At 71.4% G+C, this 229,974-nt stretch carries 181 protein-coding genes and 14 pseudogenes (2 of these 195 only partly in view); 94 read left to right on the top strand and 101 right to left on the bottom strand.

Annotated features, from left to right (window positions below; genetic code table 11):
- Window positions 1-899 carry the 5' portion of an asparaginase gene (locus JL475_RS02295; RefSeq protein WP_202274513.1) on the bottom strand. 118 nt of this gene lie to the left of the window's left edge, so 899 of the gene's 1,017 nt are visible here — the first part of the coding sequence; its start codon is at window positions 897-899; its stop codon lies beyond the left edge, outside the window.
- Window positions 899-1,636 carry a FadR/GntR family transcriptional regulator gene (locus JL475_RS02290; RefSeq protein WP_202274511.1) on the bottom strand — a complete coding sequence of 246 codons (738 nt, stop codon included), beginning with the start codon at window positions 1,634-1,636 and terminating at the stop codon, window positions 899-901. Before JL475_RS02290 ends, JL475_RS02295 begins: the two co-directional genes overlap by 1 nt.
- Before the next feature lie 135 nt (window positions 1,637-1,771).
- On the opposite strand from JL475_RS02290, the gene JL475_RS02285 reads away from it, so the two are divergent.
- Window positions 1,772-2,818 carry an acyl-CoA desaturase gene (locus tag JL475_RS02285; RefSeq protein WP_202274509.1) on the top strand — a complete coding sequence of 349 codons (1,047 nt, stop codon included), beginning with the start codon at window positions 1,772-1,774 and terminating at the stop codon, window positions 2,816-2,818.
- 47 nt (window positions 2,819-2,865) lie between these two features.
- On the opposite strand, the gene crcB is transcribed toward JL475_RS02285, so the two are convergent.
- From crcB to JL475_RS02260, 5 genes and pseudogenes are all read right to left on the bottom strand, one after another.
- Window positions 2,866-3,240, bottom strand: a complete 375-nt coding sequence (gene crcB, locus JL475_RS02280) for a fluoride efflux transporter CrcB (protein ID WP_202274507.1) — start codon at window positions 3,238-3,240, stop codon at window positions 2,866-2,868.
- Window positions 3,237-3,623, bottom strand: a complete 387-nt coding sequence (locus tag JL475_RS02275; protein ID WP_202274505.1) for a DUF190 domain-containing protein — start codon at window positions 3,621-3,623, stop codon at window positions 3,237-3,239. The genes crcB and JL475_RS02275 overlap by 4 nt, the downstream gene beginning before the upstream one ends.
- On the bottom strand, window positions 3,620-4,072 hold the full coding sequence (locus JL475_RS02270; protein WP_202274503.1) for a CrcB family protein: 453 nt from the start codon (window positions 4,070-4,072) through the stop codon (window positions 3,620-3,622). Before JL475_RS02270 ends, JL475_RS02275 begins: the two co-directional genes overlap by 4 nt.
- Window positions 4,073-4,232: 160 nt before the next feature.
- Window positions 4,233-4,622 (bottom strand): MarR family transcriptional regulator, encoded by a 390-nt coding sequence (locus JL475_RS02265; RefSeq protein WP_202274501.1) that lies wholly within the window; start codon window positions 4,620-4,622, stop codon window positions 4,233-4,235.
- A 69-nt stretch (window positions 4,623-4,691) separates the two neighbouring features.
- Window positions 4,692-5,548, bottom strand: a pseudogene (locus tag JL475_RS02260) (LacI family DNA-binding transcriptional regulator); the annotation flags it as partial.
- A gap of 178 nt (window positions 5,549-5,726) precedes the next feature.
- Between JL475_RS02260 and JL475_RS02255 the strand changes: the two are divergent.
- Together JL475_RS02255 and JL475_RS02250 are read left to right on the top strand one after the other, a co-directional pair.
- Window positions 5,727-5,948, top strand: a pseudogene (locus JL475_RS02255) (glycosyl hydrolase 53 family protein); the annotation flags it as partial.
- Between the two features lie 209 nt (window positions 5,949-6,157).
- The gene (locus JL475_RS02250) at window positions 6,158-6,454 is read left to right on the top strand and encodes a helix-turn-helix transcriptional regulator (RefSeq protein ID WP_202274499.1); all 297 of its coding nucleotides are present in this window, start codon (window positions 6,158-6,160) and stop codon (window positions 6,452-6,454) included.
- A gap of 48 nt (window positions 6,455-6,502) precedes the next feature.
- Here the strand turns inward: JL475_RS02250 and JL475_RS02245 are convergent, their stop codons facing one another.
- Window positions 6,503-6,907 (bottom strand): SseB family protein, encoded by a 405-nt coding sequence (locus JL475_RS02245; RefSeq protein ID WP_202274497.1) that lies wholly within the window; start codon window positions 6,905-6,907, stop codon window positions 6,503-6,505.
- Window positions 6,908-7,133: 226 nt separating this feature from the next.
- Here JL475_RS02245 and JL475_RS02240 point away from each other — a divergent pair, with 226 nt between their 5' ends.
- Both JL475_RS02240 and JL475_RS02235 read left to right on the top strand, forming a co-directional pair.
- Window positions 7,134-8,579, top strand: a complete 1,446-nt coding sequence (locus JL475_RS02240; protein WP_202274494.1) for a glyceraldehyde-3-phosphate dehydrogenase — start codon at window positions 7,134-7,136, stop codon at window positions 8,577-8,579.
- Between the two features lie 204 nt (window positions 8,580-8,783).
- Window positions 8,784-9,758: a hypothetical protein gene (locus JL475_RS02235; protein ID WP_202274486.1), complete on the top strand. Its 975-nt coding sequence runs from the start codon at window positions 8,784-8,786 to the stop codon at window positions 9,756-9,758.
- A gap of 21 nt (window positions 9,759-9,779) precedes the next feature.
- Here JL475_RS02235 and JL475_RS02230 read toward each other — a convergent pair whose 3' ends face one another.
- A complete protein-coding gene (locus tag JL475_RS02230) occupies window positions 9,780-11,435 on the bottom strand; it encodes an FAD-dependent monooxygenase (RefSeq protein WP_202274465.1) in 1,656 nt (551 codons plus the stop codon).
- Window positions 11,436-11,682: 247 nt separating this feature from the next.
- Here JL475_RS02230 and JL475_RS02225 point away from each other — a divergent pair, with 247 nt between their 5' ends.
- The 7 genes from JL475_RS02225 (at window position 11,683) to JL475_RS02195 (ending at window position 17,052) form a co-directional block, all read left to right on the top strand.
- The gene (locus JL475_RS02225) at window positions 11,683-12,840 is read left to right on the top strand and encodes a SchA/CurD-like domain-containing protein (protein ID WP_237405887.1); all 1,158 of its coding nucleotides are present in this window, start codon (window positions 11,683-11,685) and stop codon (window positions 12,838-12,840) included.
- Window positions 12,841-12,908: 68 nt separating this feature from the next.
- Window positions 12,909-13,391: a cupin domain-containing protein gene (locus JL475_RS02220; protein WP_202274462.1), complete on the top strand. Its 483-nt coding sequence runs from the start codon at window positions 12,909-12,911 to the stop codon at window positions 13,389-13,391.
- Window positions 13,388-14,656: a beta-ketoacyl synthase gene (locus JL475_RS02215; protein ID WP_202274459.1), complete on the top strand. Its 1,269-nt coding sequence runs from the start codon at window positions 13,388-13,390 to the stop codon at window positions 14,654-14,656. The genes JL475_RS02220 and JL475_RS02215 overlap by 4 nt, the downstream gene beginning before the upstream one ends.
- On the top strand, window positions 14,653-15,918 hold the full coding sequence (locus tag JL475_RS02210) for a ketosynthase chain-length factor (protein ID WP_202274456.1): 1,266 nt from the start codon (window positions 14,653-14,655) through the stop codon (window positions 15,916-15,918). Before JL475_RS02215 ends, JL475_RS02210 begins: the two co-directional genes overlap by 4 nt.
- Before the next feature lie 28 nt (window positions 15,919-15,946).
- Window positions 15,947-16,207, top strand: a complete 261-nt coding sequence (locus tag JL475_RS02205; protein ID WP_109382202.1) for an acyl carrier protein — start codon at window positions 15,947-15,949, stop codon at window positions 16,205-16,207.
- 1 nt (window position 16,208) lies between these two features.
- Window positions 16,209-16,688: an SRPBCC family protein gene (locus JL475_RS02200; protein ID WP_202274453.1), complete on the top strand. Its 480-nt coding sequence runs from the start codon at window positions 16,209-16,211 to the stop codon at window positions 16,686-16,688.
- 28 nt (window positions 16,689-16,716) lie between these two features.
- Window positions 16,717-17,052 carry a TcmI family type II polyketide cyclase gene (locus JL475_RS02195; RefSeq protein ID WP_202274450.1) on the top strand — a complete coding sequence of 112 codons (336 nt, stop codon included), beginning with the start codon at window positions 16,717-16,719 and terminating at the stop codon, window positions 17,050-17,052.
- A 153-nt stretch (window positions 17,053-17,205) separates the two neighbouring features.
- Here JL475_RS02195 and JL475_RS02190 read toward each other — a convergent pair whose 3' ends face one another.
- From JL475_RS02190 to JL475_RS02160, 7 genes are all read right to left on the bottom strand, one after another.
- A complete protein-coding gene (locus JL475_RS02190; RefSeq protein WP_202274447.1) occupies window positions 17,206-18,744 on the bottom strand; it encodes a VWA domain-containing protein in 1,539 nt (512 codons plus the stop codon).
- A complete protein-coding gene (locus JL475_RS02185; protein WP_202274444.1) occupies window positions 18,741-21,665 on the bottom strand; it encodes a hypothetical protein in 2,925 nt (974 codons plus the stop codon). Before JL475_RS02185 ends, JL475_RS02190 begins: the two co-directional genes overlap by 4 nt.
- Complete coding sequence (locus JL475_RS02180) at window positions 21,662-22,828, bottom strand: hypothetical protein (RefSeq protein WP_202274440.1); 1,167 nt, start codon at window positions 22,826-22,828, stop codon at window positions 21,662-21,664. The genes JL475_RS02185 and JL475_RS02180 overlap by 4 nt, the downstream gene beginning before the upstream one ends.
- Window positions 22,821-25,103, bottom strand: a complete 2,283-nt coding sequence (locus JL475_RS02175; protein ID WP_202274437.1) for a hypothetical protein — start codon at window positions 25,101-25,103, stop codon at window positions 22,821-22,823. The genes JL475_RS02180 and JL475_RS02175 overlap by 8 nt, the downstream gene beginning before the upstream one ends.
- 266 nt (window positions 25,104-25,369) lie before the next feature.
- Window positions 25,370-27,442: a PQQ-binding-like beta-propeller repeat protein gene (locus JL475_RS02170; protein WP_202274434.1), complete on the bottom strand. Its 2,073-nt coding sequence runs from the start codon at window positions 27,440-27,442 to the stop codon at window positions 25,370-25,372.
- 12 nt (window positions 27,443-27,454) lie between these two features.
- Window positions 27,455-27,655, bottom strand: a complete 201-nt coding sequence (locus tag JL475_RS02165) for a hypothetical protein (RefSeq protein ID WP_202274431.1) — start codon at window positions 27,653-27,655, stop codon at window positions 27,455-27,457.
- A gap of 90 nt (window positions 27,656-27,745) precedes the next feature.
- Window positions 27,746-28,969: an RNA-guided endonuclease TnpB family protein gene (locus JL475_RS02160; protein ID WP_202274428.1), complete on the bottom strand. Its 1,224-nt coding sequence runs from the start codon at window positions 28,967-28,969 to the stop codon at window positions 27,746-27,748.
- Between the two features lie 34 nt (window positions 28,970-29,003).
- Between JL475_RS02160 and JL475_RS39715 the strand changes: the two are divergent.
- A pseudogene (locus tag JL475_RS39715) lies at window positions 29,004-29,090 on the top strand (IS200/IS605 family transposase); the annotation flags it as partial.
- Between the two features lie 215 nt (window positions 29,091-29,305).
- Here the strand turns inward: JL475_RS39715 and JL475_RS02155 are convergent.
- From JL475_RS02155 to JL475_RS02125, 7 genes are all read right to left on the bottom strand, one after another.
- Window positions 29,306-29,773, bottom strand: coding sequence for a hypothetical protein (locus JL475_RS02155; RefSeq protein WP_202274425.1), 468 nt, complete (start codon window positions 29,771-29,773; stop codon window positions 29,306-29,308).
- A 301-nt stretch (window positions 29,774-30,074) separates the two neighbouring features.
- On the bottom strand, window positions 30,075-31,490 hold the full coding sequence (locus JL475_RS02150) for an amidase (RefSeq protein WP_202274423.1): 1,416 nt from the start codon (window positions 31,488-31,490) through the stop codon (window positions 30,075-30,077).
- A gap of 80 nt (window positions 31,491-31,570) precedes the next feature.
- Window positions 31,571-33,565: a GAF domain-containing protein gene (locus tag JL475_RS02145; RefSeq protein WP_202274420.1), complete on the bottom strand. Its 1,995-nt coding sequence runs from the start codon at window positions 33,563-33,565 to the stop codon at window positions 31,571-31,573.
- A 267-nt stretch (window positions 33,566-33,832) separates the two neighbouring features.
- On the bottom strand, window positions 33,833-34,312 hold the full coding sequence (locus tag JL475_RS02140; protein ID WP_202274401.1) for an NUDIX domain-containing protein: 480 nt from the start codon (window positions 34,310-34,312) through the stop codon (window positions 33,833-33,835).
- Between the two features lie 67 nt (window positions 34,313-34,379).
- A complete protein-coding gene (gene lnt, locus JL475_RS02135; protein WP_202274398.1) occupies window positions 34,380-35,990 on the bottom strand; it encodes an apolipoprotein N-acyltransferase in 1,611 nt (536 codons plus the stop codon).
- Between the two features lie 85 nt (window positions 35,991-36,075).
- Window positions 36,076-36,621, bottom strand: coding sequence for a hypothetical protein (locus JL475_RS02130; RefSeq protein ID WP_202274395.1), 546 nt, complete (start codon window positions 36,619-36,621; stop codon window positions 36,076-36,078).
- Between the two features lie 90 nt (window positions 36,622-36,711).
- Window positions 36,712-37,497, bottom strand: coding sequence for a glutamate racemase (locus JL475_RS02125; protein WP_202274392.1), 786 nt, complete (start codon window positions 37,495-37,497; stop codon window positions 36,712-36,714).
- Between the two features lie 39 nt (window positions 37,498-37,536).
- Here JL475_RS02125 and JL475_RS02120 point away from each other — a divergent pair, with 39 nt between their 5' ends.
- Window positions 37,537-38,730 (top strand): glycosyltransferase, encoded by a 1,194-nt coding sequence (locus JL475_RS02120; RefSeq protein WP_202274373.1) that lies wholly within the window; start codon window positions 37,537-37,539, stop codon window positions 38,728-38,730.
- Between the two features lie 19 nt (window positions 38,731-38,749).
- Here JL475_RS02120 and JL475_RS02115 read toward each other — a convergent pair whose 3' ends face one another.
- Entirely contained in the window at window positions 38,750-40,009 is a 1,260-nt protein-coding gene (locus JL475_RS02115; RefSeq protein WP_202274352.1) for a TerD family protein, read from the bottom strand.
- Between the two features lie 290 nt (window positions 40,010-40,299).
- Between JL475_RS02115 and JL475_RS02110 the strand changes: the two genes are divergently transcribed.
- From JL475_RS02110 to JL475_RS02095, 4 genes and pseudogenes are all read left to right on the top strand, one after another.
- Window positions 40,300-40,749 (top strand): DUF6643 family protein, encoded by a 450-nt coding sequence (locus JL475_RS02110; protein WP_202274349.1) that lies wholly within the window; start codon window positions 40,300-40,302, stop codon window positions 40,747-40,749.
- Window positions 40,750-40,841: 92 nt separating this feature from the next.
- Window positions 40,842-41,092 (top strand): annotated as a pseudogene (locus JL475_RS39710) (MOSC N-terminal beta barrel domain-containing protein); the annotation flags it as partial.
- A 511-nt stretch (window positions 41,093-41,603) separates the two neighbouring features.
- Window positions 41,604-42,239 (top strand): lasso peptide biosynthesis B2 protein, encoded by a 636-nt coding sequence (locus tag JL475_RS02100; protein WP_202274332.1) that lies wholly within the window; start codon window positions 41,604-41,606, stop codon window positions 42,237-42,239.
- Between the two features lies 1 nt (window position 42,240).
- Window positions 42,241-44,064: an asparagine synthase-related protein gene (locus JL475_RS02095; RefSeq protein ID WP_202274318.1), complete on the top strand. Its 1,824-nt coding sequence runs from the start codon at window positions 42,241-42,243 to the stop codon at window positions 44,062-44,064.
- Here the strand turns inward: JL475_RS02095 and JL475_RS02090 are convergent.
- Window positions 44,048-45,349: a hypothetical protein gene (locus JL475_RS02090; RefSeq protein ID WP_202274316.1), complete on the bottom strand. Its 1,302-nt coding sequence runs from the start codon at window positions 45,347-45,349 to the stop codon at window positions 44,048-44,050. The genes JL475_RS02095 and JL475_RS02090 overlap by 17 nt on opposite strands.
- Before the next feature lie 515 nt (window positions 45,350-45,864).
- Between JL475_RS02090 and JL475_RS02085 the strand changes: the two genes are divergently transcribed.
- Together JL475_RS02085 and JL475_RS02080 are read left to right on the top strand one after the other, a co-directional pair.
- Window positions 45,865-46,470 (top strand): hypothetical protein, encoded by a 606-nt coding sequence (locus JL475_RS02085; protein ID WP_202274625.1) that lies wholly within the window; start codon window positions 45,865-45,867, stop codon window positions 46,468-46,470.
- Window positions 46,471-46,578: 108 nt separating this feature from the next.
- Entirely contained in the window at window positions 46,579-49,011 is a 2,433-nt protein-coding gene (locus tag JL475_RS02080) for a right-handed parallel beta-helix repeat-containing protein (protein WP_202274314.1), read from the top strand.
- 31 nt (window positions 49,012-49,042) lie between these two features.
- Here the strand turns inward: JL475_RS02080 and JL475_RS02075 are convergent, their stop codons facing one another.
- On the bottom strand, window positions 49,043-51,301 hold the full coding sequence (locus JL475_RS02075; protein ID WP_237405978.1) for a hypothetical protein: 2,259 nt from the start codon (window positions 51,299-51,301) through the stop codon (window positions 49,043-49,045).
- A 423-nt stretch (window positions 51,302-51,724) separates the two neighbouring features.
- On the opposite strand from JL475_RS02075, the gene JL475_RS02070 reads away from it, so the two are divergent.
- Window positions 51,725-52,564, top strand: a complete 840-nt coding sequence (locus JL475_RS02070; RefSeq protein ID WP_202274310.1) for a DeoR/GlpR family DNA-binding transcription regulator — start codon at window positions 51,725-51,727, stop codon at window positions 52,562-52,564.
- A 27-nt stretch (window positions 52,565-52,591) separates the two neighbouring features.
- Here the strand turns inward: JL475_RS02070 and JL475_RS02065 are convergent, their stop codons facing one another.
- Window positions 52,592-53,716, bottom strand: a complete 1,125-nt coding sequence (locus JL475_RS02065) for a PLP-dependent cysteine synthase family protein (RefSeq protein WP_202274308.1) — start codon at window positions 53,714-53,716, stop codon at window positions 52,592-52,594.
- 356 nt (window positions 53,717-54,072) lie between these two features.
- Here JL475_RS02065 and JL475_RS02060 point away from each other — a divergent pair, with 356 nt between their 5' ends.
- Together JL475_RS02060 and JL475_RS02055 are read left to right on the top strand one after the other, a co-directional pair.
- Window positions 54,073-54,396: a hypothetical protein gene (locus tag JL475_RS02060; RefSeq protein ID WP_202274306.1), complete on the top strand. Its 324-nt coding sequence runs from the start codon at window positions 54,073-54,075 to the stop codon at window positions 54,394-54,396.
- Window positions 54,397-54,591: 195 nt separating this feature from the next.
- The gene (locus JL475_RS02055) at window positions 54,592-55,137 is read left to right on the top strand and encodes an ATP-binding protein (protein ID WP_202274304.1); all 546 of its coding nucleotides are present in this window, start codon (window positions 54,592-54,594) and stop codon (window positions 55,135-55,137) included.
- 139 nt (window positions 55,138-55,276) lie between these two features.
- Here the strand turns inward: JL475_RS02055 and JL475_RS02050 are convergent, their stop codons facing one another.
- From JL475_RS02050 to JL475_RS02040, 3 genes are all read right to left on the bottom strand, one after another.
- Window positions 55,277-55,699, bottom strand: coding sequence for a PPOX class F420-dependent oxidoreductase (locus tag JL475_RS02050; protein ID WP_202274302.1), 423 nt, complete (start codon window positions 55,697-55,699; stop codon window positions 55,277-55,279).
- Window positions 55,700-55,755: 56 nt separating this feature from the next.
- Window positions 55,756-56,652 (bottom strand): NAD(P)-dependent oxidoreductase, encoded by an 897-nt coding sequence (locus JL475_RS02045; RefSeq protein WP_202274300.1) that lies wholly within the window; start codon window positions 56,650-56,652, stop codon window positions 55,756-55,758.
- A gap of 215 nt (window positions 56,653-56,867) precedes the next feature.
- On the bottom strand, window positions 56,868-58,106 hold the full coding sequence (locus tag JL475_RS02040; protein WP_202274298.1) for an ROK family protein: 1,239 nt from the start codon (window positions 58,104-58,106) through the stop codon (window positions 56,868-56,870).
- Between the two features lie 134 nt (window positions 58,107-58,240).
- On the opposite strand from JL475_RS02040, the gene JL475_RS02035 reads away from it, so the two are divergent.
- On the top strand, window positions 58,241-59,374 hold the full coding sequence (locus tag JL475_RS02035; RefSeq protein WP_202274296.1) for a methyltransferase: 1,134 nt from the start codon (window positions 58,241-58,243) through the stop codon (window positions 59,372-59,374).
- A 34-nt stretch (window positions 59,375-59,408) separates the two neighbouring features.
- On the opposite strand, the gene JL475_RS02030 is transcribed toward JL475_RS02035, so the two are convergent.
- Both JL475_RS02030 and JL475_RS02025 read right to left on the bottom strand, forming a co-directional pair.
- A complete protein-coding gene (locus tag JL475_RS02030) occupies window positions 59,409-60,263 on the bottom strand; it encodes a class II fructose-bisphosphate aldolase (protein ID WP_202274294.1) in 855 nt (284 codons plus the stop codon).
- A 75-nt stretch (window positions 60,264-60,338) separates the two neighbouring features.
- A complete protein-coding gene (locus JL475_RS02025; protein ID WP_202274292.1) occupies window positions 60,339-61,220 on the bottom strand; it encodes an SIS domain-containing protein in 882 nt (293 codons plus the stop codon).
- A gap of 168 nt (window positions 61,221-61,388) precedes the next feature.
- On the opposite strand from JL475_RS02025, the gene JL475_RS02020 reads away from it, so the two are divergent.
- Both JL475_RS02020 and JL475_RS02015 read left to right on the top strand, forming a co-directional pair.
- Window positions 61,389-62,168: a DeoR/GlpR family DNA-binding transcription regulator gene (locus tag JL475_RS02020; protein WP_202274280.1), complete on the top strand. Its 780-nt coding sequence runs from the start codon at window positions 61,389-61,391 to the stop codon at window positions 62,166-62,168.
- 81 nt (window positions 62,169-62,249) lie between these two features.
- Entirely contained in the window at window positions 62,250-64,091 is a 1,842-nt protein-coding gene (locus JL475_RS02015; protein WP_202274278.1) for a glycoside hydrolase family 15 protein, read from the top strand.
- Between the two features lie 3 nt (window positions 64,092-64,094).
- On the opposite strand, the gene JL475_RS02010 is transcribed toward JL475_RS02015, so the two are convergent.
- Entirely contained in the window at window positions 64,095-64,277 is a 183-nt protein-coding gene (locus JL475_RS02010) for a hypothetical protein (RefSeq protein ID WP_202274633.1), read from the bottom strand.
- A gap of 239 nt (window positions 64,278-64,516) precedes the next feature.
- Here JL475_RS02010 and JL475_RS02005 point away from each other — a divergent pair, with 239 nt between their 5' ends.
- Together JL475_RS02005 and JL475_RS02000 are read left to right on the top strand one after the other, a co-directional pair.
- Window positions 64,517-66,802: a cation-translocating P-type ATPase gene (locus JL475_RS02005; RefSeq protein ID WP_202274276.1), complete on the top strand. Its 2,286-nt coding sequence runs from the start codon at window positions 64,517-64,519 to the stop codon at window positions 66,800-66,802.
- Window positions 66,803-66,978: 176 nt separating this feature from the next.
- Window positions 66,979-67,650 carry a phosphatase PAP2 family protein gene (locus JL475_RS02000; RefSeq protein ID WP_202274274.1) on the top strand — a complete coding sequence of 224 codons (672 nt, stop codon included), beginning with the start codon at window positions 66,979-66,981 and terminating at the stop codon, window positions 67,648-67,650.
- Between the two features lie 66 nt (window positions 67,651-67,716).
- Here JL475_RS02000 and JL475_RS01995 read toward each other — a convergent pair whose 3' ends face one another.
- Together JL475_RS01995 and JL475_RS01990 are read right to left on the bottom strand one after the other, a co-directional pair.
- Window positions 67,717-68,508 (bottom strand): response regulator, encoded by a 792-nt coding sequence (locus JL475_RS01995; RefSeq protein WP_202274271.1) that lies wholly within the window; start codon window positions 68,506-68,508, stop codon window positions 67,717-67,719.
- Window positions 68,505-69,833, bottom strand: a complete 1,329-nt coding sequence (locus tag JL475_RS01990; protein ID WP_237405886.1) for a sensor histidine kinase — start codon at window positions 69,831-69,833, stop codon at window positions 68,505-68,507. The genes JL475_RS01995 and JL475_RS01990 overlap by 4 nt, the downstream gene beginning before the upstream one ends.
- 1 nt (window position 69,834) lies before the next feature.
- On the opposite strand from JL475_RS01990, the pseudogene JL475_RS01985 reads away from it, so the two are divergent.
- The 4 genes and pseudogenes from JL475_RS01985 to JL475_RS01970 form a co-directional block, all read left to right on the top strand.
- Window positions 69,835-70,356, top strand: a pseudogene (locus JL475_RS01985) (Bug family tripartite tricarboxylate transporter substrate binding protein); the annotation flags it as partial.
- Window positions 70,353-70,892 carry a tripartite tricarboxylate transporter TctB family protein gene (locus tag JL475_RS01980; RefSeq protein ID WP_202274270.1) on the top strand — a complete coding sequence of 180 codons (540 nt, stop codon included), beginning with the start codon at window positions 70,353-70,355 and terminating at the stop codon, window positions 70,890-70,892. The pseudogene JL475_RS01985 and the gene JL475_RS01980, both read left to right, overlap by 4 nt.
- Before the next feature lies 1 nt (window position 70,893).
- Window positions 70,894-72,388: pseudogene (locus tag JL475_RS01975) on the top strand (tripartite tricarboxylate transporter permease).
- Between the two features lie 315 nt (window positions 72,389-72,703).
- Window positions 72,704-73,594, top strand: coding sequence for a cellulose binding domain-containing protein (locus JL475_RS01970; protein ID WP_202274268.1), 891 nt, complete (start codon window positions 72,704-72,706; stop codon window positions 73,592-73,594).
- An 88-nt stretch (window positions 73,595-73,682) separates the two neighbouring features.
- Here JL475_RS01970 and JL475_RS01965 read toward each other — a convergent pair whose 3' ends face one another.
- Both JL475_RS01965 and JL475_RS01960 read right to left on the bottom strand, forming a co-directional pair.
- Entirely contained in the window at window positions 73,683-74,330 is a 648-nt protein-coding gene (locus tag JL475_RS01965; RefSeq protein ID WP_202274266.1) for a class F sortase, read from the bottom strand.
- Between the two features lie 187 nt (window positions 74,331-74,517).
- Complete coding sequence (locus tag JL475_RS01960; protein ID WP_202274264.1) at window positions 74,518-75,456, bottom strand: hypothetical protein; 939 nt, start codon at window positions 75,454-75,456, stop codon at window positions 74,518-74,520.
- A gap of 215 nt (window positions 75,457-75,671) precedes the next feature.
- Between JL475_RS01960 and JL475_RS39705 the strand changes: the two genes are divergently transcribed.
- On the top strand, window positions 75,672-75,845 hold the full coding sequence (locus JL475_RS39705; protein ID WP_237405885.1) for a DUF6332 family protein: 174 nt from the start codon (window positions 75,672-75,674) through the stop codon (window positions 75,843-75,845).
- Here the strand turns inward: JL475_RS39705 and JL475_RS01955 are convergent.
- Window positions 75,806-76,159 (bottom strand): annotated as a pseudogene (locus JL475_RS01955) (response regulator transcription factor); the annotation flags it as partial. The gene JL475_RS39705 and the pseudogene JL475_RS01955 overlap by 40 nt on opposite strands.
- A gap of 200 nt (window positions 76,160-76,359) precedes the next feature.
- The gene (locus JL475_RS01950) at window positions 76,360-77,058 is read right to left on the bottom strand and encodes a TetR/AcrR family transcriptional regulator (RefSeq protein ID WP_202274262.1); all 699 of its coding nucleotides are present in this window, start codon (window positions 77,056-77,058) and stop codon (window positions 76,360-76,362) included.
- Window positions 77,059-77,215: 157 nt separating this feature from the next.
- Here JL475_RS01950 and JL475_RS01945 point away from each other — a divergent pair, with 157 nt between their 5' ends.
- Complete coding sequence (locus JL475_RS01945; RefSeq protein WP_202274260.1) at window positions 77,216-77,671, top strand: nitroreductase family deazaflavin-dependent oxidoreductase; 456 nt, start codon at window positions 77,216-77,218, stop codon at window positions 77,669-77,671.
- Here JL475_RS01945 and JL475_RS01940 read toward each other — a convergent pair.
- A complete protein-coding gene (locus tag JL475_RS01940) occupies window positions 77,661-78,914 on the bottom strand; it encodes a geranylgeranyl reductase family protein (RefSeq protein ID WP_202274250.1) in 1,254 nt (417 codons plus the stop codon). The two genes, JL475_RS01945 and JL475_RS01940, sit on opposite strands and share 11 nt — an antisense overlap.
- Window positions 78,915-79,145: 231 nt before the next feature.
- Here JL475_RS01940 and JL475_RS01935 point away from each other — a divergent pair, with 231 nt between their 5' ends.
- Entirely contained in the window at window positions 79,146-80,507 is a 1,362-nt protein-coding gene (locus tag JL475_RS01935) for a dipeptidase (RefSeq protein WP_202274248.1), read from the top strand.
- 157 nt (window positions 80,508-80,664) lie between these two features.
- On the opposite strand, the gene JL475_RS01930 is transcribed toward JL475_RS01935, so the two are convergent.
- From JL475_RS01930 to JL475_RS01920, 3 genes are all read right to left on the bottom strand, one after another.
- Window positions 80,665-81,705, bottom strand: a complete 1,041-nt coding sequence (locus JL475_RS01930) for an NUDIX hydrolase (protein WP_202274246.1) — start codon at window positions 81,703-81,705, stop codon at window positions 80,665-80,667.
- A gap of 140 nt (window positions 81,706-81,845) precedes the next feature.
- The gene (locus tag JL475_RS01925) at window positions 81,846-82,037 is read right to left on the bottom strand and encodes a hypothetical protein (RefSeq protein ID WP_202274244.1); all 192 of its coding nucleotides are present in this window, start codon (window positions 82,035-82,037) and stop codon (window positions 81,846-81,848) included.
- A 77-nt stretch (window positions 82,038-82,114) separates the two neighbouring features.
- Entirely contained in the window at window positions 82,115-83,068 is a 954-nt protein-coding gene (locus tag JL475_RS01920; protein WP_202274242.1) for an ROK family protein, read from the bottom strand.
- 239 nt (window positions 83,069-83,307) lie between these two features.
- Here JL475_RS01920 and JL475_RS01915 point away from each other — a divergent pair, with 239 nt between their 5' ends.
- Together JL475_RS01915 and JL475_RS01910 are read left to right on the top strand one after the other, a co-directional pair.
- On the top strand, window positions 83,308-84,357 hold the full coding sequence (locus JL475_RS01915) for a LacI family DNA-binding transcriptional regulator (RefSeq protein ID WP_202274240.1): 1,050 nt from the start codon (window positions 83,308-83,310) through the stop codon (window positions 84,355-84,357).
- A gap of 7 nt (window positions 84,358-84,364) precedes the next feature.
- Window positions 84,365-85,192 (top strand): hypothetical protein, encoded by an 828-nt coding sequence (locus tag JL475_RS01910; RefSeq protein WP_202274238.1) that lies wholly within the window; start codon window positions 84,365-84,367, stop codon window positions 85,190-85,192.
- On the opposite strand, the gene JL475_RS01905 is transcribed toward JL475_RS01910, so the two are convergent.
- The 5 genes and pseudogenes from JL475_RS01905 to JL475_RS01885 form a co-directional block, all read right to left on the bottom strand.
- On the bottom strand, window positions 85,138-86,850 hold the full coding sequence (locus tag JL475_RS01905; protein ID WP_202274236.1) for a protein kinase: 1,713 nt from the start codon (window positions 86,848-86,850) through the stop codon (window positions 85,138-85,140). The genes JL475_RS01910 and JL475_RS01905 overlap by 55 nt on opposite strands.
- Before the next feature lie 48 nt (window positions 86,851-86,898).
- Window positions 86,899-87,120, bottom strand: coding sequence for a helix-turn-helix transcriptional regulator (locus tag JL475_RS01900; protein ID WP_202274226.1), 222 nt, complete (start codon window positions 87,118-87,120; stop codon window positions 86,899-86,901).
- A 26-nt stretch (window positions 87,121-87,146) separates the two neighbouring features.
- Window positions 87,147-87,374: pseudogene (locus JL475_RS01895) on the bottom strand (DUF2975 domain-containing protein); the annotation flags it as partial.
- Window positions 87,375-87,418: 44 nt separating this feature from the next.
- Window positions 87,419-88,723, bottom strand: coding sequence for an aldolase/citrate lyase family protein (locus tag JL475_RS01890; protein ID WP_202274225.1), 1,305 nt, complete (start codon window positions 88,721-88,723; stop codon window positions 87,419-87,421).
- A gap of 360 nt (window positions 88,724-89,083) precedes the next feature.
- Window positions 89,084-90,256 carry an RNA-guided endonuclease TnpB family protein gene (locus JL475_RS01885; RefSeq protein ID WP_202274224.1) on the bottom strand — a complete coding sequence of 391 codons (1,173 nt, stop codon included), beginning with the start codon at window positions 90,254-90,256 and terminating at the stop codon, window positions 89,084-89,086.
- A gap of 146 nt (window positions 90,257-90,402) precedes the next feature.
- On the opposite strand from JL475_RS01885, the pseudogene JL475_RS01880 reads away from it, so the two are divergent.
- A pseudogene (locus tag JL475_RS01880) lies at window positions 90,403-91,026 on the top strand (endonuclease/exonuclease/phosphatase family protein); the annotation flags it as partial.
- A gap of 102 nt (window positions 91,027-91,128) precedes the next feature.
- On the opposite strand, the gene JL475_RS01875 reads toward JL475_RS01880, so the two are convergent.
- The 4 genes from JL475_RS01875 to JL475_RS01860 form a co-directional block, all read right to left on the bottom strand.
- The gene (locus tag JL475_RS01875) at window positions 91,129-92,091 is read right to left on the bottom strand and encodes an electron transfer flavoprotein subunit alpha/FixB family protein (RefSeq protein ID WP_202274223.1); all 963 of its coding nucleotides are present in this window, start codon (window positions 92,089-92,091) and stop codon (window positions 91,129-91,131) included.
- A 61-nt stretch (window positions 92,092-92,152) separates the two neighbouring features.
- Window positions 92,153-92,941 carry an electron transfer flavoprotein subunit beta/FixA family protein gene (locus tag JL475_RS01870; RefSeq protein ID WP_202274222.1) on the bottom strand — a complete coding sequence of 263 codons (789 nt, stop codon included), beginning with the start codon at window positions 92,939-92,941 and terminating at the stop codon, window positions 92,153-92,155.
- A 220-nt stretch (window positions 92,942-93,161) separates the two neighbouring features.
- Window positions 93,162-93,680, bottom strand: coding sequence for a flavin reductase family protein (locus JL475_RS01865; protein ID WP_202274221.1), 519 nt, complete (start codon window positions 93,678-93,680; stop codon window positions 93,162-93,164).
- An 83-nt stretch (window positions 93,681-93,763) separates the two neighbouring features.
- Entirely contained in the window at window positions 93,764-94,150 is a 387-nt protein-coding gene (locus JL475_RS01860) for a thioredoxin family protein (protein ID WP_202274621.1), read from the bottom strand.
- Window positions 94,151-94,528: 378 nt separating this feature from the next.
- Here JL475_RS01860 and JL475_RS01855 point away from each other — a divergent pair, with 378 nt between their 5' ends.
- The gene (locus JL475_RS01855; RefSeq protein WP_202274220.1) at window positions 94,529-95,257 is read left to right on the top strand and encodes a 1-acyl-sn-glycerol-3-phosphate acyltransferase; all 729 of its coding nucleotides are present in this window, start codon (window positions 94,529-94,531) and stop codon (window positions 95,255-95,257) included.
- Between the two features lie 108 nt (window positions 95,258-95,365).
- Here the strand turns inward: JL475_RS01855 and JL475_RS01850 are convergent, their stop codons facing one another.
- From JL475_RS01850 to JL475_RS01840, 3 genes are read right to left on the bottom strand one after another with little or no spacing between them, the layout of a single operon-like run.
- Entirely contained in the window at window positions 95,366-96,439 is a 1,074-nt protein-coding gene (locus JL475_RS01850) for a low specificity L-threonine aldolase (protein ID WP_202274208.1), read from the bottom strand.
- Window positions 96,436-97,182, bottom strand: coding sequence for an SDR family NAD(P)-dependent oxidoreductase (locus tag JL475_RS01845; protein ID WP_202274619.1), 747 nt, complete (start codon window positions 97,180-97,182; stop codon window positions 96,436-96,438). Before JL475_RS01845 ends, JL475_RS01850 begins: the two co-directional genes overlap by 4 nt.
- Window positions 97,183-97,220: 38 nt before the next feature.
- The gene (locus tag JL475_RS01840) at window positions 97,221-98,618 is read right to left on the bottom strand and encodes a DUF6421 family protein (protein WP_202274204.1); all 1,398 of its coding nucleotides are present in this window, start codon (window positions 98,616-98,618) and stop codon (window positions 97,221-97,223) included.
- Between the two features lie 252 nt (window positions 98,619-98,870).
- Here JL475_RS01840 and JL475_RS01835 point away from each other — a divergent pair, with 252 nt between their 5' ends.
- Window positions 98,871-99,554 carry a glycerophosphodiester phosphodiesterase family protein gene (locus JL475_RS01835; RefSeq protein ID WP_202274202.1) on the top strand — a complete coding sequence of 228 codons (684 nt, stop codon included), beginning with the start codon at window positions 98,871-98,873 and terminating at the stop codon, window positions 99,552-99,554.
- Between the two features lie 6 nt (window positions 99,555-99,560).
- Here the strand turns inward: JL475_RS01835 and JL475_RS01830 are convergent, their stop codons facing one another.
- Window positions 99,561-100,103 (bottom strand): GNAT family N-acetyltransferase, encoded by a 543-nt coding sequence (locus tag JL475_RS01830; RefSeq protein ID WP_202274200.1) that lies wholly within the window; start codon window positions 100,101-100,103, stop codon window positions 99,561-99,563.
- A 93-nt stretch (window positions 100,104-100,196) separates the two neighbouring features.
- Between JL475_RS01830 and JL475_RS01825 the strand changes: the two genes are divergently transcribed.
- A complete protein-coding gene (locus JL475_RS01825; protein ID WP_202274198.1) occupies window positions 100,197-100,598 on the top strand; it encodes a VOC family protein in 402 nt (133 codons plus the stop codon).
- Window positions 100,599-100,637: 39 nt separating this feature from the next.
- Here JL475_RS01825 and JL475_RS01820 read toward each other — a convergent pair whose 3' ends face one another.
- Window positions 100,638-101,261 carry a MarR family winged helix-turn-helix transcriptional regulator gene (locus tag JL475_RS01820; RefSeq protein ID WP_202274185.1) on the bottom strand — a complete coding sequence of 208 codons (624 nt, stop codon included), beginning with the start codon at window positions 101,259-101,261 and terminating at the stop codon, window positions 100,638-100,640.
- Entirely contained in the window at window positions 101,258-103,015 is a 1,758-nt protein-coding gene (locus tag JL475_RS01815; protein WP_202274184.1) for an FUSC family protein, read from the bottom strand. Before JL475_RS01815 ends, JL475_RS01820 begins: the two co-directional genes overlap by 4 nt.
- A 168-nt stretch (window positions 103,016-103,183) precedes the next feature.
- On the opposite strand from JL475_RS01815, the gene JL475_RS01810 reads away from it, so the two are divergent.
- From JL475_RS01810 to JL475_RS01795, 4 genes are all read left to right on the top strand, one after another.
- A complete protein-coding gene (locus JL475_RS01810; RefSeq protein ID WP_202274183.1) occupies window positions 103,184-103,756 on the top strand; it encodes a DUF5134 domain-containing protein in 573 nt (190 codons plus the stop codon).
- Between the two features lie 101 nt (window positions 103,757-103,857).
- A complete protein-coding gene (locus tag JL475_RS01805) occupies window positions 103,858-104,793 on the top strand; it encodes a M56 family metallopeptidase (RefSeq protein ID WP_202274182.1) in 936 nt (311 codons plus the stop codon).
- Between the two features lie 104 nt (window positions 104,794-104,897).
- The gene (locus tag JL475_RS01800; protein WP_237405881.1) at window positions 104,898-105,590 is read left to right on the top strand and encodes a phosphatase PAP2 family protein; all 693 of its coding nucleotides are present in this window, start codon (window positions 104,898-104,900) and stop codon (window positions 105,588-105,590) included.
- Between the two features lie 271 nt (window positions 105,591-105,861).
- Window positions 105,862-106,602: a TetR/AcrR family transcriptional regulator gene (locus JL475_RS01795; protein ID WP_237405879.1), complete on the top strand. Its 741-nt coding sequence runs from the start codon at window positions 105,862-105,864 to the stop codon at window positions 106,600-106,602.
- 6 nt (window positions 106,603-106,608) lie between these two features.
- Here the strand turns inward: JL475_RS01795 and JL475_RS01790 are convergent, their stop codons facing one another.
- The gene (locus JL475_RS01790) at window positions 106,609-108,111 is read right to left on the bottom strand and encodes an LVIVD repeat-containing protein (RefSeq protein ID WP_202274606.1); all 1,503 of its coding nucleotides are present in this window, start codon (window positions 108,109-108,111) and stop codon (window positions 106,609-106,611) included.
- Window positions 108,112-108,319: 208 nt separating this feature from the next.
- On the opposite strand from JL475_RS01790, the gene JL475_RS01785 reads away from it, so the two are divergent.
- A complete protein-coding gene (locus JL475_RS01785; protein WP_202274181.1) occupies window positions 108,320-108,982 on the top strand; it encodes a DUF305 domain-containing protein in 663 nt (220 codons plus the stop codon).
- A 21-nt stretch (window positions 108,983-109,003) separates the two neighbouring features.
- Here the strand turns inward: JL475_RS01785 and JL475_RS01780 are convergent, their stop codons facing one another.
- Window positions 109,004-109,468 carry a DUF6214 family protein gene (locus JL475_RS01780; protein WP_202274180.1) on the bottom strand — a complete coding sequence of 155 codons (465 nt, stop codon included), beginning with the start codon at window positions 109,466-109,468 and terminating at the stop codon, window positions 109,004-109,006.
- 366 nt (window positions 109,469-109,834) lie between these two features.
- Here JL475_RS01780 and JL475_RS01775 point away from each other — a divergent pair, with 366 nt between their 5' ends.
- Window positions 109,835-110,638, top strand: coding sequence for a pectate lyase (locus JL475_RS01775; RefSeq protein WP_202274178.1), 804 nt, complete (start codon window positions 109,835-109,837; stop codon window positions 110,636-110,638).
- 123 nt (window positions 110,639-110,761) lie between these two features.
- Here the strand turns inward: JL475_RS01775 and JL475_RS01770 are convergent, their stop codons facing one another.
- Window positions 110,762-111,529 carry a PaaX family transcriptional regulator C-terminal domain-containing protein gene (locus tag JL475_RS01770; protein WP_202274177.1) on the bottom strand — a complete coding sequence of 256 codons (768 nt, stop codon included), beginning with the start codon at window positions 111,527-111,529 and terminating at the stop codon, window positions 110,762-110,764.
- 101 nt (window positions 111,530-111,630) lie between these two features.
- Between JL475_RS01770 and JL475_RS01765 the strand changes: the two genes are divergently transcribed.
- Window positions 111,631-113,349, top strand: a complete 1,719-nt coding sequence (locus JL475_RS01765) for a DNA alkylation response protein (protein ID WP_237405876.1) — start codon at window positions 111,631-111,633, stop codon at window positions 113,347-113,349.
- Window positions 113,350-113,401: 52 nt separating this feature from the next.
- Entirely contained in the window at window positions 113,402-114,562 is a 1,161-nt protein-coding gene (locus JL475_RS01760; RefSeq protein ID WP_202274176.1) for an exo-alpha-sialidase, read from the top strand.
- A 145-nt stretch (window positions 114,563-114,707) separates the two neighbouring features.
- On the opposite strand, the gene JL475_RS01755 is transcribed toward JL475_RS01760, so the two are convergent.
- Window positions 114,708-115,424 carry a uracil-DNA glycosylase gene (locus JL475_RS01755; protein ID WP_202274175.1) on the bottom strand — a complete coding sequence of 239 codons (717 nt, stop codon included), beginning with the start codon at window positions 115,422-115,424 and terminating at the stop codon, window positions 114,708-114,710.
- A 94-nt stretch (window positions 115,425-115,518) separates the two neighbouring features.
- On the opposite strand from JL475_RS01755, the gene JL475_RS01750 reads away from it, so the two are divergent.
- The gene (locus JL475_RS01750; RefSeq protein ID WP_202274174.1) at window positions 115,519-116,583 is read left to right on the top strand and encodes an N-acetylglucosamine kinase; all 1,065 of its coding nucleotides are present in this window, start codon (window positions 115,519-115,521) and stop codon (window positions 116,581-116,583) included.
- Between the two features lie 84 nt (window positions 116,584-116,667).
- Complete coding sequence (locus tag JL475_RS01745) at window positions 116,668-117,591, top strand: sirohydrochlorin chelatase (protein WP_202274170.1); 924 nt, start codon at window positions 116,668-116,670, stop codon at window positions 117,589-117,591.
- 93 nt (window positions 117,592-117,684) lie between these two features.
- Here JL475_RS01745 and JL475_RS01740 read toward each other — a convergent pair whose 3' ends face one another.
- Window positions 117,685-118,743: a lactonase family protein gene (locus JL475_RS01740; RefSeq protein WP_202274166.1), complete on the bottom strand. Its 1,059-nt coding sequence runs from the start codon at window positions 118,741-118,743 to the stop codon at window positions 117,685-117,687.
- Window positions 118,744-119,226: 483 nt separating this feature from the next.
- On the opposite strand from JL475_RS01740, the gene JL475_RS01735 reads away from it, so the two are divergent.
- Complete coding sequence (locus JL475_RS01735; protein ID WP_202274163.1) at window positions 119,227-119,976, top strand: DUF4142 domain-containing protein; 750 nt, start codon at window positions 119,227-119,229, stop codon at window positions 119,974-119,976.
- Between the two features lie 25 nt (window positions 119,977-120,001).
- Here the strand turns inward: JL475_RS01735 and JL475_RS01730 are convergent, their stop codons facing one another.
- A complete protein-coding gene (locus tag JL475_RS01730) occupies window positions 120,002-120,793 on the bottom strand; it encodes a LysR family transcriptional regulator substrate-binding protein (RefSeq protein WP_202274160.1) in 792 nt (263 codons plus the stop codon).
- 71 nt (window positions 120,794-120,864) lie between these two features.
- On the opposite strand from JL475_RS01730, the gene JL475_RS01725 reads away from it, so the two are divergent.
- Both JL475_RS01725 and JL475_RS01720 read left to right on the top strand, forming a co-directional pair.
- Window positions 120,865-121,257, top strand: coding sequence for a DUF5997 family protein (locus JL475_RS01725; RefSeq protein WP_202274157.1), 393 nt, complete (start codon window positions 120,865-120,867; stop codon window positions 121,255-121,257).
- 278 nt (window positions 121,258-121,535) lie between these two features.
- Window positions 121,536-122,024 carry a hypothetical protein gene (locus tag JL475_RS01720; RefSeq protein ID WP_202274155.1) on the top strand — a complete coding sequence of 163 codons (489 nt, stop codon included), beginning with the start codon at window positions 121,536-121,538 and terminating at the stop codon, window positions 122,022-122,024.
- Window positions 122,025-122,047: 23 nt separating this feature from the next.
- On the opposite strand, the gene drmC is transcribed toward JL475_RS01720, so the two are convergent.
- Genes drmC through drmA form a run of 3 tightly spaced genes read right to left on the bottom strand, consistent with a single transcriptional unit; the run spans window position 122,048 to window position 128,519 of the window.
- Window positions 122,048-122,809, bottom strand: coding sequence for a DISARM system phospholipase D-like protein DrmC (drmC, locus tag JL475_RS01715; protein ID WP_202274153.1), 762 nt, complete (start codon window positions 122,807-122,809; stop codon window positions 122,048-122,050).
- The gene (gene drmB, locus JL475_RS01710) at window positions 122,806-124,698 is read right to left on the bottom strand and encodes a DUF1998 domain-containing protein (protein ID WP_202274150.1); all 1,893 of its coding nucleotides are present in this window, start codon (window positions 124,696-124,698) and stop codon (window positions 122,806-122,808) included. The genes drmC and drmB overlap by 4 nt, the downstream gene beginning before the upstream one ends.
- On the bottom strand, window positions 124,695-128,519 hold the full coding sequence (drmA, locus tag JL475_RS01705; RefSeq protein ID WP_237405873.1) for a DISARM system helicase DrmA: 3,825 nt from the start codon (window positions 128,517-128,519) through the stop codon (window positions 124,695-124,697). The genes drmB and drmA overlap by 4 nt, the downstream gene beginning before the upstream one ends.
- Before the next feature lie 178 nt (window positions 128,520-128,697).
- On the opposite strand from drmA, the gene JL475_RS01700 reads away from it, so the two are divergent.
- Complete coding sequence (locus JL475_RS01700; protein WP_202274148.1) at window positions 128,698-130,869, top strand: DEAD/DEAH box helicase; 2,172 nt, start codon at window positions 128,698-128,700, stop codon at window positions 130,867-130,869.
- A 98-nt stretch (window positions 130,870-130,967) separates the two neighbouring features.
- Here JL475_RS01700 and JL475_RS01695 read toward each other — a convergent pair whose 3' ends face one another.
- A complete protein-coding gene (locus tag JL475_RS01695; protein WP_307824943.1) occupies window positions 130,968-136,868 on the bottom strand; it encodes an AAA domain-containing protein in 5,901 nt (1,966 codons plus the stop codon).
- Between the two features lie 353 nt (window positions 136,869-137,221).
- Here JL475_RS01695 and JL475_RS01690 point away from each other — a divergent pair, with 353 nt between their 5' ends.
- Together JL475_RS01690 and JL475_RS01685 are read left to right on the top strand one after the other, a co-directional pair.
- Entirely contained in the window at window positions 137,222-138,070 is an 849-nt protein-coding gene (locus JL475_RS01690) for a hypothetical protein (RefSeq protein WP_202274140.1), read from the top strand.
- Window positions 138,071-138,188: 118 nt separating this feature from the next.
- Entirely contained in the window at window positions 138,189-140,738 is a 2,550-nt protein-coding gene (locus JL475_RS01685; RefSeq protein WP_202274139.1) for a DUF262 domain-containing protein, read from the top strand.
- Window positions 140,739-141,018: 280 nt separating this feature from the next.
- Here JL475_RS01685 and JL475_RS01680 read toward each other — a convergent pair whose 3' ends face one another.
- Complete coding sequence (locus JL475_RS01680; protein WP_237405872.1) at window positions 141,019-141,675, bottom strand: PASTA domain-containing protein; 657 nt, start codon at window positions 141,673-141,675, stop codon at window positions 141,019-141,021.
- A 265-nt stretch (window positions 141,676-141,940) separates the two neighbouring features.
- On the opposite strand from JL475_RS01680, the gene JL475_RS01675 reads away from it, so the two are divergent.
- Window positions 141,941-142,309: a hypothetical protein gene (locus JL475_RS01675; protein ID WP_202274137.1), complete on the top strand. Its 369-nt coding sequence runs from the start codon at window positions 141,941-141,943 to the stop codon at window positions 142,307-142,309.
- Window positions 142,310-142,366: 57 nt separating this feature from the next.
- Window positions 142,367-144,379 (top strand): serine/threonine-protein kinase, encoded by a 2,013-nt coding sequence (locus tag JL475_RS01670; protein ID WP_202274136.1) that lies wholly within the window; start codon window positions 142,367-142,369, stop codon window positions 144,377-144,379.
- A 191-nt stretch (window positions 144,380-144,570) separates the two neighbouring features.
- Here JL475_RS01670 and JL475_RS01665 read toward each other — a convergent pair whose 3' ends face one another.
- The 5 genes from JL475_RS01665 to JL475_RS39695 form a co-directional block, all read right to left on the bottom strand.
- Window positions 144,571-145,617: a ParA family protein gene (locus tag JL475_RS01665; RefSeq protein ID WP_202274135.1), complete on the bottom strand. Its 1,047-nt coding sequence runs from the start codon at window positions 145,615-145,617 to the stop codon at window positions 144,571-144,573.
- A complete protein-coding gene (locus JL475_RS01660) occupies window positions 145,614-146,810 on the bottom strand; it encodes an ATP-binding protein (protein ID WP_202274134.1) in 1,197 nt (398 codons plus the stop codon). The genes JL475_RS01665 and JL475_RS01660 overlap by 4 nt, the downstream gene beginning before the upstream one ends.
- A 134-nt stretch (window positions 146,811-146,944) precedes the next feature.
- Window positions 146,945-149,059, bottom strand: coding sequence for a hypothetical protein (locus tag JL475_RS01655; RefSeq protein WP_237405870.1), 2,115 nt, complete (start codon window positions 149,057-149,059; stop codon window positions 146,945-146,947).
- Between the two features lie 619 nt (window positions 149,060-149,678).
- Entirely contained in the window at window positions 149,679-149,933 is a 255-nt protein-coding gene (locus tag JL475_RS39700; protein WP_237405869.1) for a hypothetical protein, read from the bottom strand.
- The gene (locus JL475_RS39695; RefSeq protein WP_237405867.1) at window positions 149,930-150,328 is read right to left on the bottom strand and encodes a hypothetical protein; all 399 of its coding nucleotides are present in this window, start codon (window positions 150,326-150,328) and stop codon (window positions 149,930-149,932) included. Before JL475_RS39695 ends, JL475_RS39700 begins: the two co-directional genes overlap by 4 nt.
- Window positions 150,329-150,937: 609 nt before the next feature.
- Between JL475_RS39695 and JL475_RS01645 the strand changes: the two genes are divergently transcribed.
- On the top strand, window positions 150,938-151,327 hold the full coding sequence (locus JL475_RS01645; protein ID WP_202274132.1) for a RidA family protein: 390 nt from the start codon (window positions 150,938-150,940) through the stop codon (window positions 151,325-151,327).
- A 209-nt stretch (window positions 151,328-151,536) separates the two neighbouring features.
- Here the strand turns inward: JL475_RS01645 and JL475_RS01640 are convergent, their stop codons facing one another.
- Together JL475_RS01640 and JL475_RS01635 are read right to left on the bottom strand one after the other, a co-directional pair.
- Window positions 151,537-152,577, bottom strand: a complete 1,041-nt coding sequence (locus tag JL475_RS01640; RefSeq protein ID WP_202274131.1) for a hypothetical protein — start codon at window positions 152,575-152,577, stop codon at window positions 151,537-151,539.
- Window positions 152,578-152,751: 174 nt separating this feature from the next.
- Window positions 152,752-153,204, bottom strand: coding sequence for an ATP-binding protein (locus tag JL475_RS01635; RefSeq protein ID WP_202274130.1), 453 nt, complete (start codon window positions 153,202-153,204; stop codon window positions 152,752-152,754).
- A gap of 173 nt (window positions 153,205-153,377) precedes the next feature.
- Between JL475_RS01635 and JL475_RS01630 the strand changes: the two genes are divergently transcribed.
- Complete coding sequence (locus JL475_RS01630; protein WP_202274129.1) at window positions 153,378-154,235, top strand: helix-turn-helix transcriptional regulator; 858 nt, start codon at window positions 153,378-153,380, stop codon at window positions 154,233-154,235.
- The gene (locus JL475_RS01625; RefSeq protein ID WP_202274128.1) at window positions 154,232-154,438 is read left to right on the top strand and encodes a DUF397 domain-containing protein; all 207 of its coding nucleotides are present in this window, start codon (window positions 154,232-154,234) and stop codon (window positions 154,436-154,438) included. The genes JL475_RS01630 and JL475_RS01625 overlap by 4 nt, the downstream gene beginning before the upstream one ends.
- 27 nt (window positions 154,439-154,465) lie before the next feature.
- Here the strand turns inward: JL475_RS01625 and JL475_RS01620 are convergent, their stop codons facing one another.
- Entirely contained in the window at window positions 154,466-155,563 is a 1,098-nt protein-coding gene (locus tag JL475_RS01620; RefSeq protein WP_202274127.1) for a tetratricopeptide repeat protein, read from the bottom strand.
- Window positions 155,564-155,608: 45 nt separating this feature from the next.
- Window positions 155,609-158,488 (bottom strand): CHAT domain-containing protein, encoded by a 2,880-nt coding sequence (locus tag JL475_RS41415; protein WP_202274126.1) that lies wholly within the window; start codon window positions 158,486-158,488, stop codon window positions 155,609-155,611.
- 21 nt (window positions 158,489-158,509) lie between these two features.
- Between JL475_RS41415 and JL475_RS01610 the strand changes: the two genes are divergently transcribed.
- From JL475_RS01610 to JL475_RS01590, 5 genes are all read left to right on the top strand, one after another.
- Window positions 158,510-158,878: a hypothetical protein gene (locus tag JL475_RS01610; protein WP_202274125.1), complete on the top strand. Its 369-nt coding sequence runs from the start codon at window positions 158,510-158,512 to the stop codon at window positions 158,876-158,878.
- Window positions 158,875-159,765 carry a hypothetical protein gene (locus JL475_RS01605; RefSeq protein ID WP_202274124.1) on the top strand — a complete coding sequence of 297 codons (891 nt, stop codon included), beginning with the start codon at window positions 158,875-158,877 and terminating at the stop codon, window positions 159,763-159,765. The genes JL475_RS01610 and JL475_RS01605 overlap by 4 nt, the downstream gene beginning before the upstream one ends.
- Window positions 159,762-160,289 carry a hypothetical protein gene (locus JL475_RS01600; RefSeq protein WP_202274123.1) on the top strand — a complete coding sequence of 176 codons (528 nt, stop codon included), beginning with the start codon at window positions 159,762-159,764 and terminating at the stop codon, window positions 160,287-160,289. Before JL475_RS01605 ends, JL475_RS01600 begins: the two co-directional genes overlap by 4 nt.
- 508 nt (window positions 160,290-160,797) lie before the next feature.
- Complete coding sequence (locus tag JL475_RS01595; RefSeq protein WP_202274122.1) at window positions 160,798-162,141, top strand: endonuclease domain-containing protein; 1,344 nt, start codon at window positions 160,798-160,800, stop codon at window positions 162,139-162,141.
- Between the two features lie 109 nt (window positions 162,142-162,250).
- On the top strand, window positions 162,251-162,781 hold the full coding sequence (locus tag JL475_RS01590; protein ID WP_202274121.1) for an SRPBCC family protein: 531 nt from the start codon (window positions 162,251-162,253) through the stop codon (window positions 162,779-162,781).
- 216 nt (window positions 162,782-162,997) lie between these two features.
- Here the strand turns inward: JL475_RS01590 and JL475_RS01585 are convergent, their stop codons facing one another.
- Window positions 162,998-163,372, bottom strand: coding sequence for a VOC family protein (locus JL475_RS01585; protein WP_202274120.1), 375 nt, complete (start codon window positions 163,370-163,372; stop codon window positions 162,998-163,000).
- A gap of 292 nt (window positions 163,373-163,664) precedes the next feature.
- On the opposite strand from JL475_RS01585, the gene JL475_RS01580 reads away from it, so the two are divergent.
- Both JL475_RS01580 and JL475_RS01575 read left to right on the top strand, forming a co-directional pair.
- A complete protein-coding gene (locus tag JL475_RS01580; protein WP_307824942.1) occupies window positions 163,665-164,489 on the top strand; it encodes a helix-turn-helix transcriptional regulator in 825 nt (274 codons plus the stop codon).
- Between the two features lie 2 nt (window positions 164,490-164,491).
- Window positions 164,492-164,692: a DUF397 domain-containing protein gene (locus tag JL475_RS01575; protein ID WP_202274118.1), complete on the top strand. Its 201-nt coding sequence runs from the start codon at window positions 164,492-164,494 to the stop codon at window positions 164,690-164,692.
- 85 nt (window positions 164,693-164,777) lie between these two features.
- Here the strand turns inward: JL475_RS01575 and JL475_RS01570 are convergent, their stop codons facing one another.
- From JL475_RS01570 to JL475_RS01555, 4 genes are all read right to left on the bottom strand, one after another.
- Window positions 164,778-169,097, bottom strand: coding sequence for a DNA methyltransferase (locus tag JL475_RS01570; RefSeq protein ID WP_202274117.1), 4,320 nt, complete (start codon window positions 169,095-169,097; stop codon window positions 164,778-164,780).
- Entirely contained in the window at window positions 169,094-172,339 is a 3,246-nt protein-coding gene (gene drmD, locus JL475_RS01565) for a DISARM system SNF2-like helicase DrmD (protein WP_202274116.1), read from the bottom strand. The genes JL475_RS01570 and drmD overlap by 4 nt, the downstream gene beginning before the upstream one ends.
- Before the next feature lie 148 nt (window positions 172,340-172,487).
- Entirely contained in the window at window positions 172,488-173,762 is a 1,275-nt protein-coding gene (locus tag JL475_RS01560; protein WP_202274115.1) for a serine/threonine-protein kinase, read from the bottom strand.
- Window positions 173,763-173,860: 98 nt separating this feature from the next.
- Window positions 173,861-174,802 carry a serine/threonine-protein kinase gene (locus tag JL475_RS01555; RefSeq protein ID WP_202274114.1) on the bottom strand — a complete coding sequence of 314 codons (942 nt, stop codon included), beginning with the start codon at window positions 174,800-174,802 and terminating at the stop codon, window positions 173,861-173,863.
- A 152-nt stretch (window positions 174,803-174,954) separates the two neighbouring features.
- Between JL475_RS01555 and JL475_RS01550 the strand changes: the two genes are divergently transcribed.
- From JL475_RS01550 to JL475_RS01540, 3 genes are all read left to right on the top strand, one after another.
- Entirely contained in the window at window positions 174,955-176,949 is a 1,995-nt protein-coding gene (locus JL475_RS01550) for an N-6 DNA methylase (protein WP_202274113.1), read from the top strand.
- 97 nt (window positions 176,950-177,046) lie between these two features.
- Window positions 177,047-178,138, top strand: a complete 1,092-nt coding sequence (locus JL475_RS01545) for a MerR family transcriptional regulator (protein WP_202274112.1) — start codon at window positions 177,047-177,049, stop codon at window positions 178,136-178,138.
- A gap of 138 nt (window positions 178,139-178,276) precedes the next feature.
- Window positions 178,277-179,569 (top strand): MFS transporter, encoded by a 1,293-nt coding sequence (locus JL475_RS01540; protein WP_202274111.1) that lies wholly within the window; start codon window positions 178,277-178,279, stop codon window positions 179,567-179,569.
- A 133-nt stretch (window positions 179,570-179,702) separates the two neighbouring features.
- Here JL475_RS01540 and JL475_RS01535 read toward each other — a convergent pair whose 3' ends face one another.
- Window positions 179,703-180,173, bottom strand: coding sequence for a cation:proton antiporter regulatory subunit (locus tag JL475_RS01535; protein ID WP_202274110.1), 471 nt, complete (start codon window positions 180,171-180,173; stop codon window positions 179,703-179,705).
- 297 nt (window positions 180,174-180,470) lie between these two features.
- On the opposite strand from JL475_RS01535, the gene JL475_RS01530 reads away from it, so the two are divergent.
- The 6 genes and pseudogenes from JL475_RS01530 to JL475_RS01505 all read left to right on the top strand — a co-directional run.
- A complete protein-coding gene (locus JL475_RS01530; protein WP_202274109.1) occupies window positions 180,471-181,382 on the top strand; it encodes a universal stress protein in 912 nt (303 codons plus the stop codon).
- 134 nt (window positions 181,383-181,516) lie between these two features.
- Window positions 181,517-182,353: a universal stress protein gene (locus JL475_RS01525; protein WP_202274108.1), complete on the top strand. Its 837-nt coding sequence runs from the start codon at window positions 181,517-181,519 to the stop codon at window positions 182,351-182,353.
- The gene (locus JL475_RS01520) at window positions 182,350-182,562 is read left to right on the top strand and encodes a hypothetical protein (protein ID WP_202274107.1); all 213 of its coding nucleotides are present in this window, start codon (window positions 182,350-182,352) and stop codon (window positions 182,560-182,562) included. The genes JL475_RS01525 and JL475_RS01520 overlap by 4 nt, the downstream gene beginning before the upstream one ends.
- Before the next feature lie 800 nt (window positions 182,563-183,362).
- Window positions 183,363-183,782 carry an FKBP-type peptidyl-prolyl cis-trans isomerase gene (locus tag JL475_RS01515; RefSeq protein WP_202274106.1) on the top strand — a complete coding sequence of 140 codons (420 nt, stop codon included), beginning with the start codon at window positions 183,363-183,365 and terminating at the stop codon, window positions 183,780-183,782.
- 177 nt (window positions 183,783-183,959) lie between these two features.
- Window positions 183,960-184,751: pseudogene (locus JL475_RS01510) on the top strand (IS5 family transposase).
- Window positions 184,752-184,889: 138 nt separating this feature from the next.
- Window positions 184,890-185,957: pseudogene (locus tag JL475_RS01505) on the top strand (transposase); the annotation flags it as partial.
- Window positions 185,958-185,977: 20 nt separating this feature from the next.
- Here JL475_RS01505 and JL475_RS41410 read toward each other — a convergent pair.
- Window positions 185,978-188,176, bottom strand: coding sequence for a recombinase family protein (locus JL475_RS41410; protein WP_202274105.1), 2,199 nt, complete (start codon window positions 188,174-188,176; stop codon window positions 185,978-185,980).
- A 295-nt stretch (window positions 188,177-188,471) separates the two neighbouring features.
- Here JL475_RS41410 and JL475_RS01495 point away from each other — a divergent pair.
- Window positions 188,472-188,855: pseudogene (locus tag JL475_RS01495) on the top strand (transposase); the annotation flags it as partial.
- 233 nt (window positions 188,856-189,088) lie between these two features.
- On the opposite strand, the gene JL475_RS01490 reads toward JL475_RS01495, so the two are convergent.
- From JL475_RS01490 to JL475_RS01465, 6 genes are all read right to left on the bottom strand, one after another.
- Window positions 189,089-190,384 carry an N-acetylmuramoyl-L-alanine amidase gene (locus tag JL475_RS01490; protein WP_237405863.1) on the bottom strand — a complete coding sequence of 432 codons (1,296 nt, stop codon included), beginning with the start codon at window positions 190,382-190,384 and terminating at the stop codon, window positions 189,089-189,091.
- An 818-nt stretch (window positions 190,385-191,202) separates the two neighbouring features.
- Window positions 191,203-193,161 (bottom strand): hypothetical protein, encoded by a 1,959-nt coding sequence (locus JL475_RS01485; RefSeq protein WP_202274103.1) that lies wholly within the window; start codon window positions 193,159-193,161, stop codon window positions 191,203-191,205.
- Window positions 193,158-194,318, bottom strand: a complete 1,161-nt coding sequence (locus JL475_RS01480; protein WP_202274102.1) for a VWA domain-containing protein — start codon at window positions 194,316-194,318, stop codon at window positions 193,158-193,160. Before JL475_RS01480 ends, JL475_RS01485 begins: the two co-directional genes overlap by 4 nt.
- Complete coding sequence (locus tag JL475_RS01475; protein ID WP_202274101.1) at window positions 194,315-196,648, bottom strand: DUF5682 family protein; 2,334 nt, start codon at window positions 196,646-196,648, stop codon at window positions 194,315-194,317. The genes JL475_RS01480 and JL475_RS01475 overlap by 4 nt, the downstream gene beginning before the upstream one ends.
- Window positions 196,645-197,742 carry an AAA family ATPase gene (locus JL475_RS01470; RefSeq protein WP_202274100.1) on the bottom strand — a complete coding sequence of 366 codons (1,098 nt, stop codon included), beginning with the start codon at window positions 197,740-197,742 and terminating at the stop codon, window positions 196,645-196,647. The genes JL475_RS01475 and JL475_RS01470 overlap by 4 nt, the downstream gene beginning before the upstream one ends.
- 8 nt (window positions 197,743-197,750) lie before the next feature.
- Window positions 197,751-201,050 (bottom strand): DUF4132 domain-containing protein, encoded by a 3,300-nt coding sequence (locus tag JL475_RS01465; RefSeq protein ID WP_202274099.1) that lies wholly within the window; start codon window positions 201,048-201,050, stop codon window positions 197,751-197,753.
- A 647-nt stretch (window positions 201,051-201,697) separates the two neighbouring features.
- Between JL475_RS01465 and JL475_RS01460 the strand changes: the two are divergent.
- Window positions 201,698-202,627: pseudogene (locus tag JL475_RS01460) on the top strand (IS3 family transposase); the annotation flags it as partial.
- Window positions 202,628-202,720: 93 nt separating this feature from the next.
- Here JL475_RS01460 and JL475_RS41660 read toward each other — a convergent pair.
- Window positions 202,721-203,026, bottom strand: a pseudogene (locus tag JL475_RS41660) (recombinase family protein); the annotation flags it as partial.
- Between the two features lie 67 nt (window positions 203,027-203,093).
- On the bottom strand, window positions 203,094-203,516 hold the full coding sequence (locus JL475_RS01450) for a secondary thiamine-phosphate synthase enzyme YjbQ (protein WP_202274098.1): 423 nt from the start codon (window positions 203,514-203,516) through the stop codon (window positions 203,094-203,096).
- A gap of 115 nt (window positions 203,517-203,631) precedes the next feature.
- On the opposite strand from JL475_RS01450, the gene JL475_RS01445 reads away from it, so the two are divergent.
- Entirely contained in the window at window positions 203,632-204,792 is a 1,161-nt protein-coding gene (locus tag JL475_RS01445) for an NAD(P)-binding domain-containing protein (RefSeq protein WP_202274097.1), read from the top strand.
- 43 nt (window positions 204,793-204,835) lie between these two features.
- Here JL475_RS01445 and mltG read toward each other — a convergent pair whose 3' ends face one another.
- Window positions 204,836-205,711, bottom strand: coding sequence for an endolytic transglycosylase MltG (gene mltG, locus JL475_RS01440; RefSeq protein WP_202274096.1), 876 nt, complete (start codon window positions 205,709-205,711; stop codon window positions 204,836-204,838).
- Between the two features lie 43 nt (window positions 205,712-205,754).
- Entirely contained in the window at window positions 205,755-207,557 is a 1,803-nt protein-coding gene (locus JL475_RS01435; RefSeq protein WP_202274095.1) for an ABC transporter ATP-binding protein, read from the bottom strand.
- Window positions 207,558-207,731: 174 nt separating this feature from the next.
- Between JL475_RS01435 and JL475_RS01430 the strand changes: the two genes are divergently transcribed.
- The 5 genes from JL475_RS01430 to JL475_RS01410 all read left to right on the top strand — a co-directional run bounded on the left by JL475_RS01430 (window position 207,732) and on the right by JL475_RS01410 (window position 213,051).
- Complete coding sequence (locus tag JL475_RS01430) at window positions 207,732-208,199, top strand: MarR family winged helix-turn-helix transcriptional regulator (RefSeq protein ID WP_202274094.1); 468 nt, start codon at window positions 207,732-207,734, stop codon at window positions 208,197-208,199.
- 250 nt (window positions 208,200-208,449) lie between these two features.
- The gene (locus tag JL475_RS01425) at window positions 208,450-210,279 is read left to right on the top strand and encodes an ABC transporter ATP-binding protein (RefSeq protein ID WP_202274093.1); all 1,830 of its coding nucleotides are present in this window, start codon (window positions 208,450-208,452) and stop codon (window positions 210,277-210,279) included.
- Window positions 210,276-212,057, top strand: coding sequence for an ABC transporter ATP-binding protein (locus tag JL475_RS01420; protein ID WP_202274092.1), 1,782 nt, complete (start codon window positions 210,276-210,278; stop codon window positions 212,055-212,057). Before JL475_RS01425 ends, JL475_RS01420 begins: the two co-directional genes overlap by 4 nt.
- A gap of 200 nt (window positions 212,058-212,257) precedes the next feature.
- A complete protein-coding gene (locus tag JL475_RS01415) occupies window positions 212,258-212,728 on the top strand; it encodes a DUF5709 domain-containing protein (RefSeq protein ID WP_202274091.1) in 471 nt (156 codons plus the stop codon).
- Between the two features lie 68 nt (window positions 212,729-212,796).
- A complete protein-coding gene (locus JL475_RS01410; RefSeq protein WP_109380703.1) occupies window positions 212,797-213,051 on the top strand; it encodes a type B 50S ribosomal protein L31 in 255 nt (84 codons plus the stop codon).
- Between the two features lie 28 nt (window positions 213,052-213,079).
- On the opposite strand, the gene JL475_RS01405 is transcribed toward JL475_RS01410, so the two are convergent.
- Entirely contained in the window at window positions 213,080-213,874 is a 795-nt protein-coding gene (locus JL475_RS01405) for a metal-dependent hydrolase (RefSeq protein WP_202274090.1), read from the bottom strand.
- Window positions 213,875-214,018: 144 nt separating this feature from the next.
- On the opposite strand from JL475_RS01405, the gene JL475_RS01400 reads away from it, so the two are divergent.
- Entirely contained in the window at window positions 214,019-216,532 is a 2,514-nt protein-coding gene (locus JL475_RS01400) for an RNA helicase (protein WP_202274089.1), read from the top strand.
- 19 nt (window positions 216,533-216,551) lie between these two features.
- Window positions 216,552-217,418, top strand: a complete 867-nt coding sequence (locus JL475_RS01395) for an acyl-CoA thioesterase II (RefSeq protein WP_202274088.1) — start codon at window positions 216,552-216,554, stop codon at window positions 217,416-217,418.
- Window positions 217,419-217,673: 255 nt separating this feature from the next.
- Here the strand turns inward: JL475_RS01395 and JL475_RS01390 are convergent, their stop codons facing one another.
- Window positions 217,674-218,087 (bottom strand): roadblock/LC7 domain-containing protein, encoded by a 414-nt coding sequence (locus JL475_RS01390; RefSeq protein WP_202274087.1) that lies wholly within the window; start codon window positions 218,085-218,087, stop codon window positions 217,674-217,676.
- 278 nt (window positions 218,088-218,365) lie between these two features.
- On the opposite strand from JL475_RS01390, the gene JL475_RS01385 reads away from it, so the two are divergent.
- Window positions 218,366-218,977 (top strand): class I SAM-dependent methyltransferase, encoded by a 612-nt coding sequence (locus JL475_RS01385; protein ID WP_202274086.1) that lies wholly within the window; start codon window positions 218,366-218,368, stop codon window positions 218,975-218,977.
- Window positions 218,978-218,996: 19 nt separating this feature from the next.
- On the opposite strand, the gene JL475_RS01380 is transcribed toward JL475_RS01385, so the two are convergent.
- The gene (locus tag JL475_RS01380; protein ID WP_202274085.1) at window positions 218,997-219,893 is read right to left on the bottom strand and encodes an oxygenase MpaB family protein; all 897 of its coding nucleotides are present in this window, start codon (window positions 219,891-219,893) and stop codon (window positions 218,997-218,999) included.
- A gap of 240 nt (window positions 219,894-220,133) precedes the next feature.
- On the opposite strand from JL475_RS01380, the gene JL475_RS01375 reads away from it, so the two are divergent.
- Window positions 220,134-221,024 carry a hypothetical protein gene (locus tag JL475_RS01375; RefSeq protein ID WP_202274084.1) on the top strand — a complete coding sequence of 297 codons (891 nt, stop codon included), beginning with the start codon at window positions 220,134-220,136 and terminating at the stop codon, window positions 221,022-221,024.
- Between the two features lie 94 nt (window positions 221,025-221,118).
- On the opposite strand, the gene JL475_RS01370 is transcribed toward JL475_RS01375, so the two are convergent.
- On the bottom strand, window positions 221,119-221,301 hold the full coding sequence (locus JL475_RS01370) for a hypothetical protein (RefSeq protein ID WP_109380710.1): 183 nt from the start codon (window positions 221,299-221,301) through the stop codon (window positions 221,119-221,121).
- Between the two features lie 321 nt (window positions 221,302-221,622).
- Here JL475_RS01370 and JL475_RS01365 point away from each other — a divergent pair, with 321 nt between their 5' ends.
- Together JL475_RS01365 and JL475_RS01360 are read left to right on the top strand one after the other, a co-directional pair.
- Window positions 221,623-224,604, top strand: coding sequence for a DEAD/DEAH box helicase (locus tag JL475_RS01365; protein ID WP_202274083.1), 2,982 nt, complete (start codon window positions 221,623-221,625; stop codon window positions 224,602-224,604).
- Window positions 224,601-225,950, top strand: coding sequence for an SWF or SNF family helicase (locus JL475_RS01360; protein WP_237405858.1), 1,350 nt, complete (start codon window positions 224,601-224,603; stop codon window positions 225,948-225,950). The genes JL475_RS01365 and JL475_RS01360 overlap by 4 nt, the downstream gene beginning before the upstream one ends.
- 30 nt (window positions 225,951-225,980) lie before the next feature.
- Here the strand turns inward: JL475_RS01360 and JL475_RS01355 are convergent, their stop codons facing one another.
- Window positions 225,981-226,307: a hypothetical protein gene (locus tag JL475_RS01355; RefSeq protein ID WP_307824936.1), complete on the bottom strand. Its 327-nt coding sequence runs from the start codon at window positions 226,305-226,307 to the stop codon at window positions 225,981-225,983.
- Between the two features lie 453 nt (window positions 226,308-226,760).
- A complete protein-coding gene (xylA, locus tag JL475_RS01350; RefSeq protein WP_202274082.1) occupies window positions 226,761-227,927 on the bottom strand; it encodes a xylose isomerase in 1,167 nt (388 codons plus the stop codon).
- A 114-nt stretch (window positions 227,928-228,041) separates the two neighbouring features.
- Between xylA and xylB the strand changes: the two genes are divergently transcribed.
- Both xylB and JL475_RS01340 read left to right on the top strand, forming a co-directional pair.
- On the top strand, window positions 228,042-229,487 hold the full coding sequence (xylB, locus tag JL475_RS01345) for a xylulokinase (RefSeq protein WP_202274081.1): 1,446 nt from the start codon (window positions 228,042-228,044) through the stop codon (window positions 229,485-229,487).
- Between the two features lie 66 nt (window positions 229,488-229,553).
- Window positions 229,554-229,974, top strand: the 5' end (the start) of a protein-coding gene (locus JL475_RS01340; protein WP_202274080.1) for an ROK family transcriptional regulator. The gene runs 815 nt beyond the window's last position; only the first 421 of its 1,236 coding nucleotides appear in the window; its start codon is at window positions 229,554-229,556; the stop codon falls past the right edge of the window.

Raw genomic sequence — 229,974 nt, 5'->3', positions numbered from 1 at the left:
ACACCGGCCCGGGCGAGGGCGGCGGCGGTCACCGGGACACGCGCCCGGCCGGCGCCGTCGGAGATCTTCACGGCCACGGCACGGCCGTCGGGCAGGGCGGCGATCTGGACGCCCTCGTAGCCGTCCTTGGCGAGCAGCCCGGGAACGGCCCGCATCAGGGCGGCGACGTCCCGGCCGGAGCCGGAGGCCATCTCGGGGTGTTCCCGCATCGCGTCGGCGACCCGGGCCTCGGGGGTGCCGGGCGCGGCGGTGACGACGCGGGCGGCGGCACGCGCGAGTCCGTGCAGGGAGACGGCGAACAGGGGCGCGCCACAGCCGTCGACGGTCACCCGGGCGACGCGCTGCCCGGTGAGGTCCTCGACGCTCGCGGCGATCGCCCGCTGGAGGGGATGGGCGGGGTCGAGGTAGTCGTCGAGTGACCAGCCGTTGAGTTTCGCGGTGAGCAGCATGGCGGCGTGCTTGCCGGAGCAGTTCTGGGCGAGCCGGGAGGGCGGGCGGCCGTCGCGCACCCAGGTGTCCCGCACGGTCGGGCCGAGCGGCAGGTCCGGGACGTTGCGCAGGTGGTCCTCGGTGAGTCCGGCGCCCGCGAGAACGCGCCGGACACCGGCGAGGTGGCGTTCCTCGCCGGAGTGGCTGGCCGCGGCGAGGGAGAGCAGTTCGCCGTCGAGCGGCAGCCCGGCGCGCACCATGGCGACGGTCTGTACGGGCTTGAGCGCGGAACGCGGGTAGCAGGCGGCCTCGATGTCGCCGAGCCGGAGCCGGACCTCGCCGTCGGCGCCGAGGACGACGACGGAACCGTAGTGGACGCCCTCGACGACCCCGCCGCGGACGAGGTGGGCGACGGGGGCGTGGAGGGGTTCGCGGACCGGGGGCGCGGCCGCGGGGGGAGGGATGTTCATCAGGATCGGTCTTCCCTGGTGGTGTCCGTGGGAGCGTGCGCGCCCGGCGGGCGGACGATGGCGGCGAGAGTCGTCTCGACGCGGTCGAGATGGTGGGACATCGCCGCGAGGGCGTCGTCCTCGGAGCCGTCGGTCAGTGCCTCCACGATCGCCCGGTGCTCGTGGTTGGACTGCTCACGCCGGTCCCCCAGCTGGTTCAGGAAGGCGGACTGGCGGGCCAGCGCGTCCCGGATCTCCTCGATGACCCGGCGGAACACGGGATTCTGGGTGGCCTCGGCCACGGCGAGGTGGAAGAGGGTGTCCATGGCGACCCACGCGGTGGTGTCGGTCTCCCGGTCCATCCGGTCCAGCAGGTGGTTCAGCAGGTCGAGGTTCTCGGGGGTGCGCCGCCGGGCCGCGTACCGGGCGACCGGGAGCTCGACGTGGCGGCGCACTTCCAGCAGGTCACCGGCCGCGTAGTCGCCGAACGTGGGCTCTCCCACCGCGTCGGCCACGACGAAGGTGCCCTTGCCGGTCCTGGACACGGTCAGACCCATGGTCTGCAGGGCCCGCAGGGCCTCGCGCAGCACCGGCCGGGAGACCCCGAGGGTGCGACACAGCTCCGCCTCGGAGGGGAGTTTGTCGCCGATCGCGTACGCGCCCCGCTCGATGGCGTCGCGGAGGTGGGAGAGAACCGCTTCCATCGCGCTCACGCGCCGCGGCCCTGCACCACCTGTCTGGCTGTCTGACAGGTTCACGGAAGTGATCGTGCGGGCGAACGCGGGAGCTGTCAAGCGGGGGCCGGCCCGGTGTTCGCGGTGGGGCTACCCACCCTCTCGTTCTGGGGGTCAACATCATTCTGCGGCCGGAAAGCCGTTCACATACTCAAGTGCATGGCCAATCCAACGGTGCTCACCGACACCCCGCCCGAACATGACCGCGAGAGGGGGAGCGACTTCGCCGAACTGTCGCGGCGCATCACCGCCGAGGGGCTGCTCAGGCGCCGCCCGCTGTACTACACCCTGCGCTTCGGGGCCCTGGCCCTCGCCCTCGCGGGAGGGGTGACCGCCTGCCTCGTCCTGGGCGACAGCTGGAGCCAACTGCTCGTCGCGGCGGCCCTGTCCGTGGTCTTCGGGCAGCTCGCACTCGCCGCGCACGACCTGGCGCACCGCCAGGTGTTCTCCCGTCGGCGCCCCAGCGAAGCCGGTGGTCTGCTGGTGGCCGACGTACTGCTGGGCATGAGCTACGGCTGGTGGATGAACAAGCACACCCGTCACCACGCGAATCCCAACCACGAGCAGAAGGACCCGGATGTCGCCCCCGACCTCCTGGTCTGGTCACGACGCCAGGCGAGCCGGGCCCAGGGCATCGCGCGGTTCGTCGGAAAGCACCAGGCCGCGCTGTTCCTTCCGATGCTGACACTGGAGGGCCTCAACCTGAGTTTCAGCAGCTTCAAGGCGCTGCGCAGCCCGTCGGTGAAGCGGCCGGTGCTGGAGGGGACACTGCTCGTCGCCCACTTCGCCGTGTACTTCGGCGGCCTGTTCGCGGTGCTCTCCCCCGGCAAGGCGCTCGCTTTCCTCGCCGTCCACCAGGGTCTGTTCGGGATCTACCTCGGCTCGGTGTTCGCCCCCAACCACAAGGGCATGCCGATGATCGAGGAGGGGACGCGCCTGGACTTCCTGCGCCGTCAGGTCCTCACCTCCCGCAATGTCAGGGGCGGCGTGTTCGTCGACGTCCTCATGGGCGGGCTGAACCACCAGATCGAGCACCACCTCTTCCCCAGCATGCCCACGCCCGCCCTCGGCCGGGCCCGGGTCATCACCGAGCAGTACTGCGCGGAGCTGGGCATCCCGTACTGCCGGACAGGGCTGTTCGCCTCGTACGGCACGGCGCTGCGCCACCTCAGGAACGTGGGCGAACCACTGCGCGAGGCCCGCTGACGGGCGGCGAATCGCACGCGGCGGCCGGGAAGCGGCCGGGACGTCCGTCACGCCCACAGCGCGTCGGCCAGGGCCGCGCCGGCGAACGCCGCGCCCAGGCCGGCCGCGACGCTCGCCACGACGTTCGCGGCGGCATGGCGGGCGGCCCCTGCCTCGGCGAGGCGGAGGGTCTCGTAGGAAAGGGTGGAGTACGTGGTCAGGGCGCCGCACAGACCTGTTCCGAGCAGCAGCTGGAGGTGCGAACTCGCGGCGCCCGCCGCCGCCGCGCCGGTGAGCAGGCCGAGCGTCAGGCAGCCGGCCACGTTCACCGTGAAGGTCCCCCAGGGGAACACCGAGTCGTACCGGGACTGCACCGCGCGGTCGGTGAGGTAGCGCAGGGGCGCCCCGATGACGGCGCCGAGGACGACCAGCAGCCAGTTCACGGCCTTTCGTCCTTCGTCCCGGGATGGCCTGAAGGGTCGGAAGGTCTTTCGTCGCCCGGGTACCGGACCGCCTCGCAGGCGTCGAGGGTCACCAGGCCCTCGGTGACGAGCGCGTCGAGCTCGGGCAGGAAGGCCCGTACCCGCTCCTCGGTGTCGACGACGACGACCGCCACCGGCAGGTCCTCGCTCAGGGACAGCAGCCGGGAGGTGTGGACGAGCGAGGAGGCGCCGAACCCCTCGATGCCGCGGAAGACGCTGGCGCCCGCCAGTCCCGCCGCGTGGGCCCGGTGGACGATCTCCGAGTAGAGCGGCCGGTGGTGCCAGGTGTCGTTCTCGCCGATGAACACGGTCAGGCGCAGCGCGCTGCCGGTCAGCCCTGTCATGGCTGCCTCCTGTTCAGAACACGACGGGTCGCGGACGCGGCCGCCCACACGGCGCCGAGCGCCGCGAGCGGGGTGACGGCGAGGTAGGTGAGGGCGAGGCCGTGGCTGCCGCCGTCGAACAGGTTCCGGCCGTCGACGGCGTAGGTCGAGAAGGTGGTGAAACCGCCGAGGACACCGGTGCCGAAGAACGGGCGGACCAGGGGGTGGGCGGTACGGACCTCGGTGATGATCACCATGAACACGCCGATCACGGCGCAGCCGGTGATGTTGACCCCCAGGGTCGTCCAGGGGAACCCGTCCGCCGGTGTCGGCCACCACAGGGAGGCCGCGTACCGGGCGGTGGCGCCCGCTCCCCCGCCGAGGGCGACCACGGCGACGGCGGGAGCGGTGGCACGACGGGCGGGGCGGTGTCCGCGGAGAACCTCGGTGGGCGGGGCTGTCACAGGCATACGTCTCCTACTCGTCGAGCGGCCCGGACGTGCGGGCGCGCGCCTCCACAAGCAGGGACCGTTGGCGGCGTGCCGCGGTTCGGGTACCGCGGGCCCCACCGCCGCGCCACGAGACGTGCTCGCGGCCGAAGGCCACCGTAACGCCCGGGGTGCGAGAGGGCTATCCGCCCAGCGCGCGGGTGAGGGCCGCGCGCTGCAGCGGCAGCACCTCGGCGTGCAGGTCGCGGCCCTTTCGAGTGAGCGTCACATACACGCCCCGCCGGTCCTCCGCGCAGACGCTCCGGGCGACCAGGCCGTCCTTCTCCAGCCGGGCGATGAGACGGGACAGCGCGCTCTGGCTGAGGTGGATCCGCCCGGCCAGGTTCTGCACCCTGCACTGCTCGCCCTCGGCGGGCGGGGAGGTCGCCAGGATGTCGAGCACCTCGAAGTCGGAGGCCCCCAGACCGTACGGATGCAGCGCGCGGTCGATCTCGCCGAGGGTGCGTGCGTGTACCGACAGGATCTCCCGCCACCGCTCCTCGAGCCGCGAGTCCACCGCCTCAGCTGCCATAGGTGAACGGTAGCACTCGTTGGTTTTTCAACGACCGGGTGCGCTCCCGCCGGCAGCCGGGGCCGGCTGCTACGTCGACTCGCGCTTCACCAGTTCCGTCGGGAGGATCACCGTGGCCGGGTCCTCGCCGCCGATCTGGGCGAGCAGGACCCGCACCATCTCGGCGCTGATGCGGTCCCAGGGCTGACGGATCGTGGTGAGGCCGGGGCTGGCGGCGACGGCGGCCGGGGAGTCGTCGAAGCCGCCGACCGCCACGCCCTCCGGTACCCGGCGTCCCGCGCGGTGCAGCGCCGTCAGCACCCCCTGTGCCATCAGGTCGGAGGCGACGAACACGGCGTCCATGTCCGGCGCGCGGGCCAGCAGCCGCTCCGCGCCCGCCTCACCGCTGGCCCTGCTGTAGTCACCGGAGACGACGAGCCGCTCGTCGGCCTCGAGGCCGGCCTCGGCGAGCACCTCCTGGTACCCGGCGAGGCGCTCCGCCCCGCCCGGGGTGTCGAGCGGTCCCGTCACCACGCCCACCCTGCGCCGCCCAGGGCCAGCAGATGACGCACCATGTCACGGGCACCGTCCCGTCCGTCCGCGGCCACGTGACTCACCTTGGAGCCCAACCCGATCGGCTTGCCGCACGCGACCAGCGGCACGCCCGCCGCCCGCAGCTCCTCGGCCACCGGATCGCCCGAGTGACCGGAGACCAGCAGCACCCCGTCGACGTGACCCGCGGTGATGTACCGCACGATGCGCCGCCGTTCGTCCCGCGTCCCGGCGATCATCAACAGCAGCGGAATGTCGTGCGCGGCCAGTGCCTGCGTACACCCCCGCAGCAGGACGTTGAAGTTGGGGTCTTCGAAGAACCGCTCCTGCGGCTCCGTCAGCAGGAAGCCCACCGAGTCCGACCGGCCGGTGATCAGTGAGCGGGCGTGCCGGTTCCCCTGCTGCCGCTCGCCGCGGGACTCTCCCTCACCGCACTCCCCGCCCGGACCGCGACCGCGGCGAGCACGCTCACCAACGGCGGCTTCGAGGCCGACGGTTCAGGCGCGGCCGTCCCCGACGGCTGGTCCGAGTACGGCGACACCGGCGCCTCGTACACCGAGCCCGGTGGCCGCGGCGGGACAGACCCGGTGGATGAACGACGTGGCGAGCATCGTCGAGGTCGTCCCGAACGGACGCGGTCTCGGCGTCTTCTACTGGGAGGCGACCTGGACCGCCCGCACCGGCAACGGCTGGGACCCGGCCGACCCGGCCTCCGGCAACGGCTGGGAGAACCAGGCGCTGTTCGGCTACGACGACCGGGCGCTGCCCGCGACGGCGTGGTTCCGCCACCGGTGAGTTCATGAGTTCCTGAGCCGCGGCGAGCCCCGGCCGCACGCACGGTACCTGTGCGGACGGGCCCGTTCCCTCGGTGCGATCGCTGTTCGACCACCTTGTGGCCAGGGTGGGCCGACTCTCGGACAAGGTGCCGGAGCGCATGACACGGGGGCTCCGGTCACGGGACAGTGGACGTGCCCGGAGAGGACGCCGGGGCGGAGGTGGACGGCATGCTGAGGACTCCCGCCGACGGGACCCGACTGCACATCCTGACGTGGCTGGGAGAACCCGGCCACGCCGCACACGGCGTCACCGCGGAAGCCGTCGCCGCCCGGTTCGGCATGCCCCACCCCGTGGCCCTCACCCACCTCCGGCTGCTCACGGCCGTCGGCCTGCTGCGTACCGGTCACATCGCCGGACGCCCTTACTACCGGCGCGACGAGGTACGGATCGCCGAGGTCACGGCGGTGTTCGAGAAGGGCTGGCGGCGCCCGCCACCGCGCGACGACCACGGCAGCGTGAAGTGACCGCTCACTGACCGCCTGCGACCGCTGAACGTGTTCGGAAAGACCCGTCTAGGGGCGGGCCAGCAGGGTGCGGACCCCCTCGGACGTCAGCGTGAGGCGGTGGTCGGAGCTGCCGTCGATGGTGAGGGACAGCTCGTCGGCCGGCCACTGCGCGGCCAGGGCGCCGAGCGGCACCAGACGGTAGCGGGAGACGAACGGGAGCAGTCCCGACATCTCCAGTTCCGAGGTGAACACGGGCACCACCTGGATGCCGTCCGGCTGTTCCATCACCGGCAGCGCGACGGCGCCGGGGTCGGCGGCCGTCTCGTCGCCCGTGTCGTCGGGCACGGGGATCAGTACGTCACTGTTGGCGAGGGCGTCCAGAGCCGCCGTGTCCTCGGTGTTCTCCGAGAGAGTGTCCAGAGCTCGCTGGGCGGGCGTGGGTCCGTTGTTCTCGTGCGCGGGTGTCTCCATGGCTGTTTCCCTCGTAGCGGTGGTCGTACGGACCGTCCCGGACCGGGTCGGTGATCGGTGATCGGAACAAGATCCGCTCCGGGCACGGTCCTGCACGCGTACCCGATCGCGCGGGACGCAACCCTGCCGGAAGGGCACCCCTTGAAAGACCGGAAGGACACCCCCTGAGAGCCCCTTGACCCGCATGGTTATCATATGAGCGCCGCCTAGCTCGAAAGATAATCCTGTGACTGTCAACGAAGACTCGTTCACCAACTGGAAGCACCGCGAGGAGATCGCGGAGTCGATGATCCCGATCATCGGGAAGCTGCACCGCGAGCGGGACGTCACCGTCCTGCTGCACAGCCGCTCCTTGGTGAACAAGTCGGTGGTCTCCATCCTCAAGACCCACCGCTTCGCCCGCCAGATCGCCGGCCAGGAACTCTCGGTCACCGAGACGCTGCCGTTCCTCCAGGCCCTCACCACGCTCGACCTCGGTCCGTCCCAGATCGACCTCGGCCTGCTCGCCGCGACCTACCGGACCGACGACCGGGGACTGTCGGTGGCGGAGTTCACCGCCGAGGCCGTGGCAGGCGCCACCGGCGCCAACAAGATCGACCGTCGTGAGCCGCGCGACGTCGTCCTCTACGGTTTCGGCCGCATCGGCCGTCTCCTCGCCCGCCTGCTCATCGAGAAGTCGGGCTCGGGCAACGGCCTCAGGCTCCGTGCCGTCGTGGTCCGCCGGGGCGGTGAGCAGGACATCGTCAAGCGGGCCTCGCTGCTGCGCCGCGACTCCGTGCACGGCCAGTTCCAGGGCACGATCACCGTCGACGAGGCGGCCGGCACGATCGTCGCCAACGGCAACACGATCAAGATGATCTACGCCGACGACCCGGCGCAGGTGGACTACACGGCGTACGGCATCAAGAACGCCATCCTCATCGACAACACCGGCAAGTGGCGCGACCGCGAGGGGCTCTCGCAGCACCTGCGCCCCGGTATCGACAAGGTCGTGCTGACCGCCCCCGGCAAGGGCGACGTGCCCAACATCGTGCACGGCGTCAACCACGACACCCTCAAGCCGGACGAGCAGATCCTGTCCTGCGCGTCCTGCACCACCAACGCGATCGTCCCGCCGCTGAAGGCGATGGCGGACGAGTACGGCGTGCTGCGCGGTCACGTGGAGACCGTCCACTCGTTCACCAACGACCAGAACCTGCTGGACAACTACCACAAGTCCGAGCGCCGGGGCCGCTCCGCGCCGATGAACATGGTGATCACCGAGACCGGTGCCGCCTCCGCCGTGGCCAAGGCGCTGCCCGACCTCGAGGCGACGATCACCGGCAGCTCGATCCGGGTCCCCGTACCGGACGTGTCCATCGCGATCCTCAACCTCCAGCTGGGCCGCGAGACCAAACGAGCCGAGGTCCTCGACCACCTCCGCGACGTGTCGCTCACCTCGCCGCTGAAGCGTCAGATCGACTTCATCAGCGCCCCCGACGCGGTCTCCAGCGACTTCATCGGCTCGCGGCACGCGTCGATCGTCGACGCCGGCGCCCTCAAGGTCGAGGGCGACAACGCGATCCTCTACCTCTGGTACGACAACGAGTTCGGCTACTCCTGCCAGGTCGTCCGGGTCGTCCAGTACGTCTCCGGCGTGGAGTACCCGACCTTCCCGGCACCGGCTCCCTGACCGACCGACGGACCGACGAACGGACGGACAGACAGACGGGGCGGGGCGGGGCCGGCAAGCGGTCCGGCCCCGCCCCGCCGGTGTTCGCCCTGCTCGGGCCCCATGTGCCGAGCTGGTGGACGCACAACGTGACCCAGAGGGCCGGATCGGTAACGATCGTCTCGTACCGGTTGTCCGGCCCGGTAAAGTTCCTAGTCTTCGGGCATGTCCCTCTTCAGCAGTCGTACCGGTAAACGTCCCCGAATCGTCCCCGCCCTCGACGACGCCGACCTCGCGCGCGTCCTCAAGCAGTTGAACAAGCGCGGTGGGAGCGTCAAGCAGGCGGAGGTGACACTCGTCGCCACGCTTCTCGAGAAGACCGGGGGCGACTGGGACCGACGCGGCCACCGTGTCTCCGTGCTGGCCGACTCGACGGGCGAATCGGGATCGGATCTGGCGTCCGCCTGGCTGGCCAAGGAGCCGGAGAACCCCGACGCACTGGTGTTCCACTCCAGGGTCGGCCTGGTCCGCGGCCTGCGGGACAGGCACCTGGAGGACGCGGGGCGGTTGGTGACCCAGTGCCATCGGGCCGCGGAGCTGAATCCGGCGGATCCCTTGCCCTGGGTGACCCTGCTCGGCATGGCCCGGATCGAGCGGTACGCGCAGAGCGAGGTCAACGCCATCTGGCGGGAGGCCACCGGACGCGACCGCTGGCACCGCGAGGCGTATCTGCAGATGCTCGCCCACCTGTCGCCGGAGGAAGGCGGTTCGAGTGCGGCCGTCCTCGACTTCATCGACGTGGTGCGCGCCCGTATACCGGCCAACGCGCCGTGCGCCGCGATCGAGGTGACCGCGGCCGTGCGGCAGTACCAGGGACTGGTGGCGCAGGGCGGCGTCCGGGCCATGACGGCAGGTCAACTGTGGGAGGGCGGACAGATCGCGGCCTCACTGGAGCAGGCCGCCTCCCTCTGGGCGAAGCCGGGGTTCTTCCAGCACGCGGCGGCCCAGGCCGATCTGAACGTGCTGGCGTACGCGCTGTGCGCGGCCGGCCGGGCCGCCGACGCGTACCCGGTGTTCCAGGCGCTTCAGGGCACGGTGACCCTGTGGCCGTGGAACGACGACGGGCCGACGGTCCAGCGGTTCGAACAGCACCAGGCCAAGGCGGAGCGGGGGCGGCAGGGCGGCGTCGGAGGAGCCTGACGCCTCCGCTCCGCGCCCTCGTCAGTCCCGTTTCCTGGCCAGGACGGCCGCGACGGCGTCGTGCAGCGCCGTCGCGGCGTCCGGAACTGCCCCTTCGGAGCGCCACGCCACGAACCCGTCGGGGCGGACCAGGACCGCGCCGTCCTCGGTGACGCCGTGGGCCTGCGCCCAGTTCGCGTCGGCGTCCGGCCTCAGGTCCGCGGTCGGGCCGCTGCCGATCCGGTACGAGTCGAGCGGCACCGGCAGGCGCTTCGCCACCTGCTCCGCGGCGGTGTGCCAGGCGCCGTCCTCGGAGCTGAGCAGCACCAGTGACCGCTCGTAGAGGTCGAGGGTGGAGACGCGGGCGCCGGCGCGGTCCAGCCACAGGTGGGGGGCCCGGCTGCCGGGCTCCCCCGCCAGCTGCAGACCGTCGGGGACGACCGGGGCCGCCGGGTCACTGCCGAGGACCGCGCCCCGCGGATAGCGGTAGCCCAGCGCCACGTTGAGGATGCCGCCCTTCGGGCCCTTGCTGCCGGCGCCCGCCGCGGGCGTGTAGCCCGGGTGACTGTGCTCGACCGAGCGGTTCGAGGCGCGGGCGCTGGTCGCCTCCGCGACCGGACGGCGCTCGGCGTCGTAGGAGTCCAGCAGTCCGGGTCCCGCCCAGCCGCCGAGGACCGCGGCCAGTTTCCAGGCCAGGTTGTGCGCGTCCTGGATGCCGGTGTTGGAACCGAACGCCCCGGTGGGTGACATCTCGTGGGCCGAGTCACCGGCGAGGAACACCCGGCCGTCGGCGTAGCGTTCGGCGACCCGCTCGGCGGCGTGCCACGCGGCCCGGCCGGTGATCTTGACGTCGAGGTCGGGGGCTCCGACCGCCCGCCGGATGTGGGCGACGCACCGCTCGTCGGTGAACTCCTCGAAGGTTTCGCCGTCTTCGGGGTGCCAAGGGGCGTGGAACACCCAGTTCTCGGCGTTGTCGACCGGGAGCAGCGCCCCGTCGGCCTCCGGGTCGGTGAGGTAGCAGAGGATGAACCGCCGGTCGCCGACGATGCCCGCGAGGTCGCGGGAGGAGAAGGTGACGCTCACGTTGTGGAACAGGTCGCCCGGTCCGTCCTGCCCGATGCCGAGCCGCTCCCGGACAGGGCTGCGCGGGCCGTCCGCGGCGACCAGGTAGTCCGCCCGGATGGTGGTGTGCTCGCCGGTCTCCCGGCTCTTGACCCGCGCCGTCACACCGTCGCCGTCCTGGTCGAACGACATCATCTCGGTCGCGAAGCGCAGGTCGCCGCCGAGTTCGCGGGCGTGTGCGAGGAGCACCGGTTCGAGGTCGTTCTGGCTGCACTGGCACCACCCGCCGGGGCTGAACCGGGCCAGTCCGCCGCCCGGGTCGATCTCCTTGAAGAGCCACTCGCCGTCGCCGTCCACCAGGCTCGACGTCTGCATGATCCCGTGGTTGTCCGCGAGGACCGACGCGGCCTCCCTGATCTGCTGCTCGACTCCGGCCACCCGGTACAGCTCCATGGTGCGCACGTTGTTCCCGCGCCCGCGCGGGTGGCTCGACGTGCCCGGGTGACGTTCGACGAGCGTGTGCGGCACGCCCAGACGCCCCAGGAACACGGACATGGACAGGCCCACCAGGGAGCCGCCGACGATCAGGACGGGCGTGCGGTGGCCGATCTCGTCGGCCGTTTCCGAACGGTTCATTGGACTGCCTCCAGCCTCGCCCGCGACGGGCGGTGGAAAAGGACGCCGAATCCATGCCCGGTACGTGCCGTTCCGTGTCCTGGCGGCACCCGGTTGACGCGGGGTTCACCCACCTGCCCCGTGGCGCTCGCGCACATCACGGGGCACGTCGACGATCGGTGCAGGGCGACCCCGGACCTTCGGATGCGGCGGCCGTTCCCGACCTCCAGTGGAGAACCTTCCGTGAAGAAGAGGAGAGGTGCACCGGATGACCACCACGGGACGCACGACGGACCGCACGACGGGTCGTATGACGGGACGCATACCGCAGTCGGCATTCGACGGCTCCAGGCTGCGGGTGATCCTGATGCTCGATCTGTACGACGGGGCCCAGGAGCAGTTCCTCGACGCGTACGAGCACATGAGCAGCATGATCGCTTCCGTCCCCGGTCACATCAGTGACCAGCTCTGCCAGTCGATCGAGAACCCCTCGCAGTGGCTCATCACCAGCGAATGGGAGAGCGCCCCGCCCTTCCTCGCCTGGGTGAACAGCGAGGAGCACATCGAGACCGTCCGCCCGCTGCACAGTTGCGTCCGCAACACCCGGTCGATGCGCTACAGCGTCCTGCGCGAGATGCGGGACGGCCGGCCGCTCACCGGGCAGGCCGCCGCGGACTTCCAGGTGCAGGCCCGCGTCGGTGAGGGCGTGGCCCGGCACGCCCTCACCTTCACCGTCAAGCCGGGCACCGAGTCCAAGGTCGCGGAGCACCTGGCCGGGTACGCGTCCCCCAAGGTCGCGCTGGACGGCGCCACGCGGTTGCGCCGCACCTCCGTTTTCATGCACGGCAACCGCGTGGTGCGGGCCATGGAGGTGGAGGGCGACCTGGCCACGGCGCTGCGCCACGTGGCCGACCAGCCCGAGACTCAGGCGGCCGAAGAGGCCATCAACCCCTGTCTGGAGCATGCCCGGGATCTCGGCGATCCCGGCTCCATGCGGGTGTTCTTCACCAGGGCCGCGCTCCCCGCCGTGCACCACGTCGACAGGGACGGGCCCCGGCTCGCGGGTCTGCAGCGGCATGCGCTGTACTACCCGGCCGTCAAGGGCCGCGGGGAGGAAATGGCCCGGTTCCTCTCCCACCAGGACGAGGTCGCGGTCGACGAACCGGACGGCCCGGTGCACTCGAGCACCGTCTTCCAGCGCGACGACGTCGTGGTCCGTCTGATCGACGCCACCGGCGACCTCGACCTCGACCCCCTCGCGGCGCTCGGCATCAAGGGCGCGGGGAAGGCGGCGGAGCTGGAGCGGCTCCTGAACGGCGCCGCAATCGGCGTCGAGGGCCCGCTGGACTCGGAGCGCAACATCAACCGGCTGCTGTCGCACGCCGACATGCTGCCCGTCACCGACCGCAGCGCGGCGGATTCCTGACGGCAAACCGCGGGGGCGTCCGCGGCCCGCGCGCCCGGACGTCCCCGCCACACCCGGAGGTACCAACCATGTCCAAACAGCATCCACGCATCGTGGACCTGAGTGAGACGGAACCCAACCGGCGGCGCGGGGGCGACCTCAGAACCCTGCTCACCCCGGCCACGGTGGGTTCCACCAGCGGCTTCATGGGGCTGGCCGTCATCCAGCCCGGCGAGCGCATCGGCGAGCACTACCACCCGTACTCCGAGGAGTTCGTCTACGTCGTCAGCGGCGCCCTCGAAGTCGACCTGGACGGGGAGCCGTTCGCGCTCCGGGCCGATCAGGGGCTGATGATCCCGATCGACATGCGGCACCGCTTCCGCAACGTCTCCGACGCCGAGGCCCGCATGGTGTTCCACCTGGGTCCGCTCGCCCCGCACCCCAGTCTCGGTCACGTCGACACCGAGGAGAACGCCGGCTCCCTGGCCGGTCCCCAGCTGACCGTGGGCGGGCCGGGTGCGTCCGGTCCGGGACAGGGGCGGCCGGCCGATCGCAGTGAGGCCATCAAATGACCCGGCGAGTGGCCGTCACCGGTATCGGTGTGGTCGCTCCCGGCGGCACCGGAGCGACGGCGTTCTGGGATCTGCTCGCCGCCGGCCGCACCGCGACCCGCGGCATCACCCTGTTCGATCCGAGCGGTCTTCGCTCCCGAATAGCAGCCGAGTGCGACTTCGACCCGTTCGCCCACGGCCTCGACCCTGATCTGTGCCAGCACGCCGACCGGTACATCCAGTTCGCCGCGGTGGCCACCGCCGAGGCGGTCCGCGACTCCGGGCTCGACACCGCCACCGACGACCCCTGGCGCACCGCGGTGTCGCTGGGCAGCGCGGTCGGCGGCACCACCCGGCTGGAGCATGACTACGTGCGGGTCAGCGAGCACGGCAAGCGCTGGGACGTGGATCACCGGCAGGCCGACCCGAAACTGCACATGGCGTTCCAGCCGAGCACCCTCGCCTCGGTCGTCGCCGAGCGGTTCGGCGCGCGGGGCCCCGTGCAGACCGTCTCCACCGGTTGCACCTCCGGCCTCGACGCGGTCGGTTACGGCTTCCACACCATCGCCGAGGGCCGGGCCGACGTCTGCATCGCCGGGGCGTCGGACTCCCCGATCTCGCCGATCACGATGGCCTGCTTCGACGCCATCAAGGCGACCTCGCCGAACAACGACGACCCGGAGCACGCCTCCCGGCCGTTCGACGCCCGCCGCGACGGCTTCGTGATGGGCGAGGGCGCGGCGGTCCTCGTCCTCGAGGAGTACGAGCACGCCCGGGCCCGCGGCGCGGAGATCCACTGCGAGATCGGTGGGTACGCCACGTACGGCAACGCCTACCACATGACCGGTCTGACCACCGAGGGCCTGGAGATGGCGCGGGCCATCGACAGCACGCTCGACCAGGCCCGTCTCGACCCCACACTGATCGACTACGTCAACGCGCACGGCTCCGGCACCCGCCAGAACGACCGGCACGAGACGGCCGCGGTGAAGCGGTCCCTCGGCGCCCACGCCTACGAGACGCCCATGAGCTCCATCAAGTCGATGGTGGGGCACTCGCTCGGCGCGATCGGCGCGATCGAGGTGGTCGCCTGTGTGCTCGCCCTGAAGCACCAGGTCGTACCGCCGACGGCGAACTACGAGACCCCCGACCCCGAGTGCGACCTGGACTACGTGCCGCGCACCGCCCGTCCGCGGAGGCTGAGGAACGTGCTCTCCGTCGGCAGCGGATTCGGCGGTTTCCAGTCCGCGGTGCTGCTGACCGGGCCGGGTGGGAGGACCCGATGAGCACTCAGCGTACTCAGCGCACTCGACGTCCCCGCCGCGCGGCCATCACCGGCATCGGTGTGATCGCGCCGGGCGGCCTGAGGACCGACGCCTACTGGAAGTCCGTCAGCGAAGGCATCAGCGTGCTGGACCGGATCACCCGCGAGGGCTGCGGACATCTGCCGCTGCGGGTGGCGGGCGAAGTCCGGTCCTTCGACGCGGCGGACCTCGTCGAGGACCGTTTCCTGGTCCAGACCGACCGGTTCAGCCACTTCGCGATGGCGGCGGCCGCCCTCGCCCTCGACGACGCCGGGCTCGGCAGCGGGGATCCCGCAGAGCCGTTCTCCATCGGCGTGGTCACCGCCGCCGGTTCCGGCGGCGGCGAGTTCGGGCAGCGGGAGCTGCAGAAACTCTGGGGACAGGGCCCGCGGTTCGTCGGTCCGTACCAGTCCATCGCCTGGTTCTACGCCGCGAGCACCGGCCAGATCTCCATCCGCGGCGGTTTCAAGGGACCGTGCGGGGTGGTGGCGAGCGACGAGGCCGGCGGGCTCGACTCCCTCGCGCACGCCGCCGGGGCGGTCCGGCGCGGCACCGACACGATGATCGTCGGCGCCGCGGAGGCACCCCTCGCCCCCTACTCGATGGTCTGCCAGCTCGGCTACCCCGAGCTCAGCACCGCCGAGGACCCGGACCTGGCCTACCGTCCGTTCACCTCGAACGCCTGCGGGTTCGTGCCCGCCGAGGGTGGCGCCCTGCTCGTCGTCGAGGACGAGGAGCGTGCCCGCGGACGCGGGGCGCCGGTGCGGGCCACCGTGGCCGGCCATGCCGCCACCTTCACCGGTGCGTCCCGCTGGGAGGAGTCCCGGGAGGGACTGGCCCGCGCGATCCGCGGCGCCCTCGACGAGGCGGGCGCGGCCCCGGAGGAGATCGACGTGGTGTTCGCCGACGCCATGGGCGTCTTGGAGGCGGACCGCGCCGAGGCGCTGGCGATCGCCGACGCACTCGGCACGCACGGCACACGGGTGCCCGTCACGGCGCCCAAGACCGGTTTCGGCCGGGCCCACTGCGCGGCACCCGTGCTGGACACGGTGGCCGCGGTGCTCGCCATGGAACACGGTCAGGTGCCCCCCACGCCCAACGTGTCCGACATCTGCCACGACCTCGACCTGGTGATGTCGCGTGCTCGGCCCGCCGAGCTGCGCACGGCCCTCGTCCTCAGCAGGGGACTGATGGGCTCCAACGCGGCGCTGGTCGTGCGCCGCGGTGGCGAATCCGCCCGGTAGCGCCGGGCGGGGAAGGAGCAGACAACCCATGATCACCACCGAAGTGACCTTCGACGAACTGGCCGCCCTGATGAAGAAGGCGGCCGGCATCACCGTCGACCCCGCGGAACTCAGGCAGGCGGCGGAGTCCCCCTTCGACTCCTTCGGCCTCGACTCGCTCGGCCTGCTCGGCATCGTCGGCGAGCTGGAGAACCGGTACAGCGGGTCGCTTCCCCCCGACTCGGAGCGCTGCAGGACGCCCCGGGAGTTCCTCGACCTCGTCAACAGCACCCTCAAGGCTGGAGCCTGAAGTGGCAGGACACACCGAGAACAGCATCACCGTCGACGCTCCCTTCGACCTCGTCTGGGAGATGACCAACGACCTCGAGAACTGGCCGCGGCTGTTCAGCGAGTACGCGTCCGTCGAGGTGCTCTCCCGTGAGGGGGACACCACGACGTTCCGGCTGACCATGCACCCGGACGACAACGGGAAGGTGTGGAGCTGGGTCTCCGAGCGCACTCCCGACCGCGCCACCCGGACCGTGCGCGCCCGTCGCGTCGAAACGGGACCCTTCGCCCACATGGACATCCTGTGGGAGTACGAGGAACTCCCGGGCGGCGTCCGGATGCGCTGGACTCAGGACTTCGCGATGAAGCCCGACGCCCCGGTCGACGACGACTGGATGACGGACAACATCAACCGCAACTCGCGTACGCAGATGGCTCTCATCCGGGACCGGATCGAGCAGGCCGCCCGTGACCGCAAGGGTGCGTCCGTCACGTCCGGCTGACCGCCGACCCACCCGGAAAGGACCGCCGATGCACCACGCACTCATCGTCGCCCGTATGGCGCCCGGTTCGGCGCCGCAGATCGCCGACGTGTTCGCCGCCTCCGACCGGGGCGAGCTCCCCCACCTGATCGGGGTGAACCGCCGCAGGCTCTTCCAGTTCGGTGACGACCTGTATCTGCACCTCATCGAGTCCGAGCAGGACCCGGCACCCGCCATCGCGAAGGTGGCCGGACACCCCGAGTTCCGCGGCATCAGTGAGCAACTGGAGGCGTACGTCAGCCCGTACGACCCCGCGACGTGGCGCAGTCCCAAGGACGCCATGGCGCAGTGCTTCTACCACTGGGAGCGCGGCGCCCGCTCCTGAGCGGGCGAACCGAACAGCCCCGAGGCCGCCGATGCCGCGCATGTCGCGGAGCCGGCGGCCTCGGGGCTGAGCCGTGCGCGGATCACCCGGATGAGCCGTGGTGCCACGCCGCCCGGCGAAGCGGCGTGGGCCGCCGCCGGGAACGCGCTCCGCTCAACCGCGCTGCGTGGGCAGGGGCGCGTAGTGGAACTCGATGCCGCACAGCAGCACCGTCTCGCCGGGAGAACAGACGATCTCGCGTTCCGGCCGGTCGGCGGTGCGGCAGCGCAGGAGAATGGGCGGCTGCTCGCGCAGCGGTCCCGGGACGCTCCTGATCCTCACCGATCCGTTGCTCTCCAGCAGCGGGGAGAGGTCCGCGGTGACCTCACGGCGCCCCTGCAGGGGGATCTGCACCTGCTGCCGGGCGTCGACCCCTTCGGCGGACACCAGGCCCCGCACCGGGCGGTACCGGCGCAACAGCAGGACGGTCACCAGGGCGAGGGCCGACAGGAGGGCGCCCAGCAGGGCGGCCCAGCGCACCGGGTCGACGGAGACCTGTGCCGTCCCCCGCACCGCCAGGGACTCCCCGGCGGGGGACGCGGCCAGCCGGGCCGGCCGGTCGACGAACCGCTCGGCGGCCCGCGCCACCGGCGTGCTCACCCGGCCGTCGACGGACAGGTGCCAGGTCTCGGCCCTGGGGCCGCTCCCCCACCCCTTGCGATGAGCGGTGGCGGAGCTCAGCGCGAGGTCGATGTCGCGGGACTCCCCGGGCTTGAGGTCGACCGAGCGGGGCAGCTCACCGACCGGCTCGACGCCCTCGGGGAGCCCTTCGATCCGCAGGTCGCCGATGTGCACGGGCAGCGCGTCGGTGGTGGCGGTCAGCCGTACCCGGAGGTCGGATCCGGCCGGCACCGGCCCGTTCTGAGGCCTGTCCGGCCACGAGACGGACACCCCCTTGCCCTGGTCCCCGGCCACCGCGAGGTCGGCCTGCCGCAGGCGGGTGTCGTCCTGAGCCGCCGTCATCGCGGCCCGGGTCCGGGACCCCGACTCGTCCAGCATCCGGTAGCCGGGGAACACCTTGGCCAGGACGTCCTCGACCTCGGCGCCGGGGGCCAGGGCGATTCCGTAGCCGGTCAGGGTGCGGTCGGCGGGCAGTCCCGAGGCCTGCTTGCGCAGGGCGGACCAGCCGCTCGCGGAGAAGTCCCGGTACTTGGGGTCGTCGGGTGCGTGCAGTTGCGCGTCGGACAGCAGGAGTACCCCGCCGACGTCGGTGCCGGCTCTCTGCAGACCGTCCAGCGCCTGTTCGAAGGCGCGCCCGAAGTTCGACGCGGAGCCGTCGGGGGTGACGGGCAGCGCCTCGTCGAGTTCCGCGAGCGCCTCGTCGCGGGAGACCATCTCGCAGGTGCGCGCACCGTCGCTGAAGAGGATCAGGCAGACCAGGTCCTCGGGGTGCAGGGACTTCAGGAAGGTGGGAAGCACCGCTCGGACCTTCGTGTACGAGTCACCGTTCGCCATGGACTGCGAGGTGTCGACGGCGATCGCGTAGCTGGCCCCGCGGGTGCCCACCACCGTGTCCAGGAACTGCTCCAGATCACCGGAGTCCGCGGCCCGCGCGGGGACGGACGGGCTCAGCGCGGGCCCCAGGGCGAGGAAGGCGGTGGCCAGCGCCGCGGCGAGTGCGCGACGGGCCGGCCGGGTGGGGGTGTCGTTCATCGGTCGCTGCTCCCTCTGTTCCACTTCTTGTGCTTGCGCGGCGTTCCGGGTGCCAGGTTGAAGACGGACATCAGCCGTATCCGCCGCAGCTCACGCACCCGGGAGCGGCGGTCCCTGAGCTCCCGCTTCGCCTCTCGGAACACCGGCCCGGCCAGCCATCCGCCGCCGCTGTGGCCGGAGGCGTGGCCGGCCATGATCAGGCTCCTGATCTCGTGCAGGATGTCCGCGGTGACGTCGACGCTGCACTGGTGCTCGGTGAGCAGCGTGCGTTCCAGGTGGCCGAAGAGCGCGCCGCGTTCCTCCTCCGGGGCCCTCTCCCACCAGCGGCCGGTCAGTTCGAGCGCCCGGCGGCCCGCGCCGGAGTCCAGGTCGAAGGTGAAGGGCGCCCACACCACCGCGATGTCCCGGGGGGAGCGGAGCTGTTGGACGGCCCCGGCGAGGACGTCCAGGGGGTCGGGTCCGTCGCCGGTCCGGTTGCCGGTGCCGATGACGGGCGGGCGTCCGCGGCCTTCGCGGGGCACGGCCGCCGCCCCACCGGCGCCGGTCCCGGTACCGGCCTCGGAGCCGATCCCGGTTCCGGTGTGCCGTTCCAGGGCGGCCCGGTGCACGGCCTGGTCCCGCTGTGCCTGCCGGGCGGCCCGCAGTCGGGTGTTCTGGGCGGCCTCCTGATCGGCGAGGCGCCGGGCCTGGACGGCTCGGTCCGCCTCCAGGGCGTCCTGCCGTCGCCGCCATGCCTCGTTCCGGGCGTCGACGCGGCGGCGCAGTTTCTCCGCGGCCGCCTCGTCCGGCACCCGCAGCAGGGCCGTCAGCACGGTGGACTCGCCCTCCTTGCCCCAGGGTTCGCCGAGTACCGGCGTGGCGAGCTCCTCCACGAGCAGTGCCAGGAAGGGCGCCAGTCCCTCGTCCCGGAGGATGCGGTGCAGGCTCTGTGCGTAGGCGTGGCACGCCGACTCCCGCCACGGGGGCCCGGCGGCCGGGGCGCCCAGCAGGCAGCTCAGGACGTCGGCCCGCGCCCTGCAGTGCTGCCACACGTCCGTGTCGGTGGCGAGCAGGGTCCGCAGGGCGCCGCGCGCGGCCGGCCGGCCCGCCGGGCCCCCCGGGTCCGCGGGCTCGGCCGGGTGCTCCGGGTCCCGGGCCGAGGGTCTCCGCGATCCGCCCCGGCCCCGGAAGGAAAGCCTGGAGGTGGCTCCGTCGTCGCCCGTTCGTCCGCTCTCCCCTCGTCCGGCGGCGACGGAACACAGTTGCGGCCACAGCCACCGGACGGCCTCGGCCGTCCAGTCGGGCTGCCTCGAACGGACGGTGGCGGTGAGCACGTGAAGGGCGTCCTCCGCGGTGGGACGCGGTTCGACGAGGGCCGTCTTCTTCCGTTCGCCCACCGCCAGCACCGCCCAGGCCCGCAACCAGGCGGGGGCCTCGTGCGCGGTGGGCTCGAGCAGGGTCAGCCAGCCCGCGAGCCGTGTGGGGTCGGCCGATTCCCGCACGAGCACCGCACGGGTGAGCCGGCGCGCGTCCCGGAGCACGTGCACGGCGTCGGCCCGGCCGTCGGCCGCCCTGCCCGGGCCCAGCAGGCACAGGCAGTCGGCCGCGTACCGCAGGCGCTGGGCATCGGCCGGTTCCCCGCTGCCGGGCAGCAGCCGCAGCACCTCGGCCTCCTTGCGGCACAGTTCGACCAGCTGCCAGAGTCCGTCCAGCCTGGCGCGGCACGAGGTGCTGTCCGCGGCGGCGGAGACCTCGCTCAGCACCACGTTCAGCAGGGCTTCCGCCATCAGCGCGGACACCCGCGGTCCCGTCTTCTCGTGCACCCAGTGGCGGCTCAGCGCGTCGTGCACCTCCCGGCCCCCGGGTTCGACCGCGTAGTCGATCCCGCACCTGACGAGCCGCAGGAAGCCCTCGGAGTCCGTGTCCTCACCGTCCGTCAGGCTGTTCAACCCTCTGGTCACCAGCTGCACGGACTGTTCCCCGGCCTCCACGGCGTGCACCGCGGCACGGAAGGGGTCGAGCCGGTCGAGGACGCCCAGGGCGGCCCACGGGTCGGCCGGTGCGACGGAGGCGTCGAACTCGCGCAGGCCGGCGGTGACCGCGTCGAACCCCAGGCCCTCGATCAGGCGGGAGAGCTGTCGCCGGTACTCCTCCGGGGCGCCGGCCGGGGCCTGCGGGAGGGTGCCCAGTTCGACGCAGCGGGCGGACGGCGTGTGCGCCGGTCCGAAGGCCAGGTGGGTGGGCGGCTCGTCACCGCCGTCGACGCAGCTGCCCACGGCCAGCCCGCTGCGTACCCCGTACGGCAGGAAGCCGACGATCGCGTCGAACACGGCAAGCCGGGCCCGCGCGCCGAGAGAGCCGCCCCCGGTGATGACGACGGGACCGCCCTGCAGCAGGAGCGCGGCCACGGCCGCGGCCCAGTGCACGGCCGCGGCCCGCCGCCGATCGCTGTCACCGGTGGTGCCGGGCACATGGTCGGCGATGGTCTCCAGACCCTCCAGCAGGCCGTCGCCGACCGGAGCGGGCACCTCCAGCGGGATGGTCTCGTCGTGCTCCGGTGGCAGACGCAGGGAGGCCACGGCGTCCCACAGGGTGACGTACTCCACCCGTCGGCGCGCCGGTTCGGTGGAGTCGAGCAGCACGTAGCGCGTCGGCGTGATGTCCCGGTTCGCGCCGTCGCGCAGGGTGGAGGACTCCATCACGGAGATGCCCGTCCACTGCTGGTCGGTGAAGGACAGGCCCACCACGGAGACCCAAGGCAGCCGGTCGCGCGTGGCCGCCGCGGAGGGCGGGTTGCCGAGACTGGCGTCGGTGATGTAGTCGGAGAACGTGGCGCGGCGCCGTGCTCCTCCGGTGCAGCGCAGCACGTCGTACTCGTCCAGCGAGCCGGTCTGTTTGCTGTACCAGGCCCACCACGCCTTCACGGTGAACGTGTCGTTCACGGACGGCCCCCGTTCCGCATGCCGAGCAGCAGGGCCACCAGCGGGTCCATGACGTTGTACGGGCGGAGCGGGCCCACGATGCGGTACCCCCCGTCGACGACGTTGACGTTCCCGAAACGGCGCAGGTCGATGGAGCCGCCGGGCATGGTGCCGAACCCGATCGCCGAGGTGGTGAAGAAGTGGAGGCGCGCGGGATGGAAGTTGGCACGCAGGGTCTGCCCCACCAGCCGCATGGTGCTGCCGTGCAGGTCGTCGGCGAGCCAGTCGAAGAAACCGGCGGGGTCGGACACCACGGGCACGCCGTTCGGTCCGAGGTCGGTCCAGCCTCCGCGCCGGGCCCGGTCGAAGACCTCCGGGTCGTCGAACTTGGTGAGGCACACGGCGAGATGGTGCGGAAGGTAGGGTCCGTCCAGCCGGTTCTCCTGCATGCAGAGCCGGGTGATCCGGGTCAGGGTGCCGTTGAGGTAGGCGAACGAGTCGCTGTCCTGCGCCTCGCGCAGCGGGTCGAAGAGATAGACGAGTCCCTGTGCCCTGGCCAGGTGATCTATGCTCCGGGCGGCGATGCCGTCGCTCCTGAGATCCTCGTAGGCGCCGCCGGGCACGTCGAGCACGCTCAGCTCGAACTCCAGCCGGTTCGCGGGCCGCCTGCGCCACAGGCGCCGCCTGCCGAAGGCGGTACCGCTCAGGTCCCCGCGAAAGCGCCAGGCGTACGGGCGCACGGCCTGGGTGGCCGGGGGGAAGACCTTGTCGATCGCCAGCTTCCGCGCCGTCTCCACCAGAAACCTCTCCGACACGTCGTCGGACGGCACCACCTGCCAGCGTCCGAACGGCCCGGCCGGGTCGAGCGCGGCGAGCCGGAGGGCGCCCAGGAACGTGGTCTTGCCCGAGGCCGGGGAGCCCCAGACGCCGATCCGGGGCGACACCTCCCTGGTCTGCGGGGCGGGGGCGAACTCGACGGGTGCGGCGTGGGCCGGCTCGTTCTCGGCCTCCTCGGCCTCCCCGTGCTGATCGGGTTTCTCAGTCCGCTCGTCCTGCTCGACCGGCACGGCACGGATCTCGGATCGCCAGAGGTGTTCCATCGGCACCGGCCCGGCTTCCCGGAAGCGGTCCGCCGACGACAGGGACGGTGGGAACCGGGTCTCGTCCGGGTCTTTTTCAGTCATCGTGCTCACTGTCCTTCTGGCTGAGTGGTACCGACGGCGAACCGAGTCGCACGCCATGGCGGTGGGCGGGTCCGCGGACCGCCGGTCCGATGGCCGGGTCGGTCAGCAGCCCGAGGGCTTCGGCGGGGTGGCCCAGGGTGCCGTTGACGCACGAGGCGACGTCGTCGGGTGTGTGTGTCCCGAGGGTGAACAGGTGGTCGCGGCCGAGGTCTCGCCAGATCTGCCGGAGCCGCTCGCGGGTCCTGGGCCGCCAGCTTCCGGAGGTGTCCACGCCCGCCGTGTCGCGCACGCCGATGACGGTCAGGTCGGGGCAGGTCACCGTACGCAGCCGGTGCAGGGCTTCCTCGTAGTCGTGCCGGTCGGGGCAGGGCAGGCTGAGGTCGGCCTGCTGACGGGCGGGGTGGGGCGGCCTGCGGGCCAGCACGAGCAGCAGGTGCCGGGCCCCGTCGCGCCAGTGCCGCCAGTGGGCGGCCGCGTGCAGGGCGTCCTCGAGCGGCGCACCGTAGTCGTGGCGTACGGGCCGTACGGGGAAGCGGCGGACCGCCTCGGCCGCCGCCTCGGCGGAGCCGGGGCCCCAGACGCTGAGGACGGACTCCCCGCCGCGTCCCGCGCGCACGGGAAGCACCTTGTGGTCCTCGTATCCGACGAGTCCGACCCGCAGGCCCTTCGGATCGCCCCGGCCTTCCGGACCGTCCGCCCCCGCTGCGCCTTTCGCGTCGTGGCGGCCGGGATCGGAGTCCGGGGGGAAGGCATTCCCGAGTTGCCGGAGCACCGACCGCAGGAAGCGGACACGGCGCTCGGACTCGTCCTCGGTGCCGCCGAGTTCGAGCAGCAGCACATCGGCCGCGGCGGCTGCGGACCCCGCTGCCCGGGCGGAGGGCGACGGCGTCCGTCCGTTGCGGTCCTCGGTGAACGACTCCGGCTCCGTGAAACGGAGTTGCCCGTTGCTGTCGAGGGCCACCGTGACGGTGGTCCGGCCTCCCGGCCGCACCCTCGCGCGTGCGGCGCGCAGCACCGGCCAGTCCTCGGTCCGGACTCCTTCCCTGGCCGCCACCAACGGCAGGGCGAAGACGCCCTCCCTCCTCCGGCCGGTGCGGACACCGGTACCGGTGTCCGCACCGGCGCGCGGATCCACATCCGTGTCCGTAGCCGCATCCGTCTCTGTGTCCGTGTCCGTGTCCGTGTCCGCCAACAGCTCGACGGAGGCGAGCAGTTCGCCTTCCCGGGGCAGGGTCGTACCGCCCGGGAAGAGGATGCGGGCCTCGGCGTCCGTCCGCCGGCCCGGCGGACCGCCGCGGGCGGGACGGGTGAGCAGGGCGTAGCCGTGCCGCAGCGGAACCCGACGGCAGACGCTCGCCACGATGTCGTCCAGGGTGCGCGTGTCGGAGGCGTCCAGCAGCATCCGGGCCGCCGCCGGCGCCCTGGCCGCCAGCGCCTGTGCCGCGTAGCCCGGCCAGCGCCAGCCGTGGGCCTGGCCGACGAGGATCAGCGGCACCGCGCGGCCCTGGGCACGCGCGGCGTGCAGGGGTGCCAGCGTCGTCGCCAGCGCACGGTGGACGGCGGGCTCCCACGCCTCGTCGGCGGCCCGCGGCACCCCGTGGATCCCGTAGGGGGGTGTGGCGCCGATGCCGCCGGCCAGCAGGAAGGCGCGCTCCGTCGTCGACGCGGGCAGCCAGGACACGGCGTCCGGCCACCGTACGTCACCGCCCGGGGAGTCGTGCGTCCATCCGGTCCCTTGCGGGCAGCGGCCCAGCTCCCGCAGGGCCAGCCCGCAGGCGGAGATCCCGAGGACACAGACCGCGTCGTACTCGCCGGCCGCGAGCGCGGTGAGCACGGACAGGGCGCCGGTGGGGCTGCCCGGGTCGGCGCTCTTCCACTCACCCGGGCCGAAGGGGTCGAGGGAGCCGAGCGGGCGGGGGGAGCGCGGGCTGCCTCCGGGCGCCGTTGCGGGGGCCCGGCGGATCAGGGGGCGCAGGCGGGTGTCGACGGTGCCGCCGGGCGGCACACCGCGGGCCCGGCCGCTCGCCGTCATGTGCCGGGTCGCCAGGACGGCCGCGGCCATGTCCCAGGACCAGCAGGCGGCGATCTCCGCGTCCCGCGCCCCCGGTCCGACGGCCGCCGTCGTCGTCCGCTCCCAGCCGCAGGCCGCACATCGCCGCCCGGCATCGCCCGACCAGCAGACGGGGCAGTGGCCGGGTTGCGTGGCGTCGTCGTGCCCGACGTCCCGGGACCGTGGCCGGATGTGCTCGGGTCCGTCGCGGCGGACGCTCGTCACGCGCGGCGTCCACGGGCCGGGGCGGTGTCACCGCTCATGGCTGCCGGCCCGGTCTCCGGCCACCTGTCGCTGTTCACGGTTCCCCCCTCGGACCGCAGTTCCCGCCACCGCCCCGGACCACAGAACCCCCGGTCACGGGCTGTGAGCTGAGAACGCGTCAGCGAGCGTAGTGGGACTCTCACCCCTCTGTCAGAGGAAAGGGCAAAATCTCTCATTCTCGTTCCTGATATGCGGGTACATCACGGGGTGTACAGATATGGCGGAGTTCAGTTCACGGTCCGGGACCTGCCGCCGGTCAGGGACAGCCTGCGCACCGCGCCGTCGAGGCCGACCGCGATCAGACCGTCCTCGACCGGACGCAGTCCCGAGACGTAGGGCAGTTCCCAGCGCCCCAGCGGACGGCCGTCGTGGGCTCCGAGCAGCCGGATCCCGCCCCGGTCGGCGACGCACACGGCCGAACCGTCCACGAGGACGTCCAGGGCACACGGGGCCACCCCGCCGAGCACCGACGTCGTCCACAGCGGGCGGCCGCCCCCGGCGTCCAGAGCGGTCACCGCCCCTTCCGTGGTCGCGACCACGACAGCCCCGTCGCATCCGACGGCGGCCAGGTGCACGGTGCCGCCGGCCGGCGCGGCCCACACGTGCTCTCCCGTCACCCGGTGGAGCGCGTACACCCTCCCGTCCGCCCCCGGTACGACGACGACCTCGTCGAGCGCCGTCACGCCGGCCGGGCCGGCGGCGCGCAGGTGCACACTCCACAGCCGGCTCCCGTCGTCCATCCGGCGGCACACCACCTGGCCGCGGTCGGTGCAGTAGACCGCCCTGCCGACGGCCACCACCGGCCGTCCCGTCACCGCTCCGGCGTTCTCGACGGCCCAACCACGCTCCCCGGAACGGAGGTCGAGGGCGTGCACACGGGTCCCCTCGGCCACGAAGAGCCGGTCCGGATCGTCACCGAGGGCCCCGGACCAGCCGACCGCGTGAACTGCCGCGGTGTACCGGTGCCGTGCGTGCGCGGGGCCGGCCGCGGCCAGCCGGACATGGTGCACCGCTCCGTCGGCGGCGCCCAGGACCACGGCGTCCCGTGCCGGAACCAGCCCTCCTCGCACCGGTGCGCCGAGGTCCAGGCGCCACAGGGGCCGCCCGCTCCGGTGCTCGACGCCGTAGAGAACCCCGCCGGCCGTGGCGACCAGCACCATGTCCCCCATCAGCCAGGGAGGAACGCGCAACCAGTCGTGGCAGTGCCACACCCATCGCTCACCGGCGGCGGGTGCCGGTACCGGGGCGGTGGCGGGGGCGGGTACCGTCGCGGGCGCTGTCGGGGCGAGGCCGTGGTCCGCCCCGCTCCCGGGGCGGGACCGTACCCGCTCCCTCGTCCCGTCCGGCGCCCGCCCGCTCTCCCGTTCCCCCGCCTCCTCCCGCGCCAGGCGGTCGGCGCACGGCCCGATGAGGGAGCGCAGCACGTCCAGGTGACGCCTGAACACACTCAGTGCCGCGGGCGGGTAGGGGATGCGGTCCGCGTCCGTCGCGCGGGCCAGCTCGGTGCGCACCTCGTCCATCGTCGGGCGCTCGGTGTCGGTGAACCGGAGGCACGCGGTGACGATCTCACGCAGCGGGCCGTCCTCCAGGCCGGTGATGTCCGGTGGCTCCGTCAGGGCCCGCAGCCGGATGTCGAACTGGTTGTGCCCGTTGTAGGGGGGATGCCCCGTGGCGGCGAACAGCAGGGTCGCGGCGAAGGCGAAGACGTCGGCGGGCCCCTGCGCGCGGCCGAGACCGCTCGCCTGTTCGGGGGCGGCGTACTGGAAGCTGCCCATGGCGTCCGCGGTGACGGTCACGCCGGGTTCGGCGGCGAGCCGTACGAGGCTGAAGTCGATGATCCAGGGGCGGGTCGCGGTGACGAGCACATTGCTCGGTTTCAGGTCCCGGTGGTAGAGCCGGGAGCCGTGCAGGTCGGCCAGGGTGCCCGCCAGACGGCGGCCGAGTACGAGCACCGTGTCCTCGGGCAGCGGGCCGGAGCCGTCGACCAGCTGTTGCAGTGAGGGGCCCGGGATGTACCGCGTGGCCAGCCAGGGGCGGCGGGCGTCCGGGTCGGCGCCCAGGAGTTCGGGGATGCCCTCTCCCCCGGCCCGGTCGACGGCTTCGATCTCGCTGTGGAAGCGGGGTCTGAGCCGCTCGGACTCGGCGATGTCGGTGCGGATGAGTTTGACCGCGGCGAACCGGTCCCGTCCTCCCGGTTCCTCCCGGCCCAGGAACACCTCGCCGAATCCGCCCGCGCCGATCCGGGACAGCAACCGGAACCGGCCCAGCCGCCTGGGGTCCTCACGTTTCAGTGTCTCCATCGAGGGCACCGGTCAGGCCTCTCCGTGGATGTCGGCCCGGTGGCCCGGCCGGTGTCGTGTCCCGTCGCCGCCGGGGAACGGGGCGGGGGTGGTGCGCAGGGCGAGTGCGCGCAGCATGCCGTCGGTGCCCAGTTCCCGCCGCAGCAGCCGCAGCCGGGCCAGGTGGGTGCGGGCGGTCGGGGAGAGGGGCTCGGGCGGGATTCCCTCGTCCACGACACGCCGCCGTGGTGACGACGCCTTCGTTTGACTTGCTCCTCGGGCTGAAGCCCGGGGATTCCGGCCTTCTCGATCGTTGCCGTGCCGCTACGCGGCACGGGGTTCGGTCGGGAATCCGTGGCTTCCTGTTTCTTCGCGCCGTGCCGGGATTACTCCTGGTCCTACCGGCGCTCCGCAGGCCGATGCCGCCAGTCCGGCGGCCGTCTTCACGTTGATCGCGGCGTTGGTGTCCCGGTCGTGGACGGTGCCGCAGGCGGTACAGGTCCACTCCCGGACATTCAGGGGTTTGGGTCCGTCCTTGACCCCGCAGGCGGAGCAGGTCTGGGAGGTCGGCTCGAACCGGCCGATCTTCACCAGGGTCCGGCCGTACCGTTCCGCTTTGTACTCCAGCATGCCGATGAACGATGACCATCCGGCGTCGTGCACCGACTTGGCCAGCCTCGTGCGGGCCAGTCCCACCACCGACAGGTCCTCCACCGCGATCCCTTGGTTCTCGGAGATCAGCTTCGTGGAGAGCCGGTGATGGAACTCGCGGCGCGCGTCGGCGACCTCGGCGTGGGCGCGGGCGACCTTCAGGCGAGCCTTGGCCCGGTTCTTGCTCCCCTTCTGCTTGCGGGACAGCTCCCGCTGAGCCTTCTTCAGCTTCTTCTCCACGCGCCGCAAAAACCGCGGGGAGTCGATCTTCGTGCCGTCGGACAGGACGGCGAAGTGCGTCAGGCCGAGATCGATGCCGATGGTGCGGTCGGTTCCGGGCATCCGCGCCCGGTCGGCGGCGGGGTCGGTGTCGATGACGAAGGAGGCGAAGTACCTTCCGGCCGCGTCCTTGATGACGGTGACGGAGGTGGGGGTGGTGGGCAGCGCGCGGGACCACTTCACCTTCACCGCGCCGATCTTCGGCAGGTGCAGACGGCCGCTGTCGGTGATGTTCCAGCGGGCGTTGGCGGTGAACCGGATCGACTGACGGGCATCCCTGCGGGACTTGAAGCGGGACGGGCCCAGCTTCGGACCCTTGCGGGTGCCCTTGAGGGAGGCGAAGAAGTTGCGATATGCGGTCTCGGCGTCCCGCAGGGACTGCTGCAACACCACCGCGGAGACCTCGCCCAGCCAGGACCGGTCCGCTGTCCGCTTGGCCTGGGTGATCAGGCGCGTGGACAGCTCACCGATCTTCGGGAACGTCCCGCCCGCCGTCCGGGCGTCCTCGCGGGCGCGGACCGCGTCGTTGAACACGACGCGGGCGCACCCGAACGCCTTCGCCAACGCGGTCTGCTGGCCGGTGTCCGGGTACAGGCGGAAGCCGTACCGAAGCTGCATGACCGTCACCCTACGTACCTGAGTTGTGGGTGAGATGCAGAAGATCAGAACTGGTCGGCACTGTGTTCTCGTCATGCATGTGCATCTGGTCTTCGTGACCGGGTTCCGGCACAAGGTGTTCACTGGTGCCCGCTTGAGGCGGATGGAGGAGATCAGCGGCACCTCCTCACTGTGGTCGGGCAGTACATCGAACAGCAGGACCGGCCGGTGTGAGCACAGCCCGGCTCCGCCAGGAGAAGCGATCACGACGCTCCGCGCCGCAGACGGTGAACCGCCGTGTCCGGCTCCGCCGGACCAGATGCGGCGACGCTCCGCGTCGCGACCATCAGATTCGCTTCACCACCGGGCTGAAGCCCGATGCACTGCGAATGAATCCCGGTAGGCGGAGGTGACGGACCGCGCGACCAGGTCGTGCGACGCCCTCGCGGCGAGAAAGGGGAGGGCCGCGGCGAACTCCTGGGCGCCCAGCAATTCCGCGACGGCTTCACGGAATTGCTCCCTCGGCTCGCCGTCCGGAACCAATTCGCCGACATCGGGATCGGCCGCCAGATCCCGTACGCGGCTTCTCAGCAGATTCAGCGCCCTCGGCGAGGTGGCGGACGCGTCACCGGGTGCCGCCAGGACCGCCGTCCGGATCTCGTAAAGCGGGTCGTCGTACAGCCGGGCCCACACCGCCCGCTCCGCGTCCGACCAGGTGACTCCGGACCCGTCGGGGGACCAGGCCGGTCCCGCTCCGTCCGGCGCGTCGGTACCGTTCGCCGGCGCGACGCCGAGGGCGTCTCCCCAGGAACACGTCTCCACCACGGTGTCCGGCAACACCTTCCGGAAACCGTCCCCGATCGTGTCGAGCGCCTCCCGCTCACGCTTCGACCGAACGCCCGTTCCGTGAACGAACAGAATCGTTTTCACACTCGTTCTCGCATTCCCCCGACCCCGGCGTCGCGGCCACGAACACCGCGACGGCCGCCAACGTCAGCGCGACACGAGTGAGCATCACCCCGCATTTCGTGAATTAGGCACAGTCAGGGCGTAAATCGCCCACCCGGAAAAGCAGTCATCTTCAACTGATCAGAAACGGACAAGGCGTCAGGCGCGACGACCGCGCTCACACGTCCTGGACACGCCGGAAAGGGCGGTCCGCCTCCAGCGCGAACGCGGCCTCCAGCAGCGCCCGTTCACTGCCGGGGCGGCCGGAGAGCATGATGCCGACGGGCAACCCGTCCTCCGTCGCGCCCGGGGCGGGCACCGAGATCGACGGCGTACCGACGACATTGTTGACCGGCGTGAAAGCGACGTACGCCAGAATCCGCTCGATCAGTTCCGGGTAGGAGACGGCCGGGCTGAGATGACCGATCGGCGGCGTGGTGTGGGCGAGCACGGGGGAAAGGACGAGATCGAACCCGCGGAACGCCGCCGCGTACGCCTCCCGGGTACGTTTCAGCCGCCGCAGCATGCCCGGAGTACGCCGCCAGGACTTGACGTATTCCTCGCGCAGGCCCCTGCTGAGGCCGTCCATCCGGCGCCGGTCGAAGTCCGCGCCGAGGGTCCGGCCCGTGACGCCGAGGAGAAACGACAGCAGCCCCCAGTAGGTGAGGAAGTCCTCGGTGAAACGGGGGTCGATGGCCAACTCCACGGGCTCCACGGTGTGGCCCAGCCGTTCCAGTGTCGCCGCGGTCCCGGTGACGGCTTCCCGGGTGGTGGTGTCGGAGGGGACACCGTTCGGCGAGTCCAGCAGGAATCCGATGCGCATCCGCCGTCCCGAGGGGCCTTCGACCAGGCCCAGGGGCGGCAACTCGGGGTTGCGCCAGTACGTCTCGGCGGCGGCGAGGAACGCGGCGGTGTCGCGCACGGAACGGCTCACGATGCCGTCGGAGACTATGTCCAGAGGCAGTTGACGGCCTTGCGCATTGGCCACGACCCGGCCACGGGTCGGCTTGAGACCGACGAGCCCGCAGCAGGCGGCGGGGATCCGGATCGATCCGCCGCCGTCGTTGGCGTGGGCGATCGGTACCGCCCCGGCGGCGACGAGCGCCGCGCTGCCGCCCGAGGAACCACCCGCCGAGTAGCCCGTGTTCCACGGGTTGCGAACGGGCTCGGCGCCCTCGTACTCGGTGGTCGGGCTGAACCCGAACTCGGGCAGCCGGGTCTTGCCCAGCACCGTGACGCCGGTGCTCAGGAACTGCCGGACGAACGGCGCGTGCCGCCGCGCGGCCGCCGGAGTGAAAGCGGCGCTGCCGTGGCCGGTGGGCAGCCCCCGGTAGTCGGTGTTGTCCTTGACGAATGTCGGCACCCCGGCGAAGGCGCCACCCGTCCCGCCGACGCGCGCCGGGACCTCGGCGTGCGTCTGGACCGCGTTGAGTCTCGCCTCGACCGACCGCACCCGCTCCGCCGCGTCCCGGGCGGCCTCGGCGGCACTCACCTCACCCCGCCGGATCGCCGCGGCAAGACCGACGGCGTCGTGTTCCCCCAGGGCGTCGTCCCGGAAGGCGTGCACCGCGCCGCGTTCCTCGAAAGTCGTCACCGCTACCTCAGCTCCCGGCCGTACGGATGGTTGCCCGGCATCATTCCGTACCGACGAGTAACACGCGAGAGGGCCACCCGTCAGCTCCGTCCGGGCGCCGACGGGTCCGCCGGTGCCGAGAACCGGTACAGGCGCAGGGCCAGCTGGATCTCCAGGGCGCGGGCCGGGCTCTGCCAGTCGTCGCCCAGGAGGTGACCGACGCGCTCCAGGCGCTGGGCCACCGTGTTCACATGCACGTGCAGGTCGTCCTTGGTACGGGCAGGGCTCATGCTGCAGGCGAAGTACGTGTCGAGGGTGCGCAGCAGTTCGGTGCCGCGCCGTTCGTCGTACGCGACGACCGGGCCGAGGGTGCGGTCGACGAAGCCCGTGATGTCCCGCTCCCCGGCCAGGAGCAGCCCCAGGAAGCCGAAGTCCTCGGCGGCGGCACCGTCGCCGGGGCGGCCCAGCACGCGCAGGGCGTCGAGACAGCGCCGGGCCTCCGCGTAGGCCGCCGCCACGGTGTCGGGGCGGGCGGTGAGGTGCTCGACCGGGGCGGACGCGCCGACGGTGACCGGCTCGTGCACGGCCGTTCCCAGGTGTCGGGCGGTACGACGGGCCAGGTCGGTGGCGGTGTCACCGGGGGCGAGGGGCAGCAGCAGGACGGTGCCGCCGTCACGCGCGGAGGCGAGACCGTGGCGGGTCGCCGCGAGGTGCGACGCCGCGGCCCACAGGCGCCGCCGGGCGTCCTCCTCCTCGTCGGCGTCGGCGGCGGCGCCCTCCAGGCTGGCGCTGAGCACGACATGGGTGGCGTCGAGGTCGGCGTGCAGCCGGGCCGCGCGCTCGCGCAGCAGGCGCGGATCGCGGTCGCGGGCGTCGAGCAGGTGGTCGAGCAGTTCGCCGCGGACGCGTTGCTCCGCCTCGGCGGCGGAGCGGCGGGCGAGCAGCAGGAGCGAGGTGACCATGGCGGCGCGTTCCAGAGTGCGCTGGTCGACGGGGTCCAGGACGGGGTGGCCGCGCAGCACGAGGGCGCCGAGGAGCTCGTCGCCCGCGGCCACGGCGGCGACCCAGTCGCGGCCGTGCCGTACCGCGTGTCCCTCCGCGCGGGACGCCTCGAGGGCCTGGGCCGGTGCGGCGGCGGCCTCGGTGAACTCGACGGTGCCGTCCAGGACCTGGGAGACGGCGGCGGCCACGTCATGGACCCCGCCGCCGCGCAGGACGAGTTCGGCGAGCCGGTCGTGGACGTCGGAGGCGCGTTCGATGACCCCGCTGCGGTCCTGGATGATCTCGTTGGCGCGCTCCAGGTCGGCGAGGGCCGAGCGGGTCTCGGCGAGCAGGTTCGCGGTGTCGATGGCCGCCGCGGCGAGCGCGGCGAAGGAGCCGACCAGGGCGACCTGTTCCCGCTCGAAGACCCGGACCCGCCGGTCCGCGGCGAACAGCACGCCGATGACGGTGTGCCCCAGCATGAGGGGCACCCCGAGGATGGCCACCAGTCCCTCGTCCCGCACGCCGGTGTCGATGGAGAGGGTGTGCTCGAAGCGGTCGTCGTGGAAGTAGTCGTCGGTCACATAGGGGCGGGCGGTCTGGGCGACCAGGCCGCCCAGACCCTCGCCCATGCCGAGGCGCAACTGCTGGAAGCGGGCCGCGACCGAGCCCTCGGTGACCCGCATGTAGGTGTCGCCCCGGGCCGGGTCGTTCAGGCTGAGGTAGGCGACGTCGGTGCCGAGCAGCGAGCGGGCGCGCTGCACGATCGCCTGGAGCACGGCGTCCAGGTCGCGCAGTCCGGCCAGGTCGTGCGCGGTCTCGAAGAGCGCGGACAGCTCGGCCTCCCTGCGCCGCCGCCCCTCCAGGTCGGAGCGGACGCGCAGGGCGAGCCGCCTGGCCTGTTCGAAGGCGGCGATCCGCTCGGCGGGCAGTCCCTCCGCGCGGGCCAGGAGCACCGGCTGGTCGTAGGCCTCGGCGGACGCGCCCCGGGCCAGGAGCTCCAGGAACGGCGTCTCGGCACTGCCGTACGCAAAACGGTCGTCAGGAAGGGCCCGGCCCGGCACTGTCGGACCGGGGACCGGGGGCTCGGTGGACTGCACGTGATCGCGGGACATTGCCTCAGGATTCCTCATCCCGCGGCGACCCCGTCAGAGCTGTGGACAACTCGGCCGGTGGGGCCGGACGGCGGCTCGGTGCGCGGTCCGGCCACCGTCCGGTAGCAGCGAGGTGCCGGTCACGAAGGACGCCTGCGGAGCGCACGGATGCGCCACCGCCTCGGCGCTCTCCTCCGGTTCGACCAGCCGTGTGACCTCGCTGTCCCGTGGCATGACCGCGTCCTGGGCAGCGCCCCTCCCCCGCCCCGTGGGGTGACGCCCCACAGTTCAGCCGGAGCCAGTGGAGTCGAACCATGTGGGTGCATCGGACATGGCTTGCTTGATCCGGAAGCGCCCGAACTCGTCGAGATCCGGCAGCGCGTCCACGGCGAACCAGCCGACGTCCAGCGACTCGTCGTCGTTGACCCGGGCCTCACCGCCGACGGCCCGGCAGCGGAACGTGATGTCCATGTACTGGCAGATGTCGCCGTTGTCGTAGGTCACCGGGCTCAGCGCCTGAACCAGGACGACCCGCTCGACGGCGCAGTGCACCGCGGTCTCCTCCTCGACCTCGCGCACGGCACAGGCCGCGGGCTGCTCCCCCGGGTCGGGGATGCCGCCGATCACCGACCACTTACGGGTGTCGGACCGGCGGTTCAGCAGCACTCTGCCCTCGTCGTCGAAGACGAGGGCGGTGACCCCGGGAAGCCAGAGCAACTGGTGGCCGGCGGAGGCACGCAGGGTGCTGATGAAGTCAGGGGTAGCCATGCTGTGACCTTAACGGGCAGGCCGGGCCGCTCCGCGGCGTTTCAGGGCGTGGGTGCCTGCCGTACGACTACGCGTCACCGGCGCGCCGCCCGCGCACACCGGCGGCGACGGCCCACCCCAGGCCGCCCGCGGCGACCAGGACGAGAGCGGTCTCCGGGAGGACGCCGAGGCGGGTGGCGGGGGTCTGCGAGGAGCGCAGCGGCACCTCCTGCACCAGGGAGTCGGCGACGAACATGCCGGTCTTCCGGCTGACCGTCCCGTCCGGCATGATGATCGCGCTCACCCCGCTGGTCACCGGGACGGTGACGGTGCGGCTGTGCTCGACGGCGCGGACCCGGGACATGGCGAGCTGCTGGTAGGTCATCTCGCTGCGGCCGAAGGTCGCGTTGTTGCTGGGTACGGAGATCAGCTGGGCGCCGTCCTTGACGGTGTCGCGCACCGCCCAGTCGAAGGCCGCCTCGTAGCAGGTGACGAGGCCGACCCCGGTTCCGGCCATGGTGAACACGCCGGGTTCGGTGCCCCGGCTGAAGTCCTGACGGACCATCGACGTCCAGTCGTCGTTGATCGCCCCGACCAGGGGGCGCAGCGGGAGGTACTCGCCGAACGGCTGGATCTGCCGCTTGTCGTAGGTGTCGACGGGGCCCTCCACCGGGTCCCAGAGGACCTGCTCGTTGAGCAGCCTGCCGTCCTTGCCGACCACGGCGCCGACCGAGACGGGCGCGCCGATCGCCTTGGCGGCCCGGTCGATCACGGCGTACGCGTCGGCGTTGGCGAAGGGGTCGATGTCGGAGGAGTTCTCCGGCCACAGCACGATGTCGGGCCGCTCCACCCGGCCCGCGTCGACCTCCGCGGCCAGGCGTTCCGTCTCACGCGCGTGGTGGTCGAGAACGGCCCGCCGCTGCGAGTTGAAGTCGAGCCCCAGCCGCGGCACATTGCCCTGGACGACCGCGACGGTCGCCGTACCGGTCTCGGCCGTGTCGCTCACCAGCGGCCGGGCGGCCACCGCGGCCACGGCCGGCACCGCCACGCTCAGCGCGCCGACGGCCGCCGCGACGCGCCGCACGGTCCCGGTACGGCGGGCGTCCACCGTCACCCGCACGATCTCGTACAGGCCGAATCCGCACAGCACGACCGCGAAGCCGAGCACCGGGGTCCCGCCCAGCGCGGCGAGCGGCAGGAAGGCACCGTCCGCCTGCCCGAACGCGATCTTGCCCCAGGGGAACCCGTGGAACGGCACACGCGCACGTGCCGCCTCACCGGCGATCCACAGCGCGGCGGCCCACACCGGCCACCCGGGCAGCTTCGACACCGCGGCGACGCCCGCGCCGACCAGCGCGACGAAGAGCGCCTCGATCACGGCGAGGGCGATCCACGGGCCGGGCCCGACCTCCACACCGGTCCAGACCAGGAGCGGCAGGAGGAAGCCCAGCCCGAAGAGCTGGCCGAGGCCGAGGCCGGCCTTCCAGCCGCGCCCGCGCAGCACCCAGCCGAAAACGGCGAAGGCGGGCAGCGCCAGCCACCACAAGGTGCGCGGCGGGAAGCTGACGTAGAGGAGCAGCCCGGAGAGTGCTGCCGCTGCGGCCGGAACGAGGCGCGCGAGCCGCCCGGACCACGCCCTGGGCGCGGTCTGCGGCGGCATCGGGGCCGACTCGCCGACGGAGGTTGCGGTGACGGTCACTCGGAGAGTCTACGGCGCGTGACCTGGCCGCCGACCGCACGAGCGCCCGGCCGCGGGGATCGCGGTGGCCGCTCTCCCCGGCAGGTCAGTGGACCGGGCCCGGCCGGTGCGGGTGCAGGCGGTCGCGGATGACGCGTACCGCTGCCTCCGCGTCGTCCACGGTGATCGTGAAGGTGTGTCCGTCCCACAGGCTCAGGACGAGGCCCTCACCACAGCGTACGACGACCGCCGTGCCCTTCTCGGGCCGCCAGCGGTAGCCCCAGCCGCCCCAGTGCCGCGGGGTGACGTGCGGTACGAACTCGGCTCCGGCGACGTACGACAGCGGGATGCGGCGGCGCGGCACGCCCATGTGACCGCAGCGCACCTCGAGGTGGTCCTCGTCGACACGCAGCGCGACGTGCACGAAGGCGAGCGTGCCGAACAGGACCAGCAGCCCGGCGGCGATGCACCCGACGACGGCCATGGCCAACGGCGCGACGCCGGTCGTCCATGTCGAGTCGACGGCCAGCACGATGCCGAGCGTCATGCAGGCGGCACCGATGAGTGCCAGGAGCCACTGCACGCGGTTGGTCGCGCGGCCGGTCCAGACATGGGGGTACGGGGGGTGGTCACTGCGGGGGTGGTCCCTCATGCGCTCGAGGCTACTTCGGTTTCGCCGCGCGGGTACGGGGTCGCACGGCGTCACTGCGCCGACCGGGCGTGGACCGTTCCCTCGACGGTCTCACCCGGCGGGGGTGACCTCCTGCAGCAGCCGGCCTTCCGCGTAGGTGAGGGCGGCCGGCGGAAGCGTGCCCTCGCGGCCGCTCAGCAGCACCGTGAGGGTGCCGGTCGCCGGGGCCTCGGGGGCGGGCCGTTCACCGATACGGCGCAGGGCCTGGGCGGCGACCGCTCCGGCGGAGCCGTGCAGGACCAGTGGCGGCCGGCCGGGGCGCCGCACGGCGGCCCGGATGCGTTCGGCGACCAGTTCGTAATGGGTGCAGCCCAGGACGACGGTCGTCACATCCTCCGGGGTGAGTTCGGCGGCGGCGGCGACGGCCGCGTCGATCGCGTCCTCGTCCGCGCGCTCCACGGCCTCCGCGAGACCCCAGCAGGGCACCTCGGTGACGGTCGCGCCGTCGGCGAAGTCCCGGATCAGATTCCGCTGGTACGGGCTGCCGGTCGTCGCCGGGGTGGCCCAGATGGCGAGCGGCCCGCCGCCGGCGGCCGCCGGTTTGATCGCCGGAACGGTGCCGATGACGGGCAGGACCGGTTCGAGGCGGGCGCGCAGGGCGGTGAGGGCGTGCACGGTGGCGGTGTTGCAGCCGACGATCAGGGCGTCGGGCCGCCGTGCGGCGGCAGCCTCGGCGACGGCCAGGGCGCGGGCGGTGAGGTCCTGGGGGGTCCTGGGGCCCCAGGGCATGCCGTCGGGGTCGAGGGAGAGGACGAGATCGGCGTCGGGGCGCAGGCGCCGTACCGCTGCGGTGGCCGCCAGCAGGCCGATTCCGGAGTCCATGAGCGCGATCTTCACCCGGCCACGATAGACGATGAGCCGCTTCCGTCCGCTTCCGTGGGGCAGACTGCGCACGTGAGCGCCGTAGTGTGGACCGCCGCCGTGTCCCTCGCCGCCTGGCTGTGGCTGCTGCTCTTCCAGGGGTTCTTCTGGCGTACGGATGTCCGGCTGCCGTCCCGGCGGGAGCCCGAGGCGTGGCCGTCGGTGTGCGTGGTCGTCCCCGCGCGCGACGAGGCGGCGGTGCTGCCCGCGAGCCTGCCGTCGCTGCTCGCCCAGGACTACCCCGGGCGGGCGGAGGTCTTCCTGGTCGACGACGGAAGTACGGACGGCACCGGGGAACTCGCGCGTGAGCTGGCGGGCCGGGCCGGGGGCCTGCCGCTGACCGTGGGCTCGCCCGGCGAGCCGCCGGCCGGCTGGACCGGCAAGCTCTGGGCGGTGCGGCACGGCATCGAGTTGGCACGCGCGCGTGCGCCCGAGTATCTGCTGCTGACGGACGCCGACATCGCGCACGCGCCCGACAGCCTGCGCCGACTGGTCGCGGCGGCTCGTACCGGGGGGTTCGACCTCGTCTCGCAGATGGCGCGGCTGCGCGTGGAGAGCGTCTGGGAGCGGTTGGTCGTACCGGCGTTCGTGTACTTCTTCGCGCAGTTGTATCCGTTCCGCCGGATCGGGCGGAAGGGGACACGGACGGCCGCGGCGGCCGGAGGCTGTGTACTGCTGCGCGCCGGGGCGGCCGAGCGGGCGCGGATCCCCGACGCCATCCGGCAGGCCGTCATCGACGACGTGGCCCTCGCGCGGGCGGTCAAGGCCGGCGGCGGACGGGTCTGGCTCGGGCTGGCGGACCGGGTGGACAGCGTGCGCCCGTATCCGCGGCTGGACGACCTGTGGCGCATGGTGTCGCGCAGCGCGTACGCGCAACTGCGGCACAGCCCGGTGCTGCTGGCCGTGACGGTCGTGGGGCTGGCGCTGGTGTACCTGGTGCCGCCGGTGGCCGTCGTCGCGGGACTGGTGGCCGGGGACCGGGGTGCCGTGGCCGTCGGTGCGGCGGCCTGGCTGGTGATGGCGGGAACGTACCTCCCGATGCTCCGCTACTACCGGCAACCGCTGTGGCTCGCTCCCCTGTTGCCGTTCACCGCGTTCCTGTACCTCCTGATGACGGTCGATTCGGCGGTGCGGCACCACCGCGGGCGGGGTGCGGCCTGGAAGGGCCGCACCTACCCGCGTCCGGGCGCGCTGCCCGACGAGGGCTGAGCCGGCCGGCCGGCGAGGGTCACTTGCGGCCCGGGGTCCAGTTCATGCCCCACCCGTAGGCGTGGTCGACGGTGCGCTGGGGGCTCACTCCCTGCTCGGGCACCAGATAGCGGGCCTCGCGCTGGACGACGAGGTCGCCACCGGTGTGGGTGATGAGGGCGAGGGCGCAGACCGTGGAGGGGACGGTGCACTCGTCGAGCGAGAAGTCGACCGGGGCGCCGTGCTGCGGCTGGAGGGTGACCGTGGCGTGCAGGTCGGCGAAGGAGCGGGCGCCCTCGTAGATGGTGACGAAGACGAGGATGCGCCGGAAGTACCGCTGGTGGTCGAGGTTGACGGTGAGGTTCTCGCCGGACGCGACGGCACCGGTGCGGTCGTCGCCATCCAGGTGGATGAACGGGGGCCGCTGCAGGGACCCGAAGGCGTTGCCCAGGGCCTGGACGACTCCCTTGCTGCCGTCGGTGAGTTCGTACAGGGCGCACAGGTCGAGGTCGAGGTCGGAGTGCGTGGCGACCGGGCGGCCCAGCTTGCCCATCCAGCCGGAGAACTGTTTGCGCACCTGCCAGTTGAGGTTCACCCGGAGGGCGCCCGAGGTTCCGCCCTGCTTGGTCAGTGAGACGGCCGGGGCCTCCTTGGTGAGCGTCACCTTGGTGAGCCGGACCGGCGACGGCGACGCGGCGGGCGTGGGCGGGGCGAGGGGCCGGGCGGCGGGAGCCGGAGGGGGCGTGGCGGCCGGGGCCGGGCCGGCGGGGGCGGCGTGCTGCGGCTCGTCCACGGTGATGCCGTAGTCGGTGGCCAGGCCCTCGAGCCCGCTGCTGTAGCCCTGCCCCACCGCGCGGAACTTCCAGGCTCCCTGACGGCGGTAGAACTCGCCGAGCACGAAGGCGCTCTCGCTGGTCGCGCCCATGCTGTCGAACCGGGCCGCGACGGTGCCCTGCGCTGCGTCCCTGACCTCGATGTACAGGTCGGGGATCCGGCCGAAGGTGCCACCGTCCGAGGAGGCCGCGAGGATCACGGTCTCGACCCCGGGCTCCACCCGCGTGAGGTCGACGAGAAGCGTGTCGGTCACCTGCCCGCCGGCGTTCCGCTTGCCCTCGTGCCGGACGGCTCCGGAGGAATGGGTGGGTTGGTTGTAGAAGACGAAGTCGCTGTCGGAGCGGACCTTGCCGCCGACCAGCAGCAGCGCGGAGGCGTCCGCGTCGGGGACGCCGGGGCCCGAGCGCCACCCCAGTTCCACCCTGAGTGCCGCGGTCGGCACCGGTGTGTTCGATCCCTTCGACATCGACATGTCCGCCCCCATCACGTGTCACCTCGCCAGGTCACACCCGGCGTCCGTCGGATCTCGTCCGCCCAACCTAGTGCCCGCGCGCGGGAAGTCCCACGGGCATGCGCGGAGAAGCGACGACCAGCCGGTAACCCGCCCGGAACTCGGCTTTTACCGGAAAGCCATCCGAAGTAACAGCCACTTCCTCCAAGTTCGCCCGTTTTAGTGATCCCTGGTCGCTGAGGACACGGAAAACAACCCTCTTATCGGTCTCCCCAACCAGCACATCGTGGGCTTAACTTATGGCCATGACCTCCCCCCGCTCCACTTATGGCGGCGGCTACTACTCCGCCTCCTTCCCGGACACCCCGATCTACGACTCGCTCGTGGCCGAGCGGGGCACCCCGCAGATCGCCCCGATCCGGGTTCCCTCCGCCTACGACGCGCCGGGCAGCCATCTCCCGGCGCTTCCCTCGGCGTTGCCCGCCCTCCCGGCGGCCCCCTCCCAGCCCGCCTACGGTTACCCGCAGGCGCAGCAGCCGGCCCCGCTCCAGCAGGCGCACGCGCCGTACGTCCCGCAGCAGGCCGCCGCGTACATCCCGCAGCAGGCGACCGCGCCGCGCGGCTACCCCCAGCCCCAGCCGCCGCGTCCGGCGGCTCCCGGCTCGGGCTACGAGGCGATGCGCCCCGCGACCCCGCGGCCGGCGCCCGCCCCGTACCAGGACCCGTACAACAACCAGCAGTACCGCGGCTACTGAGCCGTCCCGGGGCGCCGATCCCCGGGTACGGAGCCGTTCCGCGGACCGCCCGGCCCCATGGAGTCGCCGTCGCAGGACGGCACGACGACTCCATGGGGAACGCGCTGCTGCGCTCGATTCACGCACATCCGGTCAAGGCTTCCGGAGCCTGCCCCTCCAGGAGGTCTCCGTGGAGCCCTGGGGACCGACCGGAGACCGGCCCTGGATGCTGGTCGACGACAGGGGGAGAGTCGTCACCCGACGCAGGCGCTCACGCCTCGCCCCGGCCGCCGCCGACCTCCTGCTCGGCGGCGGTCCCCGGCTGTCCGCCTCCGGAGCGGATCCCGTCACACCGCCTGCCCCCCCCTTTGAGTTTGGGCCGCTGCTCGCGCAGGCCGGGATGACCGCCTTTCACGACAGCGACGCAGTGGGCGCCTTGCTCACACGGCCAAAGGCCGTTCGCGTGCCGGGTGCGGGCCGCTTCCGCGGCGCCGAGGGCCGTTCCGGTGCGGTCCCTCTCGGCCGACAGTCACACCGCCCTCGCCGGCTGCGGCTCAGCCGCCTCGATGGACCCGGCGCCGGTCACGTGACTCGTGCTTCGCTGCGCGAGTGCCGGCAGCCCGGTTGCGGGGCGCCCAGGGCAGAGTAGCCTGAAATTTACCGATATTACCTGATTCTGGAGGTAGGCGATGTTTCTCCGAATGCTGCGGCGCCGCATGCCGTACGGACTCGTTCTCCTCGGCAACGGCCGGCTGATCCGGGGCTTCAGCGGCGCCTTCTACGACGGCCACGGATACCACTCCTGACACCACCGTGCCCACGTCGGGCCGGGTCCGCCGCAGGGACGGTGTCAGACCGACCTTGGAGGATGTGCGGTGGCAGAGGACGTGGCAGAGGACACCGATGCCCTGGCGGCCATGGTGCGGATCCTGTCACCGCACTGCCGTGTCACCAAGATGTCCGACGGAGCGCTGATCGCGGACTGGCGGCGGACGCGTTTTCTCGGAGTGGCGACGGCGGACATCCGGAAGTTCGCTGAGGGAATCTCCGAGGAACGCGCCGAAATCGTCACCGGTCTCATCCGCGCCGGGTGTGCGACGGCCCGTCAAAGGCGGCAGTCGGACATCGCGATCGGGCTCTGGCTGCGCGGAGTGCACCTGCTGATCCGGGCCGTGGGCTTCGGGCGCACCCTTCGGCTCCTGTCCTTGGCGGCCCCGGATTACACCCGTGCGGACCCCGCCGCCGCGGAGGACGTGGAACGGCTGAAACGGGCGGTGCAATCACACGGTCACAGAAGCTGGTTCGTCAACGGCGACTGCAAGGCCGAGGCCATGACGGCTTTCGTCCTGCTGCGGCGGCGCGGCTTGAAGGCCGTACTCCACGTCGGTGTGCGTGAGCACCCGTTCGCCCTGCACGCCTGGACGTCTTCGGCAGGCCTGTGCATCCCTGACGCCGATCCGCGCGGGCACGCGTTCGCGCCGGTCCTCTCGGTCGGCGGCGGAGGGCAGTGACGTGGAAGCACTCCGCCTCGAGTGGGACGGGGGCGCCCCGAAGCTCTGGGCGTCCGAAGCCATGGCGCGGCAGGGGCTCGTGACGACGGTTTCCTCACGGACCGGGACCGCGGTGGTCGTCGGCTGGATCGGCTCCGTCCGTGGGCGCGTGGCGGGAGCGCGCGGCCTCCTCGACGACTGGAGCCGGCCGCAAGCGGCACCGCCGCCTCTGCCTACCGGCGACTATGCGGCCGTCCTGGTGTACCGCGACCGCGTCCTGCTGATGCGGGACGAGCAGGCACGCATCCCCCTGTTCTTCAGGGAGTCCGGTGGCCGTGTCACCGCGGTGAGCACCTCGGCGTGCCACCTGGGCGGCGGAGCAGAGCTGGAACGGCGCTACTTCTGCCGATACCTGACCGGGAACATGGCGCAACCCCACTCGGAACTCACCCCCTTCGCCGGGGTGCACCGCATCCTCGGCGGCGAGGTGGTGGAACTTTCACTCACGGGGCAGATGCGCGGCCGGGTGCCGCGACACGTCCGTCAGACCCATGACCCGTCGGTGCGGGCAACGGACGGACCCGGTCTCGGCGGGGCCGCGAAGGACCTGCGTCTCGCCTTGGAGAACGCTGTCGGGCGCCGTGTGGGCAGGACGACGGCATGCCATGTTTCCGGCGGCACCGACTCCACCAGCGTCGCGCTGCTCGCGGCACGTCTGCTGGCCGCGGAACAAGGCGACCCCGGGGACCTCGTCCTGCTCGCCGGGCGCTTCGAAAGGGGAGAACTCGCCGCCGAACGGCCTTATGTGGACCAGGCGATGGCGGAGATCCGTCGGCACGCGCCCGCAGCCCGCCCGGTGGTCCTCGATGCCGACGACGTGGCCGACTTCGACGACTTCCAGCACCACGCGGGAGACCCGGACGAGCCTCATGCGCACGCCTTCCGCGCCCCGTTCTGGAGCAGGCTCCATGCCGCTGCGGCGGATCTGGGCTGCGACACCCTCCTGACCGGCTGCGGGGCCGATCCGATCGTGGACGCCAACCCGTTTCACCTGCACAGGCTGGCCCGCACGGGACAGCTCCGGCGGATGACGAGGCAGGCCCGTGACTGGGCCGCGGGCAGCGAGCGGGGCCTGTGGGACATCGTCTCCGCCTACGTGGTGCAGCCGGCTCTTCCGCTGGCCGCCGAACGGGTCACGGCGCTCGTCCGCCGCCGCGGAACGGTGCTCGGCGGCCTCGGCGGCTTCGCCCGCCCCCGATGGCTGCGCTCCGGATTCGCGCGGGCTCACGGCTACCGTGCGGCCGGCATCGCGGAGAGCCGCTTCGTGTTCGGGCGCAAGCCCGAACAGTCCCTCTACGAGGCCGCCAACTACCTGGCCGCTCCCGACCCGCTGTCCTGGCGCCGCGCACGGCAGGACGGGTTCTTCCTCTCGCACCCCTTCCTCGACCCGGAGGTCATCGCCACGATGCGCCGCCTCCCCGCCGAGGCCGCGTTCCAGCCGGGCCGTCCGAAGGCGGTACTGCGCGAGGCGATGGCGGATCTGCTTCCGCCCCGGGTCGGCGGCCGGGTCGACAAGGTCCCCTTCAACCAGCTCTACGCCCGCGGCCTGCGGACACACGGCGACGAACTCATCGACCTCTGCCGCTCCGCGAGGCATCCGCTGGTCACGGAGATGTTCGACGTCGAGACGCTGTGCCGGGCGGTGCGGGAGGCGCAGTTCGGCATGGGGGACTCCTATTCCTGGGACCGAGTGAACAGTTCCCTCGCCCTCGTGGCGTGGCTGGAGCGACTGGACCGGCGCTCCCGCGTGCGCCGTGCGGCCATGCCGGTCATCCCTTCTTCTTGATGTCCCAGAGCGTCCGTTTGATCGGACCCGTTTCGGCGGTGACCAAGCCGTACCGGTTCACCATCTCGTGCCTTTCCGCTATGGACGGGATGCGGTTTTCCTCACCGCTTCGCGTGATGGATGCCAAAAGGATTGCGCCATGCGCGCCGAACTGCCAATAGACAGCGGCATAGCGGGGGTCCATCGTGTGCCGGTCGATCGCATTGTTTTCGTACACCCGGCCGCGGTAGGCGACGGAGTCGACATTCTTGTCCTCCTTGACCCACTTGGGCACCTTGCCGCCACCCCAGGAATACCCCTTCAGTAGGACCTGGTCCATACCTAGCCGGTCCTTGCGTGCCAATTGCGCGGAGGCGTAGAGCGCCAACTGGTCGTACGGCGTGTCGATGGGAAGTTGCACAACCGTTTGGGTGACGAACGCGTCGTTTGCCTCGATCCAGTTCCCGAAAGGCATCCATGGCTGCGCCGACACCAACTGGCCGGGCTGGTAGACCTCCTTTCGGGAGAGCGGGTGTTGCACCTGGAAGTCACGGAACGTCTTGGCGTCTGCACGCCACTGCTCGCGGGGCCGGTCCGTCCGGCTGAGCGACACCCGTTCGCCCATGGCGTGGAATTCGGTGCCGAGCACGTAGAAGCCCATATCACTGCGGTTCTCGATCTTGATGTCGACCGGTACGACGAACTTCTTACGGTCCTTGCTCAGCACAGGCTCTCCCACGGTGACGCTGACGAGGGGCCTGGCACCGTGCTGGGACGGCTGGTAGAGGTGCTGGTAGCCGAAATTGGCCACCGCGAGAGCCGAAGAGATGATCACTGCCGCGGCCACCCGTTTCGGAGAGGGGATCACGACCGATGTCCGCCACACCGTGATAACGGCCCATGCGGAACCCGCCGTGAGCAGGCTGAACAGCACCCGGTAAAACGTGGAATCGCCGTCCCTGAAGGTCTCGAGCAGGAGCATGGCGTTGGTCAACGACGCCGCGACCGTGCCGATCAGCGCGACCACCCCGGAATAGGGGAAGATGTTCCGGCCCCAGTGGTCCACGACCGCGGCAGCGCCCAGCAACGAGAGTCCCGCGACCAGAATGAGGATGGCACCGGTGATGCGCCCCGGGTAGGTCAGGGCCCCGCTGAGGTCTTCGAGGCCCCACCACCCCAGCAGCAGCGCCGTCGGGAGGAGGACCAGCAGGATCAACACCATGGCGGCCGGTGACTTCCTGGTGCTCGTCGTGATCAGCAGCGCCCGCAGGCGCGAGCCGACACCGGCCCCGGGAGGAGTCCTCACGGGATCACCTCCTGACGCCGCAGGCCGTCCACCGGGCACTGACGGTGCCCGCGACCGGAACACACACTCGAACCGACCGCGAAGAGTCCCGCCGGCAGGCACCGGCCTACGCCAACTGGAGCCACAGAGTTCTCCTTCGACTTCGACCGTCACTGGGGCACTGCACGGGTGAAGCGCCGTCCGGCGAGCCCCTGCCGGCTTCCCGCGGCACGCACCTCGCGGTGGCGTCGCGGAGCATCCGGTGCCCGCAGCGGACCAGGAGACCTGGTGCTGTGCCGGTACTCGAGCACCATCGTCCGTGTCGATCATTCGGATCACCATCCGGACGCCTCCAGAAGGCCTAGCAAAAGGCCGCGGAAGCGGCCGGCCTGTCGCCGACCCGGGTGTACCAGCCGACCAAGGACACCGCGGCGAAGGGTGATGTCCCTCTCTCTTCCACGGAACCTCGCACGAACCGCTCCGCCGGGAGCTATCACGGAAGTGGGCATCTCGGAGGTGGGAAGGCGGTGCGGCCGGTGCGGGCGATCAGCGGACTGTGGCGCTGGCGGCACAACCCGCTGTGCCGCTCGACCGATCTGGCCGAGGGCTGGGTGGGGCTCGTGGCGCTGTTACTCGTCGTCCTCGCCGCTCCGGTCGCCGGGGTTCTGGTCGGGGGCGCCACCGAGGACGTCCTGCAGCGTGCCGTGCGCGAGCAGCACGAGAACCGGTATCAGGTGCGGGCCACGGTGATACGCGAGTTGGACCCCTCCCCGCTGAACGTCGACCCGGAGGGCTCCGTCGGCGGGGATCCGCGCGCCCGGGTCCTCGCCCACTGGACCGCCTCCGACGGCACCGAGCGCAGCGGCCCGGTGTCGACGCACCTGAAGGACCCGCGGCCGGACGACCACTTTCCCCTGTGGACCGACGCCGAGGGCCGCCCCACAGCACGGCCGATGGACACGGCGACGGCCGCGACGCACGCCGTGCTCGCCGGCTTCGGCGTGACCCTGCTGACGGCTGTTCTGATCGAGTGCGTCAGACGACTGATCGTCCGGCGCATGGTCCACCACCGGTACGTCCGCCTGGACCGGGCCTGGGAGAGGGCGGGCCCCGACTGGGGCAGGACCGGCACCGGAAGCTGACGGCCTGGTGCCTCTGGTCAATGCGACAGCCGTGCGCACGCTACGGTGGTCCGGCCGGAGCATTCGACGGCGAACCCGCGTACGACAAGGTGGGGGCACAGCTACGCCATGGCACAGGGCACGGTCCAGGTGACGCACACCGGCACATCGCGATGGCGGCGTCGCACAGGTGAGTACGCGTCGCTCGCCGCCGCCCTGGAGGCCGCGGCCGAGGGCGACATCCTCACCGTCGCTCCCGGGACCTACCGGGAGAACCTCGTCGTGGAGCGGGCGGTGACCCTGCGCGGGCCCGACGGCTCGCCCGGCTCGGTGCGCATCGCCCCCGTGGACGGGGTCCCGCTGACCGTACGCGCGTCCGCGACGGTCCAGGACCTGCATGTGGAGGGGCAGGACTCCGCGGCGCCGGCCCTGCTGATAGAGGAGGGCGCCCCGGAACTGCGGGACGTACGGGTGGTCACCCGGTCGGCTGTCGGCATAGAGGTGCGCGGCGGCGCCCGGCCGACGGTCCGCCACTGCACGGTCGACAACCCGGCGGGGGTCGGCATCGCCGTACTCGACGGCGGGGGCGGGGTGTTCGAGGAGTGCGAGGTCGTCGCCGCCGGGCAGGCGGGCGTCGCGGTGCGCGGGGGCGCGCACCCCCGGCTCGAGCGCTGCCGCGTGCACCACACGGCCGGTTCGGGACTCACCGCCACCGGGGAGGACTCGGCGCTGGAGGCGGTGGGTTGCGAGGTCTACGAGGTGCGGGGCAGCGGTGTCCAGGTGACCGGCCGGGCGACCGCGCACCTCACCGACTGCGCGGTGCACCGCACCACCGGCGACGGTGTCACCCTCGACACCGACGCGGTACTGACACTGGCCGACTGCCGTATCCACGACATCCCGGAGAACGCGGTCGATCTGCGTTCCCGCTCCGTCCTCACCATGACCCGCACCACCGTGCGGCAGTTCGGCCGCAACGGCCTGTCGGTGTGGGACCCGGGCACCCGCGCGGACGTCAACCAGTGCGAGATCTCCGACAGCACCGGCGACTATCCGGCGGTGTGGGTGAGTGACGGCGCGACCGTCGTGCTGGACTCCTGCCGGGTGCACGACGTGCCGGACGCCCTGTTCGTCCTCGACCGCGGTTCCCGCGCGGACGTGGTCGACAGCGACCTGTCGCAGGTGCGCAACACCGCGGTGTCGGTGAGCGACGGCGCCACCGCGCAGCTCGACGACTGCCGGATCCGGGAGGCGGCCACGGGAGCCTGGTTCCGGGACCACGGCAGTGGCGGCACCCTCAGCAACTGCACCCTGGACGGCATGCAGACCGGCGTGATCGTCACCAAGGGCGCCGATCCGACCGTCGAGCGCTGCACCGTCGACTCCCCGGCCGAGGCCGGTGTCTATGTCTCGGCCGGTGGCCGCGGCAGCTTCCTGGGCTGCCGGGTCACGGGCAGCGGCGGGTACGGCTTCCATGTGATAGACGGCAGCCGGACCACGCTGCGGAAGTGCCGCACGGAGCGCTGCGCGCGCGGTGGTTACGAGTTCGCCGAGAGCGGCGGAGCGGCCGGCGCGGGCGGTCCCGTGGTGGAGGACTGCACCAGTGACGAGAGCGGCCATCTCGCGTCACCGGCGGCAGCGGAACCGGCCGTGCAGACCGTGGCCCACCCCCCCGGTCTGCTGGGCGCCGTTCCCGGGCCCCGTGCCGGGCAGGCGCCGCCCGCCCCCGCCGTCGAACCGGAGAAGGAACTGCGGCCGTCGAAGGCCGTGCTCGGTGAACTCGACGCACTGGTGGGCCTGGAGAGCGTCAAGCGGGAGGTGCGGGCCCTCACCGACATGATCGAGGTGGGGCGGCGCCGGCAGCGGGCCGGGCTGAAGGCGGCCTCCGTCAAGCGCCATCTGGTGTTCACGGGCTCCCCCGGCACCGGCAAGACCACGGTCGCCCGCCTGTACGGCGAGATCCTCGCCTCCCTCGGCGTGTTGGAGAAGGGGCATCTGGTCGAGGTCTCCCGGGTCGATCTGGTCGGCGAGCACATCGGTTCCACGGCGATCCGCACCCAGGAGGCGTTCGAGAAGGCGCGCGGCGGTGTGCTGTTCATCGACGAGGCGTACGCGCTCTCCCCCGAGGACTCCGGGCGGGACTTCGGCAAGGAGGCCATCGACACGCTGGTGAAGCTGATGGAGGACCACCGGGACGCGGTCGTGGTGATCGTCGCGGGGTACACGGCGGAGATGGAACGGTTCCTGTCCGTCAACCCAGGGGTGGCGTCCCGTTTCTCACGGACCATCACCTTCGGTGACTACGGGTCCGAGGAGCTGCTGCGCATCGTGGAACAGCAGGCCGAGGAGCACGAGTACCGGCTGGCGGAGGGTGCCTCGGAGGGGCTGTTGAAGTACTTCACGGAGCTCCCCAAGGGTCCCGCGTTCGGCAACGGCCGCACCGCGCGGCAGACCTTCGAGGCGATGGTGGAGCGGCACGCGAGCCGGGTCGCCCAGCTGCCGGAGCCGAGTACGGACGACTTGACCCTGCTCTACGCCGACGACCTGCCCGAGCTGCCCTGATCCCGCCGCCACGCGCCGTGCGGCACGGACCTCACGGGATGGGCGCGCCGGAGCCGCTGCGGACGCCGCCGTCGGGTTCTCCCGGGTGCCGCGGTGCCGGAACCTCCGGCCGCAGCCGGGCCAGCAGCCGTCGGCGTTCCTCGGCGAAGGCCGGGTCCGCCTGGTAGTCGGAGTGTCCGAGGATCGGCGCGGGCAGCGGGTGGGCCTCGGTACGGCCGTACGCCAGGGGGTCCCCCAGCGGAGGACGGTCCACCCCGGGGCCGCGGTCGCCGGGCAGCCGCACCGGGCCGCCGATGGGGTCGGTGAGCCGGTGGAGGTTGCGCCAGCAGTCGACCTCCTGGTGCAGGGCGCCGAGCGCGGCGGGCCCGAAGTGGGCCGGGAACCAGCGGCCGTAGAGCCGTTCCAGCGGGGACCCGTAGGTGAGCAGCGCGACGCGGTTGCGGGTGGCTGGTGTGAGCTGCCAGGCCGCGGCGGCGGCGAGGACGCTTCCCTGGGAGTGTCCGGAGAGCACCAGCCGTCCGCCGGTGGACCGCGTCCAGGTCTCGATCCGCCAGGTCAGGTCCGGCACCGCCCGTTCGGCGTAGCAGGGTGGTGCGAAGGGGTGGGCGGCGCGCGGCCAGAAGGTGCCGACATCCCACAGGATGCCGATCGTGCGCCGCGCGGAGGCGTCCTTGTAGGCGCGGCGGCCCCAGGTGACGAACAGGAGGAAGCCGAGCCCGATCAGCCAGGAGCCCAGTGCCTGCGCCGTCTCGGCGGCGCCGTGCACCACGGCGTAGGTGCCTTGTGCGGCCTGGCCGGGCGTCCGGTCGGTGGTCAGGGCACCGACGAGGGCGCCCGCGCCCAGCAGCAGGGTCGCGGCGGAGGTGACGGCGACGATGCGGGGCGCCCGGTCGGTGAGGGCGGCCACGGCGCGGGCGTAGGCGATCCGCCGGGTACGGGCGGGGTCGCCGGCCTCGTCCGGGAACTCGTGCGCCACGGTGGCGCGCTCGTCGCGGGCGATGCGCCAGGCCCGCCGGGCCAGCCAGCCGCAGAGCCCCAGCAGCAGGACGAGCAGGGGCGGGATCACGGACGCCTGCCAGGTGAGCACCACCGGTGGCCCGGGAATCGACGCCCCGGTGCCGTCCAGCCAGTCGGAGACCCGCTGGGCCACGCCGCCGGACATCACGCCGCCCAGTGCGCAGGCCAGCATCGCGACCGCGGGTCCGGCCAGTCCCCGCATGGCGGCACGCCGGTCGGGGGCGCTCCGGTACAGGGCGTGGGCGACTGCGGCGAGCACGATCACGAGGAGGCCCTGGGCGAGAGTGATGGCGCCGAAGGTCGCATCGCCGGACAACCGGCCCGCCGACTCCCAGCCGGGGCGCTGCCATCCGGCGTACACCAGGGTCAGGACGAGCAGGGCGAGTGCGGCGAGGGGCAGCAGACGCACCACGCGGGTGTCGAGTTCGCCGTCCAGCCGGCGGTCGGTGCGGCCGCGGCGGCAGACCACCCACACCACGACGGCCGCGCAGGCGAACAGCGCCGCTTCGAGGAGCGGACCGAGGACACCCAGCGCCGCGGGGCCGCCGGGAGCACGGTCGTGGCGGGCGGCCGCGCTGCCGACCGTGGCGGCGACGGTGAGCAGTCCGGCGGCGGTGTGCGCGGCGCGCAGCCGGGCGACCAGGCGACGGCCGTACCAGAAGCCGGGCCGGCCCAGGGCGGTGGGGCCGGCTTCCTCCTCGGGCTCCTCGGGCTCGATCTCGTGGGCCATCGGCTGCTGGGACTCGTACGCGCTCCAGGTGCGCAGGGACAGGTACCACAGCAGTCCGGTCAGGGCTGTGGGGACCAGGGCGGCGAGGGCGAGCCGGCGGCCCGGCAGGCTCCACCAGCCGCCGTCCGAGGCCTCGGGCGACAGGAAGCCGAGCCAGGAGTGCCGCGCGGCGCACGCGTGCGTGCCCGCGCACTGCCAGGCCGCAAGGTCCAGGGCGACCTCGCAGGCGGCCGCGACGAACAGCACCGTCAGGCTCAGTCCGGCCAGCCGCACCAGCAGTCCGTACAGCCGCACGAGGCGTCCGCGGCCCCGGGCCGTCGGGCGCATCCAGTGGGCGAGGTTGACCACCATGAAGGGCAGCAGCAACAGCCACAGGGCGCGGGTGCCGTTGCCGGAGGTGAGGTTGCACCAGACGTACGCCTCGGGGACCGGGCCGTCCCGGCGGTCGGTGGGCCGGCGCTCCGCGTCGGCGTCGTCGGCGCGCCGGAACACGGCGGCGATGTCGTCACCCGTGATCCGTACCGTGCGCGGATCGTTCAGCATCTCCTGCGGGGTGGTGCCGCCCACCCCGTGGACCAGGAGTTCCAGGGTTGCTCCGGCCTCCCCGGGCTGCTCGGCCGGGCCGCCCGCGCCCTCGGCCGGTCTGTGTTCCCGCGCACGCTCCACTGCTTCGCACTTCCTCCGTGACACGCCGTCGGATCCGTCCGTGCGGGCAGGATCTCCCCTGTCGGAGCGGCTCACACCTGTTCTCACGGAATCTCCCCGGTCCGGGTGAGGTCCGGGCGACCCGCGGGACGAACTCACGGGACAATAATGTCATGCACACAACGATCAGCCCGGTGCGCCGCCCTTGTACCGGCATGCGAGGATGGGACGCCGACGCACCGGTGACGGAAAGAACGTGCCAGTCGGACCGGGCGTGTGCGGCGTGTCGGACGGCTTGGCGGCGAAAGGACCGGAGCGTACGTGAGCGAGAATCAGAACCTCCTCGCGGAGCAGCGGCGCACCCTGATCCTCGACGAGGTCCGGCGCCGCGGCGGGGTCCGGGTCAACGAACTGACCCGCAAGCTCGGCGTGTCGGACATGACGGTCCGCCGTGACCTCGACGCGCTGGCCCGGCAGGGCGTCCTGGAGAAGGTGCACGGCGGCGCGGTCCCGCTGGTCGAGGCCAGCACGCACGAACCCGGTTTCGAGGCCAAGTCGGGTCTGGAGCTGAGCGCGAAGGACGACATCGCGCGGGCGGCGGCGGAACTGGTCGCCCCGGGTGCGGCGATCGCCCTCTCCGGCGGCACGACGACGTACGCGCTGGCCGGCCGGCTGCTCGAGGTGCCCGACCTCACGGTGGTCACCAACTCGGTGCGGGTGGCGGACGTCTTCCACGCGGCGCAGCGCACCTCGGGCCCCCGGCAGGGCGCGGCCACCGTCGTGCTGACCGGCGGTGTGCGCACGCCGTCGGACTCGCTGGTGGGGCCGGTGGCCGACCAGGCGATCGCGATGCTCCACTTCGATCTGCTGTTCCTGGGGGTGCACGGGATATCGGTCGAGGCCGGGCTGTCGACGCCGAACCTCGCGGAGGCCGAGACCAACCGGCGTCTGGTGCAGTCGGCGCGGCAGGTGGTCGTGGTCGCCGACCACACCAAGTGGGGCACGGTGGGCCTGAGTTCGTTCGCGTCCCTGGACCAGGTGGACACGCTGGTGACGGACTCCGGGCTGCCGGCCGAGGCCCGCATCGAGGTCTCCGAGCATCTGCGGCACCTGGTCGTGGCGGGGGAACCCGACGACCCTGCGGATCCCGCGGACGGCTGACCCCGCGTTCGGGCCGCCCGAAAGCCGTCAGTCCGGCCAGACCCCGGTGCGCAGCAGCGTCTCGATCGTCGCCGTGTACGGGGCGATCTCCAGGCCCTGGTCGGCCAGCCACGCGTCCGAGTAGTACTTGTCGAGGTAGCGGTCCCCCGGGTCGCAGAGCAGCGTCACCACGCTCCCCTGCCGCCCTTCGGCCACCATCTCCGCGACGATCTTCAGCGCGCTCCACAGCCCGGTGCCGGTGGAGCCGCCCGCCTTGCGGCCGATGACCCGTTCCAGGGCCCGTACGGCGGCGACGGCGGCCGCGTCGGGCACCTTCATCATCCGGTCGACGGCACCGGGCAGGAAGCTCGGTTCCATCCGGGGCCGGCCGATGCCCTCGATACGGGAACCGCTGTCACAGGTGACGTCCGGATCGTCGGTGGTCCAACCCTCGAAGAAGCAGGAGTTCTCCGGATCGGCGACACAGACGCGGGTGTCGTACTGCATGTAGTGGACGTAGCGCGCGAGGGTCGCCGAGGTGCCGCCGGTGCCGGCCGTGGCGACGATCCACTCGGGTACCGGGAACGGCTCCGACTCCAGCTGGCGGAAGATGGATTCGGCGATGTTGTTGTTTCCCCGCCAGTCCGTGGCCCGTTCTGCGTAGGTGAACTGGTCCATGTAGTGGCCGCCGGTCTCCGCCGCGAGGACGGACGACGCCTCGTACATCGTGCGGGGGTCGTCCACGAAGTGGCACCGACCGCCGTGGAACTCGATGAGGCGGCACTTCTCGGCGCTCGTCGTGCGTGGCATGACGGCGATGAAGGGCACGCCGATCAGCTTCGCGAAGTAGGCCTCCGACACGGCGGTCGAACCGCTGGACGCCTCGATCACCGGGCGGTCCGGACGGATCCAGCCATTGCACAGCCCGTAGAGGAAGAGGGAGCGGGCGAGTCGGTGCTTCAGGCTGCCGGTCGGATGCGTCGACTCGTCCTTGAGGTAAAGGTGGACGTTCCACCGCTCGGGCAGCGGGAAGCGCAGCAGATGGGTGTCGGCCGACCGGTTGGCGTCGGCCTGCACCCTGCGCACGGCCTCTTTCAGCCAGTCGCGGTAGCCGGGGTCGCTGCGGTCGACATCGAGGGTGACACCGCTCGGGGGCTGTTGGGGGGTATTCACGGCAGGGCTCCTTACGCTGAGCGCCGACGGCGTCCCGCGCGGCCGACGCTCCGATCATATGCATCCCGAGACCGCCCCCCACCTGCATAAACACCTCTTTGAGCGGCTCAAAGGCAACCCTGGGAGCACGTCTTGGCCCCCTGCCGGGGGCGCCAGGGGCGCGGCGGCGGGGCGCATTCGCGCGAGTGCTTCGGGCGCCGCGGGGAACGGGGGCACGTGCACTGGTGCTCGGCGGCGGGGGCGGGCAGACTGCACCGGCGGAGCAGGGTCCCGGACGGGGGCACACTGGATCTGGACATGAGCCGGCCCGCGGAACACGGTCCGGTACACCGACGCGCACAAGGGGGGCGGGTGGCATGGCCGAGCCGGAGTTCACGGCCAGGGGCGTGCGGATCGGCAGGCGGCTGCGGTCGCTCACCCGGGCCGGGCAGGTCCGGATCAGCGACGGCAGGCTCGAGTTGCTCACCAGCCGTGGAACCGAGATCGACAGCGCGCCGGTGCAGGCCGTACGCGCTTCCCGGCCCTGGTTCGCACCCGAGGACCGGGCCCTGGCCGACCTCAACGGCCATCGGTACCTGCTGACGCTGGGTGACCACGACCCGGCGCCGGGCGAGCCGGGACCGCCCGCGGCCCGCCGCTTCATCGAAGCCGTACGCCGGGCGTCGGGCCGCGGCGCCTGAGATGCCCGTGAGTTGCGTCACTTCAGGCCCTGCGTCACGCTGTTGTCACGTCACTCTGGGTTTACCGGCGATAACGCTGCGAACCAGCCCGCCGGCCACGACAGCAGGCGGCCATGCCACGCGGGCACCCTGCTGGATCCGTACTCCGTGTTCTTCCGGACGTCCGTCCGGACCTGACACCGGGGAGTCGCAGCTGTGATCACTCACCCAAGCAGACACTGCACGGTGGAGCTCCAGGCTCTGCCTTCGCGGATCGGCCAGGTCCGCAGAATCGTATCTGCGCAATTGCGCTACTGGCATATGGACATTTTGATAGACCGGGCCTCGCTCGGTGTGACGGAGTTGTTGTCCAACGTCCACCGGCACGCCCGGCCCGACAAGACCTGCACGGTCGAGCTGGAAGTGCTGCTCGACCGGCTCAAGGTCTCGGTGCGCGACCACGACCCGCGGCTGCCGGTCGTGGCGGACGCCGGTCCGCTCGCCACCTGCGGGCGGGGGCTGGCCATGGTGGCCGCGATGAGCGAGAGCTGGGGCGCGCTGCCGGACGGCGAGTCGGGCAAGGTCGTGTGGTTCACGCTGCCGACGCCGTCCGCGACTCCCGTCGCGGACTGGGACCGGTGTCCGAGGATCAACACCGTCGAGCCCGCCGCACACCTGTTCGCGGAGGCCGCACTCGTCGAGCACGCCGTCGAGGGCCACCGGCCGGAACCGGAACCCGCCCGGTCCGCCGTTGCCGGCTGACCGGGCGGTTACTCCGGGTGACGCGGCACTTCCGAGAGTCGTCCCCAGGGGTACCGGGTCGTCGTACGGCCGGCGGCACCGCGCGTGCCCCGCGGGAAGCACCCGGGGTGACGGCGCCTGCTCCCCTCCCCCGTCGGGTTCAGGTGGACGACTGGTCGCTGTCCTTCAGCGCGCCCCAGCCGTGCCAGCGGTCGACCTCGATCCAGGCGCTGACCCGGGCCCGTACCCGGTCCGGGTACGGGTTGCCGGTGTAGTGCCGGGAGAGGCGGTCGATGTCGGCCAGGCCCTCGTCGTCCTTCAGCTCGACGACGCGGCCGATGAGGGTGACATGGGTGTACCAGTTGTCCTCGTCCAGCACGGTGAGGGTGACGCGCGGGTCGCGGCGCAGGTGCTTCAGGCGCACTCTGCCCTCGTCCAGGCTGATCAGCGCGCGGCCGTCCTCCCACACGTACCAGGTGGGCGTGGAGACGGGTGTGCCGTCGGAGCGGAGGGTGGCCATGACGCAGGGGTTGGGGCGGCGCAGCAGGTCGTCGGCCTCGGAAGGCAGCGGGGGCTTGGACACTACGGACTCCTCGGTGGCTCGTCGAACGGTTCCCCGGGACGCTTCGTACCGGGTGCTCAGGTGGTGGACTCGTCGTGACCGGCGAAACTGGCGTAATAGGCGGCGGCCATGTCCTCATCACCGTGGCCCTGGGCGGCGGCGCGTTCCAGGCGCTCGGCGCCGGCCGCGGCCACGTCCAGGCGTACACCGTGCTGTTCGCCGGCCCGGACGATCAGACGGGCGTCCTTGGCGGCGGTGGTCACGGCGAACTGGGCCGGGGTCAGCGGCCCGTCCAGGATCAGCCCCGCCTTGGCGCGCAGGTAGCCCATGTCGAGCGGGCCGCCCTCGATGAGGTCGAAGAAGCCGCCGGGGTCGACGTCCAGCGCCTCGGCCAGGGCGAGGGTCTCCCCCACGGCGGAGGTGACCGCGAGGACCCAGCTGTTGGCCACGAGTTTGAGTCGGGTCGCGCTGCCGGCCGCCCCGTCCTCGCCGGTCCACACGGTGCGGGCGCCGACGGCGTCGAACACCGGGGTCACCGTGGTCCTGCCCTCGGCCGGTCCGGCGGCGATCACGGTCAGCTGTCCGGCCTCGGCCGGCTGTCGGGTGCCCAGCACCGGGGCGTCGTAGAAGAGCAGTCCGTGCTCGCGTGCGAAGCCGGCCAGTTCGGCGACACCCTCGAGACCGGCGGTGGTGGACTGCGCCCAGACCGTGTCGCGCCGCAGGGCGGGGGCGGCCAGTCGCATCGTCTCCAGCGTGGCGGGACCGTCGTAGAGCATGGTCAGGACGACGTCGGCGGACTCGACCGCCTCGGCGGGGGTGCCGGCGACGTGCGCGCCGTCGGCGGCGAGCGGGTCGGCCTTGGCGCGGGTGCGGTTCCAGACACGGACGGCGTGGCCGGCCCGGGCGAGGTTGCGGGCCATCGCGGCACCCATGATGCCGGTGCCCAGGACGGTCACGGTGAGCTGGTCGGTCATGGCCTCGGCTTTCTGCGGGTCGGGGCGGTCGCTCCGTGTGCGGTGGGCAGTGCCTCGTGCGCCGGTCCCGGATCCGGGGCGGGTGTCCCGGACCCTGTCGGCGCGTGCACTGTCCGTCAGTGTTTCGCCGATCACGTTTCGTGGATCATTGTGCGGTCCCCGGCCGTGGTTCCGCCTGTCGACCCGGGCATCCGCCTGCCCACCGGTCGGGGCTCTTATGCCAGGGCCCCCAGCGGATCGTCGAGGACCGGCTGCCAGGCCAGTTCGGCGGCGCCGACCAGGCTGTTGTGGGCCAGGGCGCAGGCCAGGATCGGAACGCCGCCGCTGCGGCCCCACAGGCTGCGGTCGGCGACGACGGCGCGCAGCCGGTCCGGGGCGGCCTCCAGGAGGGTGCCGTGCAGGCCGCCGAGGATGATCCGGTCCGGGTTGAGGATGTTCACCAGGCCGGCGAGACCCAGCCCCAGACGGTCGACGAGGGCGGCGACGGCGGCGCGGACGGCCGGGTCGTCGTAGTGCTCGTGGATCAGCGTGTCGGCCTGTTTGAGGAGGGACATCTCGGGACCGGGTTCGCGTCCGGCCGCGGTGAGGAAGGCCAGCGGGTCTGCCTCCACGTCCAGGCAGCCCCGGCTGCCGCAGTAGCAGGGGCGGCCTCCGGGGTTGACGGCGAGGTGGCCGACCTCCAGGGCGAGACCGGAACTGCCGGTGTGCAGACGGCCGTCGAGCACCAGCGCGCCGCCGACGCCCCGGTGGCCGGTGGCCACGCACAGCAGGTCGCGCGAGCCGCGCCCGGCACCGTGCCGGTGCTCGGCGAGGGCGACGAGGTTGACGTCGTTCGCCGCGAAGGCGGGCCCGTCGATACCGGCGGCGCGCACCTGCTCGGCGAAGATCTCCCGCACCGGGGCGCCCGTGGGCCAGGCCAGGCGCAGCGGGCTGAACACCAGCCCCTCGGGTTCGGCCACAGCGGACGGCACGGAGAGCCCCGCTCCGACACACCGGCGTCCGGTCTCGCGGAGCAGTTCGGCGCCGGCCGCGACGACGGAGCCGAGCACCTTCGCCGGGTCGGCGTCGATGACCTCGCTGCCGGGCGCGGTGGCGACGATCCGGCCGCCGAGGCCGACGAGGGCGGCCCGGAACCCGTCGGAGTGCACCTGCGCGGCCAGTGCCACCGGTCCGTCCTCGGCGATCGAGAGCCGGTGCGAGGGCCGGCCCTGCGAACCGGCAGCCGCGCCGGGCCGGGCGTCCACCCTGATCAGGCCGAGCGCCTCCAGTTCGGCGGCGACGGCGCCGGCGGTCGCCCGCGTCACGCCCAGTTCCGTGGTGAGCACCGCGCGGGTCGGGGCACGTCCGGTGTGCACGAGCTCCAACGCGGGCCCGAGCGCTCCGCGTCCCCGGTCCAGCCGCGTCCTCGAGGTGGTCCCTTCCCCCGCCGGCCGGGGGTCCGCCTTCCCGCTCATGAGGGCGAGTCTCCCATGATCCGAAACGGCGGCGGGCTACCGGCCGCCGCCCCGGAGCGGGATGCTCAGCCGCCCGACACGGCCTGAGCCGGGACTCAGGGCTCCGCTAGCCTGGTCGCACGATGAACGACCGTATGACGACTCCGTGGGGCGCGCCGGTACTGGCCCGCTTCCCCGAGGACCCCCGCGACAGGCTGCGCGCCTGGGACGCCTCCGACGAGTACCTCCTCGGGCATCTCGACCGGGAGCCGATCCCACTGGACGGCACGGTCGTGGTCGTCGGAGACCGCTGGGGGGCGCTGGTCACGGCGCTCGCCGCGCACCGGCCGACGCAGATCACCGACTCCTGGCTGGGGCAGCAGGCGACCCGCGCGAACCTGGCACGCGCCGGTGTCGAGCCGGGCGCGGCCCGGCTGCTCACCACGCAGGACCCGCCGCCGGGCCGGATCGACGTGCTGCTGGTGCGGGTGCCGAAGAGTCTGGCGCTGCTGGAGGACCAGTTGCTGCGGCTGGCCCCCGCGGTGCATGAGGACACGGTCGTCGTCGGAACCGGCATGGTGAAGGAGATCCACACCTCGACGCTGAACCTCTTCGAGCGGATCATCGGCCCCACCCGGACCTCCCTCGCCGAGAAGAAGGCGCGGCTCATCTTCTGCACCCCGGACCCGGCCCTGGTCCGGCCCCCCAGTCCCTGGCCGTACAGCTACGCGCTGCCTGACGGCGTCGGCGCGGTCTCGGGCCGGACCGTCGTCAACCACGCGGGGGTCTTCTGCGCCGACCGGCTCGACATCGGCACCCGGTTCCTCCTGAAGCATCTGCCGACCGGGCGGACGGGGCTCCGGGTGGTGGACCTCGGGTGCGGCAACGGTGTCGTCGGTACGGCGGTGGCGCTGGCCGACCCGCGGGCCGAGGTGCTGTTCGTCGACGAGTCGTTCCAGGCGGTGGCGTCCGCGGAGGCCACGTACCGGGCCAACGGCGTACCGGGGCATGCCGAGTTCCGGGTCGGCGACGGTCTGGCGGGCGTGCCGGACGGCAGCGTCGACCTGGTGCTCAACAACCCGCCGTTCCACTCCCACCAGGCGACCAGCGAGGCGACGGCCTGGCGCATGTTCACCGGCGCGAGGCGCACCCTGCGCCCCGGTGGTGAGCTGTGGGTGGTCGGCAACCGCCACCTGGGCCACCACGTGAAGCTGCGGCGGCTTTTCGGGAACAGCGAAGTGGTGGCGAGTGACCCGAAGTTCGTCGTTCTGAAGTCCGTGAAACGGTAGTGCCGCAGCGCCGGAGCACCCTTGACGGCCCGCTTCAGCGGGCGGTGAGCGTCGCGATGATGTCCGCCACCGCGCGGGTCATCGCTTCCCGGCCCACGGTCAGGTAGCCGCGGGAGTCGACCGCTTCGGGGTGGGCGGCGAGGAAGTCCCTGATGGCACCGGTCATGGCGACGTTCAGGGCGGTGCCGATGTTCACCTTGGCGATGCCCGATCCGACGGCCGCGGTGAGTTCGGTGTCCGGCAGGCCCGAGGACCCGTGCAGGACGAGGGGGACGTCCAGGGTGGCGGAGAGGCGTTCGAGGAGGCCGTGGTCGAGGGTGGCGGTGCGGGTGGTCATGGCGTGGGTGGTGCCGACGGCGACGGCCAGGGCGTCCACGCCGGAGTCGGCGACGAAGGCGCGGGCCTGGTCGGGGTCGGTGCGGGCGCCGGGCGCGTGGGCGTCCAGCGGCGGCGTTCCGCCCTTGCCTCCGATCTCCCCCAGTTCCGCCTCGATCCACAGGCCCCGGGCGTGCGCCCAGTCGACGGCCGCCCGGGTCGCGGCGAGGTTCTCGGCGTAGGGCAGCCGGGCCGCGTCGTACATCACGGAGCCGAAGCCGGCGTCCGGGGCCTGGCGCAGCAGGGCGTCACTCTGGACGTGGTCGAGGTGCAACGCGACGGGGACGGCGGCGCGTTCGGCGGCGGCGACGGCGGCGCGGGCGAGCGGCAGCAGACGGCCGTAGCGGAACTTGACCGCGTTCTCGCTGACCTGGAGGACCACGGGGGCGTTCACCGACTCGGCCCCGGCGATGACGGCTTCGACGTGTTCCAGCGTGATGACGTTGAACGAGGCGACGGCGGAGCCTGCCGCGGCGGCGTGGTCGACGAGTTCGCCGGTGGTGGCGAGGGGCACGTTCGCTCCTTTCCGGTTTTCCGGTTCTTCTGGTTTTTCTGGTTTTTCTGGTTTTTCCTGCCCTTTCCGGCGGGGTCAGGGCTCGAGAACGACTGAGCGGGTGAGGTGGCGGGGGCGGTCGGGGTCGAGTCCGCGGGCCTCGGCGACGGCGACGGCGAGGCGCTGTGCGCGGACGAGTTCGGCCAGCGGGTCGAGGGTGCCCTGGATCCACGATCCGCCGGTGTCCCGCACCTGCGCGGCCAGACCGTCCGGTGCGTCGCCCAGCATCCAGGTCGCCGTACCGCGCGTGGTGACGCTGATGGGGCCGTGCCGGTATTCCATGGCCGGATAGGCCTCCGTCCACGCCAGGGCGGCCTCCCGCATCTTCAGACCCGCCTCGTGGGCGAGGCCCACGGTCCAGCCGCGGCCGAGGAAGGTGAACTGGGTGCAGTGCACAAGCCCTTCGGGCAGCGGGCGCGCGAGAGCGGTTCGCGCGTCCTCGACGACCGTTTCGGTGTGCAGGCCGAGGTGGGCGCGGAGCAGGGTGAGGGCCGTGGTCGCGAACCGCGTCTGCACGACGGAGCGTTCGTCCGCGTAGTCGAGTACGACGGTCTCGTCCGCCGACGTCGCCACGGCGGTGTCCGGGTCGGCGGTGAGCGCGGTGGTGCGAGTGCTGCCCTTCAACCGGTCGAGCAGGTCCAGGACTTCGGTGGTGGTGCCGGAGCGGGTGAGGGCGACGACATGGTCGTAGGCACGTCCGTAAGGGAACTCCGAGGCGGCGAAGGCGTCCGTCTCGCCCTGGCCCGCTCCCTCGCGCAGGGCCGCCACCGCCTGCGCCATGAAGTACGAGGTGCCGCAGCCGACGACCGCGACCCGCTCCCCCGGTGCCGGGAGGACCCGGGTGTGCTCGGCCGCCTGCGTCGCGGCCCGCGTCCAGCACTCGGGCTGACTCGTCAGTTCGTCCTCGACATGCGTCATGTCCGCCCCCACCCTTCCCGGTGATTGTTGTTGCAAGATAGAGCGGATTTTCAAGCACAATCAAGCATTCGAGCAGAGATCGTCGGTGCGCCGGCGCCCGTCCGCCGGACAGGCGCTAGGGTCGCCGGAGGCCGGGAGAAGGCAGGTAGCCGCACGACGGGAGGGCGGATGTCGCGGGACGCCCGCTGGCAGGCGCTGCTGGAACTGCTCGTCGAGCGGGGTCGGCTGGACGTGGACGAGGCCGCCGCCGAGCTGGAGGTGTCGGCCGCGACGATCCGCCGGGACTTCGACACCCTCGCCGGGCAGCAGATGCTGGTGCGCACCCGGGGCGGTGCGGTGGCGCACGGGGTGTCGTACGAGCTGCCGCTGCGCTACAAGACCGCTCGCCGCGCCTCCGAGAAGCAGCGGATCGCCGAGGCGGTGGCGGGTCTCCTCGCACCGGGCGAGGCGGTCGGGCTGACCGGCGGCACCACCACCACGGAGGTGGCGCGTGCGCTGGCGGTCCGCGGTGATCTCGCGTCCGGGTCGCCCGCGCTGACGGTGGTGACCAACGCGCTCAACATCGCCAACGAGCTCGCCGTGCGCCCGCAGTTCAAGATCGTGGTGACCGGCGGTGTGGCGCGGGCCCAGTCGTACGAGCTGGTCGGGCCGCTCGCGGACGGGGTGCTGGGGCAGATCACGCTCGACGTGGCGGTGCTCGGTGTCGTCGCCTTCGACGTCGCACACGGCGCGGCGGCGCACGACGAGGCGGAGGCGGCGATCAACCGGCTGCTGTGCGAGCGGGCCGAGCGGGTGATCGTGGCGGCCGATTCCAGCAAGCTGGGCCGGCGGGCGTTCGCCCGGATCTGTTCGGCCGAGTCGGTGGACACCCTGGTCACGGACGCGGCGGCGGCCCCGGAGACGGTGCGTCGGTTCGAGGATGCGGGACTGCACGTCGTCGTGGCGTGAACCGCGCACCGCGGGCCGGCCTGTCGGGTCTGCCTAAGCTGGCAGACAGAGCGGCACGTACCGCGGGCCAGGGAGGCTGCGATGGACGGGACGGCGAGGGAGCGGGGAACGTCCGGCGGACAGCGGTACGCGCCGATCGCCGATCACGGCCTGATCGGCGACCTGCGCAGCGTGGCGCTGGTGGCGACCGACGGCACCATCGACTGGTACTGCTGCCCGGACTTCGACGCGCCCAGTGTCTTCGCCGCGATCCTGGACGCCGAGCGCGGGGGCTCCTTCGAGCTGACGGCGGCCGTGCCGGCGCGCACCAAGCAGTTCTACTTCCCCGACACCAATGTCCTGATCACCAGGTTCTTCACCGAGGACGGCGTGGGTGAGGTGCAGGACTTCATGCCGGTCACCGGGGAGCCGGAGCCGACCGAGGAGGGCCGGCACCGGCTGATCCGGCGGGTGCTGTGCGTGCGCGGCGCCCTCCCGTTCCGGATGCGGGCGGCTCCGCGGTTCGAGTACGGCACCCGGCCGCACACCCTGCGACTGGCCGGCGAGCTCGCGGTGTTCGAGTCCGAGGCGCTGTCCCTCGCGCTCACCTCGACCGTCCCGCTGGAGGCCGACGGCCCGGACGTGCGGGCCGACTTCAAACTGGTGGAGGGCGAGACCGCGGTGTTCGCCCTGGACCAGGTCGGCGGTGAGGTGGCCCCCCGCCACTGCGCGCACCGGGAGGCGGAGGAGCAGTTCGGCGCGACGGTGCGGTACTGGCGGCGCTGGCTGTCCTCCTCGCGCTACCGCGGCCGGTGGCGGGAGATGGTGCACCGCTCCGCCCTCACCCTGAAGCTGCTCACCTACGCGCCGACCGGGGCGATCGTGGCGGCGCCCACGACGAGCCTGCCGGAGAGGCTCGGCGGGGAACGCAACTGGGACTACCGGTACGTGTGGATGCGGGACGCGGCCTTCTGCGTGTACGCGCTGCTGCGGCTGGGCTTCTCCGAGGAGGCCAAGGCGTTCATGGGGTTCGTGGCCCGGCACGTCAGTCCCGGCGCCGGGTGCCCCTCCGGCCCGCTGCAGATCATGTACGGCATCGACGGCCGTACCGACCTGTCCGAGCGCGAACTCGACCATCTGGAGGGGTACCGGGGTTCGGCACCGGTGCGGGTCGGCAACGCGGCGGCCGACCAGTTGCAGCTCGACATCTACGGGGCGCTGATCGACTCCGTCTACCTGTACGACAAGTGGGCCGAGCCGATCTCCAGCGAGCAGTGGGACCGCGTGTGCGCGCTGGTGGACTGGGTGTGCGCGCACTGGGACCAGCCCGACGAGGGCATCTGGGAGACGCGCGGCGGACGCAAGAAGTTCCTCTATTCGCAGCTGATGTGCTGGGTGGCGATCGAGCGGGCCGTCCGCATGGCCACCCGGCGCGGTCTGCCCGCCGACCTTCCCGGCTGGCGGTCGAGCCGCGACACCATCTACCGGCGGATCATGAGCCACGGCTGGTCCGAGGCGCGCCGGACCTTCGTCCAGCACGAGGACGGGGACGTGCTGGACGCGGCGGTGCTGATGATGCCGCTGACGAAGTTCATCGCGCCGACCGACCCGAAGTGGCTGTCCACGCTCGACTCCCTCACCGAGGACCTGGTGTCGGACTCGCTGGTCTACCGGTACGACCCGCAGGCGAGCCCGGACGGCCTGCGCGGCGACGAGGGCACGTTCTCCATCTGCTCGTTCTGGTACGTCGAGGCGCTGACCCGGGCCGGGCGGCTCGACGAGGCGTCCCTCGCCTTCGAGAAGATGCTGACGTACGCCAACCACCTGGGCCTGTACGCCGAGGAGATCAGCCACACCGGGGAACAGCAGGGCAACTTCCCGCAGGCGTTCACGCATCTCTCGCTGATCAGTGCCGCGTTCAATCTGGACCGCGCCCTGGGCTGAGCCTCAGTGGCCGCGGTCCGCGCTCTCGCGGGGCGCGGGTGACGCGGGGGTGTGTTTCTCGTCGTGCGCCGGTGCGGGCGCGCTGTCCGCGACGACCGGGTCCAGCACCCGGCCGACGCCGTAGGCCGTGCCGAAGGTCGCGGCCAGGGCTGCGGCGAATGCGGTGATCTTCAATCCGGTGTGCATGGTCATCTCTCCTCAACAGCTCCTCGGAATCTCCTCGGAACAGCGCGACCGGCCCGGATCCGAGCCGGTGTCCACACACCTCACAATACCCCTGGGGGGTACCAGATCAAGACCGGACGACCCTTGAAATCAGATACCTCTGGGGGGTATACCTGGGGAGCGGGAGGGATACCCCCGACCCGTATACTGCAATCGGCTGCCGGGCATGATCCGGCCGGCCTTCGTCACCAGGAGCGCCCATGACCGTCCGTACAGCCGGCACCGAGGCCGGGGCCCGGGAAGAGGTGGAGCTGGCCATCGGCGGGATGACCTGCGCCTCCTGCGCCGCACGGGTCGAGAAGAAACTCAACCGGATGGACGGGGTCACCGCCACGGTCAACTACGCCACCGAGAAGGCCAAGGTGTCGCACGACGCCGCGGTCACCGTCCAGGACCTGATCGCCACCGTCGAGGCCACCGGGTACACGGCACGGGAGCCCGCACCGCCCGTGCGCGGGAACGAGCCCGCCGGCACCGGCGCCTCCTACTCCACCGGGCCCTTCGACGAGCTCCGGTCGCTGCGGGAGCGGTTGATCACGGCCGTGGTGCTGTCGGTGCCCGTCATCGCGATGGCGATGATCCCGGCCCTGCAGTTCGAGTACTGGCAGTGGCTGTCCCTGACGCTGGCGGCACCGGTCGTGACGTACGCGGCGTGGCCCTTCCACCGGGCGGCCTTCACCAACGCGCGGCACGGTGCGGCCACCATGGACACGTTGGTCTCGGTCGGCACCTCGGCGGCGTTCCTGTGGTCGCTGTGGGCGCTGTTCTTCGGCACCGCCGGCACCCCGGGCATGACCCACCCCTTCGAACTGACCATCGCCCGTTCGGACGGCGCCGGGAACATCTACCTGGAGGCCGCCGCGGGTGTCACCGCGTTCATCCTGGCCGGGCGATACTTCGAGGCGCGCGCCAAGCGGAAGGCGGGCGCGGCGCTGCGGGCGCTGATGGAACTGGGCGCGAAGGACGTCACCGTGCTTCGGCCCGACGGGCGCGAGGAGACGGTGCCCGTCGAGGAGTTGGCAGTCGGCGACCGTTTCCTGGTACGCCCCGGTGAGAAGATCGCGACCGACGGGACGGTCGTCGAGGGCACTTCGGCGGTGGACGTCTCCATGCTCACCGGAGAGTCCGTGCCGGTGGAAGTGGCCGCCGGGAACGCGGTCACCGGGGCCACGCTCAACGCGGGCGGGCGTCTCGTCGTGGAGGCCACCCGGGTCGGCTCCGACACCCAGCTCGCCCGGATGGCGAAGATGGTGGAGGACGCGCAGAACGGGAAGGCCGCCGCGCAGCGGCTCGCGGACCGGATCTCCGCGGTCTTCGTGCCGATCGTGATCGCGCTGTCCCTGGGCACGCTGGGCTTCTGGCTGGGCAACGGCGCCGGGCTGACCGCCGCGTTCACCGCCGCCGTGGCCGTACTGATCATCGCCTGCCCGTGCGCCCTCGGCCTCGCCACGCCGACCGCGCTGATGGTCGGCACCGGGCGCGGCGCGCAGCTCGGCATCCTCATCAAGGGCCCGGAGGTCCTGGAGACCACCCGCCGCGTCGACACCGTGGTGCTCGACAAGACCGGCACGGTCACCACCGGCCGGATGACCCTGCTCGCCGTGCACCCGGCCGAAGGTACCGACGAGGCCGACGTGCTGAGGCTGGCCGGCGCCCTGGAGCACTCCTCCGAGCACCCGATCGCCCGTGCCGTCGCCGACGGCGCCCTGAAGAAGCTGGGCACGCTGCCCTCTCCCGAGGACTTCGGCAACGTGCCGGGACTCGGCGTCCAGGGTGTCGTGGAGGGCCATGCGGTGCTCGTCGGCCGGCAACAGCTGCTGGCGCAGTGGGAACTGAAGCTGCCGGCCGAGCTGGCGCGGGCCCTGGAGACGGCCCAGGCGGCCGGGCGCACCGCCGTCGCAGTGGCCTGGGACGGCGAGGTGCGCGCGGTGCTGGAGATCGCCGACGCCGTGAAGGAGACCAGCCCCGAGGCGGTGCGCCGGCTGCGCGCGCTCGGCCTCAGGCCCGTCCTGCTGACCGGCGACAACGAGGCGGTGGCCCGGACCGTCGCCCGCGAGGTCGGGATCGCGCCGGAGGACGTCTTCGCCGAGGTGCTGCCGCAGGACAAGGTGGATGTCGTCAAGCGTCTCCAGGCGGAAGGCCGCTCGGTCGCGATGGTCGGCGACGGTGTCAACGACGCGGCCGCGCTGGCCCGGGCCGACCTCGGGCTGGCCATGGGCACCGGCACGGACGCGGCCATCGAGGCCGGCGACCTGACCCTCGTCCGGGGCGACCTGCGGGCCGCGGCGGACGCGATCCGGCTGGCCCGCCGCACGCTCGGCACGATCCGGTCCAACCTGTTCTGGGCCTTCGCCTACAACGTCGCCGCGCTGCCGCTCGCCGCGGCCGGCCTGCTCAACCCGATGATCGCGGGGGCGGCGATGGCCTTCTCCTCGGTCTTCGTCGTCGGCAACTCCCTCCGTCTGCGCACCTTCCGGGCGGCCTGACCGGCGGCGGTCACCCGGACGGGGGGTGACGGCCGGGCTGCGACGGGGGCGCGGGGACGCACCGGGTGGATCACGCGTACCGTGGACACCTGGTGATTCCCGGTCCACGGTGCGGGTGTGCCCAGCGGGCCCCGGACACGCGGACCCCACACACAACGCCACCGCGGGAGAGACCGATGAGCGAGCCGACCACCACCGACCAGGGCGGTGCCCGTCCGCTCACCGCGCCCGCCCGGCCCGCCGACGGACTCCGCCGGGTGGCGTCCGCCGTCCTCGGCGATCTCAGGGCCGTGGACGGCGCCCTGTACTCGGCAGTGGCGGCCACTCCCACCCCCACCCTCGACCGGGCCCTGCGCCACCTCTCGCACGCGGCCGACCATTCGAAGATCTCGTTCGCCATCGCCGGTGCCCTCGCCCTGGGCGGGTCGCAGCAGCGCCGGGCCGCGCTCGTCGGCGTGGGGGCCATAGCCGTGGCGTCGGCGTCGGCCAATCTGCTCGGCAAGCGTCTGGTCCGCAGGGACCGTCCGGACCGGGAGGCGGCCCGGGTGACCGTGGACCGGCATGTCCCGATGCCCACCTCGGCTTCCTTCCCCTCCGGGCACACCGCGTCGGCGGTCGCCTTCGCCACCGCCGTCGGTACGGTCCTGCCCGCGGCCTCCGGTCCGCTCGGCGCACTGGCCGGCGCGGTGGGCTACTCACGCATCCATACGGGCGTGCACTATCCGGGAGACGTCGCCGCCGGTGCGGTTCTCGGCATCGCGAGCGCGGCCACCGCCCTCGCCCTGGCGTCAGCCCGCCTCCCCGCCTCGTACGGGAGCAGAAGGCCATGCCCGCCCCGGGCCCGCTGACCGCTGACCGCTGACCGCTGACCGCTGACCGGGGAGGATGCCCCCGCCGGCCCCGGGACAGCACGCCTAGAGCCGCGCCCTGCCCCGCGGGCGGACCTCACCGGTCCGCCCGCCGTCCTGCCGCAGGGGCCGTCCGACGAACCGGTAGCGGCGTTCCGGCCGTCCCGCGACCCCGTACCGCAGCGAGACCTCGGCCGCTCCGACGGTGTGGAAGTGCTCCAGGTAGCGGCGGGCGCTGACCCTGGAGACGCCGGTGAGGGCGGCGCACTCGGTGGCCGACAGCGTGCCGTCGGCCTCCCGCAGGGTGCGCTCGACCAGTTCGGCGGTCTCCACACTCATGCCCTTGGGCAGCACCGGGGCCGCGTACGTCGCGACCGGCGCCGCCGCTCCGGCCAGCACCCGGTCCACGTCGGCCTGGCCACGCACGACCGTGCCCAGCAGCCGACCACGCTGGACGGCGTACCGCTCCAGCCTGGCCCGCAGGTCCTCGAACTCGAACGGCTTGAGCAGATAGTCGACGACCCCGTGCCGGACCGCCCCGCGCACCGTCTCCGCTTCCCGTGCGGCGCTGATGACCATCACGTCGCAGTCGTGCCCCGCGCTGCGCAGCCGGGAAATCACCTCGAGGCCGAACAGGTCCGGCAGATACAGGTCGAGCAGCACCAGGTCGGGACGGAGTTCGTCCACCGCGGCGACGGCCTGCTCACCGGTGCTGGCGACGCCGACCACCCGGAACGCCTCGACGCGGTCGACGAAGGCACGGTGCACACGGGCCACCATGAAGTCGTCGTCGACCACGAGCACGTCGATCGCGTCGGCGCGCGCGGGCCCGGCGTGCTCACCGTGCGTACTGGTCATCGGCCGGCTCCTTCCGCCACCGCGTCGGCGAGGTGGCTCACGGTCATGCGGGCGGTGAACATCGCTCCGTCCGGGGTGTTGGTCATCGAGATCTCACCGCCGTGACGTTCGCAGACGAGACGGGTGAGCGCCAGGCCGATACCGCGCTCGCCCTCTTGGGCGGCCTTGGTGGTGAAGCCGTGCGAGAAGACCTCGCGGGCCAGTTCGGGGGCGACCCCGGGGCCGGAGTCGCGGACGACGATCTCCACACTGGCGGCGTCGTGGCGCAGTTCGACCTCGACCCAGGCGTCGTGCCCTCCCTCACTGCCGGAACCCCCGGTCCCTGGATCGGCACCCGGATCGCCCACGGTGGCCGCCGCGTCCACGGCGTTGTCCACGAGGTTGCCCACGACCGTCGCCACGTCGGCGGCGTCCTCGGGGGCCAGCCGGTCGAGGGCGCTGTTGTCGGAGATGCGCAGGGTCACCCTGCGTTCGGCGGCGAGGGACGCCTTCGCCGTCAGCAGGGCGGCGACGGCGGTGTCCCGCACCCGTCGGCTGAGCGTGACGTCGAGGGACTGACGGCGCCGGCTCAGAGCACGGATGTAGCGCACGACCTCCTCCTGCTCGCCGATCTGGATGAGCCCGGAGATCGTGTGCAACTGGTTGGCGAACTCGTGCGCTTGGGCGCGCAGCAACTCGGATGAGCTGCGAAAGGACCCGATCTCCCGTTCCAGCCGGGCGAGTTCGGTGCGGTCGCGCAGGGTGGTGACCGAGCCGAGAAGACGCCCGTCCTTGGTGACGGTCATCCGGTTCATCACCAGCACCCGGCCGTGCCGCACGACGACCTCGTCACGCCGGCGACCGGGCTCGTGCCGCGACGGGCCCCCGGCCCGGTCCTGCGTTCCGGCGAGGACGTCCCGCAGCCGCCCGTCGACACCGAGGGAGTCCAGGCTCTGGCCGACGCAGTCCTCGGGCAGGGCGAGCAGACGGCGCCCCACCTCGTTGACCAAGGTGAGCCGGTGCTGCGGATCCAGTGCGACCACGCCCTCGGCGATGCCGTACAGCATGGCCTCCCGGTGTTCGGCGAGCCCCGCGATCTCGCGCGGCTCGAGGCCGAGGCTCTGCCGCTTCACCCGCCGTGCGAGCAGCCAGGAGCCGGCCACTCCCAGCCCGCTGGCGATGCCCAGGTAAGCGAGCAGATAGGAGGAGGCGCCGCTGAGCCGCTGCCACACCGTCGGATCGGCCACGCCGATCACCACCGTGCCGAGGTGGCGCCCGAGGTTGTGCCGGTCCGCCCCGAGGACCGGCACCTGCGCGACCCGTTCACGGCTGCCGTCGAGCGTCATCCCCGGCAAGCTCCCGGTGGGCGGCGGTTCCTCCCCCGGCGGCCCCGACCATCTCGCGCCGATGCTGATGGCGCGGGCCGCCGGGATCGCCCCGAAGCAGGTCAACTACATCCCCTTCGACGGCGGCGGCGAGCTGCTCGCCTCGATCCTCGGCAACAAGGTCGGGTTCGGCGTGTCCGGCGTCGGTGAGTATCTCGACCAGATCAAGGCGGGTGAGCTGCGCCTGCTCGCGGTCACCGGACCGGAGCGGGTCCCAGGACTCGACGCGCCCACACTGCGGGAGGCGGGCTACGACGTGAGCTTCACCAACTGGCGCGGCCTCGTCGCCCCGCCCGGACTGACCGACGCCGAACGCGACAAACTCGTGGCACTGGTTGAGGAGTTGCACGACTCGGACGAATGACGCACGTCCATGAAGCAGAACGGCTGGGACGACGCCTTCCTGACGGGTGAGAAGTTCGGTGTCTTCCTGGAGGCCGAGGACAAGCGCGTGGTGTCCGTCCTGAAGGAGCTCGGACTGTGACCACACCGACCACCGACCTGCCCCCCGAGCCTGCCACCGAACGGCGCTCCTGGCTGCGCGACCGTTCGGAACTCGGCGTCGGTGCCCTGCTGTTGGCGCTCGGAGCCCTCGTACTCGCCGATGCCCTCACCATGGACGTCGACATCACCCAGCGCGGCCCCGTCGGACCGAGGACGGTACCGGTCGTGGTCGGCGTCGGACTGCTGCTCATCGCCGCCCTGCTCGCGGTCGACGTACTGCGCGGCGGCCGGGGTCAGGCCGAGACCGGTGAGGACGTCGACCTGTCCGAACCCGCCGACTGGTGCACGGTGCTGCTGCTCGCCGGGGTGTTCCTCGGCTCGGCCGTCCTCATCGAACCGCTCGGCTTCCCGGTCGCGGGCGCACTGCTCTTCTGGGGCGCGGCCTTCGCCCTCGGCAGCCGCAGGTTCGACCGCGATCCGCTGATCGCGGCGGTCGTCTCCCTCATCGCCTACACCGTGTTCAACAACCTGCTCGGAGTACCACTGCCCGGTGGTCCGCTGATGGGAGTGCTGTGACGTGAACGCCCTCAACTCCCTTCTGGACGGCTTCGGTACGGCCCTGACCCCGATCAACCTGCTGTGGGCCGCGATCGGTGTGCTGCTGGGCACCGCGATCGGCGTACTGCCCGGTATCGGCCCGGCGATGGCGGTGGCACTGCTGCTGCCTGTGACGTACGGGCTCGACCCGATCGCCGCGTTCATCATGTTCGCGGGGATCTACTACGGCGCGATGTTCGGCGGTTCGACGACCTCGATCCTGCTGAACACACCGGGGGAGAGCGCCGCCGTGGTCGCGGCCATGGAGGGCAACCCCATGGCCAAGTCCGGTCGTGGCGCGCAGGCGCTGGCCGCCGCCGCGATCGGCCACTTCACGGGGGGGCATGGTCGGCACGGTCCTGCTGGTCGCGCTGGCGCCGACGGTCGCCGAACTCGCCGTGGACATCGGCGCGCCGGACTACTTCGCCATCATGGTGCCGGCGTTCATCGCCGTGACGTCGGTGCTGGGTTCGTCGCGGATCCGAGGGCTGGCCTCGCTGCTGATCGGCCTGACGATCGGTCTGGTGGGACTGGACCAGATGACCGGCCAGCAGCGGCTGACCTTCGGTTCCCTCCACCTGGCCGACGGCGTCGATGTGGTGATCGTCGCGGTGGGCCTGTTCGCCATCGGCGAGGCGCTGTGGGTCGCCGCGCATCTGCGGCGCAGGCCGCCCGAGCCGATTCCGGTGGGCCGGCCGTGGCTGGGCCGCGGCGACCTGCGGCGCACGTGGAAGTCCTGGGCGCGCGGTCCGTTCATCGGCTTCCCCTTCGGGGCGATCCCGGCGGGCGGCGCGGAGATCCCCACGTTCCTGTCGTACGTCACGGAGAAGCGGCTGTCCAAGCACCAGGACGAGTGGGGCAAGGGCGCCATCGAGGGCGTGGCGGGGCCGGAGTCGGCGGCGTCGGCCTCGGCGGCGGGCACGCTGGTGTCCATGCTGACGCTCGGCCTGCCGACCACGGCCGTCGCGGCGGTGATGCTGGCCGCCTTCCAGCAGTACGGCATCCAGCCGGGCCCACTGCTCTTCGAACGTGAGCCCGAGCTGGTGTGGGGCCTGATCGCCTCCCTGTTCGTCGGCATGGTGCTGCTGCTCGCCCTCAACCTCCCGCTGGCACCGGTGTGGGCGAAGCTGCTGCGCATCCCGCGGCCGTACCTGTACGCCGGGATCCTGTTCTTCGCGGCGATCGGAGCGTACGCGGTCGGCGGCGAGGTGACCGACCTGGTGATTCTGCTGATCATCGGTCTGATCGGCTTCGGGATGCGGCGGTACGGCCTGCCGGTACTGCCCGCCATCATCGCCGTCATCCTCGGTCCGGCCGCCGAGCAGCAGCTCCGCCGCGCGCTGCAGATCAGTGACGGCAGCGTCTCGGGCCTGGTCAACACGCCCTTCTCGGTGATCGTGTACGCGGTCGTCGTGCTGCTGCTGGCCTGGCCGCTGCTGCGGAAGGCGGTGCTCCGCAGGCGCGTCGAGTCCTGATCCGCTCGTGGAGTTCTCCGCCCCCGTGGGTGTGGCGCACAGGTGCGCCACACCCATGGGGCGTTTCGACATCGCGACACCGCCGCGCGCACTTCCCTCCACCCCCCTCTTGACGCGTCACTGACAAGGATGGCTTGACGTCCCCATGGGAGCGCTCCCATATCATCCGGGGAAGGGGACAGCACGCGCGTCACCGACCGCTCACCGCTACGGGTTCTGCCCGTACTGACCGCCCTGCTCCTCCCGTTCGGCCTCACCCTCGGCCCTCTCACGCCACGCGCGGCGGCCGCGCCGAACGCGGACCCCGTCCGCATCATGCCGCTGGGCGACTCGATCACCGGCTCACCCGGCTGCTGGCGGGCCGTGCTGTGGAACCAGTTGCGGAACGCCGGCCACACGGACATCGCCTTCGCCGGCACCCCGCCCGGCCAGGGCTGCGGCCTGGCGTACGACGGCGACAACGAGGGCCACGGCGGCGAACTGGTGACCGGCGTCGCGGACCAGGATCTGCCGCCCGGACGACTGGCGGCGACTCGGCCGGACATCGTTGTCATGCATTTCGGCACGAACGACGTCTGGAGCAGCGTCTCCCCCGACCGCATCCTCGCCCCCTACACCAAGCTGGTGACGCAGATGCGCGCGGCCGATCCCGACACGCGGCTCCTGGTGGCCCGGATCATCCCGTTGAACCCCGCGAGCTGCGCCGGCTGTGCCCAGCGCGTCGTCGACCTCAACGCCCTGATCCCCGGGTGGGCCGAGGCGACGAGCACCGGCCGCTCCCCCGCTACCTCCTACGCCTTCGCCGTGTACGCCCGCGACGCGGCCGGCAACCGCTCACAGCGCTCCGCCACGGTGACGGTCACCACGTCCTCCGGCGGGAGCCAGGGCACCCGCGAGGTCAGGTACCGGGTGACGAACGAATGGCCCGGCGGCTTCCAGGGCGAGGTCACGGTCCGCAACACCGGTGGCTCGGCGATCGACGGCTGGACGCTGAACTGGACCTTCCCGGGCGCCCAGCGCATCACCGACATGTGGGGCGGCACCCCGGCCCAGACCGGTTCCGAGGTCAGTGTCGCCTCGGCCCCCTACACTGCGGCGATCCCCGCGGCCGGCTCCGTCACCCTCGGCTTCACGGCCACCACGACGGACCGTGCTCCGAGTCCCTCGGCGTTCACTCTCAACGGGTCCGCCTGCTCCGTGGCTTGACGAACGCGCTGCCCGGAAGGGTGCTTTCCTCCCCTTCCGGGCAGCGAACCCACGTCGGCGGCCGTCCATGGCCGGCGGTTCGTCCGGGTCAGACCAGACGGGCGAAGACCACCAGATTCTCGGTGTAGTCCTTGGCCGCGCGGTCGTAGGCTCCGGAGCAGGTGATGAGCCGGACCTGGGCGTCGTCCGTGTCGGCGTAGACCCGCTCGTCGGGAAAGTCGTTCTTGGCGAACGACTCCGCGTGGTCGATCACGAACGTCGCGTTCCGCCCGTCGGCCCGCTCCACCGTGAACCGGTCGCCCTTCTCGAGTTCGGAGAGCCGGGCGAACACGGCCGGCGAGGTCTTCGTGTCCACGTGTCCGGCGATGATCGAGGTTCCGTGCTCGCCCGGGGACGCCCCGTCGGCGAACCAGCCGACCAGGTTGGTGTCGTCCGGCGGCGGTGCGTCGAGCTGGCCCGAGGCTCCGATGGCGAGATCGGTGAAGGGCGCGTCGACGTCGATGTCGGGGATGCGGATCCGGGTCGGGGCGGACCGCGGCAGTTGCTTGCTCGTCGGCGCGGTAGTGGCGGGACCGGAGGCCGTGACGGAGGCCGAAGGAGAAGCCGAGGGGGACATCACGGCAGAGGCCGCAGAGGGAGAGTGCGGGCCGCGGGCGTCGGCGGAGGGCTCCTGCCCGCCGCCGAGCAGGCTCACCGCCAGCACCAGGGCCGCCGCACCCCAGAAGATCGCCGTCATGAGGGCGCGCAGTCTCCGCCTCGCCGGAGTCGGATCGGTGTGGTCAGGGGAAAAGGGGCGGGCTGCCATCGGGGTACCACCTCATTCGGACACGGCAGCGAACACGGCATACGAAAAGGGCGAGCCGGGGCCGCCGTACACGCGACGCGCGTACGGCGGCCCCGACTTCTATGACGTCAGGCATGGCTCAGGCCACGCTTCCGGAAGCCCTCTTGCGCTTCAGCGCGTAGGCACCGGCGCCGAGGACCGCCAGGGCGGCCAGGCCGCCGCCGGAGGCACCCGGGTTCGCGAGGCCGCCACCGCCGGTGTGCACCCCGCCGTGCGGCTTCTCCTTGTAACCGCCCTCGTCCTTGTAGCCGCCCTCGTCCTTGTAGCCGCCCTCGTCCTTGTAGCCGCCCTCGTCCTTCTTGTCCTTGTACTCGCTGTCGTCGTGCTTGCCGCTCCAGTCGCCCTCGTTCACGGCCGCGAGAGCCCCACCGCCGGTGTGCACTCCGCCATGCGGCTTCTTCTTGTACTCGTCGCCCTTGTCGCCCTTCTTGTACTCGTCGTCCTTGTCGTTCTTCTTGTAGTCGCCCTCGTCCTTGCAGTCGCCCTCGTCCTTGCAGTCGCCCTCGTCCTCGTAGTCGCCCTCGTCCTCGTAGTCGCCCTCGTCGTCCTTGCCGCTCCAGTCGCCCTCGCTCACGGCCGCGAGAGCCCCACCGCCGGTGTGCACTCCGCCATGCGGCTTCTTCTCGTACTCGTCGCCCTCGTCGTCCTTGTACTCGTCGTCCTTGTCGCCCTTCTTGTAGTCGTCGCCCTTGTCGTTCTTGTACTCGTCGCCCTTGTCGCCCTTCTTGTACTCGTCGTCCTTGTCGTTCTTCTTGTAGTCGCCCTCGTCCTTCTCGTCCTTGTACTCGCCGTCGTCCTCGCCCACAGCGGTGAGAGCACCGCCGCCGGTGTGCACTCCGCCATGCGGCTTCTTCTCGTACTCGTCCTCGTCGTGGCTGTTGTCCTCCTTGTGCTCCTTGCTGTAGGAAGGCTTGTCGTGGTCCGAGTCGCCCATGTGGGCGGCAAAGGCTGCGGGCGCCCCGACCACGAGGGCCGCGGTGGCCGTCGCGGTGGCGAGCAGCGTGCGGGCAGAACGCATCTGACTGTCCTTCCGTCGGCGCACCCGGCTGCTGACACCTAGCCAGCACGATTGACCGGGCCCCGACGTGATTAACCGTCAGTCATAAGAGCCACTCCCACCATTCGAGACGTTCACACGGGTTATGGCTTCACCCCGACGGCGTACCGGCGGGTACTCACGGCGCCGGGCTGGCCGGCTCGATAAAGCCGAACAGAGGAAACGCTCTCGGGGCGATGGCGGGCTCCGCGCTCCCCTTCAGCCTCCCGGGCACCGTCGAAGGGCTCCTGCTCCGTACCAAGCCGGTGCTCGCGCCGGTTCTCTCCCTCGTCCGTGTGGTCAGTGTGCCGCCGCGGTTCCGGGTGGCTGTTCAGCCCAGCCGGCCCTGCCGTACCAGGCCCGACTCGTAGGCCGGGACGACCAGTTGCGCCCGGTCGTGAGCGCCCAGTTCGACCGTGGTGCGGCTGACGTGGGTCTTGGCGGTGAGCGGGCTGACGACCGGGCGGCGGGTGATCTCCTCGTTGGACAGGCGGATGCCGACCAGGGCCATCACCTCCCCTTCCCGTTCGGTGAGTTCGGACAGGGCGCCGGTCGCGGTCGACTCCTTGGAACGGGCCGCGAACTCGGCGATCGGACGCCGGGGAATTCCCGGTGAGGGCAGCGCGTCTCCCGCGACCACGGCCCGCACCGCTCGCAGGGGTTCCTCCGGCTCGGTGTCCTTCACACGGTGGAGCGCCGGGGCCACCGGGGACGAGGGCTCTCGACGCCCTCGTCACTTCCCTCGCCCTCGCCGCCCTCGGCGCCCGTGCTGCTCGCCCATGCCCGTCACGCTGGACGCCGGGTGCGGAGAGCGGCGTCACCCCGATGTCGTGATCACGTGCACTCCCGGCGAAGTACGCCGTCAAGGGCGCCTGGGGGACGCCGCTACGTCAGCGCCGGCAGGCCCACGGAGTGGGCGAGCCGTCCCACCGCGTGCCGGAAGAACGTCTCGCGGTCCTCCACGACCCGGTGGAACTGCCCGAACAGTTCGAACCCGATCAGTCCGTACAGCTCGGCCCAGGCCGCCACCATCGCCGCCACCACCTCCGGGGGGAGGTCCGGCGCGAGGTCGGCGGCCATCCGCTCGGCTTCCGGCCGCAACCCGGCCGGAAGCGGGGGTCTCACCAGTGCGGAGTCGCGCTGCGCGTCCCGCAGAACGTCCCTGAGCAGGAAACCCACACGAGCGGCGGCCGGGACGGTGGTCTCCGGCGCGCTGTATCCGGGCACCGGCGACCCGTAGATCAGCGCGTACTCGTGCGGGTGTCCGAGCGCCCAGGCGCGCGCTCCCTCGCAGACCGCGGTCCAGCGCCGGGTCGGTGCGGTGCCGGCGACCGCGTCGTGGGCTGCTTCCACAGCGTCGCCGAGGGAGTCGTAGGCGTCGATGATGAGCGCGGTCAGCAGGTCGTCGCGGCTCGGGAAGTACCGGTACATCGCGGAGGAGACCATGCCGAGTTCGCGGGCCACGGCCCGCAGTGAGAGCTTGGCGGCGCCTTCCGCCGCGAGCTGTCTGCGGGCTGCTTCCTTGATGGCCGCGGTGACTTCGAGCCTCGCTCGGGCACGGGCGCCGTGTGCAGTGCTGCTCATGCGGATCAGTGTCCCACGAATCCAGAGCAGCGCACACAAAAGAGAGCACTGCTCTTGCTTTGTCACGCCGACATCGTGCAGACTGAGGGCACACAGCGAGATCAGTGCTCACGAAGCAGAGCAGCGCTCTCCATGGCATTCCGACCGGAGGTCACCGATGTCGTCGTCAACGCCGTACTACCGCAAGGCAAGTCCCACGGCCGTCCGGCTCAACGGCGTCATCGGTTGGCTGGCCCGGCATGGGATCAGCCTCGCCGGCACCGCCGAGTTGTCCGTCCGCGGCCGCAAGAGCGGACGGATGCAGCGCATCCCGGTCAACCCGCACACCTGGGACGGCGCGCAGTACCTGGTCTCGGCGCGCGGCCACTCCCAGTGGGTACGCAACATGCGCGCTGCCGGGGGCGGGGAACTGCGTGTCGGGCGCAAGGTCCGTGCCTTCACCGCGATGGAGCTTCCCGACGAGGAGAAGCTCCCGATCCTGCGGACCTACCTGAAGAAGTGGGGCTGGGAGGTGAACCAGTACTTCCAGGGGATCACCGCCGAGTCCTCCGACGAGGAGATCGTCGCGTCCGCCCCCGACCACCCGGTCTTCCGGATCACGGTCACGAACTGACGGATGTGCCCTCGGAGTCGGACCCGCCGCCCGCGGGACGCCGGTCCAGCGCGGTCATGGCGCGGTGGGCCATCGGATGGGTGCGGACCAGCTCGCCCAGTGACGTCGCCCCGCGCGTGATGTCCTGGAACGCCCTCCAGGCGGGGCGGAAGCCGGTGAGGACCGCGTGGAACACCCTGGGACGCCGTTCGAACGCGGCCAGCATCCGCTTGCCGACGCTCATCTCGACCCCGAGGCCCGCTTTGACCGCGAAGGCGTAGTTCAGCGCCTGCCGGCGCGTGTCCACGGCGTCGTGCGCCTCAGCGATACGCACCGCCCACTCCCCCGCCAGCCGGCCCGAGCGCAGCGCGAAGGAGATGCCCTCACGGGTCCAGGGTTCCAGCAGTCCGGCGGCGTCCCCGCACACGAGCACCCGGCCGCGTGAGAGCGGTGAGTCCTCGGCGCGGCAACGGGTCAAGTGACCGGAGGAGATGCTCGGTTCGAAGCCGGCGAGGCCGAGCCGTCCGATGAAGTCCTCCAAGTACCGCTTGGTCGCGGCGCCTTCACCTCGCCGCGAGATCACACCGACGGTCAGCGTGTCCCCCTTGGGAAAGACCCACCCGTAACTGCCGGGCATCGGGCCCCAGTCGATGAGCACCCGCCCCTTCCAGTCCTCGGCGACGGTCTCCGGCACCGGGATCTCCGCCTCCAGCCCCAGGTCGACCTGGTCGACCTTGACCCCGACGTGCGCTCCTATCCGGCCGGCGCTGCCGTCCGCGCCGACCACGGCCCGCGCGAGCACGGTCTCACCGCCCTGCAGGACGAGGGCGACCGTGCGGCGGTCCGGCACGGCCGAGCCGTGCTGCTCGACCCGCTGCACGGCGGCGCCGGTCCGCAGTTCGGCGCCCGCCTTCTGCGCGTGCTCCACCAGCTGGTGGTCGAACTCCGGCCGGTTGATCAGTCCGAACAGCATCTGCCTCGACCGGCGGGTGCGGGTGAAGCGGCCGTTGTGGGAAAACGTCACCGCGTGCACGCAGTCCTTCAGCGGAAGTTCGAAGCCGGGGGGCAGCGAGTCGCGCGAGGGGCCGATGATGCCGCCGCCGCAGGTCTTGTAGCGCGGCAGGTCCGCCTTCTCCAGCAACAGCACGCGCCGCCCCGCGACCGCCGCCGCGTAGGCGGCCGAGGCCCCCGCGGGTCCCGCGCCCACCACGACGACGTCCCATACCTGCCGCGCGTCGTCCGCCGAAGAGTTCTCGCTGCTCACGATGGTCTACTGCTCCCGATCCAGCCGCCTGCCTCCCCCAAGCTCTCGGCTCCGCTCGAGCAGGGGGCACCCCATCTGTCTCCCGCATACTACGGCGACGATCACTCGAGGCCGCTGTGGGAGGATCGGACGGCATGGATGCCCCGTACAAGGGCCCCGTCCGTGCCGAATGATCGTCCCGCACACGAAAGTACGCATCCGTACAACGTCGCACCCACAAGGAGCGTGCCCATGTCGTCGAATCCGGTCGCCGTGACCGTCGCCTCACTGATGCCCCGGGCGAAGGAGGAGCTCGCCGAACTGGTGGCCTTCAGGTCGGTGGCGGACTTCGACCAGTTCCCGCGCAGTGAGAGCGAGGGCGCCGCGCGCTGGATCGCGGACGCGCTCACCGCCGAGGGGTTCCAGGACGTGGCCCTCCTCGACACCCCGGACGGGACCCAGTCGGTGTACGGCTACCTCCCCGGCCCCGAGGGCGCGAAGACAGTACTCCTGTACGCCCACTACGACGTGCAGCCGCCGCTGGACGAGGCGGGCTGGGACACCCCGCCGTTCGAACTGACCGAGCGGGACGGCCGCTGGTACGGGCGCGGGGCCGCCGACTGCAAGGGCGGCGTCCTCATGCATCTGCTGGCCCTGCGCGCGCTCAAGGCCGACGGGGGTGTGCCCGTCAACGTCAAGGTGATCGCCGAGGGGTCGGAGGAGCAGGGCACCGGCGGCCTGGAGCGGTACGCCGAGCAGCACCCCGAGCTCCTGGCGGCCGACGCCGTCGTCATCGGTGACAGCGGCAACTTCCGCGCCGGTCTGCCGACGGTGACCGCCACCCTGCGCGGCATGACGCTCGTGCGGCTGCGGGTCGACACCCTCGAGGGCAACCTGCACTCGGGCCAGTTCGGCGGTGCCGCCCCCGACGCCCTGGCCGCCCTGGTCCGCGTCCTGGACTCGCTGCGCGCCGAGGACGGCAGCACGACCGTCGACGGGCTGGCCGGTGACAGCACGTGGGAGGGACTGCAGTACGACGACGAGCAGTTCCGCGAGGACGCCAAGGTGCTCGACGGCGTGGACCTGATCGGTTCCGGCACGGTCGCCGACCGTATCTGGGCCCGCCCGGCCGTCACCGTCCTCGGCATCGACTGCCCGCCGGTCGTCGGCGCCACCCCGTCCGTGCAGGCGAGCGCCCGCGCGCTGATCAGCCTGCGTGTGCCGCCGGGCGTGGACGCGGTCGAGGCGACCAAGCTGCTCCAGGCGCACCTGGAGGCGCACACGCCGTGGGGTGCGCGGGTGAGCACCGAGCAGATCGGTCAGGGCCAGGCGTTCCGTGCCGACACCACCAGCCCGGCTTACCGGGCCATGGCCGACGCGATGGCGGTCGCGTACCCGGGCCAGGAGATGAGTTACGCCGGTCAGGGCGGTTCCATCCCGCTGTGCAGCACCCTCGCGGCGCTCTACCCGCGGGCGGAGATCCTCCTCATCGGGCTGAGCGAGCCGGAGGCCCAGATCCACGCGGTGAACGAGAGCGTCTCCCCCGACGAACTGGAGCGGCTGTCGGTCACGGAGGCTCTGTTCCTGCGCAACTACGCGGCCGCCGTGAGCTGATCCCGCCGGGCCCGTCCGACGTTCTGCCGCGCTGCCGCCGTGCGCGGATCCGGACACACGCACGGCGGCAGCGCTCCGCGCGGGCGGCGGACGCGGCCGGGGCGTCCCGCTGATCCTGTGAGCACCGAGCGGCCCGCCGCCGTCCCGCGTCCGCTCCTCAGCCGACCGGTACCCCCGCTTCCAGGTACATGGCCTTCCCGCGTTCCCGTGCCCGCAGGGCGCGGCGGAGGCGCTCGTAGCGCACCGGGGGCAGCATGTCGGCGGCCTCCGTCTCGGAGACGAAGCGCCAGTCGCGCAGTTCGGGGCCGGGCAGCAGCAGCCGCGCGGCGTCGGCGGCGTCGAGACGACCGCCGTCGAAGAGCAGACGCAGACCGCCGTAGGCGGGCGGCGCGGGTGGTTCCCAGTCGACGACGAGCAGCGCCGGCACGTCGTCGAGGCGGATCCCGGTCTCCTCGGCGACCTCGCGCATGCCCGCCCGCGCGGGTGCCTCACCGGGTTCGACGACCCCGCCCGGGAACTCCCAGCCCGGCTTGTAGGTCGGGTCGACGAGAAGCACCCTGTCCCGCTCGTCGAAGAGGAGGACACCGGCGGCCACGGTCTCGGCGGTCGGCTCGGGTGTCTGCACGATGTCGCAGGCGGGCACCTCTCCGTTGCCGACCGCCTCGGCGATGCGGGCGGCGGTGGCGTACGGAGTCAGCGGGCCGGTGTCGACCGGGTAGGCGTCGGCGGTGAGCCAGGAGGCCAGGGCCGCCCGGTACGGCTCGATGTGGTCGTAGGACCACTGCCGTACCCGCATCTCGCCGTCCGGGAGGTCCGGTGGGACCTCCCGGCCCGCTATTCGCTCACGCAGGATCGTTTCCGCCGGAGCGAGGAGAACATGCCGGACCGGAATGCGGCGAGCCGCGAGGCCGCCGAAGATCTCGTCCCGGTACTCCTGTCTCAGCAGGGTCATCGGAACGACGAGGGTCCCGCCGAGTTCGGCGAGCATCGCCGCCGCCGTGTCTATCACCAGCCGACGCCAGATGGGAAGGTCCTGGTAGTCGCCGACCTCGGCGAGGTGTTTGGGCGGAAGCAGATGGCCCAGCGCCCCGCCGACGACCTCGGGGTCGAAGAGCGCGCTGTTCGGGATCAGTTCGATCAGTTCCCGTGCGGTCGTCGTCTTCCCCGCACCGAACGCACCGTTGATCCAGACGATCACGGTTCCCCCTCTTCTGTCGGCCCCCTGTGGCTTGCCCGCTCCACCCTGCCACGGAAACCAGCCCCAGTTGAGAACGCACACCAACGGCGCCGACGCTCCCTTCCGAGGCGTCGGCGCCGTGGATTTCGTGGTGGGGTCCGTCAGCCCCTGACCTCCCGGTCGTCGTCGGCGAGGAGCGGGCTCTCGTCGACGACGGTCTGGTCGAGGGTGCTGAGGGCATCGCCGGCGGGGAGGCCGTCGAGGCTCTCACCGAGCGCGTGCGACGGGGTGATGGCCGCGACGACGAAGCCGGTGGCGAGGGAGGCGATGGCGAGCATGCTGCGCTTCTTCATGCCGGGCTCAACTGCCGAAACCGCCTCGGGGTCACGCGGCACGGCGAATACGGCGTGATGCGCACGGCCCGCCGCCCTCAGACGCCCGCGACGGCCGGGTCCTTCCGCTTCGCCAGTGCCGCGGCCGCCGCGCCCACCAGGCCGGCGTCGGTTCCCATCTGCGCCGGTGTCACCACGAGCCGCTGGACGAAGGACAGGGTCGCGTACTCGGTCAGGGCCTGCCGCAGAGGCGCGAAGAGGACCTCGCCCGCCTTGCCCACCCCCCCGCCGACCACGGCGATGTCGATCTCGACGAGGGTCGCGGTGGCCGCGATCCCGGCAGCCAGTGCCCGCGCGGCCCGGGCGAACGACGCCACGGCCACCGGGTCCCCGGCCCGGGCGGCGGCGGCCACCGCGGCGGCGGAGGTGTCGCCGTCCGGTCCGGGGCGCCAGCCGTTCTCCAGGGCCCGTCGGGCGATGTTGGGACCGCTCGCGATGCGTTCCACGCAGCCGCGTGAGCCGCACGGGCAGGGGTCGCCGTCGAGATCCACGCTGATGTGGCCGATGTGCCCCGCGTTGCCGGTCGGTCCGGGGTGCAGCCGGCCTCCCAGCACCAGTCCGCCGCCGACCCCGGTCGAGACGACCATGCACAGCGCGTTGTCATGGCCGCGGGCAGCGCCCTGCCAGTGCTCGGCCGCGGCGATCGCCACACCGTCGCCGATCAGTTCCACGGGCAATCCGCCGGTCGCCGCCCGGACCCCGGCGACCAGCGGGTAGTCGCGCCAGCCGGGCACGTTCACCGGGCTCACGGTGCCCGTCGAGGCGTCCACGGGGCCGGCGCTGCCGATGCCGACCGCGCCCGCGTTCTCCCACAGCGGGGATGCGGTGAGCTCCGCCAGCACCGCCCCGACCTGCCGCATCACGGTGTCACCGTCCTCCTCGGCGGGTGTCGGCCGCTGGGCACGGACCAGGATCCGGCCATGGTCGTCCACCAGTGCGCCGGCGATCTTGGTACCGCCGATGTCGAGCGCCGCCACGAGGTCGGTGTGCATCAGTGTCGGATCTCCCCCGTCAACCATGAGAAACGCGCCGAAATGACCCATGCCCGGCCAGGAACCGACACACAGGGCGAGCCACGCCTCGATCTCGCGGTGATCTGCGGGCCGGAGTGCGCGGTGGACATTGTCCCCCGAGCCTGACAACGTTGTCCAGGCCCTATGCTCGACGCCACATCCTCATACAAACCCATGGATCCACGCATCCCGTGGTCGACAGGACAGGACACCGCACCGTGCCGGAGACGCCTCGCCGCACCAACCGCCTCTCAGGGCCCCGTTACGGCAACCGTCCGACCATGAAGGACGTGGCGGCCCGCGCCGGGGTCGGCCTGAAGACGGTCTCGCGAGTGGTCAACGGCGAGCCCGGGGTCACGCCGGAGACGGAGCGCCGGGTGCAGGAGTCCATCGACGCCCTCGGTTTCCGCCGCAACGACAGCGCCCGGGTGCTCCGCAAGGGCAGCACCGCCAGTGTCGGCCTGGTCCTGGAGGATCTCGCGGACCCGTTCTACGGTCCGCTGAGCCGGGCGGTCGAGGAGGTCGCCCGCGCGCACGGCGCGCTGCTGATCAACGGCTCCAGCGCGGAGGACGCCGACCGCGAACAGGAGCTGGTGCTGGCGCTGTGCGCCCGCCGGGTGGACGGGCTGGTGGTGATTCCGGCCGGTGACGACCACCGGTATCTCGAACCGGAACTCAAGGCGGGCGTCGCCACGGTCTTCGTGGACCGGCCGGCCGGCCGCATCGACGCCGACGTCGTCCTCTCGGACAACTTCGGCGGTGCCCGTGACGGCGTGGCGCATCTGATCGCCCACGGGCACCGGAGAATCGGTTTCATCGGTGACATGCCCGGCATCCACACCGCGTCCGAGCGGCTGCGCGGCTACCGTGCCGCCATGGAGGACGCGGGCATAAAGGTGGAGGACGCCTGGATCTCCCTCGGCGTCACCGACCCCGAGCGGGTGCGCCGGGCCACCGAGGAGATGCTCTCCCACTCGGACCCGGTCACCGCGGTCTTCGCGGGCAACAACCGGGTGACCGTCACCGTGATCCGGGTCCTGACCGAGCAGTCCCGTCAGGTCGCGCTCGTCGGCTTCGACGACATCGAACTCGCCGATCTGCTCCAGCCGGGCGTCACGGTCGTCGCCCAGGACGCGGCGGCCCTCGGCCGGACCGCGGCCGAGCGCCTCTTCCGCCAGCTGGACGGCACCCTGCTCGCCCCCGAGCGCATCGAGCTGCCGACCCGGCTGATCACACGCGGCTCCGGCGAGCTGCCCCCGGCGGACTGAGCCCGCGGTGTCCACCGAACAGCGCACCGGCGACCCGGGCCCCGCAGGACGCACACTGCGGGCACTGGGCCTGGCCGAGGCGCCGCGCGAGCATCCGTTGCTGTACCCGGGGCCGTGGCCACGGAAGTCGGCGCTGCTCGACGGGGACCGGCTGCTGCCGCTGGACCGCCTGGTCCACGAGGACCGGGTGCCCGTCCTCGCCTTCGGTTCCAACGCCAGCCCCGGCCAATTGCGCTACAAGACGGCCCGGTTCGGAATCTCCTCGCCCGTCCCCATGGTGCGGGCCCGGGTGACCGGAGTCGACGTGGGCGTCTCGGCGCATGTGAGCCGGATGGGCTATGTGTCCGCCTCTCCGGTCAGGGCCCCTGGTGTCGAACGGGAGTTGTTCGTGATCTGGCTCGACGTCGAGCAGCTCTCGGTGATCGACGCGAGCGAGGGCGTGCCGCTGCCGGACGGCAACTACGACCGCGCCTGGCTGCCCGCACCCGACGTCCGCGTGGAACTCCCCGACGGCACCCGGCTCCCCGGCGCCCACGCCTACGTCAACCGGCACGGCGTCCTGCACGACGGCACCGGAGCCCCGCGCACCCACTGCGGGCAGCGCCCCCTGCTCACCGAACTCCTCATGGGATCAAGGAGGTTGCGGGAACTGTTCGGCGTCTCCGCCGAACAGTTCAGTGCGCGGGCCCGTGCCGACCGGCTGCTGTGCGCGCGGGGCACGCGGGTGTTCGCCGAGGAGCACCTGGTGACGGCGTCGGGTCTGGAGCGGTACGTGCGGTCTCAGCAGAAGGGGAGCCCGGGCACCGGTCCGTCGTTGTCACCGCCCCGGACGTAGACGACGCTGACCCAGACGTCGGTGTTGCCGCTGTCGTCGTCCGTCTTGGCCCACCAGACGTTGGTCCACTCGCGGTACGTCTCACGGCGGCCCAGGTTCTGCTGGCAGTAGAAGTAGTTGGTGCCCGCGTTGAGAATGCCCGCCCGGGTGCCGGAGGCGTTGTAGGACGTGGCGGTGCGCCCGACATGGCAGTTGTACTTGCCGCCGCCGATGGAGTGGCAGCCCGGGTCCGGATTGGTCGGGGTGCCGCCTCCCGTGCCACCACCTTCGGACGCCGCCTCCGCCGGCACCTCCTCCGGAGCGGTCGAGGCCGGGCGGTCGGGGGCCGGGGTGGTGGCCTTCTCCTTCTCGTCGGGCTGCTCCTGAGGAGCCTCGCTGTGCTCGTCGCCCTGTTCGGTCGGTCCGGGGCTCGCGGAGCCCTCGTCGTCCGCGCGGGCGGACGCCGAGCGGTCGATACGGGTGTCCCCGGTCGCCGTGTCCGCCCGGTTGACGTCCGGGGAGTCGAGCAGGGCGGCGGTGACTCCTGCCGCGGCGAGGACGACGGTGACCGCTGCGACGGCGAGCAGGACGCGCCCCCTGCCACGGATGCCGGCCTGGGGGCCCACGGGGCCGGCGGCAGGGCCGACGGTCCCGTGGCCTGCGTGTGCGCCGACGGCGCCGGAACCCACCGTTGCCGCCTGCGGTCCGGTCGGCCGTGGTGAGCCGAAGCCCGGTGGTACCGCCGGGACGCCGCGCTGCGTCTCGGTACGGCCGGGTGGTGCCGCGAGCCCGCGCAGGGATGTCGTCGGAGTGTCCGTGCCGCTGCCGTTCGCGACTGCCTCCAGCAGCTCGCGAGCCTCCTCCGCCTCCGGGCGCGACTCGGGCCGCTTGTCCATCAGGAGCCGCAGGGCGGGCGCGAGGGGACCCGCCCGGCGGGGCTCGGGCAGGGGCTCGGTGACGATCGCGGTGAGGGTGGAGAACGTCGACGTACGGCGGAAGGGCGAGGCGCCCTCCACGGCGGCGTACAGCGTGGCGCCGAGGGCCCAGACGTCGGAGGCGGGGCCGGGGTCGGCTCCCTGAGCCCGCTCGGGGGCCAAGTAGTCGAGGGAACCGACGAGTTGGCCGCTGCGGGTCAGGTGGGTCGCCGAGCCGTCGCCCGGGTCCTCCATGGTGGCTATGCCGAAGTCGGTGAGCACGATCCGGCCGGAGCGGTCGAGCAGGATGTTGCCGGGCTTCACGTCCCGGTGGAGCACGCCCGCGCGGTGCGCGGCGGCCAGCGCGTCCATGACCTCGACACCGATCCGCGCCGCCGCAAGGGGGTCCAGGGTGCCGCGCTCGCGCAACACGTCGTCCAAGGACGGCCCGTCGACCAGTTCCATGACGATCAGCGGACGGCCGTCCACCTCGGCGATGTCGTGCACCGCGATGACGCCGGGGTGCCGCACCCGGGCCGCCGCCCGCGCCTCGCGTCGCATCCGCAGCGCGAGTTCGGTCAGTTCGGGGCCGGCGGCGTCGGTGTAGGTGCGCAGTTCCTTGACGGCCACCTCGCGGCCGAGGACCTCGTCCAGCGCCTTCCAGACCACGCCCATGCCGCCGCGCCCGAGTTGCCCCGTGACGCGATAGCGCCCGGCCAGCAGCCGCCCGGTCCCGTCCGGCCGCCCGTTCTCCCCCGCTGACACCGCTGCCCCGTTCCTGTGAAACCCACCGACCCGTGCGTGCCGTACAGCCTAAGGGGCACCGGTGGCAGGAACGGGAGCGGGCTCCGGGGCCTGCTCCGGTTCCCGGCGCAGCAGGTCGCCCGGCCGGCACTCGAGCACTTCGCAGAGCGCGGCCGGCGTGGTGAAACGCACCTCCTCGGCCCGGCCGCTCTTGAGCACGGCCAGGTGGGCGGGGGTGATTCCGACGCGGTCCGAGAGGTCACCGAAGGACATCTTGCGCCTGGCCGGCATCACGTCGATGTCGACGGCGATCGACGTCAGATCACCTCGGCGGGCTCGGCCCGCATCCGTGTCGCCTCCACGTCGCGGGCGACGGCCTGGGCGAGCAGCGCGGCGGCCACGAACGCGCCGATCCCGAGGTGCACGTACCGGAAGGCGGCGTGGGAGAACACGGCTCCGCGCCGCGCCATGGTGACCAGCCGCCACACGCAGACCGGCACCAGCTGGGCCGTCACCACTCCCAGGACCACGATCAGGAGGAACGGGGCTCATCCGGAACGAAGGGAGTCGCCGCGAGCCGGCGCGTCGGCTACGGCGCGGAGGCAGCCGGGTCGCCGCGGCGCGGGGACGCGAAGCCCTCCAGGTCGGCGCGGGTGAGGTCGGTCGCCCGCGCCACCTCGGCGATGTCCAGGGCGCCGCAGTCCAGGCCGCGCAGCAGGTGTCCGGCGAGGGCCTTGGCGGTGGCGGGCTCGTCCATGACGTCACCGGTGGTCCGGGCGACGTACCGGGCGAGCCGGGCGGCGGCCTGCTCGAAGCCCTCGCGGTAGAAGGCGAAGACGGCCGCGTAACGGGTGGGGAGGTGACCCGGGTGCATGTCCCAGCCCTGGTAGTAGGCACGGGCGAGGGCGCGGCGGGTGAGGCGGTGGTGCAGCCGCCAGGCCGCGTGGACCTGTGCGGTCGGGCCGACGGGCAGGACGTTGGTGGAGCCGTCCGAGACGCGTACGCCGGTGCCCGCGGCGGCGACCTGCATGACGGCCTTGGCGTGGTCGGCGGCCGGATGGTCACCGGCCTGGTGGGCCGCGGAGACACCGAGGCAGGCGCTGTAGTCGAAGGTGCCGTAGTGCAGTCCGGTGGCGCGGCCCCCTGCGGCCTGGATCATCCGGGCCACGGTGGCGGTGCCGTCGGCCGCGAGGACGGCCTGGCTGGTCTCGATCTGGATCTCGAAGCCGAGCCGGCCGGGATCGAGACCGCGCGCCTCCTCGAACGCCTCGAGGAGCCGCACCATGGCGGTGACCTGCTCGGGGTAGGTGACCTTGGGCAGTGTCAGCACCAGCCCGGCGGGCAGCGGGCCGGCCTCGGCCAGACCGGTGAGGAAGATGTCGAGGGTGCGGATGCCCCGGTCGCGCACGGCGGCCTCGAGGCACTTCATCCGGATACCCATGTAGGGGGCGGCCGTTCCGCCCCGGTACGCCTCGGCGATCAGCCGGGCCGCGCGGGCGGCGGTCTCGTCCTCCTCGGCGTCGGGGCGGTTGCCGTAGCCGTCCTCGAAGTCGACGCGCAGATCCTCGACGGGCTCGCGCTCCAGCTTCGAGCGGACGCGACCGTACACGTCCTCGGCGAGTGCGCGGTCCAGCCCGACGGCGTCGGCGAACGAGGCGGCGTCCGGGGCGTGTTCGTCGAGCGCGGCCAGGGCCTGGTCGCCCCAGGAGCGGAGGGTCCCGGCGGTGAAGGCGTCACCGGGGACGTAGACGGTGTGGACGGGCTGACGGGTGCCGGGGTCTCCGGGGTAGCGCCGTGCCAGTTCGGCGTCGACGGGCGCCAGGGAGGCGCTGATCTCCGCACCGACGGCGTCCGTGAGGCTCGTCGCGACCTGCTCCTGCCGGCCCTGGGTCATCCCACACCCGCCCGATCCTCCGCGATACGGAATCAACAATCCGTTGAATGAAGCTATCGGGCGATCTCCGCAACGGTCAACACCGTCATGCGCCCCGCTTGCGCCCCGATTCGCTCCACCATTTCGGCATGCCCACGTCCATCTGGCACTGTCTGTACTCACTTCCTCCGCCCGACTCGCCCGGAAACCGCCGCACAGCACCGGCGAAGGAGCTTCTGTGCCGAACCACAGCCGAGTCACGCGCCGCCTGGGAGTCAGCTACCCGGGACTGAAGTTCCCGGGCTTGCTGCTCGGTTCCGTCGATGGCTTCGACGGAACCGGCCGCGTCCAGCTCTTATCCCCTTTGCGTGTCGCGGTGCGTCAGGCGATGAGGGTGAGAGCAGGGGCCTGTGACTCGGCCCCGCGGACCCACGCGTACCAGCCGCGGTGGCTGATGTTGTGGGACGCGTTGTGGTCGGCGTGCTCGGCGAAGCCGCACGACCCGCAGGTGAACACGGCCTGGGAGGGCCGATTGGCTCTGGCAATGTGATGGCAGCGGGAGCACTCCCGGCTGGTGTACGCCGGGTCGACGTGGACCACCGGCACCCAGGCGCGCTTCGCCTTGTAGGCGATGAACGAGCCGAGCTGGTGGAACGACCAGGAGTGCAACGTGACGCGCTGGGGCTTCCTCAGCCGTGCCCGCTCACGGATACCGCCCAGATCCTCCAGGGCGATGCCGCGACCGGTGCGTTGAGCCTCCGCCGCGATGCGTTTGCTGATCTTGTGGTTGATGTCGCGGGCCCGCCTGGCCTCCCTGCCCGCGTGCTTCCTCGCCCGCCGCTTCGCCGACTTCGTGCCCTTCTTCTGCAGCTTGGAGCGCAGTGCCCGGTCGGCCTCGCGGCGGCGGTTGAGGTGCCGGCCGCTGTGCCGGATTCCCGTGGAGGTGGTGGCGATGTTGACGATCCCCAGATCCACCCCGACGAACCCGGCCGGGTGCGTGTTCGGTTCGGCCTCGGCGACATCGCAGGTCACCAACAGGAACCACTGCCCGCCCCGGCACAGCAGCTCGGACTCGCCCCGCCGGTGTGCGGCCACCACGGCCAGCTGACCGGCCTCGCCAGTGAACGCCACCTTCTTCATCCGCCCGGAAGTCGTCCAGATCGACACCGTGTGGTCCTCGTGCCGCCAGGACAGCATCCGGTCGTCGTACGGCTGCGCCGCCCGCTCACGGAAGGCGATGGGCTTGCCCGAGGCCCTCTCGTACCGCTTCGAGCCCGGCTTGCCGTGGTTGCCCGCCCGGAGGTTGGCGCGCAGCGTGGTGTACGCATCACAGGACTTCTTGATCGCATGCTGGGCGGCCTGCGCCCCAAGCCCCCACCGCGCCTTGATCTGCTGGTAGGTGTGCTTGCGCAGGGCCAGGGGTTTCATCGCCTTCTCGGCGAAGGCGACCCCGGCCGCCCAGGTGGCGGCCTCGTTGCAGGCGCGCAGGGTCGACTCCAGCGCCACCGCCTGCTCGGGCGTCGGCAGGAGTTTGACCCGCACCACCAGCTTCACGATCACCGAGCGTAGACACCCGCACGACGCCGCACCACGCGTTCCCCGCCGGCCACCCCATCGAGTGAAACCGGCACCACCGGGTCCGACTCGCCCTGCCCCGCGAGCGAGACCCGGACGCTCCGCGGCCGAACGGACACAGCGGCATCGAGGCCGACCTGAGGCCGTCCTACGACTGGATCGGCGTCGGCCGGGCGGGCGGCAGCCGCGACGAGTTCATGGCGATCCTCTACGACACCCGCCGGCTCGCCCCGCTGGAGTACGACCACTTCTGGCTGTCCGACACGCCGTACACGATCGCCTCGAACACCTGGGGCAACGCCCACCTCCGCATGGTCACCTGGGTCCGCTTCCGTGATCTGCGCGCCGACGCACGGGAGTTCTACGTCCTCAACACCCACCTGGACAACGCCGGTCAGTACGCCCGTGAGCGGGCCGCCGCCCTGATCGCCGAGCGTGTCGCCGGGCTCGCGCGCTCCCTGCCGGTGGTCGTGACGGGGGACTTCAACGTCGCCGCCCACGGGAACCCGGTGTACGACACGCTGCTGGGTGCCGGCCTCGTCGACACCTGGGACGCGGCGGCCGACCGGGGCGAGCCCTACGGGACGTTCCACGGGTACGGGCCGCTCGTGCCGGGCGGTGCCCGCATCGACTGGATCCTGACCACACCCGGCGCCACGGTGCACCGGGCCTCGGTCAACACCTTCGCCCTGGACGGCCGGTTCCCGAGCGACCACCTGCCGGTACAGGCGTCGCTCACCTTGGGATAGACGGCGCCGTACCGGAACAGGAGGTGCCGGGACAGGCCGAGGCCCCCACGACCACGGGAACTCGAGGTGCGGTCGCGGGGGCCTCGTACGCTACGGGGACGGTCAGCCCTTGCGGGCGTTGATCTCCTCGGTGAGCTGCGGGACGACGTCGAACAGGTCGCCGACCACGCCGTAGTCGACCAGGTCGAAGATCGGGGCCTCGGCGTCCTTGTTGATGGCCACGATCGTCTTCGAGGTCTGCATGCCCGCCCGGTGCTGGATCGCACCGGAGATGCCGGCGGCCACGTACAGCTGCGGCGACACACTCTTGCCGGTCTGGCCGACCTGGCTGGTGTGCGGGTACCAGCCCGCGTCCACCGCGGCCCGCGAGGCCCCCACCGCCGCGCCCAGGGAGTCGGCGAGCGCCTCGATGACCGCGAAGTTCTCCGCGCCGTTGACACCGCGGCCACCGGAGACCACGATCGCGGCCTCGGTCAGCTCCGGACGGCCCGTCGACTCACGCGGCGTACGCGCCACGACCTTGGTGCCGGTCGCCTGCGCGGAGAACGTCACGTCCAGCGCCTCCACCGCACCGGCGGCCGGGGCCGGCTCCACGGCCGCGCTGTTCGGCTTGATGGTGATGACCGGGGTGCCCTTGGAGACACGGGAGCGGGTGGTGAACGCGGCGGCGAACACCGACTGGACGGCGACCGGACCCTCGTCGCCGGCCTCCAGGTCGACGGCGTCGGTGATGACGCCCGAGCCCAGGCGCAGCGCGAGGCGGGCCGCGATCTCCTTGCCCTCGGCGGACGAGGAGACCAGCACGGCGGCCGGGGAGATCTGCGCGGCCGCGGCCTGCAGGGCATCCACCTTCGGCACCACCAGGTAGTCGGCGTACTCGGCGGCCTCGTGGGTGAGGACCTTGACCGCGCCGTGCTCGGCCAGCACGCCGGCGGTGTCGGCGGCGCCGGCGCCCAGCGCAACGGCGACCGGCTCGCCGATGCGGCGGGCCAGGGTCAGCAGCTCCAGGGTCGGCTTGCGGACCGCGCCGTCCGCGTGGTCGACGTAGACGAGAACTTCAGCCATGGGACTTCTTCTCTCCTGCTTGCGAAGTATGAGGGGCGGGAAGCGAGTTCGAGCCTCGGGCTCAGACGAACTTCTGGCTCGCGAGGAACTCGGCGAGCTGCTTGCCGCCCTCGCCCTCGTCCTTGACGATCGTGCCCGCGCTGCGGGCCGGGCGCTCGGTCGCCGACTCGACCGCGGTCCAGGCGCCCTCCAGGCCGACCTCCTCCGCCTCGAGGTCGAGGTCGGACAGGTCCCAGGCGGTCACCGGCTTCTTCTTCGCCGCCATGATGCCCTTGAACGACGGGTAGCGCGCCTCGCCCGACTGGTCGGTGACCGACACGACCGCCGGCAGGGACGCCTCGAGCTGCTCGGTCGCCGCGTCGCCGTCCCGGCGGCCCTTGACGGTGCCGTCCTCGAGGGAGACCTCCGAGAGCAGGGTGACCTGCGGCACGCCCAGGCGCTCGGCGAGCAGGGCCGGGACCACACCCATGACGCCGTCGGTGGAGGCCATGCCGGAGATGACCAGGTCGTAGCCGGCCTTCTCGATCGCCTTGGCCAGCACCAGCGAGGTGCCGATCGCGTCGGTGCCGTGCAGGTCGTCGTCCTCCACGTGGATCGCCTTGTCGGCGCCCATGGACAGCGCCTTGCGCAGCGCGTCCTTGGCGTCCTCCGGGCCCACCGTCAGCACGGTGATCTCCACGTCGTCGTCGGAGTTCTCGGCGATCTGCAGCGCCTGCTCGATGGCGTACTCGTCCAGCTCGGAGAGCAGACCGTCCACGTCGTCGCGGTCGACGGTCAGGTCATCGGCGAAGTGCCGGTCGCCCGTGGCGTCGGGCACATACTTCACAGTGACAACGATCCTCAAGCTCACGCCGGCTCTCCTACTGCATCGTCATTTCTGGCTGTCTGCCTTCAGGCAGCATAAGCGCCTCAAACGGCCGTTCCCGATCGGGGCGAAGCACTCTTCCCAACGAAATATTACTCGCCAGTACATCCAGTTCTTTCCCGCTGAGCAAGCGCTTTGAACTGTGACCTTCGCAACGCAGCGTAACCGGAACCGGACGGGCCCGCAGCAGGGACCCCCGGGGCGGTCAGTCACGCAGTGCGCGGAACCGGCCCTGATGGTGGACGAGGGGCCGGCCGGGGCCGGTGTGGTCGCCGAGCAGGACCTCGGCCAGCACGATCCGGTGGTCACCGGCGGGCACGCGGGTCACCACCGCGCACACCGCCCGGGCGAGGACGTCGTCCAGCACGGGGACGCCCTCGGGGCCCTCGTGCCAGGCGGTGGCCGCGCCGAAGCGGTCGGCGCCCGGGCGGGCGAAGGTGGCCGCCAGCTCCCGCTGGTGCTCGCCCAGCACATGGACCCCGACGTGATCGCTCGCGGCGATGGCGGGCCAACTGGCGCCCCCGGTGCCGACACCGAAGGAGAGCAAGGGGGGATCTGCCGAGACCGAGGCGAGGGAGGTGGCGGTGAAGCCGACCGGACCGAACTCCCCGCGCGCGGTGATCACCGCCACACCCGCCGCGTGCTGCCGGAAGACGGAGCGCAGCAGCTCCGGCGAGGCGGGCACCCATCGGGGGTGAAGGAGTTCCGAGTACTCCGAGAACATGGTGTCAGGCTGACGACAGGCGCCACGTACCGTCAAGTCGGCCCCGGAATGTGGGAGATGACTCACGGCGGGGCACCCCTCCGTCACACCGCCTCCCCCAGCGCGGCGATCACATCGGCCTTGCGCGGCTGCCCGGTGGCCCGCCGCACGACACGGCCGTCGGCGTCGAGGACCAGCACCGTCGGCGTCCTGAGGATCCCGAGCCGGCGTACGAGGTCCAGGTGGGCCTCGGCGTCGATCTCCACATGGGTCACGCCCGGGACCAGGCCGGCCACCTCGTCGAGCACCCGCCGGGTCGCCCGGCAGGGCGCGCAGAAGGCGCTGGAGAACTGCACCAGAGTGGCGCGTTCACCCAGTTCCGCGCCGAGCTCCGGCGCTCGGAGCCGCTTGCCGTCGTCCCGTCCGCGCACCCGTACTCTCCCGCTCCGCCGCCACTGCGGCACTCCGTGGGCACTCGCCGCCGCGAGCACCAGCACACACCGTCAGTACCGTCAGTACCGTCAGTCCGGTCATCGACCCTTCGTAGCATTCACAAGACCGCAAAGATTCCCCGGGCCCCGGTACGGGTTTCCGTACGGGACACCTGATCCATGAACATCGACGCGGGAGGGCCGCGAGATGTACCTGCTCCCGCGGCGGTTGGCGGTGCGCACGGGTAATGGCGACGCAAAAGCCCGAGGTGGATCAAGAGGGTGGACGTGACAAGAATCTCGCCGCAGGCGGCCGTCAGGGCTGGTTCGCCGGTCGTTCTTGGGGCACCATCAGCGGCAAGCCGTAAACCTACGGCTGCGTAACTTCGGCTGGGAGTCCCCCTTCCCAGGCAGAGCAGGAAGGGTTCCACCCCACCCATGGCAGAACTCGTCTACCGCCCCGTGATCGGTTTCGCCCAGACTCTGTTCAAGGTGTGGGACCTCAAGATCGACTGCCAGGGTTCGGAGAACATCCCGCGATCGGGCGGCGCCGTGCTGGTGAGCAACCACATCAGCTACCTGGACTTCGTCTTCAACGGTCTCGCCGCCCTTCCGCAGAAGCGCCTCGTGCGCTTCATGGCGAAGGAGTCCGTGTTCCGGCACCGGGTCTCCGGTCCGCTGATGCGCGGGATGAAGCACATCCCCGTGGACCGCAAGCAGGGCGAGACGGCGTACGCGCACGCGCTCGACTCGCTGCGGTCCGGCGAGATCGTGGGGGTCTTCCCGGAGGCGACCATCTCGCAGTCGTTCACGCTGAAGAGCTTCAAGTCGGGTGCCGCGCGCCTGGCGCAGGAGGCCGGCGTACCGCTGGTCCCGATGGCGGTGTGGGGCACCCAGCGGCTGTGGACCAAGGGCCACCCCCGCAACTTCAAGCGCAGCCACACCCCGATCACCATCCGTGTCGGTGAGGCGCTCGAGGCGTCCAGGGACAAGTACGCGGGCGCGATCACCCGGCAGCTGCGGGAGCGTGTCCAGGAGCTGCTGGAGGCCGCGCAGCGCGCCTACCCGGTGCGCCCCAGGGGCCAGGACGACACCTGGTGGATGCCGGCGCACCTCGGCGGGACGGCCCCGACGCCGGAACAGGTCCGCGCGGCCGAGGCACGCTGAGCCAGGACGAACCCCCTTCGAGAACGGCGAGAACGGAGGGGGTCACCGCAAGAGCGCGGCCGATCGAGCGTCGACGCGTTCCCGATCGGCCGCACACCCACGCGGTCCCTACGCGTGTGCCATCTCCTCCTTGAGCGCCGCCACGAACGTGTCCACGTCGTCCTCGGTCGTGTCGAAGGCACACATCCAGCGGACGTCGCCGGCGGCCTCGTCCCAGAAGTAGAAGCGGAAGCGCTTCTGCAGCCGCTCGCTCACGTCGTGCGGCAGGCGGGCGAAGACCGCGTTGGCCTGTACCGGGTGGAGTATCTCCACGCCGTGCACGGCGCGTACGCCCTCGGCGAGGCGCTGGGCCATCTCGTTGGCGTGCCGGGCGTTGCGCAGCCACAGGTCCCGGGCCAGCAGGGCCTCCAGCTGCACCGAGACGAAGCGCATCTTCGAGGCGAGCTGCATGGACAGCTTGCGCAGGTGCTTCATGTGCCGGATCCCGTCCGGGTTCAGCACGACGACGGCCTCGCCGAACAGGGCGCCGTTCTTGGTGCCGCCCAACGAGAGCAGGTCGACGCCGGCCGCGTTGGTGAAGGTGCGCATCGGCATGTCCAGGGTGGCGGCGGCGTTGGCCAGCCGGGAGCCGTCGACGTGCACCTTCATGCCACGGGCGTGCGCGTGCTCGCAGAGGGCGCGCATCTCGTCCGGCGTGTACACCGTGCCCAGCTCGGTGGCCTGGGCTATGGACACCACCTGCGGCATGGCACGGTGCTCGTCCTCCCAGCCGTACGCCTGCCGGTCGATCAGCTCGGGGGTGAGCTTGCCGTCCGGGGTGGGCACGGTGAGCAGCTTGATGCCGCCGACCCGCTCCGGTGCCCCGCCCTCGTCCACGTTGATGTGGGCGCTCTCGGCGCAGATCACCGCGCCCCAGCGGTCGGTGACCGCCTGGAGCGCGACGACGTTGGCGCCGGTGCCGTTGAAGACCGGGAAGGCCTCGGCGGTGGGGCCGAAGTGGCTGCGGATCACCTGCTGGAGGTTCTCCGTGTACGCGTCCTCGCCGTACGCGACCTGGTGTCCGCCGTTGGCCAGGGCCAGGGCGGCGAGCACCTCCGGGTGGGCCCCGGCGTAGTTGTCGCTGGCGAAACCGCGGACGTCCGGGTCGTGATGGCGACGTGCGTCGGTCCTGGGCGGGTTCACGGCTTCTCGGTGAGCCACAGACGGGTTCCGTTCACTTCCGCGGCGGGCTTGTCCCAGACGCCGACGATGGCCTCGGCGAGGTCCTTGACGTCCGTGAAGCCCGCGAACTTCGCGTTGGGGCGGTCGGCACGCATCGCGTCGTGCACCAACGCCTTCACCACCAGGATCGCAGCCGCCGATGTGGCCCCGTGCTCGCCCCCGGCCTTGCGGAAGTAGTCGGCCATGGCCAGCGTCCACGCCTCGGCGGCGGCCTTGGCGGCGGCGTAGGCGGCGTTGCCCGCGGTGGGCTTGCTGGCGCCGGCCGCGCTGATCAGGACGTACCGGCCGCGGTCGCTGCGCTGGAGCGCCTCGTGGAAGGCGAGGGAGGTGTGCAGCACGGTGCGTACCAGCAGCAGCTCCAGCAGGTCCCAGTCGTCCAGTTTGGTCTTGGTGAAGGTCTCGCTGCCGCGCCAGCCTCCGACCAGATGGACCAGGCCGTCGACCCGGCCGAACTCCTTCTCGGTGCGGGCGGCCCACTCACGGGTGGAGTCCAGGTCGAGCAGGTCGACCGTGTCACCGGTGACGGTGGCCCCGCCGTGCGCGTAGCGCGCCGCGTCCACGGCCGCCGCCAGCCGCTCCGGGTCGTTGTCGGAGCCGACCACCGTCGCCCCCGCCTCGGCCAGCCTGAGCAGTGCCGCACGCCCCGCGGGTCCCCCCGCGCCGGCCACCGCGATCACCGCACCGTCGAGCGCCCCGTTCCCCATGGTCCTCGCCTCCTGAGCAGTGTTGTGGACGAGATCGCTCACGCGGCGACCCGCTCGGCGCTGTCTCTGGTGATGCCCCGGGTGGAGGCGATCACGTGCTTCAGCTTCTTGGACAGTGCCTCATAGAACATGCTCAGCGGAAACTCGTCCGCAAGCACGTCATCGACGAGTTTCCGCGGCGGCTGCGTCAGGTCCAGTGCCTCGGGGCCCTTGGCCCACTTGGATCCCGGGTGCGGGGAGAGGTAGGTGGAGACCAGCTCGTATCCGGCGAACCAGTGAACGAGTTTCGGGCGGTCGATGCCGTCGCGGTACAGCGTCTCGATCTCGGCGCACAGCTGGTTGGTTACCTGCGGGGCGCGGTCCCAGTCGATGCTGAGCTTGTTGTCGGTCCAGCGGACGACATCGTGCTTGTGCAGGTAGGCGAAGAGCAGTTGACCGCCGAGGCCGTCGTAGTTGCGGACCCGCTCGCCGGTGACCGGGAAGCGGAACATCCGGTCGAACAGCACCGCGACCTGCACGTCACGCGCCTGCGGGACGCCGTCGCCGGCCAGCTTGACGGCCTCCTTGAACGCGGTGAGGTCGCAGCGCAGCTCCTCCAGGCCGTACATCCAGAACGGCTGGCGCTGCTTGATCATGAACGGGTCGAAGGGCAGGTCGCCATGGCTGTGCGTGCGGTCGTGCACCATGTCCCAGAGCACGAACGCCTCTTCGCAGCGCTTCTGGTCGTGCACCATCGCGGCGACGTCCGCGGGCAGCTCGAGGCCCAGGATGTCGACGGCGGCGGCGGTCACCCGGCGGAAGCGGGCGGCCTCGCGGTCGCAGAAGATGCCGCCCCAGGTGAACCGCTCGGGGGCCTCGCGCACGGCGATGGTCTCGGGGAAGAGCACCGCGGAGTTGGTGTCGTAGCCCGCGGTGAAGTCCTCGAACGAGATGCCGCAGAACAGCGGGTTGTCGTAGCGGGTGCGCTCCAGTTCGGCCAGCCAGTCGGGCCAGACCATGCGCAGCACGACCGCCTCGAGGTTGCGGTCCGGGTTGCCGTTCTGCGTGTACATCGGGAAGACGACCAGGTGCTGGAGGCCGTCCTCGCGGTGCGCCGCCGGATGGAAGGCCAGCAGCGAGTCGAGGAAGTCGGGCACCTCGAAGCCGCCCTCGGCCCAGCGGCGTAGATCCTTCACCAGGGCCTCGTGGTAGGCACGGTCGTGCGGGAGCAGCGGGGACAGCTCGTCGAGCGCGTCGGTCACCCGGCGCACCGCGGCCTCGGCCTCGACGCGGGCCGGGGCGTCCTCCGCGTCGAAGTCGATCGAGCCGTCCTTCGCCTGCCAGGGCCGGATTCGCTGCACGGCATCCTTGAGCACGGGCCATGCCGGGTGCTCGACCACCCTCACCACCGGAGAAACGTTTCCCTCCGTGCCCACCTGCGCAAGAACTTCCGTCATGTCCCATCCTCCGCCAAAGAAACTTTGTGCGCCGACCGTATACGTACGGGGTTTCTCCCAGCAAGGGGAGCCTCCGCAAATCATCCTGCGCCACCCCGGTCGTCACCGCATTTTTTCCTGCCCATCACGCGGGTGGGTGACACTCCTCAAAAATGATGTTCAGCGTCTGGACGGAACGGGCACAGGCGATACGGTCCAGGAGGGCCGTAGGGACGCGGCCCTGCGCCGCCGTCGACGGAAGCGAGTCGGATCTTGAACTTCCTCACCATCGGTCACCGCGGAGTCATGGGTGTCGAGCCCGAGAACACCATCCGGTCCTTCGTCGCCGCCCAGGAGGCCGGCCTGGACGTCATCGAACTCGATCTGCATCTGAGCAAGGACGGCGAGCTCGTCGTCATGCACGACGCGGAACTGGACCGCACGACGGACGGCACGGGCCCGATCGCCGACCGGACCGTCGCCGAGCTGCGCGCCCTGGACGCCGGCCGCGGCGAGCACGTCCCCGTCTTCGAGGAGGTGCTGAACGCCGTCCACGCACCGCTGCAGGCCGAGATCAAGGACGTACAGGCGGCCAGGGCGCTGGCCGAGGTGATGAACCGGCGGGGCCTGACGGACCGGATCGAGGTGTCCTCGTTCCACGACGACGCGATCGCCGAGATCGCGCGCCTGGTGCCCGGGGTGCGCACCGCGCTCGTCGCCAGTCGTTACGGCACGGACGTCGTGGAGCGGGCGGTCGGCGTCGGCGCGGCGACCGTCTGCCTGAACATCCGCCGCCTCACCCTGGAGATCGTCGAGCGGGCCCGCAAGGCGGACCTGAGGATCATCGGCTGGGTGGTCAACACGCAGGACCACCTCAGACTGGTCCGGGCCCTCGGACTCGACGGCGCGACCACCGACTACCCGGAGATCAAGCGCACCGGCCGCTTCACCGCGTGAGGACCCTCAGGCCAGTTCCTTGACCAGCAGCTCGAACCGCAGGTCGGCACGTTGCGGAATGCCGAACCGCTCGTCACCGTACGGGAAGGGCGTCGTCCTTCCCGTACGACGGTAGCCACGCCGCTCGTACCAGGCGATCAGGTCCTCGCGCACCGAGATCACGGTCATGTGCATCTCGTTCGCGCCCCAGGTCTCGCGCACCAGGCGCTCCGCGTACGCGATGATCGCCTTGCCGAGCCCTGCGCCCTGGAGCTCGGGACTGACCGCGAACATGCCGAAGTAAGCGTGGTCGCCGCGGTGTTCGAGCTGGCAGCAGGCAACGATCCGGCCCTCGCGCTCCACCGTCAGCAGCCGGCTGTCCGGCGACTCGACGACCTCCCGCACCCCCTCGGCGTCGGTCCGCTGCCCCTCGAGGATGTCCGCCTCGGTGGTCCACCCGGACCGGCTGGAGTCACCCCGGTACGCCGACTCGATCAGCACGACGAGCGCGTCCACATCGGCGTCGACGGCGTCACGGAAGGTCAGCGCGCTCTCAGTGGCGGTATCCATGGGGCACTTCTCCGGTTTCTCGCTCGCCTCTTCATCACTTCCCGGCGTGGCCAGGGCACGGAAGAGACTAACCCGGCCGCTACGCTCGGCCGCATGGTGCACGTACTCGGCAGCCGCGTTCTGCTGCGCCCCACCGATCCCGAGCGCTCCCGCGCCTTCTACGGCGAGCAACTGGGCCTCGCCGTGTACCGCGAGTTCGGCACCGGCCCGGAGCGGGGCACCGTCTACTTCCTCGGCGGCGGCTTCCTGGAACTGTCCGGCCGGTCCGACACCCCGGCGGCTCCCGCGGCCACGGCGGTGCGGTTGTGGCTCCAGGTCGCGGACGTGGCGACGGCCCACGAGGAGCTCCTGGGCAAGGGAGTCGAGATCGTCCGGCCACCGGTGCGGGAGCCGTGGGGCCTCATCGAGATGTGGACCGCCGACCCGGACGGTACGCCCATCGTCCTGGTGGAGACCCCGGCCGACCATCCGCTGCGGTACCGGCCCGGCGTCTGAGGCCGGTGATCCGGCACCGGGGAGGGGCCGAGGGCCGTGTCACGCCCGTACGGCGCTCAGGCGTCCTTCCAGCTGCCCCAGCAGCCCGCCGAGCAGCGCGGCCAGCTCGCCGAGATCCGGTCCGCCCAGACCGGAGAGCACGGCGTTCTCGTAGGCGAGTTGCGCGGGCATGATGCCGTCGACGACGTCGCGTCCGGCGTCGGTGAGGCGGACCCGGGCCATACGGCGGTCGCGCGGGTCGCCGCGGCGTTCCACCAGACCGCGCCCGGTGAGCTGTTTGAGGCGTTTGGTGACGGCGGCGCCCGAGGAGAAGGTCTCGCGTGCCAGTTCGCCCGGGGTCAGTTCGCGTCCGGTGCGACGCAGCGCGCCGAGCAGGTCGAACTCCGGGCGGGTCAGTCCCGCCCGGCTCAGCGGGGCGTCCTCCGCCTGCTGGAGCAGGGCGGCACAGCGGTTGATGCGCCCGATGACCTCCATGGGCCCGGTGTCGAGGCCGGGGTACACGGTCCGCCACTGCCGGACCACCGCGGCCACGGTGTCGCCGCCTGCCGCCGGAAGCCCCTCGCCGGACGGGTTCCCCGCGTCGGCCGGGAGTCCCCCGTCGGCAGGAAGTCCTCCCTCGAGCTGAAGTCCTGCGTCGGCCGGGAGCCGTTCGGTCGCCGTCATGGCCGTGTGTCCTTCGTGTTCGCGCCCGGATCGGTGCCCGGGTTCATGTCCGTGCCCGGGTTCACGTCCGTGCCGGGGTTCGTGTTCTCGCCAGGGTCGGTCAGCAGCCTCTGGCGCCGTGCCGTCGCCGCGAGCGTACGGTGTCCTTCCTGCTCGGCGAGCACGACATGTTCCTGCGGCAGCGTGCGGAGCCACCATTCTCCCGCGGCCGCGTCGGCGGCGGCCCTCAGGTCGACAAGGGCGGCGGCCAGGCCGCGCCGGGCGGTCTCCAGGGCGGTGGGGTCGGCCTGCGGGTCGGTCAGCAGCCGGGTCACGTGTTCGCGCCGGAGGCCGGCCGTGCTGAGCGCCGTCGCGACGCGGTTGCCCGCCCGCCGGTTGGTGACGGCCAGAGCGGCGGCGAAGCCGACCAGCGCGCCGACCAGGGTGTCCACCACACGACCGGTGATCAGGGGGCCGGCCGCCTGGTAGCCGGGGAACTCGGTGATGAGCAGGGCCAGCGGGGTGACGCAGACGCTGCCGAGCCAGTAGTTGCGGCCGATGAGCGCTTCGGCCCCGAAGTTGAAGACGAGGCAGCACAGGACGAGGGCGAGCGGTCCCAGGTTGGCGATCGGGGCGACGGCCGCGAAGATCAGCACGCCGACGAGGTTGCCGACGACCCGCTGCACGGTCCGGCTCCAGGTGAGGGTGATGTTGGCCTGGTAGAGCGCCGCGGCGGTGGTCAGGGCCCAGTACGGCCGTCCGATCCCGATGGCCAGGGAGGCGTACCCGGCGAGGCCGCAGCCGAGGACGGTGCGTACGGCGATGGGCGCGAGCGGTCCCAGCCGGGACCACAGGGAGCGGTGGGGGACGGCGCGCTCGGCAGCCACACCGAGGAGTTCGTCGGCACCCGAGCGGGGGGCGTCGGCGCCCGGGATACGGCCCGTGCCGCGCAGCTCACGGGCCTGGGCGCGCAACCGCGCGGGGTCGGCCTCCGCCGGCGCGGCGAGCGCGATCTCGGCGCGGATGACCAGCCGTTCGAGAGCCCGGCGGGTGGCGACGGAGCGGGTTCCGGTGAGGATCAGGCACTGCCAGGCGGCCTGCACGGCGGCGTAGGCGGCGGCACGGGCCCTCGTGTGGCCGTCGCCGGTGCCGCCGGTCTCGGCGTACGCGGCGGTGGCGTTCAGCGCGTCGGCGGTGGCCCGGCGCTCGGGGCCGTGCGGCCGGACCAGTACGGGTGCCATGCCGACCAGCCAGGCCCAGACCCCGGCCACCGCCGCCAGTGCGAGATGGCCGGGGACCTGCCCGAGCGTCTGGGGGACGAACAGCGAGGCGGAGCTGACGAAGGTGAGGATCACGTTGCTGGGCGGGCCGATGCGCGTGACGTCGCACAGCACCTTCTGCACGGCGGCCAGCAGGGCGCCGACGGCGACCAGGACCACGGCGTTGCCGGTGAGTGAGGCGGAGACCAGGGCCACGGCGAGGCCGCCGACCATGCCGAGCACCACGCCCGCGAGTGCCTTGGCGCGGGCGGCGTACGGACGGTTGTGGGCGTAGAGGGCGCACAGGGAACCGGCCATGGTGTAGGCCGCGAGATCCAGTCGGCCGAGGGCGACCAGGGTCAGGTTGGGCGGTGCGACCGCGGCCACCACGCTGAAGGCGGGCTTGAACCAGATGTTGGAGGGCCGTCCGACGCGCAGTACGTCGACCAGCGGGAAGCGCCTGGGCTTCGGCGTGGGGGCGGGATTCGGGGTGGGGCGGGGGGTCGCACTGCTCATGACGTATAACGCTACCAGGTCTTTTACTCGTGAAACATATGTAAAACATCTCCGTGACCTGCGCTGCTCCCCCGAATGCTCCCCATGTACCCCTGTGCGCTCGCGTGCACGCCTTCGAGCGAGGGCATGCCTTGACCGACCGTGGAGCGGTTCCGGGGGGAGGTGCGCGTGCACGGACCGGCGTCGTCCGGCTGGCTGCTGGTCGCGCTCTGCGCGGCGACCGGCGCCTACTGCCTGCTGCGGATGCGCAGCGGTGTCGAGGAGCAGCGCCGTGCCGCGGGCGGTGAGGCGCTGATGGGTTTCGGCATGGCCGCGATGGCCGTACCGGCGGCGGTGTTCACCCCGCCCTCGTGGGCGTGGCCCGCCTGTGCGGTGCTGTTCGGCGCTGCCGCGGTGCAGGCCCTGTGGTCGGGGCGCGGGAGCCCGCACCATCTGCACCATTCGGTGGGTGCCGGAGCCATGGCCTACATGGCGGTGGCGATGGCCGCCTCCCCCGGCCGGGAGCACGGACACGGCGGCGTGGGCATACCTGCGCTGACCGGGCTCCTGCTGCTGTACTTCGCCGGATACGTGCTGGTGACGGGCGTACGGCTGGTACCGGTGGCCGCCGCGCCGGAGCACTTGGCGGCCACCGGGGCAAAGTCCCCCGGAGCCTCGGGATGGGGGGACCGGCCCGAGCTGGCGCTGGCGTGCCGGCTGTCCATGGGGATCGCGATGGTGGCGATGCTGCTGACGATGTGAGGTGGGGCGGCCGGCCGCGGCCCGACGGGCGGGACCGTCGCCTGCGTCACTTCGCCCGGTGGCCCGTACCCGGGAGTGGTCCGCGCTCATAGGCTGACCGCATGATGCTCCCCGCGGCGTTGCTGCTGCTCGGCGTCCTGACCGCCGTCGTCGGTCCCAGGCTGCTCGCGCGGGCCGACTGGCCGGACCGTGAACCGGTGGTGGCGCTGTGGGTGTGGCAGTGCGTGATCGCGACCGTGCTGCTGTGCTGCGCCCTGTCGATGACGTTCAGCGCGGCGGCCGCCTCGCGGGCGGTCGGTACTCCGGTGTTCGCTACGGCACCGAGCGGGGTCGTGGAGGCGTACACCCTCGGCACGGCCGGCCCGCCGGCCGCCGCCACCGCGGTCGCGCTGGCGTGCGCTGGTCTGTGGAGCGCGGCGATGCTGGTCCGCGAAGTCGTACGGGCCCGTGCCCGGCGGCGGGCCCGGCGGGGCGAACTCCTGGTGCGGGCGCCGCTGCTGCCCGGCGAGGAGCCCGGCTCGGAGCGGCTGGTGGTCCTGGAGGGCGAGCGCCCCGACGCGTGGTGGCTTCCCGGCTCCCCGCCCCGGCTGGTCGTCACCACGGCGGCGCTGCGCCGGCTGAGGGGCCGCCGGCTGGACGCCGTCCTCGCGCACGAGCGGGGGCACGCGCGGGCCCGGCACCACTGGCTGCTGCACTGCTCCGCCGCGCTGGCGGACGGGTTCCCACGGGTACCCGTGTTCGCCGCGTTCCGCGACGAGATGCACCGGCTGGTCGAGCTCGCCGCCGACGACACGGCCTCCCGCCTCTTCGGCCGGCTGACCACCGCCCTCGCCCTGGTCGAGCTCAACGAGCACCGCGGGGTGTTCCGCCCCTGCCCGGCCTCCCAGGGCCAGGTCCGGGCCCGGGTGCACCGGCTGCTGACTCCCCCGGACCGGCTCACGGCGGGGCGTCGGCTACGGCTGACGGCCGTGGCGTCGCTGGTTCCGGTGATCCCGGTCCTGGTGGCGTTCGTCCCCGGACTGCGGGCGCTGGGGTAGAGCCGCCCGGAGGCGTGCGCTGAGGCCCTCTTCCCCGCAGGTCTTCCGAGCGATCAGGGCGTCGGTGTTGGCCCCGGGCCCCGGCGGTCGGCGAGGATCGCTTCATGCACTCCCCCCACATGTCTCCCCCCGAACTCGAACCGCCGCCCCGTCCACCGGAGCACCGGCACCGCCCGGTCGCCCTGTCCATCGCCGTACCGGCCCTGTGCTCGGTACTGCTGCTGATCCTGGTCGGCGCCGAGTGGCGCCCGCTGACCGGTGTGGACGGCGACATCGCCCGTACCACGCACCGCTGGGCGGTGGACGAACCGGGGCTGACGCAGGCGGCCCGCGTCCTGACGAACTGGGTCTGGGACCCGTGGACCATGCGCCTGCTGGCCGGGGCGGTCGCGCTGCTGCTGGTGTTCCGGTACGCGGCCCGCTGGACCGCGGTGTGGCTGGTGGTGACCTGCGCCGTGGGGACGGTGCTGCAGCAGGTCCTGAAGGCGGCGGTGGGCCGCGCCCGCCCGGTGTGGGCGGACCCGGTCGACTCGGCCCACTACGCGGCTTTCCCGTCGGGCCACGCCATGACCGCCACCATCGTCTGCGGTCTCCTGCTGTGGCTCCTGCACCGGCGCGGCGTGAGCCGGGTCGTGCGGGTGTGGGCCGCGACCGTGGCGGCGCTCTCGGTGGCCGGCGTCGGTCTCACCCGTGTCTGGCTCGGCGTCCACTGGGCGACGGACGTGCTCGGGGGGTGGCTCTTCGGCGCCCTGGTCGTGGCCGTGGCGGTGTGCGTCCACCGGTGGCGGCACCCGTGAGGCCGTACGATCCGCGTCTTGCGGATCCTCACGCGGGGCCTCCGTGACCACTTCACGGTGCCGGCCCGGCGGAACGCACGAGGGCCAAACGCGCCGGACGGCCCGGGCGGCGGCCCGCAGGGCCGGGGGCGGCGCCTCGTCAGTGCCGTTCTCCTCGGGCGATCCCCCGCGTCGCCCGAGGAGAACGGCAGCCCGGAGCGGACCCACCAGGGGGTCTGACCGGACGCGTTGAGTATAGTTGGCTGCCAGCCAGTCAACGCAGGAGTCCAGCATGTCCCCGCGCAGCCCCTCGGTCAATGAAGAATTGCGGAGGCGTTCGAAGGAACGGCTTCTGCAAGCCGCCGTCGAGGTGGTGAGCGAGCGCGGATACGAGGCGACGACGCTCGGCGACATCGCCGACCGCGCGGGGTCCGCGCGGGGTCTGGTCTCGTACTACTTCCCGGGGAAGCGCCACCTGGTGCAGTCCGCGGTGCACCGGCTGATGCACCGGACACTGGAGGAAGCGCTGGAGCGCGAACCGCGCACCGACGACGGGCAGGAGCGGATGGCGCGGGCCATCGACGCGATCCTGGGCCTGGCCCGCGACCGCCCCGTACTGATGCGCCAGCACATGGCCGGGCTGCTGCAGGCCGAGGGCTTCCTGCCCTGCCCCGAGCAGCGGCGCCTGGCCGAACTGCTCGGCGACACCGTCGCCCGGCACGGCTCCAGCATGGTCGACAGCGACTACCCGATGCTGCGCGCCCTGCTGATGGGCGCCGTGTTCTCGGCCCTGCTGCCGGGTGCGCCGATGCCCGTCGAGGCACTGCGCGCGGAGTTGTTCAAGCGCTACCGGCTCGACTGGGAGCTGGGTGTCCCGCCCGGTACCGAGGTGCCGGGCGGGACGGGTGCGCCGGACCGGACCGGTCGGACGGACGGAACGGGCCGGACCGACGCAGCCGGCGGAACGGGCGCGCCGAGCCGGACGGATGTGTCACGGTTCTTCGCGACCGAACCGGCCCGGGACAGGCCCTAGACCGGGTCAGTCGAAGTAGTCCGGCTGCGTCTGCGCGTTGAGCTCGCGCAGCTGGATCCTCTTGGCCGGGTCCGTGCGTCGGTCGTCGATCCTCAGGACGTCGAGGCCCTTGGCGATGTCGTTCGAGTAGATGTGGCCGTTGTAGTAGTACGCCGACCAGGAGCCGCCGGTGACGACCCGGTCGGTGGCCAGCGGACCCCGCTCGAAGTAGGCGATCTCCTTCGGCTTCGAGGAGTTGGTGAAGTCCCAGACGGAGACGCCGCCCTGGTACCAGGCCTGGACCATGAGGTCCTTGCCCTTGACCGGGATCAGCGAGCCGTTGTGGGCCACGCAGTTCTCGGTGTCCGCCTGGTGACGGGGGATCTTGAAGTAGCTGCGGAAGACGAGCCGGCGTTCGTCGCCCTTGCCGACGATGTCGTAGACGCCGTCCGCGCCCCGGTCCGGTCCGACGGCCGCGTTGCAGGTGGCGGCGCCACCGCCGCCCAACTCATCGGTGAACACGACCTTGTCGGCCCGCTGATTGAAGGTCGCCGAGTGCCAGAAGGCGAAGTTGACGTTGTCCTGCACCCGGTCGATCACCTTGGGGCGCTCGGGGTTCTTGATGGAGAACAGGATGCCGTCGCCCATGCAGGCACCGGCGGCGAGGTCCTCGGACGGCAGCACGGTGATGTCGTGGCAGCCCGTGGTCTTGGAGACGCCCGGGTTGGTGGGCGCGCCCGGGTTTCCGCCGCCGTCCGGCCCTTCACCGGGGAACAGCACCGGGAATCCGACCACCGCCGCCTTGTGCGGGGCCTTGCGCGGCACCTTGATGACGGAGATGCCGTCGTGCGGCGGCTGGCAGTCGGGGTAGGCGGCGTTCGGCGAGTACGAGGAGACGTAGACGTAGACGTTCTTGCGCTCGGGCACCAGCGTGTGGGTGTGCGAGCCGCAGGCGGTCTCGACGGCCGCGACGTAGCGCGGGTTCCGCTTGTCGCTGATGTCGAAGACCTTCATGCCCTCCCACGAGGACTTCTCGGTCGCCGGTTGCGTGGTGCTGTTGCAACTGCTGTCGCTGCGCGAGGAGTCGGTGGAAAGGAACAGCAGGTCGCCGGAGACGGAGATGTCGTTCTGGGAGCCGGGGCACAGCACCTGGGCCACCGTCCTCGGTGACTTCGGGTTGCTGATGTCGAAGATGCGGAAGCCGTCGTAGTTGCCCGCGAAGGCGTACCGGCCCTGGAACGCCAGGTCCGAGTTGAATCCGGTCAGCGCGTCCTTGGGGATGTTGGCCACGTGCCGGATGTTGTCGGAGTGGACGACCTCGTCCTGGGCGGGTATCTCGCCGCTCTCGATGGCCTCGCGCGCCTCGGCCTGCGCGCTTCGGGACATCTCCTTCGGGGCGGTCGGCTCGTCCCCGGGGCCGGGGATCGCCGCGGCCGGTGCGGCGGTGAGCAGCGCGGCCAGCAGCCCCCCGGCCGCTGCGGCAACTCCCAGCCGTCTGCGCCGGGTTCGGGGATCTTTCAACAGGATCACTGTCTTTCCTCCCTCGTACCGTTCGGCTCGGAACGGGTGGTGCACCGGCAGTATCGTCCTGGCCATGCACATAACAACAGTGGGCGACACACTCGCAACGAAGTTTTCTGATCACTGCCACGCGGAAGCGTGCCAGGACGGTCGTCGGCACTCACGAGGTGTCCCGCAGCCCTCCCCCGGAAGGGAACTCCCAGCCACAGGAGGTCCCGTGCCCTTCCGCCGTGTGTCACGCGCGTCCGTCGTCGCGACCGGGCTGACCGCCCTGGCCGTACTCGGGCTCGCGGGCTGCGACTCCGCCACGGACGACGCCAGGTCGGCTGCGACCGACGGGCCTTCGGTGATCGCACCGGGCGAGCCCGGACAGCCGAACCGGACGTTGTCGGCCGCGGAGGCCGCGGAGCAGCGCGCCGAGGACGACTCCCCCAACTCCGCGGACGTCTCCTACACCCGCATGATGATCGAGCACCACTCCCAGGCCCTGGAGATGACCGAACTCGTCCCGGACCGCGCCGAGTCGCCGAAGATCGTCAAGCTGGCCGAGCGGATCACGGCCGCGCAGCAGCCGGAGATCAAGGCGATGGAGGGCTGGCTGACGACGCACAAGAAGACCAAGAAGGCCGACGAGCACGGCCACGACCATGCGGCGATGCCCGGGATGGCGACCCCGGCCCAGCTCAAGAACCTGCGCGCGGCCGAGGGGGAAGCCTTCGACCAGCTCTTCCTCACACTGATGATCACCCATCACGAGGGGGCGATCACCATGGCCACGGACGTGAAGGCACAGGGCAACAACATCCAGATCGAGGAGATGGCCGACGACGTGGTCGCCCAGCAGACGAGCGAGATCACGCGGATGCGCGACCTCCTGTGACACCCGCGTCGGGGCCGTTCGTCACCGGGTGTGACGCGGGGTCAGCAGGCCCGCGTCACGCGCCCGGCCGATGACCCGCAGCGCCCCGCGCCGGCTGTATCCGGTCGCGCACATCACGGCGAGCACCGGGTCGGCCCCCTCCTCCTGGGCCGCGCGGTACTCCCGCGCCACGAAACGCCTTCCCACGGGCCCCTGCGGCCCGACCACGCGGGCCCGCCGCTCCCCCGCACCGGACGGGACACCGGCGGCCGGTTCGTCCTCGACGCCGCAGGCCCGCGCGAGCGGCCCCTCGATCCAGTCGGCGAACAGCGCCAGGTCCTCCAGCGACAGCGCGGGCCGGGCCCGTACGTCCTCGACGCAGACGCTGTGCCCGGACACCATCGCGAGCGCCTCGATCCCGGCTCCGTCCCCGAAGGTCAGCCGCACGTCGAACCAGCGCGTCGTGTGCTCCCCTTCGCGCACCTCCCAGGCAGGCCGCACGGACACGGCACCGTCCGCCGGAGAACGATCGGAAAGATGAAGAAAAGGCTCCTCAAGCACGCTCGCAACGTAACCGCGTGAGCACTTTCCCTACGGACGAACACGCACCCCGGCCGGTGGACGGCACCCTGTCAGCGGAGCGGGCGCCCCTTCGGCCGTGCGGTCGAGGAGGCGGGGAGACGACGCCCTCGCCCCTCCACTGAAGAACGCGCTCACTGCCGCTGCAGATGGCTGGATAGCTGCCATACGAGGCGTTGACCAGAAAGCGCTTTCCCTCTACGTTCCGTTCAGCGACGTGAACCTCACGCACCCACGGCACCTCCGCACCCCGCGTCGCCGCCACCCCCACATCACGACAGAAGGAACCGGAACATGACTTCGGTGACAACACCGCGCACCCATGGGCGGGCGCTGGCCGGCGCACTGGCCACCCTCGGGCTCTCGGTTGGCATGCTTATGACAGCAGGCGCCTCCCCGGCCGGCGCCGCCACCTGGCCGACCCCCAACGGCAGCGAGGGGGTCTCCTCCACCATCGCGGTGTCCGGCACCAAGGACTACGGGATGAAGCGCCTCTACGGCACCGGCGCCCTGGGTTCCGGCAGCCAGGACGAGGACCAGGGCCCGATCCTGGAGCTGGCGGACGGCGCGGTCCTGAAGAACGTCGTCCTCGGCGCCCCGGCCGCCGACGGCGTCCACTGCAAGGGGTCCTGCACGCTGCAGAACGTGTGGTGGGAGGACGTCGGCGAGGACGCGGCGACCTTCAAGGGCAAGTCGTCGTCAGCGGTCTACACCGTCAGCGGCGGCGGGGCGAAGGAAGCCGGCGACAAGGTGTTCCAGTTCAACGGCGCCGGAACGCTGAACGTGTCGAACTTCGCGGTCAAGAACTTCGGCACCTTCGTGCGTTCCTGCGGCAACTGCTCCACGCAGTACAAGCGCACGATCAACCTCAACACGATCGAGGTGAACTGGAAGGGCGGCAGGATCGCCGGGATCAACACCAACTACGGCGACAGCGTGACCCTGCGCAACATCACGGTCATCGGGGACAGCAGCAAGAAGATCATCCCCTGCCAGAAGTACATCGGCAACAACACCGGCAAGGAGCCCAGCACCAACGGCTCGGACGCCGACGGCACGTACTGCAAGTACGGATCGTCCGACATCACCTACAAGTAGCCCTTCCCCGCACAACGGCCCCCCACGGTGAGGCGGCCGTACGGAGCGCCCCGCGCGGCGCTCCGTACGGCCGCCGTTTCGTGCCCCGCCCACCGGCCGCCCCGTCACCGCCTGCCGTCCGCGCTACCTCCGCCCGCCCACGCTCGCGCGGATCTCGCCGATGAGTTCACGCCGGTAGTCGGTGTACGCGGCCCGCAGCGCGTCACCGGGCCAGTCGGCGGGGAGGAGGGCCGGAGGCAGGACGGGGTCGGTGAGCAGGTGGCGTACGACGGCCGCGAAGGCGGCGAGCCGGTCGGCGGGGCGGTCGGCGCCGTCGATGTGTGCGAGGAGCGCGCGGGCCGTGCCCGCCCAGGCGTCCAGCGGCCACAGACTCCCGGCCAGGTCGGCGGCGGGCCTGTCGGGGCGGGCCGTGTAGTGCTGGGCCACCTGGTCGAGAGGCACGGACAGCGGGCGGTCCAGGTTGGCCGGCCGGAGCCACACGCCCTCGCGGAGTTCGGCGAGCCGGAGGGCGGCCAGCCGGGTGCGCAGCTCCGCCCGCTCGGCGGGACCACGGCCTGTCGCGGTGATCACCACCATCTCCCAGTCGCCGTCCCACGCGCGCGTGCTCGGCCGTACGGCCTCGTCCTGGCGGGTCTGACGGTCGAGCAACCGGTCACTGAGGCGGTAGCCGGCACCGGTTTCGGTGCGCACCAGATCACCGGCGGCCACCATCCGGCTGAGGGCGGCCCGCAGCGTGGAGCCGCCGACGCCGAAGCGCTCCACGAGCCGTCCCAGTTCCCGCGCCGGAAGCTGCGGCGGGTGCGTGCCGAGCAGCAGGCTCAGCACGACCGACCGCGCGGACAGGGGACGCAGTCGCAGGTCACCGGTTCGCTCCGGGTCGTTCATCCGCATGAATGCGTACTGTACGGCGCGCTTCTCGCCCTGCGGCGCCCCGCCGGACGACATGTGTTGCATCATTGCTGCAGCCGTAGGAATGATGCAACACTCGGCGTATGGCCACGACAACCGCGCACGAGCAGCACGGCGGACCCGCCGCCTCCCCCGAGGGACACACGGCACCGGAGGCACTCGCGGCGCCCCGCGGGTACGCCACGCACGACGTCCTGAACCAGCCCGCTCCCCTGGCCCCCTACGACGCCTCCGACGACACCGCCCTCCTGGAGGGGGTGCGGCGCGAGGGCGCCGGTTGGGCGGAGGAGGATCTGCGGCGGCTCGGCCGACTGGCCGGCAGCGCTCAGGTGCAGGAGTGGAGCGAGCAGGCCAACCGCCACGAGCCCGAACTGCGCACGCACGACCGGTACGGGAACCGGATCGACGAGGTCGAGTTCCATCCGAGCTGGCACCACCTGATGCGCACGGCCGTCGTCGAAGGGCTGGCCGGCGCGCCCTGGGCGGACGGCCGGCCCGGCGCCCATGTCGCGCGCACCGCCGGCGGACTCGTCTGGGGGCACACGGACGCGGGGCACGGCTGCCCGACCTCCATGACGTACGCGGCGGTGCCCGCCCTGCGCCGGCAGCCGGAGCTGGCTCGGGTGTACGAGCCGTTGCTGACCAGCCGGGAGTACGAGCCGGGCCTGCGGGTGCCGGGCGAGAAGCCCGGGCTGCTGGCCGGCATGGGGATGACGGAGAAGCAGGGCGGCTCCGACGTCCGGACCAACACCACGAGGGCGACGCCGACCGCTGAGCCCGGTGTGTACACGCTGCACGGACACAAGTGGTTCACGTCGGCGCCGATGTGCGACGTGTTCCTGGTGCTGGCGCAGGCCCCGGGGGGCCTGTCGTGCTTCCTGCTGCCGCGCGTGCTGCCCGACGGTACGCGCAACACGTTCCGCATCCAACGGCTGAAGGACAAGCTGGGCAACCGGTCCAACGCGTCCTCCGAGCCGGAGTTCGACGGGACCGTCGCCTGGCTGGTCGGCCCGGAGGGGCAGGGCGTGAAGACCATCATCGAGATGGTCAACTGCACCCGGCTGGACTGCGTGATGATGTCGGCGGCGCTGATGCGCAAGACGCTCGTCGAGGCAGGGCACCATGTGCGCCACCGCAGTGCCTTCGGGGCCCGGCTGATCGACCAGCCGCTGATGCGCAACGTGCTGGCCGATCTCGCCCTGGAGTCGGAGGCCGCGACAGCGCTGACCCTGCGACTCGCCGGGGCGGCCGACCGCGCGGTGCGTGGGGACGCGCAGGAGGCCGCGTTCCGCCGGATCGCGACCGCCGTCGGCAAGTACTGGGTCACCAAGCGGGGCCCGGCCTTCACCGCCGAGGCCCTGGAGTGCCTGGGCGGCAACGGCTACGTCGAGGAGTCGGGCATGCCCCGGCACTACCGTGAGGCCCCGCTGCTGTCGATCTGGGAGGGCTCGGGCAACGTCAACGCCCTCGATGTGCTGCGGGCGCTGGGCCGGGACACGGCCACGACGCAGGCCCTGTTCGCCGAACTCGCGCTCAGCCGCGGGGCGGACACCCGGCTGGACGCGGCCGTGAGCCGGCTCGAGGGCCGTCTGGCGGAGGGCTCGCAGGCGGGGGCCCGGCGGCTGGTGGAGCAGTTGGCCCTGGTCCTCCAGGGCTCCCTCCTCGTCCGGCACGCGCCGTCCGCGGTCGCCGACGCCTTCTGTGCGACGCGGCTCGGCGGTGACTGGGGGCACTCGTTCGGCACGCTGCCCGACGGGGCCGATCTGGGCTCGATCGTGGACCGCGCGCTTCCGGCCCCGTAGGCCGCCGCACCGGTCCGACCTGCGACGACACCTGATCCAAAAGTGACTGTCAGTGGTGGGGTGCAGACTGGCCGGTGTCTGGAACGGATGCGTCGACGAAGGCGTCGGCGACGTCGCGGAGGTGATCGGCATGACCGAGGTACTGCTCGCCGTGGGCACCCGCAAAGGCCTGTTCATCGGGCGCCGACGGGGTGGCGCCTGGGAGTTCGACGACAGCCCCTACTTCAACGCCCAGGCGGTGTACTCGATCGCCGTCGACACCCGGGGCCCGGTCCCCCGGCTGCTGGTCGGCGGGGACAGCGCGCACTGGGGTCCGTCCGTGTTCCACTCCGACGACCTGGGCCGCACCTGGACCGAACCGGCGCGGCCCGCCGTCAGGTTCCCCAAGGACACGGGGGCGTCGCTGGAGCGGGTCTGGCAGCTTCATCCGGCCGCGGCGGAGCCGGACGTGGTGTACGCGGGCACGGAACCGGCCGCGCTCTACCGCTCGGAGGACCGCGGGGAGACCTTCGATCTGGTCCGGCCGCTGTGGGAGCATCCGACCCGTTCCAAGTGGGTGCCGGGCGGTGGCGGCGAGGGTCTGCACACCGTGCTGACCGACGAGCGGGACCCGCGTGCGGTGACGGTGGCCGTGTCCACGGCGGGCGTGTTCCGCACCCGCGACGGCGGCGTCAGCTGGGACCCCTCCAACTCCGGGGTCTCCGCGGTGTTCCTGCCGGATCCGAACCCGGAGTTCGGGCAGTGCGTGCACAAGGTCGCCCGGGACGCGGTGACACCGGACCGGTTGTATCTGCAGAACCACTGGGGCGTGTACCGCAGCGACGACGCGGGCGCGCGGTGGACGGACATCGGTGAGGGTCTGCCGTCGACGTTCGGCTTCGCGGTGGTGGCGCATCCGCACCGAGGTGACACGGCGTACGTGTTCCCGATCAACGCCGACTCCGACCGGGTCCCGGCCGACCGGCGCTGCCGCGTCTTCCGCACCACGGACGCGGGCGGGAGCTGGGAGCCGCTCACCGCGGGCCTGCCGCAGGGCGACCATTACGGCACGGTGCTGCGCGACGCGATGTGCCACGACGGCGCCGACCCCGCGGGCGTGTACTTCGGCAACCGCAACGGTGAGGTGTACGCGTCGGCCGACGACGGCGACAGCTGGCAGCAGCTCGCGGCGCATCTACCGGACGTGTTGTGCGTGCGGGCCGCGGTTGTCTGAGGGACTGAGGGGACTGAGGGGACTGAGGGGACTGAGGGAGTTGAGGGCCGGAGAGATCCGAGGCCCCGCGGTGCGGACCGGTCGGATGCGCGCCGCGGGGCTCGGGTCGTCGGGGTGGCCCTCCTGGCGGGCCTGGGAATCCTCGTCAACGGCCCTGCTGGACCGCCGTGTTCGTCTCGTGGGCCGACGGCAGCCGCCAGTCGACGGGGGCGGCACCCTGCCGGACCAGGAAGTCGTTGGCCCGGCTGAACGGGCGTGAGCCGAAGAAGCCCCGGTCCGCCGACATCGGCGAGGGATGAGCCGACTCGATGGCGGGATAGTCCCCGAGCAGCGGACGCAGATTGCGCGCGTCCCGGCCCCACAGGATCGACACCAACGGGCCTCCCCGCGCGGCGAGGGCGCGGATCGCCTGCTCCGTGACTTCCTCCCAGCCCTTGCCCCGGTGAGCGGCCGGCTTGCGCGGGGCGGTGGTGAGCGCCCTGTTGAGCAGCAGGACCCCCTGCTCGGTCCACGGGGTCAGATCGCCGTTGGCGGGCCTGGGCAGGCCCAGGTCCGCGTTCAGTTCCCGGTAGATGTTCTCCAGGCTGCCCGGCAGCGACCGCACGTCCGGCGAGACCGCGAAACTCAGGCCGATCGCCATTCCCGGTGTGGGGTAAGGGTCCTGACCGACGATCAGGACGCGTACGTCGTCGAAGGGCTGCTGGAACGCCCGCAGCACGTTCGCTCCCGCCGGGAGGTACGTCCGGCCGGCCGCCACCTCGGCGCGCAGGAAGTCCCCCATGGCCGCGATGCGTCCGGCCACCGGTTCCAGGGCCTTCGCCCAGCCGGGCTCAACAAGTTCATGCAAGGGTCGTGGTGCCACGCCGGATCACTCTAGTGGCTCACACCGACACCCCGTACCAAGCGGTCCGGCCCCTGCGCCGGAAGGCGTCCGGACGCTAGTGTTCCTCCGCGTCATGGTCGTCGAGGAGGTGGGGAACGCGGTGTCTTCGTCCGCCGGGCCCGGATTCGTCGCCGTGGATTCCGGGGGCTCCGGACTGCGTGTCGTCGTCGGTGCCGCCGGGCGCGGTCCGCTCGCCCGGGGCGCTTCCGGTGAACCGGTGCGGACCGGTGCCCGGGGAATCGATCCGGGGCATCTCATGGAGCAACTCGTGCCCATGGCACGGGGGCTGGCCGCCGAGGCCGGGATCGGGCGGTTGGACACGGCGGCCGTCGGTGCGGCCGGGCTGGCCAGCCTCGGGGACGCGCTGCGCGCCGAGCTGCCGGGGGCGCTGGCCCGGGAACTGGGGGTACGGCGTGTGGCACTGGCCGCCGACGCCGTCACCGCCTACGTCGGCGCTCTGGGGTCCCGGCCGGGTGCCGTGGTCGCCGCCGGCACGGGTCTGATCGCCGTCGGCACCGATCTGACCGGGTGGCGCCGGGCGGACGGCTGGGGGCACCTGCTCGGCGACTGCGGCGGCGGCGCGTGGATCGGGCGGGCAGGGCTGGAGGCGGCGCTGCGCGCCCATGACGGACGGGACGGCGGCTCCGGCCGGCTGCTGGAGTGCGCCGAGGAGATGTTCGGCCCGGCGGCCGCGCTGCCCGGTCACCTGTATCCGCGCACCGACCGGGCGGCCGTCCTCGCCTCCTTCGCACCCCGGGTGGCGGAGTGCGCCGAGGACGACGCCGTCGCCGCGGACATCCTGCGGGCGGCCGCCCGGCACATGGCCGACTCGGCGGCGGCCGTCTGCCCAAAGACGGGTCCGGGCGTGGGTTCGGGTTCGGTCGAGCCTCTGGTGGCGCTCACCGGCGGCCTGTTCAACATGGGCGACCCGCTTCTCGTGCCCCTGGACGAGGAGTTGGCGAAACGGCTGCCGAGGGCTCGGCGGGTGGTGGCCAAGGGCAATCCGCTGCACGGGGCGGTGTGCATCGCCACCGACCTCGCGACCGGCTCGTTCACCCTTCCGGGTGACGAGAAGATGCTGTGCGTGACGAGTCCGGCAGGTGGAGGGGGCATCGACGTACCCAAGGCCGACACATAACACAACAGACATATCCGGATGGATGTCTCGCAGACGTACCCTCCCCGAACAGAGGAGCCCAGGAAACCACTAACATTCCGCTCCATGAGCACCCCCACTGGGCCCGCGTCCGGCCTGCCAGTACGAATGCCGCGCCCCCGCCAGCCCGGACGGCACCGCCGTCCCGAGCCTCTGGTGGCTCCCGAGGGCGCGCCCGCGCTCGTCCTCGCCGTGCCGGGTACTCCGAGCAGCGCCACCCGTTCCCTCACGGACGAGGTCGTGAGCATCGCCCGCTCCGAGCTCCCCGGCCTGGACGCTCGGATCGGTTACCTCGACGGAGACGACGAGGAGTTTCCCACGCTGCAGGCGGTACTCGCGCACGCCGCCGAGGAGCGCACCGCCCGCTTCGAGCAGGCTCGCGCCGCCGGCATGGACGTCAAGGAACCGGACGGCCCCGTCGCCGTCGTCGTGCCGCTGCTCGCCGGTCCGGACAGCGCGCTGCTGCGCCAGGTCCGTCAGGCGCTGATGGACAGCCGCGTCGCCGCCGAGCTGACCGATGTGCTCGGTCCGCACCCGCTGCTCGCGGAGGCTCTGCACGTGCGGCTGTCCGAGGCCGGTCTGGCCCGCGCCGACCGGGCCCGGCTGTTCACCGTGGCGACCGCGGCGGACGGCATCATCCTCGCCTCCGTGGGCGGTGACGAGGCCGTGCAGGCGGCCGGGATCACCGGCATGCTGCTCGCCGCGCGTCTCGCCGTGCCGGTGATGGCGGCGGCCCTGGACGAGGAGGGTTCGATCGCGTCGGTGGCCGAGCAGCTGCGCAACTCCGGTTCGCAGCAGCTGGCTCTCGCGCCGTACCTGATCGGTCCCGAGATCGACGCGAGCCTGGTCGAGGAGGCCGCGAAGGAGGTCGGCTGCGCCGCCTCCGAGGCACTGGGCCCCTACCCGGCGATCGGCAAGCTCGCCCTTGCCAAGTACACGTCCGCGCTGGGCATCGCCCCGCAGCAGGCGCAGAGCACTCCGGCGCACTGACCGGGGCGGCTCATCCGCTCGTACGACGCCGAACCGGCCCGCTCCGACCATCGGAGCGGGCCTTTCGGTTTGTGTCCGCCGGGATGGCGGCTCTCAGCCGACGACCACGCAGGAAGCCGCTGCCACCGGGATCGCACCGCCGCGCCGGGGCACGCCCGTGTCCGGGTCGACCGCGAACCAGGTCACGTCCCCGGAGCGCTCGTTCGCGACGTACAGGAAGCCGCGGGACTCGGTGAGCGCGCGGGGCCAGTGACCGCCGCAGGGCACGGTGGCGGCCAGCCGCAGCCCGGCCGCCCCCTCTGCGTTTCCCTCGACCGCGAGAACCGACAGCACGTCCTCGCCGCGGGTCGCGGTCCACACGAAGCGCCCGTCGGGCGAGACGGCGACGCCCGACGGGTAGGCGTCGCCCGTCGGGGCGCCGGGCAGGACCGGGATCTCGGTGAGCGGCCGGAGCGCGCCCTCGACGGCGTCCCAGCGGCAGACGACCAGGGTGGGGCTGAGCTCGTTGAGGACGTACGCGTGCGTGCCGTCCGGGTGGAAGGCCAGGTGCCGGGGGCCGGAGCCGGGGCGCAGCGCGACCTCCCGGTGCTGCGCGGGGGCGCCGTCGACCAGGGTGTACACCCGCACCGAGTCCGTGCCGAGGTCGACGCCGACCGCCCAGCGGCCGCTCGGGTCGGGCAGTACCTGGTGGGTGTGCGGCCCCTGCTGGCGCTGCGGGTGGGGGCCCGAGCCGGTGTGCCGGAACACCCCGGAGGCAGACCGCCCCAGGCCACCGTCGGCGCGGACGGGGACGGCGGTGACGCTGCCGGAGCCGTAGTCGGCGGTGAGGACGTGCCCGGCGAAGACGCAGAGGTGGGTCGGCCCGTTCGCGTGGACCGGCACCGGGGAACCGGCCGACTCCGGCACGTCCCCCGCCCCCGCTCCGGCACCGGACACCCGGTATGCGGCCACGGCCCCTTCGGCCGTCTCGCTGACCGCGTAGAGCGTCCTTGCGTCGGGCGAGAGCGCCAGGCAGGAGGGGTCGGGCAGATCGTTCAGGGTGCCCAGGACGGTCAGTGCGCCGTCGTCGGGGGCGACAGAGGCGGTGACGATGCCCGGGCCTCCCGCCGCCGTGAACGATCCGATGAACGCCCGCCGTCTGCCGTCCGTCACGCCTGATCCCCTCCGGTGCCTGGCCATCCGCAGCTGCTCCTGCCAATCTCCGCCGGTCTCCGACCGGTTTCGTCCCGACCGGAGCGACGCTAGCAGCCGACCCCTTCAGGTCTAGACCAAGATCCTCGGTTCGTCTGCTCAGGCGCCGCACGCCCGCTTCCGGCACTCGGAGCCGCTTGTGATCTTCGGCACTTCCGGCTCCGGCGTCTCCCGCCCCTCCCGGAGCGGCGACGGCGTCACCCTGCCGGACGGGATCTGGACGGCAACGCCCTTCGGCAGCAAGAACGCCCTGGTCACACGGGCGGCCTGTCATGGCCGCCTGGGTGTCGGCCCACCTGCCGAGCGGGGCGGGCGGCGTCGCACGGCCGCACCGGTCGTCGCCACCGGGCGCCGACGGCAGAAGATTCCTTCCGGAACGGTGATTGTTTCGCCACCGCCGTCCGTACTCCCTGGCGTTGGGCTGTTGATACACCAGGAGGCACGATGCGCATCTCGCGCAGCACGGCAGGAACCGCGTTCGTGGGCGGAGCCATGGTTCTCACCCTCTCCGCGCTCGCCTACCCCACCATGCTGGGCGTGCAGAACACCTCGAGCACCCAGGACCGGGTCGTCGCCAATACGCAGTACGGCCAACTGACCGAGGCCGACCGTGACTTCGTGGTCAAGGTGCGCGCCGCCGGACTGTGGGAGCACCCCCTGGGCCTGCTGGCGATGGAGCGGGGCACGACGCCGGAGATGAAGGAGGCGGGCGAGCACCTGGTCGTGGGACACGGACGGCTCGACGAGAGCTGCCGCAGGATCTCCCTCGAGCTGGGCATCACCCTGCCCAACCAGGCTTCGCCCCAGCAGGAGCAGTTCGTGGAGACCATCAAGGCCACCAACGACAAGGAGTTCGACACCACGGCCGTGAACATCATGCGGGTGACGCACGGCCAGATCTTCTCGGTGATCGCCAAGGTCCGGGCCAACACCAGGAACACCCTGGTGCGGCAGTTGGCGGACCAGGCCAACGACACCGTGCTCGACCACATCACGGTCCTGGAGAAGACCGGACTGGTCAATCACGAGCAGGTCAACTTCCAGCAGACCAGCCCGCCCAAGATGCCCCGGGAGCAGGTGACCCCGCCGGCCCCGCAGGCGGGCGCCCCGGTGCTGGTGCTCGAGATCCCCGAGGAGCTGAAGGACCTCAACACGGTCTCCCCGGCGCCGACCCCTGGCGCGACGGTGAAGTAGGCGCCCCGGGGCCCGGGGACGGACGTCAGGACCCGCGGCGGGGTTTGCCCCGGCGCAGGTTCTTCGGTGTGCCGCCGGTGCCCTTCCGCCGCCCGCGGCCGGCCGGCCCGCCCGCCGTCTGCTGCCGGCGGGCACCGCCCTTCTCGGCGGCCCGCCCGGGCTTCCCCTGCTTCTCCTGCTTCTCCTGCGCGGAAGGCTGGGGCCGGGTGCGGCCCCGGGTGCTGTTGACGGTTCGGCCGCGGACGATCCCGATGAAGTCCTCCACCGAGTCGGTGGTCGCGGCCTCGGGCCACGCCAGCGCCACGCTCGACTCGGGTGCGTCCCTGAGCGGCCGGTGGGTGAGGTCCTTGCGGTGGTGCAGCCGCGCCAGGGACAGCGGTACGACGAGCACGCCGATCCCGGCCGCGACGAGCTGGACGGCGTCGGCGGTGGTCGCGGGCCGTTCGAGGGCGGGCTTCCCGGGCAGGGTCTCCCACATGAGGACGTCGTCGAGGGGGTGCAGCACGATCTCGTCGGCCAGGTCCTCGGGGGCCACCTCGTCGACCGCCGTCACGAGGTGGTCCTTGGGAACCACGACGACCGTCTGCTCGGTGTAGAGGGGAATCGCGCTGAACACCGTCCGGTCGACGGGCAGCCGGACGAGGCCCGCGTCGGCGTCCCCGTTCAGCAGCAGGTCACCCGCCTCCGCGGCGGGCACCTGGGTGAGGGTCAGCGGAACACCGGGCAATCGCTCGTTCCAGACGCGCACCCACTTGCCGGGCATCACCCCGGGTGCGTACACGAGCCGGAACGACGGGGACACATCCGAGCCTGTCACCCGGCCAGGCTACCGGCCTCGTCCACCGATCGTGGTCAGCGGTCGCGCACACGGTCGATACCCTGGACACCATGACGTCGCACCAGAGCACCCAGACGATGAAGCCCGCGACCGCGGCGAAGAAGCTGGGTGTGTACCTCGAGGCCACCCCCGCCGAATTCCAGGAGGGTGTCGTCTCACGCGCCGAGCTGAACGCGCTCCAGGCGGACCCGCCCCAGTGGCTGCGGGACCTGCGGCGCAACGGCCCGCACCCCCGCCCGGTGGTCGCGGCCAGGCTGGGCATCTCCATCTCGGGTCTCGCCCGCGGCGGAATCACCGAGCCCCTCACCACGGAGCAGATCAAGGCTCTCCGGGAGGAGCGCCCCGAGTGGCTGGAGCGGGAGCAGGCCACGCAGGCCGAGGTCCGCAAGGAGGCGGAGCGCATCCAGCAGCGGAACGAGGAACGCGCGAAGCGCAACGGCTGACCGGCCGAGCCCCACCGCGCCTTTTCCTCACCACCGAACACCCTCGAACGACCTCGAACACCCCCGCACGGGCTTTCCCAGCGGGGGTGTTCTCGTACGCACGCGACCCCGCGTGACGCGATATCGACAGAACGCGGGCCCGCCCCACCCCTTCCGGCACATAGAAATATCTACGACCATGGCTGCACACCGGGTCGGCGCGCGGACGACCGTGCGGCCACCGGCCCGTGACCAGCACGCGCCCGCAGCGGCGCAGCCGACCGTGCGCGGGGTGGGACATGCAGAGCGCCAGATGGAAACAATCCGTCGAATGGCTGGCCGCGGCGGCCAGGGACCCCCGGCAGTGCAAACGGGAATGGGACCACGGCACGGGGACGGCGCTGCTCGCCGCAGGACGGTACTGGGACGTGCTGAGCGTTCCCGACCGGCTCGGACTGCTCGCCCTGGACCTCCTGTGGAGCGATCCGCTGAAGGTGCCCGGACCCACCCTGGTGGATGTCACGGCACGCAGAGTCGGGTTCTTCCTGCCGCCCGACCCGGCCGGCGAGTGGATCGGGTTCGGCGTGCGGCACGTCAGCCGTGGCTCCTGGGTTGCGGTGCCCCCGCCGTACCGTCCCACCGGCCGCCTGGAATGGCTCGTCCCCCCGGACGGCACCGGCACCCTGCACTGCCCCACCACCCTCGAACAGGCCCTGCGCACAGCCACCGGCACCCTCGCCGTCCTGACCCCCACCGGCCCGGAACCGGCGGAGCCGGGCGGCTGGTGAGTGCCTCGTCGAGGTGATCTCCTCTACGGGCGAAGCGGCCGCAGTACTCCCAGGCGCTGCAGTTCCACGATGTGCTCCGCCGCCCGCCGCGGTGCTGCGCCACCGGTGACCAGAACTCCCGCCTCCATGTTGCGATGTGCCGCGGACTCGGTCAGGTTCGCACTGCCCAGCAAGAGCGTCCGGCGGTCGGCGACCGCGAGTTTGGCGTGCTGTCGTGAGTGGGTCCGGGCGGGATCACGCGCCCAGTGCCAGAGGCGCAGGCCGGGAACCGACTCGAACGCGGCGGCGGGTTCTCGGCCCGAGAGCAGTCCCCTGGCACCGGCCAGCGTCTCGACCACCACGTGCGTCCGCACCCCCCGCTCCGCGGCCGCCACGAGAGCCCGGGTCAGTGCCGGATACGAACGGGCCGCGTATGTCATGGCCAGCAGTTCTTCACGGGCGTCATTGATGACCTCCACGAGCACCTGAGCTGTTGCCCTCACCGGTACAGCGGAAGTCGAAGGACCGCTCCACACGGTACGAACCTTCACCCTGTCCCGGGCCTGCGCCATCGCGGCGACATATCCGCGCACGTAGGCGGCTGCCTCCTCGAAGGTGACCGACTCCGCCTCCATCATGTCGTACAGCTCCGTGACGGCCGCGCCGACTCCGGGGGTCGCCAGTTCGATCAGTGATCGTTCCCTGCTGCGTCGTTGTGCCAGCAGACCGGCGAGATCCTTCGCACGGGACAGGCCGAGGGCGGCGACAGCGGCCCCGGCGGCGGCCTCGAACCCGCTTCGGCTCACGGCAGCAGGCAGACCGGTGTCAGTACCTGCTCCTTGTCACCCGACAGCGGGACGAGGAAGCGGCGGTCCAGGAACCGGTTGCCGCGCTCGCATGTGGTCTCGGAGACGAAGAGACAGACGTGGCAGGCCGCTCCGTGCAGGTAGTCACCCGGGTCGTGGGGCAGACGTTCGGAGCAGAGCGGATCGGCCGAGCAGTGACCGGCGTCGGCCAGGGCCCGGCGGACGATCCGGCCGAACTCCCGCTCCTCGGCGAGGGAGACCAGGCCGCCGAGGGTGCCCTCGGAGTCGGGGACGGCGGTGTAGATCAGAATTCCCGTGTTCGGGTCCTGTTCGTCGCCGGCGTAGATCCGCTCGGCCAGCGAGGCCGAGCTGTAACCGCATTCCAGGGCGATGGTGCGGATCAGCAGGTGGGAAAGAGTGTGCAGGGCGATGTAGCGAGCACCGGGCCAGCCGTGGAGCGGGTCGAATTCGCTGGTCTTGCGGTCCGACCTCCGGTTGGTGCGGAAGCGGCCGTAGGCTTCCCTGTGCGCCTCCATCTGCGGCGACTTCTCCATGCGGGCCGCCCACTCCGTCATGAGGTCGTCCCGCACCCGCAGGAAGATGCCCTCCCCGCGGACCTCGCTGGCCGGCACCCAGTTCTGCGTGCCCCGGGACAGGTCGACCCGGGTCGCGATCTCCGGTGATTCGGGATCAGGGGCGTCGAGCCGGGTGAAACCGATCAGGGCACGTGCCTCACGCAGCCGCTCGACCTGGCGGATGTCCGAGAAGAGTTCGGCCAGCGGGGCGGGAACGGACACGGGCCTGAGGGCGAAGTCGTCGCTGGGCGGGGGGACCGGGCCGGAGAGTGCCTCCCATTCGGGGCGGAAAAGACCGGCCTGGACGTCGGGGGCGGACGGGGCCGCTCCGTCGGTTCCCTGCTTACGGGCCATGACCGCCGCGAGGACGGCGTCCGCGTCGAACTCCTTGAGGAAGCCGAACTGCGGCAGCCGCGCCATGAAGGCGAGCTCGCTCCGGTCCTCGACCTTCTCCAGCTCCGGCCAGTGGTCGTCGAGCAGCTTGTCGATGTCACCGCCCTGCCCCTTGGGCAGCGCGAGCGCGCTGAGGGTGAGGGGGAACCACTGGTTGGAGGCGCCGGCGACCATCAGGACCGGAGCCTGGTCGCAGCCGTTCGTCTCATAGGTACCCAGGTGCGGATGGCGGCCGCGGCAGTGGGGCAGGTGACGCCGCCCGCGCTCCCCCATCGCCTCGCGGATGTTGCGCTTCGCGCCGCAGGCGACGCACTCGATGGTGACGTTGGCTGCCTGGTTGCCGCCGTGGTCCTTCATGCGCAGCTTGGGCCTCGGGATCTTGGCGCAGGGCTGCCCGTGGTGGACGTACGCGGTGTACGGGAACTCGTCGAGATGGCCGGCGGTGCAGACGAGGGTGAAGCGGGCCGCCACGGCGAGGGGCTTGCCCCGCTTGCAGTCGTGGACGAACTTGGCCTCGTGCGGGGTGCGCGGGTTGGCGTTGAGGAAGGTGAACTCGTCCGAGTCGATGGCGGCCAGGATGTTGCAGGCGGTGCAGCGCAGCCACTGCGGAAACGGGGCGACGGGCACTCCGACTCCCTGCGCCGCCCAGCCCCTCGGATCCGTGTCCCCGCCCTCCAGCCAGGGGGCCGCCCGCAGTTGCTCGACCTGTCCGCGTCCATAGCGCTGGAGCGAGCGGTTGACGGCGGCGCGCAGCCGAGGTTCGTCGATGTCGTAGTCGGTGATGCCGGAGTAGCTCCAGGCGTCGAGTCCCCGGACCAGGACGGAGAAGTTCGGCAGGTCGACGAGGGAGCCGACACCGGCGGTGAACATGAGGTGGCTGGGGCGGACGGCTCCGACCCTGCGGTTGCTCCTGGTGGTCATCGCTGTGCCTTCCTGGGCGTGCCCGCGGTGGTCGGTCCGTACTCGTCGCTGTCCACGGTGGCCGCGAGGTCGCGGTCGGTCTCGGTGTCGGCGGCCCCGAAGTTCCAGTCCGGGCCACCGCCCGAGGGATCCTCGAGGAAGGCTCCGCCGCCGGACAGAAGCAGATTGATCTCGTTCTCCGTCTCACGCATCGACATGCCGACGGTCAACTCGGTCCACCGGGACCCGTCCGCCCGTCGGAGCAGGCCGTTCACGACGGTGGTCTTGTGCTTCTCCTTGCGGTAGCCGAGGGCCGAGCTGTTCTCGTCCCGCTTGCGGCGCCACTCGTCCTTCAGCCGGTCCAGGCGTTCGCTGAGGTACTGACGGGGCAGCTCGCCCCCCACCCGTTCGGCACGCTCCAGCAGCCTGCGCTCGACGTCCCTGGCGAGGGGGCCGTCGAGATCCACGTGGTGCGCGTCCAGGTTGCGCGAGGTGTCGTAGGCCGCCTGACGGAGGGCTGCCACATAGGTGGCGGCGACACCCCGGTCCAGGGCGCGGCGGGTGAACGGGGTGACGGAGAGGGCCTCGACCTGACGGTAGAAGGTGGCGTGGTAGTGCTCGAAGTCCTCGTAGTGGGCGAGGTCCCGGGGGCGTGACCAGTTGTAGAGGGTCACGACGAGACCGGGGCGTGCGGCGTCCCGGCCGACACGCGAGGACGCCTGGATGTACTCGGCCGTGTTCTTGGGCTGTCCGACGACCAGCATCAGGCCGAACCGGGAGACGTCGACGCCCACTTGCAGCATGGAGGTGGCGAGGACGACGTCCACCGCCTGCCGGGCGATCGGTGTCATGGCGGCACGGGGTTCCCGTTTCTCCTTCATGGCGACCGCGTACTCCCGCAGGAAGGCGAGCCGCCGCTCCGAGGTGTCCCGCTCGGGGTCGAACTCGACCTCCAGGCGCTTGAGGGCGGCACCGATGTCGGAGGAGGAGATGCGTGAGGTCAGTTCCTGGATGCCGAGCATGCCGGTCCGGCTCACGATGCGGTCGGCCAGCGTGTCCTGCCCCCTGCGGCTGCCGTTGGAGCGCACCCGGGTCGTGATGTCGTCGTCCATGTACCGCCGCATGCCGGCGAGTTCACGGGTCGCGTTGAAGTAGCCGACCAGCGTCATGTACGGGTCCGCCGGCTTGCCGTAGTCGTCGAAGAGTTGCTGCCCGGCCAGGAGCAGGATCTCGGCGACCCTGATTTCGGCGGCCTTGAGGCGGGTGCCGTGCGCGCACACGCCGAGGTAGCGCCGGCCGGGGTTGGTGCGGCTCAGCTCGACCTGCCGGGAGAAGAACGTGTCCCCGACGTCCAGGACCTGCGGCGGGAAGACGGCCACCTTGCGCCCGAAGACGCCCCGTACCTGGTCGGCGGCGCGTTTGGTGGTCGCCGTCGAGGCGACGATCTTGGGCCCGGTCTCGTGGCGTTGCCCCTGGGCGTCGGTGACGCCCCAGGTGCACAGTTGGTCGACGGCGGACTCGAAGAGGCCGACGGTGGTGCCGAGGGCGCCGGAGATCAGGTGCAGCTCGTCCTGGATGATCAGATCCGGGGGCCGCAGACGCGTCACCGGCTGGGCGGTGACGCCGGGCAGTTCTCCCCTGGCGTTGTGGCGGCTCCCGCAGCCGGTCTTCGCGTCGAGGTCGTCGTGACGGTAGCCGTGGCGCGGGCACAGCTCCGTGACCCGACCGAACAGGAGGCCGGCGTACCCGTTCCAGGGGAGCTGGGCGAACTTGTCGACGGTGGCGATGAGCAGGGACGGGGCGAGCCGGTAGATCTCCTCGTCGACCGTGAGCACCGGGATGCCCTCGCCGGGCGATTCGCGCCGGGAGAAGGGGCAACGGTCCTCGCCCTCCCCGCGCGGGCAGTACAGCAGGACCCGGCGCCGGCCCTCGTCGTACTCCATGTGGGAGCGGGCCGTCAGTCCGCTTCCGCACCATGGGCAGGTGAGCACCTGAAGGACCCGGGCGTGCTTGTCACTCGCGTTCTCCCGGGCCTCGGCGATCTGCTCCTTGGCCTCGTCGAACCAGTTGGGCGAGACGGAGGTCCCCACCCACAGCCCGATGCGGAACGGGGTGGCACCCCAGCGGGCGTCCCGCGCGAACTCCTCGCGGCGCAGCACTTCGCAGGCGCTGACCAGGGCGGCGGCTCGCTGGAACTGCTGGGCGGTCAGCAGGCGCAGCGTGTAGCGCATGAGAACGCCGACGCCCGCCTCACCGCTGCGTGCTTCCGTGCCCGAGCCGATCGTGCCCTGCAGGCGCCGCAGCGCGAACGTGTACGCGGCGAGGCCCAGGTACGCCTCGGTCTTGCCGCCACCGGTCGGGAAGAACAGCAGGTCGACGAGGGCTTCACGGCCGGTGCCGCGGTGGGGGTGGCCGGGACGGCTGAGGGAGTCGAGGTTCAGCAGGACGAAGGCGAGCTGGAAGGGGCGCCAGCTCGCGGCCGCCTTGCCCTTCGCGTGGATCTCGTCGTACGCCTCCCGGTAGGAGGAACGGTCGTCCTCGCGGCCGGCGCGGGCCGCGGCGATCGCGGTGTTGCGACGCTGGAGCGCCATGGCCCGGTTGGCGAACCTGAAGGCGTCCAGGGCGGTGTCGTCGGCCACGAGCCGGTCGATGCCGAGGGTTATCCGGTCGCAGATGTCCAGTGCCTGGTCGAGGGCGGCGTCGGCCGATTCACGCAGGTCGTCGGGGAGCGAGCGGGCCTTGCGGCGCTGCTGGTCGAGCCAGGTGCCGTAGCCGTCGGCGAGCGGGGCGAGGGCGGCGCTGAGTTCGGTCCGGCGGGCGGGCACCGCGAGGGCCGCGAGTTCGTCCATGCCGAGTTCGAGCCCACGGAGCAGGTCCTGCTCCTGGAGGGTCGGGGCCGTGGTGGCCCGGACGTCGTACTCCGGCAGCCAGGTGGTGGTGAGGCGGTGCGCGTTGCGTTCGCCGTGCCGTACATGGGCGTGCACGGCGACGTTGCGGCCCTTGGCGTGGCTGAGGCTGTCCCGGTAGAGGAGCCGGAGTCTGCGCTCCTCGGCGTCTTCGGCGCCGTTGCCGCGGTTGGCGGGGTCGAGCGGGTCGTCGACCGGGAGGAAGACCGCGGCCTGGTCGTCCGGGAAGGCGGTGACGTCGATCTCCGTCTGGAAGAGCCAGCACGCGTCACGGGCCTCACGGCTGTCCTGCTGCCGGTTCACCAGGGCCAGTTCGACGACGCGGAGGTCCTCGGCCCCGGCCCGGCCGGCGTGCGGGCGCACCTGTACGTCGAGGACGACCGCTCCTCCTTCGAGCTCGACGGTCCGGTCGGCCGCGCCCGTCACGTCGATGTCCACCGCGTGCTCGACGGGCTCGCGCGACCAGATCCTGCGGGTCGTGCCGCGGTCGGTCGTCTCCTCCGACTGCGTGTAGCGCCCCCAGCGGACGGTGACGCTGAGCGTGCCGACGGAGGCGGGGGCCGTGAAGGACAGGCCCATGGAAGAGGCCCAGATGTGGCCGGCGGCCTGTGGGGTCAACCGGTCCTGGAGCCCGGTGTCGTCGCCCTCCTGCTCGTCGCCCGACTCCGCGTCCGCGCTCTGCGCGGCCACGAGTGCGATCCGGTCGGCGGTGACGGCCTGGGGCCGGGGGCCGAGCATGCCCACGAGATACCGGTCGCGCGGCCCGGAAGAGGCACTCGGCAGGGTCTCGGCCGCTCCGTCCCAGGGTCCCAGCAGATCTCGGCGGATGTAGGTCACGAGTCCGTCCCGCACCTCGTAGGAGTCCCCGGCACGGAACGTCTGGGGCACTTCTTCGAGCGGGTGCGGGACAGCGGCCTGGGCAGGCTGGGCCGGCATGCGGTGGGTCCTTTCGGACGGATCCGGTGGAGCACGAGCGGGATCGAACGTATGGCAGCACCTGAACAATAGACCGTTGACTCAGTTCACACAACGAGTATCCGACGCTCCGTCGCTGTGGCCGGTCGGAGTCTCTAGGCTGGTCGTGAACGCCGCCCGCCCGTCACCGAGGACCCCGATGCCCCGACTCGCTCTCTCCGACGACTTCGTCTCGGACCTCATCTCGCTGCAGCGACCGGTGCAGAAGGAGGTCAGCGACGCGATCCAGATGTTCCGGAGCATGACCGTCCCCCAACTCCACGCGAGCAAGGGCATGCACCTGGAGAAGCTGGAGCGGGCGCGTGACGCACGGATCCGCACCATACGCATCACCAAGTTCTACCGGGGTGTCCTCCTGGCTCCCGACGACGGCAGCGAGCTGTTCATGCTCCTGCGGGTCGCACCGCACGACGAGGCCATCAACTGGGCCTGCAAGCGCGCCTACTCGGTCAACAGCGCCACCCGCGGCGTGGAAGTGCGCAACGTCGAGGCCCTGGAGCAGATGGAGACGTACTTCGAGACGAAGACCGTCACCACACCTGCGCGGCTGTTCGATGCCCACTCCGACACATTGCTCCGTGACCTCGGCATCGACGACCAGGTGCTGCGCCTGGCGCGAGTCTGCGTCACCCCCGACGACCTGGCGGTCATGGCGCCGCCCATGATGCCCGCCGACCAGTACGAGGTACTGGAGTTCCTGGCGGAGGGCTACTCCACCGAGGATGTCTGGGAGCAGCTGATCGCTCCACGGGGCCAGACCGTGCGCGCGGCGGAGGACCGGCCGACGGTCACGCTCGCCGAGGCGATCCTCAACACGCCCGATCGCATCGTCGAGGTGACCGGCCCGGGTGAGTTGGAGCGCATCCTCACCGAGGATCTGACCCGCTGGCGCATCTTCCTCCACCCCGCCCAGCGCCGGTACGCGTACCACCCCGGTTTCAACGGGCCGGCCCAGGTCACCGGCGGTCCCGGCACCGGCAAGACGGTCGTCGCGCTGCACCGCGTCCGGCATCTGCTGCGCACCGGCCGGGACGGCGACCGCATCCTGCTGACCACTTTCACCAATGCCATGGCGGCCGCCCTGAGGGACAGTCTGGCGCTGCTCCTCGGCGACACCGACGCCCATCTGCTGGACCGCGTCGACGTCACGACCGTGGACTCGCTCGCCGCGCGGGTCATCCGGGAGGCGAGGGGCAGTTCCCCGAAACCCCTTTCGACCTCCGCGGAGAAGAGCGCCTGGACCCGTGCCCTCGCGCGCGAGGAACTGCCCTGGACGGAGCAGTTCCTGTCCCAGGAGTTCCGCAACGTCGTCCTGGCGCAAGGACTGCGCACGCCCGAGGAGTACCTGCGCTGTGTACGACGGGGACGCGGCACCCAGGTGGGGCGCGTGCAACGAGCCCGGCTGTGGCGGGTGATGGAGCGTTTCACGGCGGACCTCGCCTCGCGCGACTCGGCGACGTACACCCAGCTGTGCGACCAGGCGGCACACATCCTCGCCGGGGGCGCACCGCGCTACCGTCATGTCGTCGTGGACGAGGCGCAGGACCTGCATCCGGCCCAGTGGCGAGTGCTGCGTGCCTGCGTCGCCGCCCAGGCCGACGACATGTTCCTCGTCGGCGACCCTCACCAGCGCATCTACGACTCCCGCGTCTCGCTGCGCTCGTTGGGCATCAACGTCCGGGGCCGTACCTCCCGGCTCCGCCTCAACTACCGCAGCACGGAGGAGATCCTGCGCTGGTCCGCGTCCCTCCTCGACGGTCAGCCGGTGGGCCGGCTCGGCGAGGACGACGACGATGACGGCGGCCAGGACTCCCTGCGCGGTTACCGGTCCCAGTTGCACGGTCGCATCCCGGCAGCGCGCGGGTACGGCAGTCAGGACGAGGAACTGCGGGCGCTGGTCGAGCAGGTGCGCACCTGGATCGAGCAGGACGGGGTCAAGCCGTCCGAGGTGGCGGTGTGCGCCCGGTTCAACACGCTCGTCGACGCGGTCATCGCGCGGCTGCGGCGGGAGCGCATCCCGGCGGTGGCGGTCAAGGACAACCCCGGACCGGACGTGTCCGGGGTCCGCGTGGCCACCATGCACGCGATGAAGGGGCTGGAGTTCCGGTGCGTGGCCGTGGTGGGCGTGACGTCCAACGTGCTGCCGTTCGCCCCGCAGGTGACACCGGCCGAGGTCGACCCCGTCCAGCACCAGTCGGATCTGCTGGCCGAGCACTGCCTGCTGTTCGTGGCGTGCACCCGGGCCCGCGACGCGCTGGCGATCTCGTGGAGCGGTGATCGCAGCCGCATGCTGGACCCGGTGACCGGCTGAGACAGGTGGGGCCTCCTCGCCCCGGACCCTGCTCCGGTCCGGGGCGCCGGGGCCGTCGCTGCGGGAGGCCCCGCTCCCTGTTCGGCGCCCCGTGGGCGTCAGACCCGGATCTCCCGAACGACGACCTCGTGGCTTCTGCCCTGCGAAGCGTCGTACGCGATCTTCCGCCCCGCGGGCTGCCAGATCAGCGCGTGTCCCAGCGGTGACGACGGGGAAATGGTCTCGACGTCCTCGGTGGGCAGTTCGGCGATGGTGTAGAGGGTCTCTTCGTCGACCTGTCCGTCGAACTCGAGGACGAGCAGCGCACCGGGGTGCACCGCCTTCGGCGTCCCCTCCTCCTGGCCGACGTGCACGCCGTCGAGGAAGGTCCGCAGGAAGCCGAGCCGCTTCGTGCGGCGCTCTCGCTGATCGGCCTGCGTCTTCCTGAGGAAGACGAGGTTCGCCGCGTCCGCGTCGACAGGCGTCTCGTCCGGGGTGTCGATGGCGGCCTGCAGCTCCTGCATCTCGCGCACCAGCCGGTGGAAGGCGGCAGCGGGGATCTCCCGGACGGGGAGGGAACCCTGCGCGAGGGGGGCCGCCGGACGAGGCGCGGGCTCCGTGGCAGCTTCTCCGGCAGGGGCCGGCCGGGGCTCGCGCGGGGCTTCGGGCAGGGCGGCGTAAGCCGTCGCTGCCTCCGGCATCACATCGGGCGCCGGGCTCGGGCCGTGCGGGTCGTCGTCTTCCCGCTGCTCCCCCACCCCGTCGTCCTCGTTCGGGCCGTCAACCGGCGCGGCCTGGGCGTCCACCGCGTCGGCAGGGGAGCCGGGCCCCTCCGACTCTGCCGGCAGCGGCTCGATGCCCAGCCGTTCCAACTCCGCCCAGAGCGGGGCGAGAGCCTGCTCGCGGTCGAGGTGGAAACGGCTGCCACGGATCCGGACGAAGGTCCAGTCGACGCGTTCCAGGTCCCGCTGGCGGGCGGCGGCGGTGGACGCGTCCTCCCCGTCGGCGAAGGCGTCGCCGTCGCAGGCGACCGCCAGTCTGCGGGTGCCGCCTTCGACGACCAGGTCGATGGTGTGACGGCCGACCCGGTAGCCGGGCCGAACACGATAGCCGCGGTCCGTCAGCTCCAGGTACACCTTCTGTTGGAAGAGGCTGTCGAACACCTCGTGGCGCACGTCGGGCCGTACCTCGCCCTCGACCACGACGGTGTCCTCCTCCGCGGGCCGGGTGAGGTGGTCGAGCCACCGCCGGCGCAGGTCGTTCTCGTGGAACTGCTCCGCGCGGGCACTGTGGAACACCCACACCTGGTCCTGGGCACGGGAGGCCGCCACGTTGAGCCGCTGCTCGTACGTCTTGCCGTTGAAGCCGCCCGGTACGGTCCCGGCGGCGGTGGTGGCGGAGTTGACGCAGGAGATGAACATGACGTGCCGCTCGTCGCCCTGGAAGTCCTCGGCGTCGCCGACCCGGATACGCCGCTCCTCACGCTGTTCGTAGTCGAGGCGTTCGGCGAGCAGGTTCTCCAGTTCCGTCAGGTGCCCCTTGGCGCCACGAAGGCTGATGACGCCCATGGTCTTCCCCTCGTACGCGGGGTCGGCGCAGCAGCGCACGACCGCGTCGACGAGGGCCTCGGCCTCGGCGGTGTTGACCAGCCGGTCGTTGCCGCCGACGGCTTCTCCGCCTTCGACGTGGACGGTGCTGACGGGAGGCAGCCGGTCGGCACCGTATTGCCGCAGCGGCTGAAGACGGCCGTTGTAGCAGAGGTCGTTGGAGAAGGAGATGATCTCCGGCATGCACCGGAAGTGCTCCTTGAGCATGAGCGTGCCACGTCCCGCGGACAGCGCCTCGGTGAGGTCGAAGAAGCTCGAGTCGGGACCGAAGAGGCTACGGACGTCCGGCTCGAGCGCGGTGAGCAGCCGGTCCCTCAGGTGGAAGTACTCGTCCTGTTTGAGGCCGACGTTGGAGGGGCTGACCTGCTTGCTGTCGCCGACGACCACCATCCGGTCGGCGAGCCAGCTCAGCAGCATGGCCTCGAGTCCGGACTGGCTGGCCTCGTCGACGATGACGACGTCGAACATGCCGGGCCGGTCCATGGGCACGGTCTCCGCCACCTGGTGCAGCGGCATGATCCAGGCCGGCACCGCCGTCTGCGCCTTGCGCAGTGCCGCCTGGGCGTCGCGCCGGTAGCGGTGCTGGTACTTGCCCTTGATACGGCGGGCGGCCTGCTGGTATGCGCTGAGGGCGCGGGACTGGTCGCCGGTGAGCAGTCCGAGGCAGCGGTGCCAGGCGCGGGCTGCGGCGAGCCGGGCGAGCATGATGCGCGCCTCGTCGTCGGCCTCCGTCAGCCGCCGCCGCAGCGTGCGCTCGGCCTCGGGATCGGTCAGCCGCTCCATCCGCTCGCGCCACGCCGACCAGGCCCAGGCCTCGGTGAGCAGCGGCAGCCGGACGTCCCACGCGGTGTCCTCCGGGGAACCGGTGATGCGCTCGGCGAGCGAGCCGAACGCCTCCCGCACGCGGATGAGTGCGACGTGCTGTTCGGCCCGCAGTCGGGCGGCCTCCCGCACCTCGGCGATCTCGTCGCTGAACTCCCGGTAGCCCTGCGGGTCCTGGGCCCGCACGGCGTCGAGGGCGCGGGTGACGGCGGGGGCCACGCCGGGCCGGTCGCTCCAGGTGCGCAGCAGTTCCTCGGCGCCGACGATCACCTTGCGCGACCGTTCGGCGGCACGCAGCGTGGTCGCCGCGCGCAACAGGGCGCGTACGGCGTTCTCGACCGAGGTGTCGTGCCAGGTGGCGACGGCGAGTTCGGGCGAGGTGGCGGCCGCGGTGAGCACGTCGGTGCGGGTGGCGGCGACGGTGAGCAGCGCCTGCAGTACCTCGGCGTCCTGCCGCAGGCGTGCCAGTCGCGGACCGTGTCCCTGCCAGGCTCCGGCGGGAGTGCCCCACTCGGCCTCCACCTGGGCCAGGCGCAGCTCGAGCTGGACACGCGCCATGACGACCGCCGCCGTGGCGGGGTCCTCGGGAGTCCGCCCGTCGACCCGCACGGCCTGCACGAACGCGCCGACGGCCTTGGCCAGCTTCGAGCGTGTGCCGAGCGGTCCGCGCAGCTTCTGCCCCTGGACGAGCCCGTCGTGCAGGGTGGTGGCCTGGCTGAGCGCGGTGGCCGGATCGTACTGCTCCAGGCCGCTGACCATCACGGTGCCCAGCGTGGCGAGCGAGGCCTCGAGGGCGGTGAGGGCGTCGGTGACGGCGGCGTGCCGGCTGCGTGCCTGCCAGTCCTGCCCTGCGGTCACCTCTCCGAGGAGGATCCCGGCCCATTCACCGGCGGCGGCCGCCAGGGACGCGGCCCGCGCCCTGGCGGCGGAGAACGCGTCGAGGGCCGTCGTCAGGCACTGCTGTTCGGCCTCGCTCAGGCCGCGCACGGCCGTGTCGTACTGCCGGCTCAGCGGGTCCTGGCGTACCGCCTCGTGTGCCTCCTCGGCGGAGTGCACCACCGTCACGGCTTCCTCGAAGTCACCGGGGGTGGGCAGTTCGGAGGGGCCGGGCACCTCGGCCGCCAGGGCGCGGTGGTGCGGGGTGAAGGCGCGGGTGGTGTGCAGCAGCCTCAGTGCGTCGTCGGCGGTGAGGGAGGGCTGTTCCTGGGGAACCTGCCCGAGCCAGTCGTACCGCTGCGTCTCGGCGGTGAGGCGTTCGGCTATCTCCTGCAGGCTGCCGGTGTAGTCGCCGATCTCCGCCTCGAAGCGGTGTGTCTCCTGCTCGCGCAGTACGGCGAGATCGCGCAGCATGTTCTGCTGGGCCGACCGGGCGGTGGCGAGCCGTGCCTGGAGCGTGCGGATGTCCCTCTGCGAGGCGTTGGGGTCGTAACCGGCGTACTCGCTGAGGATCCTCTGTACCGACGCCTCGAGCTCCCGCTGGGCGGCCGCGCCGTCCTCGGTGCGGCTCACACACAGGTCGCGGATGCTCTCGGGCAGCTTGTCCCGCAGGACGCGCAGGGCGCGCGGGGTGTGGCTGGTGATGAGGACGCGCTTGCCCTGGGCGAGCAGGTCCGTGACGAGGTTGGCGATGGTGTGCGTCTTGCCGGTGCCGGGCGGGCCCTGCACCACGACGAGCCGGTTGGCGCGCAGACGCTCGGCGATGGTGCGCTGCTCCTCGTTGGCGGGCAGCGCGAAGTACATCTCGCCTGCATCGGCGTCCGCGCCGTCGTCCTCGGCCGCCGCGAGGTCGGCGGCGGTCAGTGCCCCGTCGCGGCCCGCGATGTAGCCGAGCAGCTCGGTGGGCGGTGTGCCGGCGTCGATCTGACGCGCGATGGCCTTGAGGGCGTCCATCGTCGACCGGCGGTTGCGCTCCCGCAGGACGAGCGCGGGGGTGAGTCCCACCTGGGGCACGTCCAGCGTGCGCGGCCGGACACGTTCCACGGTCGGCGAGTAACTGCCCGCGCTGTGCGTCGCGTTGACCCAGCTGCGCAGTGCGGTGTGCACGGCGTCGAGGTGTGCGGGGTCGGTGACGTCGGAGGCCCCGTCGAGTGTGCCGACGATCTGCTCGCGCACCGCGCCGGGCACGTGCTGGGCGCCTTCCAGCATGCCCTCTTCCAGTTCCAGGCCCGCTCCGCTCGGGTCGGGGGCGGCGGTGAGGGTGCCGGTGGCCGGGTCGAGGCGGAGGGTGGCGCGGTGGGTGACGAGGTGGCGCTCGACACGCTGGCCACTGGTCGTCTGCCAGGTCAGCCGGCCGAGTCCGAGGACGAGTTCGTAGGCCTCACCGAGGTTGGCGGCGTCCTCGTGCATCTTGTGCAGGCGGTCGTACAGCTTGACGACGGGGGCGATGGCGCGCCGCCGCTCGGCCCAGGCCAGCCACTCCTGTTCCCAGGCGGCGTACAGCTTCTCGATCTTCTCCCGCTTCGGGTGGCCGTCGAGTTCGTGGTACGCCTTGTCGAGGGGGATGCCCCGGGACCAGTCCGGGAATTCCGGCTCGATCCGGCGGCGCAGGTGCGGGGCACGGGTCTGCTTGAAGTCGCGGATGCGGGTCTCGTCGATCCAGGGCGCGAGCAGGGGCTTGGGCTGCGGGGCGTCCTCGCGTTCGGGGCGCTCGAGGGTCAGCCAGGCCGGTTCGTCGCCGAGGTCGAGGACCCCGTCGAGCATCACCGTGACCTCGGGGGCGTCCGGCAGTTCCTCGAACCACACGGTGCCGGCGGCGCCGTCGAGCGTGCGGACGGGGCGTGCCTTGGACTCCTCGGCCTCGGCGAGGAACCGGAAGATCTGACGGACTCGGGTGGCGTCGAGTTCGCCGGAGGAGGGGTCCTGGGCCCGGGGTGCGGGCCCGGTCGGCGTCTCCGCGTCCGTCGGTGGCGTCACGAGGGGCGTGGTCAGGCGGGGGTCCGCGCCCTTCGGCTGCGGCGGTACGGTCCCGAGCACGGTACGAGCCGCCTCGCGACTCCCTTTCCGGGCAACCGGGCCACCGTCGCCGTCACTGTCCGCCGGGTCGTGGTCCGGGTCGGCGTCGGCGCCGGTGAACAGGGACGGCTGCTGCTCGCCGAACAGCGGCGCCTGGTCCGGCAGCCGTCCCGCCGGTGCGGGTGTGGGCGCCGTGGCCCTCACCGTGGTGAAGGTGACGCTCTCGCGCTCGTGGTCGTACGGAAACCGCACCTCGATGTCCAGTTCCGCGGCGGTTCCCGCCGGAATGCTGTAGGCCCAGGTCGCGGACATGCGGCGCCCCTTGCGCAGGGTGCCTTCGAGCCCGTCGTCGAGCAGCTCGGTCCGGTAGTCCTCCACCTGGCGCCCCGTCTTGCCGTAGGGCCCGCCGCGCACCAGCAGGGTGATGCCCTCCACGTCGACGGGGCGGGCCGTGCCGTTGGAGAGGTACAGAGTGCACCGGACGAGGTCGTCACCCTGGCGGTACCCGTGGGAGTCCTCGGGATCGACCAGCTCGTACGGCACGACGTCGTCCACCCGCACATGCAACCCGTCGTCGTACTGATAGACGGATCCGACCGGCCACACACCGTCACCCAGGCCGAACTCACCCTGGCTCACACGCCACCCCACTGCTGTTCACGACCACGCGTGTGGCCCCTTGGTGTCATCCCGCCCCGGTCAACCCGAGTACGCACACGGCACCCCCAGCGCCTCGACCCGAGTGTGAACTGAGCACACGAACAGAGCGTAGCAGCAGCCCTCCGAGGGCCGTCACGCCGGGAAGCATCGTTACGGCAGGCCGCTGAACCGCCCAGAAGATCGACTTCAAGCCCTGCCGCACCCCATGGAACCGCACCGACAACCACGACGCAAGCAATTACGCACATTGACTCTGTTCACAACTATCCGTCAAGATGCTTACGGAATCACTCGGAACACCTCCAGCCGCCCAGCAGAAAGGCCCACGCGCCATGCAGATGGAAGTGCTCGACGTCAGTCCGGAGCTGGCGGCGGAATGGCTCACCCGCAACACCGGCAACCGACCGCTCAGCAAGGCTGCGGTACAGCAGCTGGCCGGCCGAATCCAGCGCGGCGAGTGGCAGTTGACGCACCAGGGCATCGCCTTCGACGAGGACGGCGTACTGATCGACGGACAGCACCGCCTCGCGGCCATCGCCAAGGCGGGAGTGACCGTGCCCCTGACCGTCACCCACGGCGTCCCGCGCACCGCGTTCACGGTGATGGACACCGGACGCAAGCGCACCGGTCGGGACACGCTCGCCCTCGCGGGCGAGGCCAATTCGACACACCTGGCGGCAGCCCTGCGGGGCCTGCACCTCTACCTGAACGCGCCCGACTCGCCATGGAGCGGCGGATCGTCCGTCACCAGCAACGATCAGCTGCTGGCCATGCTCGACAAGCACCCCGGCATCCGTGACGCGCTTCATCCCGGCATCGCGCTCAACCGCGCGTGCCGCATCACCGTCACGGCGGCGACCATCGGCTGGTACGTGACCACCGAGGCCCGGCCCGACATCGACCAGACCTCCTGGCGGGAAGGGATCGTCACGGGCGCGCGGCTCGAGCCGGGCGACCCCCGCCTCACCCTGCGCAACACGATGCTCAGCCTCGCCACGGGCAAGGCCCACCGGCGACGCGACGACTCACGCGAGCACCTGCTCTACTACCTCAAAGCATGGAACGCATGGGTCGAGGGCCGGTCCATCAAGCTGCTGCGCCGCTCCCCCAACGAGACGATGCCCCGGATCTCCCGGCAGACGGCTACGGTCCCGGCACACGGGGTACCCCTCCAACCGTGAATGATCCTCAAACGAACCACCGTTGACTGAGTTCACTGTAAGTTGAGTGACCGCCGTGGGATCCGGGATCGCCGGACGAGCCGTCAGATCACGCCCACCCGGCAGGGAAAGGAAGCGCATGCGCGCGCAGGAGATCACCTTCCTCAACCTCGTGCAGGGTCAGAAGCAGTTCCAGGTGCCCCTCTACCAGCGAACCTACAGTTGGGGCAGGGAGCAGCTGAAGAGGCTCTGGGAGGACGTCACCGAACTCGTCGACCAACACCTCTCGGGAGAGGCCACCGCCCCGCACTTCCTGGGCTCCGTGGTGCTCGCCCCCGGCCAGATCCAGGCCGGCGGTGTGCAGCGATGGCTGGTCGTGGACGGTCAACAGCGGCTGACGACACTGATGCTGGCGTTCACCGCGTTGCGCGACCACCTCAAGAAGACGGATGATCCGCGCGGTGCGGACAGGGTGCACCGACGGATCCTCGTGAACGAGTTCCACGAAGGGCTCGACCACTATCGCCTGCTGCCGACACAGGCCGACCGCGAGGCGTACACGGCCTGCGTCCAGTCCCGGGCGGAAGCCGGAGGCAGCGACAACATCGGTGCCGCCTACCGGTTCTTCCTCGGCGAGCTCGCCGAGGGGCGGGAGACTGCCGACGACGACCGATGGATCGCCACGGTCGAAACCGTCCTCATGGACCTGCTGTCGATCGTGGAGATCACCGCGGAGTCCGGTGACAACGTCTACCGGATCTTCGAGTCGATCAACAACACCGGCGTCGGACTGAGCCAGAGCGACCTGCTGCGCAACTACGTGTTCATGCTCCTGCCCAGGCGGGGCGAGCGGGTCTACCAGGAGCTGTGGCTCCCCATGCAGCAGAGCCTCGGTCCCAAGAACCTCGAACTCCTCGTCTGGCTGGACCTGGTGGTACGCGGTCACTACAAGACCAAGCAGAGCGAGATCTACCGGGAGCAGCAGAAGCGGCTCCAGCCGTTGACCGGCGACGAGGACGCGCTGCAACGCGAGATCGCGCAACTGGCGGAACGCGGACGGCGATTCCTCCGCATCATCGAACCCCGGCGCGAGCAGTCCCCGGCGCTGCGCGCCGTACTGGAGCGCCTCGCCGCCTGGGGCGGCCAGACCCATTACCCGCTGGCCCTCCACCTGCTGGATCTCGTCGCCGGCGGAAGCACTACGCCCGCCGACGCTGCGGAGGCGTTGCGGTACGTCGAGTCCTACCTGGTGCGGCGGCTCATCTGCCAGACACCGACCACCGGCCTCAATCGAATCTTCATGGAGGCCCCGAAGGAACTGGAGACCGACCGCCCCGCCGCCGAGGCGGTCCGGCGGTTCCTGTCCGGCCGACGCCGCCGCTGGCCGAGTGACGAGGAACTGCGCGAGGCGATCCGCAGCAAGCCCTTCTACTGGAGCGGTCGTCCTCCGCAGCGCAGTCACATCCTGCGCCGTCTGGAGGAGAGCTACGGTTCCACCGAGCCCGTCGACTTCGACAAGGCGTCCCTGAGCGTGGAGCACGTCCTCCCGCAGCGACCGGCCGCCTCGTGGTTCGACCTGCTCAGCGATGAGACCGAGCCGAACCAGACTCCCCAGGAACTGCACGACCTGCTGGTGCACACGCTGGGCAACCTCACCCTCACCGGGGACAACGCGAAGCTGTCCAACAGCCCGTTCGAGCGCAAGCAGCAGATCCTCGACTCGAGCGCCCTGCGCATGAACCAGGAGATCGCCGCGGAGAAGCGCTGGGGCAAGGCCGAGATCCTGGCCCGCGCCGACCGCCTGACGGAACGAGCGGTGCAGTTGTGGCCCGGACCGATCGGCGGGGTCAAACCGGCCGGCGAGGAGTGGCCGGGCTGGGTGGAGCTGAGGGCGGCCCTGGTGGCGATGCCGAGCGGCACGTGGACGACGTACGGCGACGTCGCCGAACTGATCGGCAGTCACCCGGTGCCGGTCGGCACCTACCTGGGCTCCAACCCGACGGTGCTGGGTGCCTACCGCGTCCTCACCGCGGACGGCAAGATCTCCCCGGCGTTCCGCTGGGCGGACGGCAGCGACATGCGGCCTCCGCAGGAGCTGCTGACGGGCGAGGGGGTGAGGTTCGATCCGTCGGGCCGTGCTCACGGTTCGCAGCGCCTGACCGCCGCGGAGCTGGCGACCCTGCTCGGCAAGGACGTCGTACAGCCCGCCTCGCACGACCCGCTTCCCGACGGGGAGGACCCGGCGGCGGCCGAGCGGTTCCGTACGCAGTTGCAGGAGCACTGGCCGGAGGCGTCCGCCGGGGTCCTGGGCGCGCTCGACTTCTGGCGTATCCAGGGCGGTTACGTCAACTACGGGCGCCACGAAGAGACGAGCTGCTTCCCGATGCTCGACGCCGGCACGAGTCGCCGCCCCCACCTGATCTGGCCCGTGGCGATCTACCCGATGAGCGGAACGGTCGAGGTCGTCTTCCAGTACCTCAAGGATCGCAGCCCCTTCGACGACACGGAACAGCGCCGCGAGCTGCTGAACCGCCTCAACAAGATCGAAGGCATCGACCTGCCCGAGGCGAAGCTGGAACTCCGCCCGTCCTTCCCGGTGCGGGTGTTCGCGGAACATGGCGAGGAGATCTGCGGGGTACTGGACTGGTTCGTGCACACGGCGGCGCTGGATCTGGCGCGGAGGGATTGAGGTGCGGAGATCCGGGCTTCCAGCCGGCCTCGTCATCCCTTCCAGAGAGGACGTCCTCGGTCAGGCGGTCCCCTTCGACCGGGAACGCTGGCTCCTCCGGGTCCCCGACACCACCTGGTGGCCCACCGGGCTCGACGCATGTCCGCGCCTCGGCCGGTGGCCGCGAGTGGACCGCCGCACCGTACTGGTTGGGCAACGCATCCAGCTCGAGAAACGGCAGGCGCCCCCGAAGCACGAAGAGAGGTCGGTTCCCCGAGGCGGGCGTCGAAGCCCGCTTGCGTCAGCAACTCTCGCCGAACTTGACGGCCCCGATCGTCACCGGCTGTCCGTCGAGCTTCGCCCCGGCCGCCGGGTCGGTCGAGCAGACCTGCCAGTTCGACTCGATGAGCACCATCCGGCCCTGGCCTGACGCGTCGTCGACCGTGATGCTGGTGGAACCGTCGAGCGCCTGGCGGGCGACCTTGACGGACTTCCCCACGAAGTTCGGCATGGTGGAGCCGGCCTTCTCGGGTTCGCCCTGTTCACCGCCCGCGGGGCAGGTCTCCTCGAGCTTGACGGTGCCGAAGTCGATCTTCGTGTCCGTCTCGTGCGTGCCGGGCGCCGGGGTCTGGGAGCACACCTTCCAGCCCCGGTCGAGGATCTGGTTGCGACCCCGGCCGAGCGCGTCGTGCGACGTGAGGTAGTAGAAGCCGGCGGCCTGTGCCTCGTCCTGGGCACTCTGCAAGCCCTTGCCGACCATGTCCGGAAGTTTCGCGGCGGTCTTGGCGGCGGTCGAGGGCTCCTGGACCCCCTCGCCGGCACTGGTGGCCGACGTCTTGGGGGCGGGAGCCGTAGGAGTGGGGTCCGCGGGCTTGGCGTCGGTGTCGGTGGTCGGGCCGCAGGCGGTGAGTGCGGCGAGCAACAGCGCGGTGGCTGCCGAGGTGCGGGTGGTGCGCATGGTGAACCCCAAGGACGTTACCGATGAGAGTGGCCCGCCGTGCGGATGCGGGCGAGGCTCGCTTCCCCGGTCAAGCCTGGCAAGACACCTGACCGACGACGAATCGAACCTCGCCCGGCGGCACTTGACCGGCTCAGCATGCATTTTGTGGACTGAGTTCACAACTCGATGATAGGAATCCTGCGTGCACCCCTGCCCCTTTACGTGCGGGCCATCTAGGCTCTGAGGCAGCTCAGGATCGAGCGACCGGGGTGGGGAGAGGGCGATGAAGAAGAACACGCTGGAGTACGAGCAGGCGCTGGACGCCGTGGTCGACATCCTGCGGGATCGGGCACGTGGGGGTGCGGCACCACTGTCGTACGGCGACCTCAGCACCGAGTTGGCCGGTCGCGGCCATCAAGTCCCCGCCTATGAGGGGCCCATGCCCTACCTCCTCGAAGACGCCTCCGTCCGCGAGAGCCCGGACGGATCGTTGCCGCTGCTCTCCGCGCTCGTGGTCCTGCGGGAGACCGGCCGACCGTCCGGCGGTTTCTTCAAGCTGGCCCGGCGTTCACCGTACAAGCGGCCGGGCGATGACATGGAGCTGTGGGTCGAAGAGATCAAGCAGCTCGCGAAGCGCTACTCCGACCACTGAAGTCTCGTCGGCGACGAGCGGGGCACCCCGCCGTAGAACCGTATGAAGGAACAATCTGTGAGCGAAAACGGATCCGGTGGAAGAGTCCAGCCGGCTCGTCCCGGCGACCCCTCCCGCATAGGCCACTACCGGATCGTCGGCCGTCTCGGTGCGGGGGGCATGGGGACCGTCCATGCCGGCGTCGCCCCCGACGGAACGCGCGTCGCGGTGAAGGTGATTCATCCCGAACAGGCCCAGGACCCGGAGTTCCGGGCCCGCTTCAAGCGTGAGGTGGAGCTCTCCTCCCGCGTCACCGGCCCGTACCTGGTCCCGCTGCTCACCGCCGACACGAACGCGGACACCCCGTGGCTGGCCACCGCCTACGTTCCCGGCCCCACGCTGCACCAGCACCTGCTCGCCCACGGCCCGCTGAGCGGAGGAAGCCTGTACGCGCTCGCGGCCGCCACCGCTCAGGCGTTGGAGGCCGTCCACGCCGCTGGTGTGGTGCACCGTGACGTGAAACCGCAGAACGTCATTCTCACGCCCGGCGGCCCGCGCGTTCTGGACTTCGGGATCGCCCACGCCGCCGACGGAACCAGCGTCACCCGCACCGGTGTCATGACAGGCACCCCCGGCTGGATCAGCCCCGAGCACTACCGCACGGGGACCACCGGCCCCGAGAGCGACGTGTTCGCCTGGGGAGCGCTCCTGGCCTACGCGTCCACCGGAAGGCTGCCCTTCGGCGCCGGCGCACCGGACGTGGTCGCGTTCCGCGTGATGTCCGGGGAACCGGACCTGGACGGAGTTCCCGCGCCGCTGCGCCAGGTCGTGGAGAAGGCGCTGTCCAAGGAGCCGGGGGATCGTCCGTCGGCCGCCGAGGCCGCCCGGGGGTGTGCGGAACTGCTGGCGTCCCAGGTCACCCAGGTGGTGGGTGACGGCATCGTGCCACCGACGGCGGTGAACATGGTCACGGCGGTCTGGGACGTGCCGGCCGGGGACGACCCGGCGTGGCAGCTTCCCCCGTCCCTGAACCGTTCGAGGAAGCAACTGGTAGGTGCCGTGGCCCTCGTGGCGGCTGTCGTCGGCGGCCTGGCCGGAGGAGCGGCGGCCCTCATGCCCGGCGGCACGGGGAACGGCAACCACGCATCGCCCTCCGCGGCCTCGGTCTCCCCCGTCGCCTCGGCCGGATCCGGGCAGCCGTCCGTGAGCACCGCGGACGACAGCCCGACGAAGCAAGAGCAGCAGGCCACGGCCGACGGCTCCGCGAGCGCGGAGAGCTGGCGACAGGCGCGCACGGCTCGGGGCCAGGGCGAACACGACGTGGCGCGCGCGGTCCTGCACGACCAGGGTGTCACCGCTCGGGACCTGAGCCCGATCGAGATGACTCCGAGAGCCGTGAGGTTTCACGAGTCGCGCCGGGAGGTCTACTTCTCGTACCGGCTGGCCTCCGACGAGGAGGGGATGGCGTACGCGGAGACGGAGATCGCGCGGTCGATGTGCCTGACGCTGCGGGATGTCGTTCTCCGTCTCCATCCGGACCTGCCGTACCGCACGTATGTCATGGTGAAGGAGGAGCCGGGCCGGGACTCTCAGGTGACCTGGCAGGAGGACTTCGTCGCTGACACGGAGTGCAGCTCGGCTGCCGGGGACGGTACCGAGGAGGTTTCCGGCGCCGCGCTGAATTGGGAGCCCGACGGGGACGGCCTCGCAGCGGCGGTGATCCCCAGCACCGACAGGGCCGAGATACGGATCGCGGACCGCGTCGCAAAGAAGATCATCGAGCGGACCAATGGGATGCGCCCGACGCTCGGCACCCAGTGGGTACTCGGCCACGACGACATCAGCGTCGGCTTCGACCCCGCGAACTCGGCGATGTACGTATGGTCGAACTACCTGATGTGGAAGCAGAGACAGAAGGAGACATGGGCCGCCATGGCCGCTGGTGAAGCATGCCGGGCTCTTGTGCGCGAGAGGGAGAGTGCGGGCACGGCATGGTCCTACTCCCGATATGTCGTGGCCGAGGTCGGCGCGTCCGGCTACGCGATGATCCGTTGGGGCTCGACCACGACCGAGGCCGACTGTCCTGCCTGAGTGCCGGTGGTCGGCGGCGCGACCAACACCACCGACCGGCCCCAGGCCCTTGTCGGGACATGCCTCCGGATCGGTCTACCGGACGGATCGAGGTCGACCCTCGACATGGTCAAGGACCATCCATATCTCGACAGCAGGCGCCATCGGGGATCGGGCCGTGTTCGGCATTGCCGGCCGCGGATACCGGTCGATCACTCCGTGACCAGCTCCTCCGCGCGGGCCAGCACTCCTTCGGCCAGCCCCCGGAACTCCCGATAGCAGGTCTGCACATACTTCTGCGTACTGCCGAGCGCGCCGTCGGCCGCCTTCAGGTCGAACATGGGCTTCCGCGCGTCGTGAGCGAGGGGCATGAGACTGCGGTAGTTGCGTAGCGTGGCGATCCTGTGGCTGTCGTCGCCACGCGCCTTGGGGCTTTCATCCAGCACGGCAGCCGAGTAGACCCAGGGGATACGCTCCAGCCACCGCTCGTACGCCTTGACCGGCCGGTCCAGTCGCATCTCGGGCTGCATGATCACATACCCCAGCGGTCGCATCTCGGCGCGCGGGGCGGAGAAGCCTGCCGGAACGCGGGGAAGGACGAGCTGCTGCCAGTCCCTCCGCCAGTCACGCAGCGTCGGACCGAGGTTGCTCAGTCCCTTCAACGAGAAGAGGTCCGCGGCGAGCGGCATGAGTACGGTGTCCGCCGCGATGAGCGCGGACCGGTTGATCGCACCGAGGTTCGGCCCCACGTCGATCAGCACGATGTCGGCCTGGACGTCAACAGCGGCCTGCTCCATGACGCGGTGGAACGCGGTGGTGGTGCGGATCGCCGCGATGTCCCCCGCGAAGGTCTTGAACCATTCGCTGGACAGTTTGTCCTCGAAACGGCTCAGGTCGAGGCTGCCCGCCAGCAGCCACAGCCCGTCCTGCAGTCTGGCCGGCTCAACAGGCGCGACGTCTCCTGTGCCCTCCAGGATCGGCCGCACCGCGTCGGCAATGGTCTGCCCACTACGTACCCGTCCGGTTCCCGGCAGTGCCGACCGCGCGGCTCCCTGTGCGATGAGTTCGGACTTGTTCTCCCACAGCTCTTCGATCTCGGTCTCGTCCAGACACATCGAGGTGAGGTTCGCCTGAGGATCGAGATCGACGGCCAGCACCGTGAGCCCGATCCTTCGGAACATGTGCGCCAGGTGATAGGTGAGTGTCGTCTTTCCCACCCCGCCCTTGTTGTTGAACAGCGCGATGGACGTCCGCTTCATGAAGCCCTCCAGAGCGTGACGGCCCACGACGAGTCGTCGACCTGGAACTCCGCAGGCGGATTCCCGTTGCGCTCGAGCGCCGCCTGGACCCGCCCGATGCCGCGCCCGAACCTGTTCACGTATCCGAGTCCCTTCATTGCGGCCGCGAGAGACGGATTGCGATAGTCGGTGACGCGGTCGAAGTTGCCGTCATTCACCTGCCCGTACGGTCCGCCGGGATTGGTCACCTCGATCCGGTCGTCGAACCACGCGATACGGACTGGCGCGTAAGACGTTTCGTAGTTGCGATGCATCAGCGCATTCATGGTCACCTCACGCAGAGCTTCCAGGGGATAGTCCGGCTGCGGCGTCTCCCGGAATCCGTCCTCGACAAGGCGGGTGCGTAGGTTGCTGCGCAGCAGAGGTTCGAGCCGGGCAGCCGCGCCCACAAGGTTCTGGCGAAGTTCCTGATCGTCGGCCACAGGCGCGTCGAGGTCCAGGCCCTGGTACCGGACGAACTGCACATACGCCCCGGGGATGCGGCTGCTCGGGTCGAGCCCGACCGTGAGCAGCCCCAGAGCTGTCGGTCGGCCTTCAGGGCTCGTGAGGTGCAGCGAGGAGAGCTGCACCTCCACCGGGCGCCCATTCTCCTCGATGACCTCAGGCCCCACCATCGACGGCAGATACGCCTGCCTGAACAGATCAAGGTCCAGGTCGTCGAGAGTCGAGCGCGGCACAGGCCGGGAGTCGAAGGGACCGTCACCGGCCCTGCGCCGTTCGGTGAGAACGCGTTCGTCCTCGCGCGTCGCCTTACGGGTGGTGGGGCCTGGGCGGACCCAGACCACGCCCTCGAAGCGCACGGGGAGTGCGGCCGACGCCTCGACATGAATGTGGACCACGGGCTTTCCCCGGTAGACGGCGGCCTGCACGGTGAAGGACGGCCGGTCCAGGATCCGTCCGTCGTCCCGTAGGTCGGTCAGCGCCAGCAGAGCCCGGTCGCTGACGTCCACGTCGTCGGTCGGGCTGCCGTCGTCCGCCACTCCGACGAGGATGTCTCCGCCGCCCTTGCCGGCCAGGTCGTTGGCCATGGCGCAGACGGCGTTGCCGATGGCATCTCCGCGCTTCCCGTCCCGCTTGGCCGTGCGCTTGAACTCGAGGGTCGGGGTCTCGTACGTGCCAAGAGTGTCTGCCAGGTCTGCTTCACGTCCGTTCACATCGCGTATTGTGCCGGTTTCCCCGATCCGGAAGCACCCGAGGGTGACAGCCGCACGGCGGCGGCCGGGCCAGGGGATCCCTTCCCGCTGGGCGGGGACACATCCGGCGAACGCGTCTTCGGCCGTTCAGCGGCTCATGGACGACGACCGTTCCAAGAGAACAGTCCGTCCTCCTCGGCCACCTGCTCCACGAGATCGGACATGGCCTGCAACAAAGCGCCGCCATCGGACGAAGCAGTGACATCGCGGATCGGAGCGCCGTACTCGAGCACCTTGGCGTCAATGATTTTCGCCCGGGTGACGCTGGAACCGGTCCCCTGCTGGCGAAAGGCTTCCAGCCAGGCGTCTTGGACGTCCGTCTTGATCCGTTGTTCCGTCAGAGCGTGCAGCCTGGCGGTCACGGCCTTGGCAATCTCCTGGATGATCGCCTCCCGCTCATCGCCGGTCGGGGATCCCCCCTCCCAGCGCACAGGACGCTCAAGCAGCAGCAAGGTCTGCTTCTGCAGCTCGTTCCGGAGCTCAGCAACCGGCTTCAGCGTGTCGTACTCGTCCTGCCCCCATTCCCCGAGTCGACGGGAAAGGGCCTTGACCCGGGTCCAGTGTTCTTTCGGTGCCGATCGGTTGTGTTCGAGGCCGAGGGAGCCCCGCCACCTGGCGTGAAAGTTCCGTGTCGCTTCGGCCACGGCCACGGCGAGGCACGTCCGGTCGAAAACCGGCTTGGCCGGCCCGAGTGCCACCGGCTCTTCACCGGCAACCAGCTGCTGGGACAGCCTCTCCAGCTGACTGATGGTGCGCCGACCGCTGTTGCTGGTGGCTCGTAGAACCTTGTGCATTCCTCCGACGAAGAAACAGCGCTGCTCAAGCCGCCGACGGATTCCTCGCTCCGCGATCTGCCCCAGCTCCTCCCCGATGGAGCTGAGCATGTTCTCGGCCGAGGCGCGGACGTGTTCCTCTCGGTCCACGAAGGTCGGCAGGTTGTCGGCTCTCATGCGGTCGAAGTGGGTGAACAGGAAGTGCAGCTTGTTCGTGTTGCCCGAGACCGCTATGGCCTTCAAGGCGGCTGCGGGAGCCGCCTGCATCGGAGCGGTGGCATTGTCCACCAGAAGGATGGCATCGACTTCGCCGATTCGCTTGGCCAGATCGGTGGAGAGTGTGGACGCCGACTTCGGCGTATGGCCGAGGCCTTCGAGATCAATGAGCACCAACGGCTGCGGCGCGTCCGCCCACGACGGAATGAAGGGCCCGACTACCCGGATCCCGTTGACGAGCGGTGTGAGCAGTCGCCCAAAGAGTGGAGCGTAGTTGCTGGACAGCCAGGTCACGGCCTTGAGGAACGCACCACGATCCTCTGTCGAGAGTGTCCAGGTGAGCGGCCATCCCTGACGTGTCCGCCGCAGCTCACCCTCGCTCAGAAGCGCGAACCGGAGTTCGATCTCATGAAGCATGTCGTCGACGATGCGGTGGAACTCCTCCAACCGGCGGAGCTGGAAGTCAAGAGCCTCCTCCAGGATCTCCGCAATGACGCCCTCGTCGTCACCCTCACGCGGCTGCAGATCCGAAAGGGAACCCTCCTTCTGCTCCGTGACGATCCTTCGCAGCTCGGATACGGCGTTGAGGAGCATGGCAGTAGTCGCGTCAGGGTCGATGACAGAAAGCTCGTCGGCTTCAAGCGCCGGCGAGCCTTCGCTCACCTCGTCCTCGTCGTCCGGCACATCGTCGTCATCGTCATCAGACGGCAGCACCGGTCGACCAAGGGTGTAACTGAAACGAAAGCGCTGGTTCACGTGATCCAGAAGACGCCTGAGAGCATCCCGGTCCGACGCACCTTGAAAGATCGCCAGCGCCGCCGCGACAGCATTGTCCGTGAGGTGATCGACCACTTCGTCCCTGGCGACGAAAGTGACCGCCGCACGGTAGGGTCCGTCTGCCGCTGGAACGATCTCGGTGTCTGCCACCGTGGTCTTGGCTGTCGACGTGGACGGAAAACGCTCAACGCCGGGGTCGGTCCCGAGCAGCTGCCTCACCGCCGTGGTCTTGCCGGCACCCGTCGTGCCCAACAAGAGTACGTGGCGGTACCCATCAGCTTGGGTCGGCAGGGGCAGGAGCTCCTCACGAAGGGCTCTGAAGTCCGTGTGTGGCGGCTCAAGGTCGTCGTAAAACACGTCGACGACCCGAGTGTCGTACAAAGCCATCGCCTTGGACCGAACCTGTGGCTCCCACAGCGCCTCGTCCTGAAGAATCTGATTCAACTGGCTGACTAGAACATCAGCCTCCGTGTCGACACTCGTCCCCAGTTCTCGTCGGACACGACGCCCTGGGTTGCCGGTTGCCGGATCGAGACGGCCTGGGTGTCGGAAGACCACGGACCACCCGCCTCGCCCCTGTGAGCGACTCTTCGACGCGGTGTAATGCCGCCCCATCTTCTCCCCTGTTGTTCCTGGTTGTTCCAGTACGATTTACCGTGACAGTCGGCATGACGGGCCGTCAACTCGATCAAGCCGTACCGCTCGAGCCCGGTGATCCGAATCCGATGGCAGAACGATGGTGGACAAGGTCCGCTTCGACACGGCGGCGTAGCAGGCCTTCCGGATCGTCAGCAACGGGTCGGCCGAGATGGAATCCGCCGGCCTGCCCGGCGTACGCAGCACACGCCGGTCCAGGTCTGCCGGTCCCCTGATCACGTGTGCCCTTCCGACGACAACGATACACCCCCGTCCAGCATGCACCCCGTGCACTCAGTTCACAATAGGTAGCGTGGCCCCCTGGACCCGTCTTCGCTTCCCGGCTACCTGCCATGGGCTCGCGGCCGACGTGGGCGAGGACCAGGAACGGGAACAGGACCGGCGAAAGTTGCCCGGACACCATGGGTCACGCCCTTGTGCGCAGCCAGGTGTCGCCGGTGCGGAGCCACAGGACGCCGTCGCGGCCCTGGCCGCACCGCAGGACGACGCGCCCGGACACCTCGATTCTGCGGCGACTGGTCACGGCCCAGCCGCCGCCGTCGAGTTCGGCGTGTACGAGTTCGACGGTCCGCTGGTTGTGGTCGCGGCGGCTCAGCACTGCACGGTTGCCGCGGACCGCGAACCCGTCCGGGGAGTGGACGGGGCTGGGACAGCTGGTCACTTCACCGACGCCACGGCGTTGGGCATCCAGACGCCTCCGGGCCCGCTCGGGAACGTACGGCCGCCGACCAACAGGAAACGGTAATCCGGAAGCAGAGCCAGGTGGCTGGGCCGTAGCCGGATGTTCACCAGGGGCGTGCGCTGCTCCTCCTGCCCCGTGATGGTGACCAGTTCGGGGTCGAACGGACCTTTCGGTCTCCACCCGATCCATCCCTTGACGGAAAAGTTGTGCTCCAGGTACCGCCTGTGGACCACCAGGACCGCGAGTTCGCCGGCCGACCCGACCGTCCACGACAGAGCACGATAGCCCCGCGAGGTATCGGCGGCAGGCAGGCTCCACGCCTCATGGATTGCGGGCTCGGAGTAATGACTCGACATGAGCTGACGGTTCGTCAAGTGCGTTCGCCTCTGGGGCTGCGGTGGCTTATGCCACCCGAAGCTCCCTACCGTATCCAGCGGTTGGGGCAACTGAAGCCGGCAGAAGCACGTATCCCCGGCATACGGACTTCCCGCCGACCGTCAGAGAGCTCCCTGCCCTCTGTCGGGCGTCCGAGGACCTTCCGGCGCTCTCGATCGGACGGACGATCCGCGGCGCACGGGACTGAACGACGCGTACGTCAGCCCAAGAAAGTCAGGGCACGTCGCGGCGTACGAGTGCCCTGACGAAGGGCTCGCCTGCTGGCCGGAGCGGAGCGCGACCTGGCCGACTTCCTCGACCTGGCCGCCGCTTGGGCTTCCCGTCAACTGCCCGACTACGCGGCCCAGATGGCCTCCGCCCTCGCTCGCGCCCTGTTCCTCCCCACCCCGGGCCTGCCTCGCGCATAGGCCGTCCCCCGTCGTCACGTGCGCGAGGACGCGGCCTGCCACGCTGGCGGCACCAGGCGCGGCGCATGCTGAGCACGCGGCCCAACGAGCCGCGAGATGATACGAGTTGCTGCCATATACCGTTGCCTCACCAACTGTCGTTCGAGGAGGACACCTGTGTCAGACGAGTCAGAAGAGACCATGCTCACTCACATTCCGCCTGACGGGGTCGCCCCAGGGAATGGCTACAGCCACGTGGTTGTGGGCGAAGGCCGACTGGTCGTCATCTCCGGACAGGTCGCACTGGACGAACAGGGAAATGTGGTCGGGGAGGGCAACGCCGCCGCTCAGGCCCGTCAGGTCTTCGAGAACCTGCGACGCTGCCTGGCGGCAGGCGGCGCTACGTTCGCCGAGGTCGCCAAGTTCACCTTCTACGTCACCGACGTCGCCATACTGCCGGAGGTACGGGCCGTCCGCGACGCCCACATCGACACCGCGCGTCCGCCGGCCAGTACCGCAGTACAGGTGGCCGCCCTGTACCGGCCGGAGCTCATGCTGGAGGTGGAAGCCCTCGCCGTTATCCCCTGGTGACTCGGCCGGACGCCGGGGCGGTGGGACGGTTACTAATGATCTTCGAGTGAAGCCGCCTGTTGCCGGGGCATCGCCGCAGCTCAGGGATCGGGTCGAGCGACATCACGCAACGAATCTCAGCAACCCCACCGTTCGGCGCACTCGGCCCGTCTTGCGGTTCGGCCGTCAGGATCGTCCCGTACTGAGACGGCTGCACGGGGCGTGAACAGCTACTTGAGCACCTCGGAGAAGCTCACCCGCACGGCGACCACGGAACCCGATGCGTCCAGGTCGGCCGACACGGGGAAGTAGCCGTCACCCCAGGTCGTCATCGCGCAGAGCAGTCGGGCGTCACCGATGTCCACGGCCCCGGCCTCGCATTCAGAGGCGCGAACCTGCCGCATGACCTGCCAGTGGTGGGAATGCGGCCGGAAGTCCACCATCATGCGGCGTCCGGTCTCCTCCTTCCAACTCATCACGGCGCGAGCCTTTTCCACCGCCTCCGCCATGGCCAGCCCGGTCCATCCTCGGACACCGTCCTCACCCGGCTCACCCAGCTCCGGAGCTTCGAAGAGCGCCGCGGCTTCGTCCGCGGCGGCACCCCAGAACGCGACATCGGCCAGTCCGTCGACCGGCTCGTCGTGCTGCCAGACACTCAATGCGTCGGCATCGCCGAAGAGGACCCGGGCCCAGTCGACGCCGACGTCACCCAGCGGCATGGACGACTCCAGCCGGGCATCGCTCACCTGAACGCGTATCTCGGACCAGTGCGGGCCGGCACCGTCGCCGCCGTCGGCCCGCGAGGCGAGTACCGGCAGATGACGGTCGCGGGGCATCCCGCCCACCGCGACGACGGGAACCCCGAACATCTGGAAACCGCCGCCGCCTTCGGCGGCGGTCCGCCGCGCGCGTTGGGCATGTGGTTCCCGGCTCGGCATCGCTTCCAGGCGGGCGTCCAACCCTGCGGCTCGGCAGTGGTCCTCGAACATCGTCCCCAGTCCTGCCGCCCGGGAGGCCGGGATGTCGTGGAGCACTGCGCCGGGCTGCCGACCGAAGCTGCGGACCGCTGCCGAGGCGTCCGGGCCGACCACGGCGAAGTCGACCGAGCCGAGGACATCGGCAGCCGTCTCCGTGTCGTACACGCCGAGCAGAGCCGGGTCGATCTCCGCAGGCGACCGCTCTCCGCTCCACAGCCCCAGATGACCGCCGTCCACAACGACCAGGGTTCCCGACGGACACCGGATCTCACTCAGCCTGAAGATCTCTTCCATGGCGCGGAGTCTATGGCCGCGTCGCGGACCATGAGCACGCTCCGGCCCCGTTCCGTCGCACCCACCATTCCAGCAAAGGCACCTTGGCCGTCGCGAAATCCTTGGGCCCTTCCTCCACGCGGAGGGCGCGCATGTATTGACCCTCCCCCGGCCCGGCCGTCCGCGCGACTGGAGTCAAGCAGACCACTGCACCTCCGCCCAGACAGTTTTCGTATATGCGTCGCGGACCATCCACCCCCATCGTTCGGCATACTCGGCCACGAGCAGCAGTCCACGCCCCGACGGGGCGTCGGGCGGTACCGGTTCGGCCGCCGGGTCACACAGGGCGCGCTCCGGGCGGGTGTCGGTCACCTCGACGCGGGCGACACCGTGCTCGGGCAGCAGCAGAAGCGTCAGCCGGAAGTCCCGACCGGGGCAGTGCCCGTGGGTGATGGCGTTGGATGCCAACTCGGCCGTGACGAGGGCGAGGGCCTGTGACGTCTCGGAGTCGTACGGAATCCCCCAGGCCGCGAGCTGCTGGCCGGCGAGGCGTCGTGCGAGACGGGCTCCGCGTCTGGTGCTGCTGAGGCGGATGGTGAACTGCGGGACGCGGGTGGGTGGTTCAGTGGCGAGGTTGTGCGACTTCATGGAGTAACCGTCTCGTCACGCATATAGCCTGACGAGGTCGGACTTCCGTACCCGGGTGCGCGGTACGGCCGCTGTACGGCTTCGTACGGCAGGTGTACGGGCCGAAGCACGTAGCCGGAACGGCTCACCGGTCGTTGCCGTCACGACGGACCACTGCACAGAACGGGGGCGCGATGAGCAGGACGACCCAGCGGGACTGCGGGACCACCGGCCGGCGCAGTCCGGAGAAGGAACACCCCGCGGTCTGGAGCGCCTACGGCAAGCTCGTCCGCCTCTTCCGCGAACGCGCCGGCCTCACCCAGCAGGGCCTCGCGGAGGCGATCGACTACTCCCTGGAGCAGGTCGCCTCCGTCGAGCAGGGACGGAGACCGGCGAAGGCGGCCTTCACGGAGGCCGCGGAGCGTGCGCTGGACGCGGGCGGGGCACTGCGGGTACTCCAGGACGATGTGGACCGGGCGAAACTTCCCGTCTTCTTCCAGGACTTCGCCCTGCTGGAATCCGAGGCGGTGAGCAGGTTCTCCTACGATCCTCTGTTGGTCCCCGGGTTGCTGCAGACCGAGGCATACGCCCAGGCGCTGCTCGAAGCGCATTTTCCTCCCTTGTCCGATGACGTCGTCGAGCAGAGGGTGGCGGCTCGTCTTGCCCGTCAGGCGCTGTTGAGTCGCACATGCCCACCCATGGTCTTCGTGTTCATCGTGGAGGAAGCAGCGATCCGACGTGTGGTGCGCAGCACTGCCGTGATGCAGGGACAAATGGAGCATCTGCTGACGTGCTCGAGGATGCGCAACGTCGAGCTCCAGATCATGCCCACGATCCGAGGCGCCCACAGCGGACTCAACGGGCCGATGGTGCTGGTCGAGTCGACCGATCGCAAACAGTTCGTCTACATCGAGGCACAGGACGTCGTGAGCGTCCGGTCCGACCGGCATGAGGTCAGTGAGTTCTGGCTGCGGTATGGGATGCTGCGCACTCAGGCCCTCGACACCGAGGAGTCCTCCCGTCTCGTCGAGCACATGGCAGGGGAGCTATGAGCACCGATCAGGGAATTGAGCAGTCCCGCGAACTCGCCTGGTTCAAGAGCAGCTACAGCGGAACGAGCGGCGGCGACTGCGTGGAGATGGCCGCCGACTCGGACACCGTGTACGTACGGGACTCGAAGGCCGTGGGCGACGGGCCCGTGCTGCGGGTCGGCCGGGACGAGTGGGTCACGTTCGTGGCGCTCGCGGCCATGTGACGTCGGCCAGCCAGAGAGCGGGCGCCTTCATCCACCCAACTGCCCGAGGATGTCGCTGAGTTCGCGTACACGTGGGTGGTTCGGGCCATGGGTGCTCCGATAGCCGTCGATCGCGTCGCGCAGCAAGGGAACCGCCTCCTGCGTTCGGCCCTGGTTGGCCTTCGTCGCCGCCAGGTCGACCTGCGCGCCGAGGGTCGTGGAGTGCCGCGGGCCGAAGACCCGTCGGCAGCCATCGAGCGCTTCGGTGAGCCGCTGCTCGGCCTCGGTGACGCGGCCGAGCTTGGTGAGCACGGCGGCGTAGTTGCTCCTGGCCCTCCAGGTGTTCTGGTGGTCGTCGCCCTGCCGCCGCGAGCGGGCGTCGATCAAGTGGCCGTACATCTCCAGCGCCTCGGCGTGTTTGCCCTGGTGGGTGAGTACGGCGGCCAGGTTGTTCTGCACGGTCATGCTCAGGTCGGTCGTGCCGTCGATGTCGGCCAGCATCGCCCGGTACATGCCTTCCGCCTCGGTGAGCCGGGCGGGGGAGCCGCGTAATGCTCCCGCCAGGTTGTTCCTGCTGATCAAGGTGTCCGGATGGGCGGCGCCGAGCGTACGGGTACGGCGGAAGACCGTGTCCCGCATCAGCCCTTCCGCCTCCTCCCTGCGGCCGAGGTCGAGCAGAGCTCTCGCCAGGTTCGACGCGATCTGCAACGTCTGGGCGTCGTCCTGGCCGCGCAGTCGCTCCCAGCCTGACAGGGCCTCGCGCAACCACTCTTCGGCGCGGGCGGGGTTGCCGCCGTCCTGCAGGATCCTGGTCAGGTCGTTCAACGTCAGCAGCCTGTTCTCCTGGTCGTCCGCGCGGGCTGCGGCCAGCCACTCCAGCAGTGCGACGGCCTCGTCCTGCCTGCCGGGTTGCTCTCCCAGCGCGACCGCGTACACGTGCAGGGCGTGCAGCGTCTCCGGGTGGTTCGGGCCGAGTTCCTCGCGTTTGCGCTGGAAGTCGAGCCCGTGGGCGTACTCCGCCGTCACCGACAGCCTGATCTCGATGAGGGGCAGCTCGCCTCGCCGCTCGGTCACATTGATCTCGGCGCTGCCGAAGTCCCCGATGTAATGGTTCGTGGTCTTCGGCTTCTTTTTCCAGAACGGCATGTCTCTCCCTGTCTCGGTCACATCCCGCCGCGGGCAAGTCGCCGGTCACTGACCGGAATGGAGGTACGCGGCCCACAGCGTCGGGGTCTTGTCGAAACGCTCGCGGCAGCGGTGTACCGCGTGGTGCAGCGCCGTCGCGACGTCCTCGCCCGCCGAGACGCTCTCATGCAGGTCCACGGCGACCATCCGGGCGACGAGGTCGTTGACCTGCCACAGCGTGCCGACGACCTGCGGGTAGCCGGCGAGCTGAAACGCCGACACCAGGTGCAGGCTCTCGTCCGGGACCCGGTGGGCGCCGAGGGATGTCTCGCACGCCGACAGCACCGCGAGCCGGACACCGGACAGGTCGAGCGCGGACACGTCCAGCACAGAGAGCGGCCCGTCGTGCAGCAGCAGATGGCCGGCCGACGGATCGTCGGGATCGCTCGCCGCGTGACACGCGAAGTGCGCCGACGTGTGGGACGCCAGTGCGGCTCGGACCGAGTCGGCCGTCGCCTCCGCGCCGTCCAGCCGCGTGGCCCGGGTCAGTGCGGCGATCCTGCTCGCCTCCCGCCCCACACCGCGCAGTGGCCGCGCCCCCGTCGCGTCCTCCACCGCCACGACCACCAGGTCGTCGCCCGCCCGGGTGTGCCGCGCCCTGGCGTGCCGCAACGCCCGCAACGTCGGCGTGTACGACGACACCACCCGATCGAGGACGGACGCGTCGTCCGGGAAGCGGCCGGCCGCGTGGATCGGGAGCAACGCCAGCTGTCCCACCGGCGACCACCAGACCCGTGGCCAGGCATCCGACGGCGGGGAGGTGTACCCGAGTCGCTTCAGTACGGGTTCGGTGACGAAGTCCCACAGCCACCCGAGCACTCCCGCGGCGGTGATCTGGGCATCGGTCTCGCCCGCACCCGGCCGGGCCGACGCGGCCAGCGCGGCACCGAAGGTGGCCGCCTGGCCCGCCACGGAGTCCGGCGTCACTCCCGGCAACTCGACCACGGTGACCCCCGATGGACGGACGATCAACGCGTCACTGCGGTATCTGCTCACGTTGATCAGCACCACCGGCCCGTCCGCGGCGGACTCCAGCAGCTCGTCGAGGTCCGGTGGGGCGAGGAAGTCCGCGAACCCCGGCAGCGCCCGCGCTTCGTCGAGCAGGTGCCGCAACCGGACGTCCAGGTCGTGCCGTTCGTCCGCCGCGGTGCCCATGAGGTGCCCGGTCGGGGACAGCCGGTCGAACGCGGCGCCCAGTCGTTCCGCGAGCTCGGGTGCCGTCACGTGCAGGCGGGACAGATCGCTGCGGCTCTGCAGCACCTGTCCGCCGAGCAAGCCGCGGCCGAGTTCGAGCAAACGCACCGCCGTCTGCGGGTCGTTCGCCCGCAAGGCGCTCGCGGCCGCGTCGGCGGCGAGGCCGTCGAGTTCCGCCAGCATTCGTTGCTGGTCCACACGGGCAAGACGCCGCGGCGCCACGAGCGGCAGCAGTCCGACCGCGAACGCGTAGGCGTCCCGGGCCCGGTCCCAGCGTCCCGCCTCGGCCTCGGTGTGCGCCCATGCGCGTGCGGCCTTGGTCCGCGCCATGGGCTGCAGCGCCTCGATCTCCGCCGCCTCACGGAAGGCTCGGCCCGCGGAGGCCAGAACCCCGGGGTCCTGGGTGAGTTCGTACTGGGCGAACAGGACGCCGCCATGGTTGAGCTGGCTCTCGCCACGCTCCGTCGTGTCGGGAGCACTCGCCCGGACGGCGCTGCCCAGCGCCGTGACGGACCGGCGCAACGCCTCCGGGTCGCCCCTGAACTCGTACTCGGAGAACCAGACCCGGCCCAGGTTGCCCAGCGCCACGGCGTGGGTCCGTTCGCCGTACGGCACCGTCTCGACGACCTCGGTGTACGCGGCGATCGCCTGGCCCAGGTCACGTTCCAGACCCGTGTGCAGGAACCGTTCGTTGTGCAGCAGCCCCAGCAGCAGGGAGATCATGCCCAGCCCGCCACCCCCGCCACGCGTTACCCGGCCGATCTCCACGGCCCGGTCCAGCACGTCGATCTCGCCGGTCTGCGCGACGAGGTCCTGCACGGCGATCAGATAGTTCTCGCAGCGGTTCTCCCACACGTGCTCATCCGGCCGGGTCGCCTCGAGCACCTCGCGCAACAGGGCCACGCTCTCCCGTGACGCGGCGACGTCACCGGTCTTCCTGCCGCGGTCCCGCAACGCGGCGGCGAGGTCGACCTTGTTCTCCAGCAGCGCGCGCGAGTCGCTCGGTGTGCGTGCCATCGCATCCCGCAAGTACCGGACGGCGGTCTCCCGCACGGATTCGTCGCCCGTGTGCTCCGCGGATCGCTGCAGTACGTCACCCAACTGGTTGAGCCGCACCGCGTAGTCCGGGTCGTCCACGGACGTCGCGCGGACGCTCTCCTCCAGGACGCGGGCCGCATCGACGAGGGCGGCGTGGTCGCGGGTCAGCTCGTACCGGATGTACAGGGCCTTGCCGAGCACGTATTGGGTGGCCGGTACGCGCGGCAGCCGTGACGCCGACTCGACGGCCTCTGCCACGTACGCGGTCTCGCGGGTGTGCTCGGCCAGCAGGATCAGCGTCTCTCCCCGCACCATCGCCGCCACCAACCGGTTCTCCCGGTCCAGCAGCGGGAGCGACTCGTCGCACCCGGCCAGAGCCTCGTGCAACGCCGACACATCACGGAAGCACAGGAAGTGATCTTGCAACAACAAGCTCAAGCCGACCCGCAAGGGGTGCCTGATCGGGTGATCCGGCACATACCCGATCGCGGTCCGCAACTGCGTGATCCCTTCCAGCAGGTCGGCCGGATCAGCCGTGTACCCGTAGCGGTCGCGCAACCCCATGGCCAGGGCGTACATCGCGTTCACCGAACCCTGCGCCGCCTGGCGCCTGTTCCGTTCGATCTCACTGTCGAAGGGTGTCGGGCTCGTCACTCCGTAACTATCCTCACTGAGATGACCGCTGACCAACTGGCCGTGTTGTGCCGACGTCTGGCCGACGATACCGACGCGGTACGGACCTCGCCAGAGGTCAGGGTGCTCGCCGAGTCGATCGTCAGCCGGGTGCGTGACGGCGTGGCGCTCGACGAACTTGCCGACTCCTTCGACGAGTTGGAGATCCTTCTTCTGAGGGCAGGGCACGCTGCGGGGCTGAGCCCGGTTCGTTCGTACGAGCGGTTCCCCGGCGCGGGCGACGGGCACCGCGTGCTCGAGGTGCTGGCGTGCCCCGCCGGTGTCTGCGCACGGGTCGAGGCGCCGGGCGCGGAGCCGGTGTTCTGTGTGGCGCTCCGGCAGCCGATGGCGGTCACGAGGCTGCGGTCGTGACCAGGTTCCTCGAGGCGCTGAGCGGGAAGCTGGCTGAGCGCTGGATCGCCCTGATGCTGGGGCCCAGTGTGCTGTTGATGAGCGTGGCGGCCGTCGGCGTGACGCTCGGGCACCGGCGCTGGCACGACACCGGCCTGCTGCTCACCCGGCTCAACGAGTTGTCGGCCGAGCCCGCGTTGCGCAACACCGGCACGCTCATCCTCCTCCTCGCCGGACTGCTGGCCGCTTCGGCGGCTCTGGGTCTGGCCGCCACCGGGCTGGGCGTGACGGTGGAGCGGCTGTGGCTCGCGACCCGTCCCCGATGGCTCGCCGACCGGCGCCGACGGCACTGGGAAGAGGCACACGCGGCCTTCAACCACGCCTTGCTGGAGGCCGCCAGGGTGGAGGGCACTCCCGAAGCGGCGGCGGCCGCTGCACGGGCCCGGGAGTTCAACGCCCGGCGCAACCGGATCGGTCTCACGGCACCCGACCACCCGTTCTGGCTCGGCGACCGTATCGCCGCCGTCGACACACGCCTCTGGAGCGCCTACAGGCTCGACATCACCTCCGCGTGGCCGCGTGTCTGGCTCATTCTGGCCGAGGACGTACGTGCCGAGATCGTCACGTCCCGCGCCAGGCTCGCTGCCGCGGCCAGACTGATGGCATGGGCCGTCGGTTATGTCGCCGTGGGCGCCGTGTGGTGGCCTTCGGCGGTCGCCGGTGCCGTCACGGCCGCCACCGCGTGGCGCCGGGCACGGGTCGCGGGCGTGGCGTTCGCGGAGCTCTCCGAGGCTGCCGTCGACCTGCACGGCCGACAGCTCGCGGAAAGCCTCGGCATCCCCTGCGAAGGGACGCTCACCGAGGACGTGGGTGCCGAGATCACGACAGTGCTGAGGAAACGGACATGAGCTTGTTCCGTCGCACCTCCGAGCCCACGCTGGTCGACGAGGCGGTCCTGGTGATCGACCAGCACGCGCTGCCCTACCGGTCACCGGACTGGTACGGCCACGCGAACTACCACGTCCGGGTCTTCCGCCCCGAGAACGTACGGAAGCCGATCGTCATCATGGGCGACCTGGCCAACGACCCCATCGCCTCGATCACCAACAAGTGCCCGGAGGTCACAGCGATCGTGGCGAACCTGGTGCTCGGCCGGCCCGGCGTCCACCCCAGCCGGCTGGACGACCACGCTCGCTGGGTCACCTACTTTCCCGCCGGCACGTTCGGCGAGTCGTTCACCGAGGTCCACGGTTTCCACGTGGTGCCCGGCTACGAGCCGCAACTCGTCAACAACAGGCACAGACACCTTCGCCGCGAGGATGCCGAGGAGCTGGTCGGTGGATCCCTCCGCGCATGGCAGCGACGCCACTACACCGTCGCGAAGCTCCAGCGACGCGGCATCCGCGTGATGAGGGTGCACTCGGCCGGCTAGGGTCCCGCACCGTCGCTTCGACGGCGAGTTCGTCACGACGAGTGGATGCGGCCACAAGGCGCCGGGGAATCGAGCGAGGTGCAATGCCTTCACCGCTGGGCTGTCGCAGACGCCCGCATCGGGGTCCGGCCACGTGTGTGGTGGCGCCCGACACGACGTGCTGGTCCCCCGGGCCGTGCGATGCCCGGGCCTCGCCGGTCGCCGCCCGGCCTCCGCTTGACCTGAAGACACCAGTCGAACTCACCCTGGCCGTTCTGCACAGTGACATCCGCCATGACCACACTGCCGTCGGAACCTGTCACCCCGCACTGGAAGCTCTCACCGGTGCGGACCGTGGACGGAAAGACCCTGCGTGGAACACTCCGCCCTGACGGCACCCGAGTCCACCTCGTCTCCGCCCTGCACACGGACGGCGTCGTCCTCGCCCAGCAGGAGGTACCGTCCAAGACGAACGGAACCCCGGCAACGGGGAGGTCGCTGCCGCGCTGCCGGCCGTTAGCCTGTGGGTATGTCAGAGCGTGTCATCCCGGGCCGCACGGGCGGCCTGATCACTCTGGGCGCCGCGGACGCTCTGTGGGCCGGCTTGACGACCGACAGCGCTGTGCCGACGGCTTCTGCGGCGTTCACCTGCTCTCCCGCCGATGCCCGGGCGGGCTACGTCCTGCTCGGTGGTCGTGTGGTGGCGACGGTGAAGGCAGGCGGCGGCCAGTGGCGTGTTCCGGAGACCGAGGTGCGCCGGGCGGCAGCGGAACTGAACGCGGTGGAGATGGACCGCCAGGACCTGGTCCGCATCGGTCCGTTCCGTGACGCGCCGCAGCAGGAGCACACGGAGGGAACGCCGCTGCGATGGCGCCGACGCATCACCCAAGAACTGCAGGAGCTGGGCGCCCCCGAGCGGGCAGCCCGACGTGAAGACGGCCGACCGTACCATCTGGCGGGGATCGACTGGCGGCGGATCCTCGTGGAACAAACCCACGACCGGACGAGGCGGACATGGTGGCTGCCGCGCGCCGTGGTCAGACTGCTGGACGCGGCCGAGCACACCGAAACGCAGTGGCTGAAAGCCGCGCTGACCTGCCAGAAAAGCGCAACCGCCACCGAGCCGCCCTCCCACCCTCGGCAGGCCCGCGCCGCCGACGGCCGGCAGACGACGAGCCCCGACTGCCCCACCACCCCACTGCGCCCGTACAACGAGGAACTGAAAGGCCACCTGTACTCGGTACTCAGCAGGAAACCCGGCACCTCCCGCAAGGTGGCCGGATGGACGTGCGCCGTCTGCCGCACCGCACCCGCCGCCGTACTCGACCACTGCCACGAACACGGCTACGTCCGCGCCCCCGTCTGCCACTCCTGCAACACACAAGAACGACCCGACCACCTGTACAGCAACGACATCCGCGTGGCCCACCACTACACACGCCTCTTCCACACCCACACCGCCGACTGGCTCCGCCACTGGCACCGCTGCCCCGGCTGCCGCACCCGCACCACCCTGCCACTGCCCCACCTCGCCGCATGGACCGCCCACATAGCCTGCCGATCACTGCGCCCGACCCACCGTGCCCCCCGCGGGCGCAAGCCCTGCGGTGTGCTGCGCGTGTCCTGGACGGGCAGTCAGAACGCTCCCCGTTCCTGCCTGCTCACTGTCACCGTCGACTTCTGCCCCTCCGGCGAGCACCGTGTCCTGGCGCGAGTCCCCTACCGCGAAGCCGCTGAGCGGTTCCGCACCTGGCTGGCCGAGACCGCCCCTGCCGTGGCCGCCGCGGCCGGACCCGACCGCCTGGACGGCCTCCCCACCCGGTCCCGGCCAGTCATCGCGGACACCAGCGGTGAGGGCCTGGCGCTGTTCTGAGCGAACAGCGGGAGGCCCGGCACCAACGTCACCCCGCAGCCGCTTGACGGTCGATGAAAGCGCATCAGAATTGCAGATGATCAGGGAGTCCGAACCGAGGGAGACTGACGTGCGATTCACCGATGGCCCACATGTGCACTGCGATGTTCATGTCGAGGCGGCCTTACCGCGGGTCTGGGAGCTGGTGACGGACGTCCATCTGCCTGCCCGGCTCAGTCCGGAGCTGCAGCGCGTCGCATGGCTCGACGGCGCGGACCGGCCCGTGGTGGGTGCGCGCTTCGAGGGCTACAACCACCACGACAAGCTCGGCGAGTGGCGGACCGTCTCCCACGTGGTCGAGATGGACGAACCACGGGTGTTCGCCTGGGCCGTCACGGATGCGGACGGCCGGTACGGAGAGCCGACGCTGGATCCGGCGAAGCCTTTGGCGTCCTGGCGCTACGAACTCGAGGCCGAGGGCGAGGGCACCCGGCTGCGGCAGTCGGCCCTCATCGGGCCGGGCCGCAACGGGGTCACCCTGGCCATCGAGCGCTGGCCGGATCGGGAGGAGGAGATCATTTCCTTCCGGCTGAAAGAACTGCGCGCGGGGATGGAGACCACCCTTCACGGCATCAAGAGGCTTGCCGAAGAGCGGCAGTGATCCGGGCAGCGGCCTCCGAAGGATTGGTGGTGTCGGTGTTGACCACCAGGGTCTTGTGGCCGATGGCTGCCGGGGTGCCGGCGGCGTGCTCGTACAAGTCGACCTTGCGCCGGGGAGATGCCGGGTACGGTGCCAAGTCACATGGCTGGACCCGGAAGTCTCTTTCTGGGGACGGATTCTGACACCGCCTCAGTGGCTGTGGTGGGCCCGGTCGGCTCAGTGGAGGCAGAGGCAGAACGGATGGCCGGCCGGGTCCGCGTAGACCCGCCAGTTGGTCCCCGGGCGGAGCTGGTCCGTCCGCTCCAGCACGGTCGCGCCGAGAGTGAGCGCCCGCTTCTCCTCCCCGTCGAGGTCGTCCACGTCGAAGTCCAGGTGGAGCTGCTGCGGGCGCTCCTGGCCGGGCCATTCGGGCGGCCGGTAGCCGTCCACCCGCTGGCAGGCCAGCGGGATCCCCTCGAACCCGTGCACCTCGACCCAGTCGGGATCCCCCGGGTCCGCGACCACCCGGCCACCGAGCAGCTCCGCGTAGAACTCCGCGAGCCGCACCGGATCGGCGCAGTCCAGCGCGACCGCCTGCAGCTTTCGAATCACTTCCGACACCCCTCGTTCCTCGGCTGCTTTCCCGACTCCCCTGTACGGGAGGGGTCGTACCCCCCGCTGCGGCGGGCATGCGCGGTGTACGCCAGTCCGTCCGCCGCTGGGCTGCGTTCTGTACGGCCGTTGTACGGGTCCGGAGCCGTGCCCAGGCCGTTGCGGCTTGCGTTGAACAAGGTCCCGGCGGCGAGGTCGAGCGCCGCTGTGGGGGCGGATGGGCGGGGTGCGTTGCGGGACGGAAGGGCGTGAGGGCGTGAGCACGGTGCGGGACACGCGGAGCGGTCGGACGGTGAAGACGAAGGCGGACGGCGGCGGTGACCTGCCGGGGGCGTGGTCGGCGTACGGGAGGCTGCTCCAGCACCTGCGCAAGCGGGCCGGGTTGAACCAGCAAGAGCTCGGGGAGGCGATCGGTTACTCGCTGGAGCAGGTCGCCTCGGTCGAGCAGGGGCGGCGGCCGGCGAAGGCAGCGTTCACGAGGGCGGCGGACCGGGCGCTGGAAGCGGGCGGGGTTCTGGAGGTGCTCCAGGACGAGGTGGACCGGGCGAAACTGCCGCGCTTCTTCCGCAACTTCGCGGTCATCGAGGCGGAGGTCGTCAGCCGCTTCTCGTACGATCCGCTGCTGGTGCCGGGGCTGTTGCAGACGGAAGGGTACGCGCGGGCCCTGTTCTCCGGTCACTGTCCTCCGCTGAGCGAGGAAACCATCGACCAGCACACAGAGGCGCGGCTGAGTCGACAGAAGCTGCTGACGCGGGTGCCGCTCGCCGAGTTGTCGTTCATCATCGGGGAGGAGGCTCTGCGGAATCCTGTGGGCAACAGGGAGGTCATGCGCGGGCAGTGGCAACACCTGCTGGAAGTCAGTGCGTTGCGCAACGTTGAGGTGCAGGTCATGCCTGCCGCTCCCGGTTTCCACTCCGGCCTGAACGGACCGTTCGTGGTGCTGGAGACCAGTGGGCACCAGCACCTCGGATACATCGAGTCCCAAGAGGTCGGGTGCGTCGTCCGTGATCCGGCAGAGGTCAGCGCCTTCGGGTTGCGGTATGGCAAGCTGCGATCGCAGGCCCTGAACGGCGTGGAGTCTGCACGGCTCATCGAACGGCTGGTGGGAGAGACGTGAGCATGGAGCAGGTGACCGAGAACATGGACGGGTTGCACTGGTTCAAGAGCAGCTACAGCGGATCAGGCGGCGGCGACTGCGTGGAGGTGGCTGCCGGTTTCGACGCCGTATACGTACGGGACTCCAAAGCCGCGGGCCACGGGCCGGTGCTGCGGGTCGACCGGGACGAGTGGGCGGTGTTCGTCGCGCTCACGGTGGGATAGCGCCGGCCAGTACTTCCAAGCGGAACAACGGGCTGGTTCGCGTCACCTGAGGTGACGCGAACCAGCCCGTTGTCATGCTGCTGGCTCAGAAGAGGGCACCCTCAGTGCCCTCACCGAAATCCGACCCACCTCGCGCGGCCAGCTGCTCCTTGTGCTTCCGGACGGCCTCGGGAGAGGGCGGGGGAAGGTCGGGGTGCTTCTTTCTGGCCTTCTTCTCCGTCACTCCCTTGTGTAGACCGAGATACACCTCGTCGGCGTACGCCTGGTGGTTCAGCTGGCGCAGCCGGTCGATGATCTCGGTCCGCGCGAGCAGGCCGATGGTATAGCGAATGCCCTGGTCGGTATCGTGAAAGCCGTGGTCAAGCGGGAACGTCTCGTGGACCGAATCTGCGGGTGGAGTCCTCCCGGATTCGTCCAGGAGGTCTTGCCAGCCGTATGCCTCCACGGTGGCCCGGTCGATCTCCATGTGGATGCGACGCAGTTCCACAACTTCATGATCCTGACAGGCAGGATCATGAACCAAATTATAGGTGTCAGTTAGTCCAATTTTCCGAGCGAGCATCAGGCTTCGACGGCGAGTAATGAGTTGCTCACCAACAGAACGGAGACGACTGGTCAACGAAGGGCGAACAAGGGTTTCGAAAACGTCGGTCGGCGTGTATCGAATCCGCGTTTCAAGCGTTGAGGTTCGATCCAATGCCCACGATTGATGCAACGCGCTCGACAGAAAAGCTAGCAGAGCAGGGTCATCAGAAGCAAAAACGACCGTCGCATCACTGAATACTTGGCCCGTATTAACCAAAGCCGGCATCACGACTTGAGTATGCCGAGCAAGAACCATGCACTGACGTAGTGAACTAATCGCTTTACGCATTTCCGGCGCGGGACGAGTGAAGCGCCACCAGATTTCACGCCTGCTCTTATCTTTGCTTTTCTGCCTCTCCGGCCTCACCTCGCGAATGACCTTAGCCATCGCTTTCTCATAGATTTCCGCTTCACGCAGCGAGCGGTCCTGGAAATCAATAATCCACCGACTGGCGCGATGCGTGAAATCTTGGTTAACATCTTGCCCATTGACGTACGGGTATAGAATATCCGAATAGCGGGAATCTTCAGCGATCCAAGCACACGCCTCTGCCTCTTCGAGGGTGAAACCCATACCCAGCACATAAGAACCAATAAAGGATACGCCATTATTCCGCTCTAGAGGCTGCACCCATGAGGTCTCCCGCGTGGCTGGGTTTAGTGACGTCGAGATCCCATTCGGCACCACGAGATCATCAAGAATGCAGATGGCATCTTCCGAGGCAGAAATCTGACTCATCCAGACAGCACAGTACTCGAGAGCAGCGGACTTGGACGGCCATGACTTACTCTTGATAGCCCGACGAATAGTAACTCCGTGACCCTCAAGCTGATCTAGGCCAACCTCCCGGGAATCTCCCTGAGCCAGCGTGTTCGTTGCAATCAAGCCAGCCTGTCCGCCAAGATTTAGCAACTGATGCCCACGCAAGGCGAAGTACGCCACCAAGTCGGCACTTCCACGCTGCCCTGCCGCTAGATAGTCAATCATATATTCGCGGTATGACTGCCCCGCAGCGCCCGTTACTTTCTGCCCTCCAAGGAAAGGTGGATTACCTACGACTGCATCGAACCCGCCCCTCAGCGAAAACACCTCTGGGAAAACCAACGGCCAATGTACCGGTCGCCGTTCCAGCGCCCCCTCGGGCAGCTCAGCCGCCAGCCACTGCTTCGCCATCGCCTGTGCCTCACGGACCACGTCCGAGTTTTCCTCGACCCCGTCCTCTACGATCTGCCGCACGATCCATGCAGCCCGGGGGAACAGGTCCCGGACCCGCTCCCCGCCCTCCTCCTCGTACCAAGGCACCCGCCCCGAAGCACAGGTGGCCAGCGCCGCCCCCGCGATCAGGTCGCCCACCAATCGCAGTCGCCGCGAATGCCGGTTGACCTCCTCCAACCGCTCCCGCTTCTTCTGGAGAGCTGGCAGGTCGACGCCCTTGATGGCGGTAATCGCCAGGCGCTCGCGCGTCAACTGGTCCACCAGCTCCCGCGCTTGCTCGGCCAGGACGTCCGTCTGCCCCCGCGGCTTCATGTGCACGGACTGAAGCTGCTCCATGCTGTGCACGCCCAGCAGCGAGTCCCCGCACACCAACCTGTCGTCCAGGAATGTGAAGGGCCGCTCCGGGTCCATGGAGACCAGCCACAGCGACAGCTTGGCCATCTCCACGGCCATCGGGTTGATGTCCACGCCGTACAGGCAGTGCTCGATGATCTGGCGGCGGGCCTCGACCACCACCGGGTCCTGTTCGGCGTCGGCCGCCGTCACGGCGTCCACGGCACGGCCTGCCCGGTAGACCATCACGTCCGTGCGGCCCTCGTTCTCCCAGGCCTCGATGAGGCGGTCCGCGAGGTAGCGGCAGGCGGCCACGAGGAACGCCGCCGAGCCCATCGCGATGTCCGCGACCTTCAGGTCCAGGATCTGGTCGGCCGACTTCAGCCGCCACTCCCCCGTGTCCGCCGTCTGGAGCGGGCCCGGCTCGTAGACCAAGGGCTCCAGCGCGTGCAGGACGACTTCCTCCGCCAGGAAGCGGGGCGTGTAGTGCGTGCCCGTGTTCTTGCGGAGGGAGGACTCGGCGACGTACAGGGTGCCGTTCGGGATGACCGTCGGCAGGCCGCGCAGGTCGTCGCGGAGGATGCCGACGAACGGGAGCAGACGCTCCGTCAGCGCCGCGTCCTTCGTCACCGCGTTCAGTCGGCGGCGTGCCTCGGCCGCGTCCTCGACACCGACCGGGGCGAGCTTCTTCTCCAACTGGCCCGCCGTCGCCGGGGGCTTGGGGTCCTTCCACTTCTCGTGAATGGACTTCGCCAGCGTCTTGACCGACGAGCCGGCCTTCGCCGCCAGGGACTCCAGCTCCCGCAGCGGGACCTCGTGTTCCAGGCCCTCCGGGCCGATCAACCCCACCATGTGCTCGGTCGCCCGGCGCCCGTCGAACGACAGCAGGCCCTCGTACACGTAGCCGATCTGCTCGACGTCCAGCGCGCGGAAGCTGAGCGTGCGGACCTCGCGGTCCTTGCCCTTGCCGACGCGGACCTCCTGCACGGCCTGGAGCATGTGCAGGACCGTACGGTCGTCGATGGGGAGGAGCGGGGTGGTGCGCTCCAGCCAGGGGTACTTGTCCGGGTCGAAGATCGAGCCGTCGTAAGCGGGCAGGTGGAAGCCGGAGCCCGGGTGGTCCACTCCCCCGTGCACGGCGTGGAAGAGGGCGATCAGACGGTGCCAGGCCGATGTCGTGTGCTCCAGCGACGTCTCGCCCTCCTCGTCCGCCCGCGCCTTCAGCTCGTCGCGCAGGAAGCGGGCGGAGTACGACCGCGCGTACACCTCGTTGTCGGCCGGCAGCAGGCCGCGCTCCTCGGCGAAGAGGAGGAAGACGACGCGCATCATCACCGCGACCGCGCCGCGGTAGACCTCGCTCGCGCTGACGTCGGAGGCGTGCAGGCCGGGGGCGCCGTTCTCGATGGCGCGCACGTCCGCGCGCCCTATGGCGTCGACGAGGAGTTCCACGGCCTGCCGGACCTGGACGCCCAGCGCCTCGGTGACGTCCTCGCCGGCCGCGAGGCTGGCCTTGAGGAGGCCGACGAGGGTCTCGGCGTCGTCGTACTCGAAGAAGCGGCGGCGGCTCAGCAGGGAGGCGAACGCGCGGACGACGTTGCGCTCCGCCGCCTCGTTCCAGCCGATGGAGTCGAAGACGGCGGTCGTCGTCACGCCGCCGAGCGGGGCCCAGACCAGGCACCACCAGCGGCCGTCGGTGACCAGGCCCAGCGGGACGCCGTGGTGGCGCAGGAGGCGGGCCAGACGGTCGGCCGGAGCCGCCGCCCAGTCGCCGCCACCGCCCGCCCGCGCGGTGGGCGCAGTGCCTGCGGGGACGGTGACGCCGAGGAGGCGTACGCGCTTGGCGGCGGAGTCCACATCGGGTTCGGCGGCGAGGTCGGTGCCCGGTTCGACGAGGGCGAAGTCGGGGCGGACCTCGGTGTTGTGCTCGGCGACCCGCAGGGTGAGGCGGTCCAGGCCGTGGTGCTCGGACTCGCCCTGGCGGAATGTCAGCGCGTCGTCCCAGCCGAGCAGGCGGCGCAGGACGTACGCCACCCACGCGTCGCGCCCGGCGACGGTGTCGGTCTGCCAGTCGGCGTGGTGGGCGCGCAGGCGGGCGCGTTCGTCCTTCTCCAGGGTGCCGAGCTGGGGCCAGGCGCGCAGCAGGACGGGCATGGTGAGGAAGGGGCCGGAGACCTCGGTGAGGTCCAGCCACTCCTGGTGCTGCCGGCGGCCGTCGGCGGCCTGGGCCTTGGCGGCGGCTACTCCACGGCTCATGGGGCGGCGGGGGCTCATCGGCGGGCTTCCTTTGCGGGGACGACGAAGACGACGGCGGCGGGGAAGAGGTGCGAGCGGGGCTCGCGGTAGCGGGCAGCGATGGCGGCCAACTCCCGCTCGCGCTCGGCGGGGAGGCCTTCGAGGCGGTGCTGCCAGCGCTGGCGGTCCTCCTCGAACTGGCGGCGTTCGTGGCCGGTCAGTTCGTGGGTGGTGAGGAGGGCGAGCTGTTCGCCTTCGCCGTCGCCCTCCTCCTTGAGTTTCGCCCGCAGGGTGTTCTCGAAGCGGTCGAGGGTGGCGGTGATGCGGCGCTCCTCCTCGGTCCGGCGGTCGGCGAGGCGGCTCTCCAGCTGGCGGCCGAGTTCGGCGGCGCGGGCCTCCAGGGAGCGGTAGAGGGGGTCGCGGAGCTTGGGCCAGGCCTCCGTCAGTTCCTTGCGCAGGTGCGGGGCGGCCTCCGTGCCGTCGGTGAGGGCATGGGACAGGACCCTGCCCTGCTCGCCCACCGACTCCCAGCGGCGGAATCGACCCGTGTCGCCGAACCAGCCGCCCGCGTACAGGACTTCCTCGTGCAGGCGGGTGCCGTCGGTGCCGACGAGGACGTAACGGGCGTACGCGGAGACGAGGGTCGTGGTGACGGCCGGGTCCTCGGTGACGACGGCGGTGACACGGCTCAGGCCGACCGAGTCGGCGTTCCAGACGGCCGCGGTGAGCAGCCGCGTGGAGAGCGCGACGAGCGGGTGCTTGAGGTGGGCGAGGACCACGTCGTCCCTGCCCTGCGCGGCAACCTGAGGGGAGAAGGTGAGCGGGCGCTGCTCGCCCTCGCGGAGCTTGTGCGCGAGACCGCGGGTCGCCCGCTCCCAACTGCCGGACAGGGGCTGCACGTCGAAGAGGTCGCCCGGTTCGAAGTCCTCGGCGCGGACCGTGGACGGCACGAGCGGCGGCTGGTGGTCGAGGGCCAGGGCCGTGTCGACGACGCGCTTGACGTTGGTCGGCGTCAGTCCCAGCGTGCTGACCGTCTCCTCGTACTGGTCGGCGAGCCGCTTCGTCTGGGCGGTGACGTTCTGCTCGGGGGTGACGTCACCGCCCGTGCGGCGGCCCTTGATGGGCTTGGGCTTGGCGTTCTCGATGTCGACGGGGGCGGTGTCGCCGGTCATGCGGCGCTGGACGGCGTCGGCGAGGACGGCGTTGACGGAGCCGAGGTCGTGCTCCATGCGCGCGACCTTCTTGGCGACGCGGGAGAGGAACTCCAGGTCGGCCTCGTAGGAGCCGGCCTGGGCCTGCTGCCAGCCGGAGCCGATGAAGTGGGTGATCTCCGGGTCCTGCTTCTGGCCCCAGCGGTCGATGCGGCCGATGCGCTGTTCGAGCTTGTTGGGGTTGAAGGGGATGTCGTAGTTGACCAGGCGGTGGCAGTGGTTCTGGAGGTCGATGCCCTCGCCGGCGGCGTCGGTGGCGAGGAGGATGCGGACCTTGCCCTCGGCGCGGGACGGCTCGGTCTGGAAGCCGAGGCGGATGCGCTCGCGCTCCTCGGCGGACAGGCCGCCGTGCAGGCGCTCGACGCGGCCGCCGTCGGTGAGTTCCTCCTGCTGGAGGAGGTCGTGGAGCCATTCCTGGGTGTCGCGGTACTCGGTGAAGACGACGACCCGCTCGTTGGTCCAGTGCTTGCCGTCGGACGTCCGGCAGATGGCCTTGATCTCGCGGATCAGCGCCTCGGCCTTGGAGTCGGGCGCGGCCTCGTGGGTGAGAGCCCAGCGCTCCATCTCCTGGAGCAGGTCGAGTTCCTGGCCGTCCTCGGCGGGGGTGAGGGAGGTGGAGCGGGTCAGGGCGTCGTCCTCGGCGTCGACCAGGCCCGTGTCGTCGAGGTCGGCGACGAGATCGGCGAACTCCTCCAGCCACTCGGGGACTTCGGCGGCGGCCGAACGTCCGCGCGCGGGGCCGCCGGTGTCCTCCAGGTGGGAGAGGTAGACCTGGACGGTGTGCAGGAAGGCCGCCGGGGAGGAGAACAGGCGCTTCTTCAGCAGCAGGGTCACCAGGTCTGCGGCGCGGCGGCCGCCCCGTGCCTTCGGGGTGAGCTTCTTGCGGCGCAGTTCCGCGAACGAGCCGAGCAGCTCGTGGATCGCCCGCTCCTGCTGCGTGTAGTCGACGGAGAGCTCGCGCGTGACGCGGGTGCGGAAGCGGGGCGTGCCGTCGGCGTGGGTGACCGTCGACTTCAGGCGGCGTACGACGGTGTCCTTGAGCGCATCCTTGTCGGGGTCGACGCCGCGTGCGAACCGCTGGTCGTCGATGAGTTCGAGGAGGGCGGTGTACGACTCGGGGTAGCCGTTGTGCGGGGTGGCGGAGAGGAAGAGGCGGTGCTCGAAGTGCGGGACGAGGCGCCGGATCAGCTTGGTCTGCTGGGAGTCGACGGCGTAGACCTGCTTGGGCGCGGCGGGCGCGACGTGGTGGGCCTCGTCGAGGACGAGGAGGTCGAAGAAGCGCTTGTGCTCGCCGTCGGGGCTCTCCTCGGGGGCGCCGATGACCTCATCGAGGAGGCGCTGGGCCTTCTGGCCGCGCAGCCAGGGCAGGGAGACGATGGTGAGCGGGTGCACGCGGAAGGGGTTCGCCGCGGTGCCGTGAGTGCGGCGCAGGCGGGCGCAGTGCTCGGAGTCGACGATGGTGAACTCCAGGCCGAACTTCTCGGCCATCTCGTCGCGCCACTTGAGGGTGAGGCCGGCCGGGCAGACGACCATGGTGCGGCGGGCCCGGCCGCGCAGCAGCAGTTCCTGGACGACGAGTCCGGCCTCGATGGTCTTGCCGAGGCCGACGTCGTCGGCGAGGAGGAGGTTGACGCGGGGCGCGCCGACGGCGCGGGAGACCGGCTCCAACTGGTACGGCTCGACGGCGACGCCGGAGCGGAACGGGGCCTGGAGGGTCTTGGCGTCGGCGGAGGCGACGGCGGACCAGCGGACGGCGTCGAGGAACGCGGCGAGGCGGTTCGGGGAGTCGTAGGCGCCGGTGGAGGCGTCGGGGAGGGAGCCGGCGGGCAGGACGCGGCGGCCGGGCTCGACCTCCCAGATGACGGAGAGGGTGTCGCCGAAGCGGCCGTCGGCGACGGACTGGAGGTGGACGAGGGTGGCGGGCCTGCGCTCCTCGTCGCCGTCGGGGGCCGGGGACGGCTCGACGCGGGCGACCACCCAGGACTGGCCGCGCACCTCGACGAGGTTTCCCTCCTCGGGGAGCTGCTCGGCCCCCGTCCGCTCGGTCTCGCGCTGAGCTGCTGGCGTCATGGGCGCTGTTCCCCTCGGGTCTCTCCTGCGGCCGTCCGTAGACAGTGTCCTGTCTCCCCTCCGGGCGGTGCGATCGCAGCGTAACACGGAGAGTTGACTGTAAACAGAGATTACAAAATTATTGCTTCGTCGATCGCCTCACGACCGGTCACGCGATGCGGCGGAGCCGGTCCAGCAGGGTGCGGGCCCGTCCGTGCCGGGGGTCGGGGGCGGGAAGGATCCGGTCCTCGTCGTCCGCCAGGCGCTTCAGCAGTTCCCCGGCCGCGTGGCGCTCGCCCGTACGGGCCAGCAGCACGGCGATCTCGTACCGCGTGTCCAGCACCCCGGGGTCGTCCGCCCCGAGGAGACTGCGCTGCTCGGCGAGGACCGACTTCAGCTCGTCCAGTGCCTCACGGGTGCGGCCGAGGCCCCCCACGCACAGGGCGTGCCCGGCGCGGGCGGCGAGGACGTCGGCCCGCTCGAGGTCGGTGACGGCCAGGAGGTCGCCGTACTCCCGCAGGGCGCGGGCGGGTTGGCCCGACCGGCGGAGGCCGTCGATCTCGGCCAGCCGGGGGTGCGGAATCGTCGGTGTCGGGGGGCGCACCGGGTCGGGTGCCCAGGCGGCTGCCCGTGCGGCCACTTCCGTCGCCGAGGCGGGCCGGCTCTCCGGCTTCTTCTCCAGGAGCGCCTCCACCAGTTCCCGCAGTCCGGCCGGGACGCCGGGACGGCGCTCGCCGAGGGGCGGCACGGGGTCGTGCGCGTGCTGGTGGTAGAGCATGAAGTGGCTTCCGGTGGCGAAGGGCGGGGCGCCGGTCAGCAGTTCGTAGAGGACGCAGCCCAGCGAGTACAGGTCACTGGCGGGCACCGTCTCCCCCACGGCCTGCTCCGGGGCCATGTACACCACCGTGCCGGGAGTGGCGTTCGCCGCGGTGAAACGGGTCTCGCCGGGATGCGGTTCGAGAGCGGCGGCGACGCCGAAGTCGAGGACCTTGATCTCACCGTCGGGGGTGAGCATCAGGTTCGACGGTTTGAGGTCGCGGTGCACGACGTTCTGGGCGTGCGCGTGGGCGAGCACCTCGGCCGTGCGCCGGGTGACGTCCGCGGCGTGCTCGACGGACAGTAGGCCGTCGCTCTTGAGGACGGCGTCGAGGGCCCGGCCGGGGACGAGGTCCATGACGAGGTAGAGCTCGCCCTCGTGGCTGCCGTGGTCGTGGACGGCGGGGATGCCCGGGTGGCGCAGGCGGCTGGTGAGGCTCGCCTCGCGCAGGAAGCGGCGCTCCAGGGACGTGAACTCCGCGCCGCCCGCGCGGGGGGCGAGGAGCTTCACGGCGACCTCGCGGCCGTGCTCGCCGCCGCCCTCCCGGTCGTACGCCGCCCAGACGACCCCCATGCCGCCCCGGCCCAGCTCTCGGGTGAGCTCGTACCGTCCAAGGCTTCGCCGCATCGCGCTCGTCCCCAGTCCCGGCGCTCGCGGCGCCCCTCCACTGCCCTACGGCCGGAGCGAGGTCGAGCACCCGGCCTGCACGGCCATCCTCTCACCGCTCACACGGGACTCGGCCCTTGCGGGACGAGGAAGGGACGGCGAGGGTCCTCCGGCATTCCTGGCCGGGTGGCCAGTTCGGGGCTGGGCGCCGGCAGATAGGGGGCGAGGGCCGCGTACACCTCGGCGGCGGAGGAGGGACGGTCGTCCGGACGCTTGGCGAGCAGGGCGGTGACCAGGTCCCGCAGACCGCGCGGGACGTCGACTCCCGAGTCCGTGACCGCGGGCGGCGGTGAGCTGAGATGGTGCGTGGCCAGCAGCGCCGGCTGGTCCGTGGCGAAGAGCGTCTCGCCGGTGAGCATGTGGTGCAGCAGGCAGCCCACCGCGTAGAGGTCGCTGCGTCCGTCGAGCCGGTCCTGTCCGGAGAGCAGTTCGGGTGAGGCGCACGCGATGTTGCCGATGCTCTCGCCGGTCATGGTCAGTCGTGGGTCGGCGTCACTGAGGACCTTGACCAGCCCGAAGTCCAGGATCTTCACGAGACCGTCCCTGCGGACCATGATGTTCTGGGTCTTGAGGTCGCGGTGGACGAGGCCGGCCGCGTGGGCGGCCGACAGGCCCGCGCACAGCTGGGCCGCGACGGCGGCGGCCGTGGGCACGTCGAACCGGCCGTCGTCCTGCTGGTCGAAGAGGAACTCGAGGGTGGTGCCCTCGATCAGTTCCATGACCAGGCAGCAGGTGCCGTCCGTGATCGACGCGTCGAAGACGGTCGTCGTGTTCGGGTGAGCGAGGCGCGCGGCGGCCTTCGCCTCCCGCCGGAAGCGCTGCAGTGCCCCGTCCCGGCTCCGGGGGACGGCAAGCAGGTCCGCTGCGACGGTCTTCACGGCCACGGGCCGCTCCAGACGCAGGTCGCACCCCTGCCACACCTGGCCCATCTGGCCGCGCCCGAGGACCGATGTGAGCCGGTAACGCTCCAGGAGCACCGTTCCCGGCGTGAATCCTTGCATTTCCGCCACCCTCCACACTTTCCGCACACTGATCCAGAGCAATTGCGCTGTGAACAAAGTCAATGATCGTAGTAGCCTGCCCAGTACAGCCCCCCAGAGACCCCTCCACCGCCGGTCCGCACGCACACACCCCAGCACCTCGGAGACTTCCGATGAGTACAACCGAACCCGTACCCGTCAGCCTGGCCGAGATCGCCCGGATCGCCGGCGTGGGGCGGGCCGCGGTGAGCAACTGGCGGCGGCGTCACGACTCCTTCCCCACGCGGATCGGCGGCACCGACGTCAGCCCCCAGTTCTCGCTGGCGGAAGTCGAGCAATGGCTGATGGACAACGGGAAGATCGACACCATCGGCGGCCGGGAGTCCCTCTGGCCCCGGTTCGAGGCTCTGGGCAGCAGGGATCAATCGGGACTTGCCATCGCCGAGGCGGCCCGTCGCATGAGCTCCCCCAAGTCACGCAGCCCGCACGTCGAACTCACCCCAGAAATTCGGGAGTTGGCAGGTGAGGCCGCGAAACTCGGACGCACCCAGGGTGCGCGTGAGACCTTCGAGTTCCTGCTCCAGCGGTGGCTGGAGACTCATGTGCGGCAACTCAGCACCACTCCCCCGCCGCTCGCCGCGTTGATGACCCGGACGGCACTCGCCGTCCGGATCGGCGAGCGCGACGCCGAACTCACCGTCCTCGACCCGGCCTGCGGCACGGGGCATCTGGCGGCCGCGGCCGTACAGGCGTGTGCCGGTCAGGAGTTGGTGGTGTTGGCCTGTGAGCGGGACCCGGCGCTCGCCGCGCTGGCCTCGGCCCGGCTGGCGTTCTTCGCGGACGACCATGCCGACCATGCCGTCCGTACGGAGATCGCCACGGCCGACGCTCTGCGCGACGATCCGTTCAGGGGGGTGCAAGCAGACATCGCACTCTGCAACCCGCCGTTCAACGAACGTGACTGGGGCTACGAAGAGCTCGCCACGGACCAGCGCTGGACTCACGGACTGCCGCCGCGGACCGAGCCGGAACTGGCGTGGGTGCAGCACCTGCTCTCCCACCTGAAGCCCGGCGGGGCGGCCGTCGTCGTCCTGCCCCCCGCGGTCGCCTCGCGCAAGGCCGGCCGCCGCATCCGCGGTTCGCTGCTGCGTACCGGCGCACTGCGGGCGGTGGTGGCGCTTCCGCCCGGAAGCGCGCAACCGCACAGCGTTTCACTGCAGTTGTGGATCCTCAGAGCGGCTCCGGACAGCCAGGCAGCTCCGCCGCCCAGCCAGGACGCGCTTCTCGTCGACGCCACACGCTTCGCGAGATCCGGTACACGGGAATCGGGCCCCCACTGGGATGCCCTGCACGACTTCGTGCTGTCCGCCATGGCCACAGTGGACCACCCGGACGCCGAACTGCCCGACGGCGCCGTCCGTGTTCCGCTCATCGACCTCCTGGACGACGAGGTGGACGTCACTCCCGGGCGCCACACGTCGGTCGGCACAGAGCCCTCCGGTCTCGAACTGAAGTCGGCCTGGAAGGAGTTGAGCACCGCATTGGCCGACCTGACCGGTCAGGCGCAACATCTGACGGAACTGGGCTTCGACGCCGACAGGCCGCAGACCACGGTCACCGTGGGCGACCTGGTCAAGGCCGGTGCCCTTTCGCTGCGCGCCGGACAGCAGCCCTCGGACGGCACGACGACGCCCCGCGCGGGCTCCGTGCCTCTCCTGACCGTTTCCGATCTGCTGACGGACGGCGCCCCCAGCGGCCTCGTCGCCACCGAGTCGGCGCATGCCGTCGCCGAGGAGGGTGACGTCGTCGTCGCCGGTGTCGTGCGCGCCTTCAAGGCGTGGGTGCACGAGGGCTCCCCGATGGCTCTCGGACCCCAGCTGTACGCCTTGCGAGTGGACCCGGCGAAGCTGGACGCCCTCTTCCTCGCCGGGTGCCTGCGGGCGCCCTCCAACGGGCGCCAGGCGGGCACCCACGCCTCCAGTTCGTCGCGCGTCGACATCCGGCGCCTTCACGTGCTCCAGCTTCCGCTGGAGGCACAGAGGGCGTACGCCGAGGTCTTCGGACGGCTGAGCAGCTTCGAGGCACGACTCGCCGAGGCCGACCGGCTGGGCAGGGGGCTGGTGGGCGACGTGACCGACCGGCTCGCGGCGGGCGGGCTCGCCCTCTGACACAGCCGAGCGGTATCGGCCCGGAGCGAGCCGGTTTCCGGTCCGGGTTGACCCTCGACCTTGTCGAGGCGGCAGGGTCCCGGGTGTGGAGAGCGAGATGCGCAGCATTGGTGAGATGGCCCGGGACAGCGGCCTGAGCGTGAGCGCCCTGCGGTTCTACGACCGTGCGGGGGTGCTGGTCCCCGACTGGGTAGACCCGGTCAGCGGCTACCGCTGGTACGCGCCCGAGCAGTCGGACGAGGCCAGGCTGCTGGCGCGGTTGCGCCGGGCCGGGATGCCGCTGGCCGACATCCGGCTGGTGCTGGCCGGCTGGGCCGGCGCGGACACCGATCTCGTACGGCAGCTCCTTCAGGCGCACCTGCGCCGGCTGGAACAGGGGTTGTCCGATGCCCGCGGTGAGTTCTCCACGCTCCGAGCCCTACTCGACGACAGGGAGAAACCCATGACCTCGCTCCGTACCTCCTCGGCCCGCCCGGCCCTTGCCTCGCCCGAGCTGGCCGCCGCGTTGGACGCGGTCCGTTTCGCCGCCGGTACGGACCCCGAACTGCCGATGCTCGGCGGGGTCCTGTTCGACGTCGAGGGCGACGCCCTGCGTCTCGTGGCGACCGACCGGTACCGGCTGGCCGTCGCGCGGGCCGCGGTCACCGGGCACGGCGGGCCCCGCGTGCAGGTGACCGTGCCCCTGCCGCTCGTCGACGCGATGCGGGCGCTGGCCGGCGGCGCCGAACCCGTCCGGTTCGCCGTGGACGGTGACCGGGTGGCGCTGGAGACCGAGAGCGGCCGTCAGGTGGCCGGCCAGTGCCTCGACCACGAGTTCCCGGACTACCGGCGCCTGGTCCAGCTGCCGGCCGGGCGTCGGGCCCTCGTCGACGTGGCGGCCTTCCGGAAGGCGGTGGAGGCGGGTCCCGTCCGTACCGGCGAGGTGCGCGAGCAGGACGGGGTGCCCTACGAGGTCAGCGTGCTCGGGGTGGCCGACGACGGCACGGTGGTCCTCTGCGAGGACGGTGACGACGGCCAGGACCGTGTCGCCGTCAACCGCGAGTTCCTGCTGCACGCCCTCGACGCCGGGGCCCGCGACCGGCTGGCCCTGGAGTTCGGCGCCTCCACGGCACCGCTCGCGATCCGCAGGCCCGACGACGAGGACACCTTCTCGCTGCTGATGCCGGTCCGGCTGGACGGCCAGGCCTGAACCGCGGGGACCGGGCTCAGCGCCGCAGCGCCTCGGCGCTGAGCCCCCGACGGAATGAACTGATGGCTCGACATGGGTTGGTGAGCGTGGCCGGGATGGTCCGTCCCGAGGCCGGTACGGCATTGACCGGGGGTCCTGATGTCGGCCGGCGATGAGACCGCGGAGTCTCCTGCGGCAGCTTGTGACGTCCCGTCCGCGCAAGGTGACGAGCGGCACCCGCAGGTCCGGGAGCCGCTGCCTCGGTCGTACCTGTGGTGGCTCGTCGGCATCTTGGTCTCGCTCGTGGGCAACGCGGTCTTCTACTTTGCTCTCGGCTGGGCCGCCAGTGCGTACGGCGGGGGCGTCGCGGGCTTGGTGCTGAGTGCGATCACGCTTCCCCGCGTTCTGCTCCTCCTCGTCGGGGGTGCGGTGGGTGACCGGGTCAGCGCGCGTCGCGTGCTGATCGCCGGTGATGCGGCGATGCTGGTCGTCTCGCTCGGTCTGGCAGCCCTCGCCCACCGCCTGGGGGCTCCGCCCTGGTTGCTCGTCGCGACAGGCATCGCGGTGGGTGTCGTCGATGCCTTCTATCTGCCCGCCTCGGGGTCCATGCCTCGTCGGCTGGTGGCCGAGGCGCAGTTACCGCGGGCGTTGTCCCTGCGGCAGGTCGGCGGCCAGGTGATCAACATGGGGGGCGGGCCTCTGGGCGGCGTCCTGGTGGGTCTTGCCGGGCTTGCGGGCGCGGCCGTGTTCAACGCCGCCACCTTCGCCTTCACGCTGATCGTCCTGGCGATCATCCGCCCGCGGTACGAAGCAGTGCAGTCCTCCAGAGCGGTCGGTCTGCTCAAGGAGGCCCTGGACGGCGTGCGCGTGGCCTTCGCCCATCCGGTGCTGCGTCCGGGTCTTTGCCTCACCGGTTTCGCGGCCGGCTTCCTGTTGCCCGTGCTGTCGCTCCTGGTCCCCCTGCTCGCCCGTGAGCGGGAATGGGGCGCGGGGGCCGCGGGGTTCGTGATCGGAGCACAGGGCGTGGGCATGGTGGCGATCACCCTGGTGGTGGTGAAGCGCGGTCCGCTGGGTCGGCCCGGTCTGCTGTCGGCGAGCGCGCTCGTGCTGGCCGGTGCGGGGGTACTCGCCCTGGCGTTGGCACCGGGCACGGCGGGGGCGGTGGCCGCCGGCTCGGTCATCGGTGTCGGCAACGGGATCTTCTCCGCGCACATCGCGCCGTTGGTCCTGGCAGCAGCACCGGAAAGCCACCTGTCCCGCGTTCAGGCGGTTCTCGTGCTCGTCCAGAGCCTGGCCTTGTTGCTCATGAACAGTGTGCTCGGCGCATTCGTCGATCTCGAAGGCGCCACCGTCGTGCTCGTCGCCTGTGCCGTCATGCTCGTCGGTGTCGGGCTGGCGGGTCTGACCTCCGGACCGCTCCGCAACGACCGCACGGGACTGCGGACCCGCTGAACCGGGCCGGCCGTGCCGGCCGCGCGCCGGCGGCACGGCCCGGAGATGCCCTGCCCGTCGAGCGGCCCACCGGCCGGTGGCCGCCTTCGCCGGCGTGGTGACGGAAGCTCGCGGAAGAGTTGAGTGCGCGCGCTCACTCCCGTCCGAGGATCTCGGCGGCGGTCTCGATGCCCTCGCGGGTGCCGATGACGATGAGTGTGTCACCGCCCGCAAGCCGGAAGTCCGGCGTCGGGGACGGGATCGCCTCGGCCCGCCGCAGCACGGCCACGATCGAGGCTCCGGTGTCGGTGCGCATCCTGGTCTCGCCCAGCACCCTGCCGTTCCAGTGGGAGGCGGCGGACAGTTCGATGCGCTCCGCGACCAGGCCCAGGTCGGTCGTGTGCAGCAGGTTCGGGCTGTGGTGGGCGGGCATCAGCGCGTCGATCAGGGCGGCCGACTCGGTGACGTTCAGCCGCAGCGACTGGGCGCAGGCGTCCGGGTCGTCGGAACGGTAGATGTTGACCGTGCGTGCGCCGTCCCGGTGCGCGATCACGGAGAGGTGCTGGCGCTCACGCGTGGTGAGGTCGTACTTCACGCCGATGCCCGGCAGTGGCGTGGTGCTCATCCGTGGAGCAGGCACAGCCCGTCCCCTTCCCGGTTTCTTCTGATCGTCCGTCGTTCTGGGCGGGGGTACCTCCATCCCGCTGATGGTCGGCCCCCGTGGGGGACATGGTGTCATCCCGCCATGCCGTCGAGAGGGTGGGTGGCGTCACGGATGGACAAACGGTCGCGGCGGACTCGACCCTCACGAGGGCGGACCACCGGAGGGTCCTGATCGCTCCGGAGGTGTGGCCCGTTGGGCCCATGTCCACGGGCTTCCGCAATGGGATCATGGTGGTGACATACCGATTGGGGAGGCGTCATGAGTCGTCTGGTCGTTGTGGGAGTCGATGGATCGGCCTCGAGCCTGGCCGCGGTGGGTGCGGCGGCCGAGGAGGCCCGGCGGCGCAAGGCCGAGCTGCGGGTGGTGCATGCGTTCCTCTGGCCTGCCATGCATGTACCGCTGGGTCCTTCGCCGCTGGGCCCGCCCGAGGGCGGTCTGCGGAGCGCGGTCGATCGGCTGGTGACCGAGGCGGTGGAGCACGCCAGGTCGGTGGCACCGGACGTGGACGTATCGCACACCGTGGTGACGGGAGAACCGCTGACCGTGCTGGAGGCGCAGTCCGCCTCCGCGGAACTCGTGGTCGTCGGATCCCGCGGGATGGGGGGTTTCGTCGGGCTTCTGGTGGGGTCGACGGCGGTGCACCTGGCGGCTCACGGGCGGTGCCCGGTCCTGGTCGTGCGTGAGCCGGGGGCGGCGGACGGACCGGTCGTGCTCGGAGTCGACGGTTCCCCGGCGGGCGCGAAGGCGATCGACTTCGCCTTCGCCGAGGCGTCCCTGCGCGGCGCCGAACTGGTCGCGCTGCACTCCTGGACCACCTGGAACGCGCCGGCCCCGACCCCGCAGGACGGGAAGGCTCCCTACGCGAGCGAGCCCGGTGATCTGGAGGCCGGCGAGGAGCGTCTGCTGTCCGAGGCGCTGGCCGGGCACCAGGAGCGGTATCCCGGTGTGAAGGTCCGGCACGAGCTCGTGCACGGCGGCACCCGCGAAGCGCTCATCGAAGCGAGCCGTACGGCTCGGTTGCTGGTGGTCGGGGCGCGGGGGCGGGGCGGATTCACCGGGCTGCTGCTCGGCTCGGTCAGCCAGGCGATGCTGCACCACGCCCACTGCCCGGTGGCCGTCGTCCGCGGCGACAGCGGAGAGAAGGGAGAGAAGACGGAAGGGGACGCGTAGCACGCTCCCCCTTCCGGGACTTCCGGGCCGCCGGGCTCCGGCCGGTACGGTCCCCTGCCCGCGGGTACTCGGATACTCGCGGGCGTGATCGGGACGCACCCGCGTCGGGGGCCCGGCCCGGACGGGAGTGAGCAGTGGATGACACGGTGATCGCCGGAGTGGACGGATCGCCGTCCAGTCTCGCCGCGGCGGACGTCGCGGCCCGTGAAGCCCAGCTGCGCGGCGCACAGCTGCGGATCGTGCACGCCTTCAGTCGTCACCCCGACCTGGACCCGACGATCCGCGGCGCCCTGGCGCAGGCGGAACAGCGGGCCGCCGCCGTGGCGCCGGGTCTGGAGGTGACCAGGACCGTGGTGTCCGGGGACGCCCTGACGGTGCTGCGGAGCGAGTCGCGCCACGCGGTACTGGCGGTGCTCGGCGGACGGGGCCGCGGCGGGTTCGGGGGCCTGCTGCTGGGCTCGACGGTCGTGCAGTTGGCCGCCCACGGGCACTGCCCGGTCATGGCGGTTCGGGGACGCCCCGATCCGCAGGGGCCCGTACTGCTCGCCGCGGACGGCTCGGCGGCCGGTGCGGCGGCGGCCGGATTCGCCTTCGCGGAGGCGGCGCTGCGCGGGGCCCGGCTGGTCGCCCTGCACGTGTGGAACACCTTGAACGAGCCGACGCCCTACGAGGGTCCCGGCGCCCCGCTGAACGTGGTGGTGGACCTGGACCAGCTCCGCGAGAAGCACCGGCACCGACTGGAGGAGGCCCTGGCGCCATGGCGGGCCGCTCATCCGGAGGTGTCCGTGGAACTGCTCGTGGAGCGGTCCCGGGTGCGCCACGCGCTGCTGGACGCCAGCAGGGAGGCCCAGTTGCTGGTGACCGGGGCCCGGGGGCACGGCGGCTTCACCGGGATGCTGCTGGGCTCGGTGAGCCAGGCACTGCTCCACCACGCCGACTGTCCCGTCACCGTCGTCCGCGGCGAGCAGTGACCGGACGGGTGGTCTACCGGGCGCCGGTGAGCGCGGAGGCGATCGCGCGGTGGCGGGTGCCGCCGGGCACGCGGGGCGAGACGCACGAGTTCGAGGCGCACGAGGGCGTCCCCGATGCCGTGCCCGCCGCCGATGACGAAGCGGTTGCCCGCTGGGTGTCGGCGCATCCGGCCCGGTTCGTCGAACCGGGCGGTGCCGATTCCACGTAGGGCCCGTTCCGCCGGTCACCGGCCTCGCCGGACCATCGGTCTACCGGCCGCCGAGGAAGCTCAGCCGGACCCGGCGGTCGGGGTTGTCACGGTTGGTGTCCACCAAACTCCGTTAAGGCAACAGTCAGGGTACCCGACCGAGATTTCACGTGGTGAGTCATCGGAAACCTGTCACCATGCCAGGGGACCGACATAACAGCAGGTCAGCAGCAGTTTCCGACCCGGATAGACATCCTTTAAGACACCCGGAGCGTCAAACGAGCGTCACGGCCCAGAGGAGGCATCGACGGACCGCTGATGAGGGGCTTGAGCATCGGCTGCACCCGAGCCGGAAGAGCTCTCCGTAACGTGGGTGTGGCATCTCAATGCCCTGGCAAGGCTGCGCGGTCGTCACTCTCCGGCGCGATCTTCATGCGTTGCGGGGAAGGTGAACCCTTTTACCGATGGCGCGGAGGCGCAGATGTCGTGGCCCTTGGTCACTCGGGAAGCCTCGACAAGAGGGGCATGGGCCTCTTGGGCGGCTGTGGCATCCGGTCGGCAGGTCCTTACGCGGTCCCTCCGGGGCGCGCACCGATCGGTCCTTGACCCGCCTCCGGGCTCCGGGGGCCTCCCCCGGCGCCCGCCGGGGTGAGACCGGCTCCCGCTCCGGTGCATCCCTCGGATGGGAGAGCCGTGTTCCGTGGCACGGGGTGCATCTCGGAGCATGGGCATTGCCGGTAGCGTGATCGCCTGCCGCATGGAATGTCCATGTGTCCGGCCGGCCCGTGCGGGGGACTCCGGTGGCGAGCGATGGGACCGTGATGAGCGAACTGACGAAGCCCAGAATTGAGGTTCCGGAGGGTGACGCGCCCACCGAGCTGACGATCCGGGACCTCGTGGTTGGGGACGGACCCGAGGCGCAGCCGGGCAGGGTCGTCCGGGTTCACTACGTAGGGGTCACGTTCGCATCCGGAAGGGAGTTCGACTCCTCCTGGGAGCGGGACCAGCCGTTCAAGTTCGCCGTGGGCGGTGGCAAGGTCATCAAAGGCTGGGACCGGGGAGTGAGGGGAATGAAGGTCGGCGGCCGGCGCGAGATCATCGTTCCCCCGCGTCTCGGCTACGGCAGGCAGTCACCCTCTCCATTGATCCCGGCGGGCTCGACGCTGATCTTCGTCGTGGACCTGCTCACGGTCGTGGGCGGGCCCGCCGGAGCGAGGCCCGGCTTGACCGGCTCGGCCTGAACCTGGCGCTCCTGAGGGCCGGGGGCACCCTGTCCCTGCCACGTAAAGACAGATGCACTCATCGGCAGACACTGTCAGTTACCTCCGCGTCATACAAAACGATCGCGCCCGTCGTACTAGTTTGATCTTTAGAGGTCGTCTCATTTGGGTGATCGGTAGTCTGTGGCCGCGACGATCGTGGAGCGTCTGGTCCCGGACCAGTTGTGGGAATTGTTCGAGCGGGTGGTGCCGTCGGCTCCGGTGCGGCGTCAAGGTGGTGGACGGCGGCGTTACGGCGACCGGGAGGTGCTGGCTGCGATCGTGTTCGTGGCCACGACGGGCTGCACGTGGCGGCAGCTGCCGCCGGTCTTCGCCCCCCGGACCGACAGCACATCGGCAGTTCACGGAATGGAGCAAGGCCCGGGTGTGGGCGAAGCTCCACCGCCTGGTCCTGGACGAGCTCGGCGCGCGCGGCGAGCTCGACTGGTCGCGGTGCGCGATCGACTCGGTGAACATGCGGGCCCTGAAAGGGGGAGTTGACAGGTCCGAATCCGGTGGATCGAGGCAAGAAAGGTTCGAAGATCCGTCTGATTACCGAACGTACCGGTTTGCCGATCTCCATCGGGATCTCGGGTGCCAACATGCACGGCAGTCAAGGTCTCGAACCGCTCGTGCGCGGCATCCCGCCGATCCGGTCGCGCCGCGGACCGCGCCGCCGCAAGCCCGCCAAGCTGCATGCCGACAAGGCGTACGACAACCGCCACCTGCACCAATGGCTCCGCAGCCGAGGCATCACACCCTGCATAGCCCGCAAGGGCATCGAGTCCAGCGAACGACTCGGACGCCACCGTTTGGACCATCGAGCGCACCATGGCGTGGCTTGCAGGCTGCCGCAGACTCCACCGCCGCTACGAACGCAAGGCCGAACACTTCCTGGCCTTGACCAGCATCGCCTGCACCCTCATCTGCTACCGCCGAATCGCCAAATGAGACGGCCTCTAAGCTTGACGTTTAACCTCGCAGGTCACCCGACCTGCTGAACTGCGGTTCTTTCCGGGACAGCGGACGCGGCCGTTCTTCACGCTTCGAGATGTCGAGTAACGAAGCACGAGAGAACGGCCGCTGCCTATGAGTCTCCCCGCCGACGCGCCCACAAGCGAGGCATTGAGCGTGTTGTCCCGCTTTCGGGTCGACTTCTACGACTGCCTGTACAGCCGCGCGGACGCGCTCTTCGAGCTCACCGACGCGGTGCTGTGCGCGGACGGGCCGGTGAAAACCCTGGTCGAGCTCTCCTTGGCGGTCGAGCACCGGCGCGGGCACGGCGCCCTGTATGCCGCGTTGGACCGGGGCTGGCTGGAGCCGATGCGGTTGCGCCGCACGCTGGCCGGGCTGCCGCTGCCGAGGGCGGCCGACGGGCGGATCGTGCTGGCGGTGGACGTCAGCAACTGGCTCCGCCCGGACGCCCCGACCAGCGACGAGCGGCTGTTCTGCCACGTCTACGGACGCGGCGACCGCAGCTCGGACCAGCTGGTGCCCGGCTGGCCCTACTCCTTCGTCGCCGCCCTGGAGTCCGGCCGCACCTCCTGGGTCGCTCTGCTGGACGCCGTACGGCTCGGGCCGGCGGACGACGCGACCACTGTCACAGCCGCCCAACTCCGCTATGTCATCGAGCGATTGACGAGCGCAGGCCACTGGGAGCCGGGCGATCCGGACATCGTGATCGTGATGGACTCCGGCTACGACGTCGCCTACCTGACCCACGCCCTCGCCGACCTGCCCGTCGTGCTGGTCGGACGGCTGCGCTCGGACCGGGTCATGCTCCGTGACCCCGGCCCTGCCCGGTCGGGTCCCCGGGGCGGGCGTCCCCGCCGGCATGGCGGCGTCCTCACGTTCAAGAAGCCCGACAGCTGGCACGAGCCGGATGTCATGACCGTCACGGACACCACCCGCTACGGCACGGCCACCGCGACGGCCTGGGACCGGATGCACCCCCGGCTCACCCACCGCGGCCCCTGGCTGAACCACGCCAAGGAAGAACTCCCCATCCTGCACGGCACGTTGATCCACCTGAAGGTCGAGCATCTGCCCGGTGACCGCGACCCGAAACCGGTCTGGCTGTGGTGCTCGGCCACCGCCGCCGCACCGGCGGACGTGGACCGCTGGTGGCAGGTGTTCCTGCGCAGATTCGACCTGGAGACGAGCAAGCCGCGGTGCTGTCAAAGTCGCGGTTCGCCGTCATCGTGCGTGTCTCCTTTCCCGTTCGGGATTATCACCGTCTGCTGGTGGTCGAGCCAGGCCTGTCGAGACTGGTGGCCGCGGGACTGCCGGTGGAGCCGGCGGAGCCGTTCGACTTCTGCGGGGTCGGCGTGGATCACCCAGGACCGGCGCGGGTCGCTGAGTTGGCGGGCGGTGACCCGGCCGCGTGTGATCCATCCGAAGAGGGTGACGCGGGGCATGCCGACGGCGCGGGCGAGGTCGGTAAGCCACCATTCGTGCTCGCCGAGTGCTGGTGCGGACCGCCGAAGGGATCGTTCCTGGTGGCTGACACAGCCCAGCTCCTGCAGCAGTTTGCGCACGCCCTCGGTGCCGAAACGGTCGCGGCGTTTGGGCGGCCGGAAGCCTTCCGCGTTGAGCATCCTTGCGATCTGCGGCGCCGAGTGTCCGCCGTCGGCGAGTTCACGGGCCCGGGCGGCCAGGCGAGGGAAGTAGCTGAGCTGATCAAGACGAGCGACCGGGCGGACGAGTTCGCCTTCGGTGCGATGCCCGCCGGCCCAGGTGATGCGGACGGTGACACGTTCACTGTCGCCGATCACCGCCAGGTCGACCTTCTCGATCAAATGCCGCACCAGCTGCTTGCGGTCTGTGGCCATGGTGGTCGGCGCCCGCCAGATCGCGGGCAGATCACTGGCAAGGGCCCGGATCTGCTCGCGTTCGGCGGCGGTGAGGGTGCGGGGCCGGGCCGTGGTGAAGCGGTCGTACTCCTCGCTCAGCTGCTGTCGTTCGGCCAGCGCGTGCTCCCAGTTCTTCTCCAGTTCCCGCACCACCAGGCGGTTCTCGGGCTCGGCCAGCTGGTACTGACGCCGGGCCCGGTCGACTGTGTAGTCGGCGCGTTCCAAGCGCTGCTGCCAGATCTGATCCATCTGGGCCCGGCGCCGCTGGGCCTGCTCGGCGGCCTGCAGCGAGACCTCCAGCGCGGCCGGGGCCATCGCCGCCAGCAGCAGGCTGGTCACATACCGGTCGACGCATGCTCCGGACAGCTGCTGGCACAACGCGCCGCCGTAGTCGGTCTTGGCCCGGCTGCACTCGTAGACCCCGCGCAGTTCTCCACCCGGGCCGCGCTGATAGCGCACGACCATGCGTTTGCCGCACCGATCACAGAAGATCAGCCCCGGCAGCAGGGCCGACCCGCCTCGCACCGCGCCCATACTCTGCGCACGAGCCCGGTTCGCCTCGATGCGTTCGAGGTTGTGTTCGTGCCGCTCGGTGCTGATATAGGCGGGCAGGATGCCGGGCAGGTAGACCAGCCAGTCCTCCCGAGGCCGCCGCACCCGGCCGGTGAAGGGACGCCCTGCCCGGCGCCGGCGCGGATCGGTCCGGCTGCGGCCGTAGACATAGACCCCGGCATAGGCCGGGTGGCGGAGCATGTTCTGCACCGCGATCCTGCTCGGGCGGCGCCAGACCAGCTCGCCCCGCTCAGGGCCTTCCCGCACCCGGATCCCCATCTGGATGCCGTGGTCGACCAGGAACCGCAACACCGCGTTGACCGTGGCCAGTTCGTCGAACAGATCGAAGACCAGGCGGACCACGGCCTGCACCTGCTCGTCCGGGTCGAAGACGACCTCGCCGTCCGGGAGCCGCCCATAGCCCACCGGCAGCGGCACGGCCAGCTCGCCGCGGCGGGCCTTGTTCAGGCGGCCGTTCCACATTCGCTGCTTGATCAGGTGCAGTTCCGCCTCGCTGATCGTTCCCTTCAGTCCCAGCAGCATCCGGTCGTTGTACTCGGCCGGATCGTAGATCCCGTCCGGGTCCGCCAGCAGGGCGCCGGCCAGCGCACACAGCTCCAGCAGCTGGTGCCATTCGCGCCCGCTGCGGGCCAGCCGGGACATCTCGCTGCCCAGCACCAGGCCCACATGGTCGAGGCCGACCTCGGCCACCAGCCGCCGGAAGCCGGGACGGTCCTGGAGGCCGGACGCGGAATGCCCCAGGTCCTCGTCGATCACCAGTACCCGGGACGGGGCCCAGCCCAGGTCGACGGCCCGCTGGGTGAGTCCGTACTGCAGCCGGGTGGACTCGGCGTGGTCGAGCACCTGCTGCGGGGTCGACTGGCGGACATAGATCACCGCGAGGCGGTCGCGCTGCCAGGGCCGGACCTTGCCCTCACCCGGTGTCCACGGGGCGGCAACCGTCGTGCTCACCGCACTCACCCCCGTCCCGTCCGGCCATATCCGCGGCGGTCACCATCCGCACGGCCAGCACCCCCAGCAGCCGCACCGTCGGCTGCCGGTTCAGCTCCGGAACGGCTCCCCACCGCGGGATCTGGGGGGCTCAGCGACGACACGCTCGTCCACTGCGGCTCACCGTCCTCTTCTGCACCAGCCTGCCGCTCACGCAGCCGCCGAACGGCAGCAGCGGCAGCGAGCAGGCCCTCAATCCCTACGAGCGGGGCATTCCCCGGGCCAGACACACCTACGTGTGCAGTGCGGCTTGCTGCTCGAGCACACCTTCCGGCTGATGAAACAGACCCTGGGCTGGACCGCCCCGAAGATCCGCCACGCGGACACCGCCGACCTGTGGACCTGGCTGATCATCGCCGCCCACACCCAGCTCCGTCTGGCCCGGCCGCTCGCCGAAGACCTGCGCCGCCCCTGGGAACGGCCTGCCGCACCGCGTCGGCTCACCCCGGCCCGGGTGCGGCGGGGGTTTCGCAACGTCCGCGCGGCCACGGCCCGTCCGGCGGCCGCACCGAAATCGTCCCGGCCGGGGCCGGGACGGCCTGCAGGCTCGAAGAACAGACACCGGGCCAGGCACCACGACGTCGGCAAGACCGTCAAACGCGCCGAATCGATCAAGGAACACCAAGCCCAGCGACGTTAAACGCCAAGCTAAGGCGTCGCCGACTTCGAGGCGCACCGCGACGGCTTCCTCGGCGCCGCCTGGACGGGCTCACGGACGGCGAGTGGCTGGACATCGAAGTGGGCGAGCGGCGAGGACTTCGCCGCGTCCCGGGCCAAGGGGCTGAACCTGCCCGGGATCGCGGCGTTCTTCGGGACCATCGACACCGTACTGGCCCGACGGCGCCCTGAGGTTGGGCGCCGCCGGCGCAGGGCCTACGACCCTTCCTGGACGTCCTGGTCGACCGGGAACTCCTCGAACTGCGTGGCGGGTGCGTCGCTCGCCACGACCCCGTCCGCCGCGAGGGTCACGGGAGGCAGGGACTCGGCCTCCGGCACGACAAACTCGCTTTCCAGCCCCGCCTGGCCCTTCAGCCCGCGGAAGTTCTCCTCCACCACACCGCCGAGCGCGGCACACCAGGTGCTCAGGTCCACCCGCCCGGTGACCCGAAGCCCGTGCAGGGCCTGCAGCTTGGCGACCGCGACCCACGTCGCCCGGTCGAAGGTGCCGGTCGCCTTCACGGCGTACAGCTTGGTCGCCAGGATTGACTGGACGCCGAGTACCGCAGACCCGGTGGCACCCATGCCGATCTCCGGGGCCAGCGCCTCCCAGGTCGGCCCGGTCATCGTGCCGTCCGAGGCGGTGGGGAAGCCGTGCGCCGTCTGGAAGGCGCGCACCGCTGCCAGCGTGGCCGGGCCGAAGGCCCCGTCCGCAACGAGGTTGAACCCCTGGGTGTTCAGCAGGTGCTGCAGCGTACGGACCGTGGCGCCCGCGCAGGAGGTGAACGTGTCGGGCCAGGTGCGGGCCGGGATGGTGCTCGGGTCCTGGCCGAGGCGCTTGGCGACGTGCAGGCGCAGCAGCGGGAAGGTGGAGTAGAACTTCGCACCGGGGCACTGGGTGTTGTTCCAGTCCCAGTGGCCAGTGATGTTCTGGGCGCCGAAGCCATACTGGGTGCAGATGGTGGCGGAGAGCTGAACCAGCGACCACCACAGCTTGCCGGTGGGCAGCTCGTCGACGTAGGTGCCTTCGTTCTCGATACCGATCGACTGGGTGTTCTGGCCGACGGCGTGCGCGCTGACGATCTGATATCCGCCGTCCTCGAGCGCGTCCAGGCTGCCGTGCCGGCCTTCCAGCACATGGCCGCCGCGGCTGATGCTGAAGTGATTTCCGGTGTCCGACCAGCCGTTCTTGTCCATGTGGATGTACTGGACCCGCTCGGCGCAGGCGATGGCCGCCTCCATGGAGAAGTCCATGGTGTTCGGGAACGCCATGTGGTGCACCACGATCCGCCGGGTGGAGCCCGTACGGGTCGACAGCTCCCCGGCGGGCGGCCGGGCACCCCACTCGTCGCAGCTCATGATGTACGCGGTATCCGACAGGTCGGCCGGAGCGGCGGCCGAGGCACCGCTCGCACCGGCCAGCTGGCCGGCCCCGAGACCGGCGACGGCGGCTGCGCCGGCGCCGGCCCGCAGGGCATTCCGCCGGGATATGTACACAGGCTCGAAGGACATGAGGTGTTCCTCTCCAGGGCTGTCCGGCGTCTCGCGCCGCTACGCCACGCTGCTCCGTGTACGCCAGCAGGCAGCCTTCCTTCTAACCCGTTGACTGCCCCAATGTCCAGGGTTTTCAGGATCGTTGACTATCTACACCAAGTCCTGACACCGCAGTTCGGTCTCCTCCACGGAAGACGTACGGGGCCGGGCTGCTCACCAAGGTGCCCGCCACGAACCAGATTGGGGCCCAGTCGGCAACGGCTTTCGCCATGGGCTACCAAGATCCGGGCCATTCCCGGACCAACTTCCCCATGGGCTCCGTCAACGGAGCCACACTCCCTGGTCAAGCAAGGCGCGGACGTGGTACCACCAGCAGACGAAGAACCTGCTGGCAGCCTTCGCAGCCCATGCGACAGCTACGCACGCTGCTCAGTTGGTGCGGCCGGGCTATTGCTCTACAGTCCCACCGAAGCGACTCACTGGCCGAAGAAGCTCAACCGGACCTGACGGTTGCGATTCGAGACGTTCGTATCCACCAACCTCCGTTAAGGCAACCCCGAGGATAGCTGGCCTCCCTGAAGAGAGGCTGGTCGCGATCCTTGGTCCTCCCGGGGCCCGCCGCTCTTGAGCACTCGCACACCCTTTGTCAGGACCTCTTGGTCCCGGCCGTCGGCTCCGTCTCCGGCCAGGACGGCCTCCGCGTCGGCGCCACCAGCCGCCCGCCCCGCGACCGCCCCACGTGGACCCGGCCTGTCCCACCGAACCGAGAGCTGATCGAGGATGACGTGCACAAGATGCTGAGGCTCAACGTGAACGCACCGGACCATCATTTCCGGTCACGGCAATGTATACGGGCCGGCCCGGTGGAGTTCCAAGGTTGTGGCGAGGCGGATGACGGCGGTGTGCCAGTGAGAAGTGGCGGGGGCCGGGCCGTGGGTGCGGAGGGTGGTTGTCACAGCGGAGACCTTGTCCGCGGTGGTGTGGAAGCCGGTTCGGTGCAGGAGGGCGGCTACTGATTCGAGGATGTCGTGGTCGGTGGCAGTCAGGTTCTTCAGGCCGTGGTGGGCGGCCTCGGCGAGGGCTGCGAGGGCCTGTTCCAAGGCGGTGGTGAGGGGGTCGTCCGGGGGGTGCGGGGCGACGGGGAGGGTGGTGTCGCCGTCGCCGGGGGCGAGGTCGGGGACGAGGACGCCGCGGGAGGTGCGGACGGCGAGAGGGGCGAGGAGGACCCTGCCCCGGTCATGGCGGAGGGAACCGCTGATCCGGTCGGCGGTGCCGGAGGCGAGGGCGTCGGCCAGGGCGTCCAGGGTGCCGGGGCAGTGGGGGTTGTGCGCGGTGCTCAGCAGGGCCTCGTTGCCGGCCGGGTCGTGAAGGACGGCTTCGAGGCGCTGTGCGGCCGGGTCGTACCGCACGGGTCCGGCCTCCGCGACGGCGAGGACGCGCATGGACTCGGCCTCCACCCGAGGGCGGACGAGGCGGGGAGGGAGGGTACCGGGGGCGGGGAACTGTGCGGCGAGGTCGGTGACCAGCAGCCCGGGCGGCAGGTCGTCCCAGGCGGTGCCGACGGGGGTGACGGACGTGGTGGCGATCCGGCCGCGGGAGATCTCCACGGCGCGGCTGGCTGTGCGGGAGGTGGCCTCGCTGACCACGTTGGCGGCGGCAAGGGTGCGCAGGTTTGTACCGAGGATCCTGCGGGAGCCGAGGTCGTGGCCGGTGGGCGCCTGACCGTTGGGCAGCTCCCAGCGTCTGTGCAGAACGAGGACGATACCGGCATCGGGGTGGGCGAAGAAGACGTCGGCGGTGCGGTCGCGGGCGGAGCCGTCGACGTGGCAGCCGAGGGCGACGAGGCGGACTCGGCGCAAGGCTGTACGGGCCGTCTCGGCAGTGCCGAGGACGGCTGCGGGGTCGGTGGGGGCGGCGCGGTGGCGGGCGTGGAGTTCGGCGAGAAGCAGGGCGTGGGTCTCGCGGTCGTGGCGGGCGCCGCGGACCGCGTGCTCGGCGAGCTGGTGGCGTATCCCCTCGAGGGCCGCGGCGGGCCAGTGGCGGCCGGCGGTAGTGAGGGCGGCGCCGGCACGGCGGAGGGTTCCGTCCAGGACGCGGCCGGCCTGGGGGACGCCTTCGACGAGGAGTTCGTCGACGAGGTCCATGGCTGCGCGGTGGGCGCCGTCGCCGTTGTCCGGGGTTGTTTGCTTTCCTCCGACGGTGACTCGGTCGCCGCCCTCGGTGTCGGCGGCTCGGAAGGCCCAGACGGCAAGTACGACCGTCGCGCCGCGCAGCGGCTCGGCGGCGTCGGTGACGGCGAAGCCGGGGCGGTGGGGCACGGGGAAGCGGACGGTGCAGGCGGGAAGTTCGACGGCGGGAACGGGGTCGGCGGGGGTGGGGCGGTGGAGGACGGCCTGGTAGCCGCGGTCGCGGGTGCGACGGGCTGCGGTGAGGGCGGGACGGCCGAAGGCCTCGGCGAGGGCGGTGTCGTCGATGCTTCCGGGGGACCAGTCGGTGAAAGGCGGCGGGGTGTCCGATGCGGTCGCGGTGCGCTGGTAGGCGAGGACGAGGCCGATGCGGTGGCGGCAGACTCCGTGGGCCTCGCAGCTGCAGCGGGCGTCCTGCAGGGTGGCGCCGGGCGGCAGTCGGGTCTCGGTGCCGTCAGGAAAGCAGCCGTGCACGGTGTGGTCGTCGGTGACGTCCAGGTCGGGGCCTGCTCCGGCGTCGAGGTCCTTGGCGGCGCGTTTGACCAGGCCGCGGTTGGCAAGGGCGGCGAGGGTGTCGGGGGTGAGGGCGAGCAGGTCGGTGCGGGTCATGCCGCTCGTCCTCCGTGGGCCATTCTCTCGGCGACGAATTCGGCCAGGTGGCCGGGGGTCATGGCGCCGATGTGTGCGCCGGCCTCGGCGAGGCGGCCGGCCAGGTCGCGGTCGTAGGAGGGGGCGGCCTCCTCGTCGAGGGCGGCGAGGCCGAGGACGGTGACGCCCTGTCCGGTCAGGTCGCGGACGGTGCGGGTCAGGCGGTGGGCGTCGCCGCCCTCGTAGAAGTCGGTGATCAGGGCGACGATCGTGCGGCGCGGGTTGTCGACGAGGCCGGCGGAGTAGTCGACGGCGCGGGCGATGTCAGTGCCACCGCCGAGCTGGACCTTCATCAGGAGTTCGACGGGGTCGGTGACGTCGGAGGTGAGGTCGACGACCTGCGTGTCGAAAGCAACCAAGTGGGTGCGCAGTCCGGGCAGGCCCCATAGGCAGGCAGCGGTGACGGCGGAGTGGATCACGGATCCGGCCATGGAGCCGGACTGGTCGACGAGGAGGATCAGCTGCCACTGCTCGATGTGGCGGCGGGTGCGGGAGTGGAAGTGCGGCTGCTCGATGAGGATGCGGCGGTCCTCGGGCCGGTAGTGGGCGAGGTTGGCGCGGATCGTGGCCCTGAAGTCGAAGTTCCGGGCGCGGGGGGTTCGGCTGGGGCGGCGGGAGCGGGCTCCGGTGAGGGCGCGCCGGATCTCCGGCCTCAGCCGCTCGGTCAGGTCGCGCACGACGGCTTCGACGATGCGCCGGGCGGCGGCCAGAATCCGCGGGTTCATCAGGTGTTTGGTGCGCAGCACGGCCCGCAGCAGGCTGGTGCTGGGTTCTACGCGGAGAAGAACGTCGGGATCGGTGACGATCTCGTCGATGCCGTAGGTCTCCACGGCGTCGCGTTCGAGGCGTTCGACCGTCTCCCGGGGGAAGAGACGGTGGATGTCGTCGAGCCAGTCGACGACGGCGAGCGTGGAGGGGCCGTCGCCGCCCTCCCGGCCGTCTGCGGTGCCGCGGCGTTCACCACGGCGGGCGAGGTCGTCGTCGCGGCCGTAGAGCCACTGGAGGGCGGTGTCGCGGGCGGCGTCCGGGCCGTCGAGGCCGCCGGTGCGGTGTTCGGCGGGGGCGCCGAGGATCAGCCGCCAGCGTTCCAGTCCTGCGCGGGGGTCGTCGGGGGTCATCGGGGTGCTCCGAGGGCGTGCCGGTCGAGCAGGAGGTCGGTGTGTTCCTCGAGGGCCGCGGCACGGGCGAGGAGCAGCGGGTCGGCGGTGGTGCGCAGCAGGGTGCGGGCGGATCCGTGCAGGTTCCGGCGGTCGAGGAGGAGTTGTGCGACGCGTTCGCGTTCACGGGGCGGGAAGAAGGCGAAGGCCTGACGCAGGGCGGGCAGGGCGTGGAGGAAGACGTCGTCGGTCATGGTGGTGACGACGCCGTCCAGGGTGTCGAGTAGGGACTGTTCGCCCTTCGGGGCGGGCCGCAGGATCTCTTCGCGGGCGAGGGCGAGCAGGCCGGCCAGCCAGTCGCCGAGGACGGCGGGGTCGGCCGCGACGGCGAACGCTTCGGCCTCGCCGGCGGGTTCGGCCAGGGCTCCGAGGGCGCGGCGCAGGCCGAGGGCGGCGCCGCGCAGGTCGGCGGGGGCGTGCCGGTCGCGGGCGATGCGGGCGGCGGTTGCGGCGGCGGTTTCCGGGGTGAGAGTAAGGGCGGGTGCGGCGTGGAGGAGGGCGTCGCGGGCGGCGGTCAGGGCGCGCAGGCGGGGGACGTCGACGCCGGGCGGGCCGCCGTGGAGGCCCTCTACCAGGTGGAAGAGCCGGTCGACGGCGTGGCCGAGGACGGTGCCGAGCAGCGGGTCACGGGCGGTACCGAAGACGCGGTCATGGCGCCAGAGGCCCAGGACCACGGCGAGGGCCCGCCCGAGGGGACCGGGGTCGGCGGTGGTACGGATCCGGTGGGCGAGGCCGTCCAGGAGGTCACGGGAGAGGGTTCCGGCTCCGCAGAGGACGGCGTCGAAAAGGAGGGCGGCGGTGGTCCCGGCGTCGGCGGCTGTACCGGTGTCGCGGAGGCGGCGGGCGAGGAGGGCTGTGGCGGCCTCGTCGGGGCGGGCTCCGTAGGCGCCGGCCTCGGTCAGTGCGGCGTCGCGGCCGGTGCGGGGGCAAGGTTCCCAGGTTTCGTGGTCGCGGGGGTCGGCTCCGTGGTCGGGGCCGGTGAGGCGGGTGTGGCCGGGGATGCCGAGGATGCGCAGCTGGTGGAGAAAGCGGCTGCGTTCGAGCCCTCGGGGGTTGGTGAGGTCGAGGTCGAGGGTGCGGTCGCCGTCAAGGCCGAGGCGGATCTCCTCGGCAGTCACGTGGTGGACCAGGGGTGGCAGCGGGGTGTCGGGGTGGAGGCGGCCGGTGCGGTCGCCGGTGCAGGCGACGACCGTTTCGACGACGGCGGGGTGGGCGCCGGGCCTCAGGGGGCCGTCGGTGTTCCAGGGGAGCGGCTGGTCGAGGTCGTCAGTGATCAGTGCAGCGGCGAGGCCGTCCAGGACGTCGACGCGGGCGGGGCGGGGGTGTCCGCGGAGGGCGGCGAGGCCTTCGGTGAGGGTGCGGGCGGAGATCAGGGCGGCGGTGGAGACGGGGAGGCGGCGGGCGCGGAGCCGTTCCACGACGGTGCGATGGAGGGTTTTCGCGGCCGCGTCGGGGCCTTCGTCCCACAGGTGCTGGTAGTAGCCGGGGGACGGCATGCCGGACTGGTAGCCGGCGAAGGCGTCCATCTGGCGGAAGGAGTAGGGCACCAGGAAGCTGCCGCCCGCAGCCCCGTCGGGCGGGACGGGCACCGGGGGCCATGCGGCGGGTTCCGCGCCCGGAGACGTGCCGGGGGCGGCGGTGAGGGCGCGCAGGGCGGGCTGGTGGAAGCCGCCGGTCACCACCAGGACCGGCCGGCTGCCGGCGTGTGCAACTGCGGCACGGACCCAGGAGGCCATGTACTGCTCGCGGGCGCGGTCCCCGTCATCGGCCTCGGTGTCGCCGCGCACCAGGGCGAAGTAGGCGTCCAGGCGGTCCTGCAGGCCGTCCGGATCGGCGATCTCGAAGACGCGGTCCCACAGGGCGTCCACGGTGTCGACCCGGTAACGGGCGCGGAGCCGTTCGGTGGCGCGGCTGTAGCGGGCCTCGGCGTCGGCGTAGCGGTTGGCTGCGCCGTCGGGGCGGTCGGTGAAGGCGCGGTGCCAGGCGGGCAGGTCGATGAACCGGACCTCGGCGCCCGCGGTACGGCCCTCGGTGAGTGCCACCCATTCCGGGGAGTACGCGCACAGCGGGGCCCAGGAAGTGGCGACCCGTTCGGTGCCGCGGTAGTGGCTGAAGACGGCGATGGGCAGTTCGTGTCCGAGGAGCAGTTCGCCGATCCGGTCGTTCATGTCGGCGGGGCCCTCGACCAGTACGTATGCCGGGCGCAGTTCGCGGATCGTGCGGCGAACAAAGCCGGCGCAGGCCGGTGAGTGGTGGCGCACCCCCAGGAAGGTGACGCGGGCGGTGCTCACCGTTGGTCCAGCAGGTGCCGGGCCTCGTGGAGGGCCTGCCACTGGGGGCCTCGGCGCAGGCGGGCCTGCTGTTCGAGGAAGCGGCGCAGGCGGGCGAGGTCCTCGGGGCTGTCCTTGGCGGCGGTGCCGGCGAGACAGGAGACGATGTCGGCGGCGTTGCCGGCCTCGCCGCGCAGGAACCAGCCGCGCAGGCCGACGGCGTGGGCCGTGGAGACGGCTTCGGCGGTGCTCATCACTGCGGAGGGCCGGTCGCCCTGGCCGGGTGCGCCGCGCAGTTCGCGGAAGGTACCGACCAGTACCTCGAGGACGTCCCGGTCGGGTGCCCGCTCGACTCCGGACTCGCGGAGCAGGGCGGTGGACTCGGCTTCGACGAGGGCGAGTTCGGTGTCGAGGTCGGGTATCGGGAAGACGGTCTCGAAGTTGAAACGGCGTTTGAGTGCGGCGCTCATCTCATTGACGCCGCGGTCGCGGGTGTTGGCGGTGGCGATGACGTTGAAGCCCTGGCGGGCGAAGACCATGCCGTCGTCGCCGTCGAGTTCGGGGACGGCGACGACGCGTTCGGAGAGCAGGGAGAGCAGGCAGTCCTGGACCTCGAGGGGGCAGCGGGTGATCTCCTCGAAGCGGACGATGCGTCCCTCGGCCATGCCGCGGAGCATGGGGGCGGGCACCAGGGAGCGGCGGGAGGGGCCTTCGGAGACCAGCAGGGCATAGTTCCAGGAGTACTTGATCTGGTCTTCGGTGGTGGCCGCGCCGCCCTGCACAGTGAGCGTGGAGGTGCCGCTGACGGCTGCCGCGATGAGCTCGGAGAGCAGCGACTTGGCAGTGCCGGGTTCGCCGACGAGCATCAGGCCCCGGTTGGTGGCCAGGGTCACCAGGGCCCGTTCGACGAGCGAGGGGCTGCCGACGAACTTGCGGCTGATGCCGGCGTCGGGGTCTCCGACCACGAAGCGGAGGGCGGCACGGAGGCTGAGCTGCCAGCCGGGCGGCCGCGGGTCGGTGTCCCCAGCACGCAGCTCGGCGAGTTCGTCGGCGTGGCGCACTTCTGCGGGCGGGCGCTGCAGGCGGGGCGGGTGCGGGTCGCTCACTGTGGTCATGGTGGGGCTCACTTGGCGGTGATGTCGGTCAGGTCGGCGAGAATCTCGGAGGCGATGACGGGGTCGATCTCGCCGAGGCGGTGCGGGTACGTGTGGTTGCGCCAGTAGTCGCCGGGGGCGGTGTCGATCCATATGGTCTCGAGGGTCTGGTCGGGGAACGCGTCGACCATGCCGACGGCGATGCCGTCGTCGAGGGCGATGACGAGGTGGCGGTCGCGGGCGATCGGGCGGGAGAACCAGCGTTCCACGCCGTTGTCCTCGGGCGTGCCGCGTTCCCAGCCGCGCTTGGTGAGGCCGAGGAGTTTGCCGACGGGGACGGTGACGCCCTCGAAGCGGGTCAGCCGGTGGCCGGTGGCCTCCGCGTCGGTGAAGGCGTGCACGGGGCGCCCGAGCTGCGGGAAGGGCTGGAGGATCTCGTAGTCGGCGAAGAGGTCGGCCCAGGCCTCGAGTTCGTCTCCCAGGTGGAGGGGGTGGGCGAGGCGCACGGTGGCGTCGGCGGGGAGGGTCCATGCGTCGTCGTGGACGTCGGCGAGGGTGAGGTCCTCGGCGACACGGAACGCGGTCACCATGCCGTCGCCGTCGCCGAGCCAGACCAGGCGGCGCACCAAGTGGCGCAGAAGGGGGTGTTCGACGAGCAGTTCGCGGAACTCGGCGGCGGTCCAGGAGCGGCCGGTGACCATGGCGGCCTCCAGGCGGCGCAGCTGGTCGGAGGCAATGGTTCGGACCTCCTTCTTGAGGGCTGCGAACCGCTTGCGCTCGGCGGGGGCGAGTTCCGGGTCGTCCTTGACGCCCGGGGCCGGCAGGGCCTTGCGGAGCTTGCCGGTCTCGTCGCGGACGCAGGGGCGGAGCTGTTCGTCGAAGGTGACGGTGAAGCGGCGCGGGCCGTAGTCGATGACGGTGCTGCCGTCGTCGGCGAGGCCGAGGTCGGGGACCAGCCGGTCGGCGAGCTGGTCGGTGGTGAGGCCGAGTCCTTCGGCGACCTCGTCGATCTTCTCCCGGGCTCGCTTCTTGAGGGCCTTGAACGGCACACGCTGGGAGATGCCGTGCAGATGGCGCAGGGCGGTGTCGGTGCCGATCGCAGCGAGGACGGTGAGGCCCTCGACGGCCCGGTGGTGGGCGTTCTCACCGGGCCAGGCACGCACGAGGGGGGTGAGACGGCAGACGGTCTCGTCGTCGCCGAGGAGGCCGAGTGCGTGGAGGGCCCAGCTGTCCTTGGCCGGCATGCCGTGGAACCGCCACGTCATGAAGAGGGCCCAGGCGAACTCGGCGAGGGAGCCGGCGTCGCAGTGCTCGGTGACGGTGGCGAGGCCGGGGTAGACGTCACCGGGCTTGGAGATCTGCAGCATGGTCGTCACGTGGCGGACGGCGTCGGCGGACAGGGCGCCGCGGCCGCCGGTGAGCCGGATCTGCGGGAACAGGGCGGGGTCGGCCCAGGTGCAGGGGGACGGCATCCTCGCCGGGAGGGCGGCCTCCAGCGGATCGCCGGCGAGGAGGTCGGCGACGATCTCCTCGGCCTCGGCGCCGCAGCCGGCGGCGATCTCCCGCACGGCCTCGGCGCCCACCTCTGCGGCGAGTTGCCGCAGGGCGTGTTCGGCGTGGGTGCGGGGCCTGCCCGCCGGGCCGACGGCGTCGGGAACGAGGAGGGCGGCCGCGGCCCGGCCGTGGCGGCGGAGCCAGGCGAGAACCGTGGGCCTCAGCGACTGGCGGCGCACCAGCCACTCGGCCATCTGCCGGGCCACCTCGACGCTGCGGTAGGGCAGCAGCAGGCCGCAGGCGGTGGCCGGGTAGCGGGCGGCGAGCCGGCTCAGCATCGGCAGGGCGTGCAGGTCGTGGCGGGCGGCGACGGGCCTGAGGTGGCTCTCGGTGTCCCAGACGTGCTCGGGGGCGAAGGCGTCGAGCAGTGGGCGTACGACGTCCTCGGGGCCGGTGACGAAGAGGCGGGCGGCGTGGATGTTGCCCCGCCACGTCCCCTGCTGCATCTGCTGGATCTCGCGGGACCAGTCGTGCTCGCGCCAATAGGGGGTTTCGGCGACGACGGTGGCCGCCCAGGCCTCCTGCTCCCCGGGCTTCCAGGCCACCTCGGCCTGCGGCGCCCCGGGGACGTCGCGGGCCACGCGGGCCTTGCGGCTGGTGCGCTTCCGGGTCCACGGCGGGGCGACCAGCAGGGCGGGGAGCGCCTCCGCAGGCGCTTCTGCGTCCCGTTCGCGCCGCTTCAGCAGCGGGGCGACGACGGCGGCGGACGCCTCGGGCAGGGCGGGCAACGTCTCCTTCGTGAGCTCCGGGTGGGTCACCACGTGCAGGGGCAGCAGCATCCGGGAGAGGGACGCCTGTTCGCTGTCGCCCGCCGCGGCGGCGGAGAGCAGCCGCAGGGCCCGCCGGGGGTAGCGGTTCATGGCGTCGAGCAGGGCGGGACGGACATTGCGGTCGCCGCCCTTCTTCAGCAGCAGGCGGAAGGCGTCGTCGGTGGGCAGTTCGGCGGCCCAGCCCGCGACGTCCCGGTGTCCGTCGGATCCGTAGGCTCCGTCGAACGCGTCCTCCAGCAGGGACCCGACGTCGGGACCGAGCCGGTTCGCGAGGGTGGCGAGCAGTTGGAGGTTCCAGCCGTTCCAGCCGAGTCGTGCTCCTTCGCCGATGCGGGCGATCTGCTCCGGCCGGTACAGGGAGAGAAGGAGCATGCGCCGCAGGGCGGAGTCGTTCGGTATCGGGCCGTCGCAGCACTCGTCGACCCAGGCATGCTCCTCGGGTACCAGGTAGGAGACCACGATGCGGCGCTCGGCGCTGTCCCGGAGGCCGGCGAGGGCCTCGGCGGCCCGCCGTCGGGTCTCCTCGTCGACCGCCGCGAGCAGGTCCCGGATACGGGCGGCGGTCTCCCACACGTAGTAGGTCTGGTAACCGGTCGCTCTCCGCAGCGCCGCGTCGTACCGTCGGGAACCTGCCTGCATGTAATGGGGGTTGACGCATCCCAGCTCCACGACGGCACGAGCGGCGAACGGCAGGCCGTGTTCGGTCACGCAGGCGTCGACGAGCACGTCCACCATCGTGTAGTGCCAGCCAACGGCGATCTCCACGGCGGCTCCGAGCGGAGAGGGACTGCCCTCCCGGTGGGCCCGGCCCTCCTTCACCAGTTCCGGGTCGCTGCCGGAGGAGGAGAACATCTCCTCGAACCAGACCGCCTCCTGCGCGTAGCGGCGAGCGGCCTTCTCCACCGCGTCCTCGGCCGGCTTCGCGGCGGCCCGGAGCACGGGCAGGGCCCGCAGCCAGGCGGCGGGCATCTCGAACCGGTCCTCGTCGGCAATTTCCTGGTGCATGGCGCTGTTCCTCCCCGTCACCCGTTGCACGGGGACCTCATGAGCAGTTTCCGATCACGTTAGACCTCGGCACTGACAACGGTCGGGCCCGTGCACGCCCGGGCGACGGCACATCCGCATCGCAGGATCCCCTGCCCCTCACCATCAACTTTCCTGTGCTGCTAGCGCTTTCGACCTGCATCAGGTGTACGGGGCACTGTCTTCCCGCAGATCGCCTCCTGCACCGATCGCTGCACCGGCGAGGTGCTGTGCGACTGGAAGGCCAACGGGGGCTCCGGCATGGCTGTACGAGGCAGGTCCACGGGCCGACGAGCGACTGCCACTGCCCCACTCAGACCTCGGCGCGACGACGCTCCGGCCGCCGCCGTGGAGGAAGCCGGCCCATACGAACGGAGACGGGAGAGCTCGACGCCTCCCAGCGGACAGGCGCACACCACTCCTACGGGAGACAGGGACGCAGGTGGGCCGCCGATGCGTCTTCATCGGCAAGGATGAAGCCTGCTGGCCAGGGGACGGGGCAGGGGCCGGAGTGATCCTTTGGTCGGGAAGTTCACGTAAGGGCGTGCGGCACCTCGGTGGAGTGAGGCTGATCCCTTGGAGTGGACACCCTGACAATGGATCTTGATGGTCCAGGGAGGGATGTCCAGGTGGGACGCCAGTCTCCGTACCCGGAGGAGTTCCGGAGGGACGCCGTCGCGCTGTATCGCGCGGGCGGCGGCAAGCGCACGTACGCGGCCGTGGCCGCCGAGCTCGGGATCACCGGGGAGACACTGCGCACATGGGTCCGCAAGGACACTGGGGCGAACGTGTCGGCCGTCCGGGAGGGGAGCGGCCCGGAAAGTCAGGCCGATGAGCCGGCCCGGCTGCGGGCCGAGAACGCCAGGCTGCTGAAGGCCGAGAAGGAGTGGCAGTCGGAGCGCGAGATCCTGCGCCGGGCGGCCGCCTATTTCGCCAGGAAGGCGAAGTGAAGACCCCTCCCCAAGCTCTGCGAGCAGGGGATACCCCATGCTGGGACTTCATCTCCGACCACCGCGCCGACTTCGGCGTCAAGCGGCTGTGCCAGGTCCTGGGGATCTCCCGCTCCGGCTACTGCCGGCACCAGGCCACCGAAGAGGACCGCGTCGAACGCCAGGCCCGCGAGGCGGCTGCAGTCGCCGAGATCCGTGCCATTCACGCCGAGCGCCGGGGTGCTCACGGCGCCCCGCGCGTCCACGCCGAGCTTGAGGGCCCGGGGACGGAAGATCAACCGCAAACGTGTGACACGGCTGATGCGCATCCACCACATCATCGGGCGCCACCTGCGCCGCACCAGGCGAACGACGACCGCGGACAAGACGGCCCCGCCCGCCCCGGACCTGATGATGCGCAACTTCACCGCCCACACGCTGAACACGAAGTGGTGCGGTGACATCACCTACATACCCGTCGGTTCGACGTGGCTGTATCTGGCCACGGTGATCGACATCTGCTCGCGTCGGGTCGTGGGCTGGTCGATCGCCGACCATATGCGTGCTTCCCTGGTTACCGACGCCATCGAGATGGCCGTGGCCGCCCGCGGCGGCCAAGTGAACGGCGTCTGTAAAGTCATCGAGATCCCAGGCTCCGTCGTGCCCGTACGTGACGAGCATCTTCTTCTCGTCCCGCATCTTGTAGCCGGTGTTCAGGCAGTCGACGACATTGCGGCCGAGCCCGTCCACCGCTGCCGCGACCAAGCCGTCGTACGGGCCCCTCTCGTCACGGAGCCACGGGCCCAGGCTGGGGCGGGTCACGGGATCCGTGGCGCCGGAGACCTCCCAGTCGTCCGCCCAACCGATGATGTGCGCCCCGACGGAGACGGCGGCAGTGAGCACGTTCTCGCGCTGGCGCTCAGGCGAAGACGTCGCCAGCTTCACGCGCGACAGCCGCCGCACTCCGAGCAGGCACTTGCCGCATCCGTCGTAAGGACGTTCGACCGCATTGGGGTCCGTACCGCGCATTTCTTCTCTCCGTTCGAGCGCGCATGGTACGGAGAATCGGCGGCACGCCCCAGCTGAACGATCTTGGTCAGCCGAGGAAGCTCAGCCGGATTCGGCGGTCGGGGTTGTCGCGGTTGGTGTCGACCAGGCACACGGACTGCCAGGTGCCCAGCTCCAGTCGGCCGTCCAGTACGGGCAGGGTGGCGTGCGGCGGGACGAGGGCGGGCAGGACGTGGTCGCGGCCGTGGCCGGGGCTGCCGTGGCGGTGCTGCCAACGGTCGTCGGCCGGCAGCAGGGTGTGCAGGGCGGCCAGGAGGTCGTCGTCGCTGCCGGCGCCGGTCTCGATGAGGGCGATGCCGGCGGTGGCGTGCGGCACGAAGAGGTTGAGCAGTCCGTCGCGGCCGGCCGCCACCTCCCGCAGGAAGGACTCGCAGTCGCCGGTGATGTCGGCGACCCGCTCCGCGGAGCCGGTGGCGACGTTCAGGATCCGGGTGGTGAAGGCATCTGACATGGTTTCCATCCTGGCTCATGGGCCCGGGGTCTTCGAAGAAGGAGGCCTCCGAGTGGCGGCAACGGTTCGCGGGAAGATGTGTCCCCCCGGCGAAGTTAGTAGAAATATGAACTACATGAGCGAGGCCGAGGTGGCCGAGGTCCAGGCAGTCGTCATAGGCGCCGGGCAGGCGGGACTGTCCAGCGCCCATCACCTGCGGCGCACCGGGTTCGAGCCGGACCGCGACTTCGTGGTGCTCGACCACAACCCCGGCCCCGGCGGCGCCTGGCGGTACCGCTGGCCCTCACTCACGTACGGCAAGGTGCACGGGATGCACTCGCTGCCCGGCATGGAACTCACGGACGCCGATCCGGCCCGGCCGTCCTCCGAGGTCATCACGGAGTACTTCGACCGCTACGAGCGGACGTTCGACCTGCGGGTTCGGCGGCCGGTGCAGGTGCGGGCGGTGCGGGAGGGAGCCGGCGGGCGGCTGCTCGTGGAGACCTCGGCGGGCACCTGGTCGACCCGGACGCTGATCAACGCCACCGGCACCTGGAACCGGCCGTTCTGGCCGCGCTACGAAGGTCAGGAGACTTTCCTGGGGCGGCAGTTGCACACCGCTCAGTACCCGGGCCCCGAGGCGTTCGCCGGTCAGCGGGTGGTCGTGGTGGGGGGAGGCGCCTCGGCCACCCAGCATCTGCTGGAGATCGCCCCCCACGCGGCGGCCACCACCTGGGTGACCCGGCGGCCCCCGGTCTTCCACGAGGGCCCCTTCGACGAGGACGCGGGGCGGGCGGCCGTGGCACTGGTCGAGGAGCGGGTACGGCAGGGGCTGCCGCCGCGCAGCGTCGTCTCGGTGACGGGACTGCCGCTGAACGACGCGATCCGCCGGGGTCTCGCCGACGGTGTCCTGGACCGGCAGCCGATGTTCGACCGGATCACGCCGGAGGGAGTGGAGTGGGGATGGGGGTCCCCCCTGCTCGTGGGGGTCCCCCCTGTTCGAGCGGAGTCGAGAACTTGGGGGAGCAGTCGAGAGCTCGGGGGAGGGCTGCGAGTGGCGGCCGACGTCATCCTGTGGGCCACCGGGTTCCGTCCCGCCATCGACCACCTCGCTCCGCTGCGCCTGCGGGAGCCGGGCGGCGGCATCCGCGTCGAGGGCACCCGGGCGGTCGCCGACCCCCGCGTCCACCTCGTCGGCTACGGCCCCTCGGCCAGTACCGTCGGGGCCAACCGCGCCGGTCGCTCGGCCGTACGGGACATCAGGCGCCTGCTGGCGGAGGAGCGCGTCGCGGCCTGACGCCGCTCCGGGGCGGCGGCACCGGTGGCCGGTGCCGGCCGGCTCATTTCTCGGGCCGGCCGCTCGCCTCCTGCGCCCCTTCCTCCTTCTCCTTTGCCTGTTCCTTCTTCCGCCGCGCGTCGAACTCGGCGACGTCGCTCTGGTGTTCCTTGTAGTCGGCGGTGAAGCGGGTGTCGCCCGGTGCGACCGTGACGAAGTACAGCCAGTCGCCCGGCGTCGGGTTGATCGCCGCCCGCATCGCGTCCTCGCCGGGGTTGCCGATCGGGGTGGGCGGCAGTCCCATACGCGTGTACGAGTTGTAGGGGCTGTCGACCTTGGCGTACGCCTCGGTGGTGCGCGATGCCGAACGGCCCAGGGCGTAGTCGACCGTCGAGTCCATCTGCAGCGGCATCCCCCGCTCCAGCCGGTTGAAGATCACCCGGGCCACCTTGCCCCTGTCGGCCTTGGTGGACGCCTCCGCCTGGACGATGCTCGCGATGGTGACGGCCTGGTAGACGTTCATCGCGTTGCGCTGCGCACCGGCGGCGACCGGGGCGCCGTTGAACTTCTTGTTGGCGCCGTCGATCATCAGCGACAGCAGTTGTTCCGGTGTCGTCCCCTCCTTCAGCGGATAGGTCGCCGGGAAGAGATAGCCCTCCGGGTTCCCCTCGGCATCGCTCGGCAGCTTGAGGGCGGCCTTCGCGAGGGACTTGTTCGTGCTCCCCGCGGGCAGTCGGAGGGCCTTGTCGACGGCCGCGTACACCTGGCTCGCCCGGTGGCCCTCCGGGATCACCAGGGTGGTGGGGCGGGGGTCGTCGCCCAGGATCAGCAGGGGCACCGCCACGGCGGTGCCGGCCACGACGGCCCCGGTCGCGGCAAGGGCGAGCCGGCCCCGGCGCGTCAGTCGGATCGTGTTCCGTGACGGAGTGTTCTTCTGCATGCGGGCACGGTAACGCCCACAACGTCACAAACCCGGCATATTTTCATCTTGTCGGCTCCAGTTGGGCGTCCCTGCGGACAAGACCCGCGTAACGCCCGTCCAGCTCCAGCAGTTCCTCGTGGGTGCCGCGTTCGACCACCCGGCCCGCGTCGAGCACCACGATCTGGTCGGCGCCGCGGACGGTGGACAGCCGGTGGGCGATGGTGAGCGTGGTGCGGTCGGCCGACAGCGCGTCGATGGCCTGCTGGACGGCGGCCTCGGTACGGGTGTCGAGCGCGCTGGTCGCCTCGTCGAGGACGAGGACCGGCGGGTCGCGCAGGATGGTCCGGGCGAGCGCCAGACGCTGCTTCTCGCCACCGGAGAAACGGTGGCCGCGCTCCCCCACGACCGTGTCGTACCCGTCGGGCAGGGCGGCGATGTGGTCGTGGATCTGCGCCGCGCGGGCCGCCGCGTGGAGTTCCTCGTCGGTGGCGTCGGGCTTGGCGAAGCGCAGGTTGTCGGCGACGGAGGCATGGAAGAGATACGTCTCCTGGGAGACGACGCCGACCGCGCGCGCCAGGGTGTCGAAGTCGAGGTCGCGTACGTCCACCCCGTCGAGGGCGACCCGGCCGGAGGTGACGTCGTACAGCCGGGGCACGAGGTGGCCGAGCGTGGACTTGCCGGCGCCGGTCGAACCGACCACGGCGAGACTGGTGCCGGCGGGGACGGTGATGTCGATGCCGTCGAGGACGGGACCGCCCTTGCCGTCGTAGCCGAAGGTGACGTTCTCGAACCGGACCTCGCCGTCGACCCGGGCGAGACGGACCGGCTCCGCCCGCTCGGTGATGTCGACGGGGAGGTCGAGGTACTCGAAGATGCGCTGGAACAGCGCGAGCGACGCCTGGACCTGGACACCGGTCGACAGCAGGCTCACCGCCGGCCGGAACAGGCCCTGCTGAAGCGAGACGAAGGCGACGATCGTCCCGATGGAGACGCCGGGCCCACCCGTCCGCAGGACGATGCCCGCGGTCCAGTAGATGACGGCGGGCATGGCGGCCATGACGATCGTGATGACGGCCATGCGCCAGCGGCCGGCCATGTTCGACCGGACCTCCAGGTCCACCAGGCGTTCGGACTCGTCGGCGAAGGCGCTGGTCAGAGAGTCGGAGCGGCCCATGGTGCGGCCGAGCAGGATGCCGCTGACCGACAGCGACTCGGTGACCGTGGCGGCCATCGAGGCCATCTGCTTCTGGCGCTGGGTGGTGATCTTCTTGCGTTCGTTGCCGACGCGGCGGCTGATCCACACGAACACCGGCAGCAGGACCAGCGAGACGACGGTCAGCCGCCAGTCGAGGACGAGCATCGCGACGACGGTGGCGACGACGCTGGTGAGGTTGGAGACCAGCGAGGTCGCCGTCGAGGTCACGGTGGCCTGCATACCGCCGATGTCGTTGGCGATGCGGGACTGGACCTCGCCGGTGCGGGTGCGCGTGAAGAAGGCGAGCGACATGCGCTGGAGCCGGTCGTAGACCGCGGTGCGCAGATCGTGCATGACACGTTGACCGACGGTCGTGGAGATCAGCGTCTGGAGCACTCCGAAGACGCTGGTGAGGACGGCGCTGAGGATCATGCCGAGGGCGAGCAGGCTGAGCAGTCCGGTCCGGCCCTCGGGGATCGCGACGTCGAGGATCGTCTTCAGCAGGAACGGGGTGGCGACCGAGACGAGGGACGCCGCCCCGACGAGCAGGCCGACGATCGCGAGACGGCCTCGGTAGGGGCGGAACAGCTTCAGGATGCGGCGCACCTGCCGGGGTTGTTCCCCGGCGCCCGCGGGTGCGCTCCAGACGGGTTCGCGGTCGGGATGCATGGTCTCCTTCGGGAACTGTCAGCGGGGAATCGGAAGAAGTGAGGTAGCAAAGAGCGACAGGGAGCCGCAAGGAACCGGGAACGGCCGCCTGGTACCGGGCACGCCGGGATCAACGGAGCCTAGCTCATTGTTACCTATACTCACAATGAACGGCATCCTGATATTGTTCCGCGCATGACCACCCCCGACCCCGACGGCCTGCTGGCCGAGCAGCTGCTTCGGCTGACCCGCCGGGTGCACCGCATCCAGAAGCGTCATCTGGTGCGGCGCGAACTGGGCATCACCCCGGCCCAGTCCCGATTGCTGCGCACCCTCGCCCACTACGCCTCGCCGCCGCGCATGGCCGACCTGGCCGAGCGGCTGGAAGTGGTGCCACGAGCGGTGACGACGCTGGTCGACGGACTGGAGGCGAACGGCAAGGTACGGCGGGTGCCCGATCCGGCCAATCGGCGGGTGACCCGGATCGAGCTCACCGACGACGGGCACACCGCGCTGCGGGAGCTGCACGCCGCGCGCCGGGCCGCCGCCGAGGAGATCCTGGCTCCGCTGACGGACGAACAGCGTGAAGCCCTGGGCGGGTTGTTGGACACCCTGATCGACGGAACGGCGGCCGCACCTCAGCAGGGCGACACGTCCTGCTGAGGCAGCGCGCCTCCTGCTGAGGCAGCGCGCCGCGATCGTCCGGAGCCTCGCCCCGTGACCCTCCGACGGGCCGCACGGCACTCGTCCGACCCGTCGTGCCGTTCCCCTGCGACGCGGACAGCCGGTTCCGTGCGGTCTCGTGGAAAACCGTTTGCCTTCCCACACGCAGCGGGGTCAACCTGTCACGGTTTGCTGCCGCAGTCGTCCGCGGACGACGCACGGCCCCGCCTTTGCGAGTCACTGGGACGTCATGCAGATCCAAGACCTTCCGTATCCCGACCCGGGCGTGCCCGATGCCCGCTCGGGCCCCCGATTCCTGTGGTGGCTCTTCCGGAACCAGCTCTCCGGCCAGCTCAGATCCCTGGCCTGGGGACTGCTGCACTTCGCTGCCATCGCCTCGCTGCCGTTCTGTGTGGGCATCGGCGTCCAGGCCGCCGTCGACCGCTCCGGCGCCCGGCTGGCACTGGCCGGCGGACTCCTGGCGCTGGCGTGCGCGGCGAACGCCGTCGGTGACACCTTCCTGCACCGGGCCGCCGTCACCAACTGGATCACCGCGGCCGCCCGCGTCCAGCAGTTGCTCGCCCGCAGGACCGCGGCCCTGGGATCCGTGCTGACCCGGCGTGTCGCGGCCGGCGAGGTCATGGCGGTGTCCACCGGTGACGTCGAGAAGATCGGCTGGTTCGTGGAGGCCCTGTCGCGGTTCACCGCGGCGGCGGTCACCACCGTGGCGGTCTGCGTCGGCCTGCTCGTCCTCCAGCCCTCGCTCGGCGTGGTCGTCGCCGTGGGCGTGCCCCTGCTGGCGCTCGCGGTACTGCCCCTGCTGCCGCACGCCACCCGGAGGGCCGACGCCCAGCGGGAGAAGGCCGGCCGGGCCACGGAACTCGCCTCGGACACCGTCGCCGGGTTGCGTGTGCTGCGCGGCATCGGCGGTGAGGAACTGTTCCTCGACCGCTACCGGCGCGCGTCCCAGGACGTCCGCCGCGCGGCCGTGCGCAGTGCCCGGATGTGGTCCCTCATCGCGGCGGTCCAGGTGCTGCTGCAGGGAATCCTGCTGATCACCGTGGTCTGCTACGGCGTCCACCTGGCCCGTGAGGGGCGCATCACGGTGGGGGAACTGGTCACCGTCTACAGCTCGGTCATGCTGCTCTCCTATCCTCTGCGGCACTTCGAGGAGATCGCCATGGCGTACTCCTTCTCACGGCCTTCGGCCACTCGCGCGGCGCGTGTGCTGTCGCTGGAGCGGGCCACGGACACCTCGGGCGCGCCGCCTGCCGTCACGCCCACCGGTGACCTGTACGACCCGGTGACCGGTCTGCTCGCCCCGGCGGGCCGGTTCACCGCCGTGGTGTGCGGGGACCCGGACGCGGCGGGGCGGCTGGCCGAACGGCTCGGCGGGCACCCGGCGTCCGCCGCGCGGGACGGTTCGGTGCTGCTCGGCGGGGTGCCGCTCGACGAACTGCCGCTGGACGTCGCCCGCGGCGCCGTCCTCGTGCAGGACAAGGACCCGGTGCTGCTGTCCGGCACACTGCGCGAACTGCTCGACGTACCCGCGTCCGGTGCCGTCGGAGCGCGCGAGGCCCTGGAGGCCGCGCAGTGCGGGGACGTGCTGGCGGCACTGGTGCAGGGTTCGCCGGGCGCCTCGGACCCGATGGACACACCGGTCACCGAACGCGGGCGGTCCCTCTCCGGCGGTCAGCGCCAGCGGCTCTCACTGGCCCGGTCGCTGGTCACCGACCCGGAGGTACTCGTACTGGACGAGCCGACCTCCGCCGTCGACTCGCACACCGAGGCCCGTGTCGCCCAGGGCCTGTGCGAACTGCGGGCGGGCCGCACCACCGTGGTGTTCGCCTCCTCTCCGCTGCTGCTCGACCGGGCGGACCAGGTGGTCCTCCTGCACGACGGGACGGTCGTGGCGGTGGGCGGCCACCGCGAGCTGGTGCGTACCGAGCCCCGGTACCGGGCCGTGGTGGCACGGGAAGACCGCGACGACCCGAAGGACGTCGAAGACCTGAAAAGCCTGAACGACCTGAACGGTCTGAGCGGCCTGGAAGAACTCGAAGAGATCGAGGAGACGGCATGATCGGCGTGGCGCCACCGGCCTACGACCCGGCGGCCCCCACCACGGCCGGCACCCTGCCCGTGGGTGCCCCCGCCACCGTCCGTGCCTACGTGGCCGAGTTGCTCCGCAGGCACCGCCGGGCCTTCGTACTGCTGATCACGGTGAACACCGTCGCGGTGGTCTCCTCGATGGTCGGCCCGTATCTGCTGGGCGGTCTGGTGGAGCGGGTGTCCGACCGGACGCGGGAGCTCCATCTGGGGCTCACCGCCGGGCTGTTCGTGCTCGCGCTGATCGTCCAGGCGGTGTTCGTCCGGCAGGTCCACCTGCGCGGGGCCGTACTCGGGGAGCGGATGCTGGCCGATCTGCGCGAGGACTTCCTGGTGCGGTCGGTCGGGCTGCCGCCGGGAGTGCTGGAACGCGCCGGGACCGGTGATCTGCTGTCCCGGATCACGACCGACATCGACCGGCTCGGCAACGCGATGCGCGAGGCCGTGCCCCAGCTGGTCATCGGTGTGGTGTGGGTGGCACTGCTGCTGGGCGGGCTGGTCGTCACGGCGCCCGAACTGGCGCCGGCCGTGCTGGTGGCCGTTCCGCTGCTGGTGACGGGCTGCCGCTGGTACTTCCGGCGGGCGCCGGCGGCGTACCGCTCGGAGGCCGCCGGGTACGCCGCCGTGGCCGCGGCGCTCGCGGAGACCGTGGACGCGGGGCGGACGGTGGAGGCCCACCGCCTCGGCGAGCGCCGAGTGGCACTGTCGGACCAGCGGGTGCGGGAGTGGACGGCCTGGGAGCGTTACACGCTCTGGCTCCGGTCGGTGCTCTTCCCGGTCGTCAACATCACTCACGTGACCGTGATCGGCTCGGTGCTGATGATCGGTGGTGTGTTCGTCCTGCAGGGCTGGATCGGGGTCGGCCAGCTGACGGCCGGGACGCTGCTCGCCCAGATGCTCGTCACCCCGGTCGGGCTGATCCTGCGCTGGTACGACGAGCTGCAGGTGGCCCAGGTGTCGCTGGCCCGGCTGGTCGGGGTCCGGGAGATCGAGCCCGATGCCGGTGACACCGCCCTGGCCCCCGACGGACGCCATGTGCGCGCGGAACAGGTGTGCTTCGGCTACCGCGAGGGCGTCGACGTGCTGCGCGAGGTGTCTCTCGAGGTCGCCCCCGGCACCCGGCTGGCGCTGGTCGGCCCGTCCGGCGCGGGCAAGTCCACTCTGGGCCGGCTGCTCGCCGGGATCTACGCGCCCCGGGACGGCACGGTGACCCTGGGCAGCGCCGAGCTGTCCCGGATGACCGCGGAACGGGTCCGTGGCCATGTGGCTCTCGTCAACCAGGAGCACCACGTCTTCGTGGGCTCCCTGCGCGACAACCTGCGGCTCGCCCGGACGGACGCCGAGGACGCCCGGTTGTGGGCGGCGCTCGGCGCGGTCGACGCGGACGGCTGGGCACGTGCGCTCGACGACGGTCTCGACAGTGAGGTCGGTTCGGGAGGGCTCGCGCTCACCCCGGCCCAGGCCCAGCAGATCGCGCTGGCCCGCCTGGTGCTGGCCGACCCGCACACGCTGGTCCTGGACGAGGCGACCTCGCTGCTCGACCCCCGCGCGGCGCGGCATCTGGAACGCTCCCTGGCCCGCGTCCTCGACGGTCGCACCGTCGTCGCCATCGCCCACCGCCTGCACACCGCCCATGACGCGGATGTCATCGCCGTCGTCGAGGACGGCCGCATCAGCGAGCTGGGCAGCCACGACGAGCTGGTCGCCGCGGACGGCGCGTACGCGGCGCTGTGGCGTTCCTGGCACGGGTGAGGCCACGGCGGCCCGCCCGGGGGGCCGCTGTGCCGTTGCGCGGAGTCGAACCTGGGTGGAAGGCTGGAGTCAGGCACCGGCTCGGGGAACATCCGGGGGCTCCGGAGGACCGGGGTGCGGGTGAGGCCAGTGCTCCGTGCAGGCGCGGCCCGCAGCGGGCCACGGCGGGAACGGGCCCGTCGCCACCCCTGGAGGTACCCGTGAACAGTGCCGGCGGTTGGGGAGACGACGTCTACCAGCCCGACGAGTCCGAGGTTCAGGACGACGCCGGACTGCTCGACGCCGAGGACACCCTCATGGACGACGGTGTGGGCGACCCCCTCGACCGGGGCTGGTCCCCTCCCGAGCGGCCGTGGGCCGTGGAGCACCGCGGTGTGACGGCGGCGGAGGGACACGCGGGCGAGACGCTGGACCAGCGGCTCGCCGAGGAGCTGCCCGAACTCACGGCTTTCGACAGCGACGGTCTCGGCGACAGCGAGGGCACCGACGGCGAACTCCTGGACAACGAGGTCGGTGCCGCGCGCTCCGGCCGGCTCGTCGCTCCCGACGAGGGGGCGCACGAGGACGAGGAGACCGCCCTGGTGGCCACGGACGTCGGTATCGACGGCGCGGCGGCCTCGGCCGAGGAGGCCGCCATGCATGTCGTCGACGAGGACACCCTGCCCGGGTGACCCCGCCGTTGTCCCCTGACACCGTCCCCCGGGCGGAGCACGTCGCACGAGTCGCACGAGGAGCTTTCATGCAGCAGGACAAGCACCCCGACTACCACCCCGTCGTCTTCCGCGACCGGTCCGCCGGTTACGCCTTCCTCACCCGGTCCACCGCGACCAGCGAGCAGACCATCGAATGGGACGACGGCGAGACCTACCCGGTGGTGGAGGTGGAGATCTCCTCGGAGAGCCACCCCTTCTACACGGGCAAGGCACGCACCGTGGACACGGAAGGGCGCGTCGCCCGCTTCGAGCGCCGGTACGGCGGTGAGGGCTCCGGGTGAGGCCCCCGGGCGGGCCGGGGCCGCCGCCTCAGATCACGTTGAGCGCCACCGCGCTGCCCACTCCCCCGAGCAGCATGAACGCCGGCATCAGCACCTTGATCTCCACCCAGCTGCCCGCCTTGAACCGCATCGCCTTCGGCGGGCCCACGGGGTACCAGCGCTTGCGGCCCACCGGTATGGGCCACAGGATCGGGCAGCCGGAGACGGTCAGGGCGTCCCCGATGTCGTGGACCAGCGCGCCCAGGACGATCGGCAGTCCCAGCCACAGGTACTCCTGGCCCGGCGCGGTGAACAGCCAGGCGGCGCCGTTGCCCGGCTGGTCCAGAATGCCCGCGAGGATCCACGCGCTGGTCGCGGCGAGCAGCCACACCAGTACATCGCTGCTGGCACCCCGGGCCGCCCGCCACAGCAGGCCCTCGATGGCGAGCACCATGTGGACGAAGAGGATGGCCAGCACCGCCCACCGGCCGCCGGTGATCGCCAGGACGGAGGTGCCCCCACCGATCAGGACCGCCCACAGCCAGGTGTGGGTGAGGGTGCGGTGGCCGCCGGAACGGCGCGGGTCGCCCGGCTTCCTGGTGGCCTTGTAGACGGCGGACGACAGCTTGTCGACGATCTCGCACAGCCTCCGGGAGACGGGCCCGAAGGCCCGGGATATCGTCGCCGCCTTGTGGTCCAGGTCCGGGGCGAGGGCGGCGCCGGCGCAGATGAGCGCGCCGACGAGCAGCACCGGCCAGGGCATCGGGCTCCCCGCGGCGGCCGTCGCCGCTCCGACACCGAGCCAGGCCGCGGCGCCCGACAGTGAGTGTGCTGGTCCCATCATCCCCGTTACCGCCCCATTGCTCGTGCACCGCTGTCCGGTCGACCAGGTGCGCTGACGCTCCTCGGCGCCACAGCGTAGCCTTAGCGATCTTCGTTCCCGAATCCGATTCCCACCCGGGGCCGAACGGCAGGCAAGATGGGGGGTGTGACCCTTATCGATCAGCTGCCGCCGACCGCCGACCCCGACGCCCTGTACGAAGCCTTCGAGTCGTGGGCCGAGGAACGCGGTCTCACGCTCTACCCCCACCAGGAGGAGGCGCTGATCGAGGTGGTCTCCGGGGCGAACGTGATCGTCTCGACGCCCACCGGCTCGGGCAAGAGCATGATCGCGGCGGCCGCCCACTTCGCCGCGCTGGCGCGGGACGAGGTCACCTTCTACACGGCCCCCATCAAAGCGCTGGTGTCGGAGAAGTTCTTCGAGCTGTGCAAGATCTTCGGCACGGAGAACGTCGGCATGCTGACCGGCGACGCGTCCGTCAACGCCGACGCCCCGGTCATCTGCTGCACCGCCGAGGTATTGGCGTCGATCGCGCTGCGCGACGGCAGGTACGCCGACGTCGGCCAGGTCGTCATGGACGAGTTCCACTTCTACGCGGAGCCGGACCGCGGCTGGGCCTGGCAGATCCCGCTGCTGGAACTGCCGCAGGCGCAGTTCGTCCTGATGTCGGCGACGCTCGGTGACGTCTCCTTCTTCGAGAAGGACCTCGCCCGCCGCACCGGCCGCCCCACCTCGGTGGTCCGCTCGGCGACCCGCCCGGTACCGCTGTCCTACGAATACCGCTACACGCCGCTCACCGAGACGCTCACGGATCTGCTGGCGGCCCGGCAGGCTCCGGTCTACATCGTGCACTTCACGCAGGCGCAGGCGGTGGAACGGGCCCAGGCGCTGATGAGCATCAACATGTGCACGCGCGAGGAGAAGGACCGGATCGCCGACCTGATCGGCAACTTCCGCTTCACCACCAAGTTCGGCCGCAACCTCTCCCGCTACGTCCGGCACGGCATCGGTGTGCACCACGCCGGCATGCTGCCCAAGTACCGGCGGCTGGTGGAGAAGCTCGCACAGGCCGGTCTGCTGAAGGTCATCTGCGGTACGGACACGCTGGGCGTGGGCGTCAACGTCCCGATCCGCACGGTGCTGTTCACCGCCCTGACCAAGTACGACGGGAACCGGGTGCGCACGCTGCGGGCCCGTGAGTTCCACCAGATCGCGGGCCGCGCCGGACGGGCCGGTTTCGACACCGAGGGGTTCGTCGTCGCCCAGGCCCCCGAGCATGTCGTCGAGAACGAGAAGGCGCTGGCCAAGGCGGGCGACGACCCGAAGAAGCGCCGCAAGGTCGTCCGCAAGAAGGCGCCCGAGGGGTTCGTCGCCTGGTCGGAGCAGAGCTTCGAGAAGCTCATCGGCTCCGATCCCGAGCCGCTGACCTCCCGTTTCCGGGTGACGCACACGATGCTGCTGTCGGTGATCGCCCGGCCCGGCAACGCCTTCGAGGCGATGCGGCACCTCCTCGAGGACAACCACGAGCCGCGCAAGCAGCAGTTGCGGCACATCCGGCGGGCGATCGCCATCTACCGCTCGCTGCTGGACGGCGGCATCGTCGAGAAGCTGGACGCGCCGGACGCCGAGGGCCGGATCGTCCGGCTGACCGTGGATCTCCAGCAGGACTTCGCGCTGAACCAGCCGCTGTCCACCTTCGCGCTGGCCGCGTTCGAGCTGCTGGATCCCGACTCTCCGTCGTACGCGCTCGACATGGTGTCCGTGGTCGAGTCCACGCTGGACGACCCGCGCCAGATCCTCGCCGCCCAGCAGAACAAGGCACGCGGTGAGGCCGTCGCCGCGATGAAGGCGGACGGCGTCGAGTACGAGGAGCGCATGGAGCGCCTCCAGGACATCACGTACCCGAAGCCGCTGGAGGAGCTGCTCTTCCACGCGTACAACACCTACCGCAAGAGCCATCCCTGGGTCGGCGACCATCCGCTGTCGCCGAAGTCCGTGGTCCGGGACATGTACGAACGGGCGATGTCCTTCACGGAGTTGGTGTCCCACTACGAGCTGGCCCGCACCGAGGGCATCGTGCTGCGGTACCTCGCCAGCGCCTACAAGGCCCTGGAGCACACGGTCCCGGACGACCTGAAGTCCGAGGATCTCCAGGACCTGATCGCCTGGCTGGGCGAGATGGTGCGTCAGGTCGACTCCAGTCTGCTGGACGAGTGGGAGCAGCTGGCCAACCCCGCGGAGATGACCGCCGAGGAGGCCCAGGAGAAGGCCGACCAGGTCAAGCCGGTCACCGCCAACGCGCGTGCCTTCCGCGTCCTGGTCCGCAACGCCATGTTCCGCCGGGTCGAGCTCGCCGCTCTGGACCAGGTGGACGCGCTGGGCGAGCTGGACGCCGAGGCCGGCTGGGACGCGGACGCCTGGGGCGAGGCGATGGACAAGTACTGGGACGAGTACGAGGAACTGGGCACCGGCCCCGACGCCCGCGGTCCCAAGCTGCTGCTGATCGAGGAGGAGCCGGCCGACGGGCTGTGGCGGGTCCGGCAGATCTTCGACGATCCGAACGGCGACCACGACTGGGGCATCAGCGCGCAGGTCGACCTCACCGCCTCCGACGCGGAGGGCCGCGCGGTCGTCCGGGTCACCGATGTCGGCCAGCTGTGAGCACAGGAGCGTTCCTCCCATGACGAATCCGACCGAGAGCCTCGTCGACCTGCTCGACCTGGAGCAGATCGAGGTCAACATCTTCCGGGGCCGCAGTCCGCAGGAGTCGCTGCAGCGGGTCTTCGGCGGCCAGGTGGCCGGCCAGGCCCTGGTCTCCGCGGGCCGCACCACCGAGGGCGACCGCCCCGTGCACTCGCTGCACGCGTACTTCCTGCGCCCGGGACGCCCCGGGGTGCCGATCGTGTACCAGGTGGAACGGGTGCGGGACGGGCGGTCGTTCACGACCCGCCGGGTCACCGCCGTGCAGCAGGGGCGCACGATCTTCAATCTCACCGCTTCCTTCCACAAACCCGAACAGGGGAGTTTCGAGCACCAGCTGCCGCCGGCCCGCGCGGTCCCGGACCCCGAGTCGCTGCCCACGGTCACGGACGAGATCCGCGAGCATCTGGGCGCGCTGCCGGAGCAGTTGGAGCTGATGGCCCACCGTCAGCCCTTCGACATCCGCTATGTGGACCGGCTGCGCTGGAACCGGGACGACGTCAAGGACGCCGAGCCGCGCAGCGCGGTGTGGATGCGCGCGGTCGGCCCGCTCGGTGACGATCCGCTGGTGCACACCTGCGCCCTGACCTACGCCAGCGACATGACCTTGCTGGACGCCGTCCGGATCCCGGTGGAACCGCTGTGGGGTCCGCGGGGCTTCGACATGGCGTCGCTGGACCACGCCATGTGGTTCCACCGCCCGTTCCGTGCGGACGAGTGGTTCCTGTACGACCAGGAGTCACCGATCGCCACGGGCGGGCGGGGGCTGGCCCGCGGGCGGATCTACGACCGTGCGGGGCGGATGCTGGTGTCCGTCGTCCAGGAGGGGCTGTTCCGGGCGTTGTAGGTCAGCGGGCCGCTCACCGGTTCCCGTCGCACGATTCTCGCCGGCGCCCGGCCCGGCGGGCGTGGCGGGCGGGCCGGGCGTGGCGGGCGTGGTCGTCGTGATGGTGTGTGTGGCGGTGTTCGCGGACATGCTCGTCTCCCCCGCGGAATGTGCACGGTCGGCGCGGCGTGCGCCGCCCCGGAGAGAACCGTATCCACTCCGTCACTCTCTGCGAGAGCCTGTGGACAACTCCGCGGGGGCCGACGAACGTGCGGGTCAGTTCCCCGCGAGACCGTTGGAGCCTGGTCGGCGGGTGTCCACGTCCAGATGTTCTCCGACCCGGTTGACCAGCAGGGTCATCTCGTAGGCGACCCGTCCGACGTCGGCCTCGGCCCCACTGAGAACGCACAGGCAACTGCCGGCGCCCGCCGCAATGACGAAGAGCATGGCGTCGTCGAACTCGATCATCGTCTGGCGCATTCCGCCCGCACCGAAGTGCTGTCCGGACCCCTTGGCGAGGCTGTGCAGTCCGGACGACACGGCTGCCAAGTACTCCGCGTCCTCTCGGCGCAGTCCCGTGCTCGTCCCGGTCACCAGTCCGTCGTTGGACAGGACCAGGACGTGCCGCACCTGCTCGACACGCTGGGTCAGGTCGTCCAGCAGCCAGTCGAGTCCCTGATTTTGCGTCATTTCGCGAATCTCCCCCTTGCTCTTCCCCGTGATGGTTCCCGTGGTCCTGTTCGTGAGCCTTTCCGTTCGCTTCCCCCGTGCGGTGCATCCCCCGGCGGGGAGATCCCCGTGGCCAGCCTTCCCCACGACCGGGCGCCGGACAAGGAGATTGGGAGCCATGGGACAGAAGTTGACCGACGAAGAGCGGTGCGAGTTCGTCTCGCACGGAACCCGCACCGGCGAGCTCTCCACCGCCGGACGGTGCGGTCCGGGCCGTCCGGTGGGGGATCATGCGGGACATGAGCGACGACCACACGCACGACCACGCACACGTCCAGGAGTTCTTCACCGCGCGTGCCGCCGGCTGGGACCGCCGTTTCCCCGACGACGGTCCGGCCTACGCGGCCGCGGTCGCCGACCTCGGGCTGCGTGAGGGCGACCGGGTGCTCGACGCGGGCTGTGGCACCGGACGGGCCCTGCCGCCGCTGCGTGCCGCGGTGGGTTCCTCGGGAACGGTCCTCGGGGCGGATCTGACGTCGGCCATGTTGCGAGAGGCCGCGGCCGCCGGACGGGACGGCGACGGCACGCTGCTGCTCACCGACGTCGCCGCACTGCCCCTGCGCTCGGGGTCGCTCGACGCCGTGTTCGCGGCGGGCCTCATCGCGCACCTGCCGCACCCGGCCGAAAATCTCCGTGAGCTGGCGCGGGTGGTGCGTCCCGGTGGGGCGCTCGCGTTGTTCCACCCGATCGGCAGGGCCGCGCTCGCCGCCCGCCAGGGCCGCTCACTCACCCCGGACGATCTCCGCGCGGAGCACAATCTCCGTCCGCTGCTGGCCGGTTCGGGCTGGCGGATGACGTCGTACGCCGACGAGGACGCGCGGTTCCTGGCGCTGGCCGTCCGGGGGGACTGACCCTTCGGGCGCCCGGTGCTCAGTCGGTGGGCGTGGTGTCCGGGTGCCGCACCGGGCAGCCGCCGAGGCCCGGTACCGGGCAGGTGCCCAGGTCCTCCAGCCGGTAGCCGTTCGGATAGCTCTTGATCTCCCGGTTCTGCCGGGCGAAGTGCGGGGCGCGCCGGGGCGGCAGCAGCCGGACCGCGCGGCCGCGCAGCCGCACCGCTCGGCGTACGCACGCGCGCGTGGCGGCGCTCGGCGGGGTGTACCGGAAGGCCCGCAGGAGGGGGTCGTCGAGCAGGGCGAGTGTGGCGGTGCGCAGCAGCGGGGCGAGCGGACGCGGGTACCAGGAGGTCATGAGACCGAGGGTGGCGTCCGAGACCCGGCGCGCGCCCTCGTCCCAGCCGAAGTGGGCCTGTTCGTAGGAGTCGAGGCAGCTCTCGAACTCCTCATAGGAGCCGGGGATGCCCTGGATGCCCATGTGCCGCCCGAGTGTCCGGTAGTGGACGGCACTGGCGACGGTCTCGTGCCGCGACATCCTGCGCCACCCGTAGGCGTCGATCCACCGCTTGGGCATCACGACGAACGTGCACAGGACGTACCGCATGTCGTCGTTGGGGATGTCGTAACTGCGGTGCATCCGGTTGATGCGGCGGATCGCGGTCCGGCCCCGGTCGCTGCCGAATCCGTGCTCGACGACGGCGTCCAGGAGGAGCGAGGTGTCGTCGTAGCGCTTCTGGGAGCGGTCCGTGAGCTCAGCGGTCTCGGCGAGCAGCCGGCCGATGCGGGGAACGGCGTACGTGCGGTACAGGGCGAGTTCCAGTGACCGGGTGAAGTCCCAGGGGAATTCGTACGCCGCGCTGAGGCGGTAGATCTCCGTGGCGTCCCGGTGCGGGTCCATCCGCCGGATGCGTTCCAGTCGCTCGAAGCGCTTCACCGCGCCGCCCCCTTCTGCCGCCGGACTCCGACTCTACTGTGCGTGGCGGTTTCCGTACGGCGGGTCAGGGTCACGGCGGTCCGCCGGGGCGCCCGAGGGCGTGCCCGCGTGGCAGCGGGTGACCGATTCACCCCGTCCGGACGGAAAGCCACCGCTTCGGGCAGGGGGTCGAGGTCGTGACAAGGGGCTCGGGGTCGGATTAGGGTGCGCGCCGGTGAACGAGACGACGGGGAGGCCGCCATGGCCGGGACGGACGAGGAAGCCGCCGCCGCGGACGACGCGCTCTACGTGCTCACGGCGGCGCTGCTGACGCCGGCGAAGTTCCCGAGTGTGCTGGGCGACGACTACCCGGAGGCGTGCGCGGTGCTCGGCCTCGCCCCGCCCGCCGACGGGTACGGGCTTGTGCTCGGGCAGGACGGCGAGGGTGCCCGGTGGACCGTCGTCGTCGACGACGTGTCGCTGGTCGCCGTCGCGATCGCTTCCTGGGACTGCGGCATGGAGCACGATCTGTCGCCGGACGAGCGCACGGTCGTCGCCGCGCTGCCGGGCTGGCCCCTCGCGGTCGCCGTCGCGGCGCCGAACGTGCCCGCGCCGCACGATCCGGATCCGGACACGGCCGACGGGCCCGCGTTGACACCTCCCGATCCCGAGGCCTGGGGGCCGGCGCAGCGGCGCCTGGGCGCCGACGAGATCGCGCTCCAGTGGGCGGTCTGGCGGGAGCAGGTCGACGACACGTCGTTTCCGGCTGCGGGCGGCTCCGCAGGACCCCCGGACGGCGCCGGAGAGGCCGACGGGGACGGTCCGGCCGGGGATGACCTGCCCGAGGACGGCGTCGGCTCCGATGTGCCGGACGGCCGGCCGGGCCACAGCGGTATCCGACGCGTTCTGACGGAGGCGCGCGCCTACCTCACCTCGCCGCCGCCGCTCGGCCGGGTCCGCTCCTCCTTCGCCCCGGGCGAGGCCCGCACACTGCGTGCCGACGGGCCCGGCTGGTCGCTCGTGGCCAGGACCGACGACATCGCGTTCGTCCTGCTCGACGACGAACCCGGCGAGGTCCTCCCGGTGGGCAGGGGGCCGGAGCTGCCGGGCCTCCTGGAGGGCCTCGACAAGATCGCCGTACGGCCGCTCTGAGCCCCGCGGTCGGCGCCCCGAAGCGGTCGGCCCGGGATCCGGGCCGGGTCGGGGCCTGACCCGGCCCCGACCCGCCGGACGCGCCCCACCGGTCTCAGCGACCCAGCTCCTTGCGCGAGACACGGCGCAGCCGGCTCCGCTGTGAAGGGTCCAGGGCGAGGTATGCGGCGGCCGGGACTCCCAGGACTATCAGGAGCGCCGCCCACCAGGGCAGCCAGATGAGCAGGATGAGTCCGGCCGCCACACCTCCCGCGGCGATCTTGGCGTTCTTCGACATGAGTGTCGCCTCCTTCGCGGCCGTTGCCGCTCTCTGTCGTGAAAACGGGCCCGCGCCTTCGGCGGTTCCGACCGCGACCCTGAGACGTCCCTGAGGTTCGCCCCCTAGGCTTCCCTGAGGGCCACCGTCGGCTCATCGACTCATCGACTCGGCGACTCGGCGACTCGGTGACTCGGCGACTCGGCGACTCATTGATGCTTTGGAACGGAGCACGACCGCACATCCATGGTGACCCGGTTCACCACCCAGGCATACCCGGTCACCCCCGGCCGTGCTGTACTCTCGGCGACTCCGACGCCACTAGTCAAGTTTGATGAATCGATGAGCAAGGAATCCGTCATCGTCGCGCAGACGCCTCCCCCGCCGCATGCTCCCGCCCAGCACGCCGAACTGGCCCACTGTTCAGCCGTGTTCGTACCCGGTGACCCGGCCCGCACCGGCCGGTTCGCCTTCTGGCGGCCCGACGGGTCGGCTCCCCCTGCCGTGGACGCGGCGTCGGTCGAGGAGCTGACCGTCGTCGTTCCCGGCGAGGCCGGGGTGGAGACGGTGAGCGTCCCGGCGGCGCTGCTGCCGGTACGCGCCGCGCTGCCCGTCCTCACCCGGGCACGGACGCACGACGAAGGGCACCCTGCCGCGGTGTTCTGGGGCGCTGCCGCCGTGCACGCCCTGGGTCTGGTGGCGCGCGGTCTGCTGCTGCCGGGGCTGTCCCCGGCCGGCCACGACGCCTGGCGCGCGGGGCCGCTGGACGCGGAGGACGTCGAGGCGGTGCGCCGGCTGGCCGCCGCGATGCCGCCCGAGGCGCACGCCCTGCCGGTGGACGGCCCGGGACCGCTGCGCCTGCCCGACCCCGAACGGCTGCTGCGTGCCTTCCTCGACGCGGTCGCCGACACCTTGCCCCGCTCCCCCGCCGCACCCCTCGTCACCGGCACCCCCGCCTACGCGGTACCGCAGCGACAGCACCTGCCCGAACTGCGCGACTGGGCCGCCGACGTCGCCGCCGGCCACGACGCCGGCGTACGTCTGTCGCTGCGCGTCGAGGTGCACGGCCTCACGGGCCTGACGGAGCTCACCGACCTGACGGCGCCCTCGGACACCCTGGGCGACGACATGGACGACGACACCATGGACGACGACGGCGCGAACGCCACGTTCCGAGTGGTGCTCCAGGTGCACAGTGTGAGCGACCCCGCGCTCGTCGCGGACGCCACCGATGTGTGGGCCGGACCCTCAGACGGCGCGGACGGCGCGGACGGCGGCTTCGGACCGCGCGCCCGGATGGACACGCTGCTCGCGCTCCGCCGCGCCGCCCGCGCCTGGGCCCCGCTCACCCCCCTGCTGTCGGCGACCGTGCCGAACGCGGTCGAACTCGCCGACGAGGAGGTCACCGAGCTCCTCGGAGAGGGCACCAGGGCGCTCGCCGGAGCGGGCGTCGACGTGCACTGGCCGAGGGAGCTGACCCGCGGACTGACCACCCGCGCGGAGATCGGTCCCGCTGCCGACGAGCGGGGCCCCGGGCGGCCCGACGTCGCGGGCGCCTCTCAGGGACCGTCCTTCCTGTCGGCCGACGCGCTGTTCGCCTTCGACTGGTCGTTCGCCCTGGGCGACCGGCAGCTCACCCGCGCGGAGCTGGACCGGCTCGCGGAGACCAAGCGTCCTGTCGTGCGGCTGCGCGACCAGTGGGTGCTGCTCGACCCGCAGGAGGTGCTCCGCGCCCGCGCGCGCCAGGACCACGAGGTGAAGCCCGTCGACGCGCTCGGGGCCGCCCTGACCGGCTCGGTGGAGGTGGACGGCCACCGGATCGAGGTGCGGCCCACCGGCCGGCTGGCTGCCCTGCGGGACCGGCTCGCCGACCCCGAGGCACAGGAGCCCGTCGCACAGCCGGCGGCCCTCGCCGCCATGCTGCGGGACTACCAGCGGCGCGGGCTGAACTGGCTGGCCCACATGACGTCCGTGGGTCTGGGCTGCTGCCTCGCCGACGACATGGGCCTCGGCAAGACCATCACCCTGATCGCCCTGCATCTGCACCGGCAGTCCGACCCCGCGTCCGCCGGGCCCACCCTCGTGGTGTGCCCGACCTCCCTGATGGGCAACTGGCAGCGGGAGATCGAACGGTTCGCGCCCGGTACGCCGGTACGCCGCTTCCACGGTGCGCGGCGCTCGCTGGACGACCTGGCCGAGGGCGAGTTCGTCCTCACCACGTACGGCACCATGCGCCTGGACGCTCCCCGTCTCGCCGAGGTGTCCTGGGGAATGGTCGTCGCCGACGAGGCCCAGCACGTGAAGAACCCGTACGCGGCGACGGCCCGGCAGCTGCGCTCCATCGGCGCACGCGCGCGCGTGGCGCTCACCGGGACACCCGTGGAGAACAACCTCTCGGAACTGTGGGCCGTTCTGGACTGGACGACGCCCGGCCTGCTCGGCCGGCTCGGCACCTTCCGCAGGCGGTACGCGGACGTCGTGGAGGGTGGGCAGGACCCGGCCGCGGCGGAGCGGCTGGCCCGGCTGGTACGGCCGTTCCTGCTGCGCCGCCGCAAGTCGGACCCGGGGATCGCGCCCGAGCTGCCGCCGAAGACGGAGACGGATCACCCGGTGTCGCTCACCCAGGAGCAGGCGGGGCTGTACGAGGCCGTGATACGGGAGGCCCTCGCCGAGATCTCCGGCACCGACGGCATGGCGCGACGGGGAATGATCGTGAAGCTGCTGACCGGGCTCAAGCAGATCTGCAACCACCCGGCGCAGTTCCTCAAGGAGGACCGTCCGGTGCTCGTGGGACGGTCCGGGAAGCTGGAGTTGCTGGACGAGCTCCTCGACACGGTGCTCGCCGAGGAGGCCGGGGTGCTGGTCTTCACGCAGTACGTGCGGATGGCCCGTCTCCTGGAGCGCCACCTCGCCGCGCGGGGCGTGCCGTCGCAGTTCCTGCACGGTGGCACGCCGGTGGCCGAGCGCGAGGCGATGGTGCGGCGTTTCCAGGACGGCGGGGTCCCGGTCTTCCTGCTGTCGTTGAAGGCGGCGGGCACGGGGCTGAACCTCACCCGGGCCGAGCACGTCGTGCACTACGACCGCTGGTGGAACCCCGCCGTCGAGGCGCAGGCGACGGACCGCGCGTACCGCATCGGCCAGACCCGGCCGGTGCAGGTGCACCGGCTGATCGCCGAGGGCACGATCGAGGACCGCATCGCCGAACTGCTGGTCCGCAAGCGCGATCTGGCGGACGCGGTGCTCGGCTCCGGGGAGGCGGCGCTCACCGAACTGACGGACGCCGAACTGGCGGATCTGGTGGAACTGCGAGGGGGAGCACGATGAACCGGTACGACGGTGCGGAGCCCGACGGCCACGACGCCGACGGTCATACGGCCGACGGTCATACGGCCGACGGTGAAGCCGCCGGGGCGGAGCGGACGTTCGCCGCGCTGCCCCCCGCGCGGGGGCGCGGTTTCGCGCAGACCTGGTGGGGCCGGGCCTGGCTGACGGCGTTGGAGGGCACGGCCCTGGACGTCCAGCAGCTCAAGGCGGGTCGCAGGCTCGCCCGCGCGGGAGCGGTCGGCGCGGTGTCCGTGCGTCCGGGGCGCATCACGGCCGTCGTGCAGGACCGCGACCGCACGGCGCACCGGACGGACGTCCTGCTCCAGGAACTGTCCGACGAGCAGTGGGACCGCTTTCTGGACATGGCCGTCGAACGGGCCGGACATGTGGCGGCGCTGCTCGACCGGGAGATGCCGCCGCATCTGGTGGAGGACGCGGAGCTGGCCGGGGTCGAACTGCTGCCGGGCCTGGGCGATCTGGAGCCGGAGTGCGGCTGCGGGGCCTGGGACCACTGCGGTCACACGGCGGCGCTCTGCTACCAGGTGGCCCTGCTGCTGGACCAGGACCCGTTCGTCCTGTTCCTGGTGCGGGGACGCGGTGAACGGGCCCTGCTGGACGCGCTCCAGTCGTATGCCGGGACACGCGCGGAAAAGCGGTCCCGCCCGGAGGGCGTGGACGCGGCCGAGGCGTTCGCGGCGGGCGGCATCCGGCCGGGGCTGCCCGACGTCCCCCCGCTCCCCGCGGCGCCGGGGGTGCCGCCGTCGCTGGACACGGACGGGCCGCTCCCCGCCGGGATCGACCCGTCCGCCCTGGAGTTCCTCGCCGCGCGGACCTCCGCGCGGGCCCGTCACCTGCTCGCGGAGGCGATCCGGGACGGGCATGAACGGCATTTGGTGGAGCCGGATCCGACGGTGGCTCAGGACGCGGTGCGGCTGGCCGCCGGTGACCCCCCGCGCGCCGTGGCGGACCGGCTCGCCGCCGGTTCTGGGCGTGGCCGGGAAGGGCTGGACGTGGCCGTACGGGCCTGGCGCCAGGGTGGTACGGCGGCGCTGGCCGTGCTCGACGAGGAGTGGATGGTGGACGCCGAAGCGCTCGCACGCGCGCGTGCGGCCCTCGAGTCGGCCTGGGCCGAGGGCGACGAGGACGAACGGCCGGTGTTCCGGGCCCGTGCCAACCGCTGGACCGTCGTCGGCGCGCCGGTCCAGCTGCGGCTGGGACGCGACGGCCGCTGGTGGCCGTACCGCAAGGAGCGCGGCCGTTGGGTCCCGGCGGGAGGCGCCGCCCAGGACCCGGCGACGGCCCTGGCGTCGGCGGGGGCGGAGCTCCCCACCGGGACAACGCCCTGAAACAGTCGCCTTGTACGCGCCCGGCCCGGGTCAGCGCAACCCGGCCTCGTCCAGGGACGGAAGGAGCGATTCGAGCCCGCTCGGCAGATTGCTGGGCACGCCGCTCGGCAGCTCGGTCGGCAGACCGCTGGGCAGCTCGCTCGGGAAGTCCGACGGCAGCTCGGTGGGGAAACCGGAGGGCAGCAGGCCCTCCAGGCCGCTGGGCAGCTCGGACGGGATGCCCGGGAACAGGTCGGGCGAGCCGCGGGTGCCCGTGCTGCTCCCGGCGGGTTCTCCGTCCGGCGAGTCGTCGTCGCCTCCCGACGCCGTCAGCACGACCACGAAGACGGCCGCCACGGCCACGATCGCCGCAAGCACGATGAGCAGGAGGTTCCTGCTCCCGCCGGGCCCCCGCCCCCCTCCGCCTCCGTCGCCGGACGGACCCTGCGGCGGGTCGGGGGGCGGAGGCGGGCCGGACGGCGGCGGGTTCGGCGGCGGAGGTGCGCCGCCGTACGAGGATGGTCCGAAGCCGCCGCCCGGGGGCGGCGTGTCATCCGGCGGGCCGGGCGGCTGGGGCGGTACCGGTGGCTTGGCCATACCGGCCATGGTCGCCTCGGACGCGCTCCTGGCGCGAGCGTCCCGCACGGAATTCGACACGGGGTCGGGGCACGGACCCAGGCCCGCGGCGTGCTCCGCGCAGAAGCCGAGCCGTGCGCTCCCGCGTGCTGCCGCCCGGTCCCGTGATCGCGCGTGAGCGTGGCCGCCGCGCGAAGCGGCGCGCCGGCCACGCTCGCACCGTCCCGGGCCGCTGAGCCCCGGGAAGTCCGGGGCTCAGCCCCGGGCGCCCAGCAGGTGGTCCATCGCCAGCTGGTCGAGGTGCTCGAAGGCCATGCCGCGCGCGGCGGCGGTGTCGGCGTCGAAGTCCTCGAAGGCCGAGCGGTCGCCGAGCAGCGCCTGGAGGCCGTCGGCCGCCGTGGGTTCCGCCAGCTGGTCCAGCCGGGCCGCGCGCAGCGCCTCCTGCACCTCGGGGTCGGAACGGAAGGCCGCCGCACGGTCCTTGAGGATCAGGTAGTTGCGCATGCAGCCGGCCGCCGAGGCCCACACCCCGTCGAGGTCCTCGGTCCGCGGCGGCTTGAAGTCGAAGTGCTTCGGGCCGCTGTAGCCGGCCGACTCCAGCAGGTCCACCAGCCAGAACGCGGCCCGCAGGTCACCGGCGCCGAACCGGAGGTCCTGGTCGTACTTGATGCCGGACTGGCCGTTGAGGTCGATGTGGAACAGCTTGTCCGCCCACAGTGCCTGCGCGATGCCGTGCGGGAAGTTCAGCCCGGCCATCTGCTCGTGGCCGACCTCCGGGTTGACGCCGTACAGCTCCGGCCGCTCCAGGCGCTCGATGAAGGCCAGGGCGTGGCCGACGGTGGGCAGCAGGATGTCGCCGCGCGGCTCGTTCGGCTTCGGCTCGATGGCGAAGCGGAGGTCGTAGCCCTGGGAGGTGACGTACTCGCCGAGCAGGTCGAAGGCCTCCTTCATGCGGTCCAGGGCGACCCGTACGTCCTTGGCGGCGCCGGACTCGGCGCCCTCACGGCCGCCCCAGGCCACGTACACCTGGGCGCCGAGTTCGACCGCGAGGTCGATGTTGCGGATGGTCTTGCGCAGCGCGTAGCGGCGCACGTCGCGGTCGTTGGCCGTGAACGCGCCGTCCTTGAACACCGGGTGGGTGAAGAGGTTGGTCGTCGCCATCGGCACCTTCATGCCGGTGGCGTCCAGCGCCTGCCGGAACCGCTTGACGTGTCCCTCGCGCTCGCTGTCGCTCGAGCCGAAGGGGATCAGGTCGTCGTCGTGGAAGGTGACGCCGTGAGCCCCCAGCTCGGCCAGGCGCCGCACCGACTCGACCGGGTCGAGGGCACGTCGGGTGGCGTCACCGAACGGGTCGCGTCCCTGCCAGCCGACGGTCCACAGGCCGAAGGTGAACTTGTCCTCGGGGGTGGGCCGGTAGTTCATGCCGTGGCTCCTTGCTCGCTGAGGCTATTTCGTCATGGCGATTTACAAATTAGTATGCAGGAGCATCTCTGGGAAGAGAGTCACCCCGCTGAACCGCGGAAGAGGGAGAAACCGATGCCAGCAGCCGAGGGTCCGCTCGTCGTCGGCGTGGACACATCCACCCAGTCCACCAAGGCGCTGGTCGTCGACGTGGCCACCGGACGGGTCGTCGCGAGCGGCCAGGCACCGCACACGGTGACCTCGGGGGCGGGCCGGGAGAGCGATCCGCGTCAGTGGTGGGACGCCCTGTGCGAGGCACTGCGCCAGTGCGGGCAGGCGGCGCACGAGGTCGCCGCGGTGTCGATCGGCGGCCAGCAGCACGGGCTGGTCACCCTGGACGAGCGGGGCGAGCCGGTGCGTCCGGCGCTGCTGTGGAACGACGTGCGCTCCGCGCCGCAGGCCCGCCGGCTGACCGAGGAACTGGGCGGCGCGAAGTTCTGGGCCGAGCGCACCGGAAGCGTGCCGGCCGCCTCGTTCACGGTCACCAAGTGGGCCTGGCTGGCGGAGCACGAGCCGGACGCGGTCCGCGCCACCGAGGCCGTCCGGCTCCCCCACGACTACCTCACCGGACGGCTCACCGGTCAGGGCACCACCGACCGCGGCGACGCCTCCGGCACCGGATGGTGGGCCTCCGGGACAGAGTCGTACGACGAGGAGATCCTCGCGCATGTGGGGCTCGACCCGGTGCTGCTGCCCCGTGTCGTGCGGCCCGGAGAGGTGGCCGGGACCGTGCGCGCCCACCCTGACCTGCCGTTCTCCAAGGGCACCCTGGTGGCGTGCGGCACCGGGGACAACGCGGCCGCCGCACTGGGCCTCGGTGTGCGGCCCGGCACCCCGGTGATGAGCCTCGGCACCTCCGGCACGGTGTACGCGGTGTCGCGGCGCCGGCCGACCGATCCGACCGGCATCGTGGCGGGCTTCGCCGACGCGCGCGGCGACTGGCTGCCGCTCGCCTGCACGCTCAACTGCACGCTCGCCGTGGACCGGATCGCGACCCTGCTGGGCCTGGACCGCGAGGCCGTCGAACCGGGCCACGGCATCACGCTCCTGCCCTTCCTCGACGGCGAGCGCACCCCCAACCTCCCGAACGCGTCCGGTCTGCTGCACGGGCTGCGCCATGACACGACCGGCGGTCAACTGCTCCAGGCCGCCTACGACGGTGCCGTGCACTCCCTGCTCGGTGCGCTCGACCGCGTGGTCGACGAGGCCGCCGACCCGTCGGCGCCCCTGTTGCTGATCGGCGGCGGCGCCCGGGGCACGGCCTGGCAGCAGACCGTACGACGACTTTCGGGCCGGCCCGTGCAGGTGCCCGAGGCGCGGGAGTTGGTGGCGCTCGGTGCGGCGGCGCAGGCGGCGGGCCTGCTCACCGGGGAGGACCCGGCCGCGGTCGCCCGCCGCTGGGACACGGCTGCGGGGCCGGTGCTGGAGCCGGTGGAGCGGGACGAGGAGACGTTGGCCAGGATCGCCGGGGTACTCTCCGACGCGGCCCCGCTCCTGGAGCGGGGCACGGAGACCGACTGAGGCCTTCACCGGCGAACACCGGCCCCGGCCACGCCATGACAGAACCGACCGAGGACTGACGGAGGCATGAGCGCACCGCTGCACGAGGCCCGCCCGGCCGGCTCGGGGCGGGTGCCGCCCCCGCCCGGTCCGGGACACGTACTGCCCGACACCCAGCAGGGCATGCGCCGCCGCAACCTTTCGCGGGTGATGCACACCGTCAGCGCCGAGGGGCCGCTGTCCCGGGCCGCCGTCGCCTCACGCATCGGCCTGACCCGGGCGGCGGTGTCCACCCTGGTCGACGAGCTCATCCGCTCGGGCCTGCTGGAGGAACTGGGCCCCGAGCGACCGGGACGCGTGGGCCGGCCGGGCTCGGCGCTCGCCGTCAGCGGGCGCGGTCCGGCCGGAATCGGTGCCGAGGTCGGCGTCGACCATCTCGCGGTGTGCGCGGTCGATCTGCGGGGACGGGTCCGGGCGCGGGCGGTACGGCACGTCCCGAACCGCGGCC

Source organism: Streptomyces sp. M2CJ-2, assembly GCF_016757295.1.
GTDB lineage: Bacteria > Actinomycetota > Actinomycetes > Streptomycetales > Streptomycetaceae > Streptomyces.
The sequence above is the reverse complement of the archived record's forward strand: the minus strand, read 5'-3'. Positions and strand labels throughout refer to the sequence as shown.

What these genes read in the sequence shown, in the direction of transcription:
- JL475_RS02285 (WP_202274509.1), top strand. Translation starts at nt 1,772, where the DNA reads ATGGCCAATCCAACGGTGCTCACCGACACCCCGCCCGAACATGACCGC.
- JL475_RS02275 (WP_202274505.1), bottom strand. Translation starts at nt 3,623, where the DNA reads ATGACAGGGCTGACCGGCAGCGCGCTGCGCCTGACCGTGTTCATCGGC.
- JL475_RS02270 (WP_202274503.1), bottom strand. Translation starts at nt 4,072, where the DNA reads ATGCCTGTGACAGCCCCGCCCACCGAGGTTCTCCGCGGACACCGCCCC.
- JL475_RS02265 (WP_202274501.1), bottom strand. Translation starts at nt 4,622, where the DNA reads ATGGCAGCTGAGGCGGTGGACTCGCGGCTCGAGGAGCGGTGGCGGGAG.
- JL475_RS02250 (WP_202274499.1), top strand. Translation starts at nt 6,158, where the DNA reads ATGCTGAGGACTCCCGCCGACGGGACCCGACTGCACATCCTGACGTGG.
- JL475_RS02245 (WP_202274497.1), bottom strand. Translation starts at nt 6,907, where the DNA reads ATGGAGACACCCGCGCACGAGAACAACGGACCCACGCCCGCCCAGCGA.
- JL475_RS02235 (WP_202274486.1), top strand. Translation starts at nt 8,784, where the DNA reads ATGTCCCTCTTCAGCAGTCGTACCGGTAAACGTCCCCGAATCGTCCCC.
- JL475_RS02230 (WP_202274465.1), bottom strand. Translation starts at nt 11,435, where the DNA reads ATGAACCGTTCGGAAACGGCCGACGAGATCGGCCACCGCACGCCCGTC.
- JL475_RS02225 (WP_237405887.1), top strand. Translation starts at nt 11,683, where the DNA reads ATGACCACCACGGGACGCACGACGGACCGCACGACGGGTCGTATGACG.
- JL475_RS02220 (WP_202274462.1), top strand. Translation starts at nt 12,909, where the DNA reads ATGTCCAAACAGCATCCACGCATCGTGGACCTGAGTGAGACGGAACCC.
- JL475_RS02215 (WP_202274459.1), top strand. Translation starts at nt 13,388, where the DNA reads ATGACCCGGCGAGTGGCCGTCACCGGTATCGGTGTGGTCGCTCCCGGC.
- JL475_RS02210 (WP_202274456.1), top strand. Translation starts at nt 14,653, where the DNA reads ATGAGCACTCAGCGTACTCAGCGCACTCGACGTCCCCGCCGCGCGGCC.
- JL475_RS02205 (WP_109382202.1), top strand. Translation starts at nt 15,947, where the DNA reads ATGATCACCACCGAAGTGACCTTCGACGAACTGGCCGCCCTGATGAAG.
- JL475_RS02195 (WP_202274450.1), top strand. Translation starts at nt 16,717, where the DNA reads ATGCACCACGCACTCATCGTCGCCCGTATGGCGCCCGGTTCGGCGCCG.
- JL475_RS02190 (WP_202274447.1), bottom strand. Translation starts at nt 18,744, where the DNA reads ATGAACGACACCCCCACCCGGCCGGCCCGTCGCGCACTCGCCGCGGCG.
- JL475_RS02180 (WP_202274440.1), bottom strand. Translation starts at nt 22,828, where the DNA reads ATGACTGAAAAAGACCCGGACGAGACCCGGTTCCCACCGTCCCTGTCG.
- JL475_RS02170 (WP_202274434.1), bottom strand. Translation starts at nt 27,442, where the DNA reads ATGGAGACACTGAAACGTGAGGACCCCAGGCGGCTGGGCCGGTTCCGG.
- JL475_RS02160 (WP_202274428.1), bottom strand. Translation starts at nt 28,969, where the DNA reads ATGCAGCTTCGGTACGGCTTCCGCCTGTACCCGGACACCGGCCAGCAG.
- JL475_RS02145 (WP_202274420.1), bottom strand. Translation starts at nt 33,565, where the DNA reads ATGTCCCGCGATCACGTGCAGTCCACCGAGCCCCCGGTCCCCGGTCCG.
- JL475_RS02140 (WP_202274401.1), bottom strand. Translation starts at nt 34,312, where the DNA reads ATGGCTACCCCTGACTTCATCAGCACCCTGCGTGCCTCCGCCGGCCAC.
- JL475_RS02130 (WP_202274395.1), bottom strand. Translation starts at nt 36,621, where the DNA reads ATGAGGGACCACCCCCGCAGTGACCACCCCCCGTACCCCCATGTCTGG.
- JL475_RS02115 (WP_202274352.1), bottom strand. Translation starts at nt 40,009, where the DNA reads ATGTCGAAGGGATCGAACACACCGGTGCCGACCGCGGCACTCAGGGTG.
- JL475_RS02110 (WP_202274349.1), top strand. Translation starts at nt 40,300, where the DNA reads ATGACCTCCCCCCGCTCCACTTATGGCGGCGGCTACTACTCCGCCTCC.
- JL475_RS02080 (WP_202274314.1), top strand. Translation starts at nt 46,579, where the DNA reads ATGGCACAGGGCACGGTCCAGGTGACGCACACCGGCACATCGCGATGG.
- JL475_RS02075 (WP_237405978.1), bottom strand. Translation starts at nt 51,301, where the DNA reads ATGCTGAACGATCCGCGCACGGTACGGATCACGGGTGACGACATCGCC.
- JL475_RS02060 (WP_202274306.1), top strand. Translation starts at nt 54,073, where the DNA reads ATGGCCGAGCCGGAGTTCACGGCCAGGGGCGTGCGGATCGGCAGGCGG.
- JL475_RS02045 (WP_202274300.1), bottom strand. Translation starts at nt 56,652, where the DNA reads ATGACCGACCAGCTCACCGTGACCGTCCTGGGCACCGGCATCATGGGT.
- JL475_RS02040 (WP_202274298.1), bottom strand. Translation starts at nt 58,106, where the DNA reads ATGAGCGGGAAGGCGGACCCCCGGCCGGCGGGGGAAGGGACCACCTCG.
- JL475_RS02035 (WP_202274296.1), top strand. Translation starts at nt 58,241, where the DNA reads ATGACGACTCCGTGGGGCGCGCCGGTACTGGCCCGCTTCCCCGAGGAC.
- JL475_RS02025 (WP_202274292.1), bottom strand. Translation starts at nt 61,220, where the DNA reads ATGACGCATGTCGAGGACGAACTGACGAGTCAGCCCGAGTGCTGGACG.
- JL475_RS02020 (WP_202274280.1), top strand. Translation starts at nt 61,389, where the DNA reads ATGTCGCGGGACGCCCGCTGGCAGGCGCTGCTGGAACTGCTCGTCGAG.
- JL475_RS02015 (WP_202274278.1), top strand. Translation starts at nt 62,250, where the DNA reads ATGGACGGGACGGCGAGGGAGCGGGGAACGTCCGGCGGACAGCGGTAC.
- JL475_RS02010 (WP_202274633.1), bottom strand. Translation starts at nt 64,277, where the DNA reads ATGCACACCGGATTGAAGATCACCGCATTCGCCGCAGCCCTGGCCGCG.
- JL475_RS02005 (WP_202274276.1), top strand. Translation starts at nt 64,517, where the DNA reads ATGACCGTCCGTACAGCCGGCACCGAGGCCGGGGCCCGGGAAGAGGTG.
- JL475_RS02000 (WP_202274274.1), top strand. Translation starts at nt 66,979, where the DNA reads ATGAGCGAGCCGACCACCACCGACCAGGGCGGTGCCCGTCCGCTCACC.
- JL475_RS01995 (WP_202274271.1), bottom strand. Translation starts at nt 68,508, where the DNA reads ATGACCAGTACGCACGGTGAGCACGCCGGGCCCGCGCGCGCCGACGCG.
- JL475_RS01990 (WP_237405886.1), bottom strand. Translation starts at nt 69,833, where the DNA reads ATGACGCTCGACGGCAGCCGTGAACGGGTCGCGCAGGTGCCGGTCCTC.
- JL475_RS01970 (WP_202274268.1), top strand. Translation starts at nt 72,704, where the DNA reads ATGCCGCTGGGCGACTCGATCACCGGCTCACCCGGCTGCTGGCGGGCC.
- JL475_RS01965 (WP_202274266.1), bottom strand. Translation starts at nt 74,330, where the DNA reads ATGACGGCGATCTTCTGGGGTGCGGCGGCCCTGGTGCTGGCGGTGAGC.
- JL475_RS01960 (WP_202274264.1), bottom strand. Translation starts at nt 75,456, where the DNA reads ATGCGTTCTGCCCGCACGCTGCTCGCCACCGCGACGGCCACCGCGGCC.
- JL475_RS39705 (WP_237405885.1), top strand. Translation starts at nt 75,672, where the DNA reads ATGGCGGGCTCCGCGCTCCCCTTCAGCCTCCCGGGCACCGTCGAAGGG.
- JL475_RS01950 (WP_202274262.1), bottom strand. Translation starts at nt 77,058, where the DNA reads ATGAGCAGCACTGCACACGGCGCCCGTGCCCGAGCGAGGCTCGAAGTC.
- JL475_RS01945 (WP_202274260.1), top strand. Translation starts at nt 77,216, where the DNA reads ATGTCGTCGTCAACGCCGTACTACCGCAAGGCAAGTCCCACGGCCGTC.
- JL475_RS01935 (WP_202274248.1), top strand. Translation starts at nt 79,146, where the DNA reads ATGTCGTCGAATCCGGTCGCCGTGACCGTCGCCTCACTGATGCCCCGG.
- JL475_RS01925 (WP_202274244.1), bottom strand. Translation starts at nt 82,037, where the DNA reads ATGAAGAAGCGCAGCATGCTCGCCATCGCCTCCCTCGCCACCGGCTTC.
- JL475_RS01920 (WP_202274242.1), bottom strand. Translation starts at nt 83,068, where the DNA reads ATGCACACCGACCTCGTGGCGGCGCTCGACATCGGCGGTACCAAGATC.
- JL475_RS01900 (WP_202274226.1), bottom strand. Translation starts at nt 87,120, where the DNA reads ATGCCGGCCAGGCGCAAGATGTCCTTCGGTGACCTCTCGGACCGCGTC.
- JL475_RS01890 (WP_202274225.1), bottom strand. Translation starts at nt 88,723, where the DNA reads ATGACCCAGGGCCGGCAGGAGCAGGTCGCGACGAGCCTCACGGACGCC.
- JL475_RS01875 (WP_202274223.1), bottom strand. Translation starts at nt 92,091, where the DNA reads ATGGCTGAAGTTCTCGTCTACGTCGACCACGCGGACGGCGCGGTCCGC.
- JL475_RS01865 (WP_202274221.1), bottom strand. Translation starts at nt 93,680, where the DNA reads ATGTTCTCGGAGTACTCGGAACTCCTTCACCCCCGATGGGTGCCCGCC.
- JL475_RS01855 (WP_202274220.1), top strand. Translation starts at nt 94,529, where the DNA reads ATGGCAGAACTCGTCTACCGCCCCGTGATCGGTTTCGCCCAGACTCTG.
- JL475_RS01845 (WP_202274619.1), bottom strand. Translation starts at nt 97,182, where the DNA reads ATGGGGAACGGGGCGCTCGACGGTGCGGTGATCGCGGTGGCCGGCGCG.
- JL475_RS01840 (WP_202274204.1), bottom strand. Translation starts at nt 98,618, where the DNA reads ATGACGGAAGTTCTTGCGCAGGTGGGCACGGAGGGAAACGTTTCTCCG.
- JL475_RS01830 (WP_202274200.1), bottom strand. Translation starts at nt 100,103, where the DNA reads ATGGATACCGCCACTGAGAGCGCGCTGACCTTCCGTGACGCCGTCGAC.
- JL475_RS01825 (WP_202274198.1), top strand. Translation starts at nt 100,197, where the DNA reads ATGGTGCACGTACTCGGCAGCCGCGTTCTGCTGCGCCCCACCGATCCC.
- JL475_RS01820 (WP_202274185.1), bottom strand. Translation starts at nt 101,261, where the DNA reads ATGACGGCGACCGAACGGCTCCCGGCCGACGCAGGACTTCAGCTCGAG.
- JL475_RS01815 (WP_202274184.1), bottom strand. Translation starts at nt 103,015, where the DNA reads ATGAGCAGTGCGACCCCCCGCCCCACCCCGAATCCCGCCCCCACGCCG.
- JL475_RS01805 (WP_202274182.1), top strand. Translation starts at nt 103,858, where the DNA reads ATGATGCTCCCCGCGGCGTTGCTGCTGCTCGGCGTCCTGACCGCCGTC.
- JL475_RS01800 (WP_237405881.1), top strand. Translation starts at nt 104,898, where the DNA reads ATGCACTCCCCCCACATGTCTCCCCCCGAACTCGAACCGCCGCCCCGT.
- JL475_RS01795 (WP_237405879.1), top strand. Translation starts at nt 105,862, where the DNA reads ATGTCCCCGCGCAGCCCCTCGGTCAATGAAGAATTGCGGAGGCGTTCG.
- JL475_RS01775 (WP_202274178.1), top strand. Translation starts at nt 109,835, where the DNA reads ATGACTTCGGTGACAACACCGCGCACCCATGGGCGGGCGCTGGCCGGC.
- JL475_RS01770 (WP_202274177.1), bottom strand. Translation starts at nt 111,529, where the DNA reads ATGCGGATGAACGACCCGGAGCGAACCGGTGACCTGCGACTGCGTCCC.
- JL475_RS01765 (WP_237405876.1), top strand. Translation starts at nt 111,631, where the DNA reads ATGGCCACGACAACCGCGCACGAGCAGCACGGCGGACCCGCCGCCTCC.
- JL475_RS01750 (WP_202274174.1), top strand. Translation starts at nt 115,519, where the DNA reads ATGGTCGTCGAGGAGGTGGGGAACGCGGTGTCTTCGTCCGCCGGGCCC.
- JL475_RS01745 (WP_202274170.1), top strand. Translation starts at nt 116,668, where the DNA reads ATGAGCACCCCCACTGGGCCCGCGTCCGGCCTGCCAGTACGAATGCCG.
- JL475_RS01735 (WP_202274163.1), top strand. Translation starts at nt 119,227, where the DNA reads ATGCGCATCTCGCGCAGCACGGCAGGAACCGCGTTCGTGGGCGGAGCC.
- JL475_RS01725 (WP_202274157.1), top strand. Translation starts at nt 120,865, where the DNA reads ATGACGTCGCACCAGAGCACCCAGACGATGAAGCCCGCGACCGCGGCG.
- JL475_RS01720 (WP_202274155.1), top strand. Translation starts at nt 121,536, where the DNA reads ATGCAGAGCGCCAGATGGAAACAATCCGTCGAATGGCTGGCCGCGGCG.
- drmB (WP_202274150.1), bottom strand. Translation starts at nt 124,698, where the DNA reads ATGACCACCAGGAGCAACCGCAGGGTCGGAGCCGTCCGCCCCAGCCAC.
- drmA (WP_237405873.1), bottom strand. Translation starts at nt 128,519, where the DNA reads ATGCCGGCCCAGCCTGCCCAGGCCGCTGTCCCGCACCCGCTCGAAGAA.
- JL475_RS01700 (WP_202274148.1), top strand. Translation starts at nt 128,698, where the DNA reads ATGCCCCGACTCGCTCTCTCCGACGACTTCGTCTCGGACCTCATCTCG.
- JL475_RS01690 (WP_202274140.1), top strand. Translation starts at nt 137,222, where the DNA reads ATGCAGATGGAAGTGCTCGACGTCAGTCCGGAGCTGGCGGCGGAATGG.
- JL475_RS01685 (WP_202274139.1), top strand. Translation starts at nt 138,189, where the DNA reads ATGCGCGCGCAGGAGATCACCTTCCTCAACCTCGTGCAGGGTCAGAAG.
- JL475_RS01680 (WP_237405872.1), bottom strand. Translation starts at nt 141,675, where the DNA reads ATGCGCACCACCCGCACCTCGGCAGCCACCGCGCTGTTGCTCGCCGCA.
- JL475_RS01675 (WP_202274137.1), top strand. Translation starts at nt 141,941, where the DNA reads ATGAAGAAGAACACGCTGGAGTACGAGCAGGCGCTGGACGCCGTGGTC.
- JL475_RS01665 (WP_202274135.1), bottom strand. Translation starts at nt 145,617, where the DNA reads ATGAAGCGGACGTCCATCGCGCTGTTCAACAACAAGGGCGGGGTGGGA.
- JL475_RS01645 (WP_202274132.1), top strand. Translation starts at nt 150,938, where the DNA reads ATGCTCACTCACATTCCGCCTGACGGGGTCGCCCCAGGGAATGGCTAC.
- JL475_RS01640 (WP_202274131.1), bottom strand. Translation starts at nt 152,577, where the DNA reads ATGGAAGAGATCTTCAGGCTGAGTGAGATCCGGTGTCCGTCGGGAACC.
- JL475_RS01635 (WP_202274130.1), bottom strand. Translation starts at nt 153,204, where the DNA reads ATGAAGTCGCACAACCTCGCCACTGAACCACCCACCCGCGTCCCGCAG.
- JL475_RS01630 (WP_202274129.1), top strand. Translation starts at nt 153,378, where the DNA reads ATGAGCAGGACGACCCAGCGGGACTGCGGGACCACCGGCCGGCGCAGT.
- JL475_RS01625 (WP_202274128.1), top strand. Translation starts at nt 154,232, where the DNA reads ATGAGCACCGATCAGGGAATTGAGCAGTCCCGCGAACTCGCCTGGTTC.
- JL475_RS01620 (WP_202274127.1), bottom strand. Translation starts at nt 155,563, where the DNA reads ATGCCGTTCTGGAAAAAGAAGCCGAAGACCACGAACCATTACATCGGG.
- JL475_RS01610 (WP_202274125.1), top strand. Translation starts at nt 158,510, where the DNA reads ATGACCGCTGACCAACTGGCCGTGTTGTGCCGACGTCTGGCCGACGAT.
- JL475_RS01600 (WP_202274123.1), top strand. Translation starts at nt 159,762, where the DNA reads ATGAGCTTGTTCCGTCGCACCTCCGAGCCCACGCTGGTCGACGAGGCG.
- JL475_RS01595 (WP_202274122.1), top strand. Translation starts at nt 160,798, where the DNA reads ATGTCAGAGCGTGTCATCCCGGGCCGCACGGGCGGCCTGATCACTCTG.
- JL475_RS01575 (WP_202274118.1), top strand. Translation starts at nt 164,492, where the DNA reads ATGGAGCAGGTGACCGAGAACATGGACGGGTTGCACTGGTTCAAGAGC.
- JL475_RS01570 (WP_202274117.1), bottom strand. Translation starts at nt 169,097, where the DNA reads ATGAGCCCCCGCCGCCCCATGAGCCGTGGAGTAGCCGCCGCCAAGGCC.
- drmD (WP_202274116.1), bottom strand. Translation starts at nt 172,339, where the DNA reads ATGACGCCAGCAGCTCAGCGCGAGACCGAGCGGACGGGGGCCGAGCAG.
- JL475_RS01560 (WP_202274115.1), bottom strand. Translation starts at nt 173,762, where the DNA reads ATGCGGCGAAGCCTTGGACGGTACGAGCTCACCCGAGAGCTGGGCCGG.
- JL475_RS01555 (WP_202274114.1), bottom strand. Translation starts at nt 174,802, where the DNA reads ATGCAAGGATTCACGCCGGGAACGGTGCTCCTGGAGCGTTACCGGCTC.
- JL475_RS01550 (WP_202274113.1), top strand. Translation starts at nt 174,955, where the DNA reads ATGAGTACAACCGAACCCGTACCCGTCAGCCTGGCCGAGATCGCCCGG.
- JL475_RS01545 (WP_202274112.1), top strand. Translation starts at nt 177,047, where the DNA reads ATGCGCAGCATTGGTGAGATGGCCCGGGACAGCGGCCTGAGCGTGAGC.
- JL475_RS01540 (WP_202274111.1), top strand. Translation starts at nt 178,277, where the DNA reads ATGTCGGCCGGCGATGAGACCGCGGAGTCTCCTGCGGCAGCTTGTGAC.
- JL475_RS01535 (WP_202274110.1), bottom strand. Translation starts at nt 180,173, where the DNA reads ATGAGCACCACGCCACTGCCGGGCATCGGCGTGAAGTACGACCTCACC.
- JL475_RS01530 (WP_202274109.1), top strand. Translation starts at nt 180,471, where the DNA reads ATGAGTCGTCTGGTCGTTGTGGGAGTCGATGGATCGGCCTCGAGCCTG.
- JL475_RS01515 (WP_202274106.1), top strand. Translation starts at nt 183,363, where the DNA reads ATGAGCGAACTGACGAAGCCCAGAATTGAGGTTCCGGAGGGTGACGCG.
- JL475_RS01490 (WP_237405863.1), bottom strand. Translation starts at nt 190,384, where the DNA reads ATGTCCTTCGAGCCTGTGTACATATCCCGGCGGAATGCCCTGCGGGCC.
- JL475_RS01485 (WP_202274103.1), bottom strand. Translation starts at nt 193,161, where the DNA reads ATGACCCGCACCGACCTGCTCGCCCTCACCCCCGACACCCTCGCCGCC.
- JL475_RS01480 (WP_202274102.1), bottom strand. Translation starts at nt 194,318, where the DNA reads ATGACCCCCGACGACCCCCGCGCAGGACTGGAACGCTGGCGGCTGATC.
- JL475_RS01470 (WP_202274100.1), bottom strand. Translation starts at nt 197,742, where the DNA reads ATGACCACAGTGAGCGACCCGCACCCGCCCCGCCTGCAGCGCCCGCCC.
- JL475_RS01465 (WP_202274099.1), bottom strand. Translation starts at nt 201,050, where the DNA reads ATGCACCAGGAAATTGCCGACGAGGACCGGTTCGAGATGCCCGCCGCC.
- JL475_RS01450 (WP_202274098.1), bottom strand. Translation starts at nt 203,516, where the DNA reads ATGTCAGATGCCTTCACCACCCGGATCCTGAACGTCGCCACCGGCTCC.
- JL475_RS01445 (WP_202274097.1), top strand. Translation starts at nt 203,632, where the DNA reads ATGAGCGAGGCCGAGGTGGCCGAGGTCCAGGCAGTCGTCATAGGCGCC.
- mltG (WP_202274096.1), bottom strand. Translation starts at nt 205,711, where the DNA reads ATGCAGAAGAACACTCCGTCACGGAACACGATCCGACTGACGCGCCGG.
- JL475_RS01435 (WP_202274095.1), bottom strand. Translation starts at nt 207,557, where the DNA reads ATGCATCCCGACCGCGAACCCGTCTGGAGCGCACCCGCGGGCGCCGGG.
- JL475_RS01430 (WP_202274094.1), top strand. Translation starts at nt 207,732, where the DNA reads ATGACCACCCCCGACCCCGACGGCCTGCTGGCCGAGCAGCTGCTTCGG.
- JL475_RS01425 (WP_202274093.1), top strand. Translation starts at nt 208,450, where the DNA reads ATGCAGATCCAAGACCTTCCGTATCCCGACCCGGGCGTGCCCGATGCC.
- JL475_RS01420 (WP_202274092.1), top strand. Translation starts at nt 210,276, where the DNA reads ATGATCGGCGTGGCGCCACCGGCCTACGACCCGGCGGCCCCCACCACG.
- JL475_RS01410 (WP_109380703.1), top strand. Translation starts at nt 212,797, where the DNA reads ATGCAGCAGGACAAGCACCCCGACTACCACCCCGTCGTCTTCCGCGAC.
- JL475_RS01405 (WP_202274090.1), bottom strand. Translation starts at nt 213,874, where the DNA reads ATGATGGGACCAGCACACTCACTGTCGGGCGCCGCGGCCTGGCTCGGT.
- JL475_RS01395 (WP_202274088.1), top strand. Translation starts at nt 216,552, where the DNA reads ATGACGAATCCGACCGAGAGCCTCGTCGACCTGCTCGACCTGGAGCAG.
- JL475_RS01390 (WP_202274087.1), bottom strand. Translation starts at nt 218,087, where the DNA reads ATGACGCAAAATCAGGGACTCGACTGGCTGCTGGACGACCTGACCCAG.
- JL475_RS01385 (WP_202274086.1), top strand. Translation starts at nt 218,366, where the DNA reads ATGAGCGACGACCACACGCACGACCACGCACACGTCCAGGAGTTCTTC.
- JL475_RS01375 (WP_202274084.1), top strand. Translation starts at nt 220,134, where the DNA reads ATGGCCGGGACGGACGAGGAAGCCGCCGCCGCGGACGACGCGCTCTAC.
- JL475_RS01370 (WP_109380710.1), bottom strand. Translation starts at nt 221,301, where the DNA reads ATGTCGAAGAACGCCAAGATCGCCGCGGGAGGTGTGGCGGCCGGACTC.
- JL475_RS01365 (WP_202274083.1), top strand. Translation starts at nt 221,623, where the DNA reads ATGAGCAAGGAATCCGTCATCGTCGCGCAGACGCCTCCCCCGCCGCAT.
- JL475_RS01360 (WP_237405858.1), top strand. Translation starts at nt 224,601, where the DNA reads ATGAACCGGTACGACGGTGCGGAGCCCGACGGCCACGACGCCGACGGT.
- xylA (WP_202274082.1), bottom strand. Translation starts at nt 227,927, where the DNA reads ATGAACTACCGGCCCACCCCCGAGGACAAGTTCACCTTCGGCCTGTGG.
- xylB (WP_202274081.1), top strand. Translation starts at nt 228,042, where the DNA reads ATGCCAGCAGCCGAGGGTCCGCTCGTCGTCGGCGTGGACACATCCACC.